This is a genomic window from Rhizobium sp. UGM030330-04, assembly GCF_003208455.1.
Lineage (GTDB): Bacteria > Pseudomonadota > Alphaproteobacteria > Rhizobiales > Rhizobiaceae > Agrobacterium > Agrobacterium rhizogenes_A.
Genome location: NZ_QKML01000006.1, coordinates 112,388 through 324,295, shown reverse-complemented (window position 1 = coordinate 324,295; position 211,908 = coordinate 112,388). Strand labels below are relative to the sequence as shown.

The 211,908-nt window shown below is 60.5% G+C and carries 186 protein-coding genes and 1 riboswitch (1 of these 187 running past the window's edge); of the genes, 72 read left to right on the top strand and 114 right to left on the bottom strand.

The genetic code is table 11. The features are described 5' to 3' along the window. Positions 1-1,385: mannose-1-phosphate guanylyltransferase/mannose-6-phosphate isomerase (locus N434_RS12055; RefSeq protein ID WP_110757962.1), on the bottom strand; the 1,385-nt coding region annotated here is incomplete at its 3' end. Positions 1,386-1,862: 477 nt separating this feature from the next. Here N434_RS12055 and N434_RS12050 point away from each other — a divergent pair. The 7 genes from N434_RS12050 (at position 1,863) to N434_RS12020 (ending at position 10,607) form a co-directional block, all read left to right on the top strand. Next, the gene (locus N434_RS12050) at positions 1,863-4,151 is read left to right on the top strand and encodes an NADP-dependent malic enzyme (protein ID WP_065117566.1); all 2,289 of its coding nucleotides are present in this window, start codon (positions 1,863-1,865) and stop codon (positions 4,149-4,151) included. Positions 4,152-4,552: 401 nt separating this feature from the next. Next, positions 4,553-5,392, top strand: coding sequence for a transporter substrate-binding domain-containing protein (locus N434_RS12045; RefSeq protein WP_065117565.1), 840 nt, complete (start codon positions 4,553-4,555; stop codon positions 5,390-5,392). Positions 5,393-5,585: 193 nt separating this feature from the next. Beyond that, positions 5,586-6,329 (top strand): amino acid ABC transporter permease, encoded by a 744-nt coding sequence (locus tag N434_RS12040; protein ID WP_110757959.1) that lies wholly within the window; start codon positions 5,586-5,588, stop codon positions 6,327-6,329. Beyond that, positions 6,326-7,108, top strand: coding sequence for an amino acid ABC transporter permease (locus N434_RS12035; RefSeq protein WP_065117563.1), 783 nt, complete (start codon positions 6,326-6,328; stop codon positions 7,106-7,108). The genes N434_RS12040 and N434_RS12035 overlap by 4 nt, the downstream gene beginning before the upstream one ends. Before the next feature lie 12 nt (positions 7,109-7,120). Continuing rightward, a complete protein-coding gene (locus tag N434_RS12030) occupies positions 7,121-7,918 on the top strand; it encodes an amino acid ABC transporter ATP-binding protein (RefSeq protein WP_065117562.1) in 798 nt (265 codons plus the stop codon). Between the two features lie 4 nt (positions 7,919-7,922). Beyond that, complete coding sequence (locus tag N434_RS12025) at positions 7,923-9,269, top strand: MmgE/PrpD family protein (protein WP_110757956.1); 1,347 nt, start codon at positions 7,923-7,925, stop codon at positions 9,267-9,269. An 18-nt stretch (positions 9,270-9,287) separates the two neighbouring features. Then, positions 9,288-10,607, top strand: a complete 1,320-nt coding sequence (locus tag N434_RS12020; RefSeq protein ID WP_181423956.1) for an LLM class flavin-dependent oxidoreductase — start codon at positions 9,288-9,290, stop codon at positions 10,605-10,607. Between the two features lie 79 nt (positions 10,608-10,686). Here the strand turns inward: N434_RS12020 and N434_RS12015 are convergent, their stop codons facing one another. Continuing rightward, entirely contained in the window at positions 10,687-12,423 is a 1,737-nt protein-coding gene (locus N434_RS12015; protein WP_110757954.1) for a methyl-accepting chemotaxis protein, read from the bottom strand. Positions 12,424-12,743: 320 nt separating this feature from the next. Here N434_RS12015 and N434_RS12010 point away from each other — a divergent pair, with 320 nt between their 5' ends. Then, positions 12,744-13,997, top strand: coding sequence for an NAD(P)/FAD-dependent oxidoreductase (locus N434_RS12010; RefSeq protein ID WP_110757953.1), 1,254 nt, complete (start codon positions 12,744-12,746; stop codon positions 13,995-13,997). 77 nt (positions 13,998-14,074) lie between these two features. Here the strand turns inward: N434_RS12010 and N434_RS12005 are convergent, their stop codons facing one another. Continuing rightward, positions 14,075-14,605: a hypothetical protein gene (locus N434_RS12005; protein ID WP_174031201.1), complete on the bottom strand. Its 531-nt coding sequence runs from the start codon at positions 14,603-14,605 to the stop codon at positions 14,075-14,077. Positions 14,606-14,676: 71 nt separating this feature from the next. Then, positions 14,677-14,901, bottom strand: coding sequence for an aa3-type cytochrome c oxidase subunit IV (locus N434_RS12000; protein WP_065117556.1), 225 nt, complete (start codon positions 14,899-14,901; stop codon positions 14,677-14,679). 414 nt (positions 14,902-15,315) lie between these two features. Between N434_RS12000 and N434_RS11990 the strand changes: the two genes are divergently transcribed. Both N434_RS11990 and N434_RS11985 read left to right on the top strand, forming a co-directional pair. Continuing rightward, a complete protein-coding gene (locus tag N434_RS11990) occupies positions 15,316-15,855 on the top strand; it encodes a TRAP transporter small permease subunit (RefSeq protein ID WP_065117555.1) in 540 nt (179 codons plus the stop codon). A gap of 32 nt (positions 15,856-15,887) precedes the next feature. Next, a complete protein-coding gene (locus tag N434_RS11985; protein WP_110757949.1) occupies positions 15,888-17,369 on the top strand; it encodes a TRAP transporter large permease in 1,482 nt (493 codons plus the stop codon). A 386-nt stretch (positions 17,370-17,755) separates the two neighbouring features. Here N434_RS11985 and N434_RS11980 read toward each other — a convergent pair whose 3' ends face one another. Continuing rightward, complete coding sequence (locus N434_RS11980; RefSeq protein ID WP_065117553.1) at positions 17,756-18,850, bottom strand: TRAP transporter substrate-binding protein; 1,095 nt, start codon at positions 18,848-18,850, stop codon at positions 17,756-17,758. A gap of 292 nt (positions 18,851-19,142) precedes the next feature. Between N434_RS11980 and N434_RS11975 the strand changes: the two genes are divergently transcribed. Further along, entirely contained in the window at positions 19,143-19,898 is a 756-nt protein-coding gene (locus tag N434_RS11975; protein ID WP_110757947.1) for a gamma-glutamyl-gamma-aminobutyrate hydrolase family protein, read from the top strand. Positions 19,899-19,994: 96 nt separating this feature from the next. Here the strand turns inward: N434_RS11975 and N434_RS11970 are convergent, their stop codons facing one another. From N434_RS11970 to N434_RS11875, 19 genes are all read right to left on the bottom strand, one after another. Further along, entirely contained in the window at positions 19,995-21,026 is a 1,032-nt protein-coding gene (locus tag N434_RS11970) for an ABC transporter permease (RefSeq protein ID WP_065117551.1), read from the bottom strand. Positions 21,027-21,058: 32 nt separating this feature from the next. Beyond that, on the bottom strand, positions 21,059-22,600 hold the full coding sequence (locus tag N434_RS11965; RefSeq protein WP_065117550.1) for a sugar ABC transporter ATP-binding protein: 1,542 nt from the start codon (positions 22,598-22,600) through the stop codon (positions 21,059-21,061). Between the two features lie 239 nt (positions 22,601-22,839). Further along, positions 22,840-23,769: a sugar ABC transporter substrate-binding protein gene (locus tag N434_RS11960; RefSeq protein ID WP_065117549.1), complete on the bottom strand. Its 930-nt coding sequence runs from the start codon at positions 23,767-23,769 to the stop codon at positions 22,840-22,842. Between the two features lie 416 nt (positions 23,770-24,185). After that, the gene (locus N434_RS11950; RefSeq protein WP_110757945.1) at positions 24,186-25,628 is read right to left on the bottom strand and encodes a M20 family metallopeptidase; all 1,443 of its coding nucleotides are present in this window, start codon (positions 25,626-25,628) and stop codon (positions 24,186-24,188) included. A gap of 127 nt (positions 25,629-25,755) precedes the next feature. Continuing rightward, positions 25,756-27,300, bottom strand: coding sequence for an ABC transporter substrate-binding protein (locus N434_RS11945; RefSeq protein ID WP_181423955.1), 1,545 nt, complete (start codon positions 27,298-27,300; stop codon positions 25,756-25,758). A 36-nt stretch (positions 27,301-27,336) separates the two neighbouring features. After that, complete coding sequence (locus tag N434_RS11940; RefSeq protein WP_035221036.1) at positions 27,337-28,173, bottom strand: serine hydrolase; 837 nt, start codon at positions 28,171-28,173, stop codon at positions 27,337-27,339. 13 nt (positions 28,174-28,186) lie between these two features. Then, the gene (locus N434_RS11935; RefSeq protein WP_110757942.1) at positions 28,187-29,821 is read right to left on the bottom strand and encodes an ABC transporter ATP-binding protein; all 1,635 of its coding nucleotides are present in this window, start codon (positions 29,819-29,821) and stop codon (positions 28,187-28,189) included. Next, positions 29,818-30,636, bottom strand: a complete 819-nt coding sequence (locus N434_RS11930; protein ID WP_003524591.1) for an ABC transporter permease — start codon at positions 30,634-30,636, stop codon at positions 29,818-29,820. Before N434_RS11930 ends, N434_RS11935 begins: the two co-directional genes overlap by 4 nt. Continuing rightward, positions 30,633-31,577 carry an ABC transporter permease gene (locus tag N434_RS11925; protein WP_110757940.1) on the bottom strand — a complete coding sequence of 315 codons (945 nt, stop codon included), beginning with the start codon at positions 31,575-31,577 and terminating at the stop codon, positions 30,633-30,635. Before N434_RS11925 ends, N434_RS11930 begins: the two co-directional genes overlap by 4 nt. 179 nt (positions 31,578-31,756) lie before the next feature. Further along, positions 31,757-32,662, bottom strand: coding sequence for a LysR family transcriptional regulator (locus N434_RS11920; protein WP_110757939.1), 906 nt, complete (start codon positions 32,660-32,662; stop codon positions 31,757-31,759). Positions 32,663-32,765: 103 nt separating this feature from the next. Then, positions 32,766-33,710, bottom strand: coding sequence for an isoaspartyl peptidase/L-asparaginase family protein (locus tag N434_RS11915; RefSeq protein WP_110757937.1), 945 nt, complete (start codon positions 33,708-33,710; stop codon positions 32,766-32,768). A 44-nt stretch (positions 33,711-33,754) separates the two neighbouring features. Further along, complete coding sequence (locus tag N434_RS11910) at positions 33,755-35,293, bottom strand: hydantoinase/oxoprolinase N-terminal domain-containing protein (protein WP_110757936.1); 1,539 nt, start codon at positions 35,291-35,293, stop codon at positions 33,755-33,757. Beyond that, positions 35,290-36,366: an S-methyl thiohydantoin desulfurase family protein gene (locus tag N434_RS11905; protein ID WP_080819180.1), complete on the bottom strand. Its 1,077-nt coding sequence runs from the start codon at positions 36,364-36,366 to the stop codon at positions 35,290-35,292. Before N434_RS11905 ends, N434_RS11910 begins: the two co-directional genes overlap by 4 nt. Positions 36,367-36,484: 118 nt before the next feature. Next, positions 36,485-38,080 carry an ABC transporter substrate-binding protein gene (locus N434_RS11900; RefSeq protein WP_181423954.1) on the bottom strand — a complete coding sequence of 532 codons (1,596 nt, stop codon included), beginning with the start codon at positions 38,078-38,080 and terminating at the stop codon, positions 36,485-36,487. Between the two features lie 43 nt (positions 38,081-38,123). After that, entirely contained in the window at positions 38,124-39,257 is a 1,134-nt protein-coding gene (locus tag N434_RS11895) for an S-methyl thiohydantoin desulfurase family protein (RefSeq protein ID WP_004438394.1), read from the bottom strand. Then, positions 39,250-40,806 (bottom strand): hydantoinase/oxoprolinase N-terminal domain-containing protein, encoded by a 1,557-nt coding sequence (locus N434_RS11890; RefSeq protein ID WP_110758021.1) that lies wholly within the window; start codon positions 40,804-40,806, stop codon positions 39,250-39,252. The genes N434_RS11895 and N434_RS11890 overlap by 8 nt, the downstream gene beginning before the upstream one ends. Positions 40,807-40,823: 17 nt before the next feature. Continuing rightward, positions 40,824-42,470, bottom strand: coding sequence for a nickel ABC transporter ATP-binding protein NikE (gene nikE / locus N434_RS11885; RefSeq protein WP_110757932.1), 1,647 nt, complete (start codon positions 42,468-42,470; stop codon positions 40,824-40,826). Positions 42,471-42,474: 4 nt separating this feature from the next. Beyond that, positions 42,475-43,356, bottom strand: a complete 882-nt coding sequence (locus tag N434_RS11880; RefSeq protein ID WP_006698626.1) for an ABC transporter permease — start codon at positions 43,354-43,356, stop codon at positions 42,475-42,477. Next, positions 43,356-44,384, bottom strand: a complete 1,029-nt coding sequence (locus tag N434_RS11875) for an ABC transporter permease (protein ID WP_110757930.1) — start codon at positions 44,382-44,384, stop codon at positions 43,356-43,358. Before N434_RS11875 ends, N434_RS11880 begins: the two co-directional genes overlap by 1 nt. A gap of 136 nt (positions 44,385-44,520) precedes the next feature. Here N434_RS11875 and N434_RS11870 point away from each other — a divergent pair, with 136 nt between their 5' ends. Beyond that, the gene (locus tag N434_RS11870) at positions 44,521-46,872 is read left to right on the top strand and encodes a helix-turn-helix transcriptional regulator (protein WP_181423953.1); all 2,352 of its coding nucleotides are present in this window, start codon (positions 44,521-44,523) and stop codon (positions 46,870-46,872) included. 4 nt (positions 46,873-46,876) lie between these two features. Here the strand turns inward: N434_RS11870 and N434_RS11865 are convergent, their stop codons facing one another. Genes N434_RS11865 through N434_RS11820 form a run of 10 tightly spaced genes read right to left on the bottom strand, consistent with a single transcriptional unit; the run spans position 46,877 to position 57,779 of the window. Next, complete coding sequence (locus tag N434_RS11865; protein ID WP_110757928.1) at positions 46,877-47,587, bottom strand: ribonuclease activity regulator RraA; 711 nt, start codon at positions 47,585-47,587, stop codon at positions 46,877-46,879. A 34-nt stretch (positions 47,588-47,621) separates the two neighbouring features. Next, complete coding sequence (locus N434_RS11860; RefSeq protein ID WP_110757926.1) at positions 47,622-48,419, bottom strand: NAD-dependent epimerase/dehydratase family protein; 798 nt, start codon at positions 48,417-48,419, stop codon at positions 47,622-47,624. Between the two features lie 9 nt (positions 48,420-48,428). Further along, positions 48,429-50,153, bottom strand: a complete 1,725-nt coding sequence (gene araD / locus N434_RS11855) for an L-arabinonate dehydratase (protein WP_110757924.1) — start codon at positions 50,151-50,153, stop codon at positions 48,429-48,431. Between the two features lie 37 nt (positions 50,154-50,190). Continuing rightward, entirely contained in the window at positions 50,191-51,270 is a 1,080-nt protein-coding gene (locus tag N434_RS11850) for an ABC transporter ATP-binding protein (RefSeq protein ID WP_065117532.1), read from the bottom strand. Between the two features lie 22 nt (positions 51,271-51,292). After that, positions 51,293-52,336, bottom strand: coding sequence for a carbohydrate ABC transporter permease (locus N434_RS11845; protein ID WP_110757922.1), 1,044 nt, complete (start codon positions 52,334-52,336; stop codon positions 51,293-51,295). Next, positions 52,329-53,297 (bottom strand): carbohydrate ABC transporter permease, encoded by a 969-nt coding sequence (locus N434_RS11840; protein ID WP_110757921.1) that lies wholly within the window; start codon positions 53,295-53,297, stop codon positions 52,329-52,331. The genes N434_RS11845 and N434_RS11840 overlap by 8 nt, the downstream gene beginning before the upstream one ends. 57 nt (positions 53,298-53,354) lie before the next feature. Then, the gene (locus tag N434_RS11835) at positions 53,355-54,626 is read right to left on the bottom strand and encodes an ABC transporter substrate-binding protein (RefSeq protein ID WP_065117530.1); all 1,272 of its coding nucleotides are present in this window, start codon (positions 54,624-54,626) and stop codon (positions 53,355-53,357) included. 21 nt (positions 54,627-54,647) lie between these two features. After that, the gene (locus N434_RS11830; protein WP_110757919.1) at positions 54,648-55,721 is read right to left on the bottom strand and encodes a Gfo/Idh/MocA family protein; all 1,074 of its coding nucleotides are present in this window, start codon (positions 55,719-55,721) and stop codon (positions 54,648-54,650) included. Further along, positions 55,718-56,734, bottom strand: a complete 1,017-nt coding sequence (locus tag N434_RS11825; RefSeq protein ID WP_110757918.1) for a Gfo/Idh/MocA family protein — start codon at positions 56,732-56,734, stop codon at positions 55,718-55,720. Before N434_RS11825 ends, N434_RS11830 begins: the two co-directional genes overlap by 4 nt. After that, on the bottom strand, positions 56,727-57,779 hold the full coding sequence (locus tag N434_RS11820; protein WP_110757916.1) for a Gfo/Idh/MocA family protein: 1,053 nt from the start codon (positions 57,777-57,779) through the stop codon (positions 56,727-56,729). Before N434_RS11820 ends, N434_RS11825 begins: the two co-directional genes overlap by 8 nt. Before the next feature lie 103 nt (positions 57,780-57,882). On the opposite strand from N434_RS11820, the gene N434_RS11815 reads away from it, so the two are divergent. Together N434_RS11815 and N434_RS11810 are read left to right on the top strand one after the other, a co-directional pair. Then, positions 57,883-58,596: a GntR family transcriptional regulator gene (locus N434_RS11815; protein WP_110757914.1), complete on the top strand. Its 714-nt coding sequence runs from the start codon at positions 57,883-57,885 to the stop codon at positions 58,594-58,596. Positions 58,597-58,629: 33 nt separating this feature from the next. Continuing rightward, positions 58,630-59,550 carry an SMP-30/gluconolactonase/LRE family protein gene (locus N434_RS11810; protein WP_181423952.1) on the top strand — a complete coding sequence of 307 codons (921 nt, stop codon included), beginning with the start codon at positions 58,630-58,632 and terminating at the stop codon, positions 59,548-59,550. A 24-nt stretch (positions 59,551-59,574) separates the two neighbouring features. Here the strand turns inward: N434_RS11810 and N434_RS11805 are convergent, their stop codons facing one another. From N434_RS11805 to N434_RS11760, 10 genes are all read right to left on the bottom strand, one after another. Continuing rightward, positions 59,575-60,888, bottom strand: a complete 1,314-nt coding sequence (locus N434_RS11805) for an HlyD family type I secretion periplasmic adaptor subunit (RefSeq protein ID WP_110757912.1) — start codon at positions 60,886-60,888, stop codon at positions 59,575-59,577. Beyond that, positions 60,875-62,722 (bottom strand): type I secretion system permease/ATPase, encoded by a 1,848-nt coding sequence (locus N434_RS11800; protein ID WP_110757911.1) that lies wholly within the window; start codon positions 62,720-62,722, stop codon positions 60,875-60,877. Before N434_RS11800 ends, N434_RS11805 begins: the two co-directional genes overlap by 14 nt. Positions 62,723-62,736: 14 nt before the next feature. After that, on the bottom strand, positions 62,737-63,492 hold the full coding sequence (locus N434_RS11795; protein WP_110757909.1) for a hypothetical protein: 756 nt from the start codon (positions 63,490-63,492) through the stop codon (positions 62,737-62,739). 104 nt (positions 63,493-63,596) lie between these two features. Next, complete coding sequence (locus N434_RS11790) at positions 63,597-66,368, bottom strand: TonB-dependent receptor (RefSeq protein ID WP_110757907.1); 2,772 nt, start codon at positions 66,366-66,368, stop codon at positions 63,597-63,599. Between the two features lie 149 nt (positions 66,369-66,517). Then, positions 66,518-67,516, bottom strand: coding sequence for a FecR family protein (locus tag N434_RS11785; protein WP_110757905.1), 999 nt, complete (start codon positions 67,514-67,516; stop codon positions 66,518-66,520). Positions 67,517-67,628: 112 nt separating this feature from the next. Continuing rightward, entirely contained in the window at positions 67,629-68,129 is a 501-nt protein-coding gene (locus N434_RS11780; RefSeq protein ID WP_110757904.1) for an RNA polymerase sigma factor, read from the bottom strand. Between the two features lie 172 nt (positions 68,130-68,301). Next, on the bottom strand, positions 68,302-69,054 hold the full coding sequence (locus N434_RS11775; RefSeq protein ID WP_110757902.1) for an ABC transporter ATP-binding protein: 753 nt from the start codon (positions 69,052-69,054) through the stop codon (positions 68,302-68,304). Further along, positions 69,048-70,115, bottom strand: a complete 1,068-nt coding sequence (locus tag N434_RS11770) for a FecCD family ABC transporter permease (protein WP_065117517.1) — start codon at positions 70,113-70,115, stop codon at positions 69,048-69,050. Before N434_RS11770 ends, N434_RS11775 begins: the two co-directional genes overlap by 7 nt. Further along, positions 70,112-71,251, bottom strand: a complete 1,140-nt coding sequence (locus tag N434_RS11765) for an ABC transporter substrate-binding protein (RefSeq protein ID WP_110757900.1) — start codon at positions 71,249-71,251, stop codon at positions 70,112-70,114. The genes N434_RS11770 and N434_RS11765 overlap by 4 nt, the downstream gene beginning before the upstream one ends. 96 nt (positions 71,252-71,347) lie before the next feature. Continuing rightward, a complete protein-coding gene (locus N434_RS11760; protein ID WP_065117515.1) occupies positions 71,348-72,481 on the bottom strand; it encodes an ABC transporter substrate-binding protein in 1,134 nt (377 codons plus the stop codon). A 113-nt stretch (positions 72,482-72,594) separates the two neighbouring features. Here N434_RS11760 and N434_RS11755 point away from each other — a divergent pair, with 113 nt between their 5' ends. Further along, a complete protein-coding gene (locus N434_RS11755; RefSeq protein ID WP_110757898.1) occupies positions 72,595-73,419 on the top strand; it encodes a class I SAM-dependent methyltransferase in 825 nt (274 codons plus the stop codon). 214 nt (positions 73,420-73,633) lie between these two features. Here N434_RS11755 and N434_RS11750 read toward each other — a convergent pair whose 3' ends face one another. The 5 genes from N434_RS11750 to N434_RS11730 form a co-directional block, all read right to left on the bottom strand. Next, a complete protein-coding gene (locus N434_RS11750; RefSeq protein ID WP_181423957.1) occupies positions 73,634-74,092 on the bottom strand; it encodes a pseudoazurin in 459 nt (152 codons plus the stop codon). Between the two features lie 11 nt (positions 74,093-74,103). Further along, positions 74,104-74,904 (bottom strand): ABC transporter ATP-binding protein, encoded by an 801-nt coding sequence (locus tag N434_RS11745; protein WP_110757894.1) that lies wholly within the window; start codon positions 74,902-74,904, stop codon positions 74,104-74,106. After that, the gene (locus N434_RS11740; protein ID WP_110757893.1) at positions 74,901-75,929 is read right to left on the bottom strand and encodes a FecCD family ABC transporter permease; all 1,029 of its coding nucleotides are present in this window, start codon (positions 75,927-75,929) and stop codon (positions 74,901-74,903) included. The genes N434_RS11745 and N434_RS11740 overlap by 4 nt, the downstream gene beginning before the upstream one ends. Next, on the bottom strand, positions 75,926-76,957 hold the full coding sequence (locus N434_RS11735; RefSeq protein ID WP_110757891.1) for an ABC transporter substrate-binding protein: 1,032 nt from the start codon (positions 76,955-76,957) through the stop codon (positions 75,926-75,928). The genes N434_RS11740 and N434_RS11735 overlap by 4 nt, the downstream gene beginning before the upstream one ends. 160 nt (positions 76,958-77,117) lie before the next feature. Beyond that, positions 77,118-77,352: riboswitch (cobalamin riboswitch) on the bottom strand. A 127-nt stretch (positions 77,353-77,479) separates the two neighbouring features. After that, the gene (locus tag N434_RS11730) at positions 77,480-78,358 is read right to left on the bottom strand and encodes a GNAT family N-acetyltransferase (protein WP_110757890.1); all 879 of its coding nucleotides are present in this window, start codon (positions 78,356-78,358) and stop codon (positions 77,480-77,482) included. A gap of 231 nt (positions 78,359-78,589) precedes the next feature. Between N434_RS11730 and argE the strand changes: the two genes are divergently transcribed. The 6 genes from argE to N434_RS11700 all read left to right on the top strand — a co-directional run bounded on the left by argE (position 78,590) and on the right by N434_RS11700 (position 85,228). Beyond that, entirely contained in the window at positions 78,590-79,714 is a 1,125-nt protein-coding gene (gene argE / locus N434_RS11725) for an acetylornithine deacetylase (protein WP_110757888.1), read from the top strand. Positions 79,715-79,732: 18 nt separating this feature from the next. Beyond that, positions 79,733-80,659 carry a 2-hydroxyacid dehydrogenase gene (locus tag N434_RS11720; RefSeq protein ID WP_110757886.1) on the top strand — a complete coding sequence of 309 codons (927 nt, stop codon included), beginning with the start codon at positions 79,733-79,735 and terminating at the stop codon, positions 80,657-80,659. Positions 80,660-80,687: 28 nt separating this feature from the next. Next, a complete protein-coding gene (locus N434_RS11715; RefSeq protein ID WP_110757885.1) occupies positions 80,688-81,044 on the top strand; it encodes a cupin domain-containing protein in 357 nt (118 codons plus the stop codon). 190 nt (positions 81,045-81,234) lie between these two features. Beyond that, entirely contained in the window at positions 81,235-82,698 is a 1,464-nt protein-coding gene (locus tag N434_RS11710; RefSeq protein WP_110757883.1) for an aldehyde dehydrogenase family protein, read from the top strand. Between the two features lie 13 nt (positions 82,699-82,711). Next, a complete protein-coding gene (locus N434_RS11705) occupies positions 82,712-83,755 on the top strand; it encodes a tartrate dehydrogenase (RefSeq protein ID WP_110757882.1) in 1,044 nt (347 codons plus the stop codon). Positions 83,756-83,770: 15 nt separating this feature from the next. Further along, positions 83,771-85,228 carry an NAD-dependent succinate-semialdehyde dehydrogenase gene (locus N434_RS11700; protein WP_110758016.1) on the top strand — a complete coding sequence of 486 codons (1,458 nt, stop codon included), beginning with the start codon at positions 83,771-83,773 and terminating at the stop codon, positions 85,226-85,228. 213 nt (positions 85,229-85,441) lie between these two features. On the opposite strand, the gene N434_RS11695 is transcribed toward N434_RS11700, so the two are convergent. The 3 genes from N434_RS11695 to N434_RS11685 are packed head-to-tail and all read right to left on the bottom strand — an operon-like array spanning position 85,442 to position 87,726. Next, positions 85,442-86,716: an NAD(P)/FAD-dependent oxidoreductase gene (locus N434_RS11695; RefSeq protein ID WP_110757880.1), complete on the bottom strand. Its 1,275-nt coding sequence runs from the start codon at positions 86,714-86,716 to the stop codon at positions 85,442-85,444. Positions 86,717-86,731: 15 nt separating this feature from the next. After that, positions 86,732-87,400, bottom strand: coding sequence for a haloacid dehalogenase type II (locus N434_RS11690; protein ID WP_110757879.1), 669 nt, complete (start codon positions 87,398-87,400; stop codon positions 86,732-86,734). Next, on the bottom strand, positions 87,397-87,726 hold the full coding sequence (locus tag N434_RS11685) for a hypothetical protein (RefSeq protein WP_065117501.1): 330 nt from the start codon (positions 87,724-87,726) through the stop codon (positions 87,397-87,399). The genes N434_RS11690 and N434_RS11685 overlap by 4 nt, the downstream gene beginning before the upstream one ends. On the opposite strand from N434_RS11685, the gene N434_RS11680 reads away from it, so the two are divergent. The 7 genes from N434_RS11680 to N434_RS11650 all read left to right on the top strand — a co-directional run bounded on the left by N434_RS11680 (position 87,725) and on the right by N434_RS11650 (position 96,178). After that, positions 87,725-88,561, top strand: coding sequence for a GNAT family N-acetyltransferase (locus N434_RS11680; RefSeq protein WP_110757877.1), 837 nt, complete (start codon positions 87,725-87,727; stop codon positions 88,559-88,561). The two genes, N434_RS11685 and N434_RS11680, sit on opposite strands and share 2 nt — an antisense overlap. Before the next feature lie 15 nt (positions 88,562-88,576). Continuing rightward, the gene (locus N434_RS11675) at positions 88,577-89,950 is read left to right on the top strand and encodes an aspartate aminotransferase family protein (RefSeq protein ID WP_110757875.1); all 1,374 of its coding nucleotides are present in this window, start codon (positions 88,577-88,579) and stop codon (positions 89,948-89,950) included. Positions 89,951-90,207: 257 nt separating this feature from the next. Continuing rightward, positions 90,208-90,921, top strand: a complete 714-nt coding sequence (locus N434_RS11670) for an HAD-IA family hydrolase (RefSeq protein WP_181423951.1) — start codon at positions 90,208-90,210, stop codon at positions 90,919-90,921. A gap of 95 nt (positions 90,922-91,016) precedes the next feature. Beyond that, positions 91,017-92,627, top strand: a complete 1,611-nt coding sequence (locus N434_RS11665; protein ID WP_110757872.1) for an ABC transporter substrate-binding protein — start codon at positions 91,017-91,019, stop codon at positions 92,625-92,627. A gap of 94 nt (positions 92,628-92,721) precedes the next feature. Then, positions 92,722-93,672, top strand: coding sequence for an ABC transporter permease (locus N434_RS11660; protein WP_065117497.1), 951 nt, complete (start codon positions 92,722-92,724; stop codon positions 93,670-93,672). After that, positions 93,672-94,523: an ABC transporter permease gene (locus N434_RS11655; protein WP_065117496.1), complete on the top strand. Its 852-nt coding sequence runs from the start codon at positions 93,672-93,674 to the stop codon at positions 94,521-94,523. The genes N434_RS11660 and N434_RS11655 overlap by 1 nt, the downstream gene beginning before the upstream one ends. Beyond that, positions 94,523-96,178 (top strand): ABC transporter ATP-binding protein, encoded by a 1,656-nt coding sequence (locus N434_RS11650; RefSeq protein ID WP_110757870.1) that lies wholly within the window; start codon positions 94,523-94,525, stop codon positions 96,176-96,178. Before N434_RS11655 ends, N434_RS11650 begins: the two co-directional genes overlap by 1 nt. 247 nt (positions 96,179-96,425) lie before the next feature. On the opposite strand, the gene N434_RS11645 is transcribed toward N434_RS11650, so the two are convergent. After that, positions 96,426-96,902 (bottom strand): Lrp/AsnC family transcriptional regulator, encoded by a 477-nt coding sequence (locus tag N434_RS11645; RefSeq protein ID WP_046801438.1) that lies wholly within the window; start codon positions 96,900-96,902, stop codon positions 96,426-96,428. A gap of 231 nt (positions 96,903-97,133) precedes the next feature. Here N434_RS11645 and N434_RS11640 point away from each other — a divergent pair, with 231 nt between their 5' ends. After that, entirely contained in the window at positions 97,134-98,459 is a 1,326-nt protein-coding gene (locus N434_RS11640) for an NAD(P)/FAD-dependent oxidoreductase (protein ID WP_110757869.1), read from the top strand. Between the two features lie 71 nt (positions 98,460-98,530). On the opposite strand, the gene N434_RS11635 is transcribed toward N434_RS11640, so the two are convergent. The 7 genes from N434_RS11635 to N434_RS11605 all read right to left on the bottom strand — a co-directional run bounded on the left by N434_RS11635 (position 98,531) and on the right by N434_RS11605 (position 106,579). Next, positions 98,531-99,466, bottom strand: a complete 936-nt coding sequence (locus N434_RS11635) for an ABC transporter substrate-binding protein (protein WP_110757867.1) — start codon at positions 99,464-99,466, stop codon at positions 98,531-98,533. 118 nt (positions 99,467-99,584) lie between these two features. Then, positions 99,585-100,523: an ABC transporter substrate-binding protein gene (locus N434_RS11630; protein WP_110757866.1), complete on the bottom strand. Its 939-nt coding sequence runs from the start codon at positions 100,521-100,523 to the stop codon at positions 99,585-99,587. 23 nt (positions 100,524-100,546) lie between these two features. Beyond that, complete coding sequence (locus N434_RS11625; RefSeq protein WP_110757864.1) at positions 100,547-102,352, bottom strand: amino acid ABC transporter permease/ATP-binding protein; 1,806 nt, start codon at positions 102,350-102,352, stop codon at positions 100,547-100,549. 13 nt (positions 102,353-102,365) lie between these two features. Continuing rightward, positions 102,366-102,920, bottom strand: a complete 555-nt coding sequence (locus tag N434_RS11620; protein WP_110757862.1) for a GNAT family N-acetyltransferase — start codon at positions 102,918-102,920, stop codon at positions 102,366-102,368. A 21-nt stretch (positions 102,921-102,941) separates the two neighbouring features. Further along, a complete protein-coding gene (locus tag N434_RS11615; RefSeq protein ID WP_110757861.1) occupies positions 102,942-104,129 on the bottom strand; it encodes a M20 aminoacylase family protein in 1,188 nt (395 codons plus the stop codon). Between the two features lie 81 nt (positions 104,130-104,210). Further along, a complete protein-coding gene (locus N434_RS11610) occupies positions 104,211-105,551 on the bottom strand; it encodes an LLM class flavin-dependent oxidoreductase (RefSeq protein ID WP_110757859.1) in 1,341 nt (446 codons plus the stop codon). Positions 105,552-105,574: 23 nt separating this feature from the next. After that, on the bottom strand, positions 105,575-106,579 hold the full coding sequence (locus tag N434_RS11605) for an LLM class flavin-dependent oxidoreductase (RefSeq protein ID WP_181423950.1): 1,005 nt from the start codon (positions 106,577-106,579) through the stop codon (positions 105,575-105,577). A gap of 305 nt (positions 106,580-106,884) precedes the next feature. On the opposite strand from N434_RS11605, the gene N434_RS11600 reads away from it, so the two are divergent. After that, on the top strand, positions 106,885-107,334 hold the full coding sequence (locus N434_RS11600) for an RrF2 family transcriptional regulator (protein WP_065117696.1): 450 nt from the start codon (positions 106,885-106,887) through the stop codon (positions 107,332-107,334). Positions 107,335-107,340: 6 nt separating this feature from the next. On the opposite strand, the gene N434_RS11595 is transcribed toward N434_RS11600, so the two are convergent. The 6 genes from N434_RS11595 to N434_RS11570 form a co-directional block, all read right to left on the bottom strand. Continuing rightward, positions 107,341-108,285: an acyl-CoA dehydrogenase family protein gene (locus tag N434_RS11595; protein ID WP_110757857.1), complete on the bottom strand. Its 945-nt coding sequence runs from the start codon at positions 108,283-108,285 to the stop codon at positions 107,341-107,343. A gap of 51 nt (positions 108,286-108,336) precedes the next feature. Next, the gene (locus tag N434_RS11590) at positions 108,337-108,882 is read right to left on the bottom strand and encodes a flavin reductase family protein (RefSeq protein WP_065117486.1); all 546 of its coding nucleotides are present in this window, start codon (positions 108,880-108,882) and stop codon (positions 108,337-108,339) included. A gap of 268 nt (positions 108,883-109,150) precedes the next feature. After that, on the bottom strand, positions 109,151-109,348 hold the full coding sequence (locus N434_RS11585; protein ID WP_065117485.1) for a hypothetical protein: 198 nt from the start codon (positions 109,346-109,348) through the stop codon (positions 109,151-109,153). Positions 109,349-109,526: 178 nt separating this feature from the next. Then, positions 109,527-110,705, bottom strand: a complete 1,179-nt coding sequence (locus tag N434_RS11580; protein WP_110758013.1) for a YeeE/YedE family protein — start codon at positions 110,703-110,705, stop codon at positions 109,527-109,529. Positions 110,706-110,780: 75 nt separating this feature from the next. Then, positions 110,781-111,710 carry a sulfurtransferase gene (locus N434_RS11575; protein ID WP_110757855.1) on the bottom strand — a complete coding sequence of 310 codons (930 nt, stop codon included), beginning with the start codon at positions 111,708-111,710 and terminating at the stop codon, positions 110,781-110,783. A gap of 228 nt (positions 111,711-111,938) precedes the next feature. Next, positions 111,939-112,562 (bottom strand): alpha/beta hydrolase, encoded by a 624-nt coding sequence (locus tag N434_RS11570; protein WP_110757853.1) that lies wholly within the window; start codon positions 112,560-112,562, stop codon positions 111,939-111,941. Positions 112,563-112,894: 332 nt separating this feature from the next. On the opposite strand from N434_RS11570, the gene N434_RS11565 reads away from it, so the two are divergent. Beyond that, positions 112,895-113,965 carry an LLM class flavin-dependent oxidoreductase gene (locus tag N434_RS11565; protein ID WP_110757851.1) on the top strand — a complete coding sequence of 357 codons (1,071 nt, stop codon included), beginning with the start codon at positions 112,895-112,897 and terminating at the stop codon, positions 113,963-113,965. Positions 113,966-114,022: 57 nt separating this feature from the next. Here the strand turns inward: N434_RS11565 and N434_RS11560 are convergent, their stop codons facing one another. The 3 genes from N434_RS11560 to N434_RS11550 form a co-directional block, all read right to left on the bottom strand. After that, entirely contained in the window at positions 114,023-115,201 is a 1,179-nt protein-coding gene (locus N434_RS11560; protein ID WP_110757849.1) for an acyl-CoA dehydrogenase family protein, read from the bottom strand. Next, positions 115,198-116,229, bottom strand: a complete 1,032-nt coding sequence (locus N434_RS11555) for an ABC transporter substrate-binding protein (protein WP_110757847.1) — start codon at positions 116,227-116,229, stop codon at positions 115,198-115,200. Before N434_RS11555 ends, N434_RS11560 begins: the two co-directional genes overlap by 4 nt. Positions 116,230-116,296: 67 nt before the next feature. Next, positions 116,297-117,904 carry an ABC transporter substrate-binding protein gene (locus N434_RS11550; RefSeq protein ID WP_110757845.1) on the bottom strand — a complete coding sequence of 536 codons (1,608 nt, stop codon included), beginning with the start codon at positions 117,902-117,904 and terminating at the stop codon, positions 116,297-116,299. 270 nt (positions 117,905-118,174) lie between these two features. Between N434_RS11550 and N434_RS11545 the strand changes: the two genes are divergently transcribed. The 7 genes from N434_RS11545 to N434_RS11515 all read left to right on the top strand — a co-directional run bounded on the left by N434_RS11545 (position 118,175) and on the right by N434_RS11515 (position 125,455). Continuing rightward, on the top strand, positions 118,175-119,164 hold the full coding sequence (locus tag N434_RS11545; RefSeq protein WP_065117478.1) for an ABC transporter permease: 990 nt from the start codon (positions 118,175-118,177) through the stop codon (positions 119,162-119,164). Continuing rightward, positions 119,161-120,156 carry an ABC transporter permease gene (locus N434_RS11540; protein WP_110757843.1) on the top strand — a complete coding sequence of 332 codons (996 nt, stop codon included), beginning with the start codon at positions 119,161-119,163 and terminating at the stop codon, positions 120,154-120,156. Before N434_RS11545 ends, N434_RS11540 begins: the two co-directional genes overlap by 4 nt. Then, positions 120,153-121,151: an ABC transporter ATP-binding protein gene (locus N434_RS11535; RefSeq protein WP_065117476.1), complete on the top strand. Its 999-nt coding sequence runs from the start codon at positions 120,153-120,155 to the stop codon at positions 121,149-121,151. The genes N434_RS11540 and N434_RS11535 overlap by 4 nt, the downstream gene beginning before the upstream one ends. Continuing rightward, complete coding sequence (locus tag N434_RS11530; protein WP_110757841.1) at positions 121,129-122,064, top strand: ABC transporter ATP-binding protein; 936 nt, start codon at positions 121,129-121,131, stop codon at positions 122,062-122,064. The genes N434_RS11535 and N434_RS11530 overlap by 23 nt, the downstream gene beginning before the upstream one ends. An 18-nt stretch (positions 122,065-122,082) precedes the next feature. Next, positions 122,083-123,138 carry an aldo/keto reductase gene (locus tag N434_RS11525; protein ID WP_110757839.1) on the top strand — a complete coding sequence of 352 codons (1,056 nt, stop codon included), beginning with the start codon at positions 122,083-122,085 and terminating at the stop codon, positions 123,136-123,138. A 69-nt stretch (positions 123,139-123,207) separates the two neighbouring features. Further along, a complete protein-coding gene (locus tag N434_RS11520) occupies positions 123,208-124,446 on the top strand; it encodes an acyl-CoA dehydrogenase family protein (protein WP_110757838.1) in 1,239 nt (412 codons plus the stop codon). A 37-nt stretch (positions 124,447-124,483) separates the two neighbouring features. Next, a complete protein-coding gene (locus N434_RS11515) occupies positions 124,484-125,455 on the top strand; it encodes a LysR substrate-binding domain-containing protein (RefSeq protein ID WP_110757836.1) in 972 nt (323 codons plus the stop codon). Positions 125,456-125,569: 114 nt separating this feature from the next. Here the strand turns inward: N434_RS11515 and N434_RS11510 are convergent, their stop codons facing one another. From N434_RS11510 to N434_RS11475, 8 genes are all read right to left on the bottom strand, one after another. After that, entirely contained in the window at positions 125,570-126,922 is a 1,353-nt protein-coding gene (locus N434_RS11510; protein ID WP_110757835.1) for an LLM class flavin-dependent oxidoreductase, read from the bottom strand. A 48-nt stretch (positions 126,923-126,970) separates the two neighbouring features. Beyond that, entirely contained in the window at positions 126,971-128,566 is a 1,596-nt protein-coding gene (locus N434_RS11505) for an ABC transporter substrate-binding protein (protein ID WP_110757833.1), read from the bottom strand. Positions 128,567-128,605: 39 nt separating this feature from the next. Further along, a complete protein-coding gene (locus N434_RS11500) occupies positions 128,606-128,956 on the bottom strand; it encodes a DUF3088 domain-containing protein (protein ID WP_110757832.1) in 351 nt (116 codons plus the stop codon). Positions 128,957-129,393: 437 nt separating this feature from the next. Beyond that, complete coding sequence (locus N434_RS11495; RefSeq protein WP_110757830.1) at positions 129,394-130,983, bottom strand: ABC transporter substrate-binding protein; 1,590 nt, start codon at positions 130,981-130,983, stop codon at positions 129,394-129,396. 34 nt (positions 130,984-131,017) lie between these two features. After that, positions 131,018-132,217, bottom strand: coding sequence for a M20 aminoacylase family protein (locus N434_RS11490; protein WP_110757828.1), 1,200 nt, complete (start codon positions 132,215-132,217; stop codon positions 131,018-131,020). A 91-nt stretch (positions 132,218-132,308) separates the two neighbouring features. Next, entirely contained in the window at positions 132,309-133,493 is a 1,185-nt protein-coding gene (locus N434_RS11485; protein ID WP_110757826.1) for an LLM class flavin-dependent oxidoreductase, read from the bottom strand. Beyond that, entirely contained in the window at positions 133,484-134,380 is an 897-nt protein-coding gene (locus N434_RS11480; RefSeq protein ID WP_110758011.1) for an NmrA family NAD(P)-binding protein, read from the bottom strand. Before N434_RS11480 ends, N434_RS11485 begins: the two co-directional genes overlap by 10 nt. Before the next feature lie 7 nt (positions 134,381-134,387). After that, positions 134,388-135,455, bottom strand: coding sequence for an ABC transporter substrate-binding protein (locus tag N434_RS11475; protein ID WP_110757824.1), 1,068 nt, complete (start codon positions 135,453-135,455; stop codon positions 134,388-134,390). Between the two features lie 354 nt (positions 135,456-135,809). Here N434_RS11475 and N434_RS11470 point away from each other — a divergent pair, with 354 nt between their 5' ends. Beyond that, positions 135,810-137,117: an NtaA/DmoA family FMN-dependent monooxygenase gene (locus N434_RS11470; protein WP_110757822.1), complete on the top strand. Its 1,308-nt coding sequence runs from the start codon at positions 135,810-135,812 to the stop codon at positions 137,115-137,117. Positions 137,118-137,196: 79 nt separating this feature from the next. On the opposite strand, the gene N434_RS11465 is transcribed toward N434_RS11470, so the two are convergent. Beyond that, on the bottom strand, positions 137,197-138,225 hold the full coding sequence (locus N434_RS11465; RefSeq protein WP_110758009.1) for an LLM class flavin-dependent oxidoreductase: 1,029 nt from the start codon (positions 138,223-138,225) through the stop codon (positions 137,197-137,199). A 423-nt stretch (positions 138,226-138,648) separates the two neighbouring features. Between N434_RS11465 and N434_RS11460 the strand changes: the two genes are divergently transcribed. From N434_RS11460 to N434_RS11450, 3 genes are all read left to right on the top strand, one after another. Next, positions 138,649-139,797: a mandelate racemase family protein gene (locus N434_RS11460; protein WP_035221218.1), complete on the top strand. Its 1,149-nt coding sequence runs from the start codon at positions 138,649-138,651 to the stop codon at positions 139,795-139,797. A 5-nt stretch (positions 139,798-139,802) separates the two neighbouring features. Then, positions 139,803-140,432 carry an SGNH/GDSL hydrolase family protein gene (locus N434_RS11455; RefSeq protein WP_110757820.1) on the top strand — a complete coding sequence of 210 codons (630 nt, stop codon included), beginning with the start codon at positions 139,803-139,805 and terminating at the stop codon, positions 140,430-140,432. A gap of 80 nt (positions 140,433-140,512) precedes the next feature. Then, entirely contained in the window at positions 140,513-142,111 is a 1,599-nt protein-coding gene (locus N434_RS11450) for an ABC transporter substrate-binding protein (RefSeq protein ID WP_110757818.1), read from the top strand. 380 nt (positions 142,112-142,491) lie between these two features. Here the strand turns inward: N434_RS11450 and N434_RS11445 are convergent, their stop codons facing one another. From N434_RS11445 to N434_RS11430, 4 genes are read right to left on the bottom strand one after another with little or no spacing between them, the layout of a single operon-like run. Beyond that, positions 142,492-143,250, bottom strand: a complete 759-nt coding sequence (locus N434_RS11445) for an ABC transporter ATP-binding protein (RefSeq protein ID WP_110757816.1) — start codon at positions 143,248-143,250, stop codon at positions 142,492-142,494. After that, positions 143,250-144,086 (bottom strand): ABC transporter ATP-binding protein, encoded by an 837-nt coding sequence (locus N434_RS11440; RefSeq protein WP_065118098.1) that lies wholly within the window; start codon positions 144,084-144,086, stop codon positions 143,250-143,252. Before N434_RS11440 ends, N434_RS11445 begins: the two co-directional genes overlap by 1 nt. Positions 144,087-144,090: 4 nt before the next feature. Next, complete coding sequence (locus N434_RS11435) at positions 144,091-144,978, bottom strand: ABC transporter permease (protein ID WP_065118097.1); 888 nt, start codon at positions 144,976-144,978, stop codon at positions 144,091-144,093. Further along, entirely contained in the window at positions 144,978-146,000 is a 1,023-nt protein-coding gene (locus tag N434_RS11430) for an ABC transporter permease (protein ID WP_006315059.1), read from the bottom strand. Before N434_RS11430 ends, N434_RS11435 begins: the two co-directional genes overlap by 1 nt. A gap of 305 nt (positions 146,001-146,305) precedes the next feature. Here N434_RS11430 and N434_RS11425 point away from each other — a divergent pair, with 305 nt between their 5' ends. Next, on the top strand, positions 146,306-146,941 hold the full coding sequence (locus tag N434_RS11425) for a LysE family translocator (protein ID WP_110757814.1): 636 nt from the start codon (positions 146,306-146,308) through the stop codon (positions 146,939-146,941). A 27-nt stretch (positions 146,942-146,968) separates the two neighbouring features. On the opposite strand, the gene N434_RS11420 is transcribed toward N434_RS11425, so the two are convergent. Beyond that, the gene (locus N434_RS11420) at positions 146,969-147,700 is read right to left on the bottom strand and encodes a FadR/GntR family transcriptional regulator (protein WP_065118095.1); all 732 of its coding nucleotides are present in this window, start codon (positions 147,698-147,700) and stop codon (positions 146,969-146,971) included. Positions 147,701-147,953: 253 nt separating this feature from the next. Here N434_RS11420 and blh point away from each other — a divergent pair, with 253 nt between their 5' ends. Genes blh through N434_RS11400 form a run of 4 tightly spaced genes read left to right on the top strand, consistent with a single transcriptional unit; the run spans position 147,954 to position 150,434 of the window. Further along, on the top strand, positions 147,954-149,249 hold the full coding sequence (gene blh, locus N434_RS11415; RefSeq protein WP_110758008.1) for a bifunctional sulfur transferase/dioxygenase Blh: 1,296 nt from the start codon (positions 147,954-147,956) through the stop codon (positions 149,247-149,249). Further along, complete coding sequence (gene bigR / locus N434_RS11410) at positions 149,243-149,596, top strand: sulfite-sensing transcriptional repressor BigR (protein ID WP_110757813.1); 354 nt, start codon at positions 149,243-149,245, stop codon at positions 149,594-149,596. Before blh ends, bigR begins: the two co-directional genes overlap by 7 nt. Continuing rightward, on the top strand, positions 149,593-150,000 hold the full coding sequence (locus N434_RS11405) for a YeeE/YedE family protein (protein WP_110757811.1): 408 nt from the start codon (positions 149,593-149,595) through the stop codon (positions 149,998-150,000). The genes bigR and N434_RS11405 overlap by 4 nt, the downstream gene beginning before the upstream one ends. Continuing rightward, positions 149,997-150,434: a YeeE/YedE family protein gene (locus N434_RS11400; RefSeq protein WP_110757810.1), complete on the top strand. Its 438-nt coding sequence runs from the start codon at positions 149,997-149,999 to the stop codon at positions 150,432-150,434. Before N434_RS11405 ends, N434_RS11400 begins: the two co-directional genes overlap by 4 nt. Positions 150,435-150,509: 75 nt before the next feature. Here the strand turns inward: N434_RS11400 and gpmI are convergent, their stop codons facing one another. From gpmI to N434_RS11365, 6 genes are all read right to left on the bottom strand, one after another. Then, complete coding sequence (gene gpmI, locus N434_RS11395; RefSeq protein WP_110757808.1) at positions 150,510-152,027, bottom strand: 2,3-bisphosphoglycerate-independent phosphoglycerate mutase; 1,518 nt, start codon at positions 152,025-152,027, stop codon at positions 150,510-150,512. A gap of 286 nt (positions 152,028-152,313) precedes the next feature. Continuing rightward, positions 152,314-153,585, bottom strand: coding sequence for a dihydrolipoamide acetyltransferase family protein (locus tag N434_RS11385; protein ID WP_110757805.1), 1,272 nt, complete (start codon positions 153,583-153,585; stop codon positions 152,314-152,316). Positions 153,586-153,587: 2 nt separating this feature from the next. Beyond that, positions 153,588-154,601: an alpha-ketoacid dehydrogenase subunit beta gene (locus N434_RS11380; protein WP_065118089.1), complete on the bottom strand. Its 1,014-nt coding sequence runs from the start codon at positions 154,599-154,601 to the stop codon at positions 153,588-153,590. 3 nt (positions 154,602-154,604) lie between these two features. Beyond that, the gene (locus N434_RS11375; protein WP_110757803.1) at positions 154,605-155,843 is read right to left on the bottom strand and encodes a 3-methyl-2-oxobutanoate dehydrogenase (2-methylpropanoyl-transferring) subunit alpha; all 1,239 of its coding nucleotides are present in this window, start codon (positions 155,841-155,843) and stop codon (positions 154,605-154,607) included. Positions 155,844-156,019: 176 nt separating this feature from the next. After that, the gene (locus N434_RS11370) at positions 156,020-157,147 is read right to left on the bottom strand and encodes an acyl-CoA dehydrogenase family protein (RefSeq protein ID WP_110757801.1); all 1,128 of its coding nucleotides are present in this window, start codon (positions 157,145-157,147) and stop codon (positions 156,020-156,022) included. A 12-nt stretch (positions 157,148-157,159) separates the two neighbouring features. Continuing rightward, positions 157,160-158,323, bottom strand: a complete 1,164-nt coding sequence (locus tag N434_RS11365; RefSeq protein WP_110758006.1) for an acetyl-CoA C-acyltransferase — start codon at positions 158,321-158,323, stop codon at positions 157,160-157,162. Between the two features lie 183 nt (positions 158,324-158,506). Here N434_RS11365 and N434_RS11360 point away from each other — a divergent pair, with 183 nt between their 5' ends. The 8 genes from N434_RS11360 (at position 158,507) to panB (ending at position 167,392) form a co-directional block, all read left to right on the top strand. Further along, a complete protein-coding gene (locus N434_RS11360) occupies positions 158,507-158,980 on the top strand; it encodes an Lrp/AsnC family transcriptional regulator (RefSeq protein ID WP_077985119.1) in 474 nt (157 codons plus the stop codon). A 75-nt stretch (positions 158,981-159,055) separates the two neighbouring features. After that, entirely contained in the window at positions 159,056-160,228 is a 1,173-nt protein-coding gene (locus tag N434_RS11355) for an isovaleryl-CoA dehydrogenase (RefSeq protein ID WP_110757800.1), read from the top strand. Between the two features lie 7 nt (positions 160,229-160,235). After that, positions 160,236-161,837: a carboxyl transferase domain-containing protein gene (locus N434_RS11350; RefSeq protein WP_110757799.1), complete on the top strand. Its 1,602-nt coding sequence runs from the start codon at positions 160,236-160,238 to the stop codon at positions 161,835-161,837. 7 nt (positions 161,838-161,844) lie between these two features. Then, positions 161,845-163,842, top strand: coding sequence for an acetyl/propionyl/methylcrotonyl-CoA carboxylase subunit alpha (locus tag N434_RS11345; protein WP_110757798.1), 1,998 nt, complete (start codon positions 161,845-161,847; stop codon positions 163,840-163,842). A gap of 1 nt (position 163,843) precedes the next feature. Beyond that, positions 163,844-164,770 (top strand): hydroxymethylglutaryl-CoA lyase, encoded by a 927-nt coding sequence (locus N434_RS11340; RefSeq protein ID WP_110757796.1) that lies wholly within the window; start codon positions 163,844-163,846, stop codon positions 164,768-164,770. Beyond that, positions 164,760-165,536 (top strand): enoyl-CoA hydratase-related protein, encoded by a 777-nt coding sequence (locus tag N434_RS11335; RefSeq protein WP_110758004.1) that lies wholly within the window; start codon positions 164,760-164,762, stop codon positions 165,534-165,536. The genes N434_RS11340 and N434_RS11335 overlap by 11 nt, the downstream gene beginning before the upstream one ends. A gap of 141 nt (positions 165,537-165,677) precedes the next feature. After that, on the top strand, positions 165,678-166,556 hold the full coding sequence (gene panC, locus N434_RS11330) for a pantoate--beta-alanine ligase (protein WP_110757794.1): 879 nt from the start codon (positions 165,678-165,680) through the stop codon (positions 166,554-166,556). Further along, entirely contained in the window at positions 166,553-167,392 is an 840-nt protein-coding gene (panB, locus tag N434_RS11325) for a 3-methyl-2-oxobutanoate hydroxymethyltransferase (protein ID WP_110757792.1), read from the top strand. The genes panC and panB overlap by 4 nt, the downstream gene beginning before the upstream one ends. A 157-nt stretch (positions 167,393-167,549) precedes the next feature. On the opposite strand, the gene rhaI is transcribed toward panB, so the two are convergent. Both rhaI and N434_RS11315 read right to left on the bottom strand, forming a co-directional pair. Then, positions 167,550-168,842 carry an L-rhamnose catabolism isomerase gene (gene rhaI / locus N434_RS11320; RefSeq protein ID WP_110758003.1) on the bottom strand — a complete coding sequence of 431 codons (1,293 nt, stop codon included), beginning with the start codon at positions 168,840-168,842 and terminating at the stop codon, positions 167,550-167,552. 233 nt (positions 168,843-169,075) lie between these two features. Next, a complete protein-coding gene (locus tag N434_RS11315; RefSeq protein WP_110758001.1) occupies positions 169,076-171,172 on the bottom strand; it encodes a bifunctional rhamnulose-1-phosphate aldolase/short-chain dehydrogenase in 2,097 nt (698 codons plus the stop codon). 200 nt (positions 171,173-171,372) lie between these two features. Here N434_RS11315 and N434_RS11310 point away from each other — a divergent pair, with 200 nt between their 5' ends. The 7 genes from N434_RS11310 (at position 171,373) to N434_RS11275 (ending at position 178,744) form a co-directional block, all read left to right on the top strand. Further along, complete coding sequence (locus N434_RS11310) at positions 171,373-172,203, top strand: DeoR/GlpR family DNA-binding transcription regulator (protein WP_065118076.1); 831 nt, start codon at positions 171,373-171,375, stop codon at positions 172,201-172,203. A 47-nt stretch (positions 172,204-172,250) separates the two neighbouring features. After that, on the top strand, positions 172,251-173,261 hold the full coding sequence (gene rhaS, locus N434_RS11305; RefSeq protein ID WP_065118075.1) for a rhamnose ABC transporter substrate-binding protein: 1,011 nt from the start codon (positions 172,251-172,253) through the stop codon (positions 173,259-173,261). Positions 173,262-173,486: 225 nt separating this feature from the next. Beyond that, the gene (locus tag N434_RS11295) at positions 173,487-175,022 is read left to right on the top strand and encodes a sugar ABC transporter ATP-binding protein (RefSeq protein WP_181423949.1); all 1,536 of its coding nucleotides are present in this window, start codon (positions 173,487-173,489) and stop codon (positions 175,020-175,022) included. Between the two features lie 13 nt (positions 175,023-175,035). Then, complete coding sequence (locus tag N434_RS11290) at positions 175,036-176,037, top strand: ABC transporter permease (RefSeq protein WP_065118131.1); 1,002 nt, start codon at positions 175,036-175,038, stop codon at positions 176,035-176,037. After that, positions 176,034-177,038, top strand: coding sequence for an ABC transporter permease (locus N434_RS11285; RefSeq protein ID WP_110757790.1), 1,005 nt, complete (start codon positions 176,034-176,036; stop codon positions 177,036-177,038). The genes N434_RS11290 and N434_RS11285 overlap by 4 nt, the downstream gene beginning before the upstream one ends. 3 nt (positions 177,039-177,041) lie before the next feature. Next, positions 177,042-177,365: an L-rhamnose mutarotase gene (gene rhaM / locus N434_RS11280; protein WP_110757789.1), complete on the top strand. Its 324-nt coding sequence runs from the start codon at positions 177,042-177,044 to the stop codon at positions 177,363-177,365. After that, complete coding sequence (locus N434_RS11275; RefSeq protein WP_110757787.1) at positions 177,362-178,744, top strand: FGGY-family carbohydrate kinase; 1,383 nt, start codon at positions 177,362-177,364, stop codon at positions 178,742-178,744. Before rhaM ends, N434_RS11275 begins: the two co-directional genes overlap by 4 nt. Positions 178,745-178,799: 55 nt before the next feature. On the opposite strand, the gene N434_RS11270 is transcribed toward N434_RS11275, so the two are convergent. The 4 genes from N434_RS11270 to N434_RS11255 all read right to left on the bottom strand — a co-directional run bounded on the left by N434_RS11270 (position 178,800) and on the right by N434_RS11255 (position 183,211). Beyond that, a complete protein-coding gene (locus tag N434_RS11270; protein ID WP_110757785.1) occupies positions 178,800-179,636 on the bottom strand; it encodes an alpha/beta fold hydrolase in 837 nt (278 codons plus the stop codon). A 266-nt stretch (positions 179,637-179,902) separates the two neighbouring features. Further along, positions 179,903-180,598 (bottom strand): FkbM family methyltransferase, encoded by a 696-nt coding sequence (locus N434_RS11265; protein WP_065118069.1) that lies wholly within the window; start codon positions 180,596-180,598, stop codon positions 179,903-179,905. A 162-nt stretch (positions 180,599-180,760) separates the two neighbouring features. After that, positions 180,761-182,695, bottom strand: coding sequence for a putative bifunctional diguanylate cyclase/phosphodiesterase (locus N434_RS11260; RefSeq protein ID WP_065118068.1), 1,935 nt, complete (start codon positions 182,693-182,695; stop codon positions 180,761-180,763). 9 nt (positions 182,696-182,704) lie between these two features. Continuing rightward, positions 182,705-183,211 carry a putative pterin-binding protein gene (locus tag N434_RS11255; RefSeq protein ID WP_065118067.1) on the bottom strand — a complete coding sequence of 169 codons (507 nt, stop codon included), beginning with the start codon at positions 183,209-183,211 and terminating at the stop codon, positions 182,705-182,707. A 625-nt stretch (positions 183,212-183,836) separates the two neighbouring features. Here N434_RS11255 and N434_RS11245 point away from each other — a divergent pair. After that, positions 183,837-185,273 (top strand): NAD-dependent succinate-semialdehyde dehydrogenase, encoded by a 1,437-nt coding sequence (locus tag N434_RS11245; RefSeq protein WP_110757783.1) that lies wholly within the window; start codon positions 183,837-183,839, stop codon positions 185,271-185,273. 243 nt (positions 185,274-185,516) lie between these two features. Further along, positions 185,517-186,614, top strand: a complete 1,098-nt coding sequence (locus N434_RS11240) for a DNA alkylation repair protein (RefSeq protein WP_110757782.1) — start codon at positions 185,517-185,519, stop codon at positions 186,612-186,614. Positions 186,615-186,638: 24 nt separating this feature from the next. Here the strand turns inward: N434_RS11240 and N434_RS11235 are convergent, their stop codons facing one another. The 5 genes from N434_RS11235 to N434_RS11215 all read right to left on the bottom strand — a co-directional run bounded on the left by N434_RS11235 (position 186,639) and on the right by N434_RS11215 (position 191,683). After that, positions 186,639-187,664 (bottom strand): sulfate/molybdate ABC transporter ATP-binding protein, encoded by a 1,026-nt coding sequence (locus N434_RS11235; protein ID WP_065118064.1) that lies wholly within the window; start codon positions 187,662-187,664, stop codon positions 186,639-186,641. A gap of 5 nt (positions 187,665-187,669) precedes the next feature. Beyond that, a complete protein-coding gene (gene cysW / locus N434_RS11230; protein WP_065118063.1) occupies positions 187,670-188,557 on the bottom strand; it encodes a sulfate ABC transporter permease subunit CysW in 888 nt (295 codons plus the stop codon). Positions 188,558-188,560: 3 nt separating this feature from the next. Beyond that, a complete protein-coding gene (cysT, locus tag N434_RS11225) occupies positions 188,561-189,382 on the bottom strand; it encodes a sulfate ABC transporter permease subunit CysT (RefSeq protein WP_065118062.1) in 822 nt (273 codons plus the stop codon). A gap of 74 nt (positions 189,383-189,456) precedes the next feature. After that, positions 189,457-190,443, bottom strand: coding sequence for a thiosulfate ABC transporter substrate-binding protein CysP (gene cysP / locus N434_RS11220; RefSeq protein ID WP_065118061.1), 987 nt, complete (start codon positions 190,441-190,443; stop codon positions 189,457-189,459). 169 nt (positions 190,444-190,612) lie between these two features. Beyond that, positions 190,613-191,683, bottom strand: coding sequence for an enoyl-CoA hydratase/isomerase family protein (locus N434_RS11215; RefSeq protein ID WP_181423948.1), 1,071 nt, complete (start codon positions 191,681-191,683; stop codon positions 190,613-190,615). 282 nt (positions 191,684-191,965) lie between these two features. Here N434_RS11215 and N434_RS25775 point away from each other — a divergent pair, with 282 nt between their 5' ends. Continuing rightward, positions 191,966-192,226 (top strand): DUF2934 domain-containing protein, encoded by a 261-nt coding sequence (locus N434_RS25775; RefSeq protein ID WP_181423947.1) that lies wholly within the window; start codon positions 191,966-191,968, stop codon positions 192,224-192,226. Between the two features lie 69 nt (positions 192,227-192,295). Here the strand turns inward: N434_RS25775 and N434_RS11205 are convergent, their stop codons facing one another. Beyond that, positions 192,296-193,120 carry an SH3 domain-containing protein gene (locus N434_RS11205; protein ID WP_110757993.1) on the bottom strand — a complete coding sequence of 275 codons (825 nt, stop codon included), beginning with the start codon at positions 193,118-193,120 and terminating at the stop codon, positions 192,296-192,298. A 257-nt stretch (positions 193,121-193,377) separates the two neighbouring features. Here N434_RS11205 and ubiG point away from each other — a divergent pair, with 257 nt between their 5' ends. Next, positions 193,378-194,124, top strand: coding sequence for a bifunctional 2-polyprenyl-6-hydroxyphenol methylase/3-demethylubiquinol 3-O-methyltransferase UbiG (gene ubiG / locus N434_RS11200; protein ID WP_065118057.1), 747 nt, complete (start codon positions 193,378-193,380; stop codon positions 194,122-194,124). An 8-nt stretch (positions 194,125-194,132) separates the two neighbouring features. Here the strand turns inward: ubiG and N434_RS11195 are convergent, their stop codons facing one another. The 5 genes from N434_RS11195 to N434_RS11175 are packed head-to-tail and all read right to left on the bottom strand — an operon-like array spanning position 194,133 to position 197,127. Next, on the bottom strand, positions 194,133-194,702 hold the full coding sequence (locus N434_RS11195) for a DUF3291 domain-containing protein (RefSeq protein WP_065118056.1): 570 nt from the start codon (positions 194,700-194,702) through the stop codon (positions 194,133-194,135). 8 nt (positions 194,703-194,710) lie between these two features. Next, positions 194,711-195,139: a DUF1178 family protein gene (locus N434_RS11190; protein WP_046801875.1), complete on the bottom strand. Its 429-nt coding sequence runs from the start codon at positions 195,137-195,139 to the stop codon at positions 194,711-194,713. Next, positions 195,136-195,996 (bottom strand): carbon-nitrogen hydrolase family protein, encoded by an 861-nt coding sequence (locus N434_RS11185; RefSeq protein WP_110757778.1) that lies wholly within the window; start codon positions 195,994-195,996, stop codon positions 195,136-195,138. The genes N434_RS11190 and N434_RS11185 overlap by 4 nt, the downstream gene beginning before the upstream one ends. Before the next feature lie 24 nt (positions 195,997-196,020). Next, on the bottom strand, positions 196,021-196,275 hold the full coding sequence (gene grxC / locus N434_RS11180; protein ID WP_065118130.1) for a glutaredoxin 3: 255 nt from the start codon (positions 196,273-196,275) through the stop codon (positions 196,021-196,023). 60 nt (positions 196,276-196,335) lie between these two features. Beyond that, positions 196,336-197,127 (bottom strand): ComF family protein, encoded by a 792-nt coding sequence (locus tag N434_RS11175; RefSeq protein ID WP_110757777.1) that lies wholly within the window; start codon positions 197,125-197,127, stop codon positions 196,336-196,338. A gap of 143 nt (positions 197,128-197,270) precedes the next feature. On the opposite strand from N434_RS11175, the gene N434_RS11170 reads away from it, so the two are divergent. Beyond that, complete coding sequence (locus N434_RS11170; protein WP_110757775.1) at positions 197,271-198,152, top strand: methyltransferase domain-containing protein; 882 nt, start codon at positions 197,271-197,273, stop codon at positions 198,150-198,152. An 18-nt stretch (positions 198,153-198,170) separates the two neighbouring features. Here N434_RS11170 and N434_RS11165 read toward each other — a convergent pair whose 3' ends face one another. From N434_RS11165 to N434_RS11135, 6 genes are all read right to left on the bottom strand, one after another. Next, positions 198,171-198,362, bottom strand: coding sequence for a Flp family type IVb pilin (locus tag N434_RS11165; RefSeq protein WP_065118052.1), 192 nt, complete (start codon positions 198,360-198,362; stop codon positions 198,171-198,173). A gap of 95 nt (positions 198,363-198,457) precedes the next feature. Further along, positions 198,458-198,772, bottom strand: coding sequence for a hypothetical protein (locus N434_RS11160; protein ID WP_065118051.1), 315 nt, complete (start codon positions 198,770-198,772; stop codon positions 198,458-198,460). Positions 198,773-199,104: 332 nt separating this feature from the next. After that, positions 199,105-199,518: an 8-oxo-dGTP diphosphatase MutT gene (mutT, locus tag N434_RS11150; RefSeq protein WP_020012084.1), complete on the bottom strand. Its 414-nt coding sequence runs from the start codon at positions 199,516-199,518 to the stop codon at positions 199,105-199,107. Beyond that, positions 199,515-200,291, bottom strand: coding sequence for a GNAT family N-acetyltransferase (locus tag N434_RS11145; RefSeq protein ID WP_065118049.1), 777 nt, complete (start codon positions 200,289-200,291; stop codon positions 199,515-199,517). The genes mutT and N434_RS11145 overlap by 4 nt, the downstream gene beginning before the upstream one ends. Before the next feature lie 18 nt (positions 200,292-200,309). Continuing rightward, complete coding sequence (argJ, locus tag N434_RS11140) at positions 200,310-201,551, bottom strand: bifunctional glutamate N-acetyltransferase/amino-acid acetyltransferase ArgJ (protein WP_110757772.1); 1,242 nt, start codon at positions 201,549-201,551, stop codon at positions 200,310-200,312. Positions 201,552-201,640: 89 nt separating this feature from the next. After that, entirely contained in the window at positions 201,641-202,507 is an 867-nt protein-coding gene (locus N434_RS11135; protein WP_110757991.1) for a peptidylprolyl isomerase, read from the bottom strand. A gap of 243 nt (positions 202,508-202,750) precedes the next feature. Between N434_RS11135 and secA the strand changes: the two genes are divergently transcribed. The 5 genes from secA (at position 202,751) to N434_RS11110 (ending at position 210,626) form a co-directional block, all read left to right on the top strand. Next, the gene (secA, locus tag N434_RS11130; protein WP_065118128.1) at positions 202,751-205,459 is read left to right on the top strand and encodes a preprotein translocase subunit SecA; all 2,709 of its coding nucleotides are present in this window, start codon (positions 202,751-202,753) and stop codon (positions 205,457-205,459) included. A 236-nt stretch (positions 205,460-205,695) separates the two neighbouring features. Continuing rightward, positions 205,696-206,589, top strand: a complete 894-nt coding sequence (locus N434_RS11125; protein WP_065118127.1) for a DMT family transporter — start codon at positions 205,696-205,698, stop codon at positions 206,587-206,589. Positions 206,590-206,670: 81 nt separating this feature from the next. Continuing rightward, positions 206,671-207,873: an acyltransferase family protein gene (locus N434_RS11120; RefSeq protein ID WP_077767973.1), complete on the top strand. Its 1,203-nt coding sequence runs from the start codon at positions 206,671-206,673 to the stop codon at positions 207,871-207,873. Positions 207,874-207,930: 57 nt separating this feature from the next. Next, on the top strand, positions 207,931-209,346 hold the full coding sequence (gene uppV / locus N434_RS11115) for a Wzx-type polysaccharide biosynthesis protein UppV (protein WP_065118047.1): 1,416 nt from the start codon (positions 207,931-207,933) through the stop codon (positions 209,344-209,346). An 8-nt stretch (positions 209,347-209,354) separates the two neighbouring features. Next, on the top strand, positions 209,355-210,626 hold the full coding sequence (locus N434_RS11110) for a GNAT family N-acetyltransferase (RefSeq protein WP_065118046.1): 1,272 nt from the start codon (positions 209,355-209,357) through the stop codon (positions 210,624-210,626). Between the two features lie 51 nt (positions 210,627-210,677). Here N434_RS11110 and uppQ read toward each other — a convergent pair whose 3' ends face one another. Beyond that, entirely contained in the window at positions 210,678-211,319 is a 642-nt protein-coding gene (gene uppQ / locus N434_RS11105; RefSeq protein ID WP_065118045.1) for a polysaccharide biosynthesis GNAT family N-acetyltransferase UppQ, read from the bottom strand. A 187-nt stretch (positions 211,320-211,506) separates the two neighbouring features. Beyond that, positions 211,507-211,908: the 3' portion of a glutathione S-transferase family protein gene (locus N434_RS11100; protein ID WP_110757770.1), read on the bottom strand. 303 nt of this gene lie beyond the right edge of the window; the window shows 402 of its 705 coding nt (coding positions 304-705); its start codon lies off the right edge, out of view; the stop codon is at positions 211,507-211,509.

Below are 211,908 nucleotides of genomic sequence, written 5' to 3'. Positions count from 1 at the left end.
CCGATATAGGCCCCGGTCTGGATTTCGACCAGTTCGAGCGGGATCTGGCCCTCGTTTGCCAGACGGTGCGGCTGACCGATCGGGATATAGACCGACTGGTTTTCCGTCAGAAGCCGCGTTTCCTCGCCCATCGTCACCGTCGCCGTGCCCTTGACCACGATCCAGTGTTCCGAGCGATGATAATGTTTCTGGAACGAGATCCGATGGCCGGGATCGACCGTGATGTGGCCGACCCGGTAACGTTCGTCCACATACATGTGTTCGATATAACCCCAGGGACGATAAACACGCTTGTGGCTCTGCGTCCGCGGCGCATGTTCGCCGTCCTTCAGCGTCTCCACCAGACCCTTCACATCCTGCACCCGGTTCTTCGGCACCACCAGAACCGCATCCTTGGTGGCCACCACCACCAGATCCTTCGCCCCCACCACCGTCGTCAGCAGTTGCGTGGAGTGAATGAGGCAGCCTTCGGAATCGATGAAGACGCCATCGCCTTCCAGCGCATTGTCATTGCCGCGCTTGTCGGCGATCTCCCAGATCGCATCCCAGCTGCCGATATCCGACCAGCGGAAATGGCCATGCACCACCGCCATGCGTCTGGTTTTTTCGATCACCGCATAGTCGATGGAATTTTTCGGCGAGGCCTCGAAGCTTTCCTGATGCAGACGCACAAAACCGAGGTCGCTTTCATATTGCTCGACCGCCTGCGTCACCGCCGAAAGAATCTCCGGCGCGAAGGCCTTGAGTTCGGCGATCATCACATCGGAGCGGAACAGGAAGTTGCCGGAGTTCCAGAGATAGCCCTTTTCCAGATAGGAGATCGCCGTCTTCATGTCAGGCTTTTCCACGAAGGCGTCGACCGTGCTCAGGTCCTCCTCGCCGTCGATCGCCTCGCCCGGCTTGATATAGCCATAGGAGGTGCGCGGCTCGCTCGGCACCAGGCCGAAGACGACAATATTGCCCTGATCGGCAGCCTTGGCCCCGAGTTTCACGGCGTCGGAGAACTTGTCGGCATCGAGCACCACATGGTCGGCGGCAAGCGCCAGCACCAGACATCCCGGCTCGCGACGCTCCGCCAGCACGGCGGCAGCCGCCATGGCCGCAGCGCTGTCGCGGCGGGCGGGTTCAAGCACCACCGTTGCCGGCAGGCCGATCTCTTCCGCCTGACGGCGGGCGAAAAAACGGAAATCCTCGTTGGTGATGACGAGCGGCTCGGCATAAAGCCCCTTGTCGCCCACCCGCATCAGCGTCTGCTGATAGGTCGAAAGATTGCCGACCAGCGGCTGGAACTGCTTCGGCAGCTGATCACGCGAGACAGGCCAGAGACGCGAACCGGCACCGCCAGCAAGAAGAACCGGCGTGATCTTTCGGGTGTGTTCCTTCACGACAAAACCTTTCCAACATCAAAAAATTTCCCGGCGCGCCGGACAATATACATATTTCCCAATGCCGCCATCATCGGTTTACGGGCGGACAAGCGCAAGCTCATAAATTCGCCTTGTGAAAGCTTGGTGAACGAGCGGCGGGGCATTTGGAGGACATGTCGATTGCCTGGGGACCCGTTTCGCTAACGCGAGATGGCTTGCGAGGTTCCGCAGAATTCGCCGCGAAAACATCTCCGGGGATCGCGGAAATCTCGGCGTCCCAAGAAGCCGCATCCGCGGCCGGACGGTGGCACCCGGAACCCACAAACCCGGCGCCAGGTTGAGAATATCGACTTAATCGATTGAAACGGCCGCAAATTTCCCCCGCGTTAAATTTGCTGCACTGAACAACATTCAAGGCTTGGCAGGCGCGCGAAAAATACAATAACAACGACGGATATTTTTACACTGTTATCGACACGAAAGCACGCTCAGCCCATGTCCGACACGCCAAAACCCGCCAGCACAAGAACATCGGTTACGGATCAGGAAGCCCTGGATTTCCACGCGGAAGGCAGACCCGGGAAATTGGAAATCACCCCGACCAAGCCGATGGCGACGCAGAGGGATCTGTCGCTCGCCTATTCGCCTGGCGTGGCCGTGCCGGTGAAAGCCATCGCCGAAAATCCGGCGACCGCTTACGATTATACGACACGCGGCAACATGGTCGCCGTCATCTCCAACGGCACGGCGATCCTCGGGCTTGGCAATCTCGGCGCGCTCGCCTCCAAGCCGGTCATGGAGGGCAAATCCGTCCTCTTCAAGCGTTTCGCCGATGTCGATTCCATCGATCTCGAGGTCGATACCGAAGATGCAGATGAATTCATCAATTGCGTGCGCTACCTCGGCCCCTCCTTCGGCGGCATCAATCTGGAAGACATCAAGGCGCCGGAATGTTTCATCATCGAAAGCCGCCTGCGCGAACTGATGGACATCCCCGTTTTCCATGACGACCAGCACGGCACCGCCATCATCGCCGCCGCCGGCCTCATCAACGCCATCGAACTGACGGGCCGCGACTTCAAGACCACCAAGCTCGTCTGTAACGGCGCGGGTGCTGCGGCGATTGCCTGCATGGACCTCATCAAGGCCATGGGCTTCAACCCGGAAAACATCACGCTCTGTGACACCAAGGGCGTGATCTATCAGGGCCGCACCGAAGGCATGAACCAGTGGAAATCCGCCCACGCGGTGAAAACCAACAATCGCACGCTGGCGGAAGCCATGAAGGGCGCGGATGTGGTGTTCGGCCTCTCCCAGAAGGGCGCTTTCAGCGAAGAGATGATCCGCTCCATGGCGCCGAAGCCGATCATCTTCGCCATGGCCAATCCGGACCCGGAAATCACCCCCGAAGAAGTCTCGCGCGTCCGTGACGACGCCATCATGGCGACCGGCCGTTCCGATTATCCGAACCAGGTCAACAACGTCCTCGGCTTCCCCTACATCTTCCGCGGCGCGCTCGATGTGCGCGCCAGCCAGATCAACGATGCGATGAAGATCGCCGCCGCGCAGGCGCTGGCCGATCTTGCCCGTGAGGACGTGCCTGATGATGTCGCAGCAGCCTATCAGGGCAACCGCCCGCGCTTCGGGCCGCAATATATCATTCCGGTTCCCTTCGATCCGCGCCTGATCTCGGCCATTCCGGTGGCCGTGGCGAAAGCCGCCATCGAAACCGGCGTCGCCCGGCGCGAACTGCCTGACCTCGACGCCTATGCCCGCGAGCTTTCCGCCCGCCGCGACCCGATGGCCTCGACGACGCAGCGTCTTTACGAGCGCGTGCGCCGCTCACCGAAGCGCGTGGTCTTTGCCGAAGCGGAAGAAGAACAGGTCATGCGCGCGGCGATTTCGTTTACCGCTCAAGGGCTTGGCACTGCCATCCTGCTCGGCCGCGACGATATCATCAAGGCCAATGCGGAACGTGCCGGCATCGATCTCGACCGCGCCAATATCGAGATCACCAATGCCCGCCTCTCCAGCCGCGTCGATGCCTATGTCGATTATCTCTATGCGCGGCTGCAGCGCGGTGGTTTCCTGCTGCGTGACGTGCAGCGCCTGATCCACAATGACCGCAACCATTTCGCCGCCTGCATGGTGGCGATGGGCGATGCGGACGCCGTGGTCACCGGCGTTACCCGCAATTATTCGACGGCGCTCGAGGATATCCGCCGCTGCATCAACACCAAACCCGGCCATCGCGTCATCGGCGTTTCGCTTGTTGTCTCGCGCAACCGCACGGTCTTCGTCGCCGATACCGCCGTGCATGACATGCCATCGGCCGACGACCTTGCGGATATCGCCGAAGAGGCAGCCGGCCTCGCCCGCCGTTTCGGCTACGAGCCGCGCGTCGCCATGCTCGCCTATTCCACCTTCGGCCAGCCGACCGGCGAGCGTTCCGACAAGGTGCGCGAGGCGGTGAAAATCCTCGACCGGCGCAATGTCAATTTCGAGGTCGACGGCGAGATGTCGGCCGATGTGGCGCTGAACCATCACCGCATGCAGAGCCAGTATCCCTTCGCCCGGCTTTCCGGCCCGGCCAACGTTCTGGTCATGCCGGCCATCCATTCCGCCTCCATCTCCACCAAGATGCTGCAGGAACTGGGCGGCGCAACCGTCATCGGCCCGCTTCTCGTCGGCCTCGACAAGTCGGTGCAGATTACCTCGATGGGTGCCAAGGACAGCGATATCGTCAACATGGCGGCGATCGCGGCTTATAACGCCGGGAGATAAGCACGGGGCGTGCCGCTTGCTTCTTCTCCCCGCCGGGGAGAAGATGGCCCGAAGGGTCAGATGAGGGGGCAAGCTCTCCGGATATCTCTACCGTAGCCCCCTCATCCCGCTGCCGCGACCTTCTTCCCCTCGGGGAGAAGAAACAAGCGGCATTCGCTCGTTTTCCCTTTGGCCATTTGGCCGGCAAACGGCGTCCGGATTGCCCCGCGCGGCCTTATGGCCAGATGCAAACAGCGCGGATAAAGAACAGGATTCTACGATTTAAAATTATTAGGATATTTTTTCGCCCTCTAAGCTTTATTGGAACACGATTTTATTCATAGTATTTTTTGCGCAATGCCAATTCTCGCTCTTGGCGGGTGCCTCATGTAGTTTCCACCTACAATCAAAAGGAAATACCCATGGCCCTCTCTTTCTCCAGATTTGCCGCAAAACTCATCGCCGGAACCGTCGTCATCGCTTCGATGGCCACCGCCGCCCATGCGGATGCAACGCTCGACCGGATCAAGGGTCGCGGCAAGCTCACCGTCGGCGTGATCCTATCGGGCGCGCCCTTCGGCTTTATCGATCCGAAGACGCAGGAACAGAAGGGCCTCAACATCGATGTGGCCAAGGCGCTGGCCGCCGGCCTCGGCGTCGAGCTGGTCACCGAAACCGTTACCCCGCCCAACCGCGTGCAGTTCCTGCAGCAGGGCAAGGTCGATATTCTGATCGCCAACATGCAATACACGGAAGAGCGCGCCAAAACCCTCGATTATGTGCCCACCCCCTATGACCGCCAGGGCGGCGCAGCCATCGGCCGCAAGGACAGTGGTATCAAGGACTGGCCGGACCTGAAGGGCAAGATCGCCTGCGTTTCGCAAGGGTCGAACTACACCCAGCCGCTGATCGAGGAATATGGCGCACAGGTAAAGGCCCTGCCGAGCCAGCCGGAATCGCTGCTGGCGCTGAAGGGCGGCAATTGCGATGTCTCCGTCCACGTCAACGGCACGCTGAGCCTGATGCTGCAGGACCGCGCCGACGAGTGGAAGGATTATGGCATCCTGATCCCCACCGACCTCATCCCTTCCGATTCCGTGATCTGGCTGCGCAAGGGTGAAAGCGATACCCAGGCCGCACTCGACAAGATCGTCAAGGAACTGCACGCCTCCGGCAAGATGCTCGAATTCGCCAAGGCCAACCGCCTGCCGAGCATCGGCTACATGGAAGAACAGCAGAAGAAGCTTTCTGCCGCCCAATAAGGACAGGAGCAGGGCTTTTCCGCTATCTGCCCGTCCCCATCACAGGTGAGGACGACGGCAAAAGAGCGGAGTGATTTCCCCTGACCATCAGGAACGGCCGGTTTCGCCTGCCGTTCTTTTCTGCTTTATAACAAGGCAGGCCATTCTGGCGCCGCCCGCCGGGCGGCACCCGCAATAACAGCATGGATTTCCGATGCAGGATTCATTTACAGCGCGCTTCATTGAACTCGCCGCGCATCTCGGCCTCAACTATGATTTTCTGAACAGCGGCTACGAGGTTCAGATCTGGCTTGACGGCATGAAGATGACGCTCATCCTCGTCGCCGTCACTTTGCCGCTCAGCCTCGTCTTCGGCTTTGTTTTCGCCGCCATGCTGACATCGGGCAAGGTCTGGCTCGCCGGTCCCGTGCGCGCCTATGTGGAGCTGACGCGCAACACGCCGACACTGGTGCAGCTGATGTGCGGTTTCCTCGTGCTCAACATGCTGATTTCCAATGCATTGGGCGGCGCGCAGAACAATCCGCTCACCCCGTTCTTCTGGGTCGTCGCCGTCACCGGCCTGCATATCGCCGCCTTCCACGCGGAAGCGCTGCGCGGCGGCATCGAAGCGGTGCCGGCCACCACCATCGAAGCGGCGCGCGCGATCGGTTTCAGCTCCTTCGAAGTGCTGCGTTACGTGGAATTTCCGCTGGCAATCCGCACTGCCCTGCCCTCGATCATCAACAATCTCGTCAATCTGGTGAAGCTCACCACGGTCGGCTCGGCGATCGCGGTCGGTGAAATCACCTATGCCTCGATCCTGATCTGGACACAGCGCGACAATGTGGTCGAGTTGATGCTCGTCATCCTCATCTTCTTCAGTGTCATCAATTTTATCGTCGCAAGGGCCGGTCTCTGGCTTGAACGGCGTCTTGCGGTTCCGGGGTTCGGCCAATGAGCGCGGTGGTTTCTCCAACACAGGCGGCAAAGAAGCCGCCTTTCGGCACCATTTTGCTGCTCGGCGTTCTGATCGCCGTCGTGCTGTGGCTGATCCTCGATCCGTCGCTCGGACAGGTGCTGCTCGAATGGCTGCCCTATCTCGGCAAGGGTTTCGCCATGAATGTGCTGATCAGCATTCTGGCGATCGCGATTGGCACCTTCATCGGCGTCCTGCTCGGCATCATGGAGCTCGCGCCCTACCGCCTCGTGCGCGCGCCGGCGCTCACCTATGTGCAGATTTTCCGCAACGCCCCGCATCTGGTGCTGATCTTTGCCGCGACCTACATCTTCCCCTTCGAGATCGTCGCCTTCGGCAATTACATCCCCTTCCCGGACTGGATCAAGGCCGTCGTCGGGCTTGCCATTCCCGCCAGCGCCCATATCGCCGAAATCACCCGCGGGGCCATCCAGTCCATTCCGACGGCGCAATGGGAAGCCGCCCAGGGGCTAGGCTTTTCGCGCAATCAGACGCTGCGCTGGATCATCCTGCCGCAATGCGTGAAACGCTCGCTGCCGCCATGGATGAACCTTTACGCGTCGATCACCATGGGCACGGCGCTCGCCTCGCTGGTCGGCGTCCATGAACTGCTGCACGCCGCGACAGATGCCAGCACCGCCGTGCAGCGCAACGATTTCACCGTCGTGGTCTATCTCACCGTTCTGATGGCGTTCTTCCTGTTCTGCTATCCCGTCTCCCGTTTCACGCAGCGCCTCGAGCGGCGCTTCGCTTCCCGCTGATTGGAACAAGCCATGTCCGCATCCGCACCACAAACCGCCAAAGCGCTTGTCGAACTCGAAGGGATTCATCTCTCCTTCGGCGACAATCAGGTCCTGAAAGGCATCGATCTTACGGTCAACAAGGGCGACGCCGTCTCCATCATCGGCCCCTCCGGCTCCGGCAAATCCACCATCCTGCGCTGCATCAACGGCCTGCTCATCCCGCAATCGGGCAAGATCACCGTTGGTGGCACCCGGGTAGACCAGCTGAAGACCGAGGCGGAGCGCATCGCACTGCGCAAGCGCATCGGCATCGTCTTCCAGCAGTTCAATCTCTTCCCGCATCTGACTGTCATGGAAAACATCACCATCGCGCCGATCAAAATCCTCGGCACACCAAAGGCTGAAGCCGAGCGTCATGCCCGTGAACTGCTGGAAAAGGTCCGCCTTTCCCAGAAGGTCGATGCCTATCCCGGCCAGCTTTCCGGCGGCCAGCAGCAACGCGTGGCGATTGCCCGCGCGCTTGCCATGCGGCCGGAACTGGTGCTGTTCGATGAGGTCACTTCCGCGCTCGACCCGGAAACCGTGGGTGAAGTGCTCGCCGTCATCCGCGATCTCGTCAATGACGGCATGACCAGCATTCTCGTCACCCATGAAATGCGCTTCGCCGAAGAAATCAGCGACAAGATCGTGTTTACCGAAAACGGCCTGATCGTCGATCAAGGCACGCCTGATCATATCTTCTACCGGTCGACAAATCCGCGCATCAACGCCTTCGTCAAGGGTCTGGGAGGACAGGCGGCACGGCTCAATGATGGCGAGGGGATCTGACGCCATGGCCACCGAGGAAAAACTCACCCTTCATCTGGCCGAAGCCATCGCCGCGTCTGATCCTCTAGGCGACGATGAGGCGGTGACGATTGCCCGCACGGCGCTGATCGATTTTTTCGCCTGCGTGCTGGGCGGTGCTGCCGACAGAAGCACCCAAATCCTGATCGACAGCTTTACCTCGGGCACCTCAGGCACGGCAGGTATCATCGGCCATGATCTGCGTACCGACGTCTTTACCGCCGCCCTCATCAACGGCCATGCCGGCCATGTGCTTGATTATGACGATGTGCATGGCAGCGTGCGTGGTCACCCCACCGTCGCCATCATTCCCGCGCTTCTGGCCGTTGCGGTGGAGGAAAATTCGACGGCGGACGCCTTCATCGCCGCCTATATTGTCGGGCTGGAGACGATGGCGCGGATTGGCCTGTCGCTCGGCACCAAACATTACGAAAACGGCTTCCACGCCACCGCCACGCTCGGTCCCATCGGCGCTGCCGCTGCCATCGCCCATCTCCTGAAATTCGATCCGCAGACCACAGCCGCCGCACTCGGCCTTGCCGCCACGCAATCGGCCGGGCTTCGCCTGCAATTCGGGTTCGATGCCAAACCGCTGCATGCCGGGTTTGCCACTCGCGCCGGCCTCACCGCCGCACGGCTGGCTCGGTCAGGTTTTCAGGGCGCACCGGATTTTCTCGAAAACCCCATCGGCTTTTATTCCACCTTCGCCTTTGGTGCAGAGCAACCGAAACGGGTCTTGTCTGGCTGGGGCGCGCCCTGGCAGATCGTATCGCCCGGATTAACGCTCAAGGCCTTTCCCTGCTGCACCGCCGCCCACCCCGTCGCCGTCGGCGCGCTGGCACTGCGCAACGCGCATGATCTGACGCCGGACGAAATCGAAACTGTTGTCATTACCTTCCCGCCGGGCGGCGATGCCGCCCTTGTCGGCACCGCCACGCCCGCCACCGGCATCGATGCGCGCTTCAGCCCCGAATATGTTTTCGCCGCAGCGCTCGCGGACGGAGCACTCGGCATCGGCCATTTCGACGAGCGCCCGGCACGCGCCGATCTGCTGACACTTTCGGCAAAAGTCTCGCGCCGGCATGACGAAACAGCCCGCCGCCTGTCGCCCGACCCGACCACCCGTTTCGTGGTCATCGATGTGACAAAGAAAGACGGAACATTGCTGTCACGTCGCATCGACGGCCTGCCGGGCATCGACGATCCGACGGAGAAATTCGCCGATGCCACCGGCGGCAATGAGAAATTCGCCGGAATTCCGGCACTGGTGCGGAGCATGAAAACCGCAGCCGATCTCCGGGAGCTCGAGACGCTTCTGGCAACTGAAATATAACCCGACCGACATGAAGGCATGATCCCCATGACCAATACGACCCGCAAAAGACAGATGCATCTCGGCCTTTTCCTGCAGGGCGCCGGGCACCACGTTTCCGGCTGGCGTCACCCCGATGCGGAGGCCGGCAGCGAGAATCTCGATCTGCTCACCCGCGTTACGAAAATGGCCGAAGCGGCGAAGTTCGACATGGTTTTCCTGGCCGACGGCCTGACCAGCGGCGTCGACGCCCATCCGTCGATGATCGCGCGCTTCGAACCGCTGACCCTGCTCGCAGCGCTCGCCATGGTGACCGACAAGATCGGCCTGGCCGCAACGGCCTCCACAACCTATGGCGAGCCCTATCACACCGCCCGCGCCTTCGCGTCCATCGACCATCTGAGCCATGGCCGCGCGGCCTGGAACATCGTCACCACTTCTTATGCCCGCACGGCGGCGAATTTCTCCAAGGACCACCCCGAGCATGACGAGCGTTATGCGGTGGCCGAAGAATATGTGAACGTCGTTCGCGGCCTTTGGGACAGCTGGGATGACGACGCCTTCATCAAGGACAAGCAGGCGGGCCGCTATGTCGATCCGGCAAAGGTCCACATCCTCAATCACGAAGGCAAATATTTCACGGTCAAGGGGCCGCTCAATATTCCGCGCTCGCCGCAGGGACACCCGGTTCTCATTCAGGCCGGCTCCTCCGGCCCGGGACAGGATCTCGCCGCCCGCACCGCCGATATCGTCTTCACCGCACAGCAGGCGATTTCCGAAGCGCAGGCCTTTTACACCAGTCTCAAGGCACGGGTGGAAAAGTTCGGCCGCGATCCGGCAAGCGTCGCCGTCATGCCGGGTTTCATGCCGATCATCGGCAGGAGCTTCGAGGAAGCCGGTGAAAAGCTGAAGGAACTGAACCGCTGGACGGATATCAATAGCGCCATGCCGCTGCTTGAAGAACGCATCGGCCACAGCCTGGCTGATTACGATCTCGACGGCCCGCTGCCGGACCTGCCGATCTCCGATCAGCTGCGCAGCCGCGCCGAACTTCTGACCGAACTGGCGCGCCGTGAAAAGCTGACGATCCGCGAACTGGCGCTGCGCGTCGCCGCCGGACGCGGCCACCACATCGTCATGGGCACGGCCAAGGACGTGGCGGACCGGATGCAGGAATGGTTCGAAAACGGCGCGGCCGACGGCTTCAATGTCATGCCGCCCTTCTTCCCCGGTGGGCTCGAAGAATTCAACCGCGAGGTCGTGCCGCTTCTGCAGGAACGTGGCCTGTTCCGCAAGGAATACGAAGGCTCGACGCTGCGCGACCACCTTGGCATCGACCGTCCGACGTTGCGGGGATAACAGCGTGCGGATACCTGGCCACAGGCATCCGCATCACCAAATCGCGTCGATAAGTCGGAGCGGGCAAAGGCCCGCCCTGTCACGCTGCGGCGCGTCCCGCCTGCTGGTCGCGCCGGCCGGCGTTTGAAAATTCCGACCGGGCGGACGCTCCGTCTTCGCGCTGAACCGTGCGGCGGTTCAGTTTGAACAGGCTGACAAGCTGTGCCAGCACATCGGCGCCCTGCGCCAGCGTGGTGCTGATCGCGGTGGTACGGGCGCTCATCGCGGCATTTTCCTGGGTCATCCGGTCGAGCCGGTTGACGGCCTTGTTGATTTCGCTGATGCCGACGGCCTGTTCATCGGCCGCCTTCGAAATCATGTCGACATTGCCGTCAATGTGCCTGACCAGTGCGTCGATCTGTTTCAGCGCCTCGCCGGTCTCGCCAACCAGCCGGACACCTTCAAGAACCTCGCTGCCGGAATTATTGATCAGCACCTTGATTTCCTTGGCGGCGTTGGCGGAGCGTTGCGCCAGTTCGCGTACTTCCTGCGCCACCACGGCAAAACCCTTGCCGGCATCGCCCGCCCGTGCCGCCTCGACACCGGCATTCAACGCCAGAAGGTTGGTCTGGAAGGCAATCTCGTCGATGACACCGATGATCTGGCTGATTTCCCGCGATGCCGTCTCGATGCGCTGCATGGCGTCGACCGTCCGTTCGACCACTTCCGTGGAAGCGACCGTGGATACCCGTGCGCTCTGCACGAGTTTGCGCGTTTCCTTCATGTTCTCGGTGGATGATTGAACCGTCGCGGTGATCTCTTCCAGCGCCGCCGAGGTTTCCTCCAGCGCCACGGCCTGTTCGCGGGAGCGTTCGGCGAGATTGACGGAGGCCTCGCTGACTTCCTGGCTGCTGCGGGTCAGGTCACCTGTCTGGCCGAGAACATTCTCGAGCGTCTTCTGGAATTCCGCGATCGATTTGTTGAAATCGCGCCGCAGTCCTTCGAACTCGCCGACGAACGGCTTGTCCAGCGTGATGCGGATGTTGCATTGGGAGAGCCTCTCCAGCGCCGCACCGAGTTCTTCCACCGCATGTACCCGGTCCGACACGTCGAAGGCGAATTTGGCAACCTTGAAGACCTGCCCGCGATCATCGAGGATGGGATTATACGATGCCTGGATGAAGACGCGCTTGCCAGCCTTGCCGAGCCGCATGAACTGGCCGGTGGAGAAATGGCCGGTTCGCAGCCCTTCCCAGAAGGTCCGGTATTCCGCTGAACCGACATAGGAGGGATCGCAGAACATCGAGTGGTTCTTGCCGATGATTTCCTGCGCCGAATATCCCATCGCTTCGAGGAAATTCTCGTTAGCGCTCAGGATCGTTCCGTCCGGTGAGAATTCGATCATGGCCTGCGCACGGGAAAGTGCGGAGAGCTTGCCATTGTCCTCGGCGCTCTGGCGCTTGATCACGGTGATGTCCGTGGCGATCTTGACCACCTTGTAGGGTTTGCCGAAGCGGAAAACCGGATTGTAGGACGCTTCGATCCAGATATCGGCGCCGCTTTTGGCGCGCCGGCGGTACTGGCCCTTGTCGTGTTCGCCGCGCGACAGTTTTTCCCAGAAAGCCTTGTATTGCGCAGACGCCGCATCTTCAGTGGAAAGGAACATGCGATGATGGCGGCCGACGATCTCTTCCTGCGTGTAACCGATGGCCTTGCAGAAATTATCGTTCGCTTTGAGAACCTTGCCGGTCAGATCGAATTCGATGATCGCCTGTGAGCGGTTCAGGGCTTCCAGCACCGCAGACGCATCCAACCCAAACCTAGAAAAGTGAGACATGCTTTTTCAACCCCCAACCAAGACCAGTTTGCGGACCTCCTAACCCTGGATAATCCAGAGGCTGAAAACCGGTCAGTCTGCCCGCACGCAAAACTAGCGGGACAGCGTTAAATAGCGATTAATGATGGTTTATAACTATCGCGCCAAAGGCCTGATCTGGCGGTGAAGACCGGAAGAACGAGCATTACGCCCCAGCCATATATGAACCGCTTATTTGCCACAGTGCTGATATTTCTGCGATCGCGACGCGATGCGGCCTTTCATCGAGGCGCCATTCATTGTTATGGCGGGCTTGAAAGATTTGTGTTGCAGGAGCGCCGATGACCAAAACCCTGAAATGCGACGTGCTGGTGATCGGCACCGGCATTATCGGTTCGATGGCGGCGCTCTATCTACAGAACGCCCGGCGGGAGGTCGTCCTTCTGGAGCGCGGCGAGATTGCCGGTGGCGCAAGTTCCGGCAATGCCGGTATACTGGCCTTTCCGGAAATCATCCCCATTCCCTCCCCCGGCATCATGAAAAAAGCGCCGCGGTGGCTGTTCGATCCGCTCGGCCCGCTCAGCGTGCCGCCGGCCTATGCCGCAAAGATCGCACCGTGGCTCTGGCGTTTCTGGCGCGCCAGCGCCGAACGCAACTTCCGCCATGGGCTGCGAGTGCTGAGCGATATCAACCGGCTGGCGGCCACGGAAATGGCGCATGTCGCCGCCATGCCGGAACTTTCCGCCCTTGTCTCGAAAACCGGTACGCTTGATCTCTATGACAGCGAGGCAAGCCTGAACGCCGCCGCCAGGGACTGGGATGAAAAGCAGCGCGCGGGCTTCTCCTTTGAGCGTGTCGGCCGTAACCGGATAGACGAATTGCAGCCGGGTCTTGCCCCGCAGTTCCGCCATGCCATGTTCTCGCCGGACGGCACGCAGGTCTCCGATCCTCATGATTTCACCCGTGCGATTTTCGATCTGGTGATTGCCAGGGGTGCGAGCCTGCGCAAGGGCGAGGCGAAACGCATCGATGCTGTCGGTGAAAGCACGATCGTCACCCTGGAAAACGGCGACAAGATCGATGCCGACAGGGTGGTGATCGCATGCGGCGCCTGGTCGAAGAAACTTGCCGCGACGCTTGGCAATATCGTGCCTCTGGAAACGGAGAGGGGCTACAACACCACCCTGCCCGCCGGCGCCTTCAACCTGACGCGCCAGCTTTATTTCAACGATCATGGCTTCGTCGTGACGCCGCTTTCCTCCGGCATCCGTGTCGGTGGCGCGGTCGAGCTTGGCGGGCTGGATCTGGAGCCGAATTTCAAGCGGTCGGAAGCGATGCTGAAAAAGGCGGGACGTTTCCTGCCCGGTCTCAAGACGGAGGGCGGACGGCAATGGATGGGGTTTCGCCCGTCAATGCCGGACTGTCTTCCCGTCATCGGCACGGCGCGCACCACGCCTTCCGTCATCTACGCCTTCGGCCACGGCCATCTGGGCCTGACGCAATCGGCGGCGACCGCCCGTCTCGTAACGCAGTTGGCCAATGGCGAGGAGACGGCGATCTCCGTCGATCCGTTCCGGCCGGGGCGTTTTTCCTGACGCAGGCGAGGCCGGCGCAATAGCCGAAACAGGGCAACGTATTCCGCATAAAGGCGAGATACTTCCGGGAATGACGGCTATTTCACCTGCATGGAATCGTCCGGAAACTCCACGGTGGCGAAGGATGGATAGACCTTTCGCAGGATCGTCACCTGCTGCTGGTCGCTCACGCGCAGCAGATACCAGTCGCTACCGTCCATCAGCGCCAGCGTGTGGGAATTCGCCTCGATCGTCTGACCGTTGGTTTCCATCACCGTTTTCGTCGGAATAAGCGCATAGGGCGTTCCGTCCGGCGTCTGCTCAAGGCGGATCGCCTGCTTGTCCATGGTAAACTCGGTTATCTTGACCGCAGCGAGCGCCATCTGCATCTGCGTCGTCAGGGCGCTGCGCAATTGCTCAACGGTCACGCCCGCATCGCGTGCGATGGACTCGAAGATTTTCGGCGGCACCGTCTTGCCGACAGTCTCGAAATCCTGCCCGTTCAGGGCGCTGTTGAACCGTTCGATCTGCTGGCGCAAACTGTCCTGCTCAGACGGTGATATATCTCGCGACAGCACGGGCTGCGCCAGCACCACGAACAGAAACAGACAGGATAACAGACGTTTCATGGCCTGGCCTTTCCGATTGTCCGGCATCTCCCGGGTCCCCGCGCAGGAAACCCTTCGAGACGGCGGATCGTTCAGCGCAGCAGAATGAAGCCCGCAGCCGAAAGCACGAGGAAGACAATGAGGCCGCCAAGGAAGCCCGCAGACGTGAAGAAACCGGCGACCATGGCCAGCAGCAGCACGCACAGGACCATGGTGCCGTATTTCGTCAGAGCCAGAAAGCCGTTATAGGTCTTTTCATGCTCGGCGTAGTTCATCTCGGCGCCAACTTCGACCGGACCCGTGTGGTGTTCGCTCATTCCGCTTCCCCTTTGCTCCATCCGACGCTCCCGCCGCGCAAGACCATTATCCTGCGAACGGTGACGGGCTCATGCCGGATTCTCCGTCAGCAGAGGTAACATGAAGTCGAAGAAAAGCGCAATGCGTTCCGAGCGAAAGAGCAGCCATGCCGCACGCGGCATCCGCCGAACCGGGCAAAGCGTGCGGCCGAGCAACATCCTTGCGCAAACGGTTGAAAAGCACGGCCCTTCGCCCCGTCCGGTCGCGGTTTTAGTTGCTTTTCGTACAGCCTGCCCATACACGGGGTTCTGTGGGGAGGAACACCGGAACTAGTCTGAGCGGAGACACGTGGAGGCGTGACCGCCGCGGGAGCTTTCCGGCTTTGCTCTCCGCCATAACCCGCAAAGGGCCCGGTAAGGGAAGAGGGGAAAGTCATGAAATCGCTTTTGAAAATAAGTGCTTTGATAGACCTTGCGAGCGAAGCTCTGGGCAAGGTCGCCGGTTACCTGGTGCTCATCTGCTGCCTCGTCAGCGCCGGCAACGCCATGGTTCGTTATGCCTTCAACTACAGCTCGAACGGCTGGCTGGAAATCCAGTGGTACATGTTCGCCTTCATCGTGCTTATCGGCGCATCCTATACGCTGCGCATGAACGAGCATGTGCGTGTCGATATCATCTATGGCGCGATTTCAGCGCGCAGCCGCATCTGGGTGGACATTGTCGGCATCGTTCTGTTCCTGCTGCCAGGCTGCGTTTATCTGGCCTGGCTGTCCTGGCCCATGTTCACACTGTCCTGGCACCAGAACGAAGTATCCTCGAATGCCGGCGGCCTCATCCGCTGGCCCGTGAAACTCGTCATCTTCGCCGGTTTCGCCCTGCTGGTTCTTCAGGGATTTTCCGAACTCATCAAGCGCATAGGCGCCCTCAACGGGCTTTATGCGCTGGATACGAAGTACGAAAAACCCCTGCAATGATCGCGCCGATCTGAACCTTCAGGATATTTCCCATGTTTGAATATGGTATTCTTCCGCCACTGATGTTCCTCGGCATGATCATCTTCATGCTTTACGGATTTCCAGTCGCCTTCTCGCTTGCCACCGTCGGCCTCGTCTTCGGTGTCATCGGCATCTTCACCGAGCATTTTTCACCGGCCTTTCTTCAGGCTTTGCCGCTGCGCATCTTCGGCATCGTCTCGAACGATCTTCTGCTCGCCATTCCCTTCTTCACCTTCATGGGCGCGATCCTCGAACGATGCGGGCTGGCGGAGGATCTGCTGGAAGGCACGGGCAAACTGTTCGGCGCCATTCCCGGCGGTCTTGCCTATGCCGTCATCATCGTCGGCGCGATCCTCGGCGCCATCACCGGCACGGTTGCCGCCTCCGTCATCACCATGGGCGTGATCTCGCTGCCGATCATGCTGAAATACGGGTATAATCCGCGGCTTGCCACCGGCGTCATCGCCGCATCGGGCACGATCACGCAGGTCATTCCCCCGTCACTCGTGCTGATCGTCCTTGCCGATCAGCTCGGCAAATCCGTGGGCGACATGTATCTCGGTGCGGTCGGCCCGTCGATCCTGCAGGTCGCCATCTTCATGCTCTTCATCCTGTTGATGTCGATCGTGCGGCCGAAGGATCTGCCGGCGCTGCCGCCGGAAGCCCGCGGCGAACTGGACCGCAAGCTGGTATTCCGCGTGCTGGCGGGCATGATCCCCTCCATCGTGCTGATCTTCCTTGTGCTCGGCACCATTTTCCTCGGCCTTGCAACCCCCACGGAAGCCGGGGCGCTCGGCGTCGTTGGTGCCATGGCGCTTGCCGCAGCACATCGCCGCCTTACCTGGGACCTCGTCAAGCAGGGCATGCATTCCACCATGCATATCACCTCCATGGTGGTGTTCATTCTGGTGGGCGCCACCTGCTTTTCCCTCGTCTTTCAGGGCATGGACGGTTCGCTGTGGATCGAGCATATGTTGTCGGGCATTCCGGGCGGCCCCATCGGCTTCCTGATCTTCGTCAACATCTTCATCTTCTTCCTCGCCTTCTTCCTCGATTTCTTCGAGATCGCCTTCATCGTCATTCCGATGCTGGCGCCGATCGCCCAGTCGCTCGGTATCGACCTGATCTGGTTCGGCGTGCTGATCTGCATCAACATGCAGACGAGCTTCATGCATCCGCCCTTCGGTTTTGCGCTGTTCTACCTGCGCTCCATCGCGCCGCGCTCGGTCAAGACATCGGATATCTACATGGGCGCCATCCCGTGGCTCGGCATGCAGCTTATCCTCGTCGCCATCGTGATCTTCTGGCCGGAATCCGTCACCTACTGGCTGGATAAGGCGCCCGAGGTCGATCTGAACTCCATCAAGATCGAGGTGCCCGCCTTCGGCAATCAGGGCGGCAACACCATGCCCAATTTCGGTCTGCCTGGAGGCCAGCCGGGTGGATTGCCGGGCATGCCGAACCTCGGTGAACCGCCGAAGATCGGGCCGTAAGGGTCGTCTTGTAAGGGCTGGGCGAAACGCCTATAATTGTGGAGTGGAAGACAGGGTAGCAGCCCTGCCTTCCGTTTGTTTATCGTTTGAAATAAAGCCGGACAGTCGCTGACCAGCCTGTCCGGTTTCTCCTAATGACAAACGCAATGCTCAGTGGTTTCCACATCGCATCACCTCCACAGTTGAGAGCAAGGCCTTTGCCGAGGTCGGCGTGGCCAATCCCCGCCGACACTCCGGCTGGTCGCGGAGCCTGCTGCTTTCGCTCACAACAGGTCCGATCGTAAATCATCCTTTGTTGTCGGATACATGAAGGCTTCCGCACAGCAAAAACCCCGGAGACCGAAATCTCCGAGGCCTTTGCCCGGTCCGCCGCCGTTACCGAATAATCAGAGCTTGCCGTTACGCTGCTGGATCATCATGAACGTATCGAAGGTATATTCCGCAAGCTGCATCCACAGGTAACCTTCACGCTTGAAGGCGACCTGATCCTCGTAGATCTTCTTGAAGTCCGGGTTGGATGCCGAAATATTGGCGTAAACCTCCAGTGCGGACTTGTAGCAGGCTTCCAGAATCTCCTGGCTGAAAGGCCGAAGGACTGCGCCTTCCGAAACCAGCTGCTTGATGGCGATGGGGTTTTTGGCGTCGTATTTCGCCATCATGCTGGTGTTGGCGAAGGCGCAGGCATCCTGAAGGGCGGTCTGATAGCTCTTCGGCAGGCTGTTCCACTTGTCCAGATTGACGAAGGAATGGATGACCGGACCGCCTTCCCAGAAGGCCGGGTAATAATAATATTTCGCCACCTTCTGAAAGCCGAGCTTGTGGTCGTCATAAGGGCCGACCCATTCGGCAGCATCAATGGTACCCTTTTCCAGCGCCGGATAGATGTCGCCGCCGGCGATCTGCTGGGGCACGACGCCGAGTTTTTCCACCACCTTGCCGGCCAGACCGGCGATGCGCATCTTCACGCCCTTGAAATCGTCGACGGTATTGATTTCCTTGCGGAACCAGCCACCCATCTGGGCACCGGTGTTGCCTGATATCATGCCATAGAGATTATGCTTGGCGTAAAATTCGTTGAGCAGCTTGTTGCCGTTGCCCTCATAGAACCAGGAATTGGTCAGGCGGGCATTGAGGCCGAAGGGTATCGCCGTGCCGATGGCGAAGGTCGGATCCTTGCCGACGTAATAATACGAGCAGGTATGGCACATTTCCACCGTGCCTGATGACACGGCATCAGCCGCCTGCAGACCGGGCACGATTTCGCCGGCGGCAAAGGGCTGGATGGTGAAATTGCCGTCGGTTGCCGCGGCGACGTGTTTGGCAATGTCCTCGGCGCCGCCATAGATCGTGTCGAGGGATTTTGGAAATGACGACGTCAGGCGCCAGTTGATCTTGGTATTCTGCTGCGCAATGGCGGGCGCGGCCAGAGCCGTCGCGGCTCCCGCAAGCGCACCTTTTTTCATAAAGGAACGGCGATCCATCTATATCCTCCCAGATATGAACGCTGCCCGCAGCTTTGAATTCCCCTTTTGCTGTTCAGGCATCGCAGCAAAGTAAGCACGGTTACCGCCCGGCTGACAAGCACCCGCATCAAGAATTAATCGCGGAAAACCGGCCATTTCCGGAAGTCACCTTCGTATTTTATTTGCAACTGAAATATCTTCGCGGCGCCTTATACTTTAGGCGCATCCATTCCCGCCAAAACGCAAAACGCGTGCTTGACTTGGCTCACCGGCAGTCGCACAAATTTCGAAGATTCGCCCCGGAGCAGCCATGCCAAAACCCATTATCGCCGTCCCCGCCGACATCAGGCATTTCGCCGGAGCCGACTGGCACGCCGCGCAAAACCAGTATCTCTCCGCCGCCCTGAGAGTCGCGGGCGTCATGTCCTTCATCGTCCCGGCTTTCGAGGATGGTAACGAGATCGACGCCATTCTGGACCGGGTCGACGGTCTGCTCGTATCCGGCTCGGCAACCAATGTTCACCCTGCCCTTTACGGAAAAGAGGCGCGGGAGAGCGACGGTCCCTTCGATCCCGCCCGCGACGCCACCAGCCTGCCGCTCATTCGCCGCGCCATCGAACGCGCCATTCCGATGCTCGCCATCTGTCGCGGCATTCAGGAATTGAACGTCGCGCTCGGCGGCACGCTTGCTTCGGAAATTCAGGAACAGCCAGGCGTCTGGGATCACCGCAAGCCGGAACATGACGACCGCGACGTGGCCTTCGCCATCCGCCAGCCCGTGCATGTGCGCGAAGGCTCCTGCATTGCGCAGCATCTCGGCATGTCGGGTGAAATCCAGATCAATTCGCTGCACCGGCAGGCGATAGCCGAAACCGCACCACGCCTGCAGGTGGAGGCAACGGCGGCAGACGGCACCATCGAGGCTGTTTCCGTCATCGATGCCAAGGGCTTTGCCGTCGGCGTGCAATGGCATCCGGAATATTGGGCTGAAACGGATGCACCCTCACGCGCCCTGTTCGAGGCATTCGGCAAGGCTGTTCACGAGTACCGAAACAGCAAAGCCTGAAATCGGCCAACCGCACCCAGAGCAAAGCGGACTTCAGCATCAGGACATAAAAAAGGGGCAAGCCTGAAGGCCTGCCCCAAGTTCCGGGAGGAGTAGTTAGCGCTTTGCGCGTTTCTTCTGTCGGTAGACATCGGCGACGACGGCAGCCACGATGATCAGGCCTTTGACGATCTCCTGGTAATAGGCATCGACCCTGAGGAACGTGAAGCCCGATGTCATCACACCGAGGATGATGGTGCCGATGACCGTTCCGGTGATACGGCCGGCACCGCCGGCAAGCGATGTGCCGCCGATAACGGCTGCGGCGATGGCGTCGAGTTCATACATCACGCCCATGCCGGCCTGCGCCGTCTGTGCACGGGCGGCGGTGACGACGCCGGCAAGACCGGCCAGCATGCCGGCAATGGCATAGACCTTGATCAGATGCGCCTCGATATTGATACCGGAAACGCGCGCCGCCTGCTGGTTAGCGCCGATCGCATAGGTGAACTTGCCATAACGCGTGTAACGCAGCGCGATATGGAAGATGATGGCGACGACGAGGAAAACGACGACCGGCCAGATTCCCGTGCCGATGAAGTTGAAACCGTCGGTCAGGCCGGAGATCGGCTGGCCCTTCGTGTACCACTTGGAAAGACCGCGCGCCGTCACCATCATGCCGAGCGTGGCGATGAAGGGCGGAATTTTCGTGCGCGCAATCAGCTGCCCGTTGATGAAACCGGCCAGCATACCCGCCAGAATGCCGACAGCCAGCGGGATGAAGAACGGCAGGTCGGTGAGGCCCGGATAAAGCGCCCGCGGCCAGGTGGAGGATTGCGCCACGCTGGCGGACAACATTGCCGTCAGGCCGACGACGGAGCCTGAGGAAAGGTCGATACCGCCGGTGATGATGACCTGCGTCACGCCAACGGCGATGATGCCGATTACCGACACCTGCAGGATCATGATCGTCAGGCGCTGCTGGTTCATGAGGAAGCTCTGGCCGATGAAAATCCAGCCGAGAATTTCATAAACCAGCGCGATGCCGATCAGCACGAAAAAGATATTGGCTTCCGGCGGTATGCGCCTGTGCGGCTTGCGTCCGGATTTTGCGTCCAACTCTGCGTTGGCGGCGGCGTTCGTATTCATAATCATTCCTCCTCGAGAAATCCCGGCGCGCCTCACCGCGATGCGAGATCCATCACTTTAACCTGCGTGGCTTCACTTCTATCAAGGAAGCCCGTCACCCGACCTTCATGCATGACCATGACACGGTCGCTCATACCCAGAACCTCCGGCATTTCGGAGGAAATCATGATGACGGCGACGCCCTGGCGCGCCATCTCGCAAACCAGCTTGTGAATTTCCGCCTTGGCCCCGACATCGATGCCCCGCGTCGGTTCATCCAGAATGAGGATGCGCGGCTTGGTCAGCATCCAGCGACCGATCAGCACCTTCTGCTGGTTGCCGCCCGACAGGTTTTCGATGCGCTCATAAAGATGCGGCGTCTTGACCCGCAGCTTGCGGCACATCTCCTCGCAGGCATCCGAAAGCGCGTTTTCCTGCACGAAGCCATTGGCGACATATTTGTCCTGCAGGACGGCGATCTGCATGTTCTCCAGAATATTGAGGATCAGCAGACATCCCGTATCCTTGCGGTCCTCGGTCAGGAACGCCATGCGGTGGCGGATTGCCTCGGTCGGACTGTCGATAGCAACCTGTTTACCGTCGATTGCAACGCTACCCGAAGAGGCCGGCGTAACACCGAACACCGTCTCGGCAACATTGGAGCGTCCCGAGCCGACAAGACCCGCAACGCCTAAAATTTCGCCGGCGCGAACATCGAACGACACATCATGGAACACGCCATCGAGCGTCAGGTTCTTGACCGACAGCACCACATCGCCGATCGGAACCTCTTCCTTCGGGAACATCTGCGTGATTTCGCGGCCCACCATCATGCGGATGATGTCATCGCGCGTCACATCGGTGGAAGCATGGGTGCCGATATATTTGCCGTCGCGGAAGACGGAAAACTCGTCGGCGATCTCGAACAGCTCGTTCATCTTGTGGGTGATGTAGACGATGCCGATGCCACGTTCCCTGAGGTCGCGGATAATGCGGAAGAGATGTTCCACCTCGCGCTCTGTCAGCGCCGATGTCGGCTCGTCCATGATCAGAACGTCGGAATCGTAAGAAACCGCCTTGGCGATCTCGACCATCTGACGGCTCGCGACCGACAGCTCGCCGACGCGGGTTTCCGGGTCGAGGTCGATACCGAGCCTTTCCAGCAGCGTCTCCGTGCGGCGATACATTTCGCCATGGTCGATGAAACCAAACCGGTTTTTTGGCTCGCGGCGAATCCAGATGTTTTCGGCCACCGTCATATAGGCCATCAGGTTGAGTTCCTGATGGATCATGGCAATGCCGTTTTCGAGCGCGTCGAGTGGGGAATCGAGGCGTATCGGAGCACCTTTCAGGCGGATTTCACCAATGTCCGGCTGGTAGATACCAGCGAGAATCTTCATCAGCGTCGATTTGCCGGCGCCGTTCTCGCCCATCAGCGCATGCACGGTGCCGCGCTTGAGGTGGAACGACACATCATCAAGCGCCACGACGCCGGGAAATTCCTTGCGTATGCCGTCCGCTGCCAGAAGAAATTCTGCATTCGGCACGGCGCCACTGGCGCGCACGGCGGCCATTGTCGATGGACTGACGACCATCTCACCCTCCACAATAGACAAAAATGACCGGAAATATGGCTCGCGAAATCGCACCCTTCCTTCCGGGGAGGCTTACAGCGCCGTGTCTCTCAAGACAGGTGACGGCGCTGTAACACTTTGAATTCACTGAAATTCTATTATCTACATCAGCCCGCAGGCCTGGCCTTGGGTTGCCGTCCGGATCCGGCATCTGGCTGCGATGATCACGTCGATCGGGCGCAGATGCCGGAACGGGATCGTCAGTTCTTGGCCACGTAGTCCTTGACGTTTTCCGGCGTGACGAGCTGGAAGGGAATGTAGACCTTCTTCTCGACCTTGTCGCCCTTGACGAGCTTCAGAGCCGCATCGAGAGCGCCCTTGCCCTGGCCGGCAGCATCCTGGAAAACCGTCACGTCGAGATCGCCCGCCTGCATGGCGGCAAGGGCGTCCTGCGTGGCGTCCACACCGGCAACGACATAGTCCTTCATGTCCTTGCCAGCAGCTTTCAGCGCCTGAACGGCACCGATCGCCATTTCATCATTGTTGGCGATGACGGCGTTGAATTCGATACCGCTGGAGAGCCAGTTGGTAACAAGGTCGGAACCCTGCGTACGCTGCCAGTTGGCGGTCTGCTCTTCAACAACCGAAATGCCCTTGCATTCGTCGGTCTGCAAAACGTCCTTGGCAGACTGCGTGCGCATGCGCGCCGCCTGGTTCGAAAGCTCGCCCATCATGATGACGGCCTTGCCCTTGCCACCGAGAAGGCGGCAAACTTCTTTCGCTTCAAGCGTGCCGGCCACCGTTTCATCGGAGGCAACGAATGCCTGTCCGTCCGGCAGCGTATCCACGTTCACCGGCTGGCGGTTGACGTAAACCAGCGGAATTTTCGCGTCCGCTGCAAGCTTCGACATGGCCGCCGTCGCATCCGTGTCAACCGGATTGACGATGATCGCATCGACCTTGGAAGCGATGAAATTCTGAATCTGGCTCTGCTGCTTGGCGACGTCGTTCTGCGCGTCTTCAACCTGCAGGGTAACGCCCTTCAGTTCCTTGGAATAATCCTGCATGCCGTTGCGCAGCACGGTCAGGAAGTTGTCGTCGAACAGTGCCATCGAAACGCCGACGGTTTCGGCATGTGCCGCCGTGCCCAAAAGCACAGACATGGCAGCACTGATGATAAGTTTCTTCATTGTTTTTCTCCTCCTCGGTGTCCGGCGCCACCTCTCCCAGCCGGAAGCGGACCCGAAAGCCCGCCGCTACCTCCTCATCCAGAAAACGGAATAATGAAACCGATTTTCTGTTGTTCGATATATTTATTCCATTTCTGGTTCGAACGTCAATGTTTTCTTCGCGGCCTGACGGCGAAGCGACACACAAGGCGGTGATGAAGGGAGATTGAAAGGGATGGAGCTTAGGGTCGGATTGCCGACAGGCGTGCCGACCCATTCTTTTCATATCCTCCCCGCCCTTACGATGAGGAGACATAAGCCATTGAAATTACGGATCCCCGGGGCAAGCCCGAGGATGAGGTCAAGTAGGATTGCTGGTCGAATCCAATCTCAAGCCCGCATAGCGGTCATCGAGACGGATGCTGGAACGGTACGTTCTATCGATGCGAACTGGGCATGACATCTGCGGGAATCGGGCAGACGTAATCGCTGCCTTCGGTCTTTTCCTGCCATTCCCTTTTCGCACTGGCGAGCAGTTCCGGTGAGGTCATCAGCGCAAGACCGGTCGAGGCAAGCGTTTTGGCGGCATGCGCCATGGCCTTGTGGGCGGCCGGGCTTTTGCCCTGCGCCACCACCTGCCAGGTATGCGGATTGGTCCCGATCGCCCAGGCCGGCGTCCAGCACTGTGCGGTTGGCGTGATCCAGCTGACGTCGCCGACATCGGTGGAACCCGCCCGGAAGTGCGACTGGCCCTCGAAATCGCGCAGGCCGAGATGCAGGGGCGCCGAACCATCGATCTTCCGGTTGGAAAAGACATCGCCCTTTATCTGGTAGAGCCGGATGCTGCTCTTGATCGCCTCGTCCGTAAAGGTGTCCTGAATACGTTTGGCGAAGGCGATATCCGCCTCGTCGAAGGCGATGGGGCCGAGCGCCACCATGTTTTCATGCATCGCCGTTTCCAGCGTGAGGTTGGGCAAAAGGTTGGTGGAGGCGGTATCGAAGACGATCTCCACCTCGGTTTCGGTCATCATCGCCGCGCCGCGCGCCACCTTGTCCACCCGTGCGGCAAGATCGAGCGCCTGGCGCATTTCCGGGGCGCGGATCAGGTAAAGCACTTCGGCCTTGGCCTGCACCACATTCGCCGCCTTGCCGCCGGTATCGGTGATCGCATAATGCACCCGGCAATCCTGCGGCATGTGTTCGCGCAGGAAATTGACGCCGACATTCATGAGTTCGACGGCATCGAGCGCCGAGCGGCCGAGATGGGCGGCGTTGGAAGCATGGGCCGCAACACCCTTGAAACGGTAGAAATATTCCAGCACGGCAAGATTATTGGTGGAACGCACGCCGTTGAAGGGTGCCGGATGCCAGGTCAGCGCCGCGTCGACATCATCAAACAGGCCAGCGCGCACCATGAAGGTCTTGCCGGAACCGCCCTCCTCACCGGGGCAACCGTAATAACGCACGGTGCCGGGCAGATTATTGGCTTTCAGATGCCGGGCGAGCGCGATTGCCCCCATCAGCGAGCCGACGCCGAGCAGGTTGTGACCGCAACCGTGGCCGGTGGCGCCCGCCTCGCGCGGCTGCACCTGCGCCACATCGGCCACCTGGCTCATGCCGGCCAGCGCATCGAATTCACCGAGGAAGGCAATGACCGGCTTGCCGCTGCCGAATTCGCCGATGAACGCCGTTTCCATGCCTGCCACGCCGCGACGAACCGCAAAGCCGTTTTCCTCAAGCGCGGCGGCCAGAACGCCAGCGGATTGCCGTTCTTCGAATTTAAGCTCGGCAAAATCCCAGATACTGTCGCTCAAGGTGGTGAAGTCGGGCTTCATGGCCTCGACTTCGGCGGCAATCGACATCACGGCATCACGGTTCATGGCTTGTCCTCGCATTTCCGCCCTTTGCGGGCACGCGCAAGCGCTTCGGCGGATACACCGCCAAATCCTTGCACCCTATGATGGAAAGCCCGCGCCGGGGTCCGCCTCCGGCGCGGGCAACAGTGGATCAGTTGTCGACCGAGACTTCCCAGAGGCGGGCGTTCGACTGCCAGACCGGCTGGCCCTTGAGCTTTTTCGTGGCACCCCAGACATCGACCATGTCGTAGAGGAAGATGCCCGGCATTTCCTTCAGCATCAGCTCATGGAACTCGTCAAAAATCTTCTGGCGCTTCGTCTGGTCGGCCTCGACATAGGCGGCCTTCATCAGCTCGATCGCCTTCGGATCATCCCACATCAGCGAGGCGTTCTTGTCCTTGTTGCCGACATAGAAGGCATACATCAGCGCCGGGTCGAGACGCGGGGCAACCGACTGCGAGATCACCTGATAATTGCCGGAGCGGCGGCGGTCGACCTGCGTGGCATAATCCAGCACCTCGATCTGCACGTTGAGACCCGCCTGTTGCATCATGGCCTGCGCCATGACGGCGGCCGGGAAGCTCGGCACGTTGCCACGCTTGTTGGCGATGATGGAGATCGGCTCGCCCTTGTAACCGGCGGCCTCCAGTTCCTTCTTCGCCGCCTCGATGTCATAGGCCGGACGCTTCTTCTGGGTCTCGTCGAAATAGACCGAGTCCTGCGAGACCATCGAACCGTTTGCTTCACCCGTGCCGTTCGATGCGGCGGCAACCAGTTCATCGAGATCGAGCGCCATCGCCATGGCGCGGCGCACACCGGGATTGCTCAGAACCTTGTCGCGGGTCTGAATGTAGAACAGGTTCTTGCCGTTGTTACGGGCAACGATCAGCTGCATCTTGTCATTGGTCTTGAACTCCGGAATGAGATCGGGAGAAATCTCGGCCGTGTCGAGCACGCCGGATTCAAGGCCCGCCTTCACGGTCGAGGCATCCGGAATGACCATGAACTTGATGCCGTCGGCCAGCGGCCGCTTGGAGCCGACCATGCCGTCAGGCTTGCCGTCATTTGCCGGCGAAACATAATCGGCAAATTTGGCGAGGCGGATATATTCGCCTTTCTTCCACTCATCCCACTGGAACGGACCGGTGCCGATCGGCTTGACGAAGCTGCCATCGGCAGCAACCGATTCCGGCGAGATCATGCCGGTATAACCGCATTCCGGCCGCGACATCAGGCCGAGGAAAACGGCGGAGGGTTTTGCAAGCGTGATCTCGACCGTGGATGCATCCGTGGCCTTGACGCCGGTGACGTGTGCTGCCCCGCCTTCCGCGAAATCGTTGAGGCAGGTCCATTTGGTTTCCGGCTTCAGATAACGTGTCCAGTTCCAGACGACATCCTCTGCGGTGAGCGGCTTGCCATTGTGGAATTTCACGTCCTTGCGCAGCTTGAACGTATAGGTCAGGCCGTCAGCCGAAACATCGACGCTTTCGGCCAGAAGCGGCTTCACCTCTCCGGCATTGTTGTAGCCGACGAGGCCTTCGACGATGTGCAGGATAACCCCATCCGTATTGCCGTCGCGGTTCACGCCGGGATTGTTGCTGCGCAGATCCGAGCTTTGCGCAATGGTGATGTCGCGGGCCGCCGCGATATTGGCCGTTACCAGCAGGGCAACGCCTGCGAGAAGAAGTTTTTTCACTGTTCTACCCTCTTTGTTGTCGTTGATTGTAATTGATTAAAAACCGTCCCAGCAGGCCTGTGCCAGCCGGCCGATCGTCTCGAGCGCGATGGTGTATCCCGGCGTGCCGTCAGGCATGGTTTGCGGAACCTCATCGGTATAGGTGGTGATGATGAAGGACGGTGCGCCGTTTCTGTAGACGATGCCGGCATCCATGCGCCCGCGCTTGCCGCGACCGCTCTTACTGGCCACCACGGCTTCGAAAGGCAGGCGGGAGCGGATTCCATAACGCAAGATCTGGTTTTTCAGCGTCTGCATGGCCCACTCGCACAATTGCGGGCTGCAACCGAGCTTTGCCTGCGCTTCGGGCGAGGACTGGGCATCCAGAATGGTCTGCAGCAGAAGCACCTGATCCGCCGCCGAGGTGGTCGTAACTGTCTTCAACGGATGGTCGGCCGCCAGCGCCAGCGGCGGGATGAGGAAACGGTGGTGGGTATTGGCCATGCCGAGCGACTTGCAATAGCCGTCCACCTCTTCCAGCGTCAGCCTCTCCAGCACCATCTTGGTGCAGACATTGTCGCTCAGCACCATCATGCCGGCGACGGCATCGCGTAGTGAGATGACGATGCCCGGCGTCATATAACGGAACATGCCGCTCGCGACCTCTTCCGCCAGCCGCTTTTCATAGGTGACGGGCTGGTCGAGATCGATCCGCCCTTCACTGGCGGCCTTGAGCACGGCCATCATGATCGACGTCTTGCGGGTGCTGCCCGATGGCGTCTCCTCGTTTTCTCCCCGGCCTATCTCTTCACCGGTCAGGAGATTGCGCACCATGAAGCGCGTCACGAAAGGCTGTGCATCACAGATCGCATTCAGTTGGGCAGCAACAGTCATAGTCATCTTCCTGTTAAACTTCATCTTCCAGACGCCATTTCAGTGTCACGCCGCCCTTTTCATTCTGGTCGAGGGCGGGAATGGCCGAGAGCAGCCGGCGCGTATAGGCCTCCCTCGGACTGTCGAAAATCGTGTCGCGGTCACCCTCTTCGATGATGCGACCGTCCTGCATGACGACGACACGGTCGGCCACCTGCTCCACCACGCCGAGATCGTGGCTGATGAACAGGCAGGAAAAACCGTAACGTTTCTGCAGATCGGAAAAGAGATCGAGCACCTGCGCCCGCACAGTCACGTCGAGTGCCGAGACCGGTTCGTCGGCGATCAGGAACCGCGGACGGCGGGCAATGGCGCGGGCAATCGCCACGCGCTGGCGCTGGCCGCCGGAAAGCTCATGCGGATAACGGGCGGCAAAATCGGCGCCGAGCCCGACTTCTTCCAGCGTTTCCAGCGCCCGCTTGCGCTTGGCGGCCTGGTCTAGGTCAGGCACGAGGCGTAATGCCTCCTCCACCAGCGCCTGAATGGTCATGCGCGGATCGAGCGAGGAATAGGGATCCTGAAACACCATCTGGCAATTCAGGCGATAATCCTTCCAGTCCTCGTTGCGCTCGCGGCCCTGAAAGCGGATTTGCCCTTCGCTTTCCTGCACAAGCCCGGCAATGGTGCGGCCAAGCGTCGTCTTGCCGGAACCGGAACCACCGACGAGCGCCACGACCTCGCCCTCATGAATATCGATGCTGACGCCGTGCAGCGCCCGCTTCGGTTTGGCTTTTTTCAGCAGGGATTTGCGGCCGGCATAATCCACAACGATATCGCGGGCCGAAACCATTGGTACCCTGGAGGTGTCGATACTGCGCGGCTCACCGCGAAACGGCAGGGAGGAAAGCAGCTTTTTCGTATAGGGGTGCTGCGGCGCGTCCAGCAGGTCCTCGGTGCGGCCCTGTTCGACGATCGTGCCTTTTTCCATCACCACGATGCGGCTGGTATAACGTGCCACCATCGGCAGATCGTGACTGATGAGGAGAACGGCGGTGCCTTCCGCCCGCGTCAGCTCCACCATCAGCTCCATGACATCGCGCTGGATGACCGCGTCAAGCGCCGTCGTCGGCTCATCGGCAATCAGCAAAGCGGGTTTCAGCAGCATGACCGAGGCCAGCATGATGCGCTGGCGCATGCCGCCGGAAAACTCGTGCGGATAGGCCGTCAGCGCACCTTCCGGATCGCGGATGCCGACACGGCGCAGCATGTCGAGAATTTTCTCACGGCGCTCTTCGGGCGACAACTTCGTGTGAAGGATCAGCCCCTCTTCCAGCTGCCGGCCAATCGTCATCGATGGGTTGAGCGAAGTCATCGGCTCCTGAAACACCACGCCGATCTCCGCGCCGCGCAGACGTCGAAGATCCTTCACCGGCAGGGACATGACATCCTGCCCCTTGTAGATGATCGACCCGCCGGTGACGGCGATGGCCGGTGGCAGAAGCGAGATGAGCGCGCGGGTTGCTAGCGTCTTGCCCGAGCCGCTTTCGCCGACGATGCCGAAGATTTCGCCCGCGGCAATATCGAAGGAGACATCCTTGACCACCCGATGGCCGGTTCTGGCGACTTCGAGCGAAAGGCCGCGAACGGTGAGAAGTGTATTGTCCGTCATTTGAGACCTCTCATGCGCGGGTCAAGCCTGTCGCGAAGGGCATCGCCCAGAAGATTGATGCCAAGCAGCGTCAGCGCGATGCAGAGACCGGGGAAAAGCCCGAGCCAGACGGCCTGCTGGATGAAGGGCCGGCCGGCGGCCAGCATGTTGCCCCAGGTGGGGGCCGGCGGCGGCACGCCGAGGCCGAGGAAGGAGAGCGCGCTTTCCGACAGGATGGCCCAGCCGAACATGGAGGTGGCAAGAACCGTGATCGGCGCGATGCAATTGGGCAGGATGTGGCGGAACATGGTGTAGATCTCGCCATTGCCCATCACCAGCGACGCCTCGATAAATTCGCGCTCACGCAGAGAAAGCACGGCACCGCGCACCACGCGGGCCATGGATGGCGTATAGGCGATGCCGAGCGCGAAGATGATGCCATACTGGTTTGCGCCGAAAACCGCGAGCAGGCCGAGCGCCAGCAGAATGCCGGGAAAGGCCAAGAGCGCATTGTTGATGGCCATGATGACGCCATCCACCCAGCCCCGCGCATAACCGCTGACAAGGCCGATCAGCGTGCCGAAGATTGTCGCGAAGCTGACCGTCAGGAAGCCGATCCAGACGCTGGCGCGCGCGCCGACCATCAGGCGGCTCAAAACATCGCGCCCGAATTCGTCGGTGCCGAGAAGATGGCTGGCGCTTGGGCCGGCCAGACGCGAGGCAAAGCCGAGCTTCATCGGATCATAGGGCGTCCAGAACAGACCGGTCGCGGCGGTGATGAGCAGGAGGGCGATGAGAAAGCCGCCGATAAGCCCGTTAAGTGTGAACTTTTTCATTCGGCAACCACACGCGGATCGAAGAGGGGATAAAGAAGGTCGACGAACAGGTTGACCAGCACATAGGACAGCGAAACGAACAGCAGGCAGCCCTGTATGACCGGATAGTCGCGGGCAAAAATACTGTCGACCATCAGCCGTCCGAGGCCGGGAATGGTGAACACCGTCTCGATGACGGCGATGCCGCCGAGGAGATTGCCGAGGATGAGGCCGATCATCGTCCAGGTCGGGCCGAAGGCGTTCTTGAACGCGTGCCGCCAGAGGACAGCACCTTCGGAAAGGCCCTTGGCACGGGCATGGGTGATGTAATCCAGCCGCAGCACTTCCAGTGTCGAGGCGCGCGCCATACGGATCAGAACGCCCATTTCGTGGATCACCAGCGTCATGACGGGCAGGACGAGATAAAGCATGCCGCCGACGAGATTGTCGCTGATCGACACATATCCGAGCACCGGCAGCCAGCCGAGTTTCAGGCCGAAAAACAGAAGAAGCAGAAGGCCAAGCCAGAACGTGGGAATCGACAGAAGCAGCGTCGCCGTTCCGACCAGCGCAAGATCAGTCAGGCTGTTCTGTTTCCAGGCGGCGATCACGCCGGCCGGAACCGCAATCAGGCTGGCGAGAAGCACCGCGACCACCACGATCTCGGCGCTGACGAGGAAGCGCGAGACGACCAGCGGCAACACGGCCTCGTCATTAACGATGGAGCGGCCGAAATCGCCCTGCACCACATTGCCGGCCCAGATGACGAATTGTTGCGGCATGGACTTGTCGAGGCCGAGCTCGGTCCTCATGGCTTCGATCTGTTCCGGTTGCGCCATGTCGCCCAGCATCAGGGCAGCCGGATCACCCGGAATGAAGCGGATGAGCGCAAAGACCGTGATCGACACGAATGCGATCGTCGGCAGCGCCATCAAAAGACGGCTCAGTATGAATCTTATCATCGGTTCCCCACGATTGATGGCCGGGAACGTGTTCCCGCCTCTATCGGTTTCGTTGCTGGCGACTATGACGGATTGAGAAATATCACGCAATATTATGCGTAAATGTCATATGTCTATGCAGAATGGCGGGCATTTCATCCTGATGAGGACAATGAGATTTTCCGCCCAAAATCCCGTTTTCAGTCGATTTTCTGCGAAAGCTGGATTTCCCGCTTCAGGGCATCGCTCAGCGCCTGCGCCGCGATGGACAAGGGTGCACCGGAAGCGCGGGCAAGACCGAATTCCTGTGTCGCCTGCGGAACGAATGGCCGGGCGACAACGGGAAGGTGCCGGTAGAGGTTCGCATAAAAACTGCTGATGATCGTTACCCCCAACCCGTGCGCCACATAGGCGCAGGCGGAACTATTGGTATGGGTCTCGATCTTCACCATCGGCTTGACGCCGGCCTTCTTGAACACCTGATCGAGCGCCATGCGGTTCGGCCGCTGCCGGCCGATCAGGATGAGCGGAACATTGCGCAGATCCTTGACGGTGATTTCGGTGAGTTCAGCCAGCGGATGATCCTCCCGGACCACGCAGACGCTTTTGCCGGTTGCAACACGTTCGACATCGATGCCCGGCCCGATCTCACCTTCCATCCGCAGGAAACCGAGATCGATTACCCGTTCGCCCACCAGCTTGTTGATGGCCGTGGTCGTCTCGAAGAAGGTTTCGATACGCACGCCGGGAAAATCCCGGACATAGTCGATCAGCATGGCGGGCGCGAAATTTTCCCACATGCTGCTCGGCAGGCCGATGCGGACGATTTCCGGGCCGGCGGCACCATTGCGCAGATCTTCGGCGTGGCCGGACATGCGATCGACGGCGAGCAGCACGTTTTCGGCATCACGGGCAAGAAGTGCGGCCTCCGGCGTCGGAATGAGCCGCCCCTTGTCGCGTGCAAACAGCGTCAGCGACAGATCCGATTCGAGCTGCGCCAGAAGCCGGCTGACACCGGACTGGCTGAGCCCCATCGCCTTGGCCGTGGCAATGGTCGAGCCGGTGGAAAGAAGCGTGCGCAGGACTTCGAGCTGCTTGATGTTCATGAGGCCAGCACCATGGATGAAAAACGAGCCGGTATCGGTTCAAACCTTTTGCCGCCGATAGCGCTTCCTGTCACCGGTTTTTTATCCTACCCGCGACAGCGACCTACAATTTCACCTCGTAGACTGTGTCATGGGTGGCCACGCGTGCCTCTCCCGATGGCGTCACCCAGCCGCGAAACATGCCGGATGTATTATAGGGCGCGGATATGCCGCCTTCGGCATCGATCGCCACTAGCCCGGCACCGATATCGTAGGGGGCCAGATCCTTGTGCACGAGATCGCCGGCGGCAGTCTCCAGATCCTGCCCGAGATAGACAACGCGGGACGCGATCTCGTGGCCGACGACATAACGGATGAAAAACTCGCCCTTGCCGGTGCCCGAGACCGCACAGGCGCCATCCCGCGCATAGGTGCCGGCGCCGATCACCGGGCTGTCTCCCACCCGGCCGTCCGGCTTGTTGGTGTAACCTCCGGTCGAGGTGGCCGCAGCAAGATGCCCCGCCGCATCGAGCGCCACTGCGCCGACGGTCCCGTGCTTTTCGTTTTCAGTCGCTTCCGTGCCTGTGGCGGCATGACGCTTCATCGCCGCCAGTGCCTCCACGCGCTTTTGCGTGGTGAAGTAGGATTGAGGCTCGGTAGCAAGCCCTTTTTCCTTTGCGAAGCGGTCAGCCGCCTCACCCGTCAGATAGACGGCACGCTCATCCACCATCAGCGCGCGGGCCGCCTTCACCGGGTTGCGGATGGCACGGGACGCGCTGATCGCGCCCGCCGCCAGTGTGGCACCATCCATGATCGAAGCATCGAGTTCGTGAATGCCGTTTTCGTTGAGTGCGGCACCATGCCCCGCGTTAAAATGCGGGCTGTCCTCCATGACGACGACCGCCGCCTCGACCGCCTCAAGCGCGGTTCCGCCAGCCTTCAGCACGCCATAACCGGCACGCAGCGCCGCCGCCAGATCATCGCGCGCAGCGGCCCATTCCTCAGACGTCATGCTGTCTTCCGGCATCACGCCGCAACCACCATGGATGGCCAGTGCGATCTTCGTCATGTGCTCACTCCCTCGTCGCCCCACTCCGGCAGGGCCTCTTACCATCAATGAAAGGCGATATCGCCGATGACCCGTACGCGCACTCTGCGAGCGCCGCCCGGCAGATAGGCGATCGGGATATCCTCCACCTCAAGCGTCTTGAGGCTCGCCCGCTCTGCACCGGATGCAACCGCTGCGTTCTGCGCCTCGGTCTCGGCTTTCGCAAGGGCTTCGTCCCGGCTCAGGCCGGAAAAGACCTGGTCGACCTCACCGGAAACCTGCGCCATCGCTGCGCCCAGCGCATTGGCAACCCCGGCATTTTCCACACGCAGCACTTCCGACGCACCCGGAACCGTCTCAGGGATCAGGAAAGCCCCACCGCCGACCGCGACCAGCGGCACGTCTTCGGCCGAGGTCTTCATCTGGTCGAAACTGTCGGCCACCATGTCACGGATGCGTTGAAGCGCGGCCTGCACGAAAGCCGGATCGAGGTCTTTCACACGGTCGCGGTCACCCATCTCGATCAGGCCGGCGGCCACCGCAATATCCGATGTCGTCAGTGTTTCGCCGCCGAAAACCCGGGCTTCCGTCAGAATGCGGTAACCGACCGAGCGCGGGCCGATCTTGCCTGTTTCAGGGTCAACGATGGTGCCGCCGCCGAGCGCAATCGGCAGAAGATCGGGCATACGGAAAAGCGTGCGTACCCCGCCAATATGGACGATATTGTTCGCCTCGCGCGGAAAGCCGCCGACAAGGCAGCCGATATCGGAGGTGGTGCCGCCGACATCCACCACCATCGCATCGGAAAGCCCGGTGAGGAAGGCCGCACCGCGCATCGAATTGGTCGGGCCGGAGGCGAAACTGTGCACGGGGTTGGCGGCGGCGACATCCGCGAGCGCCACGGTGCCGTCATTCTGGGTCAGATAGAACGGCGCTTTTACGCCCGCTTCGCGCAGCGCATCCGAAAATGCCTGAACCGTGGTCTTGCCGAGCGTTTGCAGCGCTGCATTCAGGAGAGCGACATTTTCTCGCTCCAGAAGCCCAATGCGGCCGAGCGTATGGGAAAGCGTGATGCGTGCATCAGGGATCACCGAACGGACGATTTCCGCCGCCCGCACCTCGCACTCCGTCGTCAGCGGCGAGAAGGTCGCAGAAATGGCGATGGAAGTGATACCCGCATCGCGGATTTTCATCGCCGCTTCGCGAATTTCATCGGGAACCATGGGCACCAGCGGACTGCCGTCATATTCATGGCCGCCGTGGACCATGAAGATCAGCGGATCCACGGCCTCGCGAAGATCCTTCGGCCAATCGCACATCGGCGGCAGCGAAGAACCTGTTGGCAACGCGATGCGGATCGCCGCGACCCGTTCCAGCCGGGCGCGCTCCACCACCGCATTGGTAAAGTGCGTGGTGCCGATCATCACCGCATCAATCGGCCGGTCGGCCGCGCCGACATGGCCCGCCACATGGGCAAGCGCCGCCTTTACGCCGGACAGCACATCCTGCGTGGTCGGAACCTTGATGGAAGCGACGATGGTGCTTCCATCGATCAGAACGGCATCCGTATTGGTGCCGCCAACGTCAATACCGATGCGTTTCATGGGAATACCGATCTGAAGTCAATGTCATAACCGAAGGCGCGCGGACCGACGGCGGCGATGCCGGCAGGTGTCGTCAAAAGCTCCGGCGCCGGCAGGGCGACAACCGTGACACGCTGGCCGTAACGTACCGATTCCGTACCGATGGCGCCGCCCGAAACAGTGTCGAGAAGGCAAAGCAGGTCCGGCGTCATGGCGACAGGCTGGCCATCGCGGAAGGCGACCGCCCACTCGTTCTGGAAGGCCAGTTCCATGCGCGAACCACGGTCGGCATCGATGCCTTCAATGGTCGTGCTGCCGCGCAGGAAACCACCGGTGGTCTCGCGGGCCACATCCACCACCTTGCCACGGAACAGCTGCTTGCCGCCCTCGTGGTTAAGAACCGCCTGAACCGGATCGTCATGGCGCGCACGCGCCTCCATCACCGCGCGCCCGAGTTCGGTCGCCTTGGTGACGGTGTAATGAATGCCCCATTCCTTCACTTCCCTGCCGGTGCGCGGCGCCTTGCAGGTGGCGGCGGTGGAGCCGACTTCGGTACAGACCTTGCGCGAGATGCGCTCCATCCATTTCCACGAGGCGGCCCGCGTCACGATCACCTCATTGTCGCGCACATCGACCAGCGACAGCGGAAACATCGGCAGGTTGCCGATGGCGAAGGATGTCATCTGCGCTTCCGGATAGGCGCGTCCCATGGCATCGGCATTCACGACCGGCCGGTCGAGCACGGCGGCGGCGAGGAAGGACGACAGCGCATTGGAACCGCCGATTTCAACGCTCATGATCGCCCGGAACGGCTTGCCGAGATAATCCTCCATCACCTCGACGGCACGGGCGAGATGCACGGGATCCCCCAGCCGCTCCTGACCGACAAGCGGCGCACCCATCTTGGAGACGACGGCAACCATGTCGTCATCGGCGAGCGCCATGGGGTCCATGACCTTTACCCGCCTGCCCTCGGCATAAAGACGGCGCAGGTTGAGCGTCGAGATATAGGGATTGCCGCCGCCCCCCGTTCCCAGAATCCAGGCGCCGGTGGCCAGAGGTTCGATATCGTCTTCGGAAAATTCCTGGATCATGCGTCATCCTCGGGCATGCCGCAGCCTTTCCGGCCGCAAGCGATGCTCCTTCCCTTTGAAGTTCCAAGTCTGGCCAACCCCGCCATTTGTGGCGGGGCCGGTTTTCATGAGGCGGAGATCACTCCGCCTTGCAGTCCCAATGGAAATTGGAGAAGTTCAGGTCCCAGCTCTGCATGGGAATGAACTCGTAACCCTGAAGGCACTTGTTCGCCGCATAACGGCGGTTCGGCGCAACGGCCCAGACGTCCGGCTGAAGATCCGCGATCTTCGTCTGCAGTTCCTTGTAGGTGGCGTTCTGCTCGTTCACATCGGTGGTGGCGCGAACCTTGTCGATCAACCCGTCGATCTCGGCATTCTGCAACCATTCCATCGACATCCAGGTGCCGGAAGCCTTGGAATGATACTGGTTGTAGAACATCGCGTCCGGCGACGGATAGGTCGGAGAGATGTTCACCTGCGTCGATGCCGGGGTGGTTTCGGGCTTGGAGGACAGCTCGACGATGCGGTTCCACGGCTCTGGCTTGATATCGAGCGTGATGCCGATCTGCTCGAGGCTCGATTGCAACAGCAACGCCACTTCGGCCTCGAAGGCCAGCGACGCGACATAGCTGTTGACCAGCGTGATCTTCTGGCCGGCATATTTAGACTTCGCCAATTCTTCCTTGGCTTTTTCCAGATCGTAGACGCCCGGCTGGATATCGCCGTTATGCGCATCCTTGAACGCGTCGGAGAGCGGTCCGCGCATGTCGAAGCCCGGATAGATCACTTCCTGGATTGTCTTGTAATCCGTCGCATAGGCGATGGCGCGGCGCACATGGACGTCGTCGGTCGGATAGACCTTGGTGTTGAGCTTGATGACGAAACCGCCGGCGGTGCGGGTCTGGATCAGCTTGTAACCCTTCATGCGGCCGATGGATTCATAGGTGTCGTTGCCAAGCCCGTGCGAGGAAAGGCCGAGTTCACCCTTTTCCGCCAGCGCCTTGACGGTGGCGTCGTCGCTGGTCTGCACGAAGCGCACTTCGTCGATCGGCTTGCCCTTCGTCCAGCCGAGGAAATAATCGGCATTGCGGGCAATGACCATATCGGCGGAACGGTTGTAGCTGACGAGCTTGTAGGGGCCGGAACCGGCGGAATGTTCGCCGACATAGGCCTCGCCCCACTTGTCTTCCGGCTTGGCATTGGCTTCGATCAGCGTCTTGTTCATCGCCATCATCAAGGGCGTCGCCGCCATGAAGGGCGAAAACTGGCGCTCGATCTTCATGACCAGCGTCGCATCGTCAGGCGCGGTGACGTTTTCGGGCTTTAGGACACCGACGATGAGGTTTGACGGGCCCTTGTTGATGCCGAGCAGGCGCTGGATCGACCAGGCAAGATCGGCAGCCTTTACCGCCGTGCCATCTTGGAATTTCGCATCGTCCCGCAGGTGGAAGGTATAGGTAAGACCATCTTCAGAAATATCCCAGGATTTCGCCAGATGCGGCACGATTTCGCCCTTGGCGTTCACCGTGGTCAGGCCGTCATACATGTTCACGATGGCCATATAGCCGGTGTAATCAGTCACCTTCGCCGGGTCGAGCGAGCTGAATATCTGCATGGTGTTGACCGCGACCGACACCTTGTCTTCCGCAAGGGCTGCGGAAGAAACAAACGGCAGCACGAGCGCCGTACCGAGCGCCAGCACGGTGAGACGGGAAGAAAGTACAGGCATTTTCATTATCGTTCTCCTCTTTATTGCGGGTCATTGGCCCCGCTTATGGTTAGGCAGCCTTGCTGACCGGAACGGGCAGCGGTGAGAAAGGAATGTCCGGATAACCGAAGGCCGCCGGCCCGACGACCTCAAGCGCGCGGGCGCTGCGCAGCAGGTCATGGCAGGGGATGGCGATGACGGCCACACGCTGGCCGTAGCGCAGCACTTCGGTGGTGATCGGATAACCCGTATCGACATCGAGCAGGACGATCAGATCGGGCACCGTCACCTCCACCTTGCCGTCACGGGAAAACAGCAGAAATTCGTTCTGGATGGCGACGCCCGCCGTCTGGCCGGCGCAGTCGTCGAAACCGGAGAGCGTGAGATCGCCAACCGCGAAACCGCCGCGCAGATGGCGCTTCAGATCGGTGATCTTGCCGTTGAAGATGCGCCTTCCACCTTCCAGTGCGCAGACTGCGGCAATCGGGTCTTCCTGCTGTTTGCGGGCACGGATCACCGCCTCACCGATGGCGATCGCCTTGGTATAGGTTTTCGGAATGCCATACTGGTGCACGTAATGCGCCTGCATCGGCGCGGTCGCCAGCATCGCGCCGCCGCCCTGCGAGACGACGCAGGCGCGCGCCATGCGCTCGTGCCAGACTTCGGAAACGGCATGGCTGAAGATGACGGCATTGCCGTGCAGATCGCACATCACCGATGGCGTGGAACTATGGCCGTAGATGGAGAAGGTGGTCATCTGCATTTCCGGGAATGCCCGGCCCATGCCGTCGCAATCGAGGATCGGCAGACCGCCCAGCGCCGCCGTCACCAGCGGGTTCATGGAATTGGAACCGCCGATTTCTTCGCAGACGATGGCGTCGACAGGCGTGCGGATCAACTCTTCCATCGCCCGCAGGCAACGCAGGCCTTCGCGGCCTTCGCGAATGCGCTCGACACCAACGACAGGCGCGCCGATGCCGCCGATGGACATGCAGAGCGCGTCCGGCTCGATGGCATCAGTTGCGAGAATCTTCATCTCGTAACCGGCCTTCATGGCCTCCAGCGCCAGCAGCTTGCCGAGATAGGGATTGCCGCCGCCGCCCGTGCCGAGAATGCCGGCACCGATTTCCAGCGCGTCGAGATCTTCACGGGTCAGCGTCCGCAATGCCGCTTCGTCATATTTCAGCTTGCGTGTCTCAGCCATGATTGGCTCCCATTTCTCCAACAACTTTCACATGAATGCGGGTAGCGTTGCCGGGCAGGTATGCAAGCGGCATGTCCTCGCGCTCGATGACATCAAGCGTTTCGGCAATCGCGCCGGCGGCAATCGCCTTTTCGCGGGCCTCCGCTTCCGCCTCGGCCAGCGCGCTCTCGCGCGTGCGTCCGTCGATCAGCGAGAAGACCCGGTCGGTCTCGCCGCTGATCTGCGCAATGGCCGCGCCAACGGCATTGGCCACCGCGAAATTCTCAGGCCGGATAACCTCCAAGTCACCGATACGGTTCGGCATCAGGATGGAGCCGCCGCCAACGGCGATCACCGGCACCGGTGACGACGAGATGCGGCTGCGCTCCACGCAGGCTTCAAGCATGTCGTTGATCTTGCCGACCGCCGCATCCACGAGCTTTTTGTCGAGGCTGGCGACCAGCACCTTCTCGCCCACATCGGCCTTGCCGGAGGCAACGGCGATATCGGTTGCCGTCAGGGTCGAGCCACCGAAGCAGAGTGCATCGCGGCGAACCCGGTAACCGACGGATTTCGGGCCGACGGTCACGCCGTGATCGCCATTGACCACCAGAGAACCGCCGCCAAGACCGATGGAGAAGACGTCAGGCATGCGGAAATTGGTGCGCACGCCGCCAATATCCACCGTGGTCGAGGCCTGACGCGGGAAGCCGTGCGACAGCGAGCCGACATCGGAGGTGGTGCCGCCAACATCCACCACCACGGCATCCTTGAGGCCGGTGAGGAAAGCCGCACCGCGCATGGAATTCGTCGGGCCGGACGCGAAGGTGAGCACGGGGAAACCGCGCACCACATCCGCCGCCATCAACGTGCCGTCGTTCTGGGTGATATAGAACGGGCAGGTGATGCCCGCAGCCTTCAGCGCCTCGCCGAAAGCCGCAACGGTGCGGTCGGCAAGCGATAGCAGGCTGGCATTCATGATCGCCGCACTTTCACGCGCAAGCAGACCGTGACGGCCAATATCCTTGGACATCACCACCGGCAGGCCGGGGCAGCGCTCCTGCAGGATTTCCTTCGCCCGCAGCTCCATCGCATCATTGATGCCGCTGAAGACACAGGTGACGGCAGCGGCCTTCAGGCCCTTGGCGCGGATATCGGCGGCGATGCGGACAATTTCGTCCTCATCGAGCGGCGAAATTTCGCGGCCGTCGAATTCGTAACCGCCGCGCACCTGATAACCGTGGTTGCCGACGATTTCCTTGAGATCATCCGGCCAATCGACCATGGGCGGCAGGCCGGCGCCGGACGGCAGGCCGAGACGGATGGCGGCCACCTCGTCCATATGCCGGCGCTCGATCACCGCATTGGTGAAATGCGTGGTGCCGATCATCACGGCGCCAATGCGTGCCCTGTCTATGCCCGAGGCCTCGATGACCTTTTCAAGGGCTTCGATGACACCGGATGTCACATCCTCTGTCGTGGAGGCCTTCACCCCCGCCAGAACGGTTTTATCCTGCAACACAACGGCATCGGTATTCGTGCCGCCGACGTCAATTCCAACGCGATACACGTCAGGCTCCTCTTTCATCAATCGGTCGTTTTTACGAGGAAGCGCATGCGCTCTTCCTCGGTCACGGTGGGTTTGAGACGTTCTTCCTCGTCGGTGACGACGGGGATGGCCGCGATCAGGGCGCGGGTATAGGGATGGGCCGGCTCGGCGAAGACCGTCGACGTCACACCCTCCTCGACAATCTCGCCGCGCAGCATGATGGCGATGCGCGAGCAGAAATTGCGCATCAGCGACAGGTCGTGCGAGATCATCAGATAGGTGAGGCCAAGCTCCTCGCGCAGTTGCAGCAGAAGGTCGATCACCGTCTTTTGCACGGAGACATCGAGCGCCGCCGTCGGCTCGTCGAGGATGAGGATTTTCGGTTCCGCCGCGAGCGCGCGGGCAATCGCCACGCGCTGCTTCTGGCCGCCGGAAAGCTCGTGCGGATATTTGCCGAGATAGGATTGCGGCAGCCGCACCAGCCCCATCAGTTCCTGCATCCGGCTTTCCCGTGCGTGGCCGTCCATGCCGATGGATTTCAACGGCAGTGAAAGCGTCTGCCTGACGGTACGCTTCGGATTGAGCGAAGTACCCGGATTTTGGTAAACGATCTGCGTCAGCCGCTTGCCGCGCTCAGGCACCGGGGCGTCGATGACGAGATTACCGGAGGTGGGACGCGAAAGGCCCATGATCATGCGCGCAACCGAGGTCTTGCCCGAACCGGATTCGCCCGCAAGGCCAAAAACCTCGCCCTGCTTCAGCGTCAGGTTCACGTCGCGCACGGCATGGTAGCCATTGCGCCTGCCGTAAATCTTGTTCAGGCCTTCGATTGTGATGATCGGCTGCCGCGTGCTTTGCGCCAGATCGGTAACGCGCGGACCATAAAGCGGCGGCACGGCATCCAGCAGTGAACGTGTATAGTCCTTGGCGGGACTATGCAGGATTTGCGTGCAAGGGCCGGTCTCGACGATATCGCCGTGGTGCATGACAACGACGCGGTCCGCCACCTTGCGCACGACGCCGAGATTGTGGGTGATCATCAGCAGCGCCATGTTTTCTTCGGCAACCAGCTGGTTGATGAGATTGAGGATTTCATCCTGCGTCGTCACATCGAGCGCGGTGCCCGGCTCATCGGCGATCAGGAGCTTCGGCTGATGCAGCAGGGCAAGGCCGATCAGCACGCGCTGGCGCATACCGCCCGAAAGCTCGGACGGATAGGCATTCATCACCCGCTCGGTATCGGCAAGCTGCACCCGGCGCAAAACGGCTGCGATGCGGTTGCGGCGCTCCGCCTTCGACGAATTGATACCATCGCGTTTGTCGGCAAAGCGCATGACATCATCGAGATGCGTGCCGATCTTGAAGACCGGATTGAAGGACGATAGCGGGTCCTGCATGATCAGTGAAAACGCCGTTCCCTTCAGCGCCTCACGGTCTCTGCGCGGCAGGGCAAGCACATCGCGGCCATCGATGACGATGGCGCCGGAGGTGATCGCGGCATTCTTCGGCAAAGTGCCGATAATCGCCTTGGCGGTGACCGATTTGCCCGACCCGGTTTCACCGATCAGCGCCACACGCTCGCCGGCGGCAACGGTGAAGGCGACATCGCGCAGCACCTGCCGGGTGCGGCCATAATTGGTGAAGGTGACGTTGAGGTTTTCGACCTTGAGAAGCGGTTCAGTCATGGCCTTAGCTTTCCACGTCGAACATGTCGCGCAGGCCGTCGCCCAGCAGGTTGAAACCCAGCGTCACGTAAAGCACGGCCGCACCGGGGCAGAGCACTTCCCACCAGAAATCCGGCATGAACTGGCGCCCGTCGGCAACCATCGATCCAAGATCAGGAGTCGGCGGCTTGACGCCGAAACCGAGGAAGCTGAGCGTCGCGCCGAACAGGATGACGAAGGCGGCATCGAGCGTGGTCTTGACCGATATGACCGAGACGCAATTGGGCAGGATTTCGCGAAAGAGAATGTGCAGGGGCCCGGCACCGGCAAGACGCGCCGCCTCGATGTAGTCTTCCGAAGCGATTGACTTCGACACCGAATAGATCAGCCGCGCATGCCAGGTCCACCACAGCAGCGTGATCGCGATCATGGCGTTCGTCAGTGTCGGTTCCAGGAGGTTGGAGACCGCGAGCGCCATGACGAGCGGCGGCATGGCCAGCATCACGTTCGTCAGGCCGCTGATGAGTTTTTCGGTCCAGCCGCCGAAATAACCGGCGATGAGGCCAAGCACCGTGCCGACGGGAACCGAAATACCGAGCACGCCGATGACGAGAAGCAGCGAGACCCGCAGCCCGAAGATGGTACGGGAAAAGATATCGCGCCCGGCCTTGTCGGTGCCGAACCAGTGCTCCAGATCCGGCGGCATATGGCGGGCGCGGAAATCGACGACCGCGCCGATATGTTTCGGATAGGGCGTGAGCCATGGCGCGAAGACCGCCAGCACCAGCACCGACAGAAGGATCAGCGAACCGATAACCGCCGCCGGATTGCGGCTGAAGCGATACCACATCATATAACCGGCGCTTAAACCGCGATCGGTGGGTTCGAGCATTTTCATATCAGCCATCAGCGAGCCTCCTTGCGGCGCAGGCGCGGGTCGATGATCGAGATCAGGACATCCACGATCAGGTTCGCAACGATGAAGAACAGGCCGGCCACCAGCACCACGGCAGTGACGGCATTGAGGTCTTTCTGCAGGATGGCGTTCAACCCGTAGGAAGCGAACCCGCCCCAGGCGAAGACCATCTCGATCACGAAGGCATTGCCGATCAACGACGCAAATTCGAGGCCCATGATCGTCAGCGGCGCAATGGAAGAGAGCTTCAACAGGTAACGGAAGATGATCACCCGCTCCGGCACGCCGAAGCTCTGCAGGGTCAGCACATGGTCCTTGCGCTGGTTTTCAATCATCGAGGAGCGGGTAATGCGGGTGATCTGGCCGATGCCGGCCATGGAAAGCGCAAAAGCCGGCAGCGCAAGGTGTTTCAGCGCATCCAGCACCACATCGAACCGTCCGGCCAGCGTGCCGTCGATCAGGATGAAGCCCGTCGGGCCGCCCTGCCAGCCGAGCGAGTGATCGAGCCTGCCGATGATCGGCCAGCCGGAGAGAAACCGGGCGGCCAGCAATTGCAGCGTGATGGCGAAAAGAAAGCTCGGGATCGTCACCCCGGTGAGCGACAGGATGCGGCCGATATGGTCCAGCGGCCGGTCGCGGTAATGTGCGGTGATGACGCCCAGCGGAATGGCGACGGCGAACATGAAGACGACAGAGACCAACACCAGTTCGACGGTTGCCGGAACGGTCTGCGCCAGATCGGTGGTGACGGGGCGCTGCGACACCAGCGAAAAACCGAGATCGCCATGCAGCGCATTGCCGATGTAATCGAGATATTGGATGGCAAGCGGCTTATCGAGGCCCATCTCGCCGCGCAGCGCATCCACCTGCTCCTGCGTTGCCGCAGGACCCAGCGCCATGCGGGCGGGATCGCCGGGGACCACACGGGCGAGCCCGAAAATCATGATGGACAGGGCGATCATGACCAGCACGAAGGTGCCGAGCCTGTTCAAAATCGCGACCAGCGGATGTTGCTGCATCGGTGGAACGTTCCTTGTGCATCGGTTGCCGGAGCACAAGTTTTCACCAGATGGCGGTTTGAACAATTGCCGAAAGGTATAGTTTTTTGAAGAATGAGTATAGGTTTTTATATCTGGATGCCCTATCCCTTTTCCGATGACACTCCTGCCCCGTCCCCGCCTCCGCCACCGCATCGCCAGCGAAACCGCGGGCGTGGTATTTCTGCGTGCGCCAGCGGGGGCCGGAAAAAGCGTGCTGCTGGAGATGCTCGCGGAAGAACTGGGAACGCAGATATGCCGCACGCACCAGCCGCAAGGCGACGACGCGGCAAATGGCTGCCTGCTGTGGGACGTTCCGGTCTTTGCACGGGCGGTACGCATGCCCGCCCCCATTCTGGAGTCGGTGCGTTTCGTCGTCATCGCCTGCCGGCCGGACCAGCGGATCAGTGGCATGGCGCGGCACATCCTGCATCGCGGCTCGCTCACCATAGGATCGGACGAACTGGCCTTCAGGCAGGACGAGGCCGAAAGCCTTCCGCCTGAACAGAAGCATCTGGCACTCGAGGATTATGCGGGGTGGCCGGCCTTCCTGTCGCTGGCGCGCCTGCCGGACGAAACCTTATGCGCCGACTATTTGCGGGAAAGCTATCTGCCGCATCTTTCCCCTGCCCAAACGGTAGAACTGTCCTTCTGGCTCGAAAATCCCTCCGCAGACCCCGATGCGGACTGGAGCAAGCTTCTGCCGCCCTTTCTGACGGGAAAGCCCGACAATCACCGCACGCTGATACGGCTTCTGACGGTGGCGGCAAAAGAACGCCTCGCCACATTGCAGGCCGGCAGCGCCGTGGTGGAGGTCGCCTCGGCGTTCGAAAAGGCAGGGCGTTCACTAGCCGCCATGGCCATGCTGCTGGACCGCGGTTACGAGACCCATGCCGCACAAATCCTTGAGCGCGCCGACGGCCGTGAGTTGATCTACAGGAGCAGCGTCGACCGGTTTCGCGAAATCATCATGCGGTTTTCGCAGGATATGATCGCAGCCAATGAAACCGTGCTCTTTGCCGTCACCCGCGCGCTGCTGAAACAGGGTGAATTGCAACGCGTGCGCCATCTGCTCGGCAAGAGTCTCGGTTCGGATTACCTTGATCCGCTGAAGGTGCTTGCCCGTGGCTCGCGATTTTCCTTCGCCGCCCGCACCTTCCGGCTGAACCTGATGATCGCCGAAGACCTGACGCCCAATGACGCTGTCATAACGCGGCTCGGCGAGTTCATGGCCGATTATCCGATGGACGATCACGGCAAATGGGCAGCCTATTATAATGCGCTGCTGGAATTCGAAATTCGCCGCCGCAATTTCCGTGAGGCGGAGGCGGCTGCCGCCCGCGCGCTTATCTATCTGCGCAAGATGGGCGGGCAGCCCCTGCTGGAATTTTTCATCCACCTGCATCAGATCGTGCTGCGGTTGATGAGCGGCGATGTGCTTCTGGCCCGCCGGGCGGCGCAGGAGGCGCGCGCACGGCTGGAACTGGTGCCGCATGATGCCGTGCAGGAGTTCCGGATGTTACGGCTGGCGGAAGCCTGCCTTGCCTATGAAGCGGGAAAACCGCGCGACCTTCTGCATTTCGTCGAGCACGAATTCGATCACTTCGCCGCTGCCGAAATCTGGCCGAGCCTGATGCAATTTGCCCTGTTTTACGCCTCGCAGGTGTTGATCGACCATTTTCCGATGACCGTTCGCCCCGGCTTTCTCGATGGCCTGTGGATCCATCTTTCGGAAGGGCTGCAATTCCATGCGATGATGGAGATCAGGACGGCCATCGCCTATCAGAACGCCAACCGGTGGGCGGATGCGGCCGCGACGCTTTCGGCAATCCGCATGCCGATGGGCCGCAACTGGGTGGAAAGTGCCCATGAGGATCTTTCCCGCCTGACGCGGCGAGACGAAATCGCCTATGTCATGGCCTGGCTGCGCGATGCGGTGCATCTTTTCACGCCGCGCGCCTATCTCTCCCGCCAGATCGACGCGATGATCGCCAATCCCAAGGTCACCAATCGTGAAAAGGTCGCGCTGAGAATCTGGCAAAGCTATGCCGCGCAGCAGCGCCGCGACAATGCCGGCGCCCGCGCCCATATCCTCACCGCTCTTGAATCGGCAACCCGCCTTGGCTGCAACGGCGTGCTGTCGGAAGAGCGCGTCTTTCTGTCACCACTCCTGAACAATCGCCGCATCCGCAGTTTCATCGAAACCTCTTCCGATGTGCGCACCGCGCTGTCGATTTTTGCCGCCTCGGTCAACTCACCACAGGCACGCGCGCTGCATGGCGGGCTTTCCCAGCGGGAAGCGCAGATGCTGCAATTGCTGGCCAGCGGCATGTCGAACAAGAAGATCGCCCAGACGCTCAACATCTCGGAAGTGACGGTGAAGTTTCACCTCGGCAACCTGTTCCGCAAGCTGGATTGCAAACGCCGCGCGGAGGCGATCCGCGCGGCGAAAGCACTGGGCTGGCTGTAAGGGCTCAGCGGTTGTTCTTCTTGCGCCATTCGGCAAATGCCGTCTGGTGCTCTTCCTTGGTGCAGGGGTAAAGCCCGATGATCGTCTGGCCGGCCTTGACCTGCTCCACCACGAAGTCCTCATAAGCCGTCATTTCCACCGCCTCGGTCGCCACTTCATCGGCTATACCCGCCGGGATGACGATGACGCAATCAGCGTCGCCGACGATGATGTCCCCCGGAAAGACCGGCGCATCGCCGCAGCCGATCGGGCCGTTGATCTCGATAGCCTCGTGTTTGGTGAGGTTGGTGGGGCTCGAAGGGCGGGTGTGGTAAGCAGGGATATCCAGCTCGGCGATTGTGGCCGCATCACGGAAACCGCCATCCGAAACGATGCCCGCACCGCCGCGAACCATCAGGCGCGTAACGAGGATATCGCCGGCCGAAGCGGCAGTCGCATCCTTGCGGCTGTCCATCACAAGCACATGGCCCGGCGGGCAGGTCTCGATGGCGACGCGCTGCGGATGGGCGGGATTGCGGAATTCGACAAGCTGGTTGCGATCCTCACGGGCCGGCATGTAACGCAGGGTGAAGGCCGGGCCCACCATATTCGTGCCCTTGTAGCCAAGCGGGCGCACGCCCTGGATGACCTGGTTGCGCAGGCCGCGCTTGTAAAGCGCCGTCGCCAGCGTGGCGACGGAAATCGTCATCAGTTTTTCGCGCGTTTCATTGTTCATCTCTGTCTCCTCGCAGTGGGCGGATGGATGTGTTTCAAGTTCTGTGAATGGGCTCATCTGTGAAGATGCCGCCCTGATATTTCGCTATCGCGGCCTCCGGGTGGGGGCGCGGTACGTCGCGTTCGATTTCCGCCCGGTAATGTGCAGCATTGTCGCGCCGCTGCCAGCCGAGAAAATCGACATGGGAATTGTCCCACCAGCTGTCGTCATTGGCCGAAACGCCCCAGATGACCGGGCAGCCGAGTTTCGGCACACGGAAGGTAGCCTCGATCAGCGAGACGAAGTCGCCATAGCTCAGCCAGGTCGACAGCATCCGCCAGTTCGAGGGCTTTTCTTCGCAGGATCCGATGCGGACGATGGCCGTCTCCTGGCCGAATTTGGAATGATAGAGGCTTGCCATCGCCTCACCGAAAATCTTCGAGACGCCATAAAGGCCGTCCGGCAGAAAGGGTGTTTCCGGCTCAAGCTGCCGCCCCTGCGGATAATAACCGATCGTATGGTTGCTGGAAGCGAACAGAATCCGCGGCAGATCGTTTTGTCTCGCCGCCTCGTAAAGATTGTAGACGCCGCGAAGATTGGCGGCCTCGATGGGATCAAAAGCCTTTTCCACCGAAATACCACCGAGATGGACGATGCCGTCACAGCCCTTTACCAGTTCATGAACCGCCGCCTCGTCTTCGAGTTGGCAGCGAACAAGCTCCTCATGGGGGGCTGCCTCACCGAGATCGACGACGTCGGAAAGACGGATCGTTTCGGCGACATGGCCAAGCCGCCCGCGCAGCATGCTGCCCAGCTTGCCGCCGGCACCGGTGATGAGCAATCGCTTCAACATGTCGCGTCCTTAGAAAATATCGGGCTCGCCGGCGGTGCGGCCGAAATCCGTCTGCAGGAAGTCGAAATCGCAGCCTTGATCGGCCTGGGTGACGTGTTTGGAGAAGAGATACCCGTAACCGCGTTCATAACGCGGTGCTGGCGCCTGCCAGGCAGCCCGGCGCTGAGCGATTTCCTCTTCACTGACCAGCATGTCGAGACGGCGCTGCGGCAGATCGAGGCGGACGATATCGCCGGTCTTCAGGAGCGCCAGCGGGCCACCGACAAAGCTTTCCGGCGCGACATGCAGCACACAGGCGCCATAGGACGTGCCGGACATGCGGGCATCGGAAATACGCACCATGTCGCGGTGGCCCTTCTTGATCAGCGCCTTGGGGATCGGCAGCATGCCCCATTCCGGAAATCCGGGACCGCCGAGCGGACCGGCATTGCGCAGCACCAGAACATGATCCGGCGTGACATCGAGGTTCTCGTCATCAATCGCCTTCTTCATCTCGGGATAGCTGTCGAAGACCAGCGCGGGGCCTTCATGAATATGGTATTTCGGATCGCAGGCGGCGGGCTTTATGACGGCGCCATCAGGGCAAAGATTGCCGCGCAGCACCGCAAGCGAGCCTTCCGCATAGACAGGGTTATCGAGCGAGCGGATGACGTCGTCATTATAGACCTTCGCGCCTTCGAGGTTCTCGCCCATGCTGCGGCCGGTTACGGTCAGCACCGAACAGTCGAGACGGCTTTCCAACTGCTTCATCAGTGCGCGCAGACCGCCGGCGTAATAAAAGTCCTCCATCAGATAGTCTTTGCCGGAGGGGCGAACATTGGCGATCAGCGGCGTGATCCGGCCAAGCTCGTCCAGCTCATCGAGCGTCATTGGCACGCCGGCGCGCCGCGCCATGGCGATAAGATGCACGACGGCATTGGTGGAGCAACCCGTCGCCATGGCGACGATGGCGGCGTTGCGAAACGCGGTCGCGGTCAGGATACGGTCCGGCGTCAGCTCCTCGGCCACCATCTCCACGATACGCCGGCCGCAACCTGCCGACATGCGCTGATGTTCGGCATCCACCGCCGGAATGGAGGAAGCTCCCGGCAGGGTGAGGCCAAGCGCGTCCGTGATGGCGGTCATGGTCGAGGCGGTGCCCATGGTCATGCAGACCCCGGCGGAACGGGCGATGCCGCCCTGCACGCCACGCCATTCCTCGTCCGTGACGTTACCGGCACGACGCTCGTCCCAATATTTCCAGGCGTCCGAACCCGAACCCAGCACCTTGCCGGCATAGTTGCCGCGCAACATCGGGCCGGCCGGCAGATAGATCATCGGCACGCCGGCGGAGATCGCCCCCATGACGAGGCCGGGCGTCGTCTTGTCGCAACCGCCCATCAGCACCACGCCGTCAAGCGGATGCGAGCGGATCATCTCCTCCGTCTCCATGGCCAGCATGTTGCGGTAAAGCATCGATGTCGGCTTGGTGAAGCTTTCGTCCACCGAGAGCGACGGCATTTCGACGGGAAAACCACCCGCCTGCAGCACACCGCGTTTCACATCCTTCACCCTTTCAGGGAAATGCGAATGACAGGTGTTCAGCTCCGACCAGGTATTGAGGATACCGATGACGGGTTTGCCGACAAAATCCTCCTCCGCATAACCAAGCTGCATCATGCGCGAACGGTGGCCGAAGCTGCGCAGGTCATCGGGTGCGAACCAGCGGTCGGAGCGGAGTTTTTTATCGGTCATGTCAATGATCCTACGTTGCGGGTTGCGCTTAAGGCTGTCAGTCCTGCCGGAGCGTCAGCCCGCTCGTCGTGTCGAAAAGATGGATATGTTCCAGCGGCGCCGACAAACGGATGACTTCGTCCGCCGATGTCGAGGTCTGGCCGGAAAGATGCAGCGTCACCCGGGTGCCATCGCCGAGCGTGCCGTAAAGATAGGATTCGCCGCCCAGCTGCTCGGCCGTGCGCACCGACATGGTCAGCGCGCCTTCGCCACCCGCCTGCACATGGTTCGGGCGGATGCCGAGCGTCACCTTCTGGCCGGGCCTGTAGGCAAAACCGGTCTGCGGCAGAGGGATCAGCTCGCCCGTGGCGATCTTGAGCGACGGCGCTGCATCCGAAGTTACTTCGCCGGCAAAGAAATTCATCTTCGGCGAACCGATGAAGCCTGCCACGAAAAGATTGGCTGGGCGGTTATAAAGATCGAGCGGCACGCCGAACTGTTCGAGCTTGCCGGCGCGCAGAACGGCGATCTTGTCGGCCATGGTCATGGCCTCCACCTGATCGTGCGTCACATAGATCATGGTATTGCCGAGCCGCCGGTGCAGGCTGGAAATCTCCCCGCGCATATCGACGCGCAATTCCGCATCGAGGTTGGAAAGCGGCTCGTCGAAAAGGAACACGCGCGGCTCGCGCACCACGGCGCGGCCGATGGCGACGCGCTGGCGCTGGCCGCCCGACAGGTCCTTGGGGCGACGCTCGAGAAGCTGGTCGATCTGCAGCATCTTGGCGACCTGGGCGATCTTTTCGGCGATGTCCTTCTTGGGTGTGCCGATATTTTCAAGCCCGAAAGAGAGGTTTTCGCGCACGGTCATATGCGGATAAAGGGCATAGGACTGGAACACCATGGCAAGGCCACGATCCGCGGCCGGCACCGTGTTGACCACATCGCCGCCGATGACGATATCGCCGCCGCTCAGTTCCTCGAGACCCGAGATCATGCGCAGCAGGGTCGACTTGCCGCAGCCGGAGGGGCCGACGAAAACGCAGAATTCGCCGTGTTTGATATCGAGATCCACACCCTTGATCACATCGAGGGCACCATATGTCTTTTTGACCTGACGAAGCTCTATACTTGCCATTGTCGTGTTTCCTCCCTGAGGATTATTTGCCGCCCGTCGATGCAATGCCGGTGGCGATGTATTTTTGCAGGAACATGAAGACCAGCGCGATCGGGGCGAGTGTCAGCACCGTCATGGCCAGAAGATTGCTCCATTCCGTCGTCATCTCCCCCTGGAAGGAGTTGAGCGCCAGCTGCAGGGTGAAGTTGTCGTTGCGGGTCAGCACGATCAGCGGCCAGAGGAAGTCGTTCCAGCGCCACATGATCGCAAGGATCGCCAGAACCGCAAGCGCCGGCGCCGAGAGCGGCAGGATGATGCGCCAGTAGATTTTCCACTCGCTGGCCTTGTCCATACGCGCCGCATCGAGGATTTCATCCGGGATCGTCAGCATGTATTGCCGCAGCAGGAAGACGCCGGTCGGTGTCGCCGCCCCTGGAATGATGACGCCCCAGAGACTGTTGATCATGCCGAGCTGGCTGGTAATGAGAAACAGCGGCACCAGCACGACCGTTTGCGGGATCATCAGCGTGCCGACAACCAGCGCCAGCACCACGCCCCTGCCCTTGAACTGGTATTTCGAGAGCGCGAAGGCCGCCATGGAATTGACGATCAGCATGATGAGCGTGGACGTCACCGTAATGAAGGTCGAGTTCCAGAAATAAAGCGGGAAATTGAAGCGCTGGAAAAGCTCGGTGTAGTTTTCCGTCGCCAGCGCCACCTTTTCGGCAGGCTTCAGCTCGTTGAACTGCATCTTCAGGACTTCGGCTGGCTTGGCCGGGTCGACCACCTGGGCAACGAGACCGATGCGGCGCACCATGCCGAACTTGCGGCCATCCTTGTCGACATAGGCCGGCAGCGGCGCCGGCTGCCCATCCACCACCACGGTTTCCTGCGTATAGGGCAGAAGACGCGGCGGAAAGCGCTGCAGATCGGCCTCCGTCTTGAACGAGGAGAGCACCAGCCAGACGACGGGACCGAACATCATCAGCACCGCCACGCCGAGATAGGCGTAGGACAGCCAGTCGGTCCAGTGCAGCTTGCCGTTGCGGCCGCGGGTACGGGTCAGAAATGCGCCAATCCTAGCCATCGACCTTGCTCCTGTTTGCCCGGAATTGCAGCGCGGTCAGCACCACGAGCACCACGGCGAGCAGCAGCGAAGCGGCAGCCGCAAGGCCGAAATTGCGGGGCGTCCCGGCAAAGCCGGTCTGATAGATGAACTGAATGATGAAGGTGGTCGCCGAACCGGGGCCGCCACCCGTGAAGGCAAAGACTTCATCGAAGGTCTGCACGCCCTTGATGAGCGACAGGACGAGAACGACGAGCATGGTGGGCGCAAGCAACGGCAGGGTAATGCGCCGGAAAATGCGCCACGGGCTCGCCTTGTCAAGCTGCGCCGCCTCATAGACATCACGCGGGATCGCCTGCAGGCCGGCCAGAAGAATGAGCGTGTAGAAACCCATATGCGCCCAGACCGACAGGAACACGGACCAGCCGAAGGCAAGGTTGGCTTCGAGCAGCCAATCGACCGAACCGAGGCCGAGCCCCTCCATCGCCGCGTTAAGAACGCCGAAACGCTGGAGAATCCACTTCCAGATCAGCGCGACAACGACGGGCGAGAGCAGAACCGGGAAGAAGAACACCGCGCGGAAGAACCCGCGCGCCCGGATATCGCGGTTGAGCACGATGGCCGTTATCAGCGAGAAGCCGACCATGAAACCAACCTGCAGCACCACAAAGAAAACCGTATTCCAGACCGAGCGCCAGAACAGGTCGCGCTGACAGGAATTGGGGTCGAGGTAATTCTGACAGGAAAGAAGGACCGAAAAGTTTTCACCGCCCACCGAAGGGCGCTCGGAAAGCAATATGTGTTCGCTGCCGGTCACGGAATAGGCCATGTTCAGCAGGATCGGCAGAAAGGCGAAGACCGCAAACAGGATCAGGTTGGGTGTGAGAAACACCCAGGCGATCCGCCGGTGGCCGAGAACCTTCTGCAGAAAGGCGAAGGGCAGTTCGACGATGCCCATGACGGGCGCAAGAAATTTATACATGAGGGTCCTCCTTCGATCCGGCGCGGCGCGGCATGCGCCGCGCCGGAAGGCGATGGATCACTTCGCCTGTTTCAACGCTTCCTCGAGGTCCGTCTTCGCGCGGGCCATGGCCTCATCGACGGTGCTTTCACCGACGATGGCCTGCGTGATGCGCTGGACGGAGATGTTGAACATGGCGCGATTGTTCTTGTAACCCTGATAGGTATAGGCAATCGGGCTGAGGCCGGGAATCTGGTCCAGCCAGGCATTCATGGCCTTCTGCGTCGCAGGCGTCGCACCGGTATAGGTCACGCCCTTGTCGGCCACGGCCTTGTGGGCCGGAACGTTGCGGGTGCGCACGGTGAAGTCGAGATAATTCTCGTCCTGCGCCAAGAAGTTCAGAATGTCTGCAACGATCTTCGGGTTCTTGGTCTGCTTGAAGCCGACGATGCCGGTTCCACCGGGCATGCCGGTGCAGGCTGCGCCACCGCAGGGCTGCGGCACAACTTCCCAGTCGAACGCGTCACCCACCTGGCTGTCGAAGCGCGCGGTCTGCCAGCTGCCGGAATAATAATAGACGAGCTGGCCGTTGATGAATTCCTGCGCGGCGTCGCGATAGGTATTGCCGCCCTGCCCAGCCCAGACGTCACGCGCCATGGTGCCGTCCTTGTTCCATTCGACGAATTTCTTCACGAAGGTCGTGAAGCCTTCATCGACCAGAATTGGCTTACCATCAGCATCGAAAATCTTCGCGCCATAGGAAATGGCCGGGCCGGCAATGCGGTGTCCGGAACGGTCGATGGCCATCGGGTAAGGCGTGCCGGTTGCCTTGGCGACGGCATTTGCAGCCTTCGCCCAGTCGTCCAGCGTCGCATCCTTGCCGGGAACGGCGACGTTTGCCTGATCGAACAAAGTGCGGTTGATGAAGGCGCCGGTGATGGTGAGCTGGGTATGCATGCCGTAGATGCCCTTGTCGTCAGGGCCGCTGCGGTACCATTTCAGCACGTTCGAGAAATTGTCTTCCCAATATTTCGCATCCACATAGGGCGTGAGATCGAGATAATAGCGGTTGAGGCCGCCAAGGTCGGTCACGGTTGCGAAATCCGGGCCGCTGCCGCCGGCGAGCTGCACGGGCAGACCTTCCAGCAGCGCCTTATAGGGCACGACGTCAGTGACGATCTTCACGTCCGGGTGCTGCTTTTCGTAACGCGCGAGAATATCTTTCAGAATTTCGCAGCCGTTGCCGTCATAAGCGCAGGTGAAGCGCACTTCCTCAGCCGCCTGTGCGGCGCCTGCAAAGGACGCCGCGCCAATGGCGAGCGCCAATGCCATGCTGTATTTACCGATCATCTCTTTTCCTCCCTTAGATGATTATGCGTTGGCGGATGTGCGCGGAGCCCAGCCCTTGATCCACTCGCCTTCGGCGGCGTCAGACAGGCGAACCGGCTTTCCTTCCCGCACCGAGCGATAGATGGCGGTGACGAGTTCGATGGACTGCAAGCCATCGTTCACAGTCACTTCCTTGCCGCCGCGTCCTTCCATTGCGTCGGCAATGGCTTCGACAAAACCGGCAAAACCGTTTTCGCCATCGGCCACCGTCGCCAGAACGGCGTCGATCTGGTCCTGCGTGGTCGGCGCACGGGCGATGAAACGCCATGTGTCTTCGGCCGGACGATAGGGCAGCGTGCCGCTTTCGGCGGTGAAGCCCTCGAAGCAGAAGCGCAGGCGGGACGTATCTTCGGCGGCACCGAGCGTCACCGAGCTCGTCGCCAGCGCACCGCTTTTCATGCGGAAGCTGAGTGCCGCGCAGTCTTCGGTTTCGATCTTGTTGACGCGCGTATCGGCCATGGCGAACACTTCGTCGACGGGACCGAGAACATGGCAGAGAAGATCATGGGCGTGAATGGCATGACCGAGGATCGCGCCACCGCATTCGCCCTTCCATGTACCGCGCCAGGGAATGTCGTAATAGCTGGCGCCACGGTTCCAGTGAACTTCCGAGCTCGCGACAAAGGCCTTGCCCGCAAGGCCGGCATCGATGAGCGCACGCAGCTGCCGCATCGCATGTCCGAAACGGTACTGGAAGACGGGAAACACGCCACGGCCGGTCTTCTTGACGGAGTCGATCAGCGCATTTGCCTCTTCAAGCGAGCGAACAAGCGGCTTTTCGCAGACCACGTCCTTGCCCGCCGCATGCGCCTTCAGCGTTACGGGGAAATGCAGGTGCGGCGGCAGGCAGACGTCGATGAGCTGGATGCTCTCATCCGCCAGAACCTCGTCGAGATCGGTCGTCAGACGAATGGACGTATCCTCACCCACGACGGAACGGGCGCGCTCCAGATCGAGGTCGCAGATCGCCTTGACGACGAAGCGCTTCGGCAGGGCCCGATAGCCGCTCAGATGCTGGGCGCCGATGCCGGCGCCAATGATGGCAACACCGATCATTTCGAAGCTCCTTCGGCCTTGGCCTGCGCCTGCAACGACAGGTCGCATACCTTGAACACATGCTCCTGCGTCATCGCCGTTTCGGTGCGGTTGCGGATGTCGTCGCACAGGCGGCCGAAATAGGGCAGGCCTGCATCGGAGGCGTCGATATATTCGCAGCGGTCGCCATTCACGAGAACGAGGCGGTCGGTGCCTTCCTTGTTGCCGACATCGACATATTTACGCAGTTCGATGTAGCCCTCGGTGCCGAGGATGGTGAGGCGGCCGTCACCCCAGGTCGGCAGCGCATCGGGCGTGTACCAGTCGACGCGGATATAGCCGTGGCCCTTGTCGCCGCGCAGCACCACTTCACCGAAATCCTGCAGACCCGGATCATCAGGGTTGGCATAGTTGGCAACGGTGGCAGCCACGATCTCCACTTCGGTCGAGCCGGTGAAGAACATGAACTGGTCGATCTGGTGGCTGGCGATATCGGTGATGATGCCGCCGTAAGCTTCCCGTTCGAAGAACCACTTCGGGCGGATCTGGCGGTTCAGACGATGCGGGCCGAGGCCGACGGTCTGAATGACGCGGCCGATGGCGCCCTGCGCAACGAGTTCGGCCGCCTTGGTCACGCTCGGAACTTCAAAACGCTCGGAGAAATCGACGGTCCAGATACGCTTGGTCTTAGCCACGGTCTGGCGAAGGCGATCGAGCTGTTCGAAAGTGGTGCAGCCGGGCTTGTCGGACATGACGTCCTTGCCCGCTTCCATGGCGGCAATCGCCAGATCGGCCCGCTTGGAAGGAATATCAGCGATCACCACGAGATCGACGGTGCCATCGGCAAGCAGAGCCTCTTTCGATGCCGCGCGCGGCACGGTCGGGAAGCGCTTGACGAAGCCTTCCACCACGTCGGGTTCGCCTTCGGTCCACCAGCCAGCGAATTCCGCGCCGGCGTCCAGCAGGTTCTGGGCCATGCCGAAAATGTGCCGGTGCTCTATGCCGAGAGCGACGAACTTGATTGCTTTAGTCATCCTGCAGTTCCACTTCCTTGCCGGTATCGGCCGAGTTGATGATCGCGTCGATCAATCTGTGAGACAAAAGAGCCGCTTCACCGGTGACGACCGGCGCGCGCCCTGAGGAGATGGCGTCTGCGAAATCCTCGAAGACGCCCTGATGCCATTCATGCGTGAAAGCCATGGGGTCGGCGCCACCACCCGTGCCGGATGCCGCGCCGCCAAAGGTCTCCTGCCGGCCATCGCGCCAGTCGACATGCAGGAGGCCCGAGGCGAGCCGCAGGCTGGCATTGTCGAAATGCAGGACAATCGATTCCGGAGCACCGGGGAAACTTGCGGTGCTTGCCACCAGCGAGCCAACGGCGCCATTTTTGAAGCGCAGGCCGGCCGCGACATAATCCTCGGTTTCCATGCGATGAAACCGTGTCGTCGCCGCCATGGCCTGAACGCGCGAGACCGGCCCGGCGAGGCTCAGCGCCAGATCGATGGTATGAATTGCCTGAGAGATCAGGACACCGCCGCCGTCGCGGGCCAGTGTGCCCCGGCCGGGTTCATCATAATAGGATTGCCCGCGCCACCACGGCACGGAAATTTCGCAGAGACCGAGCGCCCCAAGCGTCCCGCCATCCACAAGCTCACGGGCTTTTTGCGATGCAGCCCGCATACGGTGCTGGAAGATGATGCCGAGCGTGACGCCGGCGTCACGACAGAGGGCGACAAGGCCGCCGGCCTCCTGCGTGTTACGGGCGACGGGCTTTTCCATCAGAATGTGTTTGCCCGCCTTTGCGAGCTGTCCGACGATATCGATGCGGGCATTCGGCGGCGTTGCGACGATGGCAAAATCGACATCCACATCGCGTGCGGCTTCCTCCACCGAGGAATAAACGACGACCTCATATCCGGCGTGTTTCGACGCTTCGGCGGCCAGCGCCCTGGCGCGGCCGGAGCCACCGTCGACCAAACCCTTCAGGCGAATTTTTTCCGGACTTGCCGCACAGGCGAGCACATGCGTCTTCGCCACCATTCCGGCGCCGACGATGACGCAGGTCTTGATATTTTGCATTTCGGGAGCCTCCTTCCCAATAAGCGATCATTTGCATACCGGTATGCCGGTTGTCAACAGACTTGTGTTCCGGTATACCGGTTATGAAAACGCTGGAGGGTATATGCCGAAAATTCCCGTAACAGGTGGCTCCGTGCCGACGATGGAGCGACTGGACCTTAACCGTCCGGTCGTGGACCAGATCTATTCCGCGCTGAAATCGGCCATCCTGTCCCGGGAGCTTTTTCCCGGCCAGGCGGTTTCGGAAAACGAGATCGGACAGTTGTTCAATTCCAGTCGAACGCCGGTGCGCGAAGCGCTGAGCCGCCTGCGGGATGACGGCCTGATCGTCACCCTGCCAAGCCGCGGCACCTATGTCTCCAGATTATCGGAAAAACACATTCGCAGTGCGCAATTCATCCGCGAGGCACTGGAGGTCGCTGCCGTTTGCAGGCTGTGCCAGATCGGCATAACGGCGGAGGCCGAGCAGGAGATCGAACACGCACTCACCGGCCAGCGCGCAGCCATGCACCGCGGAGACAGAAAGGCTTTTCGTGTGCATGACGACCAGTTCCACAGCGCGCTTGCCGCCGCGACCGGTCTTGAGAGGCTGGAGACGCTATTGATCCGCGAGAAGGCGGGGCTGGACCGCCTGCGCGCGCTCGCCATCACCGACGAGGCGCATATGGCGCGACTGCTCTCCGAACATGAGGCGGTTTACGATGCGATCAAGGCCGGGGACGAAGCCCGCGCGACCGAGGGTTTGCGCAAGCACCTGAGACGCGTTCTCGGCATTCTTTCGCAGGTTTTCGAGAACCACCAGGACTATTTCGAATAATTCTGCGCCATCATCTTCAACGGTTCGAGCATCATGAATACGGCAAATCCCGAAAAAGCGCTTGCCATGTCGCAGGCGAAACTTCTGTGCGACACGATGAGCACACTTGCGGAATCCCCTGTCTGGGACGAGCGGCGACAGGTGCTTTTCTGGTGCGATATACTCGGCAGGACGGTGCGGTCGGCAGCGCTCGAGCCCGGCCTTTATCGCGAATGGGCATTTCCCCATACGGTATCGAGTCTTGGGCTTTGTCGGAACGGCGACCTCATCGTCGCCTGCGGCATGGATATTGTCATCCTCGATCCGGACAGCGGCGAAACACGCCTTCTCCACTCCCTCCCGTCACAGGACGGCATTCCTTGCCGGCTGAACGACGGACGGGTCGGCCCCGACGGCGCCTTCTGGGTGGGAACCATGCATAATGTGCCACTCTCGGACATGGAACCTCATGGTGAGCTTTGGCGGATCACCGAAAAGAGCGCCGAGCGCAGGCAGACCGGCCTGACATGCCCAAACGGCCTCGCCTTTTCCCCGGACGGCTCCATCATGTGGCAGAGCGATTCCGTTCAAAAATGGATACGCCGACGCAAATTCGATAAGAGAAACGGCACATTCGATGAGGGCGTGCTGGTGGCCCGGATGACGGAAGAGACGGGAAGACCCGATGGCGGCTGTCTCGACAGCAGTGGCACCTATTACAGCGCGGGCGTTTCCGCTGGCCTGTTGAACATTTTCGCGCCCGACGGCGACCATACGGACGTGATCGCGACCCCTGTGCCGCACCCCACCATGCCGTGCTTCGGAGGACCTGATTTCAGCATCCTTTTCCTGACGTCACACCGCCACAACATGTCCGAAGACCGGCTGAAGCAATCGCCATTTTCGGGCGGCGTCTGGGCAATCCCGACACAGAAAAAGGGCTTTGCCGCCTTCCGTTTTGGCGAGGGTGGATAAAGCCCGCAAGCCGAGCCCAGATTCCTACTCTTCCCGGAAGGCGCGGCTGATCTGGTCCGTCAACGGCTTGGCGATATAGGACAGCGCCGTCCTTTCACTGGTCTGGATGAACGCCTCGGCCGGCATACCCGGCACCAGCGGCGCATTGTTCAGCTTCTGCCTTTCGGAAACCGGCACGGAAATCCGCGCCAGATAATAGGAGAGACCGCTGCGCTGATCGGTGGTGATATCCGCCGCGATACGACTGACATGGCCTTCCAGTTCCGGCGTGACCCGCTGGTTGAAGGCGGTCATGCGCAGCATGGCCTTTTGCCCCAGCTGAAGCTGGTCGATATCCTTCGGCACGATCTGCACTTCCAGCGCCAGCTCATCTCCGTCAGGCACGATCAGCATGATCGGATCCGCCGGCGTCACCACGCCGCCCACGGTATGCACGGCCATTTCATGTACCATGCCGGATTGCGGCGCGACGATATCGATGCGCTTCAGCTGGTCTTCGGCGGCAACCTTGCGCTCGACAAATTCACCCATCTGGGCCTGTATCTCGCGCAGTTCCCGCCCGACCTCGGTGCGCAGTTCCTGATCGATCTGCAGGATTTGCAGCCTGGTTTCGGTGATGCGCCCTGCCGCCTGCGCCTGATAGGCGATTTTTTCGCCGCGCTCACCGCCGAATGTCGCGGCCTGCGTCTGCAGGCTGTTCAGCCTCTGCACCGAGACGACACCCTGTTCGCGCAGGGATTTCTGTGAGGTGATTTCAGCCTCCAGCACGGCAAGGCCGTTATCATAGGCAACTTCCTGCGCCTTCAGCCCCTCGATCTCATGTTCGAACTGGGTGATGCGTTCGGAAAGCTGCGCTTTGCGCCCTTCCCGATAGGATTTACGGAATTCGAACAGCTTGGTCTCGCTGCGCATGGCGGAGGCGACATCGGCATCGTCTTTTCTCACCATCAGCGCCTGCGGAAAAACGAGTTCCGGCAGATCGTCGCGCTCAGCCTCCAGCCTTGCCATGCGCGCATTCAGCTCATCCAGACGCTTGGTCACGATGGCGAGATTGGCGCGCGTCTGGGTCGCGTCGAGGCGCATGACCACATCGCCGGCCTTCACCCTGTCGCCCTCATTCACCAGAATTTCGCCGACGACACCGCCGCTCGGGTGCTGCACCTTCTTGCTGTAGGAATCCACCACCAGATGACCGGAGGCGACAACCGCGCCGGCAAGATTGGTCGTCGCAGCCCATCCGCCGACGCCGGCCAGCAGCGCTACACCCGCAGCAAGGCCGGCAACGAGATGTTTGCGGATGGAGCGGGACACATGGCTGCGCTGGTCAGTGTTTGACATCCGCATCTCCTTCCTGGCTATTCTCTTCACGGACGTCTTCCAGCACCAACGCCTGAGGCTGGGTATTGGCAACGACACGCAGCGGCGAGATCGTCTGGGCGGATGCGGTAAATCCCTTGGCCGCCTGCGTCTGCGGAACGCGCAATACCTTCGACAGAACCTCGTCGCGCGGGCCGAAGGCCTTCATCCTCCCCTCTTCCATCATCAGAATGAAATCGACGGCACCGATGGCGCTCGGCCGGTGGGCGACGACGACGGCAATGCCGCCACGCGCCTTGACCGAGGAAATCGCCTTGACCACGGCAGCTTCGCCTTCCGCATCGAGATTGGCATTGGGTTCGTCCAGCACCACGATGAAGGGATCGCCGTATAGCGCGCGGGCAAGGCCGATGCGCTGGCGCTGCCCGGCGGAAAGCGCCGAACCCGCCTCGCCTATATCACTGTCATAACCTTTTTCGAAACGCAGGATCAGTTCATGCGCACCCGCAGCCCTGGCCGCCGCGATGATGGCGTCAGGATCGGGATTATCCTCGAAACGGGAGATATTTTCACCGATCGTGCCATCGAACAGCTCCACGCCCTGCGGCAGATAGCCGATATGGCGGCCCAGCGCCTCACGGTCCCACTGCTCGAAACTTGCACCGTCCAGCCGTACCTTGCCGGCCGCCGGCATCCACGCACCGGTGAGAATGCGCGACAGGGTGGATTTACCCGAGCCGGAGGGGCCGATGACGCCGAGCGCGTTTCCAGCAGTCACGATGAAGCCAAGGCCGGTGACGGTCGGTTTTCTTTCTCCCGGCGGAACGATGGTGACGTTTTCGACCCGCAATTCCTTTTCAGGTTTCGGCAGGGCCATGGCGGCGGCATTGGCCGGCATCTGAGCAAAAAGCTCCCTCAGCCGCGCCCAGCTCTGCCGGGCGGCCACGAAGGACTTCCAGTTGGAAATGGCGAGATCAACGGGCGCCAGAGCCCGGCCCATCATGATCGAACTGGCGATCATCACGCCACCGGAGGCCTCCTGATTGATGACGAGCCAAGCGCCGACCGCCAGAATGGCCGATTGCAGCACGACCCGCAGGGATTTCGCGATATTGCCGAGACCGCCGGCCACGTCGCCCGCCTTGCGATTGGCGGCAAGATAGGCCTCGTTGGAATTCTGCCAGCGTTTTCCGAGCCGGCCGCCAAGCCCCATGGCCTGCACGACTTCGGCATTGCGGCGCGAGGCCTCCAGCTGCCGGTTGCGGGCCATATTCTCGACCATGGTGTCGCGGATCGGCTTCTGCGAGAAGATATTGGTGAGGATCGTCAGGGATACCAGCAGCACCGCGCCGGCAAGCGCCGTCACGCCGATCCAGAAGTGAAACAGAAAACATATGCCGAGATAAAGCGGCATCCACGGCAGATCGAAAAAGGCGGTCGGCCCCGTGCCGGAGAGAAAACCGCGCACATTGTCGAGATCGCGCAGCGGCTGCAGCCCGTCGCCCGGCATGCGGTTGACGAGCGGCAGGCGCACCACGGCATCATGCACCCTGCCGGAGTGCCGCATGTCGAAATCTTCGCCGATGCGGATCAGAACGCGAGCGCGGATGATATCGAGCAGGCACTGGAAGCCGTAAAGGCCAAGCGCGAGAATGGCGAGCCCGACCAGCGTCGGCAGGCTGCCGCTTGCCAGAACCCGGTCATAAACCTGCAACATGAAGAGCGGCGACGTGAGCGCGAGTATATTGACCACGCCGCTGACGAGCGCAACGCCGAGAAATGTGCTTTTAAGGGGCGAAACAACCGCCGCAGTGAGGGACTGCGGCGGCGTCTGCTGGTGGTTTTGAAAGCCCACAGCCTGTTTTTCCTTTACGCGGCAAGCGCCGATGCGTTGGCGAAAATGAAGTCCGATGCATCGAGCACATTTGCATCAACGCCCTTGAGCGTGATGGAGACGGAGGTGTCTGTTGCCGAAAGGATAACGGCATTTCCGCTATCATTATACCACAACAAATCGTCCACCGAAGTTGCGCCCCAGGCGGAAACGTCAAGCGTATCCGTGCCATCCTGGTAGCCGTAGGTACCGGTCGGGCCAGCCGCCACAACGTCGTTGCCGCCGGAGAATACGAAAGTGTCCGCGCCGGCAAAACCGGTCAGGGTATTGGAGGCCGCCGTATCCTCGATGACCGTGCCGGTGGCCGCGAAGTAATCATAAAAACCGACAAGCGAACCGAAGCGGGCGAGCTGATAAACGGCAAGATCGAGAAGATCGCGAGCGCCGGCGAGCGAGTAGGCGCTGTCGGGATCGATCAGCAATTCCTGCTGGCTGACCGCGATGCCGCTGGTGGACTGGCTGTAGCCGGTACCCAGAACGATGCTGTCGACCGAACCCGTCAGGTTGCCCTGGGAGTACTGCAGAGCGCCGCTCATGACGATGCCCTTGCCGCCGGTGCTGCCATCGCCCCACGCCTCATAGGTCGTGTTCGGATCGATGGTGGTGGTGGCAAGAGAACTCGTCTGAGCGTCATAGAACGCACCATAGGTCGAACCGAAACCGCTCGTCCAACCGTTGAGGTAGCCGATCAGATCGGAGGAAGACTGCGTCAGTTGAATTGTGGTAGCCATAGGTGTACTCCTTTGCTGGCCAATATCGATACCTTCGTTCTGTGACGAAGGCGTTTCATCTCCGGGACGGGCTGCAACCCAGCCCGGAGAATTTCTTCCACGGTTCAGAACTTCACGTTCATCGTCGCGATAAAGGTGCGGCCCGGGGCCGTATAGGCGCTGGCGGCCGGGATATATTTGCGATCCGTCAGGTTGTTGACGGCGAAGCGAAGCGTTGCCTTCTCGTTGAAAGCGTAAGATCCGTAGAGGTCCACCGTCGTGTAAGGGTCGGTCACCTCACGCAGATTGCCCTCCGTATCGAGCGTCCGCGACTGGGTCGGGGTGACATGGTTAAGCCTTGCGCCCAGCGAGAATTTTTCATCGAAGAACCGCATGCCGCCATCCAGCGTCAGCTTCACCTTCGGCGCGACATCGCCCGGCCAGGCGACGATCTCGCCCGTTGTCGTGGTCGTGCCGTTGGAAAAAACCTGCGTTTTCTCAGGCCATTCGGTCTTCAGGAGCGTCGCCGATCCGCCGATCCAGAAACTGCGGGCATCGTAATTGCCCTCGAATTCAAGCCCGCGCATATAGGTCGTGCCGTCCAGATTGACGAAGCTGGTATAGGTGCGGTCGGGAACCTGATCCGTGACGAGATGGCCGAGCGCGATGTAGTCCTTCACCTCGCGACGAAAGGCGGCCATCTTGATACGGATGGAATCGTCGTCCAGCAGCACGCCGTCGAAGCTCATATTCGCGCCGATTTCGTAGGTCGTGGCTTTTTCCGCGCGCAGAGATTGGTTCGGAGCATATTCATATCCGGGGCTATCGCCCGGACGCGCACCGGCAAAAAATGCCTCGAGGATTGTCGGCGGACGCAGGCTCTGGGAGTAGCTTACGTAAGGACGGAACCAGTCGACGGGTTTCAGCTCGATGGTGGCGGAGGGCAGCCAGGCGCTGTAGGTGCGATCGATGTCAACTTCATGCGAGGGATATTCGATGACGGATGTATTGGTGGTTATCCCCGTACCCGGCATGCAGTTGGCCGATGCGCGCGGCCAGACGCTGGCAAGAAAGACGTTATAACGCGACGCCCATACGGGCGGATTTACGGGCAGGAAAACCTGATTGAAGTACTCCAAAGGCGTATAACGATTACTCACCAGTTCACAGGGCACACTTGTCGTTACCGTTGTGTCCTTGACGCTATAATAGGTCGCCGATCCCTTCAGGCGTGACCAGTCGTAACGCACGCCCCCACTCAGCGTGATCCATTCGGCCGGCTCCAGTTCGCCATTCAAAAACAGGCTGGCGACATCTCGTCGCCCGGCAGGGCTGAAAGACGTATAGCTGCTGGCAAAGGACGGATTTTCCGTGATTTTGGCACTTGTCGCGACGGACGTCGCTATGTCGCGAAAGGCTTCGGCCCCATAATTCAGGCTGAGTGCACCGACACTGGTGTCGAAGCGGCTGGTATTCTCCAAGCTGCCGCCGAAACTGCGCAGGCCCATGTCAAGATTCGTCTCTACCGCATAAGTACGCGCCGCACGCAGTTCATGCGTCATATTATCGTTGAGCCACAGCGACGATTTGAAGTCGATCAGTTCGCTCTCGGGGTCCCAGTCCAGCTTCGCGACGACGCTGTCATTGCGCACGCTCTCCCGGTCGATCACCTCGGACGCGCCCTGAACGAAATCATTCTCCTGATGCATCCACGACAGCGAGGCCTGCACATCACCAAAATCGCCTTCGCCCTTGAAAAAGCTCGACCAGCCATCGCGGCCAAGCAGATCCTTCATCGTCGTGGCGGTGCTTCTGGCCTCGCCCCTGGTCCCGATCTCGTATTCATCCATGATCGTGCGGCTGTAACCCGCAACGAAGGAGAACGGGCCTTCAGGCGAGCGAACGGCGCCAAGAACCGAACCCTGAAAATCATAGCCATTGGTACCGCGGGACACATTCACTTCCCCGCCCCTGTTTTCACCCGCTGCAATCAGGTCATCGGCGCTGACGGCACGGAATTCCACCCTGCCGCCCAGGGAGCCGGCGTTACCCGACCGCGCATTGGTTATTTTATCGATCTCGACGGCACGGATGAAAGCGACATCCACGTAGCCCTGCCCGGCACTTGCGGTGTAACTCGTGGCTCCACCGAAAGCCGCGCCACGCTGCGCATTCTGCCGTGCACCGTCGATGGAGACGACCACGCGGCCGCTTTCCTGCAAACCGCGCACATTCGGCGAAACGGTCGGGAAGCTGCCATTGCCCTCGCCGGCATAAACGCCGGAAACCCGGTTGAAAACATCGCGCGTGTTGCGCACGCCGGCGGACTGGATCGCCTCGCGGCTGACGACACTCACGCTGGCGGGGGTTTCGTAAACCCAGTCCGGCGTTCCCTGATACCCGGTACCGGCAATGGAATTGCGCCCGGTCTTGCCCGTCACGGTGATTTCCTCGAGAATGGTCGTGCCTTCCGCCCCGGAGAGATCAGCCGCCGCCTGCCCCGTGCCGATGATGACCGTTCTGCCATTTCCGGCGATGCGGAAATTGACGCCGGTACCGGCCAGAAGCCGTGACAGGGCTTCCCGCACCGTAAAACTGCCGGTGACGGCATTGGTGCGCACATTGCCGGCCGATGGTGTGGCAAGCGTGACCTGAAGACCGGATTGCCGCCCGAAAGCGCCGACGACGGATGACAGCGACTGGGCGGGAATATTGAACGGCCGCGTCGCACCCTGCTCGCCACCGGCACGTTGGCCATTTGCGGCATTGGGTCCTGTCTGCGCAAAAACCGTCGTCGAGATTGAAACGACGAGCGCAGTCGTCGCCAGCAACACAGCCCTGCGCGTCTGCTTTCCCGCTTTTTTCCCCTGGCCCGTCATACATTTGTGGAGGCGCATATTGCTTTTATCTTCCTGTCTTTCGCTCCGGACATATCTTGACCGGATTACTCAACAAAAAGACGATTGCCTCGGCGTTTTTTTTCAGGCTTTTGGAGAAAATTTTATAAATTACTGAAAAATAAATATTATTTTTGTTTCGAAAGGTTTCAGAAGCGGGTGATTATGCGAGCGCTGCTGCCAATCGCATGCACCTTGCCCCTATAGGGTTCCACCAGTGCTTCCAGTGCACGATCCGGATCGCGCAAATCATAAAAACCCGTCACCCGCTGCTCTGCGAGCCGTTTGTCGGCCATGGTCAGCCAGGCCGGATGGTAGCGCTGGATCTGCTCCACGACGGAGCCTATCGTCGCATCCACCACGTAAAGCTCGCCATTGCGCCAGCCACCAATATCCTCGACGGGAACATTCTCTTTGCGGATCGCGCCGGAAGCGTCGACAATCAGCATTTCACCCGGCACGAGCCGGGTTGGTGGCGCGTTGCGGAAGGAGGCTTCCACGGAACCATGGGCAAGCGCAACCTGGGTCACCCCATCCGTCAGGTCGACATCGAAAGCCGTGCCCAGCACCTGAACGGTGACGTTCTTCGCTTCCACGACAAAGGGACGTGTTGTGTCCGGCACCACGTCAAAAAAAGCTTCCCCCTTCAGCACCTTCACAGTGCGGCGGCCATCGGTAAAATCCGCCGAAAGCGCGCTCGCTGCGGCGAGCTGCACCCTGCTGCCATCTTCCAACACGATCGTGCGGCTTTCAGCGGTGCTGGTCTGGTAATCAGCCTTGATATGGACGAAAAATGCGGGGGCGAACAGCACCGCAAGACAGAGGGCCGCAGCAGCCATCGCCGCTCCGGCATAGTGCCGCACGGACCAGCGCCGCCGCAAAGATATGTGTCTTGCAGCCTTTTCCGGCAGGTGCGGCGCGTCTTCCCAGAGATTTCTGAAGGCCGGCTCGACCAGACCGAGGTTTCGCCAGGTCCTGCACGTCCGGTCCCACGCAAGACGGTTCGCCGGGGACGATGCCAGCCATCGATCAAATTCAGCCTTCAGCCGCGGCTCCACTGAACCTGCCTGCAGACGCAGCAGCCAATCGGCCGCCTCTTCCGCTTTCCCGTTCGGCAATTCTATTTTCTTGTCTGGATCAATGGTCATTGAACCCGGCCAGTTCCTTTGGCTAGGCGGAGGAGCCGCCTCGTCTTCCGCGTTTCTATAAAGACGTTTGAGAGAGAGATTTTTTTCACGGGATGCGGCAATCAGGACAACTTTACTTCATTTCCTTGGTAATTGCGGCAATGCCGCCCTTGATCAGCCGATGGGCGCTGGCCACGGACACGCCGAGGTGACGCGCGATTTCTTCCATATTGTAACCACCGAATCTATGCATTTCCAATGCCACACGCGCCTGAACCGGCAAGGCCGCCAAAATAGTCTGCATCTGCCGGACTTCATCACAGAACAGGGCATGTTCCTCCGGCGTGCCATTATCCTGCGGCACGCCCCAGAACGGGGTATCGTCCGGCCGTTCACGGAGGTCCTGCCGGCTGCGCCGGCGATTGTCGAGGGCGAGATTGCGAACGATGCGGAAGAGATAGGATTTGAGATTGGAAGGGTTGCCGGAAGCTTCCGGAACGAATTTCAGGAACGCTTCCTGAACCACGTCCTCCGCATCCGCCCGCGATCCCAAAATGAGGGTGGCGTATTTGATCAGGTCGACCCTATGCGCGACGTAAGCGTTATAACGCTTGTCATCTTCCCGTATGCCCATGTCTCAACCGAGAGAAATTTCAAGGATCAGCGAAACTGCAGGCCGCCCGCATGGCGTCGCGGTTTTCCACACGATCTCTAACATTCAAACCGCCGGTCGAACAGATATTTCATGACTATTATCATCAAGAATTTGTGCGGCCGCAGGTGGATACGGCCAGATCCGGCGGCTGTCAGATAGCCCCGTCGACGATGACCATGGGCCTGCCCTGCGAACAGGGTTCGATGCGCGCATCGATACGATAGATATCGCGCAGCATATCGGAGGTTATTACCGTTTCCGTGCTGCCGCTCACCACCATTTCACCACGCGCGATCACCATGGTGTTCTCGCAATAACGCAGCGCATGATTGAGGTCATGCAGGGCGATCAGCACGATCATGCCTGTTTTCTGGGCCAGTTCGGTGACGAAACCTAAAACCTCGATCTGCCGGTGAAGGTCGAGCGCCGATGTCGGCTCGTCCATCAGCAGCACTTCCGGCTTGCGTGCCAGCGCCTGCGCCAGCGACACCAGCTGTCGCTGGCCGCCGGACAGTTCACCGAGACCGCGGAAGGCTAGGTCCTGGATTTTCAGTGCTTTGAGAATGGCATCGATCTCAAACAGTTCATGGTCCTGAACGCGCCAGCCACCGCCCTGCTTGGCGGAAAGCAGCACGGATTCATAAACCGTCAGGACGGCGTTGGCGCCGGTATCCTGCGGCATGTAGCAGATGGCGCGATTGCCGCGTGCCGTATCGGAGAGTTCCACCAGTCCGGGGCCGGAAATGAGGCTGGCGATGCGCTTGAAAAGCGTGGATTTGCCGGCGGCATTCGGGCCGATAACCGCCGTCACGCTGCCGCTTTCGAGCGTATCGATGCCGACCTTGGAGAGAACCGTGGTGCGCCCGTAGGCAGCACCGACATCCTTCAGTGCGAGCGCTACCATGCGCGTCTCCTGTTGCCGAAAATAAGCGCGAAAAAGAACGGTACGCCAACCAGCGCCGTGATGACCCCGATCGGCAGAACGGCGCCGGGAATGAGGATCTTGCTGATGACCGAGGTTGCCGACAGAAGCAGCGCGCCGCAGATCACAGAACCCGGCAGGAAGAAACGCTGGTCCTCACCCACCACCATGCGGGCGATATGCGGACCGACCAGCCCGACAAAGCCGATGGTGCCGACGAAGGAAACCGGAATGGCCGCCAGAAGGCTGACCGTCAGCATGGTCGTCAACCGCAGCCGCCGGACATTGATGCCCATGCTGGCCGCCTTGTCGTCACCCAGCCGCAGCGCCGTCAGCGCCCAGGCATTGCGCATGAATATCGGCACGGTAACGAGAAGGATGGCGGCAGTGATATAAACCTTGTCCCACGTCGCCTTCGTCAGGCTGCCCATGGTCCAGAAAACCACGGCGGCAAGCGCCTGTTCGGAAGCGAGATATTCAAGCAGCGACAGGGCCGCATTGAAGGTGAAGACCAGCGCGATGCCGAGGAGCACGATGGTCTCGACCGTCACACCCCGCAACGTCGAGGCGAAATGGATGAACAGCGCCGCAACCATGGCCATGATGAAGGCATTGATCGGCACCATATAATGCACGGCACCCGGAAAGATCGCCACGCCGCCGACGAGCGCCAGCGCCGCGCCAAAACTTGCAGCGGCGGAAATGCCGAGCGTGAAGGGGCTGGCGAGCGGATTGGACAGGATGGTCTGCATCTGCGCGCCCGCAACCGACAGCGATGCGCCAACGGTGACCGCCATCAGCGCAATCGGCATACGGATATCCCAGATCACCACCCGCAGCTGGTTTGCAGCGGCGGCCGGATCGGCAATGGTCGCCAGAACTTCGGAAATTGTGTAGCGCGCCGGGCCGAGCGCCATATCCGCGGCCATGCTGAAACACAGGGCGATGAAAAGCCCGACAAGAATAACGATCCTGCGCGCGGCAAGGGCGCGATATTGATCGCGCCCACTGACGCCAACGGCGCTTTCATTCAGCGAACTCATTGGTTCAGACCTTTTTCTAGCGAGGCGAAATAGCCCGGCTTGTAGGTAACGGGGAGGAACTTCCGGTAAAATTCCTCAGCGTTTTTTTCCGGATCGAGATCAGCGAAGAGGTCCGGATGGAACCACTTGGCAAATTGCTGGATCGGCAAAAACTCGTAAGGAGCGCCATAAAACTGGTGCCAGACGGCATGGACATTGCCCTGCTTGACCGCCTTCAGTTCCGGAAACGGCGTACGCGTCATCAGATTGGCCAGCCGCTCACGCGAAAGCGCCGTGTCTGCGCCAAGTCCAAGGGGAACGAACTGGTTGATGTCGGATTCCGCCGCCCAGTTCGAGCCGGTGACGATGACATGGTCAGGATCAGCGACGACCAGCTGCTCGGGATTGAGATCGCCGAAGGTTGTCTTGATGATGCCGTCGGCAATATTGCGGCCGCCGGCCAGATCGACCATCGCGCCGAAGTTGGCTGGCCCAAAGGTGCGGCAGCAATTGTTCTCGCCGGAAATGCCGGGCGAACGCTCGATAAAGACATTCGGGCGCTTCAGGTCCTTGACGCTGGCGAGCCGGTCGGTCACGCGGGCGATTTCAGCCCGGCGATAGGCGATGAATTCCTGGGCGCGCTCTTCCGCACCGAACAGTTTTCCAAGAATTTCGATCGAGGCTTCGCTGTTCTTATCGGGATCGATGCGGAAATCGAGATAAACGATCTTGATGCCGGCAGCGGCAGCCTTCTCTTCAAAACCACTTTCCTTGGCGGTTTTTTCCGTTTCCAGATTGAGGGTGATCACATCAGGAGAAAGGGTGATCGCCGTTTCAAGGCTGAAGTCACCCTGCGGCAGATAACCGAAGCGCGGCAGTTTCTCGATCTGCGGAAAACGCTCGACATAGGCCGTGTAGCTGTCGGGGTCTTTCTTGAGCAGATCGTCACGCCAGCCGACGATGTTTTCGAAGGTCTTGTCGCCCTTCAGCGCCGCAATGACGTGGATCTGGCGGGCTTCGCCAACGATGACACGCTTGGCCGGCAAGTCCAGTTCGACCTTGCGGCCGGTGACATCGGTGATCTCGCCTGCATGGGCTGTCATGGCGAGAAGAGAGAAGGCCAGCACCGCAAGATGCCTCAGAGCATTGAGCCGCATGAGAAGTCCTCATTGAGTTCCAAAAGAAAATGATGAAACCGCATCGCTGCGGTCTCATCCATCGAACGGACGGCGCTCCTCTTCACCGTCCCTGTCTTATTTCGCGTCCTTCAGCGACACGAAGTAGCCGGGCTTGTAGTCAAGCGGCAGGAAGCGGGCATGCAGCTCCTTGAAGGTCGCCTCGGGATCGAGATCCCCAAAGAGATCCGGATGCAGCCACTTGGCGATTTCCTGAATGGCCACGAACTGGTACGGGTTGTTGTAGAACTGGTGCCAGATGGCGTGGACATTACCATCCTTCACCGCCTGCACGCCGGTAAAGGCCGGACGCTTGGTCAGGTTTTCCAGCTTGCGATGGGCTTCCTTCACATCCGCGCCATAACCGACGCCGACCCAGTTGCCGCCGGGAACGTAACCGTTCCAGTTGCCGCCGGTGATGATGATCTGCTCCGGGTTGGAAGCAATGATCTGTTCCGGATTGACGGTGCCAAAGGTGCCGGGAATGATGTCTTTCGCCATGTTGATGCCGCCGGCAAGTTCAACCATCTTGCCGAAGTTTTCATCGCCGAAGGACATGCAGCAATCGTCGGAGTAACCGCCCGCGCGCTCAACGAAGACGACGGGCTTCTTCGGATTGGCCTTTTCAAGCGTATCGGTAACCTTGGCGATGGAGTCAGCACGGAACTTGATGAAGTCCTCGGCGATCTTTTCCTTGCCGGTCAGCTTGCCCATCAGGCGCATGCTCGGCTCGGTATTTTCCATCGGCTTTTCGCGGAAGTCGACATAAACAAGCGGAATACCGACCTTGGCGAGCTTTTCGATGTAGCCTGCCTCTTCGGTCGCCGTCTTGGCGTCGATATTCATCAGGATCACGTCGGGCTTCAGCGCAACGGCCTGCTCGACGTCGAAAGTGCCGTCCTTCATGCCGCCAAAGGTCGGCAGCTTGGCAATCTCAGGATATTTGGCGAGATAGGCGTCATAGGTTTCCGGGTCGGCCTTCGCCAGATCGTCGCGCCAGCCGACCACGTGCTGGAAAGGGTTTTCCTTGTCGAGCGCCGCGAGGAAATAAATCTGCCGGCCTTCGCCCAAAATGATGTGCGAAACGGGAACATTGACTTCCACATCCCTGCCCGTCACATCCTTGACGGTGACCTTTTCGGCCAGTGCCGGCCAGGCGGCGGATACGAGAAGGCCAAGGGCAAGTGCCGCAGATTTGGCTGAGATGCGCATCGGATATTGCTCTCCAGTGTTGACTGGCGGGGCTGTATTATTTTCTGACTGTACTAGTCAACATTTATGTTTTAGAGCCATTCTCAACTGACCGGTGCATGAGCTGAAGACCAATGATCGACACTATTCAATATGGTAAAAACGACAGCCTGAGAGACGAAATCAAAGCCTATTGGTCGGGCCGCGCCGCGACCTTCGACCTTTCTCCCGGGCACGAAATTTTTTCCGAAGAGGAACGCGACGCCTGGCACGCGCTTATCCTGAAGCATCTGGGTGCCGGAGAGGGTCGCAAGGCGCTCGATCTCGCCAGCGGAACCGGTGTCATCTCGCATCTGATGGACGATCTCGGCTTTCAGGTCACGGGTATGGACTGGTCGGAGACCATGCTGGCGCTCGCCCGGGAGAAAGCGAAAAGCCGCGAGCGCACCATCCGCTTTTTTGTCGGCGACGCTGAAAACACCATGGAGCCGGATGAAAGCGCCGATGTCATCATCACCCGTCATCTCGTCTGGACACTGGTGGACCCGCAGGCAAGCTTTGCCGAATGGTTCCGCGTGCTGAAACCGGGTGGGCGGCTGCTGATCGTCGACGGTGACTTCGTCAATGTCGGCTGGCGCGAAAAACTCGTCAAGAAACTGGCTGCGGGCCTCGAACGCGCCGGCCTCGTGAAACCGGACCAGCCGCACAAGCCGACGGATCCGGGCAATACCTTCAACAGCATTCTTTCACGGGTTTATTTTTCCGGCGGAGCGCGGGCGGATGATGTCGCGGCGTTGCTCCGCGCAACGGGCTTCGAACCCGTCGCGGTTGATCAGGAACTTCAGGCCATCCATCGCGCCCAGTCCAAAAATTTCAGCCTGCTAAAGGGCATCCTGCGCGGCCTGCAGCACCGTTATGCCGTTTGCGCCGTGAAGCCGGATATGTCGGCGAAAGGCTGAGGGCAGTCAAAGAACTACAATTTCTGGCCAAGTCCTTGGAAGTGATGGGTTTGGTAAATCCATATCATCCGCACGCCGTCACCCCGGACCTGATCCGGGGTCTAGTGCGACCAAGTCCTTGATCGCGAAAGACTCTTTCCCGGCCCAGACGCGCCGGGGCTGGATGCCGGATCTAGTCCGGCATGACGGATGAGGGAAACTCGGCGCAGAAGCCTCATTTTTCCGCTTGCGCGAAGAGATCGTCCAGCCGGGGCTTCGCTCGACCGGGTACGTCGACCGTCCTGTAGCTCTGCGGCAAAGTCGCCTCACCCACCTTGATCAGCATGACCATACCCATGCCGTAATGCGGCGAGCATTTGATACCGTAAAAGCCTGGCTTGTCGAAAGCAGTCTCGAATTCGTCGTTGATCCGGCTTTTGAACCCTTCGGCACCTTCGGGAACCATGCCGTCGATGGTCGCGGCATTGTGGCTCTTGTGAGTCGGCACGAAACGCACACGGTCGCCGGGGGCGATTTCCAGAAAATCGGGTTCGAACACCATCGGGCCTTTTTCGCCCCGGTTCAGCATTTTTACCTCGAAGGTTTCGGCCATGGCATGCAAGGGAAAGACCATGGCCAGCGCCAATGCAATTCCAGCCAGAGCGATACGCGGCTGCACGCCAAGGCGAAGCATCTTCAATTTCATCATCGTACCAGTGCTTTCTGTGTCTGAGCGGCCATTCCATGGGCCGGCAGAAAACGAATATGGGAAAAGCCGCCCTCATCCGTGGTAACGACGGACTGCACCCCGAAAACATCGGCAATTGTCGCCGATGTGAGGACCTCGCGCGGCGGACCGGCCGCAATCATCTGCCCCTGATGCATGATGGCGACGCGGTCGCAGAACATGGCGGCGTGATTGAGATCATGCAGTGCCGCAACGACCGTCAGCCCCTGCCGGCGGACCAGATCGAGCAGGCCGATCTGGTGGCCGATATCGAGGTGATTTGTAGGTTCGTCCAGCAGCAGAATATGCGGCTGCTGCGCCAGCGCGCGGGCAATATGCAGGCGCTGGCGTTCGCCGCCGGAAAGGTGGTGCCAGCTTCGTTCTGCCTTGTCCGCCATATCGACATTGTCGAGCGCGGCGTCGACGATAGCGTCGTCATTGGCCGACCAGGCGGAGAGCGGACCGAGATAGGGCGTGCGACCAAGCTCCACCGCCTGACGGGCGGTAATTCGCTCGGTGGTTTCTGCCTGCTGCTCCACAAAAGCCAACCGGCGGGCAAGATCACGCCGTCCGAAGGAGGCAAGCGCATCGTCACCAAGCATAACGTGGCCGCGTCGCGGCTTGCGGATGCCGGCCAGCATGGAAAGCAGCGTGCTTTTGCCGGAACCGTTCGGGCCGATAATGCCCAGAAACTCTCCTGAACCGACATCGAGCGAAACGCCACGGACAATATCGACATTGCCGGCATGAAAATGCAGGTCGTGGGCGGATAATTTCATGAGCGCCCCCTCTTCTGCCCGAGAATGAAGGCGAAGGCCGGCGCACCGACGAGCGCGGTGATGACCCCGATCGGCAGCACCTGACCGGGAATGACGATGCGCGAAAGAATATCCGCAACAATCATGAAAACAGCACCGGTCAGCGCCGTTACCGGCAGCAATAACCCGTGGCGAACGCCGACGAAGATGCGCGCCGCATGCGGAATGACGAGACCGACAAAACCGATGGAACCCACCAGCGACACCATCACCGCCGTCATGATCGCCGAAACCGAGATCAACACCGCATAGGTCCGGCGCACCGGAATTCCGAGCGAGGCGGCGGCCTGACCACCGAAAGCGAAGGCATCCAGCGCCCGGGAATACCAGAGGCACACCGCAAGACCGGCGATGCTGACCGGCAAAGCCAGCCAGACATCGGGCCAGCGCACACCGGAAAGATTGCCGAGAAGCCAGAACATAATGCCGCGCGCCTGTTCGGCATTGGCGGATTTGGTGACGATGAACGAGGTCATGGCATTGAACAGCTGGGAGCCGGCCACCCCGGCCAGAATGATGGCGCTATTGCCGTGACCAGCCCGCACCGCCAGAAGGCTGACCAGCGAGAATGCAACGAAAGCGCCGATCAGCGCCCCCGCCGGCATGGTCAGGAACCCTGCCCCGAAGCCCAGAAGCGCGACCGCGACCGCCCCGGTGGAGGCGCCTGCGGAAATGCCTAGAATATAGGGATCGGCCAGCGGGTTGCGCAAAAGCGATTGCAGCACCGCGCCGGCAAGCGCCAGTGAAGCACCGCAACAGGCGGCGACAACGGCGCGGCTGAGGCGGTAGCTCCAGACGATACCCTCATCCAGCGGCTCCAGCGGATAACCCGCATGGAAGACACGGTTGGCAATGGTTTTCGCCACCACATCGAAGGGAATGGCAGTCTCGCCGATGGCCGCTCCGGCCATCAGCGCGACGAGCAGCAGGGCGAGCGCGGCAAAAGCCAGACCCGCCCTGCCGAGATGGACGGAAAAACCGTTCACTTGGCGAGGCCGGCGGCCGAAATCGCCTCGGCCAGCGTTTCAATGCCTTCGATCGTGCGGATGGTCGGGTTCATCGCCTGCGCATCCATATCGAATACATGACCTTGCTTGACGGCGGGCATGATGCTGGCGACGGGGTCGGCTGCGAGGAACTTGTGCTTGACGGCAACATCATCGGCCGGGAAACGGCGGCGGTCCATCTTGCCGGCGACGATGACGGTCGGATTGGCCTTGGCGATGGTTTCCCAGCCGACCGTCGGCCATTCCTCATCGCTTTCGATGATATTCGTCAGCCCCAGCGCCGACATGATGTAGCCGGGCGCGCCATGGCGGCCCGCCACATAAGGGTCGATATCCAGTTCGGCGCTGGAGAACCAGAAGACGGCGGAAATCTTGCCATTCGCCGAAGCGATCTTGGCGCGGGCGGCTTCTTCACGCTTCTTCAGGTCAGCGACAACCTCTTCGCCGCGGTCCTGCACGTTGAAGATTTTGGCGAGATCGCGGATTTCCTGATAGATCAGCTCCATGGTGAAGCCGGTCTTGCGCACGCCGTCGCCGCCGCCGGAATTATCCTTGCCGACGCAATCGGCCGGCGAGGTATAAACGGGAATACCGAGTTCGGCGAATTGCGCCGGCGTGCCGACAACACCTTCCGGGCCGATCTGCCACTGGAACTGCGTCGTTACCAGGTCCGGCCTCTTGCCGACAACGGCTTCGAAACTCGGATCATTGTCGGCCAGACGCTCCACCTTGGCGTTGGCTTCCTCGTAACCCTTCAGAACCGGGCCGATCCACAGCGCCGTGCCCACCACCCTGTCGGCAACGCCGAGGAGATAAAGAACCTCGGTCGTGCTCTGGCCGACGGATACCGTGCGGGCCGGCGCCTGTTTGAAAGTGATGTCCTGACCGCAGCTGTTGATCGTCAGGGGATAGACCGTTTCCGCAGCATTGGCGGCAGCGGCAGGCAGAGCTGCGAGAGCCGCGGCCAGAAGGCCGGCATAGGCCGGCAGGCGTCCAGGATTAAACATGTGTTCTCCAGTCGAAATTAAATCGCTTGTTCCAGAGCCGCAGGCGTTAGAACGCGCAGCAACAGCGGAACGTCTTGTACGGAGAACAACGACGGGACGCAAACCAAATGTTATGAAATAACATTACAATTTCCTCCTCCGGGCTTCCCCGCCCGTAACGATGGTTCATATTTTGACGGCAGGTCTCCTGGCTCACGGATTTGCGCCGTTCATCTGCCTTCCCGCATTCCGCAGAATGCAGTGGCATGACGCCTTGAGGCGTCACGGGGATGAGCGGCAATCCGCTTACAGTTGCGGGGGCAGCCACGGCATTGGGCGATCATCATCACCCGCACCATGTTCCCTATTAATCCCTTCGCCTTTCGGCTGCAGGAACCGTCGCTTTCTCACATAAGGGGCAAGAGCCGGAGCGTCAATCGCCAAAGCATGTCTCACAAGGGTATGGAAACGTTTCTGCGACAAAGACACGCACACAGCAGGAACCCAAAGTGGGTAACATGAAGCCGATGGGAAACGAGGTGTTCAGCACAGGGATGGGCCTGCCAGAGCGAAAATCCCAGCCGAGCCGGAACCTGCCGGCTGCGGCGCATTTTTTGACATGGTCGTCAGTGTTTCAATCACCACCAGCCCGGATTGCGCCAGAAAATCGGTGAGAACACCGTCATCACGCACGGCATCGAGCCGGACAAGCTGCCCGTCGAGATCGGCAAAATGCCGCCTGACCAGCGCGACTGCCTCCGCTTCCCCCTCCGCAACCACCGGGCCGATGATGTGGCCCCGCCCCGCCGCCCGCCGCAGCGCGAAGGCGGCCAGATGATCCGCCTCGAACAGGCCGTAGCCGGTGTTTTCCCGCAGGAGACGCTGCAGCACGCCCCGGCGTGAAACGCCGAAAGCCGCCCGGTCCAGATCTTCCACGGCTGGGAGATGGTGCTCCGAAACTGGCTCGATCCTCTGTTTCTTGCCAAGCTGCGGCGCCTCCGTGGAACAACGGGCCTTGCCGCGCAGAAGATGCACCCTTTCCGTATCCCCGGTAAAACCGAGCCCGGCAAATAGCCGCCGGGACACCTCCGTTGCATTCAGCCGCAAGGCGGCGGCAGGATATCTCGCCACAAGCTGCCGGACCAGCCAGGGTGCTACGCCCTGCCCCTGCAGGCGTGGGGAGACAATGACCATGCCTAACGTCGCAAAAGCCTGATCATAGGGAAAAAGCATGGCGGTTGCGACAACCCGGTCAATCTCGTCCAGCGCCGCAAGGCCCACACCGCACTGGCGCAGGAAACACCATTCATTGGCATGATACCGCCATCCGACAGCCATGGAGAGGACATGCAGATGATCGGCCTCCACCTCGGCGATATCCACGGTTCGCAACTCGAAACTATCGACTTTGAGCAGCTCCATAGCAAACGGCTCTCATTCCCTCCGGTGCGGAACCTTAAGGTCCCCGCAGCCCAGCCCACGAGATCCGAAGATAACCGGCCCTGCCCGCAGGAATTTTCTGAAAGCACTGGAAGGACACAACAATCTACCGAAATCATCGGCATTTCAGCAGATAAACGCCGCCGGCCACTCTAAGCTGCTGCGGTGAATAATCCGGCCAGCGGCCAATGGGAACGACCAGCGGGGACGACCATGAACGCAATCGAAATCCTTGAGCGTCTCGTCGCCTTCCCGTCCGTTGTCGGCACCGCCAATGGCGATATTGCCGGATGGATTGCCGATTATCTGGAAAGCCAGGGCGCGAAAGTCTCGCTGTTGCCCGGGCCGGAGGGCGACCGCGCCAATCTCTTCGCCACGTTCGGCCCGGCCGATCGGGCCGGTTATATCCTGTCCGGCCACATGGATGTGGTGCCGGCCGGAGAGCCGGAGTGGTCTTCCGACCCTTTCACGCTGAGAACCGAAAACAACCGGCTTTACGGGCGCGGAACCACGGACATGAAAGGGTTTCTCGCCACTGTGCTCGCCGCAGCGCCGGCATTTTCGCGCATGACGCTTGAACGGCCGGTACACATCGCCTTTTCCTATGACGAGGAGGCGGGCTGCCGTGGCGTTCCCCATCTCATCGCTAAGCTGCCGGAACTGTGTGCCCCGCCGGCGGGCGCCATCATCGGCGAACCCAGCAATATGCGCGCGGTTCGCGCCCACAAGGGCAAGGCCGCAGCGCGCATCACCCTGCACGGCCGGTCCGGCCATTCCTCACGGCCGGATCAGGGGATAAACGCCATTCACCTGATGACCGGCATCATGGCAAAAGCAGTCGAAACCGCCGATACGCTGACGCGGGGACCGTTCGAAGCAACCTTCGAGCCGCCCTACTCCTCCTTGCAGATCGGCACGGTCAAAGGCGGCCAGGCAATCAATATCATTCCCGATCATTGCGCCATCGAACTGGAAGCGCGGGCAATTTCGGGCGTCTCCCCGCTCGTCCTTCTGGAGCCGGTAAAAAGCGCTGTCGAAGCGCTCGCCGCAACGGGCGTCGATATCGAATGGACACCGATGAGCGCTTATCCGGCCCTGTCGCTTCCAGCCGATGCGCCGCTCGCATTGCTTCTGGAGGAACTGACCGGCACCGCCAACCTCGCAGCCGTAAGCTATGGAACGGAGGCCGGGCTTTTCCAGGCGGCGGGCATAGATGCCATCATTTGCGGCCCGGGCGATATCGGCCGCGCCCACAAGCCGGACGAATTCATAACCACGGGCGAACTTTTTGCCTGCCAGTCGATGCTGGAAACACTCGGCCGCCGCTGCGCCGCTTAACCGAACGACGGGTTTCAGATGACGTTTCTCTTCAATTCCGACGCAAAGCGCGGCGAAATCTTCCGGCAGGCTCTGGCCACCGAACTGCCGGACCTGCCATTTTCGATGGATGCCGCCACTGTCGATCCCAATGCGGTGCGTTACCTCATTACATGGACGGTGCCAGAGGATATCGCGCGTTACCGCAATCTCGAAATCCTGTTTTCGATCGGCGCAGGTGTCGACCAGTTTCACATCAGTGCAATCCCGGAAACTGTGAAGGTCGTGCGCATGGTGGATGAAGGCATCATCCGCATGATGCAGGAATATGTCTGCCTCGGCGTGCTTGCCCTTCACCGCAACCTGCCGGCCTATCTGGAACAGCAGCGTCAGCACCTATGGAAAGCCCTGCCGGGCCAGCGGCAGGTGGAGGAATGCCGGGTCGGCGTTCTCGGCCTCGGCATGCTGGGTGTTGCGGCACTGGAACGGCTGAAACCTTTCGGTTTTCCGCTTGCCGGCTGGAGCCGTTCACCGCGTCAGATCGATGGCGTCACCTGCCACCATGGCGATGATGGGCTGAAAGCCATTCTTTCCACCAGCGATATCCTCGTCTGCCTGTTGCCGCTGACGGACGAGACCACCGGGCTTCTGAATGCCGGGTGCCTCGGCCTGCTGCCGGATGGCGCGGCTCTCGTCCACGCCGGGCGCGGCAGGCAGCTCGACCATGACGCGCTCCTTGATGCACTCGACAGCGGCAGGCTTTCCGGCGCTGTGATCGACGTCACCGATCCCGAGCCGTTGCCTGAGGGCCATCGTTTCTGGACCCATCCGAAAATTCTGCTGACGCCGCATATTGCCAGCGTCACCCAGCCCCACTCCGCCGCCCGCACCGTCGTCGACAATATCAAACGATACGAATCCGGTCTCGAGCCGCTCGGCCTCGTTGACCGCAGCCGCGGATATTGATCACCCCCCATCTCAGAAAGGAAAATCCATGCCGCTTCTCAAGCCCATCGACCCCAATCCCGATTTCGAGCCGAAGGCCTCCAAGGCGTTGCCGGAACGCCTGATTGCCGGCGACCCTTCATTCAAGACCTGGGCGCTGGACGAAGCCCGCGATGGAACCGTAAAGACCGGCATATGGGAAGCGACCCCGGGCGAAAGCCGCTCCATCAAGGGCGAGACCTTCGAATTTTGCCATATTCTGGCCGGCGTCATCGAAATCACCCCTGATGGCGGCGAACCGCAGCGTTATACGGCTGGCGACAGCTTCGTCATGAAGCCCGGTTTCGTCGGCGTCTGGAAGACCATCGAAACAGTGCGCAAGATCTACGTCACCGTGAATGGATGATGTAAAACCCGCGTTTTTTTAAGGTCGCTCACGGTAGCGGCCAGAAATACACGACAGGCAGCGCGCCGCAAAAGATTGCGCTGTCTGTCGGCAACAAAACGGGATTTTCATTCATCGCCCGCGCCACAGTCGGTCGATTTCGCTTGGCGGCAGGGATTAGCTTTAAGGGCATATCCACAGAGGATTTCCCATGACGCTCAGCTTCGATCCAGACAGCCTGTCTTTGCCAATTGGCCATTTCATCGGCGACCGGCTGATCCCGGCTAAAGACGGCATCGACATGCACCGCCCATCGGACGGCATGGGATATGCCGGCTGCCCGAAGGCGGATGCGACGCTGGTGGACGAGGCGGTGCAAACCGCCAGGGCGGCGCTGAAGAGCAGCAACTGGGGCGGCGTTCGCCCGCGCGAGCGCACCAGGGTCTTGCAGCGCTGGGCCGACCTCATCGAAGCGGAAGCCGAGACCTTGGCGAAAATCGAGGCACTGTCCTCGACGCGGCCGGTGGGCCAGCTGATTGCCGGCGATATCGCCGTCACCGCCGAGCAGATCCGTTTCTTCGCCGAATTCGCCGACAAGGAAGGCGGCGATCTGGTGCCGACCGACGACAGCAGCCTCGGCATGATCATGACCGAGCCCTATGGCGTTGTCGGCGCGATCACGCCCTGGAATTTTCCCGTGTCCATGGCCGGCTGGAAGCTCGGCCCAGCGCTGGCGGCCGGTAATGCCGTGGTCCTGAAACCCTCGGAAATGACACCCTTCTCCAGCATTTTCATGGCGCAACTGGCGATCAAGGCAGGGCTGCCCGCGGGCCTCATCAATATCGTGCTGGGTGACGGGCCGGTGACCGGCAATGCCATCACCGGGCACCCTGATATCTCCAAGGTCAGTTTCACCGGTTCCACCGCTGCGGGCGCCGCCATCATGGCCAATATCGCCCGCACCGGCATCAAACCCATGACACTGGAACTCGGTGGCAAAAGCCCGCAGCTGGTCTTTGCCGATGCCGACATCGAAAAAGCGGCGGCAGCGATTGCCGGCAATATTCTTTCCAATGCCGGGCAGGCCTGTGTTGCCGGCTCACGCATCATCGTCGAGGAAGCGGCGGCAGATGCCCTTTCAGCCGCCATCATCGCCCGCATGAAGGCGGTAAAGCCTGGCCCGACATGGGACGAGACGACGCAATATTCGCCGATCATCTCCGAGGTACAGCGCAAGCGTATTGATGGCATCGTGCAGGCAGCTGTCGCCCATGGTGGCGAGTGCCTGACGGGCGGCGCGATCATGGACGGCCCAGGTTATTTCTACCAGCCGACGCTGATCGCCAATGTCGACCAGACCTCGCCCGCCGTCACCGAGGAAATCTTTGGGCCGGTGCTGACGTTGCAAACCTTCCGAACGGAAGAAGAGGCTCTGGCGCTTTCCGATCATCCGACCTACGGTCTGGCGGCGGGTCTTTTCAGCCGGGATATTTCGCGTGTCATGCGCCTGTCGCGCGCCATTCAGGCGGGAACGATCTGGGTCAACCGTTATGGCCGTTCACGCGACCACATATTGCCAACCGGCGGGTACAAACGCTCCGGCATCGGCAAGGATCTCGGGCGGGAGGCCTATCTCGCCAACCGCAAGAGCAAAAGCGTCCTGATTGGACTGTAACAGGGGAAATCTTTTGAAAACGCATCGCATCGCACTTATTCCCGGAGACGGCATCGGCAAAAACGTGACGGACGCCGCATGGCAGGTGCTCAACGCCGCCGCCAAAACCTCCGGTTTTGCGCTTGAAGGCACGGAGTTCCCCTGGTCCTGTGCCTTCTACAAGGAAACCGGCGCGATGATGCCCAAGGACGGCATCGAGACCCTGCGCGGTTTCGACGCCATTCTGCTCGGCGCGGTCGGCTGGCCGGAGCAGGTGCCGGACGCAGTGTCGCTGCACGGCCTGCTGCTGCCGATCCGCAAGGCCTTCGTGCAATATGCCAATATCCGCCCGCACCGGCTTCTGCCCGGCGTGCAGGGACCTTTGAAGGCTGACGGCTTCGACATTCTCTGCATCCGTGAAAATACCGAGGGTGAGTACTCCGGCGCCGGCGGTCGCGTGCATCAGGGCACCGATGACGAGGTGGCCGTCGAAACCTCGATCTTCACCCGCAAGGGCGTGGAGCGCATTTTGCGCTTCGGCTTCGAACAGGCGCAGAAACGTCGCGGCAAGCTTGCCTCCGTCACCAAGTCGAACGCCCAGAAATATTCGATGGTGTTCTGGGACGAGGTAACGCAAAAGCTTGCGGCAGAATATCCTGACGTCGAGGTTTCGAGCTATCACATCGACGCCATGGCGGCCCGCATGGTTATGGCTCCGGAAAGCCTCGATGTCGTGGTCGCCTCCAATCTCTTCGGCGACATTCTGACCGATCTGGGTGCCGCGATTCAGGGCGGCCTCGGTTTTGCCGCCTCCGCCAATATCAACCCTGATGGTAACGCGCCGTCCATGTTCGAGCCGGTGCACGGTTCGGCTCCTGACATCGCCCATCTTGGCATCGCCAATCCCATCGCCGCCATCTGGTCCGGTGCGATGATGCTGGAGCATCTCGGCGAAAAGGATGCCGCGGCGAAGATCATGACTGCGCTGGAAACGGCGACCGGCCGGGGCGTTGGCACCGTGCCGGGCAAGGACAAGACGGACGCCATAACGGCTGCGGTTCTCGCGGCGCTCGACTGATTTCGGAGACAGATGATGCAGGGATTGAAGGACAAGGACCTCTTCCGCCAGACAGGTTTGATCGGCGACGCATGGAAGGCTGCGGCATCGGGCAAGGTGGTCGACGTGATTGATCCCGCCACACAGACGGTGATCGGCACGGTGCCGGACATGGGCGGGACCGAAACCCGCGCGGCGATCGAAGCCGCCAATACCGCCTTCGGGCCATGGAAGAAGAAAACCCATGCGGAGCGGGCCGCCCTTCTCGAAAAATGGTTCGCACTGATGATCGAACATGTCGACGATCTCGGCCTGATCCTCACCACCGAACAGGGCAAGCCCCTTGAAGAGGCGAAGGGAGAAATCCGTTACGGCGCCTCCTTCGTCAAATGGTTTGCGGAAGAAGCCCGGCGCATCAGCGGCGGCACAATCCCCTCGCCGACGCCGGATCGGCGCATCGTGGTGCTGAAAGAACCGGTCGGTGTCTGCGGCATCATCACGCCGTGGAATTTCCCGAATGCGATGATCACCCGCAAGGTTGCGCCGGCGCTTGCGGCCGGCTGCACCGTGGTCATCAAGCCATCGGAATTCACGCCCTATTCGGCGCTGGCGCTTGGCGTTCTTGCCGAACGGGCCGGCATTCCCGCAGGCGTCATCAACATCGTCACCGGCATGCCGACTGACATCGGCAACGAAATCATGGCCAATGAGACGGTGCGGAAAATTTCCTTCACCGGCTCCACCCGCGTCGGCTCCCTTTTGATGCGCGGCGCGGCCGACAGCATCAAGCGGCTATCGCTGGAACTTGGCGGCAATGCGCCCTTCATCGTGTTCGATGATGCAGATCTGGATTTGGCCATCGAAGGCGCACTCATCTCGAAATTTCGCAATGGCGGCCAGACCTGTGTCTGCGCCAACCGCATTCTGGTTCAGTCGGGCGTCTACGATGCTTTTGCGAAAAAACTGGCTGACCGTGTCGATGCCATGCGCGTCGGCCCCGGCACCGAGCCAGGTGTTGCCATCGGCCCGATGATCAACGAACCGGCCATCGCCAAGATCCGCGCCCATGTCGATGACGCCATCTCCAAGGGTGCGACGATCATCACCAAGCCGCATGATCTGCCGGATGGTCCGCAATATACCGCTCCGGTGGTGCTGACCGGCGCGACCACCGCCATGCGGCTGGCAAGCGAAGAGACCTTCGGTCCGGTGGCGCCGCTTTTCCGTTTTGAGACGGAAGAAGAAGCCATTGCCATTGCCAACGGTACGCCCTTCGGCCTTGCCGCCTATTTCTACACCGAAAGCCTCAAACGCGCCTGGCGCGTGGGCGAAGCGCTGGAATTCGGCATGGTCGGCCTCAACACAGGCGCGATCTCCACCGAAGTGGCACCCTTCGGCGGCGTCAAACAATCCGGCCTTGGCCGCGAAGGCGCGCAGGTCGGTATCGAGGAATATCTGGAAATCAAGACGTTCCACATCGGCGGGCTCACCTGAGTCTTGGGCTTTCTCCCCGCCTCAAGGGCCGCTTTGCGGCCCTTCTTTTTGTGCCGATACCAACAAAAAAGCGGCCCATCGGCCGCCCTCTCCTCCGTCATCCTCGGGCTTGACCCGAGGATCCATTCTTCGTGTGGCAGTGGATCCTCGGATCAAGTCCGAGGATGACGTCGAGTGTAGGGGAATACCCTCTCAGCGCTCGATGACGCCCTCTTACTGAAACTTGTCCAGCATCTTATAATAATAGCCCACCAGCGGCAGGAACCACGGTTTGCCGAAATGGCCTGGCACCGCCGGCCAGTCGAGCCCCTTCAGCGGGTTGTTGTCCGGCCGGCCCAGAATGGCATCGGCCATGATCATGCCAAGATGGGTGGAGAGCTGGGCGCCGTGGCCGGAATAGCCCATGGCGTACCAGACGCCGTCATGAAAACCGGCGCGCGGATAACGGTCCTTGGTCATATCCACCAGACCGCCCCAGCAATAATCGATCGGCACATGCGAAAGCTGCGGGAAGATGCGGTGCAGGGCTTCCGTCAGGATCGCGCCGCTCTTGGCATCCGAACGCTGGTCGGATGTGGCGGAAAAACGCGCACGGCCACCGAAGATCAGCCGATTATCCGGGGCAAGCCGGAAATAATTGCCGATATTCATCGAGTTGACATAGGTGCGGTTGCCCGGAACCGAGGCCCGAACTTCCGCATCCGTCAGCGGCCGCGTGGCGATGATGAAACTGCCGACGGCGATGATGCGGCGACGGAAATAACCGAAGTTGGCGGGCGTGTAAGCGCCGGTCGCCACCAGAACATTATCGGCCGTCACCTTGCCGCGTGTGGTTTCCAGCGTGTGGCTTTTGCCGTTCTGCGCGTGCTTCGTCACCGCCGCATTTTCGAAGATCACCGCGCCATGACGGCTGGCGGCCTCCGCAAGGCCGGCCACATAGCGCCCCATATGCATCATGGCACTCTTTTTCGACAGCATGCCGCCATAAAAGGGTGAGCCGATTTCCGCCTTGAGATCGGCGACGGACAGAAGTGCCGTGTCGGGATCGACCTCGGCATGCAATGCCTCGAAATTCTTCGCCAGACCTTCGAAATGCTGCGGCTTGGAGGCGAGTTTCAGCTTGCCCGAGCGGCGAAAATTGCAGTCGATGCCTTCTTCGGTGATCAGCGCTTCCAGCGTATCGACTGAATCATCCAGCGCCTTATAGAGAGCGATGGCGCGTTCCTTGCCGAGCTCCGCCTTGGCGGAGAGATAGGAATGGGCAAGACCATTGTTGAGATGCCCGCCATTGCGGCCGGAGGCACCCCAGCCGACACGTTCGCCCTCCAGAACCACCACGCGCGCGCCCGCCCTGGCAAGCTGGCGCGCGGCACCGAGACCGGTGAAACCGCCGCCGATGACGGCGACATCATAATGGCCTTCGACGGGACCTTGCGCCGCCCCCGCAAACAGGGGCGCCGTGTCGTGCCAATAGGAGACGAACTTCATGGTCCCGACCTTTCCTTACAATCCAACCACGCCTGCGAGGCCGGAAATATCGGCGATTTCGACATAACCGTAATAGGGGTTGGCCGGCTCGTGACCGCGGTTGACCCAGACCTTGTTCTTGATACCGAGATCATGGGCCGACATCAGGTCGTAACGGAAGGAGGAGGAGACATGCAGCATGTCTTCGGGGCCGCAGCCGAGCATGTCGAACATATATTCAAAGGGCCTGAAACGCGGCTTGTAAGCCTGCGCCTGCTCAGCCGTATAGACCGCATGGAAAGGCGCACCAAGCTTTTCGACATTCGACATGATCTGCGAATTCATGGCGTTGGACAGAATGACGAGCGGAATCTCTTTCGCCACCTTTGCAAGTCCGGCCGGCACATCGGCATGCGGACCCCAGGTCGGAACACGCTCGTAAACGAAGGTCGCGTCCTCATCCTTGAAAGCAACGCCATTGCGCTTGCAGGTGCGCGAGAGCGAATTGTGAACCACCTGGGCATAGGGCTTCCAGTCACCCATGATCTCATCCAGACGATAAGCCGAAAAATTCTTGATGAACTGCTGCATCTGCGCTTCGTCCAGACGATCGCCATAGAGATCGCGGGCAGCCTCGGCCATCTGGAAATTGATCAGCGTGCCGTAGCAATCGAAGGAAATGTATTTCGGGCGGAAGATGGTCATGTCGTCGTCATCCTTGCTTGGGGATCGGGCGTGGCCGGAATAATGAGATCATAGAAAGCCTTTGTCCGGTCGGCGCACCGCAATTGCCGGTCGCGAAAGCAGATTGTTGCGTATGCAGCCGCCAGTTTGGCAGAGAGTTGCGTATGGAGAAACCGAAAGCCGCCGCCCATGCCCGGTTTGAGCCCGGATGTGGACAACAGGCGGCATAAGATGCGGCGGCGGATAAAAGCAACAGCGAAACATATCGAACCTTCCCATTTGTCGGGACAATCTTCTTCAGACGTCAGTCTATCAATGAATAACAAGAGCAAACGGAGTTCCGGCATGCAGGCCAGCCCCATCGAAATCCAGTCTTTTCAACCCGAGCATCTCGATGCCGCCGTCGAATTGTCACGTCAGGCAGGATGGCCGCACCGCAGGGAAGACTGGGCGCTCGTCCTTTCGCTGAGCAAGGGTTTCGTCGCGCTGGAAAACGGTCGCGTCGTGGGAACCGCGATGGCGACACTTCTTGGAGATGGCTGCGCCACCGTCAATATGGTGATCGTGGATGAGACGATGCGCGGCCGCGGTCTCGGGCGCCAGCTGATGCGGGCGGCAATGGATGCAGCGGAAAATCGCGAGTGCCGTCTGGTCGCAACGGCTGACGGCCTGCCGCTTTACGAAAAGCTGGGCTTTGCCGCTTTCGGCGAGGTGCTTCAGCATCAGGGCACTCCGGCCGCAACGGAAAGGCCGGCCGATGTGGCATGGGCAGAAACCGTCGCTCCGGCCACGCTTGCAGCACTTGATACGCAGGCTTTCGGCGCGGATCGCACGGCGCTTTTTGCAGCCCTTGCGGAGAGGGCGCGTTTCGCGCTGGTAAAGGAACAGGGTGTCATCAAGGGATTTGCCGCGCTCCGCGCCTTCGGACGCGGCGAAGTCATCGGCCCGGTTGTGGCGGAAAATGCTGAAATCGCTAGAGATTTGATCGCGTTCATCCTGTCCGAGCGCCCCGGCGCCTTCCTGCGCGTCGATACCACCGCCGATACGGGCCTTGCACCCTGGCTTGCTGAAAAAGGTCTTGGCCATGTCGGTGGTGGCATCGCCATGCGCCGGCCGAAGGCCGACATCGCCCCCGACAGAAAACTGAAAACATTCGCATTGACCAGCCAGGCACTTGGCTGAATCCGGAGAGACCTCATGTTAAGCAATTCCCTGATCGAACTGGACCGCGCCCACCTCGTCCATCCCGTCTCGTCTTTCCGCGGCCATGAGAAGCTCGGCGTGCGGGTGCTGCAATCGGCAAACGGCGCCACCGTCACCGACATGACCGGCCACCAGCTCATCGACGGCTTTGCCGGCCTATGGTGCGTCAATGCAGGTTACGGGCATGAGAGCATCGTCGAGGCCGCGACAAAACAGATGCGGGAATTGCCCTATGCCACCGCCTATTTCGACATTGGCAGCGAACCGGCGATCCGCCTTGCCTCCGAACTTGCCGACCGCGCGCCGGGCGACCTCAACCACGTCTATTTCACGCTTGGCGGTTCCGACGCGGTGGACAGCACCATTCGCTTCATCCGTTATTACTGGCACGCCAAGGGTGAGCCGCAGCGCGACCAGTTCATTTCCATCGAACAGGGTTATCACGGCTCCACCACGGCCGGTTCGGGCCTCACCGCCCTGCCCGCCTTCCATGCCGGTTTTGGCGTACCTTACGATTGGCAGCATAAAATCCCGTCGCATTATGCCTACCGTAACCCGGTCGGAAGCGACCCGGCCGCCATCATCGCCTCTTCGCTGCAAATCCTGAAGGACAAGATCGAGGCCATCGGGCCGGACCGCGTCGCCGCCTTTTACGCGGAACCCATTCAGGGCTCGGGTGGCGTTCTCGTTCCGCCGCCGGGCTGGATCAAGGCCATGCGCGAACTCTGCCGGTCCTATGGCATCCTCTTCATCGCCGACGAGGTGATTACCGGTTTTGGCCGCACCGGGCCCCTCTTCGCCTGCACCGACGAGGACATCGTGCCGGACTTCATCACCGCCGCGAAAGGCCTCACCTCCGGCTATGTGCCGATGGGCGCGGTGTTCATGGCCGATCATGTTTATGATACAATAGCCGACTTCGCTGGCGAAGCGGCGATCGGGCATGGTTACACCTATTCCGCCCACCCCGTCAGCGCCGCCGTCGGGCTGGAAGTGCTGAAGCTTTATGAAGGCGGACTGCTGGAAAATGGCCGCCGCGCCGGGGCGCGGCTGATGGCCGGGCTGGAGGGCCTGAGAAGCCACCCGCTGGTGGGCGATGTTCGTGGCCGTGGTATGCTCGCCGCTGTCGAGCTTGTGACCGACAAGGAAAAAAAGACCCCGCTGCCGGCCGCCGCCGCACCGGCCCGGAAGGTTTTCGACCGCGCCTGGGAAAACGGCCTCATCGTCAGGGCCTTCGCGAACGGTATTCTCGGTTATGCGCCGCCACTCTGCTGCACCGACAGTGAAATCGATGCGATCATCGAGCGGACGTTGAAAACCCTGAACCAGACGCTCGAGGACCCGGCGGTGCGGGCGGCAATGGCCTGAAGCACCAGCACGGCGGCATCGCGACACCACCTCGAAATGTCGCAACACACCACATATTCGCAATATTCTGCCGAAGAGCCGATCCATTTCGGCGAATCCGGTGTGCTGGAAGTGCCAAACTATCCTTAGAAAAAGCACAAAGCGCCATGAAAACCGGCGTTTTCAAAAATAGGAACGGGACAAGGATCTCGTCCGGGAACAAAATAAAATGCCGCAACCTCCCCCAAGAGGACGAGGCGGCAGAGCGGAGACCGACATTGCCCAAAAAATTGAGTGACTTCAAATATATGAGCTTCGATGTGGTGGGAACCCTCATCGATTTCGAAGGGGGTCTGAAATCGACCCTGACGCAGATCGGTGCTGAGAATGGCGTCGAAGTCGATGGAGAAAAGGCGCTCGGCCTTTACCGCGCGGCCCGTTATTCAGACGCGACCGATCTGTTTCCGGACGATCTCGTCCGCGTGTACCTCATCATCGCTCCGCAACTTGGCTTGCCGGCAGAACGCGCTCTTGGCGAACGCCTGCGCGACGCCGCCAAGAACTGGAAGGGTTTCGAAGACAGCCGTGCCGCCATGGCGCAGCTTGCAAAGACACACCGCCTCATCGCCATGACCAATGCGCAGCGCTGGGCCTTCGAACATTTCTCGAAAGAACTCGGCAATCCCTTCCACGTTGCTTTCACGGCGGATGATACCGGCACCGAAAAGCCGGACCCGGCCTTTTTCGAGAAGGTCTTTGCGTTTGTTGCAAGCGAGGGCGCCTCGAAGGACGACATCCTGCATGTCGCGCAAAGCCAGTACCACGATATCGGCATTTCCCGGAAGCTGGGCATGACCAATTGCTGGATTGAGCGCCGCCACGACCAGAAGGGATATGGCGGCACGATCGAGCCGGAAAACTTTACCGAGCCGGATTATCACTTCACCTCGATGGCCGGCCTTGCCGAAGCCGCGAGGCAGGCGGGTGGCTGAACCACCCTCCACCAGAGGCGTGGCGCGAACTGGGACGCGGACCGCCGGAATTTTCTGCAGACACATTTCAACAAATCATACAAAAGGGGAAGACCATGAGTGACAGGATTACAAACTGGACCCGCTCCGACGATGCCGCCGTTGAACAGGCGATCCGTCGCGGCGCGACGCGGCGTGAGCTGCTTCACATGATGCTGGCCGGCGGCGTCGCCCTGTCCGCCGGTTCGGCCATTCTTGGCCGCGCCTCACAGGCGCTCGCGGCCACTCCGGTTTCCGGGGGCACGCTGAAGGCGGCCGGCTGGTCCTCATCCACAGCCGATACGCTCGATCCCGCAAAAGCCTCGCTTTCCACGGATTATGTCCGTTGCTGCGCGCTTTATAATCGGCTGAGCTTCCTCGATGCTTCCGGCACGCCGCAGATGGAGCTGGCCGAATCCATCGACTCCAAGGATGCCAAGACCTGGACGGTAAAACTGCGTTCCGGCGTCACCTTCCACGACGGCAAGGCGCTGACGGCCGATGACGTGGTCTATTCGCTGAAACGCCATCTCGATCCGGCTGTCGGCTCCAAGGTCGCCAAGATCGCCGCCCAGATGACCGGCTTCAAGGCGCTCGACAAGAGCACGGTCGAGATCACGCTTGCCAGCGCCAATGCCGACCTGCCGACGATCCTTGCCATGCACCACTTCATGATCGTCGCCGACGGCGCGACCGACTTCTCCAAGGGCAACGGCACCGGCGCCTTCAAGCTTGAAACATTCGAGCCGGGTGTGCGCTCGATCATGTCCAAGAACAGCAATTACTGGAAATCCGGCGGCCCGCACGTCGACAGCTTCGAGTTCTTCGCGATCTCGGACGACAATGCACGCGTCAATGCGCTTCTCTCCGGCGACATCCAGCTCGCGGCCGCCATCAATCCGCGCGCGCTTCGCCTGCTCGACAAGCAGGAGGGTGTCGTCCTGTCGAAGGGAACTTCCGGCAACTACACCAATCTCAACATGCGCCTCGATCAGGCTCCGGGCAACAAGGCCGATTTCATTGCCGGCATGAAGTCGATCGTCAACCGTGAGCAGATCGTCAAGGCGGCCTTGCGCGGTCTTGGTGAAGTCGGCAACGACCAGCCGGTTCCGCCCATGAGCCCCTATCATAATCCGGACCTGAAGCCGAAGGCCTTCGATCCCGAGAAGGCCAAGTTCCACTTCGAGAAAGCCGGCCTCCTCGGCCAGTCCATCCCGGTCATCACCTCGGATGCGGCAAATTCGGCCATCGACATGGCGATGATCATCCAGGCCTCCGCTGCCGAAATCGGCCTCAAGCTGGATGTGCAGCGTGTTCCTGCCGACGGTTACTGGAGCAATTACTGGCTGAAAGCGCCCATCCATTTCGGCAACATCAACCCGCGCCCGACACCGGACATCCTGTTCTCGCTGCTTTATGCGTCCGACGCCCCCTGGAACGAGAGCCAGTACAAGTCGGAGAAATTCGACAAGCTGATGCTCGAGGCGCGCGGCCTGCTCGATATGGAGAAGCGCAAGCAGATCTACTTCGAGATGCAGACGATGATCGCCGACGAAGCCGGCACCATCATTCCCGCCTATCTTACCAACGTGGACGCCATCAGTTCCAAGCTGAAGGGGCTGGAAGCCAATCCGCTCGGCGGCATGATGGGTTATGCCTTTGCGGAATACGTCTGGCTCGAAGCCTGATAGACCATGGAGCCGGGCGCAAAAGCAGCGCCCGGCCAAGTTTTCCGCCGATGCGGAAAGCCTCCACAAACAGGCAGGTCGCAGGAGCATGTGAATGAACAGCCGGATATTGTCCCTTGTCGCACGGCGGCTGGTCGTCATGCTGACGACGCTGCTGATCGTGTCATTTATCGTCTTTTCCGCCACCAGCCTGCTGCCCGGCGATACGGCGACGATCCTTCTCGGTCAGGCGGCAACGCCGGAGGCCGTAGCCGGCCTGCGCACCGCCATGCATCTCGACGATCCCGCCCTGCTGCGCTTCGTTCGCTGGCTTTTCGGCCTGCTGCACGGCGAACTCGGCACCTCCTATGCCAACAACATGGCGATTGCCGATCTCATCGGCCCGCGCTTCGTCAACTCCATGAAGCTGGCCGGCATCACCACGCTCATCGCCGTGCCACTGGCGCTCACACTCGGCATCAGCTCCGCCATGCTGCGTGGAACGCTTTATGACCGCATCGTTACGGTGCTCACCATCGGCGTCATTTCCGTGCCGGAATTCATGATCGCCACGCTCGCCGTCCTGCTTTTCGCAGTTTATCTGAAATGGCTGCCGGCGCTGTCGCTGGTCAGCGAAGTTCACACGCTGTTCGATGTGCTGCGCGTTTACGCCATGCCGGTCATAACGCTAACCTTCGTCGTCTCGGCCCAGATGATCCGCATGAGCCGCGCCGCCGTGATCGAGACGCTGGATACGCCCTATGTCGAAATGGCGCTTCTGAAGGGCGCGCCGCGTATGCGCATCGTGCTGCGTCACGCGCTTCCCAATGCGCTCGGCCCCATCGTCAATGCGGTGGCGCTGTCGCTTTCGTACCTTGTCGGTGGCGTCATCATCGTCGAGACGATCTTCAACTATCCCGGTATCGCCAAGCTGATGGTCGATGGCGTCGCCACCCGCGATCTGCCGCTGATCCAGACCTGCGCGATGATCTTCTGCGTCGGTTATCTCCTGCTCATCACGACGGCTGACATCATCGCCATCATGTCCAATCCGAGGCTGCGCTGATGGCCGATCATATCAAGACATATCAGGGGACCTCGCGTTTGGGTTACAAGATCAACGCAGTCGGCGTTTTCGGCTTTCTCGTCATCTTCCTCTGGGCCATGGTTGCGATCTTCGCGCCCTATCTCATTCCCCATCCGGTAGGTGAAATCGTCGATCTCGATTATTTCGGGCCGATGACGTCAGATCTCTGGCTCGGTTCCGATTATCTCGGCCGCGACGTATTCTCCCGTATCCTCATGGGTGCGCGTTTCACGGTCGGCATTTCGCTGGCGGCCGTCACCATCGCCTGCACCTGCGGCGTCGTGCTTGGCATGTGCGCCGCCGTCATCGGCGGCTGGTTCGATGCGGCACTCAGCCGTTTCCTCGATGCGGTGAACTCCATCCCAAGCAAGCTGTTCGGCCTCGTGGTCGTGGCGGCCGTCGGCTCGTCCATTCCGGTGCTCATCGTCACGCTGTCGGTCATCTATACGCCCGGCGCCTATCGTTTCGCCCGGGCGCTGGCCGTCAATGTCAACACCATGGATTTTGTCACCGTCGCACGGGTGCGCGGCGAAAGCCTGCTTTATCTCATCAGTTCCGAAATCCTGCCCAACATCATCCGGCCCGTACTTGCCGATCTCGGCGTGCGTTTCGTCTTCATCGTGCTGCTTCTGTCCGGCCTGTCCTTCCTCGGTCTCGGCCTGCAGCCGCCAAACGCCGACTGGGGCGCGCTGGTGCGTGAAAACATCGGCGGCCTGCCCTTTGCCGCACCGGCGGTCATCTTCCCGTCGCTGGCGATTGCCAGCCTGACAATCAGCGTCAACCTGCTGATCGACAATCTGCCGCAGAAAATCCGCGACAGGAGCGAATAATGAGCAATCTCGTTGAAATCCGTGGACTGAAGGTCGAAGCCACCACCGATTCCGGCCGCCGCATCGATATCATCAAGGGTATCGACATCGATATCGCCGAGGGCGAGATCGTCGCGCTGATCGGCGAAAGCGGTTCCGGCAAGACTACCATCGCGCTGACCCTGATGGGGTATGCACGGCCGGGATGCCGCATTTCCGGCGGCAGCGTCACGGTGGCAGGCCGGGACATGGTGCAGCTTTCCGAAGCCGAGCGCGCCAGGGTGCGCGGCACGAAAATATCCTATGTGCCGCAGAGTGCGGCCGCCGCATTCAACCCGGCGCAGAAAATCATCGATCAGGTCATCGAAGTCACCCGCATACACCACCTTATGCCGCCTCAGGAGGCGCGTAAAAAAGCGGTTGAGCTTTTCAAGGCATTGTCACTGCCCAATCCGGAAACCATCGGCGAGCGTTACCCGCATCAGGTGTCCGGCGGCCAGCTGCAGCGCCTCTCGGCCGCCATGGCGCTGATCGGCAACCCTCAACTGGTGATTTTCGACGAACCGACGACCGCACTTGATGTGACGACCCAGATCGAGGTTCTGCGTGCCTTCAAATCGGCGATGCGCAAGGGCGGCATTGGCGGCGTCTATGTTTCGCACGACCTTGCCGTCGTCGCCCAGATCGCCGACCGGATTGTGGTGCTGAAAGGCGGCGAGGTTCAGGAAACCGGCACGACCAAGGATATTCTGGAGAACGCCCAACACCCCTATACCCGCGAATTGTTGACCGCCTTTAACGACAAGGTGCGTGTCGTGACACCGCTCAAACAAAGTGAGGCGACACCGCTCCTCGATATCGACCAGCTGATCGCCGGTTATGGCACGAAAGGCGATGACCGCATGCCGCTGGTGCGTGCGGTGGATTCCGTCAGCCTTGCCGTCTATCCCGGCCGCAATCTCGGCATCATCGGCGAATCCGGCTGCGGAAAATCCACACTGGCGCGGGCCATTGCCGGCATCCTGCCGGCCGCAAGTGGTCACGTCGTCTTCGAGGGCCATGAACTCAACGCCGATGCCCGGCGTCGGACCAGCGACCAGCTGCGCCGCATGCAGATCGTTTTCCAGTATGCCGATACCGCGCTCAACCCGTCGAAAGCCATCGAGGATATTCTCGGCCGGCCACTGACTTTCTACCACGGCATGAAGGGCAAGGTCCGGGATGCGCGGATCGATGAGCTGCTCGATATGGTGAAGTTGCCACGCTCGGTCCGCCACCGCCATCCTTCCGGCCTTTCCGGCGGACAGAAACAGCGCATCAACTTTGCCCGTGCGCTCGCGGCCGAACCGTCGCTCATCATCTGCGATGAAATCACCTCGGCGCTCGATACCGTGGTCGCGGCCGCGATCATCGACCTGCTTGGCGAGTTGCAGCGGGAGCTGAACCTCTCCTACATCTTCATCAGCCATGATCTTTCGGTGGTTGAGACAATCTGCGACGAAATCGTCGTGATGTATGGCGGCCAGAAAGTGGAGCATCTGGAAACCGAAGCAATCAAATCACCTACCCATCCCTATTCGAAGCTGCTCTTTTCCTCAGTGCCGAAACTCGATCCGACATGGCTTGATAATCTTCAGCAGGATGCGGAACTGGTGCGGGCGTTTTCCAAGCGGTGAGAGGTGGAAAATAGTAAGGCGTTGCAAAAACCTGGGTGAGTGCCAAAGAGGATTGAGAAGCTGTCCTCCGTCATGCCGGACTTGATCCGGCATCCAGCCACGGCGCGTCTGCGCCGTGAGAAGAGTCTTTCGCGATCAAGGACTTGATCGCGCTGGACCCCGGATCAAGTCCGGGGTGACGGAGTGTAAGTGCAACACCCTGTCAAACCCATCGCTTCTGCGGACGTCTGATGCACTCCCTCTCACCTCAAAGCGGAAACAGGCTGGTCAGCGGCATATGCGATTTGGTGATCGGCGATTTCAGCACCACGAAGCTGAAATATTTGTCGATGCCGACATCCATATCCGTCAATCGCTCCATGATCGACTGATATTCAACGATGCCCGAGGTGACGAATTTCAGCAGGTAGTCGTAGCCGCCGGAAACGAGGTGGCATTCCACCACCTGATCGATCTTTTCGACGACGCCGAGAAAGCGGGCGAAATCGATCTGGCGGTGGTTCTTGAGGGTGATTTCTGTGAAGACCGTCAGTGTCTGGCCAAGCTTGTTGATGTTGATCTGCGCCGAATAGCCTTCGATATAACCTTCCGACTGAAGCTTTTTCACCCGCATCAGGCAGGGGCTGGGCGACAGATTGACGAGTTCCGCCAATTCGACATTGGTGATGCGACCGTTTTTCTGCAGTTCATAGAGGATCTTGATATCGATCCGGTCAAGTTTCATCACGTGCGGAACCCCTTTTTTGTTTTTTCAGGCACGCGGCATAAAATTCTGGCGCGGCAGGCAAAATCTTAGCACATGGATGCCCCATGTCGACGCGGCGTTGTTTTTTTCATTCAGCATAAAGAGTTGCAGAGATGCCGCCGAACAGCAGGATATTCCAGCAGAAGGCCCAGTCTGGCAGCGTTTACACGTCAGCCAAGGTAAATTAGGACCAATATAAGGAGTCCGACCATGCCCGCCCCGCTGCAACAGATCACGACATCGCCGGAACTGCCGAAAGCCGCGGACGCCGTCATTATCGGCGGCGGCATCGTCGGCGTTTTCGCCGCCTATTACCTCGCCCGGCACGGCCTGAAAGTGGCACTGGTGGAAAAGGGCCTTGTTGGCGCGGAGCAATCCAGCCGCAACTGGGGCTGGTGCCGGCAGCAGAACCGCGATGCGCGTGAATTGCCGATTTCGACCCAGAGCCTTGCATTGTGGGAGCAATTTGCCAGTGAAAGTGGCGAAGACACCGGCTTTCGCCGCTGCGGATTGTTTTACCTGAGCGACAACGAGGCGGAACTTGCCGGCTGGGCGCGCTGGCGCGACTTTGCCCTCACCGCCGGTGTGACGACCCATATGCTGAGCGCCGATGAGGCAAGTGAGCGCGGCCGCGCCACCGGCAAACGCTGGAACGGCGGCGTCTTCTCACCCACTGACGGCACGGCCGATCCTTCCATGGCGGCACCCGCCGTGGCGCGCGCCATCATCAAACTCGGCGGCACGGTGCATCAGAATTGCGCCGCGCGCGGGCTTGAGACCGAGGGTGGCCGGGTCAGCGCCGTCGTCACCGAAAAAGGCACGATCCGCACCAAAACCGCCATCATGTCCGGTGGAGCCTGGGCGTCCTCCTTCTGCCGCCAGCTGGGCATTCGTTTCCCGCAGGCCTCCGTCCGCTCCTCCATCCTTTCGGTTACGCCAGGTGCGGAAGGCCTGCCGGATGCGCTGCACACCGCCGCCGTCTCCGCAACGAAACGGTACGATGGCGGTTACACGCTCGCCATCAGCGGGCTGGGACGCATTGACCCGACAGCGCAGCAGATGCGTTTTGCCCGCGAATTTATTCCGATGTTCCTCAAGCGCTGGCGCAGCCTCCGGCCGGGTGGGCTGGAAGGCATTCGCGGCGGCCACGAGACGCTGAAACGCTGGCGGCTGGATGCACCGACACCGATGGAACGGGTTCGCATTCTCGATCCGAAACCCAATGCCGCCGCCATTCGCGAGACCCACAAAAGGGCGCTGGAACTTCTGCCCGCTCTCAGCAAAACGCGGATTTCCGCCGCCTGGGCCGGTTTCATCGACAGCACGCCGGATGGCGTTCCGGCCATTGGCGAAACCAGCGAATTGCCCGGCTTTATCCTCGCGGCCGGCTTCAGCGGTCATGGCTTCGGCATCGGACCGGGGGCTGGCCATCTGATCGCCGATATCGTCACGGGTTCGAACCCGCTCGTCGATGCCGCGCCCTATCACCCCAGCCGTTTCCTTGATTCGTCATGGGGCAAGGTCGCGGATTTCTGACGCCACGACAACACGACAATATCCGCAGGCGAACCCACGGATATTGTCGTCCGCCGCATTCGTTCGAGCAATCAGCTTTTCGGCAGGCCGGGCGGGTTGGTGCGCGATTCCGGCAGCGCCTCTTCCGCAAGCTGCCAGCGATCGAGAATTTTTGCGTAAGCACCGCTCTTGATCAGATCGTTGGTGGCAAGCGTCAGCGCGTCGGCCAGTCCCGAACCCTTTCGGGTGGTGATGGCGACATCCGAGCGCTCCGGCCAGCCAGCGGAGAGCGTTCCCACCCGCTTGATGGTATTATCGCGCGCGGCGATGAAAACCAGCTGCGCATGCGGCTGGACAATCACATCCGCCCGGCCCGCCGAAAGGGCGACGAGCCGGGTGGCTTCGTCATCGTAATATTGCAGCTCAATCGGTTTCAAACCGGCGGCGACATTCTCGTCGCTCCATTTCAGCAGAATACGCTCCTGATTGGTACCGGCGCCGACAATGATCCTCAGACCAGCCGCATCCTTCGGCTCGCGGATGGAAGTTATGCCGCTGTCGGATTTGACGAAAAAGCCGTGCAGACCCTGCCGATAGGTGGAGAAGTCAAACTTCTCCTTGCGCTGTTCGGTCACGCCGACATTGGAGATGACAGCATCATATTTGCCCGAGGCAAGGCCGAGCGGCCAGTCGGCCCAGGCCACGGCCACCAGTTCCAGCTCCAGCCCGAGGCTGTCGGCCACAGCGAGCGCGTAATCGGGGTCTGCGCCCACCACGGTCTTCGCATCCGTCGCATAGGTGGCCAATGGCGGCCCGCCGGGAGAGACGGCGACGGTGAATTTGCCCGGCGTGGCGAACTTGAAATCCTTTGGCACGGCGGCAATGGCGGCGGGGTCTTTTTCGACCCTGATACGACCGGGCTGATCCGGCGACAGATCGAAAACATCCGTTGCCAAAGCCGAGCCTAAACCGGCGACAGAGAGAAAGGCACCGAGCGTGGCCGTGGCGAGACGAGAGGTGAAGGTCATTGTGGTTTCCCGATAGGATGATTGCGGGACGGAGGTGGCGCGGGCGGGAGGATGCCCGCACCACCGGCTGAGTGATGTCCCACCTTCAACTCAGCTTTTGGCTACTCAACTTTCACGCTCAGCTCTTGGGCAGGCCGGGCGGATTGGTGCGGGATTCGGTGATAGCTTCGGAACCGAGATTCCAGCGGGCGAGAACCTTGCCGTAATTGCCGTTCTTGATCTGGGCGTTCAGCGCAGCGGTGATGGCCTCGGCTATGCCTGCGTCCTTTTTCGAAGCGACGGCAATCTCGGCCGCTTCCGGCCAGCCGCCGGAGAAGGTGCCGACAAGCTTCGTCTTCTTCTGGCTTGCCGCCTGAAAGGCCGAGGTCGCGTTGGGGCCGAGATAGGCATCCGCGCGGCCGGATTGCAGGGCGACGTCAAGCACGGCCTGATCGTCGTAATATTGCACCTCGGTATCGGCCAGCCCCTTGGCCTTGTTGTCCTTGATCCATTTCAGCAGGATCTGCTCCTGATTGGTGGCGGCCCCGACGATGACCTTCAACCCGGCGACATCCTCCGGCTTGCCGATTGATGTGACCTTGCTGTTATTGCCGACGTAAAAGCCGAGCAGATCGTTGCGATAGCTGGAAAAATCGAACTTTTCCTTGCGGGCTTCCGTCACCGTGATGTTGGAGGCGACGGCGTCATATTTGCCGGAAGCAAGACCGAGCGGCCAGTCGGCCCAGGCGATGGGCACAAGCTGCAGCTCAAGGCCGAGGCTGTCGGCGACCAGCTGGGCGATGTCCGGCTCCACGCCGATCGGCGTTTTCGTGTCGCTCGCATAGTCCACCAGCGGCAGGCGGAAGGGAACGGTCGCGACCGTCAGCTTTCCGTCGGCGATGAATTTGTGACCGGCGGGCAGAAGCTTGATTGCCTCTTCCACCTTTTCGGCGCGCACCCGCCCCTTCTGCTCGGGCGACAGATCAACCTCCTGCGCATGCGCGACCGGGATGAGCGCGGCGGTGGCGGTGAAAAGACCGCCGGCGAGCAGGGACAATAATTTCGATGAAAATGCCATGTGAGTGTTTCCTTTGTTGTTGATTAGAGAACTTTTGCGAGAAATTCGGCCGTGCGCGGGTGATCCGGCTTGTTGAACACCTTCTCCGGCGTGCCCGTTTCGAGAATGCGGCCCTGTTCCATGAAGACGACCCTGTCGGAGACTTCGCGGGCAAAGCCGATTTCGTGGGTGACGATGATGAGGGTGACGCCGGAGCGGGACAGCTCCTTGATGACGTCGAGCACCTCATTGACCAGCTCCGGGTCGAGCGCGGATGTCGGCTCATCGAAGAGCAGCACCTTCGGCCGCAGCGCTAAGGCCCGGGCAATCGCCACGCGCTGCTGCTGCCCGCCGGAAAGCTGGCGCGGATAAGCCCCTGCCTTTTCGGCAAGACCGACACGGGCCAGAAGATCGCGCGCCTCGGCTTCCGCCTGTTCTTTCGATATGCCGCGAACCACGACCGGCGCTTCGGCGATGTTTTCAAGCGCCGTCAGATGCGGGAACAGGTTGAAGCTCTGAAACACCATACCCACTTCGACGCGGCGTTTCAGAATGTCCTTTTCCTTCAGCTCATAAAGCGTGTCGCCTTTCTGACGATATCCGACCAGTTCACCGTCGATGGCGATGAAGCCGTCGTCGACACGCTCCAGATGGTTGATGGAGCGCAGCAAGGTCGACTTGCCGGAACCGGACTGGCCGAGAATGGTGGTGACGCTGCCTGCCGGAATGGAGAGCGTGACATCGTCCAGCACCTTCAGTGTTCCGAAGGACTTGGAAACGCCGTGGATATTGACCGAGCCGCCACGATTGCCGAGCTGGAAACTTCCTGTCCTGGCGGCAGCCGGTCGTTCAGATCTTTCAATGGCGGGCGCTGGCGTCTCCACCGCTTCCGGCAAAGGCTTGCGCGGCAGGAAGGTGCGGTAGAGCGTGGCAAACAGCGAGGGCGGCGGATTGCGTAGCGCGCCGCGCGAGAAGTGCCGTTCGATATGGTGCTGAACGATGGAAAGCGCGGTCAGGATCACCAGATACCAGACAGTGGCGACCATCAGCAGTGGGATCACTTCCAGATTGCGGCGATAGATGATCTGGATCGTATAGAACAGTTCCGGCAGCGCGAGGATATAGACCTGCGACGTGCCCTTTGCGAGCAGAATGATCTCGTTGAAACCATTGGGCAAAATGGTTCGCATCGCCTGCGGCAGCACGATCCGCGAAAATTGTCGGCGGCGCGGCAGGCCGAGGGAAGCGGCCGCTTCAAGCTGGCCCTGTTCCACCGAGAGGATACCGCCACGCACGATTTCCGATGAGAAAGCCGCGGCATGCAATGTCAGCCCCAGAACCGCTGCGGCAAAGGGTGTCATCAGCTGCGTCGTGTTCCAGCTGAAGAAATTGATGCCGGTATAGGGCACACCGATCGTCACGGTCTCGTAGAGATATCCGAGATTGTTGAGGATCAGCAAAAGCACGATCAGCGGAATGGAACGGAATATCCAGATATAGGTCCAGGAGATCGCGACAAGCAGGGGCGAACCCGAAACACGGGCGAGCGCCAGAACCGTGCCGAGCACGAAACCCAGAAAAGCCCCGAGCACGGTCAGCAGCAATGTCCGGCCGAGCCCCACAAGCACCGGCTCTGCAAAGAACCATTCCGCAAACACGTTCCAGCCCCAGCGGGGGTTGCCGAAGACGGAGTGCAGGATGGCGGCAATGATGAGAACCGCAAGCACGGTGCCCGCCGTGCGCAGCGGATAACGGGCGGGGACGACGCGAAAATGCGCGTAGCCGTGCCTGGCCGGCTCATCCTTCTGTTCGCTCACCGCAACATGCGGAAAATCGGAGGCTATTGTCATCGGAGAAAGCCTTTCAGGGATGAACGGGAGAGAGTTGCGGCCGGGCGGCCTGTATTGGCGCACCGTCCGGGATGGAGGTGGCCGTGTCGGAAAGAAATTTTTCGAAGGGCAAGGACCGGATCGTCTCGGGATCGGCCGCGGTATCGAACAAAGCGCGATAACCATTGGTGAGATAAAGGCCGACCGCTTCCGGCTGGCGGAAGCCGGTGGTCAGATAAACGCGGGCATAACCCTGCCGGATCGCCTGCTGCTCCAGTTCCCGGAGCACGATTTTCGCAAGCCCTTGCCGGCGATGAGCGGAATGGGTCCAGACCCGCTTGAATTCCGCCGTTTCGTCGTCGTAGCGCATGAAGGCGCCGCCGGCGATCGCTTTGCCGTCACGCAGCAGCAGCAGGAAATTGCCCAATGGCGGGCTGAAGGCTTCCGGCGGATATTTGTTCAGCTCCGCCTTGGCCCCTTCCGCATTGAAGAACGTGCCGTAACGGCTGTCATATTCGAACAGCAACTCCTCAAGAAGCGGGGTTGCGAGCGGATCCTTGACCGATGTGTAGAAAAAACTGTCGCTCATGTCCTTGTCCTAATTTTTGCGTCAGGAGAGATAGGCTTCCGCCAGCCGCACCCAGAAGCGTGCTGCCGGCGCGATGATCGCGTCGTTGAAATCGTAGTGGGGGCTGTGCAGCGGCGCGCTGTCGCCATTGCCGACGAAGAGATAAGAGCCGGGCCGCTCCTGCAGCATGAAGGCGAAATCCTCGCTCGCCGTGCGCGGCTGGAACGCTTCGGCGATCTGCCCGGCGGCGAAATGCCGTTTGGCGACATCACGAGCGAACGCCGTCTGAGGGACGTGATTGATGACCGGCGGGAAACCACGGGAATAGACAACCTCGGCCTTGGCACCGAAGCTCTCTGCCTGCGCTTTCGCCAGCGCCGGAAGTCGCTCCTCCAGCCTGTCACGCACGGCAGGCGAAAAAGCCCGGGCGGTGATCTGAAGCTCGACGCTCTCGGGAATGACGTTGGAGGCGGTTCCGCCATGGATGGAACCGACCGTCAGCACCGCCATATCGCGCGGATCGACGTTGCGGGAGACGATGCTCTGCAAGGCGGTGACGAAACTGGCTGAGGCGAGAACCGGATCGACCGTCTCATGCGGCGCGGCGCCATGCCCGCCCTTGCCGACAATCCGCACCTTCGCCTTGTCGACGGAGGCCATGGCGGGGCCTTCGACGAAGCCGAAATGTCCGGTGTCGACACCCGGCCAATTATGCAGGCCGAAGACGGCATCGACGGGAAACCGCTCGAACAGATGGTCTTTTATCATTGCCCTCGCACCCGCGCCGATCTCCTCGGCCGGCTGGAAGATCAGCGTCAGCGTGCCGGAAAAATTCGATGTTTCCGCAAGATAGCGGGCGGCGGCGAGCAGGATCGTCGTATGACCATCATGACCGCAGGCATGCATGGCACCCTGCGTCTGGCTGGCATAGGCAAGGCCGGTTTCCTCGATAATCGGCAGGGCGTCGATATCGGCGCGGATTCCGAGACGTTTTTCACCATGACCGCGTCTCAATGTCGCGACGACGCCGTGGCCGCCGACACCTTCCGTCACCTCATATCCGAATGACAGCAGATAACGGGCAATGAGCGCCGACGTGCGTTTTTCCTTGAGCGAAAGCTCGGGATGCCGGTGGAGATCATGCCGGATGGCGATGCTCTCGTCGATGAAGGCAAGGATTCCCCGTTCGGCGTCGTCCTGCGGACGCGCGCCGTCAATGCGGATATTCATGGTTCTGTCTCCTGCACGGCCTTTACACGCCGCGTCTTGAAATATGCGCCGGGCAGCAATCAACGCCGCCCGGCCGCAAGCTCAGGCGATGGCCTTGTCCGCGCTGCTGTCGCCGCTGGAATAGACACTTTGCCGGAAAGGCAGGCCGAGATGGTCGCGCAACGTCGCCCCTTCCAGATGCGGATCGAAATAACCGCGCCGTTGCAGCACCGGGATGACGAGACGGATGAAATCGTCCAGTCCCTCGGCAATCACCGGAAAGCCCAGAATGAAGCCATCGGCCGCATCGTGCTCCACCCAGCGGATGATTTCGTCAGCCACCTTGTCCGGGGTGCCGATGAAACCTTCACGCGGGGTCGCGGCCTCAAGCGCCGCCTCGCGCAGCGTCTGGTTCTTTTCCTTGGCGCGGCGCTTGATGCGGTCGGTCGTGGAGCGGAAACTGTTCTTGCCGATCTCGCCGAGTTCGGGGAAAGGCTCATCCAGCGGATAGGCGCTGAAATCATGATGATCGAAGAAACGGCCGAGATAGGCGAGCGCATCCTCTGTCGTAATGAGGTTGCGGATGACGTTATATTTCGCCTCCGCTTCCTCCTGCGTCTCGCCGACAATCGGGCCGATGCCGGGGAAAATCTTCACATCGGCAGCGGAGCGGCCCTGTGCGACGGCGCTCTGTTTCACACGCTTGAGGAAGGTCTGGTTTTCCTCCAGCGAAGCGGAATTGGTGAAGACGGCATCGGCATGTTTGCCCGCAAGGCCGATACCGGCATCCGAGGAGCCGGCCTGGAATACGACCGGCTGCCCCTGTGGCGAACGCTGGATATTGAGCGGGCCTTCCACCTGGAAGAAACGGCCCTTATGGCCGAGCGTATGGAGTTTGACCCGGTCGAAGAACTGTCCCGTCTCGCGGTTGCGCAGGAAAGCGTCATCGTCCCAGCTGTCCCACAGGCCCTTGATGACTTCGAGATATTCGTCGGCAATCTCGTAACGCAGCGCATGTTCGGGATGGTTGCGGCTGTAATTCTTCGCCGTGCCTTCAAGCGGCGTCGTGACCGCATTCCATCCGGCGCGACCGCCGCTCAGCAGATCGAGCGAGGCGAACTGGCGGGCAATGGTGAAGGGATCGCTATAGGAAGTCGAAACCGTACCGGCGAGACCGATCTTCGAGGTCACGGAAGCGAGCGCCGACAGGATCGTCAGCGGCTCGAACCGGTTGAGGAAATGCGGGATCGACTTGTCATTGATATAGAGCCCGTCCGCCACGAAAGCGAAGGCGATGCCCGCCGCTTCCGCCTTCAACGCGGTCTTCCTGAAGAAGTCGAAATTGACGCTGGCATCGACCGGGCTTTTGGGGTGCCGCCAGGCGTTCATATGCCCGCCGGGCCCCTGAAGCATGATGCCGAAACGGATTTTCTTTCTCGTCATGTCATTTCCTCCTGAGGACAAAATCACGCCGCCCGGGAAAGGCGATGCGTGGCCAAGAGTTCAACCGAGGCAAGCCGCTGATCGGCCCCCACATGCGGCGGTTCGATGATGAATTCCTCAATGCCGTGCTCTTCGGAAAGAGCGCGCAACGCCCGGTGAATATCCTCCGGTGCACCATGCAGCACGTTGGGCTTGCGCTCCTCGATGCGATAATCGCTATCGCCGGACTGGCGGGCAAATTCTTCCGCCTGCTCGCGGCGACCGAGATTGAAAGCCCTGCCATCGCTGAGGAACACCCGGTAGATGCGCTGGCCCTCGACCTGCCTTGCGGCATGGTCGGGATTACTGGCGGCAAAGGCCGACAAGGCGAGGATCGGGGCATTTCCGCCGCTTTCTGCATGGAAAGCCGACAGGCTGCGGCGAAGAACGTCCGGATCGCCATTGAGATGACCGGCAAAGACGAAACTCCATCCTTTTGAAGCCGCAAGCCTTGCACTTTCCGGGCTGGCGCCGAGCAGGAATCTCTCTGCCGCGACCGGCGGCGCAGGCGTTGCCTGCAATCCGGCCTGCGCATGATCCAACGGCGCGGCCCCCGATAAAAATGTGGTGAGTTCCCCGAAGGCCGTCTCGAAATCCGGCTTGCGGGCAGGATCATAGGCCTGCTGCAAGGCGGACGTCGCCAATGGCAGGCCACCCGGCGTCTTGCCGATGCCGAGATCGACCCGGCCGGGCGCCAGCGAAGAGAGGACATTGAAAACCTCGGCGACCTTGTAGGGGCTGTAATGCTGCAGCATGACACCACCCGAACCGACGCGGATACGGGATGTCTTCGCCAGTATCCACGCCACAAGCGCCTCGGGCGCGGAGCCGGCAAGCTCCGGCGAATTGTGATGTTCGGCCACCCAGAACCGACGATAACCCAGATCTTCGGCACGCCTGGCGAGATTGATCGTGTCGCGGAATGCGCCGGCCGCATCCTCACCCGCCGAAACGGGGCTCTTGTCCAGCAAACTGAGAGTATACATCATCACCTCGCACGTCTTTTGATGCATACTTTGTCTACCGATTTTATATTCTAATAAAGAACGTTCGTTCCACGTTGCGATGCGATCAGAGAAAATATTGTTTTCCGCCAGGCTTTGAGAAATCAACTCCGGCAAGATCATCCGTCACGCCGAAACATGGGTATGAGAATGACGGGCAATAAGCCGTTTTCAGCGGCACATGCCTGCGAAACGGGCTTGCGCCGGAATTCGCTAAAAACTACTTAGTAAGTTAGGAATAATATGGCCCGGCGTCGCGGAATGTGCCGGCCCTTTTTGCGGATCAGGCGATGTTGACCAAAAAAGGCAAATACGGATTAAAGGCTCTGGTCGATCTGGCGCAGCTGCCCCAAGGGGAGACTGCCTTCGTGACCGAGATTGCCACACGCAACAATATTCCGAAAAAGTTCCTCGACACCATCCTTCTCGAACTGCGCAACAGCGGTATCCTGCGCTCCAAGAAGGGACCAAATGGCGGTTATTCACTCTCGAAAACACCATCCGAAATCATGATCGGCCAGGTCATCCGCACACTGGACGGCCCCCTGGCGCCCATCCGCTGCGCAAGCCGCACCGCCTTTGAAGCCTGTGACGACTGTGACGATCCCGAGACCTGTCAGGTCAGGGTTTCGATGACGGACGTGCGCGACGCCATCGCAACAATCCTGGACAACATGACGCTCGCACAATTCGTCGCCGGGGACGGGCAGAAAGCGCGCTCCATTCCCGCTGGCAAATAGCCACCGCTATTGCCGGCGCAGATCATCTCCCAGGGATGCAAGCAGCCCGGATTCCCCCGCGCCATCGATTAGGCCAAGACGCGCCATCAGGATTTCAAGCGTGATCGCGCTGTTCCTGACCGACCGAAACGTCACGTTCTCCGAACCCACCTGCGCCGCATCGATATGCGCGGCAAGGCCGGAGATTTGTGCCTTCAGCAGTTCGATGGCGAGAAAAACCTCGCCAATGGCTGGCTGTGCCGCGCCTTCGTCCGCCAATCTGTCGATCAGCAGCACCGAAAGTTCACGCTGTTTTTCACCCAGGGCCACCGCCGCTTTCAGCAAGGTGGCAACGGAAGCGGCAAGATTTCCTGCGCCCTGCGCAAGAAAGGTGACCTGATCGGCCCGCAGCAGGCCATCCCATGATGTATCCGGCCGGTTGCGCAGCACCACGAGCAGGGCTTTTCCCGCTGCATTGACGGCTGGAACGACGATCCAGTCGGCATCGGTCGTGACCGAACGCGCGACATCATCGGGAAGCCGCAAGGCATAATCATCGTCGATCATCGGAACCGGCTGCTCCACACCCGCGTGGGAAGACACAAGCGCAAAGGTCTCGCCAAGATCAAGGCGGGCAAAAAGGGCCGCGCGCTGCTCTTCGCTGCCGGCATTACGGATGAATTCAAGCGCGGTGAAATGTTCGATCAGATCACGCGCTGCCCCCGCACTGGCCACGGCAATAATCGAAAGCGCCTGTGCGAGAATGTCATTGGTGATATCCGCCCCACCCAATTCATTCGGAACAGAGAGGGCGAGAAGGCCCGAACGGGCGATCCGCGCATGGACCTGTCCGGCATTTTCAAAGGGACATTGTTCGGCAATCGCCCGGGCCACGGTCAGCACATCGCCATCCGCGCCGAGACGTGGAGGAACGAAACGAATTCTTTCGCCGAGCGGCGTGACAGATCCCATGCTCAACTCCCTAAAAGAATAACCCGTTGAAAGCGCCGCAGCGGCCGGCGCTCAGTCCAGCGAATGATAACGCCCGTTCTGATAGACCAGCGAATGACCGGAGCCGATGCGGATCGCCTCCACCTTGCCGATGACGATGACGTGGCTGTGTCGCTCGATCGCCTCCTCGATAGTGCAGTCGATCGCCGCAACGGCATCTTCGAGAATGGGAGCGCCGCTCGCCAGCCGGGTCCACTCCGCGCCGCGATAACGATCCGCACCCTTCAGGCCGCCGATGCCGGCAAACTGGTTGGCGATGAACTGGTGGTTCGCGCCGATGATGTTGACAGCGAGGTGACCGAAACGCTGCACCACCGGCCATGTGGACGACGACCGGTTGAGCGCCACCAGAATTCTCGGCGGATCGACCGACAGGGCGGTGGCCGAGGTCACGGTCGCACCGGTGCGTGCCTCGCCTTCTCCGGCGGTGATGACGCTGACGCCACCGCCGAGCGTTCTCAGCGCCGCCTTGAGGCTGTCGGCATCCGCAGCCCTGCCCGAGACCGGATCGCGAAGATTGATGAATTGTTGATCCTTGGCCGCATATTGCAGTGTCATCGATCGCTCCTGAAAACAGCTGAATTGTTCAATAGCTAGCAGCGGCAGCAGGGGATTAAATAGACATCGTTTTCCATAATATTTATATTCTATGGAAATAATGTTCTATCTGACAAACCCCCGAATATTCAGCCCGGCCGACACGAGGCCCGGCGGTAAAAAGGGTAGCCAATTCCGCCACATATATAAGAAATTTCGTTCCAATTTTTCCGGGGCGGGGAGAGTTTATCTCCCCGCAATGGCACGCGGACCGGGACGGCCCATCCCCTCAGAAGACTGGATAAAGACCGAGCATGGCGAAGTTCATTTCGCAGATCTCTTCCCGCTCAAGTTCAAGATCGCTTTTCTCCTGCCTGATACGCCCGGAGTGATCCAGCGGATGAAGAGTGCCCTGTTCATCTCCCCGCGGCCGGCGCCGGGTCAGACCGAACAGATCGAAAGTAAACGCATGAAGTCCCTGCGGCATGTGCGCCTCCTTTGCTCAACATCCCCTATCCTCCGGCGGCAATCCAAAATCGTCAATATTTTCCATAAAATTACTATTCTATAATTGGCGAGCAGCCCGCAAATGCGGACTAAGGTTGCCAAGGCGAGGAAAATTCCATTTCGGACAGCGGAATTGGCCGTATTTCAGCATAGGGGTATCACGGCCAGGAAAGCCTGCGTTTGATAATGAGGCCCGCAAAGGCGCCAAGACCACAAAAAAGAAAAAATACCCAGCCCGACACCGCGCCCGCATGAATGCCCGACAGCAGCACGCCGATGGTGCAGCCAAGCGCGGTCATGCCACCCCAGCCCATCAACACACCGCCGGCAAAACGGCTTGCCAACCCGCCGGCAGACGGCCAGGATGGCTGGAATTTTCCCGCCGAAAGCGCGGCTGCGAAGCTTGCAAAGATCAGCCCCAGCACGAAGACGCCGTTAGGCGACAGGATCGTGGTTTTTACCGCACTGATGCAGCCGCGCACCGTATCGAGGCCCGCAAGCGTTTCCGGCACCCATGCCGCGGATGCACCGGCCGTTCTGACGACGCTGCCGAGTTCGGCGGTCACCCCAAGCGGCGCAACGCGGAAATAGGAAAAGGCGCTGATGGCTGCAACCAGAACCCCGGTGACGACCGGCGGCCAGCGTTCGACAAAAACGCTTCGCAGGGCCTGTTGCAGCCGGTTTTCCGGTACGCCCGATGGAACAGACGCTGACTTATCGAAAAAAAGGACAATGAAGATCAGCCCGGCCAAAACAAAACCGGCAAGCAGCAGCGCCAAGCCATATCCCAGATGGTGCGGCAGCCAGATCGACGGGTCGTTGAATACGCTGAGCGTATAAAGAAAATTCCAGCTGAGGAACGCCAGCAGAAAACCGAGCGCCGCACCGGCAATGGCAAGAACGGAGCCAAAGGCTCCCTCCCCCAACCGGTAAAAATGCCCCGACAGGCAGGAGCCGGAAAGTGCGGCGCCTACACCGAAAACCGTCGACGCCAACGCCAGGACCCAGCCGACCGGGCCGATATGCGCGTTGGGCGGCAGACGACCGGGCTGCGGAACCGGCATCCACGCGATGGTGATGATCTGATAAAACACCACGCCCGCAAGAAGTGCGACGAGAATTGCAAGAACGCCATCCGAGCGCCTGTCGTCGATGAAATCCCGAAAATTGCAGAGGAAGCAGAACCGTCCGCGCTGCATCACGATGCCGAAAGCGATACCGGCCAACAGTGAAAATGCAAGCTGCCTGCCGTTCTCAAGCGTCCCCAGTTGGTGAGCAGCAACAGTCAGCGTGCATAAAATGGCGAAGGCCGCGAAGCGGCGAAAGGTAAGATGCATGAAATACCGGATATGGCAGGAGAAAACGCCGGTGCGCCGCACTGACGCACCGGCTTCAAAAAGGAAGGCTGCGGCTTATTTGCCCGTCCAGACCGTACCGGTCGGGTTGCTGATGGGAACGCCGACCGCATTGCCATATTCGGTCCAGGAACCGTCATAGTTGCGGACGTCGTAACCGAGTATCTTCTTCAAGGCGAACCAGGTGTGGCTGGAGCGCTCGCCGATACGGCAATAGGTGATGACCGGGGCGGAGCCGTCGATGCCCTTTTCCGCATAGATCGCCTTGATCTCATCTGCAGATTTGAAGGTTCCGTCCTTGTTGACGATCGTGCCCCACGGCACGTTGACAGCGCCGGGAATATGACCAGCCCGCACTGACAATTCCTTGACGCCATCGGGGGCGAAAATCTTGCCGGAATATTCATCCGCCGAGCGAATATCGACCAGCTTGATATTGTGTTTGCCTTCGGCCACGGCGACCACATCAACAAACCGCGCCCGCACCGAGGTGTCCGGTTCGCCAAGTTTCAGTTTCGTTTCGGCCGTTGCGGGTGCCGATGTGTCGAAAGGCAGGCCCTGCGCTTCCCAGAGCTTACGGCCACCATCCAGCAGCTTCACCCGGTCGCCAAGGCCATAGGTTTCAAAAATCCACGCGCCCCAGGCGGCGAACCAGTTATTGTTGTCGCCATAAAGAACGATCGTCGTATCGTCACCGACACCGGCCTTTTGCAGCAGGGACTGGAAATTTTCCCGCGCGGCAATGTCGCGCCGTTCCTTGTCGACAAGGTCCGTATGCCAGTTGAGGTTCACCGCGCCGGGAATATGCCCGCGCTCGTAGACGCCCGTATCGACGCTGACTTCGAAAACCCGAACCTTCGGATTGTCGAGATTTTCCTTCAGCCAATCGGCCGTCACCAGCGCGTCCGATGCGCCGGCAGCAGACAGCGATACCGTCGACAACAACAATCCGCCGAGAGCCGACGCTACAGACTTGATCCTGGACATTCCCTTACCCCTTCCTGATTTGATGACCATTGAAAGGTCGCAACAAAATCGTCCGGAGCGAAGAAACGGTTTTTCATATTTTCTGTAGAAAATAAATGCAGTCACTCAAAACAATCAAAAGGTGAGATTCGAAATTTTCTTCGGATAAAACCGCCATAAAACTCTCAAAAGTTGTATACCGCTGAAAGCAGGACTGAACTGGAACACATCCCTTCATGAGCCGACAGATTATGGTGCGCTGGCGTCCCCCTGAAGATGCCCGCCGCGAACCACGGGTAATCCCCGTATTCTCGATCTGGCCGCAGGCGATTGGGAGCCCGCACCCGTTTTCAGGCGTGCCAGCAGGTCATATCCCTCTGGCCACCTTCCAAAACCGGCAGCGATATTGATATGCCCTGCCGGGCCAAGATTGACGAGATCGCTTCCCCAGCTGGCGGCCGTATATGCCAGGTCTTCCGGGCTCATATAGGGGTCGTTCATACTACCGACGACGAGGCTGGGGAAAGCAAGCGGCGCCAGGGGAAAGGCTCCGAACCGGACAATACAGGGATGCATCGCTTCCACCCTGTCCAGATGGGCCGGTGCGACAAGAAGCGCACCTCTAATTTTTGCCGCCGCCGGCCGGGAGGCCATATTCGCGACCAGCACGCAACCGAGGCTGTGGGCGACGATATAGGCGCTGTCGACCAAGGCAAGCGCTGCTTCAAGACGATCGCGCCAGTCCTCGAGAACCGGGCATTGCCAGTCATCCTGATCTACCAGCTGCGCTGCGGGATCATCCAGCAGCCAGTGCCGCTGCCAATGCCCCTCATCCGAACCGTTCAGTCCGGGAACAATCAAGGTGGTACACATGCCTGCTCCGTGGTTGCGGGTGGTCCGTGCAAAGCATGATGATTTTTACGATTTCAGTCGAATGCTCGCTTGCTCACCTTTCTGGATCAAAGAAAAAATCGATCTGAAGAAATTCGATACAGAAGAAAATGCGTTCTCAACCGCCGATAAATTCCTGTTCAGACGGAATCATTTACTCACATTTTTTACATAGAAAATATGTGCAATATATTCACTTCCTGCGGAAAGCTTTTCCTCCGTCGCACATCAAATGAGACACCGCTGCTTGGCCCATCCGCCGCCGCTTTGTCATTCTCGCACCGCGACATGAATCGAAAATTCAGGCGGATAATGTGAGCAGCACGAGCGAATTTCTCTGGTACATCCCCAATGACGTCAAACCCGGTCACAGGGGCGATGCCGTCAGCGACAACCATAACAGCCTCGATACATTGGCCAGCCACGCAAAGGCGCTGGAAAATCATGGCTGGAAAGGTGCGCTGGTCGGCACCGGCTGGGGCCGGCCCGACACATTCACGGTGGCGGCCGCCCTTGCGGCGCGCACCACCACCTTCGAGCCGCTGATCGCCATCCGCCCCGGCTACTGGAAACCGGCCAATCTCGCATCGGCCGCCGCCACACTCGATCAACTCTCGGGTGGCCGGGTACGGATCAATGTCGTCTCGGGTCGCGACGAGCTGGCTGCCTATGGCGATGAAGAAGGTGATCAGGCGCAACGTTATGCGCGCACGAAAGAGTTCATGCGGCTGGTGCGGCGGCTCTGGACGGAAGAAAATGTCACCTTCGACGGGGAGCATTTCCGGGTCAGGAATTCGACTGTCCTGCCGCGCATCGCCGCACGCAACGGCCGGCCACATCCCAAACTTTATTTCGGCGGCGCGTCCGAGGCGGCCGAGCAGGTCGCCGCAACCGAGGCCGATGTACAATTGTTCTGGGGCGAGCCGCTCGCCGGTGTGGGCGAACGGATAGAAAGACTCAGGCATTTCAGTGAAACGCTTGGCCGTGACTTACCACCGCTGCAATTCGGCCTGCGGATCACCACGCTGGTGCGGGAAACGACGGCAGAAGCATGGCGCGATGCGGAAGCGAAGGTTGCCGAGATGGCCGCAAATAACGGAGCGCGCTGGAACGATCATCTGCAAGGCGTGGCAATCGGCCAACGCAGGCTGCTGGATCTGCACCGTCAGGGCGATGTTCTGGACGATAATCTTTACACCGCACCGGGCAAGTTTGGCGGCGGCGGTGCGGCAACCACATGGCTGGTGGGTTCGGCGGAAGATGTCGCGGCGTCACTGCGCAAATACCGCGCGCTTGGCATCACCAATTTCGTGCTTTCCGACACGCCCTATCTGCAGGAGATCGAACGGCAGGGCGACAGGCTCTTGCCGCTGTTGCGGGATTGATACCGAGACGATGCCGGGCGATCCTGCAGAGGCAAGGCCGCCCGGCGTTTTCATCGATCAGCCGCCCGCCGCCTTGATGCTCTGACGGCCGAGAATCGTGCGGATCATGTGGCTTTGTGGCGCATGCGCCCTTGCCGTGATGGCATCGCGATGATGGCGTTCGAGATTATAGTCCCGGCGCAGGCCGCGATTACCGCCAAGCTCCAGCGCCAGATCCGTCACTGCCACCGCATTGTCGATCACCACATGGCGAACGGCGAGCGCATCGGTTCCCACCCTTTCGCCAGCGTCGATATCGCGGGTGACGGAGAGAAGTAGACGCCGGTTTGCAGCGAGAAGCACCTCGATCTGACCGAGACCTTCCTGAATGCGGGGAATGGAGGAGAGCGGCGCACCAAGGCTTGCCGGGACATGGCCATTCAGATGGCGCAGGAGATCGTCACGTGCCGAAAGCGCAACACCGTGATAGACGGAAGCCAGCAGCGCGAAGAAATTATAGCCGTCTGCCTCATCGCGCCGCAACGGCTCATCCGCCGGCTGTTCGGCAACGATATCGGCAAGCGCCACCCTTACCTCCTTCAGCACCAGGTCATGGCTTGCAGTGGCATACATGCCGGTCGCCTCCCATGCCTTTTCCTGGGTGATGCCCGGCGCGTCGAGCGGGACCAGAAGCTGGATCAGGCGCGGCGCCTCTTCCGTCGTTACCGCGAGCACGATCGCCCATTTCAGACCCGGCAGGCCGGTGACGAAACTTTTGCGGCCATTGACAACCCAGACATCGCCCTCAATCCGCGCCGTCGTTTCCGGCAGGCCGCCATGGGCCGGCGAACCGACCCCCGGCTCCGCCTGTGCATTGTTCAAAAGCGCCGGTTCCCTGCTATTGGCGGCCAGAACCCTTGAAGCAAGTGCCACCGGCCATTTGCCGCGCCGTATCGCGGCATGAACGCTGTAATGCATGGCGAGGATGAGGGCGGTCGACGGATCGCCCCTGGCAATGGCCGCGATGACGGCATGGGCCGTCTCAATGCCCTCGCCCCAGCCGCCATCCTTTTCAGCCGTCACGAGACCCAGCAGGCCGGACTTGAAAAGCGCCTCGAAATTGCCGGCGGCGAATGCGCCGCTTTTGTCATGGTCCGCCGCCGTCAGGCTGAAATCGTCGGCCAGCGCAGTTGCAACGGCAACAGGGCTCGATTGCTGCTCCGGCGGGCGCGGAACGGCGGATAGCGCAACACTCATGCCACCGCCCTTTCACTTGCCGTCACGAAACGATCGTCAATCCATTCGCCGAGATCGAAGTCGTTTTCAAGGAAACCCCATTGATGCAGGAAATCCTTGTAGTGACCGACAGCGGCGACAAGGTCCGCATCAAGGCCAAGACCGAGATGGCGGTGGACCTCCGGCCCGTTAGCGGCCAGAACCTGTTCCTCCGTCGCGCCGGCCTCACGGGCAATAAAACGACGCGTTTCTTCCGAATGCTGCTCCGCCCAGAGCGAGGCTTTGCCGATGGCGGCAACCAGCCGCTCCACCAGATCGGGACGCTCATCGGCAAGCCGTCCATCAACCGTCAGCACCCGGGGCGAACCGGAATTGATGCGTATTTTTGGATCGGCGTGAAAACCGAATTCCACCACCTGCACCGCACCGATCAGATTGGCGGCAGCAATACCCGCCGTTCCCTTGACGAAGATCGCATCGACCTCACCCCGCAATAGCGCGATGATCTCCTCACCGAAAGACTGCCGGCGCTTCAGCCCGAAAAGCGACGGCCCTTCCTGCGAAGCCAGCACCGAATCCGTGATGACGATATCTTTCAGTTCGACATCCTCTACCGTCAGCCCTTCCAGCGAAAGCGCCGAGACGATCCCCTTCAGCGCCGTCGCCCGCATGAAATCGACAATGCCTTCCGGCCTGCGCGGCACGCCGAAACGGCGACCGGCAAGATCGGTAACAGAGCGAATACCGGTCTCCGGCAGGGTGATGATTGCCTGAAACTCATCCGTCCAGGTAATGCCGACAAGGCGTGTATTGCGCCCTTCCGAACGGGCGCGGATGGGCGGCACATTGCCGCCGTGACGGAAGGACCATTCCAGCGTGTGGTTGAAATGGCTCTGACGAACGGATCGGTCAGGCGAATCGATGATGGATTTCAGCGATATACCGACCTCCTCGAAGGTCTGCCCGAGATAACCGAGCTGCGCCGCCAGTCCCACGGGCGTGGGCACCGGGCAGCGTGTGTACCAGATTTCAGAAAGTGACGTGCTCATGGCTTTGTCCTCGATGAAAGGGAAAAGTCCCGGCCCGCAGCAAAGGGGGCCGGGTCTGGTGAAACGATCAGGATGCGGCGATATGCGCGAAGGCGAGGCTTCCCGCCACACCTTCGGCACCGATGGTGTGATCGGCGATACGCTTGTTGAAGATGGTAATTTCTGGTGCCGCGACGATGTCGATTGCAGGCACGTCCTCTACGAGGATCTGCTGGATTTCCTTCCATTGCGCGACGCGCTTGTCCGGATCGATCTCAATGGCAGCGGCTTCGAGAAGCGCATCCACCTTCGGATTGCTGTAGGCCGCACCATTGGAGAAAGGCACGCCCTTCTTGAAGTTCTTCGACCAATAAAGCCGCTGCACGCCGACGGTCGGATCGAAGAGATTGCTCATACCCTCATAGGCAAAATCGAAGTCGCGATCCGTGTAGATGCGCTTGGTATAGGTGGCGAAATCCTGCGTGCGCACCGTCACATCGACGCCGACTTTCGCCAGCGCCTGGCGAATATAATCCGCACCGCGCGGATAGGCTTCGGTGCTGGGCACATAATCCAGATTGAGCTTGAAACGGATGCCATCTGCACCGCGCTTGTATCCGGCCTCATCGAGAAGCGCTTCGGCGGCCTTCAGATCGATCGGATAGGTTTTTAGGTCCGCAACGAACCATTTCGTCAGCTTCGGATTGATCGGGCCGGTGATGGTCGCGCCGTAACCGTAATTAACGGTGTTGAAGATGACGTTGCGGTCGATCACATGCGCGAAGGCGCGACGGACACGCACATCCTTGAACACATCCTTTTCGAGATTGAACTCCACGCGGCTGACGGAATTCGAATATTGATAGCCGTTTGTCTCAAAACCGAGGCTCGGAAGCTCTTTCAGGCGGTCGAGATCGCTATAAGCGACCGGCGTGCTGGGGGCGAGATCGATCTCGCCGGTTTCAATGGCAATCGCGCGGGCGGAAGCGTCAGGAATGAAGCGGACGATCAGCTTGTCGAGATAGGGGCGCGGCGCATCCCAATAATCGGCATTGCGCTCGAAAACGATATGGCTGCCGCGCACCCACTCCTTGAACTTGAACGGGCCGGTGCCGATGGGGGCGAGATTGACCGGATTTTCCGTCACTTTCGTACCCTCATAGAGATGTTTCGGCACGATGGGCGTTTCGGCGGCGGCGAGCGCCGTTATCAGGTATGGCGCTGGTTTGGAAAGAACCAGAACCGCCGTCAACTCATCAGGCGTCTCGACGCTGGTAAGGTTCAGGAATGTATTACGGCCGCGCGGATGCACTTCCTTGATGGTATTTATGGAGAAAGCCACATCGGCGGAAGTGAAGGGCTTGCCGTCATGCCATTTCACGCCGGGCCTCAGCTTGAAGGTGTAACGCAGGCCATCCGCGCTCACATCCCATGATTTGGCCAGCAGCGGCTTGGGATTGAGATCGAAATCATAGGTCAGCAGACCTTCGGTCACCTTTGGCGATATATAGACGGAATTATAGGCCGTATGCGCGATCGTCGTCAGCACCGGCGGTTCCGATGAGATGAGCAGGGTGGCCGTGCCACCACTTGCCGGCTCCGCCGCGCGTAGCTTCAGCCCCGGCAAAGACACCACGCCAAGCGCCACCGAGGCCAGTAGGAATCCTCGCCGCGTCGTCTGGTTGAAAATAGTCATGCGATACCCTCTCCTTGATTGAACCGGCAAAAAACCGGCAAACTGAACGGTCGCGCTTAGGAAGAAGTTTGTTCCGCAGAGGAGAGTGAGTTTGGCATGAAGAACCAACTATTCTCATAATTAGGAATTATCTTTTCTTTATGGCGCATATTTCCGTAAATTTCAGAAAATAATTCTATTACTCTTTGACAAATTCCATAAAATTAGTCAACTAATGCTCACGCCTTTCGAGGCTGATTTTATGTTTCCCACGCTTACGGACTGGAGCCGATGTCGAATTCGAAACGGATTTTATCGCAGGCAAGACGGGTGGCCATTCAGGCCATTCCGACGGTTCTCGGTATCGTCATCCTGAACTTCTTCCTGCTGCAGCTGGCGCCCGGCGATGCCGCCGATGTCCTGGCAGCGGAAGCGGGTTCGGCAACCGTCGAGACCATGGCGGAAATCCGCTCCCGCTTCGGACTGGATTTGCCGGTTCTGCATCAGCTGATGAACTATCTCGGCAATCTGGCCCAGTTCAGCCTTGGGTTTTCGCCGCGATACGGCATGCCGGTGGCAGACCTTATCGGCCAGCGCCTGCCCGGCACGCTTGCGCTGATGGGCGCAGCCCTTGGCATCGCGATCTTCGTCGGCGTGTTCCTCGGCTCCATCATGGCGCTCTTCTCCGGCAAGCTGCCGGACCGGATCATTTCGATTGGCTCACTGATTTTTTATTCCGTACCGGGTTTCTGGATCGGCCTGATGCTGATCCTGACCTTTTCGGTCAAGCTCGGCTGGCTTCCGTCCGGCGGTGACAGCACCATCGGCAGCAGCCTTACCGGTTTTTCAGCCTTTCTCGACAGGCTGCGCTACATCGTGCTCCCTGCCCTGTCGCTGGCGCTCTATTTTCTGGCCATTTATGCCCGCCTCACCCGCGCAGCCATGCTGGAGGTGAAATCCCAGGACTATGTGCGCACGGCACGTGCCAAGGGCGTTTCGCCGATCAGGCTCACCACGCGCCATATCCTGCGCAACGCGCTCATACCCATCACCACCATGGCCGGCATGCATATTGGCGGACTGCTCGGCGGCGCCGTCGTGGTTGAAACCGTCTTCAGCTGGCCGGGCCTTGGCCGCCTCGCTTTCGAAGCCGTCATGGCGCGGGATTTCAGCGTGCTGCTCGGCATTCTGCTTCTCTCCTCCCTCGTCGTCATCATCGTCAATGCGGCCGTGGACCTGTTGCAGGCATGGCTTGACCCCCGCATCGGAGAAAGCCGATGAATTCCTCCCACACGACAGCGGTTCTCAACACGGCCGAACTTGACGCTGAAGAGACCAATCCCAAACCGAAAAAGCCGGAAGAAAAGGCCTGGCCCTATATTCATGCGCCGGATGCGCTTTCGGCCCGCTCCGTCTCCGTGCCGCGACGTGGACTGCGGCGCGAACTGAAAATCTTCCTCACCAATCCCAATGCCATCGTCGGGTTGCTGTTTCTCGCCACCGTCATCGTCACCGCACTGATCGCCCCGTTGATCTATCCCGGCGATCCCCTGGAAATGGTGGCCCGCCCGTTCCTGTGGCCGGGCCAGAACGCGGCCTATCCGCTCGGAACCGATTCCATGGGTCGGGATGTTCTGGCCGGCATCGTGCATGGCGCGCGCATTTCGCTCACCGTCGGTGTCGTGGCAACTCTGATTGGGCTCACCATCGGCATCGCGGTTGGCGCCTTCGCCGGTTATTTCGGCGGCGTCATTGACGACATCCTCGTCAAGCTGATCGAAATCTTCCAGACCTTGCCGAATTTCGTGCTCTTGGTGGTGCTGGTCGCCATCGCCCAGCCGTCTGTCACCACGGTCACGTCAGCCATCGGCATCATCACCTGGCCGCTGGTTGCGCGTCTTACCCGTGCGGAATTCCGCGCCATCCGCGAAAAGGATTATGTGCTCGCCGCTCGTAGCCTCGGTTATGGCCATGCCCGCATCGTCTTTCAGGAAATCCTGCCTAATGCGCTGCCACCGATCATCGTCACCTCATCCGTCATGGTGGCGGGAGCGATCCTCATGGAAGCAGCGCTGTCCTTCATGGGGCTTGGCGATCCCAACCGTGTCTCCTGGGGTTCGATGATCGGTTCCGGCCGTGATGTCATCCGCACGGCCTGGTATCTGACCGCCCTTCCCGGCCTTGCCATCGTCTTCACCGTCATTTCGCTGAACCTCATCAGCGATGGCCTCAACGATGCGCTCAACCCCCGTTTTTCGGAGGAACGCCGATGAGCAAATTGATCGAAGTCCATGATCTCTCCGTCAGCTTCGGTTCAACCCAGCCGGTCAAAGGCGTCAGTTTCGATGTCAGCCCCGGCGAAATGCTGGCGATCGTCGGCGAAAGCGGCTCCGGCAAATCCCTGACGGCACTTGGCCTGATCGGCCTCCTGCCCTCCCACGCCAAGACCGGCGGCCGGGTTCTGCTCGAGGGCCGCGATCTGCTGCCGCTTTCCGAGCGGCAATGGCGCGGCATTCGCGGCCGGGATATCGGCATGATCTTTCAGGAGCCGATGACCTCGCTCAACCCCGTGCTGACGGTCGGCGAACAGATCATCGAGGTGCTGCGCATCCATGAGAAGATCGACCGGCATCAGGCGCGCAAACGCGCCATCGAGCTGCTGGACCTCGTCAACATTCCCGATGCGGGCCGCCGGGTGGATGATTATCCGCACCAGCTTTCCGGCGGCATGCGCCAGCGTGTGATGATCGCCATCGGCGTTGCCTGCAATCCGAAACTGCTGATCGCCGACGAGGCGACGACGGCTCTTGACGTGACGATACAGGCGCAGATCCTGCAACTGCTCGACAATCTGCGCCGCGATCTCAACATGGCGGTCATCCTCATCACCCATGATCTCGGCATCGTGGCACAATGGGCAGACCGGGTGATGGTCATGTATGCCGGCCGTAAGGTGGAAGAGGGATTGCCGGAACCGGTTTTCTCCAACCCCTACCATCCCTATACGCGCGGCCTGCTTGCCGCCTCGCCGCGCGCGGAAGACGGCCAGCATTATCGCGACGGGCCGCTCATCGAGATTCCCGGCTCCATCGTTTCCGCCACGGGCGAACGCGGTTGCGCCTTCCGACCGCGCTGTCCGAGCGCCCGTGGTTTCTGCGGGCAGTTCGTGCCGCCGCTGAGGCCGATTTCGGAAGGCCGCTACGCCGCCTGCCCCTTCGTTGCTCCCACATCCCAGGAGGTGTCCGATGACGCTCTTGTCAGTGCATAGTCTTTCCACCCACTATACGGGCGGACGCGGCACCGTGCGCGCCGTCGATGACGTCTCGCTTGATATCGAGGCGGGCGAAACCGTGGCACTGGTGGGCGAATCCGGCTGTGGCAAATCCTCGCTCGGCAAGTCGCTGATGCGTCTGGTCGAACCGTCTTCCGGCAGGATCACCTTCAAGGGCGCCGATGTGACGGCAATGACGCCTTCGCAACTGCGCGGCATACGCCGCCGCATCCAGATGATCTTTCAGGATCCCTTCGCCTCCCTCAATCCGCGACAGACGGTGCGCACCATCCTTACCGGGCCGCTGAAAGTGCACGGCATCGGCGACCGGGCGCGCCAGCGGGAGATTGTTGAAGCCATCGTCGCGCAGGTCGGCCTGCCGGCGGATTCGCTCGACCGTTATCCGCATGAATTTTCCGGCGGTCAGCGCCAGCGCATCGGCATTGCCCGCGCACTGGTTCTGGAACCGGAACTGGTGGTCTGTGACGAGCCGGTCTCGGCGCTCGATCTTTCGATACAGGCGCAGATCCTCAATCTTCTGGTGGAGATGAAGAAGCGGCTTTCGCTGTCCTATCTCTTCGTCTCACATGATCTGTCCGTGGTGCGTTATTTCTCCGACCGCGTGCTGGTCATGTATCTCGGCAAGATCGTCGAAAGCGCCCCGACATCGGAACTCTGGGCTTCTCCGAAGCATCCTTATACTCGCGCCCTTCTCGCTGCCGTTCCCGATCCCGCCCGCCGCAAGCAGGCGGCACCGATTTCCGGCGATCTGCCGAGCCCGCACGATCCGCCATCCGGCTGCCGGTTTCACACACGCTGCCCGCTCGCCACCGATCTCTGTCGCGAAAAAGCGCCGGATTACACCCTTTTCGGCAAGAACCACGCTGTGGCCTGCCACCATGCCCAATAATTTAAAGGAGCAACCATAATGGTCGACTATCGCTATCTCGGACGCAGCGCGCTGAAAGTTTCACCGCTGAGCCTCGGCACGATGATGTTCGGAGGCCCGACACCGGATGACGTGGCCTTCCGCATCATCGACAAGGCGCGCGAACAGGGCATCAACTTCATCGACACCGCCGATGTCTATCACGACGGCAAGTCGGAAGAAGTCGTTGGCCGCGGCATCAAGTCCACGCGCGATCACTGGGTTCTGGCGACGAAATTCGTCAATTCCCATACCAGGGGCCCGAACCTTGGCGGCCATTCGCGCAAATGGGTGATCGAGACCGTCGAAAATTCGCTGCGCCGCCTCAACACCGACTATATCGACATCCTCTATTTCCACCGCGCCGTCTTTGATGCGCCGCTGGAAGAGCCGGTGCGCGCCATCGCCGATCTCATCCGCGCCGGCAAGCTGCGCTATTTCGGTGTTTCGAATTTCCGCGGCTGGCGCATCGCTGAAATTTCGCATCTGGCCGATCAGCTCGGCATCGACCGGCCGGTTGCCAGCCAGCCGCTCTACAACATCGTCAACCGCACGGCCGAAGCCGAGCAGCTGCCGGCGGCCAATCATTATGGCCTTGGTGTCGTGTCCTATTCGCCGCTCGCACGCGGCGTACTGACCGGCAAATATCAGCCGGGCGAACAGCCGGGTGCCGATACCCGCGTTGGCCGGGGCGACAAGCGCGTTCTGGAAACGGAATGGCGTCCGGAATCGGTTGAAATCGCCCAGAAGGTCGCGGCCCATGCCGCTTCAAAGGGCGTTTCGGCGGCGGATTTCGCGCTCGCCTGGGTGCTGAACAACAAGTTCGTCACCGCCGCCATCACCGGCCCGCGCACCGAAGAGCACTGGAACGGCTATATCCGCGCCCTCGATGTGAAAATCGATGCCGAAGATGAAGCACTGGTCGACAGCCTTGTGACAACAGGCCATCCCTCGACACCCGGTTTCAACGATCCGAGCCATCCCGTCGAAGGCCGCGTGCCGCGCAATCTCGAGGCCGCACACCGCCCGGCGCTCAAGCCGCGCGCGGTCGCCTGATCGTCCAGACGAACATGCCTGCGGCGCGTAGTGCCGCAGGCCCTCACATCCGCTCACGGGAAAACCGCAATGTCCAATCCGAAACTACAGACAACCACCACCGATAATTCCGGCGTGCCGAGCCGTGACGAGATTCTGGCCCGGGCAAAGGACATTGCGGCTATCGCGGCCCGGGATGCCGCCCGCCGCGAGCGCCAGCGGGAACTGCCCTTCGATATCTTCGCCCTTATCAAGGAGGCAAAGATCGGCACGCTGCGTGTCCCCGAAGCCAAGGGCGGACCGGGCGGCTCGATTGCCGACTATATCGAAGTGCTGATGATCCTCGGCGAGGCCGACAGCAATATTCCGCACGCGCTTCGCAGCCATTTCAATTTCACCGAAAATCTCGCCCTTGCACCCATCGAGCTGGAGGACCGGCGGCATCTTGAACAGGTCCTCGCCGGCAAGCTCTTTGCGGGCGCCAGCACCGAACAGGGCACCAAACGCCCCGGCGAAATCACCACGCGGCTGAGTGCCGATGGCGACCGCTACCGGCTGAACGGCCGCAAATGGTATGCGACCGGCACGGCCTTTGCCGATTTCGGCACCTTCAGCGCCATTGGCGATGACGAGCAGCCGATCGGCGTGCTCATTCCGCTTGATCGCACCGGCATCACCATTCTCGACGACTGGGACAGCATGGGCCAGCGCATGACGGCAAGCGGCGGCGTGCTGCTTGAAAATGTCGAGGTGCTGCCGCATGAGCTGACAACCCGCAGGCTCGGCACCCAGATCGGCCGCCACAGCTCGGCCATGCGGCAGCTGCATCTCGCCGCATCGGCCGCCGGCGCCGTTCAGGGCGCGCTTAATGATGGGGTGGAATATGTCCTGCGCCAGGCGCGCACCACGCTTCACAGCGCTGCGGAAACCGCCAATCAGGATCCCTTCGTGCAGAAGATGCTGGGTGAAATCAGTGCCGGCGCTTTCGCCGTCAAGACACTCATCCGCGAAGCGGCCAGAACGCTCGACCGAACGGCTGCCGCCTTTGCAAATGGTGACGAAGAGGCCATTGAGGCAGCCCTGCTGGAAGGCTCGCTTGCCACCGCCCGCACCCAGATCATCGCCTCGCAGCTTTCGCTGACCGTCGCTACCAACCTCTATGAGCTCGGCGGCGGCTCGGCGACCTCGAGCGAGCGCAATTTCGACCGCCACTGGCGCAACATCCGCACTGTCTACAATCACAATCCGCTTGCCCACAAGGCACGGGTGATTGGTGACTATTACCTCAATGGCACCACGACGCATCTCAGGGAAGGCCGGGTGTTCTGACCATGCGGAAGATGCAGGCGGCAAAGGAGGAACAGCAATGAGAACGGAGTTTGTCGCTCCCGCCGCGAGCCGGGCAGCTTTTCGCCTGCCCACACTTTCCAGGCTGCCGCCGCTGACCGCCTTGCGCGCCTTTGTCGTGGCCGCCCGCCATGCGAGCTTCTCGCGGGCGGCGGAGGAACTGCATGTCTCTACCGCCGCCATCGGCCAACAGGTCCGTATTCTCGAAACCCATCTCGGCCAGCCGCTTTTCAGCCGCCAGCGCGGCGAATTGCTGCTGACGGATGCCGGCAGCGCGCTTTATCCCGGCCTTGCTGATGCTTTCGAGACCATGATCGGCAGTCTTTCCGACCTGATGGTTTCGAACGCACGACCGCAGTTGAAGGTTCTGGCGGAAGGTTGCTTTGCCGCCCGCTGGCTGGCGCCTCGGCTGGGCAGCATCGTTCCCGCCCTCGGAGACGTCGAGCTTTCGATCGAATCCATCGAGGGTGAAACCGTCGACCTCACCCATTTTGATGCCGATTGCGCCATCGTCGCCACCCACGCGCAAATTCCGGGCTTTCTTCACGAGCCGCTTTTCGCCGATACCGTTAGCGCTGTCTGCACTCCCGAGTTCGCAGCCCGCCATGAGCTTGCAGACGGACCGGAGCAGTTGCGGGATCTCGGTTTCGCGATGTTGCGTGGCAATGGCCTGGACGCCGCCTTCGAATGGGCGAACTGGCTGCGCGCCTGCCGCATTCCGCTCCGGCTTTCGGCGACAGGCCCGCGTTTTTCACGCCAGACGGCGCTGATAGAAGCAATCTTATCCGGCCACGGCATCGGGCTCGCGCGCCATTCGCTGATTTCGGAGGAACTGAAAAACGGCCGTCTTATCGCCCCCTTCGGCTCACCGCAGCCGACTGCCAGCCGTTATCACCTGCTGACCAGTCCTGACAGGCGGCGGCTGCCGGAGGTCGCATCTCTACTCGCTTTGTTGCGCGAGGATATACGCGCCCTCGAAGCCGCCGCGTAAAGCATTTCCGCTTTTCTCCGAAGCGCGAAACCGCTTTACCTCTTTTTCCGCATTTTCCGGACGTAAAACCGCTACGCACTTTTACTGGAAATGCTCTAACACGCCCGTCCCACCTCAGGCGCGTTCCCTTTGCAACTCTCTGGCCGTGTAGATATTGTCCGGCCGTGGCAGGCCATAATGGTCGCGCAGCGTATCGCCTTCGTAATCCTCACGGAACAGGCCACGCCGTTTCAGGATCGGCACCACCTCATCCACGAAGATATCGAACCCGCCATTCAGCCATGGCGGCATGATGTTGAAGCCATCGGCGGCGCCCTCGCGGAACCAGGTCTCTATCCAGTCCGCCACCTGTTCCGGTGTTCCGGAAATCACCTTGTGGCCGCGCCCGCCGGCAAGCCGGTGCAGCAATTGCCGGATCGTCGGGTTTTCCCGGTCTATGACATCAAGAACCAGCTGATGGCGGCTGCTATCCGCCTGCGCGCGCGTCGACTCGACGGCCTCTATTGGCAGCGGCTTGTCAAGATCGGCCGATGACAGGTCTATGCCTGTCATGCGCTGCAATTGCCCGAGCGAAAAGGCCGGCTGGATGAGATCGTTGAAGGAGGCCTCAAGTTTGCGCGCCTCCTCCTCGGTTGATGCGATAAAGGGGCTGATGCCAGGCAGGATTTTAACATGGGCGGGATTGCGACCTGCAGCCGCAACACGTCTCTTGATGTCAGAATAAAAAGACCGCGCACTCTCCAGAGTCTGATGCGCGGTAAAGATTGCCTCAGCATAGTGAGCCGCGAAACCACGGCCCTCCTCCGAGGAGCCTGCCTGCACATAGACCGGCCGGCCCTGGGGTGAACGCGGCACGTTGAGCGCGCCCCGCACCCGATAAAATTCGCCATCGTGATTGGCGGGGTGGATGCGGTCTGTCTCGGCAAACAGACCGCTTTCCTTGTCGGCGACGATGGCATCGTCTTCCCAACTGTCCCAGAGCTTCGTCACCACATCGACGAACTCGATGGCCTGACGGTAACGGTCGGCATGCGGCGGATGCTTCTGGAGATTGAAGTTGCCGGCCGCCGCATCCGCCGAAGTCGTGACGATGTTCCAGCCAACCCGGCCGCCGCTGATATGATCCACGGACGCAAACAGCCGCGCGAGATTATATGGCTCGTAATAGGTGGTGGAGGCGGTGGCGATGAAACCGATCTTTTCGGTGACGGCGGCGAGCGCCGCCAGCATGGTGATCGGCTCCAGCCGATGGCGGGCGGCATAGCGGATATTGGCATCCAGCACCGGCGCATCGGCAAAGAAGATCGCATCCAGTTTCGCCGCTTCGGCCTTGCGGGCGATATCCTGATAGAGCTTTATATCGGTGACGCGATGGGGCTCCGAATCCGGATGCCGCCATGCCGCCTCATGATGTCCGCCCGGATAGATGAAGGCATTGAGAACCAGCTTTTCGGATTTTCTGCTCATGGAAATGACCTCTTATTCGCTCTGATGCGGCTTGAAATCGAAGGAGGCTCACGCCTCCTTCGTCAGCCAGGCTTTGGCGAGATTGCCGCTCAGCCCCTCTGCGCCTGTCGCATAGTCCTTGATGCGCACGCTGCCGACGACCGGCTGGATGGGAGAGACGAGATTGATGACGGGAAGATCCCTGGCGACAACGGCCTGAAATTCCTTGAAGAAAGCCGCGCGCTTTTCGATATCCGGCTCCACTGCCGCCGCTTCCAGCAGCCGGTCCACTTCCGGATTGGCGTAATGGCTGGCATTGGAGAAGGGCAGGCCGATCTTGAAGTTCTTGCTCCAGTAGACACGCTGCACACCGGCTGTCGGATCGAAGGTGTTGGAGAGGGATTCCACCGAAAGGTCCCAGGCGCGGTCGGTATAGACAACCTTCACATAGGTGCCGAAATCGAATTTCTGGATATCCGCCTCGATGCCGATTTTTGACAGCGCCTGCGCGATGAAATCCGAATAGGTCTGCGGATTGAACGGGTTGGTGGTGACGCGGAGCTTGAAGCGCTTGCCGCCGTCCTTGCGCGGAAAGCCTGCCTCATCCAGCAATTTCTCCGCCTGCGCGACGTCGAACTTGGCAAAACCGATATCCGCATTGTGGAACTTCGCAAGGCCGGGGCTGATCGGCGTCGGCGACGGCACGGCATAACCGTAAAGCACGGTATCGATGAGCGCCGGAACGTCGATGGCATGGGCGATGGCCTGTCTGACCTTCAATTCCCTAAGATAGTCGTTCTCAAGGTTGATGACGAGCTGGTTCTGCTGGCCGGCATAGGCATAGATGCGGTCATCCACCTTCAGCGTCGGAATGGATTTCAGCCGTTCCAGATCGGCAAGCGCGACCGGGTTGGGGCCGATATCCCCTTCGCCGGTTTCCAGTGCGGCGGCACGGGCGCCCGCATCGTTGATGAGGCGAATGATGACGCGGTCGAGATGGGGGCGCGGCGCGTCCCAATAATCGGCGTTTTTCTCCAGCAGGATATGGCTGCCCGGCACCCATTCCTTCAGCACGAAGGGACCGCTGCCGATGATCTGGGCGGGCTTCGGATTGTCAGTCGGCTTGAAGGTCTCGAAGATATGCTTCGGTACGATTGGCGATTCCGACGAGGCGAGCGCGGTGATCAGGCCCGGGGCGGGCTTGGAAAGCTTCACCTTCGCAACCAGCGGATCTGATATATCGACGCTTTCAACGTTCGAGAACGTCGCCCGGCCGCGCGGATGCGCCTCTTTCAGCCGAAGGATGGAAAATTCCACATCCGCCGATGTTACCGGTTTGCCGTCATGGAACTTCGCATTCGGCTGCAGATGGAAGACATATTCCAGCCCGTCGGCCGAAACGCTCCATTCCTTCGCAAGACTTGGCTGGGGCGATAGTTCGTAATCATAGGTCAAAAGCCCGTCATAAATTTTCGAACCGATGAACTGTGGGCCGCCCGCACTGGTATTGATGGCCACGAGCTGGGTCGGCTCGGGAAAATAAACGATCTTCAGCGTGCCGCCCGAAACGGGCTCTTCGGCAGCGGCGAAAGAGCCGCCCGGAAGCGCCACGAAAGCGCCGGCGGCAAGTGCAATCTTATGAAACTGGCGTCTGGAAATGCTCATGTCTGTCTCCGAAAAAATCCGATGTGCGGGAGCGGCAGCTCAATGCAGCTGCGGAAACCCGTGGCGCCCGGCGAGAATTTGCAAAATGCGTTTGGTGTCCTGAATGAAGTGCGTATCGCCCTTTGCCGCGGCGTCAGCGGGTGCCTCGCCGGCAAAGACGAACAGCGGCAGCGACTGGTTTTCTTCACCCACAGCGGCGATGACCGCCGCACGCGGGCGCTGAAAACCGACGCGGCGGATATCGATCTGCCTCGCTAGGTCTGGAAAGGCGGCAAGCAGACCCTCGATCTGGTTACAATGCGGGCAGACGAAGCGGACACCCGGGTGCTTGGGGTCTTCAAAACCGGGGGAGATCAGAAAAAGTGTGTCCTTGGCCATGGCATCCATCATTTGCGGGTGAGATTTCCAGTTCACAGTGCAGGCAGCCAAAGCGTGGGTCCAGAAAGCAATTCTTGCTTTGAAACGAAGAATTGCTTTGCGCTAAATTATTGATGAAATTGATTTTTTTGAAATTTCAAATGCCGGCATCGCTGTTCCTGCCGGCCCGTTCCAAAAGCAATGTTTTTCCCGAAAATACCGTTATCACGCGACAGCGAAAAAAGGCCGGACAGCAATTTTCAGCAATAAAAAACCCGACAGAATTGCCGGATTAGAGTTGATGAGGAAGATCGTAGACCGCTCTACCGTCATGCCGGGCTTGATCCGGCATCCAGCCACGGCGCGTCTGCGCCGTGAGAAGAGTCTCTCGCGATCAAGGACTTGATCACGCTGGACCCCGGATCAAGTCCGGGGTGACGGAGTGGGGATGAACTCACATTTCAAAACGCTTACTCACTTTTCCAGGCCGTCGACAAATCCCCATAGGCAATGTCAATGGTCGTGACGAGCGACTTCAGACTGGTGTTGCGCAGAATGACGGTCGGCAAAGCGACGATGGAGAAATTCGGCAGGTCGTCGCCGGTGATTTTCTGGATGTCGTGGAATTGCGCCGCCCGTTTTGTTTCATCCACCTCGATGGCGGCCGCACGGAAAAGATCATCCACCTTGGGGTTATTATAGTGAGCGGCATTGACGTAAGGCGCCGGGTTCTTGATGCCATCGGACCAGTAGAGACGCTGCACGCCCGCCGTCGGATCGAACAGCCGGCTGATGCCGTTCACCGTCAGGTCAAAACCGCGCTCGGTGTAAACGCGCTTGATGAAGGTGGCGAGATCGCCTTCGACGATGTCTACCTTCACGCCGAGTTTGCCGAAGGAAGAGCGCAGATATTCTGCTGTTTTGCGGAAGACGTCGGATGGCAGGAAGGCAAGCCGCAATGAGAAGCGGGTGCCATCAGCACCTCTCGGGTAACCAGCCTTGTCCAGCAATTCGTTCGCTTTGGCGAGATCGAAGGGATAGCTGAAAGGCTTTTCATCATTATAGGCGGTGAAGACGGCCGGGATGTTTGAACCAGCAGGTTTGGCCGTTCCGAAGAAGATGGCGTCGTTGATGAAATCGCGGTCGATGGCATGGGCCAGCGCGTGCCGGACTTCCTTTTGGGCGAGGATCGGGTTTTCCAGATTGAACTCGAAGATGGCGGCATTGTTGAGATAGGAGTCTGTATAGACCTCCACCGCAAGCTTCGGATTTTGCCGCAGACGCTCCAGATCGCTGTAGGAAACGTCAGCGGTGTAATCCGCCTCCCCCGTTTCCACGGAGATGGTGGTGGAGGCCGCATCCGCAACGAAGCGCGCCACGAAACCATCGAGATAAGGCAGATCGGCCTGCCAGTAATGCGGGTTCTTCTTCAGCTTCACATAGCTGCCGCGTTTCCATTCCTCGAACACGAAGGGGCCGGTGCCGATCGGCGCATTGCCGTTCGGGCTTTCATTGTAGTTTTCCGAAGCATAGGCATGGGCCGGCAGTATGGGTGTTTCGCCGCCCGTCAGTGCCCGCAGAAGGTAGGGTGCGGGTTTGGAAAGCACCACCACCGCCGTCAGCGGATCGGGCGTTTCGATATCGGCAATATTGGCAAAGGTGATGCGTCCGCGCGGACCGACCTTCTTGAAGGCGAGCAGCGAAAATTTAACATCCTGTGCGGTGAAATCCTTGCCGTCATGCCATTTTACGCCCTTGCGCAGTTTGAACGTGTGACGCAGCCCGTCTGCCGATGTTTCCCAGCTTTCCGCCAGAACCGGATGCGGTTTGAACTCGCTGTCGAACCGCACCAGCCCTTCAAGGATTTTCGTGGAAATGGCGCGGGTGCGCGTATTGGAATCGGAAAGCGGCACCAGCGTCGTCGGCTCGCCGAGCCCCGCAAGAGTAACGATCCCGCCCTTTTTCGGCGTTTCCGCCGCCAGCGCGGGCAAGGACGGCAACAGCATGGCCCCGGCAAGGGCGGCACTCAGAAGCAATGTCTTACGTCTCGTAATATCCATGGATGTTTCCCTTTGTGAAATTGTTTTCAAATGTTCAGGCGGCCTTCAGCCGGGTCTCGACCAGACGGGCAAACAGGGTGGCGCCAACCGGCAGGATGGCGTCGTCAACGATGAAACCGGGATTGTGGGCAGGCACGGTGCCGGAATGGCCAAGGGTGAAAAATGCGCCGGGCGCGTGTTTCAGGAGATCGGCGAAATCCTCGCTGCCCATGAAGCGGCCCGGCTCGGTGGAAACGCGCTCGTCTCCCAGAACCTCGCGGGCCACGCCGGCAACGATCTCCACGGACGCATCGTCATTGGTGAGAACCGAGAATATGTCGCGAATATCCACCTCGGCGGTCAGGCCATGGGCGGCGGCAAGGTGATCGGAAATCGTGCGGATGCGCTCCCGGATGGTTTCGCGCACGCCGTCAGAGAAGGCCCGCACCGTTCCGGCAATCGAGGCCGTTTCGGGAATGACATTATAGGCCGACCCCGCCTCGATGCGCGTGATCGACAGCACGGCGGGATCGGTCGGCGACACGTTGCGGCTGACGATGGTTTGCAGTGCTTGGATCAGTTCACCCGTCGCCGGCACCGGGTCGCGCGAGACATCGGGATGGGCGGCGTGGGCACCCCTGCCCTTTAGCCGGATATCGAAGAAATCCGCTCCTGCCAGAATGGTGCCGGGCGAAACCTTGAGATGATTGGGCGCGGCATGGGTGGAATTGTGCAGCCCGTAAATCTCGTCGACAGGGAAATCCTTGAACAGCCCATCGGCAATCATGGCGCGCGCGCCGCCAAGACCTTCCTCGGCCGGCTGGAAAATGAACACCACCGTGCCGGCGAAATCGCGGGTTTCCGCCAGATAACGGGCGGTGCCGAGTAGGATGGTAGTGTGCACATCATGCCCGCAACCGTGGAACTTGCCGGGATAGACCGACGCATAGGGCAACCCGGTTTCCTCCGGCATCGGCAAGGCGTCCATATCGGCCCTGAGCCCGATGGAGCGATTGCCCGCATGGCGGCCGCGCAACACACCGACCACGCCTGTCTTGCCATAACCGCGATGCACCTCGATGCCCCAGGAGGCGAGCTTTTCAGCCACGATGCCTGACGTGCGTACCTCCTCGAAGCCGATTTCCGGATGCTGGTGCAGATCGTGGCGGATGGAGACGAGTTCGGGAACATAGGTCCCGATCCGGTCCAGAATTTTCGGTGCTGATGTTTTGATGGGATCGACGGCGATATTCACGGTATCTCCTCAGGGCAAAAAATATCGTTTTCGCAATCGGCCGATTGCGAAGAGTTAGCTTCGGAACTGGAAAATCAGGGCTGGAAAGACGTCAGAGCCTCAGGCCAGCCTCCTTCATCAAGGGCAGAATGCGTTCGGCGAAATAGTCGAGGTCTTCACGGAAATCGTAGAAATTCAGCTGAACCCCATCAATGCCGGCCCTTTTTAAACCGACAAGCTGCTCGACCACCTGTTCCGGCGAACCGATGATTTCAATATTGCCGCCAAGATTACGCCCCTGCTTGTGGCGCGCATCGCCGCGGCCGCGCCAGGCATGAGCGTCGCTGTCGTAATTATTGGTGGCGAAGGCGCGGGTGCCGGCCTGCGGTTTTCCAGCCTCGATGGCATCGGCATAGGCAATCGCCTCCTTTTCCGTATCGCGGCTGACGATGATCGGATTGATGAGCGTCTTCACCTGCCGGCCATAGGCTCTGGCGCGGTTCTTGATGGTCGCGACATGATCGGGCAGCGTTTCCAGCGCGCTGTCTATATGCGCTCCGCCGGGTGAGGTGACGAAAACCAGATCGGAATGGCGGGCGGCAAAATCGATACCGGCAGGCGAACCCGTCGCCGTCACCAGTGGCGGGCGGCCGAAGGCCGGTTTCGGCGTGATCCAGCCATTGTTGATTGCCCACGGGTTTAGTTTGCCTTCATAGGAGAAGTTCTCGGTTTCGCCCCATAGCCGGTGAAGCACATCGAACAATTCACCGGCCATATCGTAACGCCTGTCATGGTCGATCCGCTGCCAGCCGAACATTTCGTGCTCGATGGCACGGTGACCAGTGACGATATTGATGCCCCAGCGCCCCTTGGCGATATGATCCAGCGTCGCGCCATATTTGGCGAGATGCAGCGGATGCAGGGGGCCATAAAGCACATGGATGGTGGAGATCAGCAGAATGCTCTTCGTCACCGCCGCCATGGCACCGAGCGCGATGAAGCTGTCGAGTGAGGATTCGCCGTCATATCCGCCCTTGGGCAGCCATTGGGTGCGGCTGAAGGCGATTTCGAAACCAAGTTCCTCCGCACGCTTCACCAGCTCGACATTGTAATCGAAGGTCCAGCTGTTGCTGGTCGGCAGGCTGGAGAAATTGATATCCTGCAGATTGAGGAACAGGCCGAGCATCAACGGCTGCTTCACCGCTCGGCTCAGCGGGCTGCCTGCGAAATCGGCGGGACTTTTCAGTTCAAGACCTTTCAGATCCGAACCATCAGGCAAGGGTACAGTCAGCGCCATGTCTTTTCTTCCTCGGAATGATCGCCCTGCGGGGCGGCTGCGGCCAGCCGGGCGCGCAGGTAGCTCTCCACGCCGCGGGGCTGACGACCGGTAATATGGTCGATGGTATCGGTGACGGATGCCGCGAGACCGTCGCCGATGAGCTGTCCGAATTCGCTGATCGCTTTCTGTTCGAAGGCACCGATATGCGGCGGGAAGACGGAGGCAACATTGTGCGAAACGCCAACAGGCCGATGCAGGATACGGGCCGCGATGCGGGCAATTTCCAGCGCTGTTAGGGCTTCGCCGCCGGTCAGCACCAGCGGACCGGCTAGCGGCGCGCTCGCAGTCAGCGCATGAACCGCCACATCGGCGATATCGTCGGCATCGATGAAGGAGACCGCCGCATGACCGAAACGGGCGGGCACATCCTCGCCATTACGCAGCGCAGCGACAACGGGCTCCAGCGCCACCTGCATCCAGGCATTCGGTCGCAGCACCGTATGCGCTATGCCGGTCCTGGCGAGATACGCTTCCACCTCAGCATGGGCCGCACCCGAGATGGAGCGGGCGGCATTTTCAATGGTCCAATCGGAACCGGATATTTTCACGATCCGCGACGCACCGGCGGCAAGGGAAGCATCTATGACCGCCTTCTGGTCTGCCGCTAGCGTCTCTCCAATGGGGGAAAGCAGGAAGACCCTGTCTGTTCCCCGCGCGGCTTCTTTCAGACTGGCCGGATCGGAAAAATTTCCTTCCGCAATATCGACCCTGTCACCCCACAGTTTCAGCGCATCCTCGCGCCTGCGGGTCAGCACGCGAACTCTCGCCTGTTTTTGCAAAAGACGGCTGACGACACGCTGGCCGAGCTTGCCGGTTGCACCCGTTACAAGAATGGTGGCTGCCATGACACCCTCACTTTCCCGCATCGCGCTGCACGGCATCGTGGAGTGAAGAAAGGGCCCTTGGATCGGCCCACTCCCGCACATCGAAATCGTCAGGAATGAATTTCCATTCCAGCAGGAAATCCTTGAAATGGCTGAGCGCATCGAGTTCGGCCGGATCGAGATCGAGCCTCAGATTGCGGTGTACATCCCCGCCATTCGCGGCCAGAACCGCCTCCTCGCTGACACCGATTTCACGCGCGATGAAACGCACGGCTTCCGCCGGATTGTCGTTCGCCCAATCGGCAACCCGCTGAACGGTGGCCATCAGTTCCGCCACAAGATCGGGCCGCTCGTCTGCAAAGGTCGCGTCCACCGTCAAAGGGCGAGGCGTGCCATTGTTGATGCGGATTTTCGGATCGGGGTGAAACCCTGTCGATACCACGACCTGCGCTCCGATGAGATTGGCGACGGTGACACCTTCCGCACCCTTGACGAAAAATGCATCGATCTGGCCGCGGTGCAGTGCTGCGATTTCCTCGCCATAGGGAAGCCGCCGGCGCAGGCCATGGAACCGCTCATCCGTTGGACCAAGCAGCACCGGCTCCCGGGCGGTCAAATCCACCAGTTCGACATCCGCAACGGAAAGGCCGGAGACGGTGAGCGCCGACACGATGCCCTTGAGCGATGTCGCCCGCTGGAAATCGATGGTTTCATTCGGCCGTTTCGGCAGGCCGATGCGCCGCCCCTTCAAATCGCCGCCCTTGCTTATTCCGCTTGCGGGCAAGGCGATGACAGCCTGAAATTCATCAGTTCGCGTCAACCCCACCAGCCGGGTTTTTCGGCCACCCGCCTTCGCCCAGATCGGCGGAATATTGCCGCCCTGACGGAATGACCAGTCCAGACGATGATCGAAATGGCTCTGGCGAATGGCGGGATCGGCCGCATCGCGAATGGAGGAAACGGAGATGCCATGGGCGGCGAAACGCTCCTCAATCCAGCCGAGTTGTACCGCGATGGAAAGCGGCGTGGGCGCCGGGCAGCGTGTATACCACAGGGTCACGGGTTGGGTTATCTGGCGAAGGGCGGCATCAGCCATGGCGTTCGTCCTCGAAATTGCGATCAGGCAATACGCTACACACCAGAAAATATTTTCTATAGATAAAGTGTACTATTTGAGATGCGATTGAGGAAATTCATTTCCATTCTCCGACAATGCCAACGAGATGACGGAATATCCTTTCGGCAATAGCCGACTCCTGGGTCGGATAGCTGCCCGCGCACCAAATCGCCTCTCCCGATTTGACCGGGCATCAGGTTGGCGACGAATGAAAGTTTTTCTTTCCGGAACGGCAAGGATTTTTAACTCGCGACCGAAATCGCGGCTGTTACGCTTTCGGACAATTGCACCCGCCACAGGCTGGAAATCCCACACAGACGGAAAAATAAAAGCATGAGCAACACCAAACGCCGGCTCAATCTCAATGTCGGCATTAATACAACGGGATATCTTCCCAATGCCTGGAAATACAGAAGCGGAGACCGGCACGATATCAACGATATCGGCTATTACCGGCGACTGACGGAACTGGCCCATAAGGGCCGGTTCGACGCCGTTTTTTTGTCCGACCACCCGGCGCTGCTGACCGATCCGGCCAGTCGCCCGTTTCACACCATCGATCCGCTCATCCTCTCAACATCACTCGCCGCGCAGGTGCCGGATATCGGCTTTGTGGCGACGATATCCTCCACCTATAATTCGCCCTATAATTTTGCGCGACGGACGCAGTCTATCGACGTCGTCACCGGCGGGCGGCTGATCGTCAATATCGTCTCCTCCTTCAATCCCAATGTCGCGGCCAATTTCGGCAACGATCCGCTGCCACCACGCAGCGAGAGATATGCCAAGGCCACCGAATTCCTCGATGTCGCGAAAAAGCTCTGGTCGAGCTGGGACCCGCGCCGTGAGGGCGAAATACCGGAAGACCGTTTCTGGGATGCGGCGACGGCCGAGACCATCGATCATGAGGGGCAATATTTCCAGGTGAAAGGCCCGCTCAACGTTCCACGCGGTCCGCAGGGGCATCCTGTCATCGCGCAGGCCGGCGCCTCCGAAGGTGGCATCGATCTGGCGGCACGCCACGGCGAGATCATCTATTGCAACATCCTGTCACGCCCGGCAGGTCAGGCCTTCGGCAAAAAGGTCCGCGACCGCGCCGTCTCCTTCGGCCGCGATCCCGCCGGCATCCGCATCGTTCCCGGCCTTGTCGTCATTCTCGGCGAGACCCGCGCGGAAGCGCTGCGAAAGCATGAACTCTTCAGCGGAACCGGCTCGGAAGACGGCCTTCTGGCGCGTTTCGCAAAAGAAAACGGCATCGATCCCCGCGATTTCGACCCCGATGCGAAGCTCGATGCCGAGCGCTTCATCCCGGATCAGAACCGGCAATGGGCGGTGGGCATGGGGCTTGGCCTTTCCGACCTGCTGACCCATGAAAAACTCACCGCCCGCGAAGCCGTGCGCCGCTCGGAAGGACACCACCGGCTGCTGCTTGGCACGCCGGAAGAGGTGGCGGACGGGATCATCGATCTCTGGCAGGATGGCACGGTGGACGGCTACACCCTGCAGCCGCCGCGGGCGCCAGACGATATTGCCGAATTCGTTGAAAAGGTCGTGCCGGTGCTTCAGAATCGGGGTGTTTACCCGCGCGAATATGAGGGTACAACGATCCGCGACCGCTATGGCCTGCCTTATTCAGATTGAATAGCAGCGGTCGCACTGTCGCAAATGTCGATCTCCCGCCGTTTCCCGCTTGAAGCGGGAACGACGGGAACGGGACATATTATTGCCCCGTCGCCACTTTCAAAACGGGCCGCCCGCCGGAAAGCTGCGGCAGGACGGAGGCGAAATCCGTGACGATCTGGCGGTAGTCTTCCGGCTGGAACTCATAGGGCAATTCCAGACGGAATTCCGAGACTTGTGGCAGCACGGGATCACGCGACAGCGTCTCCAGAATCTCCTCAGTCGTGCCAACGATGTCCGGCAGGAAAAGCGTGCGGCGCGCGCCATGCGGTGCATGCGTGCGCTTATCGCGCTCGGCGGCGAATTCCTGATAACGGCGGCGGGTCGCGGGGCTGGCGCTATCCGTCGGCAGAATCACGCGGCCAAGCGCGACACGCGGCTGGCGCTCATGCGCCCATTCCTGCCGGAAGCGGCTGACCAGCGCCGCCTGCGCGGTCAGAAAATCATCGGTATTTTCGCCGCTGACGATATTGCCAGTCAGAAGATTGAAGCCTGCCTTGCCGGCCCAGCGGGCGGAATTCTGCGATCCCCCGCCATACCATAACCGGTCCGTCAGCCCCTCGGCGACGGGCCGAAGGCGCGGCACCTGCTGACCGGCCGCATTGCCCGCCTCCGTCTCGCTGGACAACGGCTCCGATCGCAACGCTCTCGCGAGCTTCTCCGCACGGGCGTGGCTGTAATCTGCATCGGGAGCCTGATCGACATAATCCGAAATAAGGTGGGCGAAGGGCGGTGCGCCCACGGAAACCCCGACATTCAGCCGCCCACGCGAGAGCACATCCACCGTGGCGAGATCTTCAGCCAGCCTGAACGGATTTTCGTAACCAAGCTGAATGACGGCGGTGCCTAGCCCGATCCTCTTCGTGCGCTGCGATGCCGCCGCAAGAAAAGTGGCCGCCGAGGAAACGCCCCTTTCCAGATGGCGCTGTCGAACCCAGGCGCTGTGATAACCCAGCGCCTCGCCGGCTTCGAAAAGCTGCAACGTTTCTTCCAGGCCCTGAAAGGGATCATCATCCCGGTAATTACCGGGGACAAGGAAGGCGAAATGGGAAATATGCGAAACGGGCATGGTGTGCATCCGGAAATGACGGTTGACGACAGACGAGGCTCAGGCGGCGCGGTTACGGCTATCCGTTCTGCGCCACACATAGTTCCCGAAGAATGCACGATGACGGCCGCAGCTGGCACGGCATGTTCTTTTATAGTCCCGGCGATTGTTGAAAGATCGTTGCGCGATTTAATAGTCTACTAAAATTATGGATTTTTTCGTCGATCCGCCACTGCCTGCTCTCCTTTCCTTTTCCGCACGGGCAGCCACTACTCCACTCCAGCTCCCGTCAGGCCCACAAGCCATATCCCTCTTTCCGGCAAATGATCTTGATTTTACCTACAAACATGTAATACAGATTATCATACATGTTGACAAATAATGCATACATGTATGACATTGCGGCAATCACAAACGCCGAGACACCTGCATGAGGGAGGAATTATGATCATCACCGACGTCGAGGTCCGTGTTTTCCGCACGACGACCCGTCGGCACTCGGACAGTGCGGGTCATGCACATCCGGGGCCGGCGCATCAGGTGGAACAGGCCATGCTGACCATCCGCACCGAAGATGGGCAGGAAGGCCACTCCTTCACCGCGCCGGAGATCGTTCGCCCGCATGTCATCGAAAAATTCGTCAAGAAAGTCCTGATCGGCGAGGACCATCGCGACCGGGAACGGCTGTGGCAGGACCTTGCCCACTGGCAGCGCGGCTCGGCCGCGCAGCTGACCGACCGCACGCTGGCGGTGGTGGACTGCGCGCTGTGGGACCTTGCCGGCCGCTCGCTCAACCAACCTGTATACAAGTTGATCGGCGGTTATCGCGACAAGGTGCTGGCCTATGGCTCCATCATGTGCGGTGACGAGCTGGAAGGCGGGCTGGCGACGCCGGAAGATTACGGTCGTTTTGCCGAAACGCTGGTGAAGCGCGGTTACAAGGGCATCAAGCTGCACACCTGGATGCCGCCGGTCAGCTGGGCGCCGGATGTGAAGATGGACCTCAAGGCCTGCGCCGCCGTTCGCGAGGCGGTTGGCCCCGATATTCGCCTGATGATCGACGCCTTCCACTGGTACTCCCGCACCGATGCGCTGGCGCTGGGTCGTGGCCTTGAAAAACTCGGTTTCGATTGGATCGAGGAGCCGATGGATGAACAGTCGCTGTCTTCCTATAAATGGCTTTCCGACAATCTCGATATTCCGGTCGTCGGCCCGGAAAGTGCGGCCGGCAAGCATTGGCACCGCGCCGAATGGATCAAGGCCGGCGCCTGCGATATTCTGCGCACCGGCGTTAACGATGTCGGTGGCATTACTCCGGCGCTGAAGACCATGCATCTGGCCGAAGCCTTTGGCATGGAATGCGAGGTGCATGGCAACACGGCCATGAACCTGCACGTTGTTGCCGCCACCAAGAATTGCCGCTGGTATGAGCGCGGCCTGTTGCACCCCTTCCTCGAATATGATGACGGCCACGATTATCTGAAATCGCTGTCCGACCCGATGGATCGCGACGGCTTCGTGCATGTCCCTGACCGGCCGGGCCTTGGCGAGGACATCGATTTCACCTTCATCGACAACAACCGGGTGAGGTAACGGCGATGAAAACGGTGCTCGCCTTCGGAGACAGCCTCACCTGGGGCGCGGACCCGGCAACGGGTCTGCGGCACGCGGCCGAACACCGCTGGCCGGAGGTTCTGGAGGCCGAGTTTGCCGGAAAGGTGAAAGTTCACCCGGAAGGGCTTGGCGGGCGCACCACCTGCTACGACGACCATGCCGGTCCGGCCTGCCGCAATGGCGCGCGGGCGCTTGAAGTCGCGCTGTCCTGCCACATGCCACTTGATCTCGTTATCATCATGCTGGGCACGAACGATATCAAGCCGGTGCATGGCGGGCGGGCGGAAGCCGCAGTTTCCGGCATGCGGCGGCTGGCCCAGATTGTCGAAACCTTTATCTACAAGCCGCGCGAGGCCGTACCGAAACTGCTGATCGTCGCACCGCCGCCCTGCGTCGCAGGCCCCGGCGGAGAACCAGCGGGTGGGCGGGACATCGGCCAATCGCTCAGGCTTGCGCCGCTTTACCGCAAACTCGCTGCCGAACTCGGTCATGCCTTCTTTGATGCCGGATCGGTTGCCAGCGCTTCACCGGTGGATGGCGTGCATCTGGACGCGCCGGCAACGGAGGCAATCGGCCGGGCGCTCGCAGCACCGGTCAGAGAGATTCTTGGCTGATCTGCGACGCCCGAGGAGGAACCGGGCGCGCCGATCAAAACGTGGAAAGGCCGTATGAACCGGCCGTATTGGGAGGAAAAATGAAACATTTTCTTGCAACCGCAGCGCTTGGCGCATTGCTGATCGGCGCGATGCCGCTCAGTGTTTTCGCTGAAACGCCGAAAGACCAGCTCATCGTCGCCACAACCATGAGCAACATCCTCACCCTCGATCCCGCCGCCATCACCGGCCGCGAGACCGTGCAGGTCCTAAACAACGTCTATGACACGCTGGTCGTGCTTTCGCCTGAGGATCGCAGCGTTCAGCCTCGCCTCGCGGAACGTTGGGAAATTGCCGAAGACCGCAAATCGATCCGCTTCCACCTGCGCGGCGATGCCAAATTCGCCTCCGGCAATGCCGTGACGGCAAAGGACGTGGCGTGGAGCCTGAAACGCCTGCTCGCCCGCAACCTGGCGCAATCCTCCTTCCTGAAAACCCGTGGTTTCAAGCTGGAGGAAGCCGACAAGCTGTTCGTCGCCGAAAACGACCAGACCTTCGTGCTGAATATTCCGAAGCCCGACGACCCCAACCTTCTCCTGATGATCCTTGCGCAGAACGGTCCCGGCTCGATCATCGACAGCAAGACCGCGCTTGAGAACGAGAAGGACAGCGATCTGGGCGGCGCGTGGCTGACGCTGAATTCCGCCGGCTCCGGCCCCTTCAAGCTGACGCAATGGAAGTCCAACGAATATATCATCCTCACCCGCAACGACGATTATTGGGGTGAGAAGGCCAAGATGAAGCGCATCCTGATGCGTCATCTGCCGGAATCGCAGTCGCAGCGCCTGATGCTGGAAAAAGGCGATATCGACGTTGCCTATTCCCTGCAGGCCCCCGATCTGAAATCGCTTGAGGCCGACAAGGCCGTCACCATCGAATCCACACCCGGCTCCGGTTTTTATTACCTCAGCGTTTCGATGAAAGATGAGAAATTCGCCAACAAGAAGGTGCGCGAGGCCCTGCGTTACCTGATCGATTACGACGGTCTCGACAAGGCGGTCATGCCCTATTACGGCAAGCTGCATCAGCGTTCTCTCAGCACCGGCGTCATGGGCGCGCTGCCGGATCAGGGCTACAAGCTCGATATCGAAAAAGCCAAGGCGCTTCTGGCTGAGGCCGGTTATCCCAACGGTTTCAAAACGACGCTGCGCGTACTTTCGGAAGATCCCTTCATGAAGGCGGCGACGGCGATCCAGAACACGCTGGCGCAGGCCGGCATTCAGGCCGAACTGATCAGCGGCTCCGGCGACCAGATCTATGGCGCCATGCGCGAGCGGAATTTCGAACTGCTGCTCGGGCGCGGTGGCGGTGGCCAGCAGCCGCATCCGGACAACAACCTGCGCTCCATCGCCTATAACCCCAACAATGCCGATGACGCCAAGCTCACCAATTACCAGAGCTGGCGCACCAGCTTCTTCGATGAGAAGCTGAACAAGATGATCGAGGAAGCGCTGGTCGAGCGTGACGTGGCGAAACAGACGAAGCTTTATGAGGATCTGCAGGGCTATATGGACGAGATCGTCATGTCCATTCAGCCCTTCTCCGAGGTCATCGACACCGCCGCCTTCCGCAGCGATATCAAGGGCATGATCGTCAGTCCCTGGCTTTCGCGGTTTGAAGAGGTGAGCAAGGAGCGGTAATCGTCCGACACAGCGGTTAATCAGGAAAAGGCGCGGCTAACACCCGCGCCTTTTTGTTTGCGGCAAGACCGCGAGGAACTGCTCCGACGGGCAAACATATCGCTTCCGTCATTCCGGCCTTGAGCCGGAATCCAGCCGACGTGCGTCTGCACGGCGGAAAGAGTCCTTTCAGCCCAAAGACTTGGGCTGGCTGGATGCCGGATCAAGTCCGGCATGACGGAGGAGAGGCTCTGTTTATCAGCAGCCCAAGACCCGATCACCACCGGTCTTTTCTATTTTCGGCCACCCCAAAAAAAATGCCCGGCAGGGAGGCCGGGCAAGGAAGGAGGATGTTGTTATCCGTGACGCCCCGGAGGAGGACGGTCACGTTTTGGGAGCCGTCACGCGCCTTCATATTCCAGTGAGGCGCCGATCAGTTCGCGGGCATAGGGATGCGTCGCGCCATTGCCGGCGATGGCCTCGCGCGGCAGGATTTCGGTGATTTCGCCGCGCAGCATCACGGCGAAACGGTCGCACATGTGATCGACCACAGCGAGATCATGCGTCACCATGATATAGGTGAAGCCGCGCTCTTCCCGCAGCCGCTGCAAAAGGTTGAGGATTTCCGCCTGCACCGAGACATCGAGCGCCGAGGTCGGCTCATCGAGCAGCAGCAGCGACGGTTCGAGGATCAGCGCTCTCGCAATCGCCACACGCTGTCGCTGGCCGCCGGAAAGCTGATGCGGGAAACGGTCGAGAAAGGAGACGGGCAGGCCGACATCGGTGATGACCTTGCGCATGCGCTCTTCACGGTCGCCGAGCTTGTGAATCGCGAGCGATTCCGAAAGCACGGTGCGCACCGACTGGCGGGGATGCAGCGACCCGTAGGGGTCCTGAAACACCATTTGCAGCATCCGGCACCGCTCGATCAGCGGCATGTCACGTACCGACCTGCCGTCGATGAGGATGTCGCCGGTCCAGAAATCGTTGAGCATGGAAACGCAACGAAGCACGGTGGATTTGCCCGAACCGCTTTCGCCGACCAGCCCGAAACATTCGCCAGGCTCCACCTTGAAGGAGACGGAGGGCAGCACTTTCAGTGCCGTATGGCCGCTGCCGAAGGTGATGGAAAGATCGCGGGTTTCAACGGAAACGGCCATTATACGTTCTCCTCCAGCCATTCGGGACGGCGATCCAGCACCGCAAGCGGCGCGCGCGAGCCACCGATGCGTGGCTGTGCCGCCAGAAGGCCGCGCGTATAGGGATGCTGCGCCTGATCGAGATCACGGGCGGCCAGCGTTTCCACCACCCGGCCGGCATACATGATGAGAACCCGGTCACAGAAATTGCGCACGAGGTTGAGGTCGTGACTGATCATGATGAGGCCGATGCCACGATCACGCACCAGACCGTCGAGAATATTCAGCACCTGCAACCGCACCGTCACATCAAGCGCTGAGGTCGGTTCGTCGGCAATGACAAGATCGGGATCGGCGAGCAGCATCATGGCGATCATGACGCGCTGGCCCATGCCACCCGAGATTTCATGCGGATATTGCTCATAGACGCGCGCAGCATCGCGGATCTTCACCGCATCCAGCATGGCGAGCGCCTTTTCCCGAGCCTCCGATTTCGACGCCTTGAAGTGGCGCAGATAGGTCTCCGTCACCTGATCGCCGACCCGGCGGATGGGGTTGAGGGAAAATTTCGGGTCCTGAAGGATCATCGACATGCGCCGGCCGCGAACCTTCAGCATCTCCTTCTCATCGAGGGAGAGAAGATCGAGGCCATCGAAATCCAGCCTGTCGGCGGTGATCGTCGCCGAAGGCAAAAGGCGCAACAGCGCGCGGCCGACGGTGGATTTTCCCGAACCGCTTTCGCCGACAATGCCGAGCCGTTCCCGGCCAAGGGTAAAGGAGATGCCGCGCACCGCTTCAGTGGGCGAGCCGCCATAGCGGATGCGAAGATTTTCGACGTCAAGGATTGGTTTTTCCATGGTCTTATCTCCGGTTCATCTGCTTCGGATCGAGCGCATCCCGCAGGCCATCGCCTAAAAGATTGAAGGCGAGGCTGACGGAGAGGATCGCGATGCCGGGGAAGGTGACGAGCCACCAGCTATCCAGCATGTAGCGCCGTCCCGTGGCGATCATCGCCCCCCATTCCGGCAGCGGCGGCTGCGCACCGAGACCGAGGAAACCGAGGCCGGCGGCGGTGAGAATGACGGTCGCCATGTTCAGCGTCAGGCGGATGAGGACCGAGGGCAGACACATGGGCATGATCGACTTGACGATGATGCGCAGTGGCGAGGCGCCCTGAAGCCGTGCGGCGGCAATGTAATCCGCTTTCCGAAACGTCATAGCTTCGGCGCGGGCAAGACGCGCAATCGGTGGCCACGAGGTGAGCGCAATGGCGATGATCGCATTGTTGAGGCTCGGCCCAAGCGCCGCCACGAAAGCGAGCGACAGGATGAGGCTCGGGAACGACAGGAAGATATCGGTGATGCGCATCATCACCGTATCGAACTTGCCACCGAGATAACCGGAAGCCGTGCCGACAAGAAGGCCGACGGGACCGACGATGATCGAGACCAGCGAGATGATGGTGAGCGTGATGCGCGCGCCCCAGAGAAGGCGGCTGTAGATATCGCGGCCCAGCTCATCCGTGCCGAAGACATGGCCGTTGCCGGGCGCCTGCAGCGTATTGGCGAGATCCTGCGCGTAGGGGTCGTGCGTCGCAAGCCAGGGCGCGAAAATCGCGGCGATGACGAGGAGCAGCAGGACAGCCAGGCCGAAGGCCGAAGTCGGGCTTTTCAGCAGGAAGACGATGATGTTCTTCAGCGCGTTCAAGGGCACCGGAAGGCGGAAGGAGGTTTCTGCGCGAGCCGTCATCAGCGGGTCCTCGGATCGAAAAAGCGGTAGAGAATGTCGGACAGGAGATTGAGCCCGATGAAGATGACGCCGACGATCAAAACGCAGGTCATCACGGCATTCATGTCGCCGATGATAAGATTGCTGGTGAGATATTGCCCGAAACCCGGCCAGGCGAAGACAGTCTCGATCAGCACCGCGCCTTCGAGCAACGAGCCATAGGCAAGAGCGATGATGGTGACGAGCTGCACGCGGATATTGCCAAAGGCATGCAGCCACACCGTCTGCCGCTGCGACAGGCCCTTGACGCGCGCGGTCGTCACATATTCCTGTCCCAGCTGATCCAGCATGAAGCTGCGCGTCATGCGGGTGATGTAGGCCGAGGAGGAATAACCGAGCAAAGCGGCGGGAAGGATGAGGTGGTTGATGGCCGACCAGAAGACCTCCATGTCTCCGGCCAGCAGGCTGTCGATGAGCAGGAAGCCCGTCCGCTCCTCAACCAGACCGATATAGAACTGATCCATGCGGCCACCGCCGCCGACAAGGCCGAGATGGGCGTAAAAAACGATCAGCGCGATCATGCCGGTCCAGAAGATCGGCATGGAATGGCCGAACAGGCTCAGCACCCGCACCAGATGATCCTGCCAGCGGTCCTTGTTGACGGCGGCATAAACGCCCATGGGAATGCCGAGGCCGGCACCGATCAGGATCGCAAAGGTCGCAAGTTCCATCGTCGCCGGCATGACCCGGATGATATCCTCGATGACCGGGCGGCCGGTGCGGATCGAGGTCCCGAAATCGCCGGTGAACACATCGCCGAGATAATAGATGAACTGCTGCCAGAGCGGTCGGTCGAAGCCGAGCGCATGATAGACCTGTTCATAGGTTTCGCGGGTCGCATCCTCGCCGACGATCGCCCGCACGGGATCGGCGGGCATCAGGCGGCCGATAAAAAAGGTCAGCAGCAGCAACCCAAGCAGCGTAACGGCAATACTTCCGATCTGGCCGGACAGGCCATAAAGCGAAAGGCGTCTTTTTGACATGATTCCTCCCTTGCCAGAGATCGACTGCGCAAGTGATGAAGGCACAATCCTGTCTGACAACTATTCGCAAGTTGTCACAGGTGTTGAAAGCTGTCAAGCGCGAGCCGGCAAAATCGATGGAGCCGACGGCTCCCGAAACGGCGCACGGGCGGAAACTTCAACCACGGGCTCAGGCTTTTTTCGTTTGCCGGAAAATAAATCGCCCACGTTGCCGCAACCGCAAAAGCCTGTATTCTCCGCTTCGAAAAGATGCGAGGTCTGAAGCCGTTGCCGGTAACATCTCAGGCCTCCGGGGGGAGAGCGAAATGGCGGACATGACACTTCTGGCATTTGCCGCCGTCGCTTTTATCGGCATAGCGACGCCCGGCCCTACCGTCTTGCTGGCACTCGCAAACGGTTCGAGGTTCGGCGTCAGGCGCGCGCTCACCGGCATGGCCGGCGCTGTTCTCTCCGATTTCGTTTTGATCGGCGCTGTCGCATTGGGGCTGGGAGCCTTGCTCGCCGCCTCGGAATTCTGGTTCGGCATCGTCAAATGGGCGGGCGCCTGTTATCTTGCCTTTCTCGGCGTCATGCTTTTGCGCTCCGGAGGCACGCTCGACAGCGCGATGCAGCCGGCAGACACGGGTGAAGCCACATCCGCAAGCTCGATTTTCCTCAAGAGCTTTCTCGTGGCGGCAACCAATCCCAAGGGATATCTGTTCTTTTCTGCTTTCCTGCCGCAATTCATCGACGCCCTCGCGCCGCAGGTGCCGCAATATACGGCGCTTGCGCTGGTCTTTGCCGGGATCGATTTCATCGTGATGTTCGCATACGCCCTGCTCGGCGCACAGGCCGTCAGGATGTTGCGCCAATCCGGAGCCCTGTGGCTTGACCGGATATGCGGTGGCGCGCTTCTGGTGCTGGCCGCCTCTCTTGCCCTTTATCGGCGGGCCAGCGCATAAATCATTGGGGCAAAATCCCTTTCCGTCTTATTCAGCCGCCGTGCGGGAGCGCAGGAGCACCTTATAGCGCTCAAGGCTGCCCCGCAGATGCGCCGCCATATGTTGGCGCGCGGCATCCGCATCGCCTTCTATGATGGCATCGACGATCCTGGCGTGCTCCTCCTGCAGATGAAGGTTATAGTCCTTCGGACGCGATCCGGGCGCAGCGCCCTGCAATTCGCCGCGGGGAATGATGCCGGAGCGGATCAGTTGAAGGAACTCGGGAAAACGCCTGTTCTGCGTCGCCTGCGCGATCGCCAGATGAAACTCGAAATCGGCATCCCGCGTCGGCAATCCGGCGGCGAGACAGTCCCCGACCCGCCGATGCGCGTCAACGATCGCCTCCACCTGCACGGCGGAACGGCGCGATGCCGCAAGCCCGGCGGATTCGACCTCGAAGACGGTCCGCAGTTCCAGCAATTCGATTACCGAGGAAATCCGCCCGACAGCCAGATCGTTGAAAGGCACTTCCTTGGCCGGCTTCACCTCCACGGCGAAGACCCCCGCACCCTTGCGGGCTTCAACAAGGCCGTCGGCGCGCAGAATGGCGATGGCCTCGCGCACCACGGTTCGGCTGACGGAATATTCTCGCGTCAGCTCGCTTTCGCTCGGAAGACGGTCGCCGGGCCGGAACACACCCTCCGACAGATCCCGCCGCAGGGCCGAACTGATTTTCGCCGCGAGCGATACCCCCTGCTTCGTGCTGCTCTCAACGTCCATTCCAGCCCACCTGTTTCAAACTTGTCTGGCATGTTAGCAAACACCCGCCACATTGCAAGGCCCGGGCGTATTCGCGACCGGTTATCATGCCTCCTGCTGGCAGCAACCGTAGCAGCAAATATCATTCGGCCAATCAGCATCTAACGCCAGCCGACACGGCGCAGACATTCCGAAAAGAAATCTTTCGCCCTTGCAGCCAAACAATATACATTATATTATAACGTATATTAATTGAGAAAAACAGGAGATGCCGATGAATGCCGTCAAGATCGATGGGCGCCTGACCGTGGCCGGCCAGCCGGAGATCGCCGATTTTTCCTCGCTCTCCGCTCAAGGGTATAAAAGCATCATCAACGCCCGGCCGGACGGGGAAGACCACGACCAACCCGGCAACATGCGGGAAAAAAGCGCCGCCGGCACGGCTGGTCTGGCATATAGCTTCATTCCGGTTACCGGCCCGACCATGACCGAAGCCGATATTCGCGCCTTCCAGCAGGCGATGGTGGAGGCGGACGGTCCCGTCTTCGCCCATTGCAAGGGCGGCACCCGTGCACTCACGCTCTATGTGCTGGGGGAAGCGCTGGACGGGCGCATCGGGCAGGATCAAATCGAGGCTTTTGGCACCACACATGGTTTCGACCTGTCCGGCGCCGTTCGCTGGCTGCAGCGACGAGCGGCGGCATTGCCGCAGGTCAAGGCCTTCTTCGACCCGCGCACATGGAGCGTGCAATATGTCGTTTCCGACCCCGCGACCGGGCGTTGCGCCATCATCGACCCGGTCTATGATTTCGATGAGAAGTCCGGCGCGACGGACACGATGAATGCCGATGCCATTCTGGCCTATGTCGAAAGTCAGGGCCTGTCGGTCGAATGGATTCTCGATACGCACCCACATGCCGATCATTTTTCCGCAGCCCATTATCTGAAGCAGAAAACCGGCGCCCAGACCGCTATCGGCGCAAAAGTGACGGGCGTACAGAAACTCTGGCAGGAGAAATACAACTGGCCTGAACTGGAAACCGACGGGTCCCAGTGGGACCGGCTGCTCGAAGCAGGTGACCGGTTCACCATTGGCTCGCTCGATGTCCGCGTGCTGTTTTCCCCCGGCCACACACTGGCCTCCGTCACCTATGTGGTGGGCGACGCAGCCTTTGTGCACGATACGCTTTTCATGCCGGATTCCGGCACCGCGCGCGCCGATTTTCCGGGCGGCAGCGCCAGAGAACTCTGGGCGTCGATTCAAGCTATCCTCGCCCTTCCCGATGAAACGCGGCTTTTCACCGGTCATGACTACCAGCCCGGCGGCCGCGCCCCGAAATGGGAAAGCACGGTCGGCGAACAGAAACGTAGCAACCCGCATCTGGCCGACATGACGGAAGAGGGATTCATCCGCTTGCGCGAAGCGCGGGACCGTGGCCTGCCGATGCCCAAGCTCATTCTGCACGCCCTGCAGGTCAATATTCGTGGCGGCCGCCTGCCGGAACCGGAGGCAAACGGTAAGCGCTATCTTAAATTCCCGCTCGATGGGCTGGAGGGCAGCACATGGTGAAGCACGACCTGGGAGAACAGGCCCTGCGGATGAGCGAGATTCCCCTGCCCGCCATGGAAGAACGTGCTGTCGAAGTTGCTCTGCTTTTGAAGACGCTTGCCCATCCCGCCCGGCTGATGCTTGCCTGCACGCTGGCACAGGAGGAATTTTCCGTCGGCGAGCTGGAAACGAAGCTCGATATTCACCAGCCCACGCTTTCCCAGCAGCTCGGCGTGCTGCGGGAAGCCGGTGTGGTCGAAACCCGGCGCGAAGCCAAGCAGATATTCTACCGGATGGGCGAGACGAAAGCGGCCCAGCTTATCGAGGCCCTCTACGCCATATTCTGTGCACCGGAGGAAACCCCGTGAGCCCTTATTGGCCCCCGCTTTTCGGCGGCATGATGCTGGGTCTTGCAAGCATTCTGCTGTTTCTGTTCAACGGCCGCATCGCTGGCATCAGCGGCATCATGGGCAGGGTTCTCGGCAGGGAGAGGCGTCTCGCCGATCTCGCATTTGTCGCCGGTCTACTGGCCGGGCCCTATCTTTACGCCGCCGCCTTCGGCGGGCTTCCCATAGTAACCATAATCGCACCGTGGCCGCTGATCATCATTGCCGGCCTGCTGGTGGGTTTCGGCACACGCATGGGCTCCGGCTGCACCTCCGGCCACGGTATCATGGGGCTGGCGCGGTTTTCCCGGCGTTCCATCGCAGCAACCGCGACATTCCTGATCACCGGCATTTGCGCCGCGACGATAACGGGGGCCCTGTCATGAAAAACTTCGCCGTGGCGCGCGTTGCGCTGGCATTGGTTGCAGGAGCGCTGTTCGGTTTTGGCCTGTCGCTCTCCGGCATGGTCAATCCGGCCCGCGTTTCAGCTTTTCTCGATGTGGCGAGCGATGATTGGGACCCGAGCCTGATGTTCGTTCTCGGCGGCGCGGTCATGGTTGCCGTGCCGGGTGTGCTGCTGCGCCATTTGCTTGCCAGACCGATCCTCGCCGAAAATTTCAGCCTTCCCGCCAAAACCCGTGTCGACCGGCCACTTATCCTCGGATCGGCGATTTTCGGGCTGGGCTGGGGGCTTGCCGGTTTCTGCCCCGGCCCGGCACTATCGGCGTTCGCCCTCGGGCTCACCCCGGTCATCCTCTTCGTCTGCGCCATGATCGCCGGCATGCTGGTGCATGACCGTCTCTACGCAAGAGAGTCCTAGGCTTTCACCAACGCTTATTCGGCGACGAAAGAAAACAGTCGCGCAGGCGCAAAACGCCCGCGCGACTGTGTCTGATTACAGGTCGATCAGGCTCTTGCCCGTCATTTCCGGGGGCAGCGGCACGTTCATCAGTTGCAGCAGCGTCGGCGCAACATCGGCCAGAATACCGTCATGCACCTTGGCGCCTTCCGGGCCGCCAAAAAGGATCACCGGCACCGGATTGGTGGTGTGCGCCGTGTGCGGACCGCCGGTGACCGGGTCGACCATGGTTTCGCAATTGCCGTGATCGGCAATGACAAGCATCGCGCCACCGACCTTTTCAAGCGCGGCAACGACCGCGCCCAGACCGCGATCCACAGCTTCGCAGGCCTTGATCGCCGCCTGCAGGTCGCCGGTGTGGCCGACCATATCCGGATTGGCATAATTGGTGACGATGAGATCGTAACCCTTGCCGATCGCCTCGACGAATTTCTCGGTCACCTCGGGCGCGCTCATTTCCGGCTGCAGATCGTAGGTCGCAACTTTCGGGGATTTCGGCATGAAGCGGTCTTCGCCCACTTCCGGCTCTTCCTTGCCGCCATTCAGGAAGAAGGTGACATGCGGATATTTTTCCGTCTCGGCCAGGCGGAACTGTGTAAGCCCCTGCTTCGCCACCCATGCGCCGAGCGTGTTGACGATATCGCGCTTCGGATAAGCCGTGGTCATGAAATCATTGTGGCGGGTGGAATATTCCACCATGCCCAGAAGCGCCGAAAGGACGGGCTTTTCGCGCGGAAAACCGTCGAAATCATTGGCGCCGATGGCGAGCAGGATTTCGCGCGCGCGGTCAGCGCGGAAATTCAAGCAGAACAGGCCGTCGCCGGCCTTGAAACCGTCATAACCATCGATCACCGTCGGCAGGATGAATTCATCCGTGACATTGTTCTGGTAGCTCTGGGCGACGGCGCTCACCGCATCCCGCGCGCGTTCGCCCTTGCCGAGAACCATGGCGTCGTAGGCTTTCTCGACGCGCTCCCAGCGATTGTCGCGATCCATCGCATAATAACGGCCGATGACCGTGCCGATGCTGGCGCCTTCCGGCAGGCTTGCCACCAGCGCCGCCACAAAACCTTCAGCCGATTGCGGCGCGACATCGCGGCCATCGGTAATGGCATGGACCACCACCTTCAGACCCTGCGAGATCATCAGTTTCACAGCCGCCTGGCCGTGAACGATATGGCCATGAACGCCGCCATCGGAAACCACGCACATCAGATGCGCCACACCCCCCGCGGCCTTTACCTTTGCTGCGAACTCAAGCATCGCCGCATTGCGGAAAAAGCTGCCATCCTCGATTGCCAGATCGATCTGGCCGAGATCCATGGCGACGATGCGACCGGCGCCGATATTGGTGTGGCCGACTTCGGAATTGCCCATCTGCCCGGTGGGCAGGCCGACATTGGGGCCAAAGGTGGTCAGCGTCGCATTCGGGCAGGTGGCGAAAAGCCGGTCCATGGTGGGGGTGTTCGCCAGCGCCGGCGCGTTGCTGGATTTATCCTCGCTCAGCCCCCAGCCATCGAGAATAGTCAGGACAACGGGTTTGGGAATGCGCATGGGAGGACCTTCTTCTTCATTCGGTTGCCGGCGGACAGCGGACCGCCGGGCCCCGGAGCGCCCTCGTCCGCCACTATGATCATGATGAGAAAACATGCTTCTCGTTCTTCTCTTCTATACCCGAAGATGACGAACGCAAGCCTATACCGACAGCGAAACAGTTCCGTGAAGGTCGAAAACGGTGGCTTAAAATCGACCACCATTGGTATGGCACTCCTCCCCCCTCATTCCTGTGCTTGTCACAGGAATGAGGGCGTGAGGGAAGGGATGGGCCGGTCGCAGGCGCTCATTCTATGAAAATCAGCGCGGGCTTCTCCAACAGTGCCTTGACGGCCTGGATGAAGACCGCCGCATCCCACCCATCGACAACCCGGTGATCGAAGCTCGATGAGAGGTTCATCATCTTGCGCGGCACAAACCGCGTCCCATCCCAGACCGGCCGCGTCACGATCTTGTTGACGCCGATGATCGCCACTTCGGGGTGATTGATGATGGGTGTCGAAACGACACCGCCCAAGGCTCCCAGCGAACTGATGGTGATGGTGGAGCCCATCAGTTCTTCCCGATGCGCCGTGCCGGTGCGGGCGGCTTCGGCGACGCGTGCGACTTCGTCCGCACATTCCCAAAGGCCAAGCGTTTCCGTGTGACGCACGACCGGCACGGTGAGGCCCGACGGCGTCTGTGTGGCGATGCCGATATGAACCGCTTCATAGTGGCTGACGACACCTTTGTCGTCGTCAAAGGTGGCATTCATGCCGGGATGATCGGCAACGGCTTTCACCAGCGCGCGCATCAAAAACGGCAGGATCGTCAGCTTCGGCTGCCCGGAACGGCGGCTGCCGTTCATGGTCGCGCGCAAATCCTCCAGATCGGTCACGTCGACTTCTTCGACGTAGGTGATATGCGGAATGCGGGAGGCGGAAAGCACCATCTTCTCGGCAATCTTGCGCCTGAGCCCGGTCACCTTCACTTCCTCGACGGCGCTATCGTGGGGCGCTATCGGCTCGGGGCGTTCCGGCCTTCCCCGCACGGTTAAAAACCCGTCGAGATCGGCATGGGTGACATGCCCGTCCGGCCCCGTCCCCTTGACCTTAGTGAGATCAATATCGAGATCGTCGGCGCGCTGGCGGACGGCGGGAGATGCCAGCGGTTTGTGGTGCAGCTCGATCGCGGGTGCCGGCGGTGCCTCCTCGGTCTTGCGCGCTGGCGGCTGGGTTTCAACGGGTGGCGGCGTTTCCGTCATATCGGCAGGCGCTTCCGCCGCCTGGGCTTCCGCTTCTACTTCCGGCACGCTGCCATTGGGAGCGGCGGCGGCGACATCGGTTTCGATGCGAACCAGCGGCGCCTTCACCGGCACGGTGTTTCCGACGGTCACGGCAAGCCAGGTGACGACACCCGCCACCGGCGACGGGATTTCCACCGTCGCCTTGTCCGTCATCACCGCGGCCAGCACCATGTCCTCATGGACGATATCGCCCGGCTTGACATTCCATTCCACCAGTTCGGCTTCCGCCACGCCTTCACCGACATCGGGCATGGTAAGAACAAATTCCGCCATAATCAGGCCTCCATGACGTCGACAAGGGCGCGCCCGACACGGGCGGGTCCCGGAAAATAGTCCCACTCCTGCGCATGCGGGTAAGGCGTATCCCAGCCGGCGACGCGGACGACGGGAGCCTCAAGGTGATAAAAACAATGTTCCTGTACCAGCGACACCACTTCGGCCCCGAAGCCGGAGGTCAGCGTCGCCTCATGCACCATGACACAGCGGCCGGTCTTGGAAACGGACTTCACGATGGTATCGAGATCGAGCGGCAGCAGACTGCGAAGATCGATGATCTCGGCATCCACACCGGTTTCTTCCGCCGCCGCCAGCGCCACATGCACCATGGTGCCATAAGCGATGACGGTGACAGCGTTTCCGGGACGGCGTATCTCCGCCTTGCCGATGGGAATGGTGTAGTGCCCTTCCGGCACCTCGCCCATCTCGTGTTTGGACCAGGGCGTCACCGGCCGGTCGTGGTGCCCGTCGAAAGGGCCATTATAAAGCCGCTTCGGCTCCAGAAACATCACGGGGTCGGGGTCTTCGATGGATGCGATCAGCAACCCCTTGGCATCATAAGGATTGGAGGGAACAACTACCTTCAACCCGCAGACATGGGTGAAAAGCGCTTCCGGGCTCTGGCTGTGCGTCTGCCCGCCAAAAATGCCCCCGCCGGTCGGCATTCTCAGCACGATGGGGCAGGTGAAATCACCATTGGAGCGATAGCGAATGCGCGCCGCCTCCTGGGTGATCTGGTCATAGGCGGGATACATGTAATCGGCGAACTGGATTTCGACGCAGGGCCGCAAGCCATAAGCGGCCATGCCGATTGCCGTGCCGACAATACCGGATTCGCTGATCGGCGCATCGAAACAGCGGGTTTTTCCGTATTTTCCCTGCAACCCCTGCGTGGCGCGGAAGACGCCGCCGAAATAACCCACGTCTTCGCCGAACACCACGACATCGTCGCTGCGTTCCATGGAGACATCCATGGCGCTGCGGACGGCTTCGATCATCGTCATTCTTGCCATGTCTCACCACCCTGCCTTCTGGCGCTGGCGGACAAGATGCGGCGGCATCTCGGCGTAAACGCCTTCGAAAATATCCTTCTTCGGCGGTTTTTTGCCCTCATGCAGCGTGCCGTGGCTTTCCGCCTCACGTTGCGCTTCAAGCACTTCATCGACGATTTCCGCCTCCGCCTGCCGGTGCCGCTCCTCCGACCAGACGCCGCGCAGGATGAGATGTTTCTTCAATCGCAGAACCGGATCGCCCAGCGGCCAGGCATCGGATTCCGTCTTGGGGCGATAGGCACTCGGATCGTCCGAGGTGGAATGGGCGCCGACGCGATAGGTCACATATTCGATCAGCGTCGGGCCGAGATTGCGGCGTGCCCGCTCAACGGCCCAGCGCGCCACGGCATAAACGGCGAGATAATCATTGCCATCGACCCGAAGCGCCGGAATGCCAAAGCCCAGCCCGCGCGCCGCAAATGTGCCGGAACCACCGCGCGCGATGCCCTGAAAGGTGGAAATGGCCCATTGATTGTTGACGATATTGAGAATGACCGGGGCCTTGTAGGTGGAGGCGAAGACCAGCGCGGAGTGGAAATCCGACTCCGCCGTCGAACCGTCGCCAATCCACGCAGCCGCGATCTTCGTGTCGCCCTTGATGGCCGAGGCCATCGCCCAGCCAACCGCCTGCACATATTGTGTGGCGAGGTTGCCGGAGACGGTGAAGAAACCGTGCTCCTTTGAGGAATAAAGAACCGGCAATTGCCGCCCGTGCAGCGGGTCGAGCTCGTTGGAATAGATCTGGTTCATCATGGTGACGAGCGGATAGTCATCGGCGATCAATAGCCCGGCCTGCCGGTAGGTCGGGAAATTCATGTCGCCTTTGGAAAGCGCCTTGCGGAAGGCGCAACTGACGGCCTCCTCCCCCAGATGCTGCATGTAAAACGAGGTCTTGCCCTGCCGCTGCGCCATCAGCATGCGGGCATCGAAAGCCCGAAGCCGCATCATGTTTTTGAGGCCAACCAGCAATTCCTCGTCCGAAAGCAGCCCCGCCCACGGCCCGACAGCCTCGCCCTGATGATTGAGAACGCGGATGATCGAATAAGCGAGATCGCGCATGCTTTCCGGTGCGGCGTCCACCTCCGGGCGCGGCACGGTGCCGGCCTTCGGTATCTTCACATTGGAGAAATCCGGCTCCCCGCCGGGCCGCACCGCAGGCTCCGGAACATGCAGGCTGAGATGTGGCGTTTCGGTTATATCCATTCTACTCCTCCGGCGGGCTAGCGCGCCCCATAATTCCGTCATTCCGGCCTTGAGCCGGAATCCAGCCGACGCGCGTCTGCGCGGCGGGAAGGACTCTTTTCAGCCCGGGGACTTGGGCTGGCTGGATACCGGCTCAAGGCCGGTATGACGGAGGTTTTCCTTTCCAATCATCAGCCTCACAAATTCCGTGCGATCACCATGCGCTGGACATCGCTCGTCCCCTCGTAAATCTGGCAGATGCGTACATCGCGATAGATCCGCTCCACCGGATAATCCGCCATGTAGCCGTAACCGCCGTGAATCTGGATGGCGTCCGAGCAGACGCGTTCGGCCATTTCGGACGCGAAGAGCTTGGCCATCGAGGCCTCCGAAAGACAGGGCTCTCCCGCCTCCTTCAGCGCCGCCGCATGCAGCACCAGCTGCCGCGCCGCCGTAATCCGCGTTGCCATATCCGCGAGGCGAAACGCGACCGCCTGATGTTCGATGATCGCCTGTCCGAAAGCCTTGCGCTCGCGGGCATAATCCCGCGCCGCCTCGAAGGCCGCCTGCGCCATGCCGACCGCCTGTGCAGCGATGCCGATGCGGCCACCCTCCAGATTGGCAAGCGCGATGCGATAACCCTGCCCCTCTTCGCCCAGCCGCAATTCGACGGGGACCGCCATCTCGGTGAAGGCGATCTGGCAGGTATCGGACGAATGCAGGCCGAGCTTTTCCTCGACCCTTATCACCTCGTAACCCGGCGTATCCGTCGGCACGATGAAGGCGCTGATGCCCTTCTTGCCCGCCGCCGCATCGGTGACGGCAAAGACAATGACGACATCGCCATTTTTACCCGACGTGATAAATTGCTTCGCCCCATCAAGAATATAGCGATCGCCATCACGCCGGGCGCGGGTCTTCAGGTTGGAAGCATCGGAACCGGCCTGCGGTTCTGTCAGCGCAAAACCGCCGATCCATTCGCCGGAAGCGAGTTTCGGCAGGAAACGCTGTTTCTGGTCTTCCGTGCCGAATTTCAGGATCGGCACGCAGCCAACCGAATTATGGACGCTCATGATGGTGGAACAGGCCCCGTCACCGGCAGCAATTTCCTCCAGCGCCAAAGCATAAGCGACGGCACCGGTTTCCGACCCGCCATAATCCTCCGAGACCAGCATGCCGAGAAAACCGAGGTCTCCCATTTCCTTCAGTTCGTCTTTCGGGAACCGGCTTTCCCGGTCACGCGAAGCAGCCCCCGGGGTCAGCCGCTCGCGGGCGAAATCGCGGGCCATGTCCCTGATCTGCTGCTGGGCTTCGTTCAGGATCATCGCCGCCTCCCCTCAATGCCGCTCGATGCCGAGCGCGGTTGCTTCTCCGCCGCCGATACAGACTGCGGCCACGCCGCGCTTCAGCCCGTGACGCTGCAGGGCTGCCAGCAGGGTGACAACGATACGTGCGCCGGAAGCACCGATCGGATGGCCGAGCGCACACGCCCCGCCATGCACGTTCACCTTCTCATGCGGCAGATCGAGATCGCGCATTGCCGCCATCGCCACCACGGCAAAGGCCTCGTTGATTTCGAAGAGATCGACATCCCTCGCCGTCCAGCCGGTTTTATCGAACAGCTTTTTCATCGCGCCGATGGGAGCCGTTGGATATCCGGCGGGTGCATCCGCATGGGAGGCCTGACCAATAATGGTCGCCAGCGGCGAAAGACCCCGCCTTTCCGCTTCGGAGCGACGCATGAGAACGAGAGCGGCCGCACCATCGGAAATCGAGCTGGAATTGGCCGCCGTCACCGTTCCGCCATCGCGAAAGGCGGGCTTCAGCTGCGGGATTTTCTCCGGCCTTGCCTCGCCCGGCTGCTCATCCACGGCAACATCGCCGACAGGCGCTATTTCCGCTTCGAAGGCTCCCTCCGCTATGGCGCGTCGCGCCCGTTCCAGCGAGGCGAGCGCATAGTCATCCTGCATGGCGCGGGTGAATTGATAGGTTTCAGCGCAATCTTCCGCGAAATTGCCCATCAGCCGGCCCTTGTCATAGGCATCCTCGAGACCGTCGAGAAACATATGGTCGATGACCTTGCCATGACCGAGACGATAGCCATTTCGGGCGCGATCCAGCAGATAGGGCGCATTGCTCATGCTTTCCATGCCGCCCGCAAGCACGATGGAAGAGCTTCCCGCCGCGATCTGGTCATGGCCCAGCATGATCGCCTTCATGCCCGAGCCGCACATCTTGTTGATGGTCGTCGCACCAATCGAATTGGGAATGCCGGCCACAATGGCTGCCTGTCTGGCCGGCGCTTGCCCCTGCCCGGCCGTCAGCACACAGCCCATCAGCACATCGTCAACATCAGAAACCGGAACAGCGGCCCGTTCGACGGCCGCACGGATCGCCGCGGCCCCAAGATCGGGCGCAGCCACCGATTTGAATTCGCCCTGGAACCCACCCATAGCAGTACGGGCGGCCCCGACGATCACGACAGGGTCATGCACAGCCAAATTCACCTCCCTTGGGCATTCTCTCGCTTGAGAAAACGACCGTCATCGCGATCTCCTCCAGACCTCGAATGACATGAACGCTATCACCAACTCGAATTCATTTCAAAGCTATTTTGATTGACAGTTTTTTGATTGACGATATCTTTGATCCAACAATTAGTCATATCATAGAGCAAATGATCCATGATTGAGCTCGACAGTTTCGACCAGAAGATTCTGCATGTGCTCGGCGATGACGGGCGGGTGAGCTGGCGGGATCTCGCAGCCCGTATCGGTCTTTCCTTCACGCCGACGCTGCGCCGCGTGCGCAAGCTGGAAGAGGAAGGCATCATTCGCGGCTATACCGCCGTGTTCGATGAGAACCGGCTGCTCGGCAATATGGGTGTCTTCATCTCCGTCACGCTGGAGCGGCAGATCAAGGAAGCATTGACGACCTTCGAACACCACGTCGCCTCCATTCCCGAAGTCGTGGGCGGTTACCAGACCAGCGGCAGTTCCGATTACCTGATCCACGCCATGGTGCGGGACCTGCCGCATTATCAGGAGCTGCTGGATTTCCTGACCACGGTTCCCGGCGTGTCGCGCATCCAGTCCAATTTCGCCATCAAGACATTCGTGCGCCGTTCCGCCGCCTTCACCGGGGGTGACGCGCCGTAATCAAGGGCTGCCGGCGCGGAGGAGGTGCCGGCTGCCGACAAAAGGGACGGCCTGCCGTCCGGAGGAGGAGACGCGATGAGTTTGAACCTCGCCGCCATTTTCGATGCCGATCTCGGCCCGGAAATCGCAGCATTGCGCGACAGCGCAAGCGCATTCGCAGACGATAAAATCGCCCCGCTGGCGGCGGAGATCGACCGCGACGACCGTTTTCCACGCAAGCTCTGGCCGGAAATGGGCCAGCTCGGGCTGCACGGCATTACCGTTTCGGAAGAGTTCGGCGGTGCCGACATGGGCTATCTCGCCCATTGCGTGGCGATGGAGGAGATAAGCCGGGCTTCCGCTTCCATCGGCCTTTCCTACGGCGCCCATTCCAACCTCTGCATCAACCAGATTCACCGCTGGGGAACGGATGAGCAGAAGCACAGATATCTGCCGAAACTCGTCTCCGGTGAACATGTCGGTTCTCTCGCCATGAGCGAGACGGAAGCCGGTTCGGATGTCGTCTCCATGCGGCTGAAGGCGGAACGCAGGGGCGACCGCTATGTGCTGAACGGCGCGAAGATGTGGATCACCAACGGTCACGAGGCCGATACACTGGTGGTCTACGCCAAGACGGATATGTCCGCCGGCCCGCGCGGCATCACCGCTTTCCTGATCGAAAAAGGCTTCAAGGGGTTTCGCCCGGCCCAGAAACTCGACAAGCTCGGCATGCGCGGCTCACCCACGTCAGAACTGGTGTTCGAGGATTGCGAGGTGCCGGAAGAAAACATTCTCGGACGCCTCAATGACGGCGTGACGGTGCTGATGAGCGGGCTGGATTACGAGCGCGCCGTGCTGGCCGCCGGCCCCGTCGGTATCATGCAGGCGGCCATCGATCTGGTGCTGCCCTATGCCCGCGAGCGCAAGCAATTCGGCAAGGCTATCGGCGAATTCCAGCTGGTGCAGGGCAAGCTCGCCGATATCTACTCGTCCATGAATGCATCCCGCGCCTATGTCTATGCGGTGGCCCGGGCCTGCGACAATGGCCGCATCACGAGGCAGGACGCCGCTGGCGCAATCCTCTTTGCCGCCGAGCGGGCGACACAGGTGGCGCTGGATGCGATCCAGCTTCTCGGCGGCTCCGGCTATGTCAATGAAAGCCCGGCCGGACGGCTGCTACGCGACGCCAAGCTTTACGAGATCGGTGCCGGCACCAGTGAAATCCGGCGGATGCTGATCGGCCGCGAACTGGTCAAGGGCAACGGGTGAGGACGCGATGAAGCTTACTTCCAGTCTGAACCGCGACCCCACCTTTGCTGCCAATGTCGATTTCATGTCGGGGCTGGTCGATGACCTGCGCCAGCACGTCGAAAAAATCTCCAGAGGCGGCGGCGAAAAGGCCCGCGAACGGCATCTTTCCCGCGGCAAATTGCTGGCGCGTGATCGCATCGAAGCGCTTCTCGATCCCGGCAGCCCGTTTCTGGAATTGTCGCAATTTGCAGCTTACGAGGTCTATGAGGAACCCGTTCCCGCCGCTGGCATCGTCACCGGCATCGGCCGGGTCTCGGGCCGGGAATGCGTGATCGTTGCCAATGACGCGACGGTGAAGGGCGGCACCTATTATCCGCTGACGGTAAAGAAACATCTGCGCGCGCAGGAAATCGCCACTGAGAACCGCCTGCCCTGCATCTACCTCGTGGATTCCGGCGGCGCGAACCTGCCCAATCAGGATGAAGTGTTTCCCGACCGCGATCATTTCGGCCGCATCTTCTACAATCAGGCCAATATGTCGGCGCAGGGTATCGCCCAGATCGCCGTGGTGATGGGCAGTTGCACGGCGGGCGGGGCCTATGTGCCTGCCATGAGCGACCAGTCCGTGATCGTCAAAAATCAGGGCACGATCTTTCTCGGCGGCCCGCCGTTGGTGAAGGCGGCAACCGGCGAGGTGGTGAGCGCGGAGGAGCTGGGCGGTGCGGATGTGCATTCCCGCCAATCCGGCGTCACCGATCATTATGCCCACGACGACCGCCATGCGCTGGCGCTGACCCGGCGGATCGTCTCCACCCTCAACCGCCGCAAGCAGGTGGAGCTGGATATCCGCGAACCCGCAGACCCGCTTTACTCGCCCGACGAGCTTTACGGCATCGTTCCTGCCGACACGCGCAAACCCTTCGAGGTGCGCGAGATCATTGCCCGACTGGTGGATGGTTCCGAATTTGACGAGTTCAAGGCGCTTTACGGCACGACGCTCGTCTGCGGTTTCGCCCATATCCATGGCTATCCCGTTGGCATCATCGCCAATAACGGTATCCTTTTTTCGGAATCGGCGCTGAAGGGCGCGCATTTCATCGAACTCTGCTGCCAGCGCGGCATCCCGCTGGTTTTCCTGCAAAACATCACCGGCTTCATGGTCGGCAAGGCCTATGAGGCTGGTGGTATCGCCAAGGATGGCGCAAAGCTCGTGACTGCGGTCGCTTCAGCCAAAGTGCCGAAATTCACCGTCATCATCGGCGGCTCCTTCGGGGCCGGCAATTACGGCATGTGCGGGCGAGCTTATTCGCCACGCTTCCTGTGGATGTGGCCGAATGCCCGCATTTCCGTGATGGGCGGCGAACAGGCGGCCTCCGTTCTGGCGCAAATCCGCCGCGACGGCATCGAGGCCGATGGCCGCCACTGGTCGAAGGAAGGCGAAGAGGCGTTCAAGCAGCCGATCCGGGAAAAATACGAGCGGGAGGGACATCCCTATTATGCCAGCGCAAGGCTGTGGGACGATGGCATCATCGACCCGAAGGATACCCGCCTCGTACTCGGCCTTGGCCTGTCCGCCGCACTCAACGCACCGATTGAACCCACCCGTTTCGGCATATTCAGGATGTGAGGCGACCATGTTCTCGAAAATACTGATCGCCAACAGGGGCGAAATCGCCTGCCGCATCATCCGCACCGCCGCCACGATGGGCATCCGCACAGTGGCAGTCTATTCGGATGCCGACCGAAACGCCATGCATGTGGCGCTGGCCGATGAGGCCATCGCCATCGGCCCCGCGCCGGCGCGCGCCTCCTATCTCGATGCGGAAAAAATCATCGCGGCTGCAAAAACAACCAGCGCGGAGGCGATCCATCCGGGTTACGGCTTTCTCTCCGAAAATGCCGCGTTCGCCGAAGCCTGTGCTGCCGCCGGCCTCATTTTCATCGGCCCACCGCCGCAGGCAATCCGCGCCATGGGTGGGAAAAGCGAGGCGAAGGCACTGATGACGGAGGCGGGTGTTCCCATCGTTCCCGGCTATCACGGCGATGAGCAGGACGAGAAACGGCTGGCGAGCGAGGCAGAAAAGATCGGTTATCCGGTGCTGCTCAAGGCCTCAGCCGGCGGCGGCGGCAAGGGCATGCGTATCGTCCGGCAAAAGCGCGACTTCGCAGCGGAGCTTGCGGGTGCAAAACGCGAAGCGCTGGCCGCCTTCGGCAATGACCGCATGCTGATCGAAAAATACCTTGAACGGCCGCGCCATGTGGAAGTGCAGGTCTTTGCCGACGGCCACGGCAAGTGTGTTTCGCTTTTCGAGCGCGACTGCTCGATCCAGCGCCGGCACCAGAAGGTCATAGAGGAAGCCCCTGCCCCCGGCCTGCCCGATGCGCTTCGCCAGCGCATGTATGAAGCGGCGGCCGCCGCCGCCCGCGCCATCGATTATCGCGGCGCGGGAACCGTGGAATTCCTGCTCGACCCTTCCGGCGACTTCTATTTCATGGAAATGAATACGAGGCTTCAGGTCGAGCATCCGGTCACGGAATATATTACCGGTCTCGATCTGGTCGAATGGCAGATCCGCGTCGCCAATGGAGAGGCCCTGCCGGAAGACTGGGCCGGTCTCAGCATAAACGGCCATGCCATCGAGGCGCGGATTTATGCCGAGGACCCGGCGCATGATTTCCTGCCGTCGATCGGCACGGTCAGCCATCTCGTTTTTCCCGATGAGGGCCCGCATCTCCGGATCGACAGTGGCATCCGCGCCGGCGACGCCATCACCGTGCATTACGATCCGATGATCGCCAAGCTGATCGTCTGGGATCAAGACCGACCTGCCGCCGTGCGGCGGCTGCGGCTGGCGCTGGAAAAACTGGCGATCTGTGGCGTCACCAGCAATGTCGCCTTTCTGGCGCGGCTTGCGAGGCTCGAGAGTTTCGCGGCGACCGATCTCGATACCGGCTTCATCGCCCGCAACGAGGCGGCACTATTCACCCCCGCAGCCATCGGCGGGAGCGAGATCGCCGTAGCCGCGCTTGGCCTTCTTCTTTCGCGACAGAAAATGGCCAGGACGAGTTCTCTGCCATCGGCCGATCCCTATAGCCCATGGAACAGCACCAGCGCTTTCCGCCTGAATGCACCGGCGCGGGAAACCCTGAATTTCACTCTCGACCATCGGTCGCGCACAGTTGCCGTTACCCATGAGGAGGACGGGTCTTCAATGGAGATTGACGGCGGGACGATCCGCATCGGCGGCAATCTCGCGGAGAATGGCAAGCTGCATGCGGTCATCGATGGCAGGCAGAGGCAGGGCTATTTTTTCGCCGAAGACAGCGGCCATACGCTTTTTCTGGACGGCGAGCACTATCGCATCAGCCAGCCGGACCCCGTCGATATAGCCGACGCCACCATCCACACCGGTGGTCTGGAGGCGCCCATGCCGGGCGTTATCCGTGCTTTGCTCAGCCAGAAAAGTGCGCTCGTCGAAGCCGGCGAGGCACTGGTTGTGATGGAGGCGATGAAAATGGAGCACACGATCCGTGCCCCGGCGAAAGGTATCGTCGCCGCCATCAACTGTGCCGAAGGCGATATGGTGGCAGCCGGTGCGGTGCTGGTGGATTTCGAGCCGGAGGGCGCGTGACATGAGCTGGCCTGAAACCGTCAAAATCGTCGAGGTGGGCGCGCGTGACGGCCTGCAGAACGAAAGCACCGAAGTTCCCGTCGCCATCAAGATCGAACTGATCGAGCGGCTCGCAGCAGCAGGCCTGCCGGCGGTCGAGGCGGGCGCTTTCGTTTCACCCAAGAGAGTTCCGCAGATGGCGGGTTCGACGGCGGTGTTTCAGGGTCTAAGACAGCAGCACGGCACAGCCTATCCGGCGCTCGTTCCCAATATGAAAGGTTTCGAGGCGGCCATTGAAGCCGGCGTGACGGAAATCGCCGTTTTCGTCTCCGCATCCGAAGGCTTCAGCCAGCACAATATTGGCTGTTCGCGTTCGGAAAGCCTTGAGCGTCTGCGCAATGTTGCGGAAGCTGCGGCCAGCCGAAACACTCTGATGCGCGGATACGTCTCTTGTATCGCCGGTTGCCCCTATGATGGTGCTATCGCACCCAATGAGGTGGCGGCAATGGCCGATGCCCTTGTCGCCATGGGGTGTTACGAAATTTCGCTCGGCGATACGATCGGCGTCGGCGCAGCCAGCCAAATCCGCAACCTCATCGAACATGTATCGGCCCGCATCCCGCGTGAAAAAATCGCCATGCATTTCCATGACACCTATGGGCAGGGCGTCGCCAATGTTCTGGCCTCGCTTGAGGAAGGCATCGCCGTTTTCGACAGTTCCGTTGCCGGGCTGGGTGGCTGCCCCTTTGCGCCGGGGGCGAGCGGCAATGTCGCCACCGAAGATGTCGTTTATCTTCTGCAGGGACTTGGCATCAAAACCGGTATCGACCTGATGGCGGTGGCGAAGACCGGTGACTGGATCAGCCGGCATCTCGGCAGGCCAAACGCGGCGCGCGCCGGAAAAGCGCTGCTTGCCGCAAAACAGGAGGATGACCTGCATGGCGGATGAGTTGTTACGCGAAACACGCAAGGATGTTCTGTGGCTGACGCTCAACCGGCCCGGGGTGCACAACGCCCTCAATGCCGCCATGACCGATGCGCTCACGGATGCCATCCGCGCTGCATCCGGTGACCGCAATCTGCGCGCCGTGGTGATGACGGCAGCGGGAGATCGCAGTTTCTGCTCGGGAGCCGATCTCAAGGAAAGCGCCGGTGGCATGTTCCTTTCGCGCGATGGAACAAACCCCATTGCCGATGTGATGCGTGCCATCGAGCGATGCGAAAAACCCGTCATTGCCCGCATCAATGGCCGGGTCCTGGCTGGCGGGCTAGGCCTCATTGCCGCCTGCGATCTTGCCTATGCCGCCGAGCACGCCGAATTTGGTCTGCCGGAAGTGCGGGTCGGACTTTTCCCGGCCATGGTGGCGGCGAAGCTTCTGGCGAAGATGCCCTTGGGCGGACTTCAGGAAATGGCCTATCTCGGCCAGCCGGTCAGCGCTGCGGAGGCAAAACGCCTTGGCCTCGTCAATCGCACCGCACCTGCGGCCGAACTCGACGGCGTGATCGAGGATGTTCTCGCAAAGCTGCGACAGAATGCGCCGGGCGCCATCGCAGCCGGAAAGGCAGCTTTGCTGGCGATGCGCGACATACCGTCCGATGAGCGGCTGGCCTTTGCCGAAGGCGTCATCGCAACAATCAGCGGCAGCGATGAGGCACGTGAGGGACGGCAGGCCTTTGCAGAAAAGCGACTGCCCGGATGGGCCGTGGAGGCCTGAACCACCCCCGTTCCACAGCAATCGTCGCCTCCTGCGGCGTTAATCGATATAATACAAGCCGCCGCGTTGACCCTGTTCAGCAAATCGCGTTCTATCCAGCACCTTTCGCCTGATGGCGATCGGGCAGCCGGAGGAGACCCCATGCGCCTTGTAAAAACCGTCGCCGAATTGCGGGGTGCGATTGCCGCCTTTCGCCGCGAGGGCAAGACCGTCGGCTTCGTGCCGACCATGGGTTTTCTCCATATCGGCCACCTCACACTCGTTGCCCAAGCCAAGGCAGAAAACGATGTGACGGTGGTTTCCATCTTCGTCAACCCGCTGCAATTCGGTGCGAATGAAGATCTGGCGCGTTACCCGCGTGACCTCGCCCGCGACAGCACGCTGCTGGAAGAGGCGGGCGTCGATATTCTTTTCGCGCCCGAGGTGGCGGAGATGTATCCGCGACCGATGTCGACCGTCGTGGATGTGCCGGAACTGGGCAGCCAGCTGGAAGGCGCGGTGCGGCCGGGGCATTTTGCCGGCGTCACCACCGTCGTGACCAAGCTCTTTAACCTCGTCCAGCCGGACGCGGCCTATTTCGGCGAAAAGGACTATCAGCAGGTAACGCTGATCCGCCGCATGGTGGAAGACCTTGCCCAACCGGTGCGGGTCGTGCCGGTCGCGACGGTGCGGGAGGCGGATGGTCTCGCCTGCTCCTCGCGCAATGTTTATCTGACCCCCGAGCAACGCGCTGCCGCCGTGATCGTGCCTCACGCGCTTGAAGAAGCGAACCGGCTTTATGACCAGGGCCTCGACGATCCCGCCGCCCTGGAAGCGGCGATAGAAAAATTTATCGCCTCTGAACCACTGGCTTTGCCGGAGGTCGTTGCGGTGCGCGATCCCGATACGCTGGCGCCGGTTACCTCCGTGCAGGCGGGACCCGTGCTGGTGGCGCTGTTCGTGCGCTTCGGCAGCACGCGCCTACTCGACAACCGCGTCATCGGCCGCGACAGAACTGAAAAAAGAGAGGCTGCCCAATGAGCACCCATGGAAAACTGAAGCGGCTGACGACAGCCTCCATCCGCCAGATGAAAGGCGAGGCGCGCATCGTCTGCCTCACCGCCTATACGACGCCGATTGCCCGCCTGCTCGACCCGCATTGCGACCTGCTGCTGGTGGGCGATTCCCTCGGCATGGTGCTTTACGGCATGGATACGACGGTTGGCGTGACGCAGGATATGATGATCGCCCACGGTCGCGCCGTCATGCGCGGCGTCAACCGAGCCTGCGTCATCGTCGATCTTCCCTTCGGCACCTATCAGGAATCAAAAGAACAAGCCTTCCGCAACGCCGTGCGGCTGATGCAGGAAACCGGCTGCGACGGCGTGAAGCTGGAAGGCGGCGAAGAAATGGCGGAGACAATCGCCTTTCTGGTGGCCCGTGGCATACCGGTTTTTGGCCATGTCGGCCTGATGCCGCAGCTTGTCCACACCGCGGGCGGCTTCCGCTCGCTCGGCCATTCGGATGCGGAAACGCAAAAGATCTGGCGTGATGCGATTGCGGTCGATCAGGCGGGCGCCTTCGCCATCGTCGTGGAAGGCACAGTCGAGCCGCTTGCCCGCGAGCTGACCGAGAAACTTTCCGTCCCCACCATCGGCATCGGCGCATCACCGGCCTGCGACGGACAGGTGCTCGTCTCCGACGACATGCTTGGCCTGTTTTCCGATTTCAAACCGAAATTCGTCAAACGTTTTGCTGATCTTGCTGCGGCGGTTTCGGAAGCAACCGCTGCTTATGCCGACGAAGTTCGCTCAGGGGCATTTCCGGGGCCGGAGCATACGTTTCAGGTGCGCCGGCAATCGCCTTCGGGGAAATAACACCATATTTCCGTCATGCCGGACTTGATCCGGTATCCAGCCACGGCGCGTCTGCGCCGTGAAAAGAGTCTTTTTCGATCAATGACTTGATCGCACTGGACCCCGGATCAAGTCCGGGGTGACGGGTGTTGGGGAGGTCCCCCAAAAAACAACGTCCCTACACAATACCACCGCTCCCACCAACCGAAGCCGGCCGTTCCGCCGCCACCCGCTTGCGATAACCGCTCGCCCGATAGGTCGCGATAGGATCGATAGCGCCGCCGGCCAATTGCCGGGCCTGCGCGAGGATGGGCTCTACATCAGTGCGATAAGCCCGTTTCAGCGTATCAGAAGCCAGCAGGGCATCATTTTCCTGCTGATAGCCGTCGAGAGCCACACGATCCACCAGCAATGCCTGCGCATAAGCACGGCGGATTTCATTGGCGCTGGAGATCAGGCTTTCAATCGGGTCCGTCACATTATGCGACTGATCGATCATGTGGGCCGGATGGAAACCTTTCACGCCGCGATATTCCGCATCCACCAGCTCGTTGAAGACGAGGAACAGGCGGTAAGGTTCTATTGAACCGGCATCCAGATCGTCATCGCCATATTTGCTGTCGTTGAAGTGGAAACCGCCGAGCTTGCCGAACTGGATGAGCCGGGCGACGATCATTTCGATATTGGTGTTCGGCGCATGGTGGCCGAGGTCGACGAGGCAGAAGGCCTTTTCGCCGAGCGTATTGGCGATGAGGTAATTGGTACCCCAGTCCTGCACGACGGTGGAATAGAAGGCAGGCTCGTACATCTTGTGTTCGGAGAAAATGCGCCAGTCATCCGGCAGCGCCTTGTAGATATCGGCCATGCCGGCAAGATAACGCTCGAAACTTCTGGTGAAATTGCTCTGGCCGGGGAAGTTGGAGCCGTCACCCACCCACACCGTCAGCGCCTTGGAGCCGATGGCATTGCCGATCTCAATGCACTCTATGTTGTGCTCGACGGCCTGCCGGCGAGTGGCGGCGTCCGTGTGGCTGAGCGAACCGTATTTGTAGGAATGGCTTTGGCCGGGCGCATCCGAAAACGTGTTGGAATTCATGGCGTCGAAGCCGAGACCCAGCGCATCGGCATGGGCCCTCAGCCGCTTCGGGTCTTCCTTGTCCCACGGAATATGCAGGGAGACGTTTGGTGTAGCCCGCGTCAGCTGGTTGATGACGGCGCAATCATCCAGCTTGTCGAAAATGCCGCGCGGCTCGCCCGTGCCGGGAAAACGGGCAAAGCGGGTGCCGCCGGTGCCGACGCCCCAGGAGGGCACGGCGACGAAAAATTCCGCCACCCTGGCCGTAACGGCATCGATATCGATGTTACGGCGCGCAAGCTGGTTGCCCAGCGCCTGATAGTCGTCTTTCTGTGCGCCGGCGCGCTTTTCGTTTTCAGCCGCGATCACATCGGCGGCGATTTTCGTCTCAGCCATCTTTTCCTCCCGGGCGATGAACACAACAGGTGCTTCGACCCGCGACACCACCACCCCGTCATTCCGGCCTTGAGCCGGAATCCAGCCAGCCCAAGTCTTTGGGCTGAGAAGACTCTCTCGCCGCGCAGACGCGCGGCTGCTGGATTCCGGCACAAGGCCGGAATGACGGAGGTGGGACTTTTGCCACTTCTCAAAGCATCGTATCTTTTTATATGTCGGTATCCACCGACACCCTACCGCGTAAAACTCTGCGCATTGCCGGCATCAACATTGATGATGTTGCCGGTGGACTTGGCGGAAGCGTCGGACGCCAGGAAGTAGATCGCCTCGGCGATATCTTCCGGAAACACGTTCAGCTTCAGCATCGAGCGCTTGCGGTAATGTTCCTCCAGATCGGTCACCTCGATCTTGGACGACGCAGCGCGCTGCTCGCGCCACTCACCATTCCAGATTTTCGAACCACGCAACACGGCATCGGGATTGACGGTGTTGACGCGAATGCCCGCTTCCGCGCCCTCGAGCGCAAGGCAACGGGCGAGATGGATTTCCGCAGCCTTCGCCGTGCAATAGGCCGACGCATTGGGTGAAGAGGCAAGGCCATTCTTGGAAGCGACGAAAACGACGTTGCCGCCGAGATTCTGACGCCGCAGCAGCCGGAATGCTTCTCGCGAGACGAGGAAATAACCCGTGGCGAGAATGTCGATATTCTTGTTCCACATGGCAAGCGTGGTGTCTTCCACGGGTGCGGAAGAGGCAATGCCGGCATTGGAAACGAGAATATCCACGCCGCCGAATTCCACGCTCGCTTCCGCGAAGGACGAAATGACCGCCTCTTCCTGCGTCACGTCAAGCTTGACGGTACGCACCGCATCAGCGCTGTATCGCTTGACAAAATCGCCCTTGGCGGCTTCCAGCGCCGCCTCGTCAATATCGGCCAGAACCACGCAGGCACCCTCGCCCGCCAGCCGTTCCGCCGTTGCCCGGCCAATGCCGCCGGCGCCGCCGGTGACGAAGGCCACGCGGCCGGCAAGGCTTTTCGGCTTCGGCATACGCTGCAGCTTTGCTTCTTCCAGCAGCCAATATTCGATATCGAAGGCCTCCTGCTCGGGAAGCCCCTGATATTCCGACACGGTGGACGCGCCGCGCATGACGTTGATGGCGTTGACATAAAATTCACCGGCAATGCGGGCGGTAGCCTTGTCCTTGGCGAAGGACAACATGCCGACGCCGGGGATCAGGAAGATCACCGGGTTAGGGTCGCGCATCTTAGGTGAATTATCGTGGCGGCACGCCTCATAATAGCGGGTGTAGTCGGCGCGGTATGCCTCAAGCGCCTTGTCCAGAACCGCCGTCAGCGCATCCACATCCGGGTTTACCGTATCGAGATCGAGGATGAGCGGACGGATTTTCGTGCGCAGGAAGTGATCCGGGCACGATGTGCCAAGCGCACCGAGCGGCTTCAGGTCTTTCGAGTTGACGAATTCGAGAACCGCGTCCTGATCGTCGAAATGGCCGAGCTTGCGTTCCTCGCGGCCAATGCGGCCACGGATTTCCGGCATCAGCCGGGCGGCGATGGCGCGGCGTTTGTCAGCTGGCAGGCTCTTGGCCACGGCACCGCCGAAGATCACCTTGCCTTCGGTCTTTCTCGCAAACCATTCGATCGCCTTGTTGATGATGGCGAGCGTCAGTTCGTAACAGGCCTTGGCGTCGTTATCCCATGTGAACAGGCCGTGGCTTTCCAGCACCACGCCCTTGGCCTTGGGATTGGCCTTGACGAAAGCTTCGAGATCAAGACCGAGCTGGAAACCGGGACGACGCCAGGGCAGCCATCCGATGTCATCGCCAAAGATCTGCTGCGTCAGTTCCTTCGAATTCTTCGAAGCGGCAATTGCGATGATCGCATCCGGATGCATGTGATCGACATGATCGTAAGGCACGAAACCATGCAGCGGCGTATCGATGGAGGCGGCGCGCGGGTTGAGGTTAAAGGTGCAATGCGGCAGGAAGCCGACCATGCGGTCTTCATCCGCAACGCCCTTGTAAATACCCTTCAGCGCTTCCAGCTTGTCGAGATAAAGCGTCGCAAAACCATCGAGCTTGATGGTGCCGACATCACCGCCGGAGCCTTTGACCCACATGACGCGGACCTTCTCGCCCGTCAGCGGATCGGTTTCCAACACCTTTGCGGAGGTGTTGCCGCCGCCGTAATTGGTGATGCGCTTGTCGGCACCCAGCAGATTGGAGCGATAAAGCAGCTTGCCGGGCTCATCGAGCGTCCTGGCGTAAGCGTCGTCCCAACGGCTTTCGAGAAGGCGGGATGTTCCCGTCATGTCTTCCTCCCAATATCTGTCTGCATTCGCGGAGCCGATATCGGCCCGCCTCCTTTGATGGCAGGTATCGCGCATCCAAAAGCACAATGTCAATCAAAAACGATCATAAATTTTCATGTCGCAGCGCGATATTGATTAATTTGATCGTTCTTGATTGACAACGTAAAGAGATTGCGAATAATCACGGTCAGGAGGACCCCATGCACGAACGCGAACGCCATCGCATCATCTTGAGCGCCACGCAGGAAAAAGCTGTCGTGACGGTGCAGGATATTGCTGAACTCACGGATGCGTCGGAAGCGACGATCCGCCGGGATATCGCGTCTTTGCACGTTCAGGGCAAGTTGCGGCGCGTGCGCGGCGGGGCGGAAGCGGTGCATCCGCCGCAGCTCGGCAATCTTGCCGCACGCCCTTTCCGTGTTTCCGAATCGGTCAATATCGACAAGAAACGCGCAATTGCGCGCAAGGCGGTCGATCTCTGCAATGATGGCGACGCAATCATCCTGAATGGCGGCACGACGACATTCCAGATGGTGCATTACATGGCGGCACGCCGCCTGCAGGTGATGACCAATTCCTTCGCGATTGCCGAGCATCTGGTCAAGCATTCCAAATGCAGTGTCAGCGTGCCGGGCGGCGCGATCTATCGCGACCAGAGCCTTATCCTGTCGCCTTTCGAGAACGACGCGATCCGCAATTTTTATGCGCGACGGATTTTTCTCGGCGCGCAGGGTGTGGGCGCGCTTGGCATCATGGAGTCCGACGCGCTGGTCATCCAGAGCGAACAGAAGCTGATGCGGCAGGCGGAAGAACTGATCGTGATGGTCGATTCCTCGAAATTCAGAAAACGATCCAGCCTGATTTTATGCCCGCTCGAAAATGTCACGACCATCATCACCGATGACGGGATTTCAGACGAGGCCGCAAGGATGGTGGAAGATGCCGGCGTCGAATTGCTGATCGCCGGTGCGGTGGCAGCGGGAAAAACCGCCGGTCCGCCGGATGAGGAGAATTCTTCTTCAGTCGCTTGAGGAGCGCTGGAGGGAAAAACAAGGTTCAAAACGGGAGGAAAAGGGACATGAAACTTACACGCAGAACATTGACCAGCGTTCTGGCACTCAGCGCGGCACTCTCCGTCGCGGGGCTTGGCAGCGTTGCCCAAGCGGCAGACGTCAAGATCGCGCTGGTGGTCAAGTCACTCGGCAACGGCTTTTTCGAAGCCGCCAACAAGGGCGCGCAGGAAGCGGCAAAGGATCTCGGCGGCGTCGAGATCATCTATACCGGTCCGACCAGCACCACGGCGGAAGGCCAGATCGAAGTCATCAATTCGCTGATCGCGCAGGGTGTCGATGCCATCGCCATTTCCGCCAACGACCCCGACGCCGTTGTTCCGGCGCTGAAAAAGGCGGCACAGCGCGGCATCAAGGTCATTTCCTGGGATTCCGGCGTGGCGCCCGAGGGCCGCATTCTCCAGCTTAATCCCTCTTCCAACGCGCTGATCGGCAAGATGTGCCTGCAGCTCGCCGCATCGCATCTGGAAGGCGGCAAGGGCGACTTCGCCATTCTTTCGGCCACCACCACCTCCACGAACCAGAATATCTGGATCGATGAGATGAAGAAACAGCTGAAGGATTTCCCCGGCCTCAACCTCGTCACGACCGTTTACGGTGACGACCTTGCCGACAAGAGCTACCGCGAAGCGCAGGGTCTGCTCTCCTCGCAGCCGAATGTGAAGGTCATCGTAGCACCGACGACCGTTGGCGTTCTCGCAGCCTCGCAGGCCGTGAAGGATGCCGGCAAGATCGGTCAGGTCTTCGTGACCGGCCTTGGCCTGCCGTCGGAAATGGCCGGCGCCATCAAATCCGGCGCCACCAAGGAATTCGCCATCTGGAACCCGATCGACCTCGGTTACTCCGCCACCCAGATCGCCTATCGCCTTGTAAAGGGCGAAGCCGACGGCAAGCCGGGCTCGGAAATCGAAGCCGGCCGCATGGGCAAGATCAAGGTTGGCGAAAACAGCGAAGCGGCGATGGCTGATCCGTTCATTTATGACGCGAAGAATATCGATCAGTTCTCGAAGATTTTCTGATCTTGATAATATCCGGCGGTGCGGAGGCCACCCCCCTCTGCCCTGCCGGGCATCTCCCCCTCAAGGGGGGAGATCGATTCACGGATAAGTCTCGCCCATCTCGACATTTGCGAATGAAGTGGTGGTGGCGCCTCCTGCCGATCTCCCCCCTTGAGGGGGAGATGCCCGGCAGGGCAGAGGGGGGTAGCCCCGATCACTTCACTCAAAACTGACCGGTAAGACGGAATGATGCGTGCTGAAACCCAAACTTTAAACATGACAGAGGCTTCGAGCGCCACGCCCATTCTGGAAATGCGCGGTATCAGCCAGATATTCCCCGGCGTAAAAGCGCTGGATGGCGTCGATATCGCGCTTTATCCCGGCAAGGTCACCGCGCTGATCGGCGAGAATGGCGCGGGCAAATCCACGCTCGTCAAAATCCTCACCGGCATCTACCGCCCGAACGAAGGCGAAATCCTTCTCGATGGCAAGGCCGTGACCTTTCACGGTGCACAAGATGCCATCGATGCCGGCGTCACCGCCATTCATCAGGAAACCGTGCTGTTCGACGAACTTTCGGTCGGCGAAAACATCTTCCTCGGCCATGCGCCAAAAGGCCGTTTCGGCCTGATCGACTGGAAGACCATCAATGAGCGAGCCAGGGTTCTGCTGGAACAGCTCGAAAGCACCATCGATCCTACCATCCGGTTGAAAGATCTCTCGATCGCCCAGCGCCATCTGGTGGCCATCGCCCGTGCGTTGTCGGTCGAGGCGCGCATCGTGATCATGGACGAACCGACGGCTGCGCTTTCCCGTAAGGAGATCGATGATCTCTTTCGCATCGTCGAAAACCTCAAGCGGCAGGGAAAGGCGATCCTCTTTATCAGCCACAAGTTCGATGAAGTCTATGAAATCGCGGAGAATTACGCCGTGTTCCGCGACGGGAAAATGGTCGGAGCCGGCACACTCACCACCACGCCACAGGACGAAATCGTGCGCCTGATGGTCGGTCGCGACGTGACGAACGCCTTCCCCAAGCAAGCCGTCACGCTGGGGCCAACGGTGTTGTCGGTTCGCGATTACTCGCACCAGACGGAATTCCGCGATATTTCGCTCGAGCTGCGCAAAGGCGAGATTCTTGGCCTTTACGGGCTGATCGGCGCCGGGCGTTCCGAACTTTGCCAGTCGCTGTTCGGCATCACCCGGCCGGCCTCTGGTGAGGTAACACTGAACGGCCAACGGCTCACCATTCGTTCGCCGGAAGACGCGATCCGTGCCGGCATCGTTTACGTGCCGGAAGAGCGCGGCCGCCACGGGCTCGCGCTCGAAATGCCGATCTATCAGAACATGTCGCTGCCCTCTCTCACGCGCACATCGCGCAAAGGGTTTCTCGCCGCCGCCAATGAATTCGCGCTGGCGCGCAAATATGCCTCGCGGCTGGACCTTCGCGCCGCCGCACTCTCCGTGCCTGTTGGCACGCTTTCGGGCGGCAACCAGCAGAAGGTGGTGATCGGCAAGTGGCTCGCCACCCAGCCCAAGGTCATCATTCTCGACGAGCCGACCAAGGGCATCGATATCGGCTCCAAGGCCGCCGTGCATGGCTTCATCAGCGAGCTTGCGGCGGAAGGGCTTTCCATCATCATGATTTCATCCGAACTTCCCGAAATCCTCGGCATGTCCGACCGTGCCATCGTCATGCGCGAAGGCCTGATGGCGGGCCAGTTCGAACGCGCCGATTTTTCTCCGGAAAAGCTGGTGCGCGCCGCCACCGGCAATGCCTGAGAGGGGCAACCACATGCAACGTCTACTCAAAAATCGCGAATGGCTGCTGGCGGGCATCATCATCGTCATGATCGCCGGTTTTGCGCTGCGCGCGCCCGGTTTCAGCCGGCCCGGCAATCTCGTCAATATCTTCAACGACACGTCCATCCTCATCATTCTGGCGCTTGGCCAGATGGCAGTCATTCTCACCAAATCCATTGATCTCTCCGTCGCCGCCAATCTCGCCTTTACCGGCATGGCGGTGGCGATGACCAATGCCGCCTTTCCGGGTATTCCTCTGCCGCTTCTCATCGCCATGGCAGTCGGCATCGGTGCGTTTCTCGGCTCGCTCAACGGCGTACTGGTCTGGTGGCTCGGCATTCCGCCCATCGTCGTCACGCTCGGCACGCTCACCATCTATCGCGGCATGGCCTTCGTGCTGTCGGGCGGTGGCTGGGTGAATGCGCACCAGCTTTCGCCGACCTTCCTCAACGTGCCGCGCACCGTAATCCTCGGCATGCCGGTTCTTTCATGGGTGGCGATCCTCATCATCGCCGGCGCCTGGCTGGTGCTCAGCCGCACCTCCTTCGGCCGTTCGGCCTATGCATCGGGCGGTAATCCGAGTGCAGCCGTTTATGCGGGCGTCGATGTCGGCCGTACGCGCTTCTTCGCCTTCGTGCTGTCAGGCGCTCTGGCCGGTCTCGCCAGCTATCTCTGGGTCTCGCGTTATGCCGTTGCCTATGTCGATATCGCCGCCGGTTTCGAACTGGACAGTGTGGCGGCCAATGTGATCGGCGGCATCTCGATTGCCGGTGGCATCGGCTCGGTGGCCGGCGCCGTGCTTGGCGCGCTGTTCCTCGGCGTCATCAAGAACGCGCTCCCGGTCATCGGCATCTCTCCCTTCGCGCAGATGGCGATATCAGGCGTGGTCATCGTGCTCGCTGTCGTCTTCAACGCCCGCGCCGAAGCGCGAAAAGGCCGCATCATCCTGCGCGACCGGGCGGCAGCCGATCAGGCCAAGGAGGCCGCAGCATGACCTCGCAACCGACACAGACACACCGCATCATCCCCGACAAGCTCGGTACGCCGCTGCGCCGTGTCATGGCCAGCTGGGAAGTGCTGCTGCTTGGCGTTGCGATCCTGATCTTCATCGCCAATTCGCTCGCCTCGCCCTATTTCCTCAATGCCTGGAATCTCTCCGACGCAACCTTCAACTTCACCGAAAAGGCGATCATCGCCTTTGCCATGGCGCTGCTGATCATTGCCGGTGAAATCGATCTATCCGTCGCCGCCATCATTGCGCTTGCCTCCACCGCCATGGGTGCGGCGGTGCAGATGGGCGTCGGCACACCCGGCCTCGTCGCAATCGGCATCGGCACCGGGCTTTTATGCGGGGCTTTCAACGGCTTTCTGGTCGCCGGGCTAAAACTGCCGTCCATCGTCGTCACCATCGGCACGATGAGCCTGTTTCGCGGCATCTCCTATATGGTGCTGGGCGATCAGGCCTATGGCAAATATCCGGCCGACTTCGCCTATTTCGGCCAGGGTTACGTGATCTCCGTCATATCCTTCGAATTCGTGCTGTTCATCGTCATGGCCGTCCTCTTCGCCATTCTGCTGCATGCCACCAATTTCGGCCGGCAGGTCTATGTCATCGGCACCAATCCATTCGCCGCCCGCTTCTCCGGCATTCCCGTCGAGCGGGTGAAATTCATCCTCTTCCTGCTCACCGGCCTGATGAGCGGCATCGCCGCCGTCTGCCTAACATCGCGCCTCGGTTCTACCCGCCCGTCGATCGCTCAGGGCTGGGAGCTTGAAGTGGTGACCATGGTGGTGTTGGGCGGCGTTTCCATTCTCGGTGGGTCGGGTACCATTGCCGGCGTCGTCATCGCCGCCTTCGTCATGGGCCTTGTCACCTTCGGGCTCGGTCTTCTGAACGTGCCCGGTATCGTCATGTCGATTTTCGTCGGCCTGCTTTTGATCGTCACCATCGCCATCCCCATCGTCGTCCGCCGCCTTCGGGCCATGAGAAGTTAAGCCATGCCTGAACTTGAAAAACACGCCTTCAAGATGAAACTCTTTCCCGGGAAAGAGGCGGAATATAAAAAACGCCATGACGAGATATGGCCGGAACTGGTGGCGCTGCTGCACGACGCGGGTGTGAGCGATTATTCCATTCATCTCGACCCGGAAACCAACATTCTTTTCGGCGTGCTGACACGGCCGAAGAAGCACGGCATGGCCGCTTTGCCCGACCACCCCGTGATGAAGAAATGGTGGGCGCATATGGCCGATATCATGGAGAGCAATCCCGATAATTCGCCCATCGCGAAAGATCTGGTGACGGTGTTCCACCTGCCATGAGCGAGAGCGTCAAACCGGGCCGCGTCGCGGTCATCGATATCGGCAAGACCAATGCCAAGGTCGTCGTCATCGACACCGAAAGCGGCGAGGAGATCGCCGGCGAGAAGCGGACGAACCCCGTTCTTCGCGATGGCCTCTATCCGCATTACGATGTGGAAATGCTCTGGCGCTTCATTCTCTCCGCGCTTCGGCGGTTCGGCCGGGAACCCGGCTTCGACGCCATTTCCATCACCACCCACGGCGCTTGCGCGGCACTGCTCGATGGCGACGGCGATCTCGCCATGCCGGTGCTCGATTATGAATACGGCTATCCCGCCTCTATTGAGGACGCCTATTCCCGCATCAGGCCCGGTTTTGCCGAGACCGGCTCGCCGCAGCTTCCCGCCGGACTGAACCTTGGCGCGCAAATCCATTTCCAGAAAGAGGCCTTTCCGGACGATTTCTCCAGAGTGCGCAGCATCGTCACCTATCCGCAATATTGGGCGGGGCGGCTGACCGGCGTTTTGGCCACGGAAACAACCTCGCTCGGGTGTCATACGGATCTGTGGAACCCGCGCCGGAAGGGTTTCTCCTCGCTGGTCGAGCGCCTTGGCATCGCGCATTTGATGTCGCCGGTCCGCTCCGCTTTCGACGTGCTGGGAACGATCCGTCCATCGCTGGCGCGGGAAACCGGTCTGTCTCCGCATATGCCCGTCTATTGCGGCATCCACGATTCCAACGCCTCGCTTTTGCCGCATCTGCTGCGTCGGGACGGTGATTTTTCGGTTGTCTCAACCGGTACCTGGGTGGTGAATTTCGCCATTGGCGGCACGGCGGACACGCTGGATCCCGCCCGCGACACGCTTTTGAATGTCGATGCCCTGGGGCGTCCCGTTCCTTCCTCCCGTTTCATGGGCGGCAGGGAATATGAAATGCTGGCCCAGCAGCTCGAACCGGCGAAGGAAGATGAGATCGAAACCGCTCTGGGCAAGGTGATTGCCAAAGGCATGATGCTGTTGCCCAGCATCGTCAGCGGCTCCGGCCCCTTTCCCGAGAAAACAGCGTGCTGGAGATCAGATGAAAACGCCACGGCTGCGGAACGCCACGCCGCAGCGGCGCTTTATCTCGCCCTGATGACGGAATTCAGCCTTTCGCTCATCGGCCGAAAAGGTCCAATCCTTGTCGAAGGCCCCTTCGCCAGCAACACGCTTTATCTGAAGGCGCTGGCCGGCTTTGCAGAAACAGACGTCACGGCGGTCGAAGGTTCCACCGGCACCAGTGCGGGTGCTGCCCTGCTCACCGGCATCAAACCGCTTGCCGGTCGCGAGCGACATTTCACGCTGCACGACATCCCCGGCCTCGTTTCTTACCGAGATGTCTGGCGGTCCTGTCTGGCCTGATGCGAAACGCAAAATGCGGCCGAACCATCGGCCGCATTTTGATTTTGCAGAAAGATCAGCCCTTGATGAAAGCCAGAAGGTCGGCGTTCAGCACGTCGGCATTGACGGTGAGCATACCGTGCGAGAAGCCGGGATAGGTCTTCAGCGTGCCATTTTTCAACAGCTTCACCGATTTCAGCGCCGAGTCGGCAATCGGCACGATCTGGTCGTCCTCGCCGTGCAGCACCAGTGTCGGAACGCTGATGGCCTTCAGGTCCTCGGTCTGGTCGGTTTCCGAGAAGGCCTTGATACCATCGTAATGGGCCTTTGCGCCGCCCATCATGCCCTGCCGCCACCAGTTCTGGATCACGCCTTCCTGAGCCGTCGCACCGTCGCGGTTGAAGCCATAGAACGGACCGGCCGGCACATCGCGGAAGAACTGCGCGCGATTTGCGGCGAGCGACGAGCGGAAACCGTCAAACACTTCCATCGGCAGGCCTTCCGGATTGGCTGCGGTCTTGAGCATCAGCGGCGGCACGGCGGAGACGAGAACCGCCTTGGCGACGCGGCCGGCGGGTTCGCCATGTTTGGCAACATAACGGGCGACTTCGCCGCCGCCGGTGGAGTGACCGATATGGACGGCATTCTTCAGATCAAGCGCCTCGACGACGGCGAAGGCATCGGCCGCATAGTGATCCATGTCGTGACCGTCAGCAACCTGGGCCGAACGGCCATGACCACGGCGGTCATGGGCGACGACGCGAAAACCCCTGGAGAGGAAAAACAGCATCTGCGCATCCCAGTCGTCGGAGCTGAGCGGCCAGCCGTGATGAAACATGATCGGCTGGGCATTCTTCGGGCCCCAGTCCTTGTAGAAGATTTCGGTTCCGTCTGTCGTCTTGACAAAGCCCATGATCGTTTCTCCTTCGGTTGCGTTGGCATCTTCCGGTGCGGTGTCAGTTGTGCGCCGGTTTGATGGAGGGATGATGACGCGGGATAACGGTTGCAACAATTGCAACAATAATTGGCATTGAATTGCTGTTTATGAAATTATCTTTTCGACCCGCATGACCGCACGCGCATCGAACCACTCCGCGCCCTCACTCCGGAGTGAGAACGAGAGGAAAGGCGGACGGTTCCGTGAATTCAGCGGGACCTGTTCGACGGCCGGCGGCGTTTTCAATCCACGTCGGGATCGTATTCCCGGGGGCTGTCGTCCTTCGAGAACAGGACGCAGGGGCCACGCGAGCCGCGGGGATCATAGGCATATCCCCTGGCCGTCAGCGCCTGCATGATGTCGCGAACCCCGGCGAGCCCATAAAGATGGTCGTGCAGCTCGACGAATATCCGCTCCACGCCGGCAAGATCGGCCCTGCCGAGCAGATCGCGTTCGGCACCTTCAATATCCATCACAAGGGCGGTAATGCCGTGGCTGGCGATAAACCGGTCGATATTTTCGGAAGAGATTTCGATACGCCGTTCATAGGGCCCCTGATTTTCGTCCATGGACGACATCCAGAGATCCTTGCGAACGTAAAAAGGATAGGAGCGCGGCTCGTCAGCGGTGAGAAGCCCCTGCGAGAACACGACATTGCCGCGGCAATTGGCCTTGATCACCCGCTCCGCCAGCGCCGCAGTGGAAGGGTTGGCCTCGAAGGCCCACACCGAAACATTCTCTATGCCGGCGATGATGGAGGTGATGATGCCGATGCCGGACCCAAGTTCCAGCACGCGGTCCCCGGGCTTGATGGCTTTCAGGACGCTGCGTGCCTCCTTCGCCTCATAGCTGCCGTCGGTCAGCGCCTGCCAGATGACGGGCGATACCTCATCGGAAGAAAGAGGCAGGGCAACTCCATGCACGTCCAGTATTTCCATGTCTCGAGCCTTTTCGCAAACGCGGTCGTTTCACCAGAATGATCCCGTACCGACCGGCAAAGCTCTACAGCATCAGTGCGGCGACCGGTATCGGTTTTAGCAAGCAACGCTATATCCGGTTAAAAATTCGACACGCCTGCAATGGTGCGAAAGCAGATTTTTTCAGACGGAACTCCAGGCCACCAGCTCCTTGGCCGGTAACGGCCTGCTGATCAGATATCCCTGGACCTGGTCGCATCCCAGACGCCGGACGCACTCATATTGCTCCTCCGTCTCGATGCCTTCGGCAATCGTGGTCATCCGCAGACTACGCCCCACACCGACCACAAATTCGACGATCGCCAGCGCATCGCGATCGCTGGTGATATCGCGCAGGAAGGACCGGTCGATCTTGATCTTGTCGAAGGGAACACCGCGCAAATTGGCGAGCGAGGAATAACCCGTGCCGAAATCGTCCATGGCGATCTTGATGCCGACATCCTTCAGCCGGGTCAGCGTGTTGATCGTCTGGTCGCTCTTGTTGAGCAGGATCGATTCGGTGATTTCCAGCTCGAGCCGGCTCGGCTCCAGTCCGCTTTTTTCGAGGGCGCCCATGACGTTCTGGATCAGATTGGCGCTGTGGAACTGGACCGGCGACAGATTGACCGCCACCTTCATGTCCTCGTCCCACCCCATCGCCTCGCGGCAGGCCGTCTCCATCACCCATTTTCCGAGCGAATGGATAAGTCCGGTTCTTTCCGCGACGGGAATGAAGACGCTGGGCGGCACATCGCCCCGCAGCGGGTGCTTCCAGCGTAAAAGCGCCTCGAAGCCGCAGAGCTTGCGCGTCTGCGTCGCCACCTGCGGCTGGTAATAGACTTCCATCTCGTCATTCTGCAGCGCGGTCTGCAGATCGGCCTCGAAGGACTTCTTCTCGGTCAGCTGCTTCTGCATGCGGACCTTGAAGACGCTCGCGCGGCCCGGGCCGATGGCTTTCGCCTCGTAGAGCGCCAGATCGGCGCGCTTGAACAATTCATCCGCATCGACGGCACCATGCGATATGGCGATACCGATGCAGGTGCCGATTTTGACCTCCTGCTCACCAAGCTGGTAGGTGCGGCTGATCTGATCGATGAGCTTGGAGGCAAGACGGCGGGCGGCATCCTCGTTCAGATCGTCGGAGACGACCGCAAACTCGTCGCCACCCAGACGGCAGACCATGTCGTAATCGCCGCCGATGGCCGAAAGACGCTGCGCCACGGCCTGAAGCAGCGCGTCGCCGGCATCGTGGCCAAGCGTATCGTTGACATCCTTGAAACCATCGAGATCGAGCAGGAGGATCGCCGTCGTTCCGGTGCCGCCGAAGGATCGGCGCAACCTCTCGATCAGTTCCTGCCGGAACAGGGCCCGGTTGGGCAACCCGGTCAGCGCGTCGTGATAGGCGTCATGTTCCAGCCGGACATTCTTGGCCTGCAGCTCCAGCGTGGCGGCACGCAGGTCGTCGGTCAGGCCGCGCATGCTTTTCTGCGCCCGGTTCAGCAGGTCGTTCTGGCGAAGCAGCAAGATGACAAGCGCGATGCCGCACAGGATGAGGCCGCCGGCCAGCGCCGTGTAGACAATGTGCAGCTTGCGCACATCCTCATGCGCGGTATCGATCAGATTGACGTCATAGGCCACTGACGACGACGCCAGGGTCGTCATCGGCGCATCGAGTGCGCTCATAGACGAGAGCAGATCCGGAATATCGGCCGGCTGCAGATTATCCATCTGCTGTTCGAGGCGTGCCAGAATAGCGTCGAGCCGGTTGACGATGTCCCGCCACTGCTGCTTTTCATTGATGAATGCGCCCAGATTGCCCTGTTTCAGAAGCTCCAGGCGGCTCAGCATGATATCCAGACGCAACTGCAATTCGTCCCGGTCAATCTTGCCGGGGCTGAGCGCGAATACGGCCAGCTTGTTCTGGAGGCGCAGATATTCCGCAACCGTCTGGCTGACTGCCCACGAGTCGTTATAGCGGGCGAACTTCTGCAGAGCGGTCTGCCGCTCGGCAATGACGAAAGCGATATAGCCCGTTGCCAGGACGAAGCAACAGATGATCACCGCCACAAGTTTTCGCAAACGGCACCTTTATTCCACTATCAATTTGGCGACTTGCCACGCGGACCGCGAATAATAGGTCTGCTTCTGCAATTCCGGGTCACTGTCATAGGGGTAGATAACGAACAACGGACCCTTTTCTCGAACTGTCATGTAGTTGCCATCCAGTTTGATCGCCAGAATAACGTTAAATTTCTTAAAATCCTCAACCGGTATCGTGCTGACATAATCATTGAGCGCGACCGCCGTGATGCTGGTGCCCTTCGCGCCGACAACATCCATCAACTTTGCCAGCGAAACACCATCAAAGCGGACGCGGCCGTCATGCCAGGGCGTCGTCGTCTCCACCGTCTCCATGCCCAGCGCCTCCAGCATGTCGCGGTCGAACTGCGCGGCCCCGTCGACATTGGTGTTGGTGATGTTTCCGGATATGGTCAGTATTGGTTTTCCTTGCGGTTTGGCAATTGTTCCGGCTTCAGCACAGGAAAGCCACACGAGCGACAAGAACGCACTGAGAAGTACCCGGGCGACACTCATACTTTTTCTCCATCGATAACGTTCAGCTCGAGGGTCTTCGCCCGCCTTTGAAGGCCAAGGGAACCGACGCTCGCAATATATATCAGGAAAGGATGTTATATCCTCACTGAGATTTTATCCGTATTTTCTCTAGGTTTTGAGTAAACCCTTTGGATAATTTTTCCGTCTTATTTGTACTTTTTCACGCTTGACGCACTGTTCTGACGCAGGCGGCAAATCCCGCCCCTTTCTCACCCTGTTCCGTCAGGCGCGACGAAGGCCAAATTGTGGCAGAAGCTCCGCCATCCGTGAAGGGAACCCGTGTGATTCGCACGGCCCCGAACGGCAATCGGGTCTCCCGTCCCCGTCTACCCGCCAAATCAACATGACAAAAGACAAGTTTGGTGTCACAGAAAAATCATCGCCTTTGCCGGCGCCGACGGTTGAAACATACCGTCCGCAACTTAATATAAAGACTGTCGTTTCCGTTTCCGGCACCTCCAGAATCCCCCGCCGGAAATATCCAGACACCCGTTCCGCGCAGCGAAAGCCGCGATGCCGGATATCGTCCGGCCAGGAAAATTCTGTTCACGTCTCCGGGCCGGACGGCATCCGCCGTATCGGCCGCATCATGAAGGTAGCCCCTATGCACACCTATCCCGACATCAAACTTCTCATTGATGGCGAATGGCGAGACGCCGTTTCCGGCAAGACGATCGCCGTGTCCGATCCGGCAACCGACGAAATCATCGGCGCGATTGCCCACGCCGAGAAGGAAGACCTCGATCTGGCGCTTGCCGCCGCCGAGCGCGGTTTCAAGGTGTGGCGCGACACCTCGCCCTTCGAGCGTTCGAAGATCATGCGCAGGGCTGCCGATATCCTGCGCGAGCGCAAGGACAAGATCGCCTATATAATGACCCGCGAACAGGGCAAGCCACTGGCGCAATCGGGCACAGAAATCATGGGCGCCGCCGACACAATCGACTGGTTTGCCGAAGAGGCGCGCCGCACCTATGGCCAGGTCATCCCGGCGCGTGCGGCCGGCGTTTCGCAGCTGGCCATCAAGCTGCCGGTCGGTCCGGTCGCGGCGTTCACGCCGTGGAACTTCCCGATCAACCAGATCGTCCGCAAGCTTTCCGCGGCGCTCGCCACCGGCTGCTCGATCATCGTCAAGGCGCCGGAGGAAACCCCGGCATCGCCGGCGGAACTGATCCGCGCCTTCGTGGATGCCGGCGTGCCGGCGGGCGTTATCGGCCTCGTTTACGGCGTGCCGTCAGAGATTTCGGAATATCTGATCCCGCATCCGGTCATCCGCAAGATTTCCTTCACCGGTTCCACCCCCGTCGGCAAACATCTGGCGGCGCTTGCCGGCAGGCACATGAAACGCGCCACGATGGAACTCGGCGGCCATGCGCCGGTGATGATCTTCAACGACGCCGATATCGAAAAGGCGATCGAGGTCACGTCACTTGCCAAGTTCCGCAATGCCGGTCAGGTCTGCGTTGCCCCCACCCGCTTCCTCGTGCAGGACGGCGTGGCGGACCGCTTCCTTGAAGGTTTCGTGGAGGCCGCCAAGGCGGTCAAGGTCGGCAATGGTCTGGAAGACGGCGTCATCATGGGACCGCTCGCCAATGAGCGCCGCATTCCCGCGCTGGAAGGTCTTATCAACGACGCCGTTTCCCATGGCGGCGAATTGAAGACCGGCGGCCGACGCATCGGCAACAAGGGCAATTTCTTCGAGCCGACGGTTCTCGCCAATGTGCCGACCACCGCCAGGATCATGAATGACGAGCCGTTCGGTCCGGTCGCGATCATCAATCGCTTCTCGAGCTTCGAGGATGCGGTTGCCGAAGCGAACCGCCTGCCCTTCGGTCTCGCATCTTACGCCTTCACCGGCTCGGTCAAGACCGCGCATGCGCTCGGCCATCAGGTCGAGGCCGGCATGCTGACCATCAACCACAACGGCCTTGCGCTTCCCGAAGTCCCCTTCGGCGGCATCAAGGATTCCGGTTATGGCACGGAAGGCGGTTCGGAAGCGGTTCAGGCCTATCTGGAGACAAAATTCGTCAGCCAGATGAGCTGAGTTGGCCGTGAAATTTCTTCTCCCCGCCGGGGAGAAGATGCCCGAAGGGCAGATGAGGGGCGAGCTCTCCGTATATCTTTGCCGTTGCCCCTCATCCCGTTGCCGCGACCTTCTCCCCGGCGGGGAGAAGGAGGCAAGGTGCACTCGCTCGATCCATTCTCACCTCTGAGAGTTACTCAGTCTTCCCTTGCCCCCGGTCTCATCCTGCCTTAAAAGAACAAAAAGTGAACTTTAGGGGACGATATGAGCGATACGGCGGCACCGGCACTGAAGGAAATCTTCAACCGCGAAAAACTGCGGCATATCGCCGATCAGACCAGGGCCGTTCATCAGCCCTTTGACGTTTCCGCCTTCATGGCGCTCGCCACGGCAAATCTCGAGGCGCTGGGCATCATGCAGCGCATGCGGCAGGTGGCGACGAGCCTGCATGCCACGCTGCCGGGCGATTATGCCCGCAACATCGAAATCCTGACCGCCGCAGCGCCGGGTATCGGCAACGGTTTCGCCTCCATTTCGCTGCCGGAATATGTGGCCCTTTACGGCCTCGACGATTTCGATCTTTCCATGCGGGCATTGTCCTATTTCACCCGCTTCGGCTCCTCGGAATTCGCCATAAGGCATTTTCTGCAAAAGGATATGGCCCGCACGCTTGCCGTGATGGAAACATGGTCGCGGCACGAAAACGAGCATGTGCGGCGGCTGGCCAGCGAAGGCTGCCGGCCCCGCCTGCCATGGTCGTTCCAGCTCAGACCGCTCATCGACGACCCGTCGCCGGTTACCGCGATCCTCGATACCATGAAGGCCGATGAGGCGCTTTATGTACGCAAATCCGTTGCCAATCATCTGAACGACATCACCAAGGACAATCCCGCCTTCGTGCTGGCGCTGATCGATACCTGGCCGAAGGACAATCCGCATACGCGCTGGATCACACGGCAGGCCTTGCGCACCCTGATCAAGAAGGGCGATGCCGCCGCGCTTGCCCATCTCGGCGCGCATGAGGAAGCGGAGATTGCGCTTGCGGCATTTCAGGTTACGCCGGACCAGGTGGTTCTCGGCAATCCGGTGCGGATTTCAGCCGCTTTCACCTCGACGGCCAACAGCGCGCAAAAGCTGGTGATCGATTATGCCGTACATTATGTGAAAAAGAGCGGCGATGCCTCCGCCAAGGTCTTCAAATGGAAGGAGATCGAGCTTCAGCCCGGAGAAACATGCACATTGTCGATCAGCCGCGCCATGCGCGATTTCACCACCCGCAAGCATTATGCCGGCCTTCACAGGGTCGACCTGATGATCAATGGCAGGCTGGTGGCGGAAAGCGCCTTCGAACTTCTGATCTGAAGCCGGCAAGCGCCCCGCCGCGCCTCACGCCGCCGGGAAAATCTTTGCCCGGCGAATGATGACGGAACCCCGGTCTCCTGCCGCGACATCGTTTTCCGGCGGCACGTCGAATTCCAGAAGGTCGCCGCCATCGGTGCTGGCGATCACCCGGCGTTCCCCCGCGCGATCGAGAACCCGCGCCACCGAGGCCGGAATGCCCTCATGCAGATCCTCCCATTCAAGATCGCCGGGGCGGGCATAGATATCGACGGCGCCATCCCCTTGCGCATAGGAGAAGGGCAATTCGTTCTCACCGACATAGACCTTGCCGCCGCGCGCCACGCCGGACACCCGGTTGGCGTCGCCCAGAAAGCGCATGACGAAGGCGCTGTTCGGCTGACGGCACACGTCTTTCGGCGTGCCCTGCTGCACGATCTCGCCCTGATTGAGAATGACGACACGGTCGGCTAGATCGAGCGCCTCTTCCTGATCATGCGTCACGAAAATCGTGGTGATGCCGAGTGAATCGTGAATTTCGCGCAGCCAGCGGCGCAGGTCGCGGCGCACATTGGCGTCCAGTGCCCCGAACGGCTCATCGAGCAGAAGCACCTTGGGATCGACCGAAAGCGCACGCGCCAGCGCCACGCGCTGCCGCTGCCCGCCGGAGATCTGCGCCGGGAAACGGTCGCCCAGACCGTCCAGCTTCACCAGCCGCAGAAGTTCCCCGACGCGGGCGTCAATGGCCGCCCTGTCGCGTTTCACCTTGGAAACCTTCATGCCGAAGGCGATGTTTTCGTTGAGCGTCATATGCGGGAACAGCGCATAATGCTGGAATACGAAACCGACGCCGCGATCGCGCACCGGAATATTGGTGGCATCCTCGTCGCCGAAAAAGATGCGGCCGCCATCGCTGTATTCGAGACCGGCGACCATGCGCAGGATCGTCGTCTTGCCGGAACCCGAAGGGCCGAGCAATGCGAGAAGCTCACCGCTTTCGATATCCAGCGAAACATCGCGCACGGCGCGGAACGTATCGAAGGTCTTCACCACATTTTCGAGGCGGATTTTCATGGGAATCAGGTCTCCGTGGCGATGGCGGCATCGCCGTTGGTCTTTTTGCGCCCACGCCCGGCACCGCGCCGTTCCAGCGCCACCTTGGCGATGATGGTGACGACGGCGAGCAAAGCGAGGATGGAGGCCGAGGCAAAGGCGCCAGCCGTCTGGTAGTCATGGTAGAGCAGCTCGATGTGCAGCGGCAGCGTGTTGGTCTGGCCGCGAATATTGCCCGATACGACCGATACCGCACCGAATTCACCCATCACGCGGGCATTGCACAGCACGACGCCGTAAAGCAGCGCCCATTTGATATTCGGCAGCGTCACGGAAAAGAAGGTACGCCAGCCGGATGCGCCAAGCGAAGTCGCCGCCTCTTCCAGATCGCGCCCCTGCGCCTGCATCAGCGGGATGAGTTCCCGCGCCACGAAGGGTGCCGTGACAAACATCGAGGCGATGACGATGCCGGGCAGCGCAAACAGTATCTTGATATCATGCGCATCGAGGAACGGCCCGAACAGCCCCTGCAGCCCATAAACGAAGAGGTAGGCGACACCGGCGACGATCGGCGAGATGGAGAAGGGTATCTCGATCAGCACCAGCAGGAAGCGCCGGCCGGGAAAATCGAACTTGGTGATCGCCCATGCGGCCGCAACCCCGAAGGCGGTGTTGACCGGCACGGCAATCAGCGCCGTCAGCACCGTCAGCATGATGGCGTGGCGGGTGTCGGGATGGGTGATGGTCGCCGAATAAGCCTTCCAGCCCTGCGAAAAGGCTTCGACGCCGATGATAACGAGCGGTGCGACGACCAGCAGCGCACCGATGACAAGCACGAAAGCGATCAGGCTGCGGCGAACCCACGCGGCATCGCCGACACGCGGCGGCTTGCGATGTGAAGAAACGGCGCTCATGTCTCAGCTCCTCACGGTATAACGAAGCGCACGCGCCTGCAGGTAGTTCGTCACGGCCAGCATCACGAAAGCGGTCATGAGCAGCACGGAGGCGATGGCGGCGGCCGCCTGGTAATCATATTCCTCCAGCCGGATGAAGATCAGCAGCGCGGTGATCTCAGTCGAAAACGGCTGATTGCCGGCAATGAAGATGATCGCCCCGAATTCGCCAAGGCTGCGGGCAAAGGAAAGGGAAAGACCCGCCAAAAGCGCCGGTGTCAAAAGCGGCAGGATGATCTTGCGGAAGATTTCAAGATCGGAGCCGCCGAGCGACTGCGCCGCTTCCTCCAGCGCCGGGTCGAGGTCTTCCAGCACCGGCTGCACGGTGCGCACGATGAAGGGCAGGCTGGTAAAGGCCATCGCCACCATGATGCCAAGCGGCGTATAGGCCACCTTGATACCGAATTGCGCAAGTACCGAACCGAACCAGCCATTGCCCGCAAACAGCGTCGTCAGCGCAATGCCGGCAACGGCGGTGGGAAGCGCAAACGGCAGATCGACGATGGCATCGATGATACGCCAGCCCGGAAAGCGGTAACGCGTCAGCACCCAGGCAAGCGCCAGTCCGAAAATGACGTTAAACAGCGTGGCGGCGAGCGCGCAGAGCACGGTGACGCGGTAACTGGCAACGGCGCGCGGCGAAGAGATGATGGACCAATATTCTGCAGGTCCCAGACTTGCCGCCTTGAACACCAGCGCCGAGAGCGGCAAAAGCACGATGATGGCGACGTAGGTGAGAGTAACGCCAAGGGACAATTTCAGCCCCGGCAGAACATTCCGCTTCAAACCCGCCCCCAATTCATCATAAAGCGACCCGGCAGTTTCCCGCCGGGTCTTCTGACCGTTCTTTGCTGCTGTGATTAACGGCTGCCGTAAAGCGTATCAAGCGTGGCGCCGGATGCAAAATGCTCTTTCTGGATTTTGTCCCAGCCGCCGAACACATCATTGACGTTGACGAGGCGAATGGCCGGGAACTTGTCCTTGAACTCGCCGACGACCTTTTCATTGTGGACGCGGTGACCGAATTCGGCGGCGATGCGCTGACCCTCTTCGGTATAGAGGAAGTCGAGATAGCTCTTGGCCAGATCGCGCGAGCCGCGCTTGTCGACCACCTTGTCCACCACGGCCACCGGGAACTCGGCCAGCAGGCTGACGGAGGGCACGACGCCTTCCACCTTGTCTGCGCCATATTGCTTGGCAATGCCACGCGTCTCGGCTTCGAAGGTGATCAGCACGTCGCCGATCTCGCGTTCCACGAAGGTGGTGGTGGCGGCGCGGCCTCCGGTATCGAACACCGGCGTGTTGTCGAAGATCTTCTTGACGAATTCCTGAACCTTCGCCTCGTCGCCGTTGAACTTCTCCTTGGCGTAAGCCGTGGCGGCGAGATAGGTGTAGCGGGCGTTACCCGAAGTCTTCGGATTGGGAAAAACCACCTTCACGTCATCGCGGGCAAGATCGTCCCAGTCCTTGATACCCTTGGGGTTGCCGGTACGCACGAGGAAGGATGGGAAGGAATAGAACGGCGAGGCATCGTTCGGAAAATCCTTCTGCCAGTCGGCGGAAACGAAACCCTGCTTCACCAGAAAATCGACATCGGTGACCTGGTTGAAGGTGACCACGTCAGCTTCCAGGCCCTCAACAATGGCGCGCGCCTGCTTGGAGGTGCCGGCATGTGACTGGTCGACGGTCACACCGGGATGCTGCTTGATGAACGCCTCGTTCTCGGCCGCGAAAACTTCACGGGCGACATCGTAGGATGCATTGAGAATGGTGGTCGGAGACTGCGCCTGCGCCGCACCCGCAAAAAGGGCGGCAATGGCAGTACCGATAATGAGAAGACGCTTCATGAATACCCCCGGCAAATCGAATGGTGCCAAACATAGCGGGCGGCGACCATAGCGACGAGAAACAGTCGTGCTTTGCGGAGGCGTCGATTGGAAATTTCACCCAAAGAATCAAACTTCCAAAGGCGATGATTTCATATAGGACGAGAAGCCGGATTTCTTTTGCGTCATCTCAAAGACGATGCTCTGGAAACAGATTGCCGGAATGTTCGGCAAAATAGGGCGCAAGATCCTCCTCGCGCACCTCTTCCAGCCGCGCCGGCCGCCAGCGGGGATTACGGTCCTTGTCGACCAAAGCCGCACGCACGCCTTCGTAAAAATCATGCTGGCGCAATATCTCGGTGCCGGCGGCAAACTCTCTTTCGAGGCATTCGATCAGGCTCGCGCTTTCCCGGCCAAGGCGCAAGAGTTTCAGGGTCAGCTTCAGGCTGGTGGGAGAGCGCCTGTTCAGGACCTCAAGGGTATCTTTCGAAAACACATCGTCCCGCGCCGAAAGTGCGGCGAAGATTTCCTCGACCGTGTCAAACCGGAATGTCGCGTCGATGACATCCCGGTTTGCGGCCAGAACGCCCTTGCCGGCCTCCATGGCGTGAGCCGCGATCGCCGCCTCGACCGCTTGGGTATCCGCAGCCTGAGACAAATCCCGCACCAGCGCATCGAGCCGGTCGGACCCGATGTAATAATCGGCAAAACCGGCATGGATGGCATCGGCGGCGGCAACGGTGTTGCCCGTCAGCCCCAGCCAGGTGCCGCATTCACCCGGCGCCCTCGGCAGCAGCCAGGAGCCGCCGACATCCGGGAAATAGCCGATGCCCGTTTCCGGCATGGCGAGCCTTGTCCGCTCGGTCACGATGCGGTGGCTGCCATGGGCGGAAATGCCGACACCGCCGCCCATGACGATACCATCCATCAATGCCACATAGGGTTTGCCAAAACGGGCGATGCGATAATTGAGCGGAAACTCCTCCCGCCAGAATTCCAGCACCTGCGGATCGCCCGCTTTGCCGAGATCGTGGATGATGCGGACGTCACCGCCGGCGCAAAGCCCTCTTTCACCCTCCCCCGTCAGCACCACACAGGAAATATCGGGATCGTCCTCGAAACGCTGGAGCGCCTGAAACAGGGCACGCACCATCGGCAGTGTCAGGCTGTTGATGGCTTTGGGACGGTTGAGGCGGATGATGCCGGCCGCCCCGGCCTTCTCGACAACGACCTGCGCCTCCGCTTCCATTTTCTGTTCCAAGTGTGTCTCCTCCACTGCCGTTTACCCGCCCATCTTGGCGGCGTTGGCGTCATCACGCAACGTTGATGTTGCCGTGTGGGAACGCCTTGCGTCCAAACCGCCTTTACCGGCACAAAATGCCGGAAATCCCCTTTCGCAATGCAGCATGTTTGCTTGACGCCCGGAAGATCATGGCATGTAATGGGTCCTGGAAATGCCGGCATTGATTCCTGTCGAGCATGTGCCGGACCAAGCGGAATGTCGCCTTCTCAAAGGCGCTGTAAACAGCAACGGGAGACGAGCATGCAGGTTTCGGAACACGAATGGATCAGTAAACGGGCCTATACTCTCTGGGAAAAGGAAGGCCATCCCCACGGCCGCGATGCGGAACACTGGGAACAGGCAAAACATGAATTCTCGCTGCTGAAAACATCGGAAGCGACGAAACCTGCGCAGCGCAAGAAGGCAGCTCCCAAGGCCGTTGCCGCTGAAGCCGCTACACCGGATGCGGAAGCGCCGGCGAAACCCAAGGCCCGCGCTCGCAAGGCTGCCGCTGCGAAATAAAGACTCCCACATAGTCATCTGAAGCAGCAAATGAAAAAGCCCGACGAAATCTCGCCGGGCTTTGTCTGTTTAGCGTGCGTCGCAGCCCGGATCGCCGATCCGGCAGCCACCCCGGAGATTTTCCGAAGCAGGCGCGCGGCGTGGATCATCCCACTGGCGACGCTCCGGAGGGAGCCGGCCCCCATTCTCGTTTGGTTGACGGTCGCGGTTGCGGTCCCGGTTATCGTCTTCGGCACGGGGGCGATTGTCCTCACGGCGCGGTCTATCGCCCTGATTTCTGTCACCCTGATTACGATCGCCCTGGTTCCAGTCGCCATAACGGCGCTCCCAGCGGCCATCATTCGGTCCACCGCCCTGGCGCGGATCACGTGATTCATCGCGGCGACCGTCGCGCCAGTCGTCCCGGCGGCCATCACGCCACTCGTCGCGTGGACGCGGACGATCCCAGTCTGCGCGCGGCGGCGGCGGTGCGGCATTCCAGTAACCGCCGGACGGGCGACGCCAGCGATCACGCTCGCGGTAAAAATCGCGGTCGCGATAATAACGGTCCCAGTACCGGCCGGCTTCGAAGGTGATGATCGGCACGCCGAGATCGCGGTAGTAGCGCGGCTCGACATAGACCCGGTTCTGTCGGTAGGTGGTTTCGATATAGCGCCCGGCGACCCAGCCGCGACCGGCCACAAAGGAAACATCGCACCAGGGCGTATCGGACAGGCAGCCATGCACGGTGAGCGGTGCGCCATTGGGGATCACGACAACGGCCGGATAGGCCGTGCTCGGGCCGGAGCGCATATTCACATTCGCGGTGGCGAAACCGCGCGTCGCAGCTTCGGCAAGAGCCGGCGCGGCGAGCATGGCCACCAGCGCAATTGCGCCAAACAGTTTTTTCTTCACTTCTTTCTCCTCAAGCAAAGGCCCGCTTTGCCCTTGTCGGCATCCATCGCTTTCGATGGACGAGTATGCATTCCGCATACTGCCACGATCGGAAAATACGCGTTCCTCGATGAACGCAGCATGAAACAGATGAGGCGCCATATCAGTTCCACCTGCGGCAATGCGCACCTGACAATTTGCCTGCGGAACCGACCCTCGGTCTTGACTTCGGGGGGCAATCATCCGACTTCAATGCAACAGCAATATGGAGCAGAACCATGAGCGAGACCGCACAGACGACCGTCGACCAGAGCGAAGTGGATCGCTTCTCCGCGATGGCTGCGGAATGGTGGAGCCCGACAGGCAAGTTCCGCCCGCTGCACAAGTTCAACCCGGTGCGGCTCGAATATATCCGCAACCGTGTCTGCGAAAATTTCGGTCGTGACCCGAAAGCACATCGCCCGCTGGAAGGGCTGCGCGTGCTGGATATCGGCTGCGGTGGCGGCCTTCTTTCCGAACCCGTGGCACGCATGGGCGCCACCGTGGTGGGCGCCGATCCCTCGGAAAAAAACATCGGCATCGCCTCCACCCATGCGCGCGAAAGCGGGGTCAATGTCGACTACCGCGCCGTGACCGCCGAACAATTGCAGGAAGCGGGCGAAACCTTCGACGTCATCCTCAACATGGAGGTGGTGGAACATGTGGCCAATGTCGATTTTTTCGTCACCACCTGCGCCAAAATGGTGCGCCCCGGCGGGCTGATGTTCGCCGCCACCATCAACCGCACGCTGAAGGCTCGGGCGCTGGCCATCTTCGCCGCCGAAAACGTGCTGCGCTGGCTGCCGCGTGGCACCCATCAGTATGAGAAACTGGTCCGCCCGGAAGAGCTTGAGCGGCCGATGGTGGCAAGCGGCATGGATATCATCCACCGCACTGGCGTCTTCTACAACGTGCTGCAGGATCGCTGGAATCTCTCGCCGGATATGGATGTCAATTACATGATGCTGGCGAAACGCCCGGCATAAATCGGCATTCAGACTGGAATAGCCTGCACCGCCGACAGCAGCTCCCTTTGCCCGGCAGCATTTCTTGCGGCGATCTTCCGGACTTCGGCCCGGTCGATTTCAATCGGAGTTCCGTTCGCCGCGAAAGGCTGTTTGAAATTGAACGCCTGTGGCGACGGGCCATGGTCGTGCAGATGTTCGAACCTTCTGACGGCATCTGTCCAGAGAGGATTATCCGCCGCATCCACCCACCATAGAACGAGCGGCGGCCATTTCTGTGGAGTATTCCAGTTGCGTCCGTGCTTCAGGGCCTCGGCATGCACGCCGGAGTAGGAATACGCCATCAGCGATTCGAGATCGCGCCAGAGCGAAAAGGATGAAACACCGCTTGTCGCGCCGTTTTCCTTCAGGAAACGTGGGAAGACCTGCACACCCCAGCTTGCGGGTCCGGGTTCGCCTTCGTAACCGGACCGGCCGATGAAACCTTCCGCGCGTTCGGCGGCCATGAAATTCAAAGGTTCGCGCCGGGCAAATCCGGCAACAGCGGGATCATCATAGGCGGCAATCTGTATTCCGAAATTATAGATTGCTACCCGCATTGGCAAACTCAGTTTATGTCGTCAGGCAATGACGGCAGCGGTGCGATTTCGATGCCCTCGTCCAGCAGGGCCTTGGCTTCCTGCACGGAGGCATTGCCGATGATGCCGCGCTCGTCCGCCTCGCCATAATGGATCTTGCGGGCCTCTTCAGGGAATTTATCGCCGACATCCTCGGCATTGGCGCGGATATTGGCGACGGCCTCGCGGATTTTCGCAATCGCTTCCTTTTTCGCCGTGTCCATGGCGAGCGTCTGGCGTTCGTCCTTCTTGCGCGCAGTGGACACCGAAGGCGCCATCAGAAGTTTGGAGACCTGCACGGAATTGCAGACCGGGCAGGACAGGAAGCCGCGCTGCAACTGATTGTCGAAATCGTCGCTACCGGCAAACCAGCCTTCAAACTCATGGCCCTTTTCACAGGCCAGCGCATAACGGATCACGCAGCCTCACCTCCGGCAGGTTTCAGGGGAACAACCGTATCCAGCCCGAATTCTCGGGCATTGCGCAGATTGGGAATTTTTCCGCGCGCGGCCGCAACCAGCGACGTATCGATCTCGGCGAAGATGATCTCCTCCCCGCCGCCGCCGGCAATGGCCAAAACCCTGCCCCAGGGGTCAATGATGACGGAATGGCCGAAAGTCTCGCGCCCGTCCTCATGCACCCCGGCCTGTGCGGCGGCGATGACAAATGCACCATTCTCAATGGCGCGGGCGCGCAGCAAGATTTCCCAATGGGCCTCTCCCGTCTGGCGGGTGAAAGCGGCGGGCACCGTCAGAACTTCGGCACCGGCCAGCGCTTCCGCCCGGAAAAGCTGCGGGAAACGGACGTCATAGCAGATGGCGAAGCCGAATTTCGCCAAGGGAAGTTCGGCGATACGCGCCACTTCGCCGGGCTCATAGGCAGCGCTTTCGCGCCAGCTTTCGCCATTGTCGAGATCGACATCGAACATATGAATCTTGTCATAGCTGCAGATGCGCGAGCCATCCGGCGCGAAGAGAAAGCCGCGATTGGCGATCTTGCCGTCGGGGCGGGCAATGGCCGTGGAGCCGACATGGACATGGATGCCGAGTTCGCGGGCAAGACGGGCGGCGGTCGCAACGATGATGTCGCCATCGTCGTCGCGCAGCTGGGCACGAAGCGCCTGCCTGTCCTTCTGGATGGCGCCCGTCATTTCCGGGGTCTGCACATAAACAGCCCCCTCAGCCGCAGCGGTGCGCACCAGCCGTTCCATATCGGCGGCGTTTCTCACCGAGTCGACGCCGGAGCGCATCTGGATGGCGGCAGCCTTGAAACTCATCACATCCTCCGTCGATCGGCCCGGTCAGGCAGCCAGCATGGCGTCCAGTTTGCCGGCGCGCTCCAGCGCATGCAGATCATCACAACCGCCGACATGCTGGCCATTGATGAAGATTTGCGGGAAGGTCGTTCCACCGGATTTCTCGATCATTTCCTGCCGGTATTCCGGCGTCGTGGTGGAATTATATTCGGCATAATCCACACCCTTGCTGTCCAGCAGCGCCTTGGCGCGCGCGCAATAACCACAAAAATCCCGCGTATAGATCGCTACCGGTGCCATGTTGTTCAAAACCTCGCAAACGTGCGACCAGACGCACGGTTTCCTCATGTCATTCAGGCTTCATATAGGCCCGGAAACGGCCATTGCAAAGGTCAAAACTGTCACATCCGCGGCACCTGCCTTGCGCAGGGCGCGGCTTGCCGCACCCACCGTCGCACCGGTGGTGTAGACGTCGTCCACCAGCACCACGCGCTTGCCATGAACATCGGCCTCCCGACCGGGCGCGAGGGAGAAAGCGCCCCGCACATTATCCTGCCGGGCAGGCGCGGAGAGCCCCACCTGCCGTTCGGTCGGCTTCACGCGCAGCAGCGTGCCGGCAAGCAGCGGTTTGCCTGCGGCTCTCGCCAGATGCCGCGCCAGCTCGGCGGACTGATTGAACCGGCGGCGCAGGAAGCGGCGGCGATGCAGGGGAACCGGTACGATGCAATCGCAGGCGTCGACCGTTCCGTCACTTGCCCGCAACATCCATAACGCCATCAAGCCGGCGAGATCGGTGCGGTCCTGATATTTCAGCCGATGTACCAGCTTGCGGGCAGTGCCCTCATGGCAGGCGACGGCGCGCAGGCGGTCAAACGGCGGCGGATCGGCAATGGCCCTGGCGCTTATCACTCCCTCACCGTGATCCCGCGCGAAGGGAGTGCCAAGAACCTCGCAGAAAGGGCGATCGATAAAGGCCACATCCCGCCAGCAACCGGGGCACAGGGCCCCATCGCCGCCGGTCATGCGATTGCAGCCCGCGCAGGTCGGCGGATAGATGAGACGGAAGAACGAGTGCAACATGTCGCGGCCCGCAGCCGGCATGGCAGCGGATTTCGACAGCAATTCCGAAAACAGATCGTCACCAGCACCCATGAGGTTGACTTTAGCGCCGAACGGGTGCCTTTGCGAGAGCGATACGCCCCGGTTCGACACAGGGCGCGATGCCCGAAGCGGCATGACAGCAACGATACGGCCCCGCCTGTCCCCAAGGTGCCAGAGGCCGAGCAGGCAAGACGATGGATATTCTCTTTGACCAAGCCCTGATCGAACAAAACCGTCACCGGGCATGGAACCGGCGCGACGACAAGGCCCTGTTTCTTCTCGACATGGCGGCCGAAGAGCTGGCTGACAGGCTTGCCATCGTCGAGCGCCGGTTCGAGACAGCGATCGAACTGCACGGTGGAACCGGCGTCACGGCCCGGCGGCTGGCGGAGACGGGCAAAGTCGACGGCATTCGCCGTATTGAAACGGAAAGCTGTTTTGCAACTGATGGTAATATTCCCGAGGCGGCCTCCATGGAACATCTGCCGCTGGAGGAAGCCTCCGCCAATCTTGTCGTTTCGCCGCTTGCCCTGCATCTGACCAATGACACGCCCGGTGCGCTGATCCAGATCCGGCGGGCATTGAAGCCGGACGGCCTTTTCCTCGGCGCCATCCCCGGCAGCGGCACCCTGCAGGAATTACGCGACGTTTTGCTGACGGCCGAGGCGGAACTGACGGGCGGTGCAAGCCCGCGTGTCATTCCCTTCGCCGATGTGCGCGATGTCGGCGCGCTTTTGCAACGGGCCGGTTTCGCACTGCCCGTCACCGATGCCGAGACCTATACGGTGCGTTACGATTCGATCTTTCCGCTGATGCGCGACCTGCGCGCCATGGGCATGGCCAATCCCTTGGCAAGCCGAAGCCGAAAGCCGCTCAACCGCGCCTTTTTCCTGCGGGCAGCGGAGCTTTACGCCGAGCGTTATTCCGATCCCGATGGCCGGATAAGAGCGACGTTTTCCATCATCTATGTCTCGGGTTGGGCGCCACATGAGAGCCAGCAGAAACCGCTGAAACCCGGCTCCGCCAAAATGCGCCTTGCGGATGCACTGAAGACAACCGAGGTGAAACTGTCCTGAGCGCTTGCCCCAACACTTTCAGCTGTTCGCGAAAGTATCGGCGATAAACTTGAAAACCGTGTTGATGTTACTGCTGATGGTGCCGGCGCCAGCGATGAGTGCTGCGGAAATCACCCCGACGATCAGACCGTATTCGACTGCGGTAGCCCCGTCTTCGTTTTTGCAGAAATCGATAAAAGAACGCAGCACAGGATATTCCCCATCCACCATCCGGTTTATTCCGCCGGCCGGCACTATGCTTTATTGAAATCGAATATATCTTAGGTGACCAGTGTGAGGAATCGGTTACCGATGATGGTAAACGATCAGCAACCGCTCTCGTTGTTATAACCGGTCACGACACAGGGCATTTCCGGCATCGGCTGGGTTATGCTGCGGCGGATGGAATAGGTCTTGCCCATGTCGGTCTTCTTGATCGAGCCGGTGCTGATCATGTCATAATTGTCGGGAAACTGCGCCACGCGCGTGGATGATTTTCCGGCAAGCATGGGGGTCACGATCAGGGAAAGCGCGATAACGGCCGTACCGAAAAGCAGCGCGACATTCAGAACGCCGGTGCGACGGGATTTATCGGAATAAGAGTGACGACCTTCCACCGTCTTCCAGAAATCCTCGTTCATGACCAACCTCGTCTCGCGCAGTTTACCGCTTCTTTAGCTTAACAATCTGCCAGAGGGTGCTGAACGATCTCTTAACATAGCCTCGTTTTGGCACGGCAAAGCGGACGCTGCAGGGCATTTTCACGAAGCTGTGACGGAAGAAGACCGGGAAAGGGCAAGCCACCACCGTCGCCCAGCCAGTCCAGCCGCACTGACACACCCCGAAATCCGCCTTCATCGTGCCTCGGACAGGCCCGGAGACAACGTCAAATGGAAGCGCGATACCCGTGATCAAACAACGGCATCGCCCGACCGGCGGTGCTTGTCGCGTCAATCCCGATGGCCCTGTGGTCCTATAGCAGATCCTGCAGGAACGGAATCAGCGGCTCATCGGCCGGCGGCATGGGATAATCGCGCAGAGCCTGCGGCTTCACCCATTTCAGCGCCTGTCCTTCCCGCCCATGCGCGATGCCTTCATAACGACGGCACACGTAAAGCGGCATCAGCAGGTGAAAGGTCTCGTAGGTGTGGCTGGCGAAGGTCAGCGGCGCAAGGCAGGCAACCTTGGTCTTGATGCCCAGTTCCTCGTCCAGTTCACGGACAAGGGTCTCTTCCGGCGTTTCACCGTGCTCCACCTTGCCGCCGGGAAATTCCCACAGGCCGGCGAGAGACTTGCCCTCGGGCCGCTGCGCCAGAAGAATGCGGCCATCCTGATCGAGAAGCGCGCAGGCAGCGACCAGCAGGATCTTTTTGCCCGCCTCACTCATTCTTCAGCACCCTTGCGCCAGTAGCGGTAACGATAAGCCTCGGTGAAGCCGAATTTCTCGTAAAGCGCAATCGCACCTGCATTGGTGGTGTCCACCTGCAGCCATGCGCTCTTGGCGCCGCTAATCCTCGCCCAGCGCAGCGCCGATGCCAGAATTTGCGTGCCGAGTCCCCTTTTTCGCTGCGACGCGGCAACGTCGAGCGAGAGAATGCCGGCAAGGTCATTATCCTGCACGCAGATAACGGTCGCGAGTGGATTGCCTTCCACCTCCTCATTGATGAAGAGGCCGAGCGACGGCTTGATGGAACTGACGATCTCCGCAATTGCCGGACGCAACGCCGGATCGCCATCGCTGACCTTGATGCTCGCTTCGACAAAACGGCCGATGTCGTGGCTCGGCAGGCTGACCAGCGTTTCCGGCAGTTCCATGCCGGAAAGATCAGCGGTCATGACCATGACTTCTTCAAACACGGACCAGCCATCTTCCGCCAGAAAGTCCATAAGCTGCGGCGGCATCAGCGTGGTTTCGCGCACCACCAGCGGCCGGCCGAAATCCTCGAAACGCTTGCGCGCCTTTTCCAGCCGCACCGCACAATTTCCGTAATCGGACGGATCGAGCGGCACCACGCAGTTGATGCGTTTGGAAGGATGCGAACCCGTGAGACGGATTTGCCAGCTGCCGTCATAAATTACCGACGAGGCGGGCCATGCCCGGAAGCTGACGGCTTCCAGACGGCGAACCAGCGGCAGATTGACGGCTTTGTTATCCTGCATTCTCTTCGGCTCCAACGGTCAGCTCCGGTAGTCGCCGTTGATCGCAACATATTCCTTCGTCAGATCACAGGTCCAGACGGTGGCCGTGCCCTGCCCGAGACCGATATCCACCTTCACCGGAATGTCTTCGAGACGCATCACCGCGCTGGTTTCCGCTTCCGAATAATCCGGGTCGCGCTCGCCATTGACGGCCACGCGCACGCCACCGAACCAGATGGCGAGGCGGTCGCGGTCGGCCATCTCACCGGATTTGCCGACAGCCATGACGACGCGGCCCCAATTGGCGTCCTCGCCGGCAACCGCAGTCTTCACCAGCGGCGAATTGGCGACGGAAAGGGCGATCTTCTTGGCGGCGGCATCGTTTTCCGCGCCTGTTACGGTGACTTCCACCATCTTGCGCGCGCCCTCGCCATCACGAACCACCTGCAGCGCCAGATCCTTCAGGAGATCGTTCAGTGCGGCACGAAAGCCGGCCAGGCGCTCGTCATCGGCGCTCGTCACCTTCACCTGACCGTCTTCGGCCGCTGCACCCGTGGCAAACAGCATCAGCGTATCGGAGGTGGAGGTATCGCTGTCGACCGTCACGGAATTAAACGTCGGACCGACGCCGGCAGAAAGCAGGGATTGCAGGGCGGCAGGCTCGATATCGGCATCCGTCACCACAAAGGAGAGCATCGTCGCCATATCGGGCGCAATCATGCCGGCGCCCTTGGAGATGCCGTTGATCGTGACGATCACACCGCCGATCTCGGCGGTGCGGGTCGAAACCTTGGGATAGGTGTCGGTCGTCATGATCGCCTTGGCGGCTTCCTGCCAGAAATCGGCCTCTGCCCTGACGTTCATGTCGCCGAGAACACCGGCAAATTTCGAGGCATCCAGCGGCTCGCCGATCACGCCGGTCGATGCCAGGAAGACCTCGCCTTCGGAGCAGCCGACGGCAGCGGCGGCGGATTTCGCCGTCAGCTCGGTCGCGGCCTTGCCCCTGACGCCGGTGAAGGCGTTGGCATTGCCGGAATTGACCACCACGGCACGGGCCACACCGCCGCCGAGATTGGCGCGGCAGAAATCAACCGGGGCGGAAGGGCATTTCGATCTGGTGAAAACACCGGCCACGCTTGCCGGCTTGTCGAACACCATCAGGAGAACGTCCGTGCGGTTCTTGTACTTGATGCCGGCGGCGGCCGTCGCCATGCGAACACCGCGCAGCGCAGGCATGTCGGGATAGGATTTCGGAGCAAGCGGAGAAACGGCAACGGACATGGAAAAGCGCCTGAAATTCTGGAAACGGAGGGTATGAAAGTGCCTGAGATGAAACGGGGCGGCCCATAGCCGCCCCGTAGCATGAATTCTTACTGCTGCGGCTGCTGAGCCTGCTGTTCCTTCGTGGCTTCGTCGTAGCCCTTCTTCAGCGTCTCATCCATGATTTCGATCTTCTGGTCAGCCTTTGCCTTCTCGATGAGGGCAACGTATTTGTCACGCATGACAAGCTGACGAACCTGCGGCTCAACCTGCTCGAAAGCCGGCGGCGGAGCGATGCGCTTGTCTTCCAGCTTGATGACGTGGAAGCCGAACTGGGTCTTTACCGGGGTCTTGGTGTAGGCGCCCTTTTCGAGGCCGAAAGCGGCTTCCTCGAATTCCGGCACCATGCGGCCCTTGCCGAACCAGCCAAGATCACCGCCGTCGTCCTTGTTGGAATCGGTCGATTTTTCCTTGGCGAGTGCGGCGAAATCCTTACCCGAATCAAGCTGCTTGATGATGTCCTTGGCTTCGTCCTCGCTGGCGACGAGAATGTGCGCGGCCTTGATTTCCTCTTCCTGCGGCAAGGCTGCGACTTCCTTGTCGTAGCGGGCCTTTACTTCGTCAGCGGTAACGGCGTCGACCACATGCTTGCGGAAATAGGCGTTGTGCAGCTCGCGGTCCTGGATGAAATCCATGCGCTTCTTGAAATCTTCAGTCTTTTCCAGACCTTCGGCGGTCGCGTTCTTCACCAGAAGCTTGACGTCGATGGCGCCGGAAAGGGCCGCGACCTTCTTCTGCTCGTCAGGCAGCTGCGCGAGCTGCGGGTCGAGGTTGCCCATGGCGAGGTCGAGTTCGGACTGGTGGATTTCCAGATCGCCAACCTTGGCGACAACCTTGTCTTCCTGCGCGAAAGCCGGAAACTGAAGGCCGAGCGTGGCCACAATCACCGCAGCCGCAATTTTATTATAGCGCAACATTTTGAACCTTTCGGGGACAATGCCGGCTCCAGACATGGTTTCCGGCTCTGAAAAAACTTCCAAACACCGGATTGTGGCCATTCTGTAACGGGCAGAACCGTTGACATCATTTGCCCCCCCTCTTATCTGTCACGCAACCTCGCGTCCAGATACGTTGAAGGGCGAAGTCCGTCATTTGTTGCTGAAATCGGCATGACGGAGAAAAGCGCCCGCGAAAACGGAATTTCAGAAAGGGCCAGTAAGATGGTCAGTCTCGGCGGAATAGCCCGCAAGTTGTTCGGTTCGGCAAATGATCGCCGCGTCCGCTCCTATAAAAGCAAGATCGCAGCCATCAATGCGCTGGAAGAGGCCACCAAGGCACTTTCCAACGAAGCGCTGGCGGCCAAGACGGCGGAATTCCGCCAGCAGCTTGCCGATGGCAAGACGCTGGACGACCTGCTGATCCCGGCTTTCGCCGTCGCCCGCGAAGCCTCGCGCCGCGTTCTGCACATGCGCCCCTTCGACGTGCAGCTGACCGGCGGTATGATTCTGCATGGCGGCGCCATCGCCGAAATGAAGACCGGTGAAGGCAAGACGCTGGTGGCGACCCTTGCGGTCTACCTCAACGCGCTGGCCGGCAAGGGCGTGCACGTCGTTACCGTCAACGACTATCTCGCCAAGCGCGACGCGGCCACGATGAGCAGGCTCTATGGCTTCCTCGGCCTGACGACCGGCGTCATCGTCCACGGGCTGGACGACGACCAGCGCCGCGAGGCCTATGCCTGCGACATTACCTACGCGACAAATAACGAACTCGGCTTCGATTATCTGCGCGACAACATGAAATACGACCGCGCCCAGATGGTGCAGCGTGGCCACAACTACGCGATCGTCGACGAAGTCGACTCGATCCTGGTCGACGAGGCACGCACGCCGCTCATCATTTCCGGCCCGCTGGACGACCGTTCCGACCTCTACAACACCATCGATGCCTTCATTCCGCTGCTGACGCCGGAAGATTACGAAATCGATGAAAAGCAGCGTTCGGCCAACTTCTCCGAAGACGGCACCGAGAAGCTCGAGAACCTGCTGCGGCAGGCGGGCCTCTTGAAGGGCGAATCGCTTTATGACGTCGAAAACGTCGCCATCGTCCATCACATCAACAATGCGCTGAAGGCCCACAAGCTCTTCACCCGCGACAAGGACTACATCGTCCGCAACGACGAAATCGTCATCATCGACGAATTCACCGGCCGCATGATGCCGGGCCGCCGTTACTCCGAAGGCCAGCACCAGGCTCTGGAAGCCAAGGAAAAGGTGCAGATCCAGCCGGAAAACCAGACGCTTTCCTCCGTCACCTTCCAGAACTACTTCCGCATGTATACGAAGCTCGCCGGCATGACCGGTACGGCTGCGACGGAAGCGGAAGAATTCGGCAATATCTATGGCCTCGACGTCATCGAAGTGCCGACCAACCTGCCGATCCAGCGTATCGACGAGGACGACGAGGTCTATCGCACCGGCGAAGAGAAATTCCTGGCGATCATCACCGAGATCAAGGCGGCGCATGAGCGTGGCCAGCCGGTTCTGGTCGGCACGACATCGATCGAAAAATCCGAGCTTCTGGCGAATATGCTGCGCCAGTCCGGCTTTACCGACTTCCAGGTTCTGAACGCCCGTTACCACGAGCAGGAAGCCTATATCGTTTCGCAGGCCGGTGTTCCCGGCGCCGTTACCATCGCCACCAACATGGCCGGCCGCGGTACCGACATCCAGCTCGGCGGCAACGTCGACATGCGTCTCGAGCGCGAGCTGGAAGGCATGGAGCCGGGTGCCGAACGCGACGCGAAGGAAGAAGCCATTCGCGCCGAAATCAAGGTGCTGAAGGAAAAGGCGCTCGCCGCCGGCGGTCTTTACGTCATCGCCACCGAGCGCCACGAAAGCCGCCGTATCGACAACCAGCTGCGCGGTCGTTCCGGCCGTCAGGGTGACCCCGGCCGCTCGAAATTCTACCTGTCGCTTCAGGATGACCTGATGCGCATCTTCGGTTCCGAGCGCATGGACTCGATGCTGCAGAAGCTCGGCCTGAAGGAAGGCGAAGCCATCGTCCATCCGTGGATCAACAAGGCGCTGGAACGTGCCCAGAAGAAGGTCGAAGCCCGCAACTTCGAAACCCGTAAGAACCTTCTGAAATATGACGACGTGCTGAACGACCAGCGCAAGGTGATCTTCGATCAGCGCCTCGAGCTGATGGAAGCCGACAATATCGGCGAAACCGCAGCCGACATGCGCAATGAAGTCATCGAAACGCTCGTCACCAAGCATGTTCCGGAAAATGCCTATGCCGAACAGTGGGATCTTGCCGGCCTGAAGGCGGGTATCGCCCAATTCCTGAACCTCGACCTGCCGGTGGAGGAATGGGCAAAGGAAGAAGGCATCGCCGAGGACGACATTCTTCAGCGCGTCACCGAAGCCGCCGACAAATATGCCGCCGAGCGCGCGGAGCGTTTCGGCCCCGAGATCATGACCTATGTGGAACGCTCGGTCATTCTCCAGACGATCGACCATCTGTGGCGCGAACATATCGTCAATCTCGATCACCTTCGTTCCGTCGTCGGTTTCCGTGGTTACGCCCAGCGCGATCCGCTGCAGGAATACAAGGCGGAAGCCTTCGAGCTGTTCCAGGCGCTGCTCGCCAATCTGCGCGAGGCAGTCACCGCCCAGCTGATGCGCGTGGAACTGGTGCAGCAGGAACCGCAGCAGCCCGAACTGCCGGAAATGACCGCCCATCATCTCGATCCCGTCACCGGCGAAGACGAGATGTCACAGGGCATTCCGGCCGCTTTCGTGCCCGCCGAGGAGCGCGATCCGAACAACCCCGCCACCTGGGGCCGTATCGGGCGCAACGAAATGTGCCCCTGTGGCTCCGGCAAGAAATACAAGCACTGCCACGGCGTTTACGAACAGGCGTAAACCCAGACCCGCTTCCGATAATAATCGCCCGCAACCCCGTGTTGCGGGCGATTTTCTTTGCCGTCGCTCATTGCTGTTGACGGGTATCCGCACTTTCCATATGGGAGCCTGATCATCTTCCGGAAGATGCTCAGATGAGCGCATCCGGTTCAGATGGAAGCGTCGGACGCGCTCGCGATTTTGTTCTGCGCATTTCCGGACGTGAAACCCTGCGCCCTTTTACTGGAAATGCTTTCATGGCTCCTCGCGATCTCGCTGCCTATATTTTTCTCGCGCTCGCGTGGGGGATGTCTTTCCTGCTGCTTCTGCACGTCGTCGCCGCCTTCGGCTGGATCGGCGCAGTCACGCTTCGGTCGCTCGTCACCGCCGTCACCCTCTTTCTCATCGCGCGGGCCGCACGCCGCAAGCTTGCATTTTCCGCGCGCTGGCGCAGTTTCGCGGTCGTCGGCGCAACAACCGTCGCCGGTCAGCTGATCGGCCTTTCCTACGGAACACCGCTGGTCGGCACCGCCATGGCCGCCATTCTGGTGGCGACGATCCCGCTTTTTTCCATGCTCATCTCGCAGATATGGGGGCTCGAGCGGCTGACCCGGCAGGGAATTGCCGGCCTCGTCATCGGCTTCGGCGGCATCGTCCTCCTCGTCGGCTTCCCGGCCGTTCCCGTCACACCCGACTTCATCATCGGTTGCGCCGCCTGTGTCGCCGCCTGCATCTGTGCGGCCTATGGCAGCAACTATGCCAGCCGCTACCTCAAAGGCGTCGGGTCCTGGGAAATCACCATCGCTTCCTTTCTGACCGGCGGCCTGATGACCCTGCCGCTTCTTCTCGCCGTACCCCTGCCGGGAACGCCCGCCCTCATCGACTACGGATATCTTCTGATACAGGCGGTGGTCATGAGCGGCCTCACCTACATCACCTATTTCCGGCTGGTTTCCACCATCGGCGCGACGAAGACGATCAGCGTGGAATTCGCCGTCACCGTCGTGGCTGTGCTTGTCGGCGCACTTGTGCTGGACGAACCTCTGTCGCTTCCCCAGCTTTTTGGCGCCGGCGTCATCATTTTCGGCTGCACGCTAGTGCTCGATCTTCTGCCGAAGAAAAAAGCGCCGCCCACGCCATCCGGCGCATGAAGGGTTTATTAGCACTTTCCACTAATAGTCGTGGCGGCTATCGCAGATCACGCGTGATCGCGTTTGCGACGCGAGGGGGAAATGCAGCAGGGAAAATCAGATTACGAGCATTATTGGGACCCGTTGCGGGCTCTTCTCATGCTGCTCGGCATTCCCTATCACGCCTCCCTGCTCTACAGCCACGCCCTGCCGTGGGATATCAAGGATTTTGAAACCAGCCCGATCCTGACGGTACTTGGCGCGGCACTCGCGACCTTCCGCATGCCGGCATTCTTTCTGGTGGCCGGTTATTTTTCCGGCATGGTCATCGGCAAGAAGGGCAAAGCGCCGTGGCTCAGGCAGCGGTTCGTGCGCCTCGGCCTGCCCTTCGTCATAGCCGTGCTGATACTCGGGCCGCTGCAACTTTTCCTGCTGCAGCTGGCCGGCATCGCCAAAGGCGACATCCCCGCCGCCCAGCTCACGCAAAACCTGCCGGACCTGCTGCGCCCCAGCGAGCAATGGATCATGCATCTGTGGTTCCTGCCGGCCCTCATCGCCTATTCGGTGCTGTTGGCGGGTTTGCTGTTTATCGCCGAACGCCCGCCATTTATATCTGCAAGAGATTGGTTCGGCAGGCAGCTGGCACGCCGTCCGGCCCTGTTTTTCGCCGCACTGTGCGTCCTGCCCGTTTTGTGGGAACTGGCGGTTTATGCTTCCGGCCTGCTTGCGGGAAAAACCGGAAACGGCGTTTTCCTCCTTTATGAACGCGCCTCCGATCCCTATGCGCGTTACCTGCCGTTCTTTCTCATCGGGGCAATGCTGAACCGCGACCGTGCCCTGTTTCACCGTTTTCGCCAGACGGGCCCTTTCACCGGTGTCATCGCATTCGGTGCTATCGCAACGGCGGTGACGCTGCGGCTGCAAAATCCCTTCACCAATTCGGCCATGCTGGTGCTGGTTTCGGCGATTGCGGCCGTGGCGGCGAGCCGCCTTTTGATCGACATCGCCTGCCGCTATTTCGACAGGCCGAGCCGGCTGGCCGGACGCATGACGGATGCCTCCTTCACCATCTACCTGCTTCATCACCCGCTGATCTACGCCTTCGGCACGCTTTTCATCCTCGTCTCGCTGCCGCCCATCCTCGAGTTCGCCATCATCGTCGCCATGACCACCTTTACGGCCTACCTGCTGCACCAGGCGATACGCCGCAGTCCGCTTGCGCTTTTTCTTTTCAACGGCATTCGCAAACCGCGGGCGGCAAACGGCATCGGGACAGGCCCCGCCGCCTCCCAAACCCTTCGTTAAGGATAAAGCGCTTACAATCGGCTCGCCTACTCAATTGGAAATGATGGCGTGTGGATCATGGCTATCCTCAACACGGCGGAAAAAGCCTTACCCGCAGGCCTGCGCGCGAAGCTTTCGCCGCTGGGAGCGAAAATCGCCGTCCTCGTCTCGGCAAGGGACGATGTTTCCCGCGCACAGCGCATGGCGCTGGTCGCCTTTGCGGTGCGCATCGTCAGCGCCGGCATCGCCTTTATCTCTCAGATCATCCTCGCCCGCCTGATGGGTGAATTCGAATACGGTCTCTTCGCCTTCGTCTGGGTTCTGGTGATCCTGTTCGGTAACCTGTCCTGTCTCGGTTTCCATACCACCGTCATCCGTTTCTTGCCCGGCTACCGACTTGAGGATGCTCATGACAAGATCATGGGGCTGACTTCGACGGCGCGCATCTTCGCCATGCTGTCCGCCAGCACGCTGGCGCTGTGCGGTTTTGTCTTCCTGTATTTCTTTGGCGAGCGCATCGCCGCCTATTACCTCATTCCCGTCTCGCTTGCGCTTTTCACCCTGCCAATGGTCGCGCTTGGCGATGTGCTGAACGGCACCGCACGTGCCAATGGCTGGGCGATCTCGGCCCTCAGCCCCACCTATATCGTCCGCCCGGTGCTAATATTGCTGTTCATGCTGGTGGCGATCCTGCTGGGAGCCGAAAAAACCGCGACGACGGCGATGCTCACCGCCCTTCTCGCCACCTATGTCACCACGCTGTTCCACTTTGCCTTCCTCAACCGGCGGCTTAACCGCAATTTCCGCAGCGTTGCCCGCCGGGTCCATTTCGGTCACTGGATGAAATTCGCCTTTCCGGTTTTCCTGATCGACGGCATCGGTTTTCTGATGACCAATTCCGACGTGGTGATCGTCGGTCTTTATCTGCCGCCGGATCAGGTCGGCATTTATTTCGCAGCGGCAAAAACCATCGTGCTGATGCAATTCGTGTTTTTCTCCGTGCAGGCGGCGGCGGCCCCGCGTCTGGCCGCCCTGATTTCCGCCAATGACAGGCAGGGGCTCGCCGGTTTCGCCAGCCAGGCGGCGCGCTGGGCCTTCTGGCCGTCGCTTGCGGTCGGCAGTGTCGTGCTTCTGGCCGGCCCTTTCCTGCTGTCGTTATTCGGCCCCGGCTTCGTCCAGGGTTACGAGCTGATGTTCTTCCTCTTTGCCGGCTTCCTCGCAAAAGCGCTGATCGGGCCGGGGGAAACGCTGCTGAATATGGCCGGCAAACAAAAATTGTGCGTCGCTCTTTATATTATCATCTTTGGTTGCAACATTGCACTCAACATGGCGCTCATTCCAGTCTATGGTCTGGCGGGGGCTGCGGCAGCGGTCGCAATAGCCATGTGCATAGAAGCTGTGTTATTGCATGTTGCCATTCGCCGCACACTCGGGATCGTCCTTTTTGCCTTCAACGATCCCCGGGCGGGTCAAGACACTGGGAAGGCGGTGTAACGATAAGCATGTCCAGCGATCCAAAGAATCCGGATTTTCAGGACCCGCGCATCGCGGCGCTGATGGCGTCTGCGGAGCGTGACCGTCCCGTTGCGGACAGCAGCCGGCGCGTGGGCCGCGAAGGCCGCGAATTCTGCGTCTATCCCGGTCAGCTGGGTTACGACATGCAGGAGGAACTGGACTTCCTGTCCAACCGCGTCATGGAGGCGAACGTCTTCTTCACCGGCCGGCTGCTTGCGCCGGCCATGCCGCGTATCGACGACAAATCCGTGCGCTTCGCCCTCATCCGCGATGAAAACGGCGCCAGAAGCCGCATGCGCTTTCTCATGCCCTTTACCGTCGAAAAACCGGGTTTTTCCATCGGGCCTTCCATTCTGCGCGTCTGGGCCAATCCTTTCGGTCCGCTCGGCACACCGCTGGTCGATACCGAGGGTGCCGCCGAAACACTCGACAATCTTTTCGACGCGCTCTCCGATCGGGACATGCGCCTGCCGAATGTCCTTGTGCTGCCGGATGTGCGGCTGGAAGGGCCTTTTGCCCGCATGTTCAGGGCCATAGCCCTCAGCCGCAACCTGCCGCTGACGACCACGGGCAATTATCACCGGCCGATGCTGGAAAGCCTTCTGGACGGCGAGGCCTATCTGCGCAGTTCGCTTGCGCCGCATCATCTGCGCGAAATGCGCCGGCAGTGGCGGCAGCTCGAAAAGCTCGGGCCGGTCTCCTACACCGTGACCCGGCAGCCCAAGGACATACGTTACCGCATGGAGGAGTTCCTGGCGCTGGAGGCCAGCGGCTGGAAAGGCCGCAAGCGCACCGCGCTGGTCAATGACCGCTACCGCGCCGCCTTCGCCCGCGAAGCGATCACCAATCTGGCCGAGGCGGATGCCGTACGTATCCACACCATCGATCTCAACGGCAGCGCGATCGCATCCATGATCGTCTTCATGACGGCCGGCGAGGCCTATACGTGGAAAACAGCCTTTGACGAAACCTATGCGCAGTTTTCACCCGGCAAGTTGCTGGTGCAGAAACTGACCGACTGGCATCTCGACGACGCCAATATTCTGCGCAGCGACAGCTGTGCGGTGCCCGACCACCCGATCATGAGCCGCTTCTGGCGGGAACGGCAGGAAATGGGCACGTTGGTCGTCGGGCTGACACAGAACAGCGACCGTGACGTGCGGCAGGTTTCCACGCAGGTGGATATGTACCGCAACACCCGCAATCTCGCCCGCAGCCTGCGGCAGAAAATCCTGTCCTTCGGACGCAAGGGCAATTGATCCGAAGGACGCCAGGACGCCCTTCGGATGACTGTCATGGCCAGTCCGGCGTCAGCGTGAAGCCGTCCTGATCATCTTGCACAATTGCGTCAGTGCCGCATCATATCCGCCGCTCAGAATATCGGCGCAACGGCGGACGAGCCTGATCTGCTCGGTGCGCGACATGTCGTTATAGGCCTGAATGGCGTTGCGCATGGCCCCGGGCGACATCGTGCCCGGATTGCCGGGATTGGACGGGCTTCCCGGGCCTCCCGGATTTCCAGGAGTGCCGGTCGAGCCCGAACCGCCGATACCGACGCCGACACCAAGGCCTACGCCGCTCGAACCGCCCACATTGGCCCCGACATTGGCGTTGATCCCGCTGGAACCGCCAACCGAGGCATTAACGCCGGCGCTGACGCCGCTTGAGCCGCCGACGGATGTGTTGACATCCGCATTGACGCCATTGCTGCCACCAACGGACGCGTTGACATCCGCACCCAATCCGCCACCGCTTCTACCGCCAACGTCGGCACTTGCATTAACGCCACTGCTGCCGCCAACGGAGGCATCGACACCGAGGCCGCCGCTGCCATTACCACCCACACTGGCATTGACCCCGTTTTCGCCGCCGATCCCGATATCCAGCGCATGTGCGTTGATCGGCAGAATCAGGCAGGCAGACAATAATAAATTGCGAGAAAGCGCCCTCATAATTTCCTCCCTATGAGTTTTGGCTTTTCCCGCCCCGCGTGGAGACCCACACGCGCATTGTAATTTCAATTAGCAATTGCGTACACACTAATTTATTAGAGATATCTAAAATTATCAAAATAGTTCAACCGAAAGTGTATCATTGTGGGACAGGCGCGGGTGACTGAGCCACCCACGCCTCCTCATCCTAGCCGCCGAAACGATCGATAACCGTCGCGAGATCAACGTGGCCCTTGCAGGCGCCATTGCCTTGAGCCTGTTCACCACGCTCCAGAGCCATCGCGTAAACAATGGCAGGGTCAGCCTCGAGACGCTTGCGCAGGGCGGCAAGCCTGGGCCACCGGCTGGCGTCAGCCACATCATGAATATCCAGCCACCGGGCGACACCGGCCAGAATTCCGTCCGCAAGGCTCGGTCGATCACCGATCGCGAACCGTGTGTCGCCAAGCATTTCCTCAACTCGGTCGTGCCGGTTGATGACCGCAGCCATGCCGAACTCCCGAAGAGCCGATTGCAGCGGAGGGTTCGGAGGAGCCATCTCCAGCGCAACCCACAAAGGGGCGAATGCGCCGGTGAAGCCCGTGTTTAT

Coding starts and splice junctions, on each gene's coding strand:
- N434_RS12050 (WP_065117566.1), top strand. CDS start 1,863: ATGTCCGACACGCCAAAACCCGCCAGCACAAGAACATCGGTTACGGAT.
- N434_RS12045 (WP_065117565.1), top strand. CDS start 4,553: ATGGCCCTCTCTTTCTCCAGATTTGCCGCAAAACTCATCGCCGGAACC.
- N434_RS12040 (WP_110757959.1), top strand. CDS start 5,586: ATGCAGGATTCATTTACAGCGCGCTTCATTGAACTCGCCGCGCATCTC.
- N434_RS12035 (WP_065117563.1), top strand. CDS start 6,326: ATGAGCGCGGTGGTTTCTCCAACACAGGCGGCAAAGAAGCCGCCTTTC.
- N434_RS12030 (WP_065117562.1), top strand. CDS start 7,121: ATGTCCGCATCCGCACCACAAACCGCCAAAGCGCTTGTCGAACTCGAA.
- N434_RS12025 (WP_110757956.1), top strand. CDS start 7,923: ATGGCCACCGAGGAAAAACTCACCCTTCATCTGGCCGAAGCCATCGCC.
- N434_RS12020 (WP_181423956.1), top strand. CDS start 9,288: ATGATCCCCATGACCAATACGACCCGCAAAAGACAGATGCATCTCGGC.
- N434_RS12015 (WP_110757954.1), bottom strand. CDS start 12,423: ATGTCTCACTTTTCTAGGTTTGGGTTGGATGCGTCTGCGGTGCTGGAA.
- N434_RS12010 (WP_110757953.1), top strand. CDS start 12,744: ATGACCAAAACCCTGAAATGCGACGTGCTGGTGATCGGCACCGGCATT.
- N434_RS12005 (WP_174031201.1), bottom strand. CDS start 14,605: ATGAAACGTCTGTTATCCTGTCTGTTTCTGTTCGTGGTGCTGGCGCAG.
- N434_RS12000 (WP_065117556.1), bottom strand. CDS start 14,901: ATGAGCGAACACCACACGGGTCCGGTCGAAGTTGGCGCCGAGATGAAC.
- N434_RS11990 (WP_065117555.1), top strand. CDS start 15,316: ATGAAATCGCTTTTGAAAATAAGTGCTTTGATAGACCTTGCGAGCGAA.
- N434_RS11985 (WP_110757949.1), top strand. CDS start 15,888: ATGTTTGAATATGGTATTCTTCCGCCACTGATGTTCCTCGGCATGATC.
- N434_RS11980 (WP_065117553.1), bottom strand. CDS start 18,850: ATGGATCGCCGTTCCTTTATGAAAAAAGGTGCGCTTGCGGGAGCCGCG.
- N434_RS11975 (WP_110757947.1), top strand. CDS start 19,143: ATGCCAAAACCCATTATCGCCGTCCCCGCCGACATCAGGCATTTCGCC.
- N434_RS11970 (WP_065117551.1), bottom strand. CDS start 21,026: ATGAATACGAACGCCGCCGCCAACGCAGAGTTGGACGCAAAATCCGGA.
- N434_RS11965 (WP_065117550.1), bottom strand. CDS start 22,600: ATGGTCGTCAGTCCATCGACAATGGCCGCCGTGCGCGCCAGTGGCGCC.
- N434_RS11960 (WP_065117549.1), bottom strand. CDS start 23,769: ATGAAGAAACTTATCATCAGTGCTGCCATGTCTGTGCTTTTGGGCACG.
- N434_RS11950 (WP_110757945.1), bottom strand. CDS start 25,628: ATGAACCGTGATGCCGTGATGTCGATTGCCGCCGAAGTCGAGGCCATG.
- N434_RS11940 (WP_035221036.1), bottom strand. CDS start 28,173: ATGACTGTTGCTGCCCAACTGAATGCGATCTGTGATGCACAGCCTTTC.
- N434_RS11935 (WP_110757942.1), bottom strand. CDS start 29,821: ATGACGGACAATACACTTCTCACCGTTCGCGGCCTTTCGCTCGAAGTC.
- N434_RS11930 (WP_003524591.1), bottom strand. CDS start 30,636: ATGAAAAAGTTCACACTTAACGGGCTTATCGGCGGCTTTCTCATCGCC.
- N434_RS11925 (WP_110757940.1), bottom strand. CDS start 31,577: ATGATAAGATTCATACTGAGCCGTCTTTTGATGGCGCTGCCGACGATC.
- N434_RS11920 (WP_110757939.1), bottom strand. CDS start 32,662: ATGAACATCAAGCAGCTCGAAGTCCTGCGCACGCTTCTTTCCACCGGC.
- N434_RS11915 (WP_110757937.1), bottom strand. CDS start 33,710: ATGACGAAGATCGCACTGGCCATCCATGGTGGTTGCGGCGTGATGCCG.
- N434_RS11910 (WP_110757936.1), bottom strand. CDS start 35,293: ATGAAACGCATCGGTATTGACGTTGGCGGCACCAATACGGATGCCGTT.
- N434_RS11905 (WP_080819180.1), bottom strand. CDS start 36,366: ATGATCCAGGAATTTTCCGAAGACGATATCGAACCTCTGGCCACCGGC.
- N434_RS11900 (WP_181423954.1), bottom strand. CDS start 38,080: ATGAAAATGCCTGTACTTTCTTCCCGTCTCACCGTGCTGGCGCTCGGT.
- N434_RS11895 (WP_004438394.1), bottom strand. CDS start 39,257: ATGGCTGAGACACGCAAGCTGAAATATGACGAAGCGGCATTGCGGACG.
- nikE (WP_110757932.1), bottom strand. CDS start 42,470: ATGACTGAACCGCTTCTCAAGGTCGAAAACCTCAACGTCACCTTCACC.
- N434_RS11880 (WP_006698626.1), bottom strand. CDS start 43,356: ATGGCTGATATGAAAATGCTCGAACCCACCGATCGCGGTTTAAGCGCC.
- N434_RS11875 (WP_110757930.1), bottom strand. CDS start 44,384: ATGCAGCAACATCCGCTGGTCGCGATTTTGAACAGGCTCGGCACCTTC.
- N434_RS11870 (WP_181423953.1), top strand. CDS start 44,521: ATGACACTCCTGCCCCGTCCCCGCCTCCGCCACCGCATCGCCAGCGAA.
- N434_RS11865 (WP_110757928.1), bottom strand. CDS start 47,587: ATGAACAATGAAACGCGCGAAAAACTGATGACGATTTCCGTCGCCACG.
- N434_RS11860 (WP_110757926.1), bottom strand. CDS start 48,419: ATGTTGAAGCGATTGCTCATCACCGGTGCCGGCGGCAAGCTGGGCAGC.
- araD (WP_110757924.1), bottom strand. CDS start 50,153: ATGACCGATAAAAAACTCCGCTCCGACCGCTGGTTCGCACCCGATGAC.
- N434_RS11850 (WP_065117532.1), bottom strand. CDS start 51,270: ATGGCAAGTATAGAGCTTCGTCAGGTCAAAAAGACATATGGTGCCCTC.
- N434_RS11845 (WP_110757922.1), bottom strand. CDS start 52,336: ATGGCTAGGATTGGCGCATTTCTGACCCGTACCCGCGGCCGCAACGGC.
- N434_RS11840 (WP_110757921.1), bottom strand. CDS start 53,297: ATGTATAAATTTCTTGCGCCCGTCATGGGCATCGTCGAACTGCCCTTC.
- N434_RS11835 (WP_065117530.1), bottom strand. CDS start 54,626: ATGATCGGTAAATACAGCATGGCATTGGCGCTCGCCATTGGCGCGGCG.
- N434_RS11830 (WP_110757919.1), bottom strand. CDS start 55,721: ATGATCGGTGTTGCCATCATTGGCGCCGGCATCGGCGCCCAGCATCTG.
- N434_RS11825 (WP_110757918.1), bottom strand. CDS start 56,734: ATGACTAAAGCAATCAAGTTCGTCGCTCTCGGCATAGAGCACCGGCAC.
- N434_RS11820 (WP_110757916.1), bottom strand. CDS start 57,779: ATGCAAAATATCAAGACCTGCGTCATCGTCGGCGCCGGAATGGTGGCG.
- N434_RS11815 (WP_110757914.1), top strand. CDS start 57,883: ATGCCGAAAATTCCCGTAACAGGTGGCTCCGTGCCGACGATGGAGCGA.
- N434_RS11810 (WP_181423952.1), top strand. CDS start 58,630: ATGAATACGGCAAATCCCGAAAAAGCGCTTGCCATGTCGCAGGCGAAA.
- N434_RS11805 (WP_110757912.1), bottom strand. CDS start 60,888: ATGTCAAACACTGACCAGCGCAGCCATGTGTCCCGCTCCATCCGCAAA.
- N434_RS11795 (WP_110757909.1), bottom strand. CDS start 63,492: ATGGCTACCACAATTCAACTGACGCAGTCTTCCTCCGATCTGATCGGC.
- N434_RS11790 (WP_110757907.1), bottom strand. CDS start 66,368: ATGCGCCTCCACAAATGTATGACGGGCCAGGGGAAAAAAGCGGGAAAG.
- N434_RS11785 (WP_110757905.1), bottom strand. CDS start 67,516: ATGACCATTGATCCAGACAAGAAAATAGAATTGCCGAACGGGAAAGCG.
- N434_RS11780 (WP_110757904.1), bottom strand. CDS start 68,129: ATGGGCATACGGGAAGATGACAAGCGTTATAACGCTTACGTCGCGCAT.
- N434_RS11775 (WP_110757902.1), bottom strand. CDS start 69,054: ATGGTAGCGCTCGCACTGAAGGATGTCGGTGCTGCCTACGGGCGCACC.
- N434_RS11770 (WP_065117517.1), bottom strand. CDS start 70,115: ATGAGTTCGCTGAATGAAAGCGCCGTTGGCGTCAGTGGGCGCGATCAA.
- N434_RS11765 (WP_110757900.1), bottom strand. CDS start 71,251: ATGCGGCTCAATGCTCTGAGGCATCTTGCGGTGCTGGCCTTCTCTCTT.
- N434_RS11760 (WP_065117515.1), bottom strand. CDS start 72,481: ATGCGCATCTCAGCCAAATCTGCGGCACTTGCCCTTGGCCTTCTCGTA.
- N434_RS11755 (WP_110757898.1), top strand. CDS start 72,595: ATGATCGACACTATTCAATATGGTAAAAACGACAGCCTGAGAGACGAA.
- N434_RS11750 (WP_181423957.1), bottom strand. CDS start 74,092: ATGCTTCGCCTTGGCGTGCAGCCGCGTATCGCTCTGGCTGGAATTGCA.
- N434_RS11745 (WP_110757894.1), bottom strand. CDS start 74,904: ATGAAATTATCCGCCCACGACCTGCATTTTCATGCCGGCAATGTCGAT.
- N434_RS11735 (WP_110757891.1), bottom strand. CDS start 76,957: ATGTTTAATCCTGGACGCCTGCCGGCCTATGCCGGCCTTCTGGCCGCG.
- N434_RS11730 (WP_110757890.1), bottom strand. CDS start 78,358: ATGGAGCTGCTCAAAGTCGATAGTTTCGAGTTGCGAACCGTGGATATC.
- argE (WP_110757888.1), top strand. CDS start 78,590: ATGAACGCAATCGAAATCCTTGAGCGTCTCGTCGCCTTCCCGTCCGTT.
- N434_RS11720 (WP_110757886.1), top strand. CDS start 79,733: ATGACGTTTCTCTTCAATTCCGACGCAAAGCGCGGCGAAATCTTCCGG.
- N434_RS11715 (WP_110757885.1), top strand. CDS start 80,688: ATGCCGCTTCTCAAGCCCATCGACCCCAATCCCGATTTCGAGCCGAAG.
- N434_RS11710 (WP_110757883.1), top strand. CDS start 81,235: ATGACGCTCAGCTTCGATCCAGACAGCCTGTCTTTGCCAATTGGCCAT.
- N434_RS11700 (WP_110758016.1), top strand. CDS start 83,771: ATGCAGGGATTGAAGGACAAGGACCTCTTCCGCCAGACAGGTTTGATC.
- N434_RS11695 (WP_110757880.1), bottom strand. CDS start 86,716: ATGAAGTTCGTCTCCTATTGGCACGACACGGCGCCCCTGTTTGCGGGG.
- N434_RS11690 (WP_110757879.1), bottom strand. CDS start 87,400: ATGACCATCTTCCGCCCGAAATACATTTCCTTCGATTGCTACGGCACG.
- N434_RS11680 (WP_110757877.1), top strand. CDS start 87,725: ATGCAGGCCAGCCCCATCGAAATCCAGTCTTTTCAACCCGAGCATCTC.
- N434_RS11685 (WP_065117501.1), bottom strand. CDS start 87,726: ATGCCGGAACTCCGTTTGCTCTTGTTATTCATTGATAGACTGACGTCT.
- N434_RS11675 (WP_110757875.1), top strand. CDS start 88,577: ATGTTAAGCAATTCCCTGATCGAACTGGACCGCGCCCACCTCGTCCAT.
- N434_RS11665 (WP_110757872.1), top strand. CDS start 91,017: ATGAGTGACAGGATTACAAACTGGACCCGCTCCGACGATGCCGCCGTT.
- N434_RS11660 (WP_065117497.1), top strand. CDS start 92,722: ATGAACAGCCGGATATTGTCCCTTGTCGCACGGCGGCTGGTCGTCATG.
- N434_RS11655 (WP_065117496.1), top strand. CDS start 93,672: ATGGCCGATCATATCAAGACATATCAGGGGACCTCGCGTTTGGGTTAC.
- N434_RS11650 (WP_110757870.1), top strand. CDS start 94,523: ATGAGCAATCTCGTTGAAATCCGTGGACTGAAGGTCGAAGCCACCACC.
- N434_RS11645 (WP_046801438.1), bottom strand. CDS start 96,902: ATGAAACTTGACCGGATCGATATCAAGATCCTCTATGAACTGCAGAAA.
- N434_RS11640 (WP_110757869.1), top strand. CDS start 97,134: ATGCCCGCCCCGCTGCAACAGATCACGACATCGCCGGAACTGCCGAAA.
- N434_RS11635 (WP_110757867.1), bottom strand. CDS start 99,466: ATGACCTTCACCTCTCGTCTCGCCACGGCCACGCTCGGTGCCTTTCTC.
- N434_RS11630 (WP_110757866.1), bottom strand. CDS start 100,523: ATGGCATTTTCATCGAAATTATTGTCCCTGCTCGCCGGCGGTCTTTTC.
- N434_RS11625 (WP_110757864.1), bottom strand. CDS start 102,352: ATGACAATAGCCTCCGATTTTCCGCATGTTGCGGTGAGCGAACAGAAG.
- N434_RS11620 (WP_110757862.1), bottom strand. CDS start 102,920: ATGAGCGACAGTTTTTTCTACACATCGGTCAAGGATCCGCTCGCAACC.
- N434_RS11615 (WP_110757861.1), bottom strand. CDS start 104,129: ATGAATATCCGCATTGACGGCGCGCGTCCGCAGGACGACGCCGAACGG.
- N434_RS11610 (WP_110757859.1), bottom strand. CDS start 105,551: ATGACGAGAAAGAAAATCCGTTTCGGCATCATGCTTCAGGGGCCCGGC.
- N434_RS11605 (WP_181423950.1), bottom strand. CDS start 106,579: ATGATGTATACTCTCAGTTTGCTGGACAAGAGCCCCGTTTCGGCGGGT.
- N434_RS11600 (WP_065117696.1), top strand. CDS start 106,885: ATGTTGACCAAAAAAGGCAAATACGGATTAAAGGCTCTGGTCGATCTG.
- N434_RS11595 (WP_110757857.1), bottom strand. CDS start 108,285: ATGGGATCTGTCACGCCGCTCGGCGAAAGAATTCGTTTCGTTCCTCCA.
- N434_RS11590 (WP_065117486.1), bottom strand. CDS start 108,882: ATGACACTGCAATATGCGGCCAAGGATCAACAATTCATCAATCTTCGC.
- N434_RS11585 (WP_065117485.1), bottom strand. CDS start 109,348: ATGCCGCAGGGACTTCATGCGTTTACTTTCGATCTGTTCGGTCTGACC.
- N434_RS11580 (WP_110758013.1), bottom strand. CDS start 110,705: ATGCATCTTACCTTTCGCCGCTTCGCGGCCTTCGCCATTTTATGCACG.
- N434_RS11575 (WP_110757855.1), bottom strand. CDS start 111,710: ATGTCCAGGATCAAGTCTGTAGCGTCGGCTCTCGGCGGATTGTTGTTG.
- N434_RS11570 (WP_110757853.1), bottom strand. CDS start 112,562: ATGTGTACCACCTTGATTGTTCCCGGACTGAACGGTTCGGATGAGGGG.
- N434_RS11560 (WP_110757849.1), bottom strand. CDS start 115,201: ATGAGTGTTGCGCTATCCGCCGTTCCGCGCCCGCCGGAGCAGCAATCG.
- N434_RS11555 (WP_110757847.1), bottom strand. CDS start 116,229: ATGAGCACGTCACTTTCTGAAATCTGGTACACACGCTGCCCGGTGCCC.
- N434_RS11550 (WP_110757845.1), bottom strand. CDS start 117,904: ATGACTATTTTCAACCAGACGACGCGGCGAGGATTCCTACTGGCCTCG.
- N434_RS11545 (WP_065117478.1), top strand. CDS start 118,175: ATGTCGAATTCGAAACGGATTTTATCGCAGGCAAGACGGGTGGCCATT.
- N434_RS11540 (WP_110757843.1), top strand. CDS start 119,161: ATGAATTCCTCCCACACGACAGCGGTTCTCAACACGGCCGAACTTGAC.
- N434_RS11535 (WP_065117476.1), top strand. CDS start 120,153: ATGAGCAAATTGATCGAAGTCCATGATCTCTCCGTCAGCTTCGGTTCA.
- N434_RS11530 (WP_110757841.1), top strand. CDS start 121,129: ATGACGCTCTTGTCAGTGCATAGTCTTTCCACCCACTATACGGGCGGA.
- N434_RS11525 (WP_110757839.1), top strand. CDS start 122,083: ATGGTCGACTATCGCTATCTCGGACGCAGCGCGCTGAAAGTTTCACCG.
- N434_RS11520 (WP_110757838.1), top strand. CDS start 123,208: ATGTCCAATCCGAAACTACAGACAACCACCACCGATAATTCCGGCGTG.
- N434_RS11515 (WP_110757836.1), top strand. CDS start 124,484: ATGAGAACGGAGTTTGTCGCTCCCGCCGCGAGCCGGGCAGCTTTTCGC.
- N434_RS11510 (WP_110757835.1), bottom strand. CDS start 126,922: ATGAGCAGAAAATCCGAAAAGCTGGTTCTCAATGCCTTCATCTATCCG.
- N434_RS11505 (WP_110757833.1), bottom strand. CDS start 128,566: ATGAGCATTTCCAGACGCCAGTTTCATAAGATTGCACTTGCCGCCGGC.
- N434_RS11500 (WP_110757832.1), bottom strand. CDS start 128,956: ATGATGGATGCCATGGCCAAGGACACACTTTTTCTGATCTCCCCCGGT.
- N434_RS11495 (WP_110757830.1), bottom strand. CDS start 130,983: ATGGATATTACGAGACGTAAGACATTGCTTCTGAGTGCCGCCCTTGCC.
- N434_RS11485 (WP_110757826.1), bottom strand. CDS start 133,493: ATGGCGCTGACTGTACCCTTGCCTGATGGTTCGGATCTGAAAGGTCTT.
- N434_RS11480 (WP_110758011.1), bottom strand. CDS start 134,380: ATGGCAGCCACCATTCTTGTAACGGGTGCAACCGGCAAGCTCGGCCAG.
- N434_RS11475 (WP_110757824.1), bottom strand. CDS start 135,455: ATGGCTGATGCCGCCCTTCGCCAGATAACCCAACCCGTGACCCTGTGG.
- N434_RS11470 (WP_110757822.1), top strand. CDS start 135,810: ATGAGCAACACCAAACGCCGGCTCAATCTCAATGTCGGCATTAATACA.
- N434_RS11465 (WP_110758009.1), bottom strand. CDS start 138,225: ATGCCCGTTTCGCATATTTCCCATTTCGCCTTCCTTGTCCCCGGTAAT.
- N434_RS11460 (WP_035221218.1), top strand. CDS start 138,649: ATGATCATCACCGACGTCGAGGTCCGTGTTTTCCGCACGACGACCCGT.
- N434_RS11455 (WP_110757820.1), top strand. CDS start 139,803: ATGAAAACGGTGCTCGCCTTCGGAGACAGCCTCACCTGGGGCGCGGAC.
- N434_RS11450 (WP_110757818.1), top strand. CDS start 140,513: ATGAAACATTTTCTTGCAACCGCAGCGCTTGGCGCATTGCTGATCGGC.
- N434_RS11445 (WP_110757816.1), bottom strand. CDS start 143,250: ATGGCCGTTTCCGTTGAAACCCGCGATCTTTCCATCACCTTCGGCAGC.
- N434_RS11440 (WP_065118098.1), bottom strand. CDS start 144,086: ATGGAAAAACCAATCCTTGACGTCGAAAATCTTCGCATCCGCTATGGC.
- N434_RS11435 (WP_065118097.1), bottom strand. CDS start 144,978: ATGACGGCTCGCGCAGAAACCTCCTTCCGCCTTCCGGTGCCCTTGAAC.
- N434_RS11430 (WP_006315059.1), bottom strand. CDS start 146,000: ATGTCAAAAAGACGCCTTTCGCTTTATGGCCTGTCCGGCCAGATCGGA.
- N434_RS11425 (WP_110757814.1), top strand. CDS start 146,306: ATGGCGGACATGACACTTCTGGCATTTGCCGCCGTCGCTTTTATCGGC.
- N434_RS11420 (WP_065118095.1), bottom strand. CDS start 147,700: ATGGACGTTGAGAGCAGCACGAAGCAGGGGGTATCGCTCGCGGCGAAA.
- blh (WP_110758008.1), top strand. CDS start 147,954: ATGAATGCCGTCAAGATCGATGGGCGCCTGACCGTGGCCGGCCAGCCG.
- bigR (WP_110757813.1), top strand. CDS start 149,243: ATGGTGAAGCACGACCTGGGAGAACAGGCCCTGCGGATGAGCGAGATT.
- N434_RS11400 (WP_110757810.1), top strand. CDS start 149,997: ATGAAAAACTTCGCCGTGGCGCGCGTTGCGCTGGCATTGGTTGCAGGA.
- gpmI (WP_110757808.1), bottom strand. CDS start 152,027: ATGCGCATTCCCAAACCCGTTGTCCTGACTATTCTCGATGGCTGGGGG.
- N434_RS11385 (WP_110757805.1), bottom strand. CDS start 153,585: ATGGCGGAATTTGTTCTTACCATGCCCGATGTCGGTGAAGGCGTGGCG.
- N434_RS11380 (WP_065118089.1), bottom strand. CDS start 154,601: ATGGCAAGAATGACGATGATCGAAGCCGTCCGCAGCGCCATGGATGTC.
- N434_RS11375 (WP_110757803.1), bottom strand. CDS start 155,843: ATGGATATAACCGAAACGCCACATCTCAGCCTGCATGTTCCGGAGCCT.
- N434_RS11370 (WP_110757801.1), bottom strand. CDS start 157,147: ATGATCCTGAACGAAGCCCAGCAGCAGATCAGGGACATGGCCCGCGAT.
- N434_RS11360 (WP_077985119.1), top strand. CDS start 158,507: ATGATTGAGCTCGACAGTTTCGACCAGAAGATTCTGCATGTGCTCGGC.
- N434_RS11355 (WP_110757800.1), top strand. CDS start 159,056: ATGAGTTTGAACCTCGCCGCCATTTTCGATGCCGATCTCGGCCCGGAA.
- N434_RS11350 (WP_110757799.1), top strand. CDS start 160,236: ATGAAGCTTACTTCCAGTCTGAACCGCGACCCCACCTTTGCTGCCAAT.
- N434_RS11345 (WP_110757798.1), top strand. CDS start 161,845: ATGTTCTCGAAAATACTGATCGCCAACAGGGGCGAAATCGCCTGCCGC.
- N434_RS11340 (WP_110757796.1), top strand. CDS start 163,844: ATGAGCTGGCCTGAAACCGTCAAAATCGTCGAGGTGGGCGCGCGTGAC.
- N434_RS11335 (WP_110758004.1), top strand. CDS start 164,760: ATGGCGGATGAGTTGTTACGCGAAACACGCAAGGATGTTCTGTGGCTG.
- panC (WP_110757794.1), top strand. CDS start 165,678: ATGCGCCTTGTAAAAACCGTCGCCGAATTGCGGGGTGCGATTGCCGCC.
- panB (WP_110757792.1), top strand. CDS start 166,553: ATGAGCACCCATGGAAAACTGAAGCGGCTGACGACAGCCTCCATCCGC.
- rhaI (WP_110758003.1), bottom strand. CDS start 168,842: ATGGCTGAGACGAAAATCGCCGCCGATGTGATCGCGGCTGAAAACGAA.
- N434_RS11315 (WP_110758001.1), bottom strand. CDS start 171,172: ATGACGGGAACATCCCGCCTTCTCGAAAGCCGTTGGGACGACGCTTAC.
- N434_RS11310 (WP_065118076.1), top strand. CDS start 171,373: ATGCACGAACGCGAACGCCATCGCATCATCTTGAGCGCCACGCAGGAA.
- rhaS (WP_065118075.1), top strand. CDS start 172,251: ATGAAACTTACACGCAGAACATTGACCAGCGTTCTGGCACTCAGCGCG.
- N434_RS11295 (WP_181423949.1), top strand. CDS start 173,487: ATGATGCGTGCTGAAACCCAAACTTTAAACATGACAGAGGCTTCGAGC.
- N434_RS11290 (WP_065118131.1), top strand. CDS start 175,036: ATGCAACGTCTACTCAAAAATCGCGAATGGCTGCTGGCGGGCATCATC.
- N434_RS11285 (WP_110757790.1), top strand. CDS start 176,034: ATGACCTCGCAACCGACACAGACACACCGCATCATCCCCGACAAGCTC.
- rhaM (WP_110757789.1), top strand. CDS start 177,042: ATGCCTGAACTTGAAAAACACGCCTTCAAGATGAAACTCTTTCCCGGG.
- N434_RS11275 (WP_110757787.1), top strand. CDS start 177,362: ATGAGCGAGAGCGTCAAACCGGGCCGCGTCGCGGTCATCGATATCGGC.
- N434_RS11270 (WP_110757785.1), bottom strand. CDS start 179,636: ATGGGCTTTGTCAAGACGACAGACGGAACCGAAATCTTCTACAAGGAC.
- N434_RS11265 (WP_065118069.1), bottom strand. CDS start 180,598: ATGGAAATACTGGACGTGCATGGAGTTGCCCTGCCTCTTTCTTCCGAT.
- N434_RS11255 (WP_065118067.1), bottom strand. CDS start 183,211: ATGAGTGTCGCCCGGGTACTTCTCAGTGCGTTCTTGTCGCTCGTGTGG.
- N434_RS11245 (WP_110757783.1), top strand. CDS start 183,837: ATGCACACCTATCCCGACATCAAACTTCTCATTGATGGCGAATGGCGA.
- N434_RS11240 (WP_110757782.1), top strand. CDS start 185,517: ATGAGCGATACGGCGGCACCGGCACTGAAGGAAATCTTCAACCGCGAA.
- N434_RS11235 (WP_065118064.1), bottom strand. CDS start 187,664: ATGAAAATCCGCCTCGAAAATGTGGTGAAGACCTTCGATACGTTCCGC.
- cysW (WP_065118063.1), bottom strand. CDS start 188,557: ATGAGCGCCGTTTCTTCACATCGCAAGCCGCCGCGTGTCGGCGATGCC.
- cysP (WP_065118061.1), bottom strand. CDS start 190,443: ATGAAGCGTCTTCTCATTATCGGTACTGCCATTGCCGCCCTTTTTGCG.
- N434_RS25775 (WP_181423947.1), top strand. CDS start 191,966: ATGCAGGTTTCGGAACACGAATGGATCAGTAAACGGGCCTATACTCTC.
- ubiG (WP_065118057.1), top strand. CDS start 193,378: ATGAGCGAGACCGCACAGACGACCGTCGACCAGAGCGAAGTGGATCGC.
- N434_RS11195 (WP_065118056.1), bottom strand. CDS start 194,702: ATGCGGGTAGCAATCTATAATTTCGGAATACAGATTGCCGCCTATGAT.
- N434_RS11185 (WP_110757778.1), bottom strand. CDS start 195,996: ATGAGTTTCAAGGCTGCCGCCATCCAGATGCGCTCCGGCGTCGACTCG.
- grxC (WP_065118130.1), bottom strand. CDS start 196,275: ATGGCACCGGTAGCGATCTATACGCGGGATTTTTGTGGTTATTGCGCG.
- N434_RS11175 (WP_110757777.1), bottom strand. CDS start 197,127: ATGGGTGCTGGTGACGATCTGTTTTCGGAATTGCTGTCGAAATCCGCT.
- N434_RS11170 (WP_110757775.1), top strand. CDS start 197,271: ATGGATATTCTCTTTGACCAAGCCCTGATCGAACAAAACCGTCACCGG.
- N434_RS11165 (WP_065118052.1), bottom strand. CDS start 198,362: ATGGTGGATGGGGAATATCCTGTGCTGCGTTCTTTTATCGATTTCTGC.
- N434_RS11160 (WP_065118051.1), bottom strand. CDS start 198,772: ATGAACGAGGATTTCTGGAAGACGGTGGAAGGTCGTCACTCTTATTCC.
- mutT (WP_020012084.1), bottom strand. CDS start 199,518: ATGAGTGAGGCGGGCAAAAAGATCCTGCTGGTCGCTGCCTGCGCGCTT.
- N434_RS11145 (WP_065118049.1), bottom strand. CDS start 200,291: ATGCAGGATAACAAAGCCGTCAATCTGCCGCTGGTTCGCCGTCTGGAA.
- argJ (WP_110757772.1), bottom strand. CDS start 201,551: ATGTCCGTTGCCGTTTCTCCGCTTGCTCCGAAATCCTATCCCGACATG.
- N434_RS11135 (WP_110757991.1), bottom strand. CDS start 202,507: ATGTTGCGCTATAATAAAATTGCGGCTGCGGTGATTGTGGCCACGCTC.
- secA (WP_065118128.1), top strand. CDS start 202,751: ATGGTCAGTCTCGGCGGAATAGCCCGCAAGTTGTTCGGTTCGGCAAAT.
- N434_RS11125 (WP_065118127.1), top strand. CDS start 205,696: ATGGCTCCTCGCGATCTCGCTGCCTATATTTTTCTCGCGCTCGCGTGG.
- N434_RS11120 (WP_077767973.1), top strand. CDS start 206,671: ATGCAGCAGGGAAAATCAGATTACGAGCATTATTGGGACCCGTTGCGG.
- uppV (WP_065118047.1), top strand. CDS start 207,931: ATGGCTATCCTCAACACGGCGGAAAAAGCCTTACCCGCAGGCCTGCGC.
- N434_RS11110 (WP_065118046.1), top strand. CDS start 209,355: ATGTCCAGCGATCCAAAGAATCCGGATTTTCAGGACCCGCGCATCGCG.
- uppQ (WP_065118045.1), bottom strand. CDS start 211,319: ATGAGGGCGCTTTCTCGCAATTTATTATTGTCTGCCTGCCTGATTCTG.